The organism is Amazonocrinis nigriterrae CENA67, assembly GCF_016056305.1.
Lineage (GTDB): Bacteria > Cyanobacteriota > Cyanobacteriia > Cyanobacteriales > Nostocaceae > Amazonocrinis > Amazonocrinis nigriterrae.
In genome coordinates, this window is the sequence record NZ_JAECZC010000086.1 from 6,339 (window position 1) to 237,024 (window position 230,686).

Sequence of the window (230,686 nt, forward strand, 5' to 3'; positions counted from 1 at the left end):
ACCACAGTTATGGGCTGGAGCAATTGTTGTCATGGATAATTTATCAGTACATACTGCTGCGGTGATTCGAGACTCAATTGAAGCAGTTGGTGCACGTCTTGTCTTTTTGCCTCCTTACTCACCTGATTTATCTCCAATTGAATTATGCTGGTCAAAACTGAAGCAGTGTTTACGAGCAGCAAAAGTTACAACCCATGAGGCACTAAATCACGTTTTAACTCAGATTGTGAATGAACACATCTCCTCTGATGATGCTTGGGGTTGGTTTGCTCACTGTGGTCTATTCATCTGAAAACTGCTGTAAGTTGCATATTTAAGTTGGCTGATGACTGTCATCGGTCATTGGTCAACCACCTTAAGAGGTGATTATACAATTTAGATGCGCTTTAGCTTAGAAAGTTGAACTTTTTTGAAATCTAGTTGTTTCAAGATTTAAAACTATGACAACTAGACTAAATTTAACAAAAACAACCAATAATTCGCAAAGGCAAATTATGAAGACACTGGGATTGGTTTTGAAAAGTACAATTGCTTTTTTGTTCGCTGTTTGTCTATCGCTAAATTTACTAATTGGCAACGCATTGGCAGCAGGTCAATTTAGCAATACTTGTACAGATACTAGCGTATCCGAAAGTTTTGGACAAGTAACCCTGTCAGCAGTCTGTGAAAAAAAAGATGGTTCTTATGTGAAAACTTCAATTTTATTAAATCCCTATATAGGTAATGATGGCAAAGGGAATTTAATTTGGACTACAGACAACAGGATACTAAACTGCTTTGATTTTGGTGTGTCAGGTGATGGTTTAGTGAATGCTACCTGTTTCAACTTAACGCAAAGAAATAGTGACGATGTTTCATCATCTATTGATTTAGATGACCATATTGCCAACATTGATGGTCAGCTGCAATACGAATAAAATCTGAAAGTTAAAAAGTAAAAGTTCTTAATTATTGACTTTTATTTTTTGACTTTTCTTTGAATTCGCATTCTGCACCTTCAACCAATTGTGACATTTCAAAGTGCAGAATGCGAGTTTCAATAGTGCGAGCGCTCTTTGCAAATAAAGAATATTTCAGTCGATATCACCAAAATACTCTCGTACAGCAGAAATTTTGTCACCTGTAACATCCAAGGAAATCGCGTTCCTTCCTTTGAAAGGTTGGTTAGCAATGGTTCCTTGACTTTCAAATTCAAAGGTGACAGTTGTATTGTTACTGGTAATACGATCTGGTGAACTCAATGTCAAGCGATCGCCTGTTTCTGTCCGCGCTTGCAACCTTGCAATTATCTGCTGTTTACCCTCATATGCAAAGGGTTGGCTGCGCTGTTTGCCAACCGGTAGCCAGAAACTTACGTCATCACTGAGCATATCAATATAAGGCTGAAAATCGCCTGTTGCCCATCCTTTGGCAAGATGGTCGAATGCCTGTTGGGCAGTGTTAATAGTTGCAGTCTGCTCCATTTTTTAACAGTGTTAAGAATCATTATTATCTTGAGCGATCGCCACGGCCAATTCTCGATATCTCCGTGGATCGCCTTCTGGAAACACCAATCTTTCTTGATTTCTGCGTTCGTATAGTTTTTCCATAATCAAGTGCCAATCCATTGCTGACAAAGGTGATGGTTGCTCATCAGCAGGTTGTAATTCTTGGGCTTTTGCTTGCAATTGTTGCTGCGCCCAAAACACACGACCACGAACTGCCCAATTATGATCATTGTTCGCCATCTGCTCGAACTGGGATTGAATTTGTGACAGCCAGTCTGGATGTGTCGTAGAAATCGCCTGAGCCAGTGATTGCAAGCCTACCACAGCTGAATAGCGCACCACCCATTCTTCATCTTGCTGGGCTACAAATAACAAAGCTTCTAAGGCTTCTTCTTGAGCAATTTCCAGTAGTTCCTCGTTGGGAAACCAATGCCATTTCATGCTTCCTAAACCTCTAGCAGCTGCACGCCGGACACTCAAGGCGAAGTCGGCTGTTGCTGCACCCAACAAGGTTATTAATCCTCTAGGATCACCAATACCTGCTAGGGCACGGATTGCCCAGGCTCTAGCGGAATAGTTATGTCGATCCAGTTGCTCTAACAAAGGTGCCACTGCTGGTTCTCCGATTTGCACCAGTCCATCCACAGCCGCAACTGCTGCACCTGGATTGTTATAGCCCAGGACTGCAATTAACGTTGGTACGGCTTCTTCTAAACGAGCTGCTGCTAAATTTTCTACAGCTTCTAACATCTTTGTAGAAGAGTCTGCCTCTTCCACAGCACGAATTAGGGATTGGAGGGTGGCATTCATGAGGAGTGAGGATGAAGAATGAATAAAAATGATTTCAGGAATTGATGATATATATAGCTATCCTATAGCAGTTTGTGAAGAAGTATCAGGGAGCAGGGGAGAAGGGGTGCGCTGACAGGTGTAGGTTTTTTACACTTAGGAGGAGTTAAAACAGTAAAAATCGTCAACAGGAGTAGAAGGAAAAGAACTCCAACGATGAAGTTGAATAGGAAGATGGTTGAGTAAATTAGCAATCAGGGTTAACAATCCCTGGAGAAAACAAGAAAGATGACGTTGAGGATGAAGGTTAAGAGGTTGAGAAAATACAATGTGGTGAGATGGAAGTGTTTCTAAATTTGGGGGAGATGATTGATTTTCAGCTTCACCCTTACGGGTTCGGTAGTTGCTTTCCGACGCAAGGCGACAGGAACGCACTACCTCACCACCAAGCATAACCATCCAAAGGGTAGAAACTGCGATCGCTAACCTGCATACGTTCAGCACGTTGAGGGTCAAGTAAACGGGTGTTGTGCCACTGCCAACCGTCAGATTTAACATCGCGGTGAGGGGGTCGCAGTCTTGGCGGTTCCCGTCGATTGCGAACCCCCGAACCCGAAGGGTAAACGCATTCAGTGCTAGGACGTAAACCGTACCAAACAGCCGAAGCGCGAGTTGGTTCAATGTCAGTCAGAATCAACCACGGGTCTTGATAGCCGATATCCCAACGTGCCAGTAATGTGCATTTGAGTGGATTGGTTTTAAAACAAATAATCTGACCTGACCAAGATTGTGCAGGAGCAGAGACTACATCTACCAATAGATGCCATGTGTGACTAGGTGGAACTCGATAAGTCCCTTGATGGTTAATACGTAAAAACGGATGCCAGCCAGCATCGACAATTAGTTGATATAACCAATCTGCATACAGGCCTCGATCAGCCGTGACTATCACTTGAAATCTACTGGGAATCACACCTTGCAAGGCATTGATGAGTTCTTGCCAATGCCTTTTCCAACTACCTGGTTGATTAGCTCTTACAACACGCCATGCAATGGGGATTCCACTTCCAGCCAACAGAATATTCAGCGATAAGACTACGAACTGATTGCCAATAGTTGTTGCATCCAGTGCTAAAGCTATTTGTTCCAGGTTTTTGGGCAGTAAACTTAAAACCCAACTCAGCAATGGCGCAAAACAACTACTCACATCCAGACTGCGACGATGAAGCCCTTTTTTGGCTTCTGCTTCCTCATACCATTCTCTCAACCTTTGACGTACCGCCGAGGCTTTTTCTCCATTCACAACAGCAATGAATTGCGATACTTTACTTAAACTGCTGGATTTGGTCATTACCATCCCAAAACTCCATGTCGCCAACCCCACAACTTGCGGTATCGACAGATGTGGCATATGCTCTGATACTATGCGTGTCCACTGTTTGAGATACTCATTTTTCAGCATTTGAGTCTCATCCACACTTTGGTTTCTAATTTTATTTTCTGACCAGAGAGACTGAATACTCACACCCTTGTAAAAAACCTACACCTGTCAGTGGGGGGATGGGGGGATGGGGTGATAGGGAGATGGGGAGATAATTCTTTACTCCTGTCTCCTGCCACCTGACAACTTACGATTGACTATTGACCATTGACAACTGACTGTGGTTGTCCCCACAAGATTCGCTCTTGCTTGTAAATGGCAATTCCTGGTTTAGCTCCTTTGGGTTTATAAACATTTTTTGGTTGAGTGTACACTACTGGTACTTGGTCACTTTGACGAGCGCGACTGTAATAGGCGGTCAAATCAGCAACAAATTGTAAATCGGTTGCTTCCGGGACAGCACCAGGTTCTAAACGTAGTAGTACATGGCTTCCAGGAATCTCTTGAGCGTGGAACCACAGGTCATAATCCCCAGCTACACGAAATGTCAATTGGTCATTCTGGCGATTGTTACGACCAATTAAGACTTGAAAGCCATTAGGTGTGCGGTAATCATAAAAGTTAGTGCTAGCAGTTTCGTTTGTACTGCGACTGCGATATTCTGGGTCTTCTAGATACTTTTGTCCAATTAGCTCATCGCGGATTTCTTCAAGAGCCTGCAAATCTTCTACTGTTTGGTAATTATCTATCTGAGCGATCGCAGCTTCCACTTGCTCTAAATAGTCAATTTCTGCCTGCACTTCCAGCAGTAGGGGTTCAACGGCAGTCCGAGCGCGTTTAAGTTTTTGGTGCTGTTTGTAAAGGCTTTGGGCATTTTGTACAGCATTTTTATCTGGCTGGAGAGCGATCGCTATTGGTTTGCCTGTTTCAAAATCAGGAAGGGTAATTTCTTTCATCCCAGGTTCCCAATTTTGGAGATGAGCCATTAACAAATCAGCTTTTTGCCGGTATTCATCCGCTTGATCTGATTGCTGTAAACGATCCGTAAAGGTTTGAGCTTTGTTCCGTAATTTTACTAAGATATTATTCAGCTTCTGGCTCAGCTGATGACGCAATTGGGAAAAGACCTGTTGATTGAGTTGGTCATTATAATATCTGTTGAGTAAAACTTGGATGTCTGATGCTGGGGCAACCGCACCCCAACCCATGACAGTGTATCCCTTTGCTGTCCAAGCAGGTTGAAACTTACTCACATCCAAAGCTTGTAGCCATTGCTGCCATTTTTCAAACAGCTTTTGCCAGTCGTCAGAATTGAGGGTATCGGTGATGGTTTCTGGTGCTAAATTAGCCGCCAGCAGCATAGATTCTACTAGTGCAGCACTTAAGCCACTATAACTTTTTAATAACTGACGTTTGATTGCTCCTGGTACTAGGCTGACTCTTTCTTGCCAGCGTTCAATAGATTCGCTCAAACTGGGGATAGGGCCAGTAAGTTTAGGTGGTGTTTCATAAGGTTGTCCGGTTTGGATGGGACGAACACTAGATTGTTGCTGACTAACTTGATGGGCAGCAGTAATAATCAGATTATCGGCATCGGTGAGGATGACGTTACTGTATTTGCCCATGATTTCTACATATATATGATATAGAGCGTCTTCTTGGGGACGACGGGCAAATTGTAAATCAATCACGCGTTCCCAAGGTGCGATCGCCTCAATTGCTACCAAAGCCAAACCACCCAACTGGTGTATAAGTTGTTGGCTGAAGGTGAAAGTATCCGGTACACGCGGCGGTGGTTCGCCAATGCAAATGCGTGCAGCTTGGGGATGCCAGGAAATCTCTAGCCAACCCCGTTGTTTCAGGGTACGTAATGCTACAGCAATAGTGTAGCGATCGCGCTGATAAACTTGCTCTAAGCGCGACGGTAGCCAGTTAGCGCGTAGTTCGCTACAAGCAGCTTTTAGGGTGGTAAAGTCAACTGGTTGCACAACAATTAGCCGTTGGCTCTCAAACGTCGATGCTCAGTATAGCAAAGTGCTGAGTGTTGAGGAGCGACTGCGTTCAGTAGTGCTGAGTGCCTAGTAGCCTGCCAAAAAGATTTTGACAGGCGGGGGAAAGGGTAAGGGGAAAAGGGGAAAAGTTTTTAATTTCTTTCCCTTTCCCCTTTTCTCTTTTCCTTTTCCCCAATCTAAACCTGTCAATATTTGCGTGGTGAACTACTAGTCTATGTGATTACGGCTATTATGCTATCTTAATTACGAATTACGAATTACGAATTACGAATTACTATTAAACCTGTTGACTATCCAATTTTTTTCTTTTGAGAGCAGCTGCACCTGTCATAGTAGCAACGAAGATAGCACCAAGGGTACTAGGTTCAGGTACAGACTTGGAAATACCTACTTTAATCTGAAAAGCGAGATTAGAACGAGCAGGTGCAGCACCTATCCAGCTAAAGGCTGTTTTACCAGTTAGTGTGAAGGGAGCAGAAATATTAGATAAACCTAGATAATCTACATCTGCAGTAGAATTTGTACCTGCTGATGCTAGACTTCCAATGCTTGTACCATTAAAAACTAAATCGGTCAAAGATACAGCGTTTTGAATGTTATTCTTACTGCCTTTATTAGCAAAGGTGCGTAAATAAATGTTTGTTACAGGGTCGCTAAACTCTTGAGACGTTAATATTGTAGTCTGGTTAGAATCGAACACTTTATAAGTGACCTTGCTGCCTGTGTATTCCAGGCTAAAATCCCAGACTTTTCCATTGCCCCAAACCAAATTACCTGAAGCTACAGGTGTACCATCAAATTTATTAATCCCTAGTTCTCGTTCTGCGTTACTAAGAGTATTATTACCAATTCGACCTTCGGCAACAAATACCTCTTTAAAATACCCGTTATTTATCAGTGAGTTAAAATCTGCATCATCAAAATCTGTATCAGCATCTTGGGATGTCAAAGGGGTAAATGTCACAGCTTTTGCTGGGTTTGGAGCTACAAATAACCCTAAGCTGACTAATCCTAAAATCAAAAATAACTTACTATTACCTTTAAGCGTGTTCAAAACTAGCATTGTCTCTCCTAAAAATAAATATTATTAATTGTTAATCTTTGCAACAATTTTTCCAATTTTACTACTTAAACGCAAAATACAGTACCTGTTGATTTACCTTTTTCTTGCTACTTACTTAGAAGAAGAGGGTGTTGATCAAGGTGGAAGTAAAGCGTTTAAATTAGATATAAATTGTGTGTTATTAGCCTAAAACAAAGTCTGATACCTTGTCGATGACTAATGCTATTTTTTAATTAAAAATTTATATACAACAAGATTTGAAATTGGTAACTAGCTCAATTTAATGAAACTTAAAATGTGATGACTTCGCTTCAATACGTTTCACTCGTAATCACAAAACTTCTTTGAAGTTTTTCAAAGTTGACCTATTTGTAATGATTTTCTATGAAGATGCACTTCATATCTATGAAACGTAAGCGAGGTGTGAACAAGGAAGAGAAACGGAAAAACCTTTACTTTCCTAGAAAGGTGAAGGAGATGGAAAAGGGAAGATGAAGAGTAAAGAAGACTGGGTAAAAAACAGGATGGAATAGCTCAAGTCTTTTCCTTTTAAACTTCCCCTTCCTTTTCTCTTTCCCTTCTTTCCCTTTCATTGCTTAAAACGTTAGGAATTATGCAACTGACACACTAAGTAAAGGTTAGGGTTGTCAAAAGGAGCCACTGCGGTCTTGGGGTTTCCCCAAGTGGAGCAAGTGGCGTTCCACAGTGAATAGTTAAAATTAAGCTTTGTTGCACTATTGAACGCCAGTTCGTTCAAGTCGGGAAACCCTTTCGGCAATCGCTCATGGGGGGAACCCCCAAGACCGCGTTGCCTCACCACACGACTGGCTCCTATTGACAGCCTCAACTCAAAATTTATGACACTTACATAAGTCCCGAAGATTAGTAGCTCATCGAGTGATCAAAGCTGGTTGTTTGACGGGTTGTTCTAATAGCTTGGTGTAAAGTTCGCCAAGTTGAGTTGCTACCCCATCCCAACTAAACTTGGTTTCTACACGGTTTCTACCAGCTTTACCTAATTCATCGCGCCATTGTGGATTCTCTAGAATTCGGTCGATCGCAGTTGCAAAAGCAGCTACATCTTCGGGTAGCGCTAACAACCCTGTTACTTCAGGAACCACTGTAAACTGAAGTCCGCCGACATCACTGGCTACCACTGGTGTACCACTAGCCATCGCTTCAATGGCTACAAGACCAAAGGGTTCGTAGTGGCTGGGTACAACGCAAACATCGGCTGCTGCGTAGTAAGTTGGCAAAATTTCGTGACTGAGACGACCGGGAAGGGTGGTAAGATTATCCATCCCTAATTCCTGAATAATTCTCTCAATACGATCGCGCTCAAGACCATCGCTATTACCTGGTGTGCTACCACCACCTATAATTAGCTGGAGATTGTGATCACCTCGTAATTTCGATTCATTGATAGCACGCACTAAAGTTTCTATTCCTTTACGCGGGTCAAAACGTCCCACATACAATACAACTTTCGCTTCTTGTTCAATTCCTAATTTCAATCTGGCTGCTTCTCGGTCAATGGAACCAAAGCACCTAATATCGGTACCGCAGGGAATAATCTCGATATTGCCTTTGGTGGAAACGAGCGATCGCATATGTTGCTTTTCTTGTGGACTCGTTGCCACGATTGTTTCTGCTGTCTCTAAGACCTCTTTTTCCACTGCTAATCGCTGACTGGCAATTAGAGGAATATTTTTGATAGTGTTATATTTGACTGCTCCTAATGAGTGGTATGTGTGAACTTGCTTACTCCCTTGGATTTTCTTCAACTGCATTCCTACCCAACTAGAGAGCCAATAGTTTGTGTGAATTAAATGATATAAAATGCCTTCTTCTGTTTGAAATTTGAGAAAATTTTCCACAAATTCTGGCAAATAATTAAAAAGATTGTCTCGTGGTACAAACTCAACAGAACCAGCTTTTAAACGAATTGTTCGACAATTTTGGCTATGTTGAACTATTGTCTGTTGCTCTGCACTCACTTTGCGGGTAAACATATCAACTTGCCAACCCTGCTGTGCTAGCGCTTCACCCACATGGCGCACATAAACGTTTTGTCCTCCAGCTTCTTCCTTACCAATTTCGATCGCCGGATCTCCGTGGACGGAAATCAAGGCGATGTGTTTTTCAATGGTAGAGTTCATAGTTTGTGTGTTGCTGATTTTGACGACGTATCCGACGGTTCCAAGTGTGCTATGCAAAAACTTTACTCAAACTGTTAAGGAACATTGAGTAGTTTATATTTTAATTTAATTTGTAAAACATTCTTATCTCTTTACTAGAGTAAGTAATACTTTATCACTCACTATTTATATTTGCTGTCCCTATAAATAGTAAAATTTAATACTTTCAATAAATGCTATTTTATGGAAAAATACTCTGTACTGTATGATACATTTTAAAAATTAAAATAATTTATACTAGCAATAAGCCTATCCTATTTGATTTGTGAAAATCGTTACGTTGAGATTCTTGACTTCTTACAGAAGTCAAGAAAATTGTGTATTGCTATCGCAAGTATTTAATACAAATAAAAATGGGTAGTTTAAATGATTAAATTAATTTTGCCTATTTACTTAACGTTGATGTGAGTAGATATAAAAGTAACAGGTATCCGAATTGACGAGAAAGATTGCTTAATAATCAATTTCCTTGACTCTCAGCAATTTGTATTCTGAGACGAAAAAATTTATAAATATTCCTATGGAATAAAAGCTGAATGTAGTTGAGTAAGCTGTTCCGCATTGAAGTTGCAGATCTAATTGTGTTGACCGATGACCGATAACTGATGACTGTCATCAGGAGCCAGTTGCACAGTCAGGGTTTCCCCACTTGAGCTTTCAAGCGCGTTCATCGGTCAACGACCTTCTCCTAACCCAGACGCTACGCGAACATGAATAATTATGCTATTTAGATGTGTTTTAGCTTAGTTGTACTTTGCTCTTACCCAGATGTTTCTGAACTATAGCCGTAGTCACATAGGTTAGGACAGTGATGATTGCTCAAAGCCTTGAAATAACTGGTTTATACTCAGCACTTAGCACTTTGCTATATAAGAAGAGTTTTACAAGTCTATCTTAATTGAATAAATGTGATCGCCACTGTTGGCATAACTGCGTTAGCTTGCGTTTGCTTAGCTTACACAAGCTGAATTAAACTAGGTTTTTTATCCCAGTTTCAGACTCGTAAAACAAGCTGCCCTTAGCTAATGACCATAGCCTTAGATTATATCTTAAGACTGTAGCCAGCAAACAGATTTCACCCAACAGTGGCGATCGCACTTAAAACAAGCACTATAACTACCCTTTGATAGAGGAACTAGAAAATTACTGAACAATTAAAAATTAAAAATCACTTTTTTTTGATTTTTAATTTTTAATTTCTCTAGATTTAGTTTGTGGTTTGTGCAGCTAGCATCTGCTTCAGCTTTTCTAGTTCAGAAGCCCAGCGTGGGTCTGGACGAATAGCATCTGACTCAGCCGTGGTAGTAGTTTCACGATTACCGCCGCTACGCCGGGACTTTTTAGAACCTTTGTCTCGACGATTGCTGTCTTTATTTGTGTTAGGAGCAGGGATGCTGCTAGTATTGACAGCTTTGGGAGCTTGCTGCTCTTCGTTCTCCTCACCCTTTGTTCTAGGTAGTGCCTTCTCTAGTTTGATGGGAGTCTCTTTGAACAAGTGACCGTTATACTTTTCAATAATCTGATCTGCTTGTTCGTCATTGTTGACTGTCAGAAAACCGAAACCACGGCATTTACCAGTTTTCCGGTCTTTGATGAGTTTTGTAGTAACTGCATCGCCTTCTGCTGCAAAAACTGCTTGCAGGTCTTGACGATCTATTTCTTCTTTTGGCAAATTGCCTATATATAGGCGAACGGACATGAACTATACCTCCAGAGTTAAATGAACAGGCGCAAGGCAAGAAAACAATCACTTGGCTTTGGCTTTTAAATAGATGCTATTGACCAAGACTGCCATAAACCAATTTTTTTAATCCAAACTGTCAACCTATACAATACAGTTTTTCGTCGGGATCAAGCTTGTTTAATACAAAAGCGCATACAACGCTCAGCTAACATCACTTTAATTCTAAGAATTGTAAATCTATTAGCCTACTGTCTGCCACAGTAAATATTTTTTCAATGCTTTTGCCCGCAGAATTAAATACCATTCCTTACATTATCACGGTATTTTCTACGTAGCTAGTTCAGCGCACACATTTCCGACGATAGTATTATTGCATCGTAGCATAATGTACATTTTTTTCTCAAGAGCGTAGACAGGAAACAAAAACCAGCCTTGGGCTGGTTGATTTGCTGCTGTGTTGGGAGGATAAAAAGAGAAATTGGCGCAATCACCGAGTTGTGATCACCAAGCTATGGCGCTGATTTATGCCAATTGCTGGGGATTATGTTAATAAACGTAACACTTAGGCAAACAAATTGCAATATTTCTTTACATTTTGGGTTGTCAGTTGTCAGTTGTCAGTTGTCAGTTGTTAGTTGCCACTGACTACTGACCACTGACTAACCTGTGAGAAAAATGTATGCACCCCAAGCTTGTGCTGCAACAGCTAAAACAGTAGACCAGATGGGATGAGGGCTATGAAGTGTTTTACCACTTTGAGTTTGCAAGGTTTGGATGTCAATCCAAGGTGTTGCTCCTCGGCGGAACCAGCCTGTAACTGTAATTTGCCGACCGATCAAATCTTGGAAATTGACTGGTTGCCCTAGCCAGGAAATGTGGTGCAATTTTACTAAACCCGTATTGGACTGTAGGATTAAGTCTTGTGCTAAGCAATTGCCAGTACCCCGACGACCCAAAAGCTTGCCGACAAGATGTACTTTCACACTGTCGATGGGGATGGTAGATGGATTCGCTAACAGGTTGGGTAAGAGATCATCGGCTTGCAGGCTGCTAGTTTTAATCTCTGGAAAAAAAGAGTTCATCCGGATTACCATACCAATGCTAAAGCCAATGAGTAGGCAGCCTGTGACAAATGACCAATCTTCATATATCCACTTCAAATTTAAAAATTTGAGTGTAAAAGCAGCTTGCCATAGCAGCCAAATTAGACCAGCAAACACAAAACCTAAAGGAATGCCCAAAAAAGGAGCGATTTGTAATAAGAAAGATTGACGCGTCACCTTTAAGGACTGTTGGCTTAAAGATTGTTGACTAGCTAGATGTAGTTCGGTGTCTATATGCCAGTGCTGGGCTATTTGACAAAGGCGTTGGATGCGATCGCCAATTAAGGGATGGGTGTTGTTGATTGCTAACCAGTGGCGATAGGGATTGAGATGATCCCACATCAAAACAGATTCAAAGGTCAGATGACCCGCAACACTACCCAAAGAAAGACTCTGTTGATAACCTACTGGCATTAAGAGATTTAAACTTTCCAAGTGCCAACTGGTTTGTTCTGCTTTTTGCACATCGCCAGCAATACCAATGGCTATTTTGAGTAAAGCGCGAGTTAAAGCATTGGGGTTTCCAGTAATTTCAGCTGCCAGGCGATCGCTATAATAAAGCCGCAAGCGCGACAACCACAAAGCAGTGCCAGTCAATAAACCCCAAATTCCATAACAGAGGCTAGCAATAATAGTGAATGGCGGCCGCAAAATTTGATTGGTTTTGTCTCCCCACGCCGACACCTGCTGATATAGCCTGTATATTGGTAGCGTCACCACCAATACCAAAGACATCACCATAAAATCCCAGTGGGAAATATGCCCCAGTTCGGCAGCGTAAATGGTAGCAATCTCATCATCCGTTAGTTGTTCTAACAACCCCTGACTGACCACAATCCGGGCAGTATGAGGTAAATTACCATAGGTCAAAGCCATTGGTGCTGCTACTGGTAGAATACGCAACTTAGGTATTGGCCAGTGGCGCTGTTGGCAATAGCGGTGTAACACTCGCCCAGTTTCACGACTGTAATTATTCAACACATCTTTGGACAACTCTCGTTGCCCATAGGATGCTAATAGCCAATCTAGTAACCAGGGCGAAACTGCAAGCGAGGCGAACAACACTATTAATAAAAAATGAGTAGTATCGCTGTATAAAAGCTGCAATGGCTCCAAGTATGGTAGTTTGACTAAAGTGAAATTAATAAACTCCATTGCGAACTTGAGTATTTCCCGCAGCACCCAAAATAGAGCAATGAAAGTGCCTGCTGCCAGTAACCGCAATGGTATTAAGCTGGGCTTACGCAAAGGCTGCCATACCTTGGCGCGTTTTGCTTGCCGCCAATAGATGCCAAATTCTTTGATTTGTTTGTAGCCAGCACCCAAGAAACCATTAGATGGTGTGGCAGGTTTTTCTATAAATGTTTTTTGAAAACCATTAGGTGTTACAGCCGTAGAATTTCTGGGACTGACCGTTGTTACTTTTGTTTTTTGTGGTTTCTTGTGTGATGGTGCAGTGACTTGAGAATTATTTGAGTGTGAATTATCAAAGGCAACAAATCCAGTTTCAGAATTTGTTGATTGTTTATGAGGTTTTTTGCGTGCTGTTAAGTGTGTCAGGGCACGTTGTGCCCATTCTTTAACTTGTGGATTCTGGCTGACTGTGAGACTTTGACACAAAGCGATCGCCTTGGGGATTTGGCCAATGCGTGCATAAGCCATAACTAAGCCAACCTGGGCTTGCAAGCTAGCAGTATCATTGCCCTGGCTACTAGCCAAAGGTTCTAATTGAGCGATCGCTGTTTGGTAATTTCCTTGCTTGAGGGCAACTAAACCAGCCTCCAAAGACGATTCGGCATGTGAAGGCATAGAAATTCTGGCACTCCAATCTCTATTTAAATTAATTCATGGTTTGATAAAAGCGCATTCAGATCCCTGACCGAATAATTCGTAGTTCGTAATTTCTAATTCGTAATTGGAGACAAGTTTATTTTTCTTTGTTTCCCAGCCCCCGATTTGAGTCGTGGGGCAATCATTACGAATTGTGCAGACAATTAACCGCGTCCTGTACCGCCTAACAAGTGAATTATTCTTCCACTGGTTTTTGAGTGGAAAATACCGGGGCGATGGCGCTTAACTTTAACTCTGGATGATCTCCCTGTAACTGTTGGCAATTCCATTCATTGCGGAATAGCAATACTGGGCGTCCCATGCTGTCTTTGACTGTGGTGGTGTTAAATATACGTCCCACCTTGTTCAAAGCTTCCCAACCACCTTCAACCCAACGGGCGACGCTGTAGGGCAATAATTCTAGTATGGTTTCTACACCGTACTCGTTTTGGAGACGAAACTGCACCACTTCAAATTGCAACTGACCCACAGCGGCGAGAATTGGATCACGCTTGGCTTCATCAGTTGAGTACATAATTTGTACTGCACCCTCTTCGCGCAATTCCGAAATACCTTTCTGAAATTGCTTAAACTTGGAAGGGTTAGGATTTCTCAGAGTCGCAAATAGTTCTGGTGAAAAATACGGAATCCCCTCATATTCCAGCTTTTGACCCGTGTAAATTGTATCGCCGATCGCAAAAACCCCTGGATTGTTCAAACCGATCACATCACCCGGATAAGCTTCATCAATGGATTCCCGTTCTTGGGCAAAGAGTTTTTGCGGACGAGATAACCGTACAACTTTGCCAGTCCGGGCGTGATTCACTGTCATATCTTTTTCAAACTTACCAGTGCAGACCCGGACAAAAGCCACGCGATCGCGGTGTTTTGGATCCATATTCGCTTGCAGTTTGAAAACAAAACCAGAAAAATCGGGGTAGGTAGGGGGAACCTCGCCCACACTGCTATTATGCGAACCTGGTTTGAGGGCATAGTCCAGGAAGTACTTGAGGAATAACTCTACGCCAAAGTTGGTCATGGCACTACCAAAGAAAACAGGTGTCATTTTCCCTTGATGTACCAATTCCAAATCTAATTCTGGCCCTACTCCTTCTAAGAGTTCTAAATCGTTTTTCAGTTGGTAATATAAATCTTGTTCCAGCAGATCTTCAATTTGAGCATCACCCAAATCGACGATTGTATCGCGGGCTTCCCGGCTTCCGTGGGCGCTGCGTTCAAATAGGTGAATTTGTTGCTTGTCCCTGTCAAAAACCCCTTTAAAGCGATCGCCCATACCAATGGGCCAGTTGACTGCATAGGTTTGCAAGCCCAATTCTTGCTCAATTTCATCCAATAGTTCCAGAGGTTCTCTTCCCGGACGGTCGAGTTTATTCACGAATGTAAATATGGGCAACCCGCGCAGTTTACAAACTTCAAATAACTTTCTGGTTTGGGGTTCCAAACCTTTAGCCGCATCGATCAGCATCACTGCATTATCGGCGGCAGCTAAGGTACGATAAGTATCTTCGCTAAAATCTTGGTGTCCTGGTGTGTCTAGTAAATTGATCTGGCAATTTTGGTATTCAAACTGCAACACGGTGGAGGTAATAGAAATTCCCCTTTGTTGTTCCATTGCCATCCAGTCTGAGGTAGCCTTACGCTGTGCCCTACGTGCCTTTACCGCCCCAGCTTCGTGAATCGCACCTCCGTATAGCAGTAGCTTTTCTGTGAGTGTCGTTTTACCAGCATCAGGGTGGGAAATAATCGCAAAGTTACGGCGAAGTTCCACAGCTTTATGAAGTTCTGACTCAAGTTCAATTGACATAAGTGTATTTGTTTGCTTGTAAATTATCTTAATGTTTCTACTCTAGCGAGTCTTTTAATCTTAAAACAAGGATACTCGTGATAGGGTCGTATACAACGAACAACCTGAGTGAACAGGAGAAAAAAATGTACGATACAGATCAGCGCAAGCTGCTATCTGCTTTGTCTCATGCAGCAATTTTTTTCAGCACGCTATTTGTTTCTGTGGGTTTACCTATTGCTCTGTTGTTTGTCACAGACGATCCAATTGTCAAAGAAAACGCCAAAGAATCCATTAACTTTCACTTGAATGTGTGGATTTATGGAACAATTATTACAATCTTAATTTGGTTAACCCTTGGTTTGCTGTTTCCCTTAGCTGGTCTGGGATATCTGCTACACTGGGGACTAACAATTTGGGCAATAGCTTCCGTACTACTAAATCCCGATCAACCTTTTCGTTATCCCTTCATTTTTCGAGTCCTATAGCACAAAATATGATCAGAAATTGAACATAGTTCAATCCTCACGAGTAAAGGCGCAAGGTATTTTGTGCCTATTTGATTTTGACCAACCTGATTTAAAAATACTTTGTGTTTTTGTGTCTTAGTGGTAAAAAATCAAAAAACCGCGAAAGACACTAAGACACAAAGAGTTTTCATTCGTTCTAGTGTACGTAGTTGATGAAGGCTATTTATTTAGTAGAGACTAGAAAATGGGGAATTTACAATCATGCCCTATTATCTAATTTCTTTATTATTAATTGGGACGATTTTTTATATAGTTATTTTAGTGTCCCTTGGATATGGGTCAGCCGAGCTGTAAAATACAAAATTGCCCCACAACTTGAGCAAGAGTAGGGCAAGGGACAGTTAAGCACTGTTTGTAGTTTGTCCGACAGCAGCAGCATTTTGCCCTGCTTTTGTGACGCTTTGTCTTGTGTCCATTGCATTTATTATTTACAAAAATTTATGTTTCCAGTACATCGCCCCCGCCGTCTGCGTACCCACCCCCAACTCCGCCGGATGGTACGTGAAACTGTCTTGACAACTAATGATTTGATCTATCCGCTTTTTGCTGTTCCAGGTGAGGGAATTGCTAAAGAAGTAAAATCCATGCCTGGAGTTTACCAACTATCGGTAAATAAAATTGTCGAAGAAGCAAAAGCAGTTTATGACTTAGGAATACCCGCGATTATTCTGTTTGGTATACCTGCGGATAAAGATGTCGATGCTACTGGTGCTTGGCATGATTGCGGTATCGTCCAAAAAGCAGCGACAGCTGTGAAGGAAGCAGTACCAGATTTGATTGTAATTGCTGACACTTGTTTGTGTGAGTATACCAGTCACGGTCACTGCGGTTATTTGCAAGTTGGTGATTTGACAGGACGGGTTCTCAACGATCCTACCTTAGAATTATTGAAGAAAACAGCGGTTTCTCAAGCGAAAGCTGGTGCAGATATCATCGCGCCTTCTGGGATGATGGATGGTTTTGTGCAAGCAATTCGTCAAGGTTTGGATGAAGCAGGCTTTGAAGACACGCCGATTTTATCTTATGCTGCTAAGTATGCTTCAGCTTATTATGGCCCATTCCGGGATGCAGCAGAATCAACACCCCAATTTGGCGATCGCAGAACTTATCAAATGGATCCAGGTAACGCCAGGGAAGCCATTAAAGAAATTGAACTGGATATCGCCGAAGGTGCTGATATGCTCATGGTTAAGCCAGCTTTGGCATACATGGACATTATCTGGCGGGTCAAGGAAGCAAGTAACTTGCCTGTTGCTGCTTACAACGTTTCTGGTGAGTATTCTATGATTAAAGCTGCTGCTCTCAACGGCTGGATTGATGAGAAGCGCGTAGTCATGGAAACTTTAACTAGTTTTAAACGTGCTGGGGCTGACTTGATTTTAACATACCATGCTAAAGATGCGGCGCGATGGTTGTTGGAATAAGCTAGACTTTTGAATAATTTATTGAGAAATCTCACGCAGAGGCGCGAAGGCGCAAAGTTTTTCTTTGTGTTTTGGTGTTTGGGCGTGAGATTGTTGTATTTTGTCTTTGTCTGATGCGAAATTCAAAATTTAATCAATTAGCGTTATTTTTACCTATACATACAGCAGTCTGCAAGTAAACGAGGTACAGAACGCAGAACTAATTTATCGGTGAAAAGTTACTGTAACTGCTTGTTTGCTGTTCCAACATCAGGTTTTGTACGTGATGATACAGAAATATAGGCTGAACTCGTTTGCAAGAGGTGAGGCGATCGCTTATAAATGAATTATAGTTAATAAATTTTTTGCAATTGACCTTAAAAGTCAATTGATTTAATAAACCAACTTAAGTTTTCAAAGGGAGCATGGAATATGGATATGCAAGTCCTGAGAGAGCGTGCTGGGCTTAGCCGTGCAGAGGTTGCCTTCAGGCTTGCAATTAGTGAAACCAGTGTTCGTAACTGGGAAGCCGGGCGCACTGAACCCACGATGACACCAAAAAAATATTTAGACGCTTTGCGTCTTTTTAAATGTACACCGGAGGAATTGGCAGCCGCGAGTGAAAAGTCAATTAATCAGCGACATAAACGCAAACCAGGAAGACCTAAGCGCTTCCCGGATAATCCAGTTGTAGTGACAGATTCTCCAGTTTGCAGCTCATAGTCTGCTATCTGACAATTAGAGCCATTGATAAAAATGATAACATCTAAACTTATGTGCTTGCTGCTTCCAATAAGAGTAGCTACTAGTTAACCAGTGCTTGACAAAAAGTGATTTTAGTGAATTCCAAGAAATAAATTATCTCACTTGAAGTAGGGGCAGGTTCACAAATATCCTCGCTCTATCAAGTGACATATTCATTAACCCACCCCTACTGATGACTGTGAACAGTGAAATATTTTTTGTTTGGAAGTCCCTCCATCACAGCAACAACATTACTTCTTCACCTGATGGGTAGAAAGCCAGCAAAGTAGCTTGATGAATTAAGTAGTTATAAATACTTACACTACAGTCAAGTTATGGTTTTTTACCCTTGGGGAACAGCTGTGAATTGGATTTTGAGATAGTAATGTGGGTAATTAATCCCTACTACTAGCGGCAAAATAGCAATTAGACAGCATAGGAAATGGGGAAATCAAACAAAAGTTTGTTCTTCTATGGCTCTTGGGGTTGATTTGATGAACCCAATTTCTAACTAGTGCGATCGCTCACGGTATTGGCAGCGACGGCGCGATAAGATTCTAAAACAATAGTCGTACTAAAAGGTCTAAATGGCAGAAACACTATTCTTCAACGCTCTGCGAGAAGCCATTGATGAAGAAATGGCTCGTGATTCCAGTGTATTTGTTCTTGGTGAAGACGTAGGCCACTACGGCGGTTCCTACAAAGTTACCAAAGACTTATACAAGAAATATGGCGAATTGCGAGTTTTAGACACCCCGATCGCCGAAAATAGCTTTACAGGCATAGCAGTAGGCGCAGCCATGACAGGTTTGCGACCGATAATTGAAGGTATGAACATGGGCTTTTTGCTGTTGGCCTTCAACCAAATATCTAACAATGCTGGGATGCTGCGCTACACTTCCGGTGGTAACTTTAAAATTCCAATGGTGATTCGCGGCCCTGGAGGAGTAGGAAGACAGCTAGGAGCAGAACATTCCCAACGGTTAGAAGCTTACTTCCAAGCTGTTCCTGGGTTGAAAATTGTTGCCTGCTCCACACCTTACAATGCTAAAGGACTGCTGAAATCTGCTATCCGTGATGATAACCCCGTGTTGTTCTTTGAACACGTTCTGCTTTACAACTTGAAAGAAGATTTACCAAACGAAGAATACCTGTTGCCTTTAAACAAAGCAGAAGTTGTGCGTCGTGGAAAAGATGTCACAATTCTTACTTACTCACGGATGCGGCATCATGTATTGCAAGCCGTGAAGACTTTAGAAAAACAAGGTTACGATCCAGAAGTAATTGACTTAATATCACTCAAACCATTAGATTTTGATACCATTGGTGCATCCATACGCAAAACCCATCGAGTGATTATCGTCGAAGAAGGAATGAGAACCGGGGGTATTGGTGCAGAATTAATTGCCTCTATTAATGACCGTTTGTTTGATGAATTAGACGCGCCAGTGCTGCGGCTTTCTTCCCAAGATATTCCCACACCTTACAACGGCAATCTAGAGCGATTGACAATTGTCCAACCAGAGCAAATTGTCGAAGCTGTAGAGAAAATGGTAGCTTTGCGAGTTTAAAACAAAGTTAGGAGTTAAAAGTTAGGAGTGAGGAATTAAGAATTTAAAGTGTAAATTATAACTCCTCAATCCTGTACGGGCGCAAAGCCTTGCGCCACTCCTAATTCTTAACTAACAACTCATAACTCATAACTCATAACTTTCCAAAAGAGCGCTATTATAGCCTTTGTCAGTTGCGAGTTATGGTATGCAAAGACAGCGATCGCTATTAGCCTTGATTTTAGTTTTGATCATCGCCGCCATTGTGACGATTGTTCAAATACCCGTGCCTCTGGGATTAGACTTGCGCGGAGGTTCACAGCTCACAATTCGGGTGCAAACCACACCAGAAATTAAGCAAATCACCCCACGCGAATTAGAAGCCGTGCAAAGAGTCGTTGAAAACCGGATTAACGGCCTTGGTGTTTCTGAACCAGTAATTGAAAAAGTGCCTAACAGCGACAAGATTCTGGTGCAGCTACCTGGTGTCAATAATTCAGAGCAAGCACAACGGGTGTTAGGAGGCACCGCACAATTAGAATTCCGCACACAAAAAGCCGGTACGGAAACTCAACTGTTTGCTTTCCAAACTTCTAGAGCCGAACTTAAAGCTAAGCAAGAAGAGTTAAGAAAATCCCAAGACACTGCGGCAATCCAGAAAAATCAAGAAGAGTTACAAAAGAACAACCAAGCGATCGCAGAATTGTTTGAAAGCACTAACCCACCTCTAACTGGTAAATTTCTCAAAGATGCCTACGGCGAACCCACTCAAGGCGGCAATAATTGGAATGTCGCCATTCGTTTCGACCAAAAGGGTGGTGAACTGTTTGCCCAACTGACAAAAAACCTCGCTGGCACTGGACGGAGTATTGGTATATTCTTAGACAATGAACTTATCAGCGCTCCTGTCGTTGGGCCAGAATTTGCCGCTACTGGTATCACTGGTGGCGCTGCTGTGATTACGGGTAGATTTACGGCACAACAAGCTAACGACTTGGGTGTACAGTTACGCGGTGGTGCATTACCTGTACCAGTCAAAATAGAAGAAATCCGCACTGTTGGGGCAACTTTGGGTCAAGACAGCATCACCAGCAGTATCTACGCTGGTATTGGTGGTCTCATCCTAGTATTAATATTTATGGTGCTGTACTACAGACTACCAGGGCTAATTGCCGACATCGCACTCTTAATCTACGCCCTATTAACCTGGGCTTGCTTTGCATTGTTGGGTGTCACCCTGACTTTACCAGGAATTGCTGGTTTTATCCTGAGTATTGGTATGGCAGTGGATGCCAACGTGCTAATTTTTGAGCGCACACGGGAAGAATTACAAGCAGGCAAATCTTTATATCGTTCTGTAGAATCTGGTTTTTACCGCGCCTTTTCGAGTATCTTAGACGGCAACGTTACCACAGTTATTGCTTGTGCCGCACTCTTCTGGCTGGGGGCTGGTTTAGTGAAAGGCTTTGCTCTAACATTGGCTTTGGGCGTAGCAGTCAGTATGTTTACCGCAATTACCTGTAGTCGCACTCTCATGTTTTTGGCAATTTCCATTCCCGCACTGCGGAAACCAGAACTTTTCTCTCCCAATGTGCCAACCTCAAATAAGGCAGAGGTGGCTAAATGAAACTAAGTATTAACAAATCGCGATCGCTGTGGTGGACTGTTTCAGGTGCCATTATTCTCGCTGGTATCATCTCAATGGTGATTTCTTGGCAAAATCCCAACATCAAAGCACCTCTACGTCCCAGTTTGGATTTTGTCGGTGGTACAAGATTACAGTTTGAACGAGACTGTACTAAACCAGGTAACTGCGACAAGCCAATAGATATCAATGTCGTCCGAGAAGTAGCGAAAGCACAGGGAATAGGGGATAGCGGCATTCAAATTGTTGCAGACAGAGATACAAAAGCAGAAAACGGCATATTAATCCGCACAAAAAACTTAGATACTGACCAGCAAATCCAGTTAAAAAATGCTTTAAGCGAAAAAGTTGGTGCTTTCGACGAACGAAAAAGTCAGGTTGATATAGTTGGGCCGACTCTGGGACGAGAGTTGTTTACCTCTGGTGTAATTGCCCTGATTATGTCTTTTGTAGGTATCGTTGTTTACTTAGCATTTCGCTTTCAGTTGGATTATGCGGTATTTGCGGTCATTGCTCTATTTCACGATGTACTCATCACCGTAGGGATTTTTTCGATTTTGGGTTTGGTACTGGGTATTGAAGTAGATAGCCTGTTTATTGTAGCTTTATTGACAATTACAGGGTTTTCGGTCAACGATACAGTGGTAATTTACGATCGCATCCGGGAAACACTCAAAATAAATCCCAACCGTCCCATTGCCGATATTGTTGATGATGCAGTCAACCAAACTTTAGGTAGATCAATCAACACAACTTTAACTGTGTTGCTGACATTGTTTGCTATCTTTCTGTTTGGCGGAGAAACACTGAAAAACTTTGCTCTAGCTCTAATTATTGGTTTCACAATGGGAGCTTATTCCAGTATTTTCATTGCCAGTACTCTCCTAGTTTGGTGGCGCGAACGCACAGGTCAATCAGTAGCGGTAGGAAGTGCTGAGCCAATTGATACATCCCCTAGTTCTCAGGATACTTAAGTTGTCGTTCATTTGATTGTTGAGTTAAAACATTATGCAAATTGCTTAACGACACGCTGCAATTTTCTTACCCTATGGATCTACCGGAACAACCGCCAACTTCTAGCAACAACACCGAGAATACTGACCCATCCTTTGCCCAACAAGTACAAAAGCTACATCAGTTGACAGTATACGGCAGGTGGTTATTTGTTGGCTTTTTGTGGCTCACAATTGGCCCTGTGTGCTTGTGGAATCTACGTGCAGAAATTTCTCTTTGGCAACAATACTTTACTTGGGTGGCAGTGCGCTACGGACTGTTTTATCATCCACTGTCTACTCTGGGTTTAGGATTTTGTATTGGGATGACAGTTGCTGTCTTGGTTTGGCAGAGTCGCAATATTTTAGTTGGGTTGCCACAACAAGAAAAGCAACGTTTAGAAAAACAAGTTTGTCGGATACGCCAGCAGGGGCCAACTCATCCTCTGTGGAAGTGGGTTTGTGATGAAATCAAGGCTGGATGATAAAATTTTCAAATTGTTGCATGTATATGTACCTATTGGGCATTTTATAGCAAAATAAAACTTAACAATTATGAATCATGGGGAAAAGGGTAAAGGTAAAAAGGATGTACTGTTATAAGCTAAACCACATCCAAATTGCATAATCACTCGTAAAGGTCGTTTACCGATGACTGTTAACGAAGGCAGGGGGCAGGAGGCCGTTTTTGTCACGAGGATTTATACCCCGTTCCAAAAACTTTTCGTCTTAAAAGGCGAGGTTTCAGACCGGATTGTTTCGATGAAAGTTATCAGTCATCAGTCATCAATCATCAGTCAACACAATTAGATATGCAACCTTGATGTGCAACAGCTTAGTTTCTTGTTCTCCTTCTTCAGAAAAGATACTGCCAAAATTGGGTGTCTCCAGATGAACTATTCTCAAATTCAATTTTGCGATCGCCAGTCTAAAATAGACCTTTACCAACTCCAAGAACTATTAAACATTTCAGCTTTCTGGGCAAAAGGGCGTAGTGTAGAGGATTTAGGTATCGCTATTGCTAACAGCGACCCCGTAATTTCTGTCTGGGATAATGAGAAACTGATTGGCTTTGCCAGAGCCACTTCTGATGGTATCTATCGTGCCACAATTTGGGATGTTGTGATCCACCCAGATTACCGTGGTACTGGGCTAGGAACCAAATTAGTGGAAATCGTCTTGAGCCACCCGCGCATGAAGATGGTTGAGCGTGTATATCTGATGACGACTCATCAACAAGGATTTTACGAGAAGATTGGCTTTCAAGCCAATACTAGTACAACTATGGTATTGTGCAACCAATCTAATTTAAATTCTCTTTCAACTGCGGAGATTCAGCTTCAGGAGACGCTAGGGGGATAGACACTTGCACCCTAGTATAGTTGAGGGTCTGTTCATTAGTAATTAAAGGAAGGATTTCTAGCTTTCCTCCCATAACTTCCAGCAGAGTTTGATTTAGTAATAGCTTCATTCCTGCTGAAAGAGCAGTCTTTTTGTTAACAGTTTCAGTCAATACATTTTCAGATTTGATTAAGTCAATTGACTCATGATTTGGTAAAGCTTGATCTGGCAGATCCAAGCAAATGTGAACAGTCTTACTTGTAGGTGAAAGGCTACTAGAAATCTGGATACTGCCTTCCTCCATTTGAGTAATGGCAGTGTCTACGAAACTTACTAAGACTTGTCGTAGCCAACGGTGATCTGCCAAAACATAAATTTCTGGATCGGGAGGTAACACGCGTAAAGTAAAATTACGATTTGCCGCCAGCATGTAAGTTAAATGATTAACTTCTTGCAAAATCTTACTTAGGCATTGGGGCTGAATATCTAGTTTGTTGGTACCGTGTTCTGTTCTAGCCACGCCGAGAATTTCATCAATCAGATGTAGCAATTTCAGAGCTTTCTCGTGAGCTTGGGCAATAAATTCTCGCTCTTCCGCCGGATCATCACATAAATCCGACAAAATTAATTGATGCAATCCAATTAAACTATTGAGAGGCGATCGCAATTCGTGGGTAGTCCGCGCTAGAAAACCCGCTTTAAACTGACCCATTTCCTGTGCCATTTGGTACGCTAGTTGCGTTTGCTTGATCTTTTGTAAGAGTTGTGGCACATTGTGTTGTTCTGCGGGTGCTAGCGAGGATGAGCTAGAAACGGCATTTGATGACCGCACAAATAACGAACGAAGACCCATCCCCACTAACAATCCGGCTCCTAGATATATCCAGTTGCTCCAATTCATAATTTGGCAATTATTGACTTGTTAATTGACCACAAAGGCACAAAACAATGTTCCGGATTTCTCAAGACATCCGTTTCTAGCTTTGGTTAAGGATTCAGAACTTACGCAACTAGCATATATAGCAAAGTGCTGAGTGAAAACCTAGTTGCTCCAAGGCTTTGAACAATCAATATTGTTCTAACACATCTGGCTACGGCTATATTTTAGTGTCAAAAGTCAAGGGTTTTGGACATTGGAATGGATGACTTTGGACGATTTTTGCGAAAAAATATGACAATGTGCGTCAGCCCTAAGATTTTAATGTTTTTTGCCTATACTCAAGAAAACAACATTATAGCTACGATTTTTATTTACCAACTTAAAAATCTAATTTGATAGTACCTTGGCGTAAAATTTGCCAATTTCTTCCTGTCCACTTAGCCACCGTGGAGGGTACACCAACCCCTGACATCTCGCCGAGAAATTCTGTAGCTGCTAAAGTCAGAACTTCAGGAAACTGAGCTTCAATTTCTGCCATTGTTGATAAAGGCGGCTGACTTGAAAAATTCGCACTAGTAGTAGCAAGAGGGCCTGTTTGCGCCAAAATATTTTGAGCGATCGCACTATCAGGGACGCGGATGCCAATTGTTGTTGGATCTTTGGGGTTCATGACTGCTGGGACGCGATCGCTAGCTGGTAAGACCAACGTTAATCCTCCCGGCCAATATTTGCTTACTACTTCTCGCCATAATTTATACTCGTTTTCACTGCCCTTAACATATGGCCACAAATCCTCCGCGCTAGCTGCCATTAAAATCAAAGGTTTATCCTGACTGCGCTGTTTAGCAGCAAAAATCAATCCTGCCTTTTCTGGTAAAGCTGCAAGTGCTGGAACGGTATCTGTAGGAAAGCTCACCAATAAGCCAGCGCGTGCGCCTGCAATCAGGTCTTTTAAGGAAACTCTAGTCATGTTTTGTCAAGTTAAGAGTCAGGAGTTAGGAGTTAGTAATTAAGAGTAAAGAATGAGTGATTTACTAATATTTGAAAGTTATTTCATTTGTCAATACTAAGAGGATATTTGAAAAGTATCAATAATTTTGATTTTAGATAAAATCTAAGTATAATTAACCTCAAAGTAACCTGAAAACATTACATTTTTCGTTTAACCCTACTCCCCTAAAGCCAGGATTTGAGGATTCAAAGTAGTATTTTATCCTTTAATTTAATGAACTAATCGGTTCAGCTTGGCTGATTTGGCAATTCCCAATCGTATCTTTATCTCAGCTCGCGGCTTTCATTTGGTCAAACCAGGCGATCGCCGCTAAGGAACTACTGATCCTGCTGCCACTTCTCACATCGCCAATTCCAATCGCGTGTTGTCTCATAGCCTGAATCAATTGCTGTTTGTCGAAAATGCCTAACTCATCAATCCGCGACTGATTGACCATTTCCTCTAGATTGGGTAAATTCTTGGCTAGTCCCTGCCAATAAACCTCGTTGAAGTTTCCCTTGAATTGCCGAGTCCGAATTGGTTCCGGTAGAATCCCGTCCATCGCCACTTGCAGCAGAGGTTTGGAAACGCCAGGGATTTCTCTCAGTTCTCTGGGGAGACTGAGACAGTAAGTAATCAGACGCGGATCTAGGAAGGGTTGGCAAATTCGGATTCCCAGCGGTGCAGCAAGATACCAAGCAGCCCAATTTCCGGCAGATGCCCGCAATCCTAGCAGATTTAAGGATTGCTCTACCGAATATCTGTTGATCTCACGTATAGTCTTTAACGCTTTGCCCCACATATCGTGCTGCTTGGCAAAATCAGGGAGAACCCAAGGAGGAACGGTAAATGAACCTAGCTTTGGCCAGCGTCCATAGCCACGTCGGATGAAAGTTGGCAAGCCCTCTCGCAGCAGTGGCAAAATTAAAGGTTCAATTCCGAATGGGTACAAAATTGACCAGAGGCTCTGGTTCTTGGCATTAGCCCATTGACGCGCCTCTAGTAGAGCTTTGTGCCAGTGACCTTGACGCATCAAATCTGCCAAGCGCAGCCGATTTCCTTCTACAATCAGTTCTGCTCCCCCTCCACTCATAATCGCCGTCACCCCCAGCTGAGCAGCTACATCGACCAGCACCTTTTCCATTGCTAAGTGGAATAAACCAGGATAAGGTTCGTCATGGGCAGGGATTTCTTTGGTAAACCACTCGAAGTCTAGAGCTGCATCCCCATCCATATAATGTGGTTCAATCGTTCCTCCCTGATTAACCACCATCTGAATGTAATCCGTTTCACCTGCCAGACTCCGCATTTGATAAACCAAAGAAAGGGTAGTCAGCTTTCTGGGAAAGGTTTCTGCTGCTAGTAAATCGCGGGCAATACACACTATTGAAGAGCTATCCATCCCTCCTGATAAGTGAGAAGCAGTTTTCTCGTCCTGAATTCGCTGTTTGACTGCTTGCCGAAAAATGTCGATAAACTGTAAATTTGCTTCCTGGGGTGCGATATTTTCTATCGGTTGAATTTGATTCATCCAGTCCCAAGACCAGATTTTTGTTGTCCGGCGATCGGGAGTGAATACTAAGAGATTACTTGGTAGAATCCGGTGAATTTCCTCAAATGCCGTCTTCTCTGTGGCTAACTCGACAAAAGCATAGGGAAACATTAAGAATGAGCCGAGAAAGTCTCTATTTATGGCGGCTTGGGGGAGTTGTTGGGCTAATAGTTGCAAATTAGTGCTAACCCAGGTGGTTTGGTTGTGGTGCATCCAGTACAAGGGAAAGCTTCCTAGAGGATCGCGCAGGGCGAAAAGACACGATTCCTTGCGATCGAAAACCACTAGTGCAAATTCACCCTCAAGTTTCTCTAAACCTTGTGCGCCATAATTTTGAAAAATAGCCAATACCAAGGCTGCATCTGAGGCGAAGTTATGCTGAAATGCTTGAGGAAAGAGAGTTTCCCAATCATCCTGGTAATAAATTCGTCCCATCAGCACCACTGCCATTTCTGTTGCGGAGTCTTGGGCAAACGTTACTAAAGAAGTTGCTGAGGAAAAGATATGAAATTCAGCCTTTTTGGTTGCTTCTAGGATGACTTCAAATCCGGTTCTCATGGCTGTCCTCGCTGTCGCGTTTAGGAATATCTAACAACTGGGGTAAAGGGTTGACAATGAGCTAATTCATCCGTTACAACTAAGCCATTACACTCAACCCAGGCGTGGACTTGAAACGGATAGCGATTGATGCCGATAACTAAAGTTGCAGGTAAGCCGTAAAAAGTACGGAGAAGATGATAACCAACCAATGCCCGTTCTTTACAAACCATTGGTAAGAAAAGCTTACTAGCAGCTGCTTCCCGCACCATTCGATCTATTGTCTGAATAACATCTGCTGTTACTGTGGTGTCGGCTGCTGAAATTGCGCCATGCCAGTGCTGCCACAATGAGACAGTGCGACTCCATCCGAGTAGACGAAAACTGAGCCAACTTAAGCTTAACAATAGCTCAACTGTCAGGCGATTCGGGTTTGGTTCAGGGTTGACTAAATTACGGAAAATTGAACTGACTGTTTTTAAGAGCAAAAGTAAGATTTTGTTACAAATTTTATTGGTTATTTGTGAATAAGAACGTATCAAATTCAATAAGTAATTATGCGTTTTGCTTTCAGTAACAAATAGCTGTTTTTGCTCTAAATCATGTAAAAGTTTAGTCAAGTCAGAACGAACAATTTCTTGATTTACTTCATAGATTTTAGTTAGTTCGTTCACTGCCTCTTCTACTCCTTTTTCTAGTACGAGCAACACCATTAATGTAGCGATTTTATCCAGCCCATAAAACTGTCCGCGCTCAAAATCTAAGATTTGAGCGCTCTCATCTTGCAGATATAGAAATACATCTCGATTAAGACCGTAATAACTGCCGTTTTCGCCCATTAAAATTGCCATTTTCTTTGTCTTGCTGCTGATTTCAATATCAGCTAATTGGTATTTGGAATCTGCTAGTAAATTATAAGAGCCATACTTCAAATGAGGTTAATTTAGTTTATTTTATTCTTGAAGTTAAAGTAAACAAAATATAAGTTTTTTTGTAGTTACTATAGCTACAGCTAAAATATAATTACTAAAAATATAAGTTGAACTTATTTCATTGCCACCAAACTCATGAATAATCATGATTCAAGTTAAAGAAATTTTTACACTTGATAAAAGAAGGGTGATATTGATGACACGCAAATTTAAACGTCAAAAGAAATCTGCTTCTTCACAAATTAACAAATCTCATCATAAAACATCTAAACCTGAAAATTTATCGAAGTTTTCAAAGATAAATACTCGTTTAGTAGAAATGCCAAAAACAATATGCAGATGCCTCACTAACAATAAAGAAATTATATTAAAGATAATAGGAGGATCTGCTATTTTATCTTTAGTAGGGGGTATAGTAGCTAATTACATTTCACAGCAGCGCTATTATGATGATTTACTAGATAAATATTTTAACTCAATGGAGAAATTATTGATTAAGGATGAGTTACAGAATAATTACCTAGATATGCATCTTCCTGATAAGAGAAATCATCATGAAAATAATAGACAGAAAAAAGCTAAATATAAATATGAGCAAGTAAAAAGTCTTGCACTCGCTGTAACAGGAAATACGTTGCGTTCTCTAAGCAAAAATGACGGAATGTGTTTATTTGGAGAACCTTTAAAGAAAGTTCCCTTGTGTATACCTTGGACTAGAAAAAATCCAGAACGGCGAGAACTTGTACTAAATTTTTTACAACAATCAAAATTAGGTTTTATAGATCCAGATTCTGGACAACGGCCACCCCAACCAGCGGAATCTTTTTTAGAAGGAATCAATCTTAGTACTATGTCAGACAGTAAGATATTAAGGCGATTAGATAAAATATTAGGAAAATTAAATTTATGTAAGAATTTGGAGAAATTAGATTTAGAGAAGATTCAACTGGATAGAGCTATCCTGATAAAGGCTAATTTCACACAAGCTAACTTGACAGGGGCAAAACTGAGTAACGCCGATTTGAGAGATGCCGTTTTGACACAGACCGATCTGTCTAATGCGAATCTGACAAAAACCAACTTGAGAAACGCCCATCTTGAGAACGCTACTCTCAACGGCACTACTCTAGAGCGAGCTAACTTGATTGATGCCAATCTCAAAGATGTTAATTTAGATAACCAAACTCATTTCAAAGGAGCTGTATATGGTCGAACTAAATCTTATAGTCAGAAGACTAAAAATAAACTTGAAGAAGAGGCGATTAAAGTCGAACGTGGCTTAGATTTAAGCAACCTCCCTCCAAAAACTCGTAAAGCCCTAAATGAAGTTTTTAAAAAAGATCCACATCAAGATAAAACTCGCCTTGCTTTAATTAATACTGACCTTAGTGGAGTCGATCTCACAAATGCTAATCTCACAGGCGCTATCCTCAAAGATGCCGATCTGACAAATGCTAATCTTACAGGCGCTAACCTTAAAGATGCCGATCTCACAGGCGCTAACCTTAAAGGTACCAAAGGAGCAGCCATAAATCAAGCCAAGCTTTGCAATACTATCCTGCCTACTGGCGAAATATCTGTTTGTCTGAACAAGGATTCATGAAAATTTTGTAGCTGGCTTGAATTTTATAGCGCAACTACAAACTATGACATAATCTTTGATTTAATTTTGTTAATTCCTCACCTGAATAATTAACCGCTGTAATAGTAAGCACTGTTAGGCCCGTCAACCAAAGTACCTCTGTAGAATGCCTGAACCTGTTCGAGAGAACCAAGAGAGTAAATCTCAGGTTGACGATAAGGCAGTCGTTTATCGTTCTTGGCTTGCTGTCTTAGCAGCTCTATTGAAGACTCTAAATTTTGCTTAAACATAGTAACAAAGTTGAAAGTCTCTACAACTCTATTGTGTATCATTGGAAATAAAATGAACGATAAATTTAAGAATATTTATTGTCAATTATGATATATAAATAAAAGACATTATTTAACCTTGAGTGCAACCGAGCGAACTTAGCCTATTTCAAACTTTTCGGCATAGCTTACTATTGGTAATTCAGTCAGCGCCCACTGAGTTACGCACTCTGATATTTTTAACTCTAATTAGTGGTTCTAGCCCAGCAATTTCACTGTTTCTCAACAAAATTATTATTGACCGAATCTCCCATTTATTAGGGAAATATACAACAGTAAGCTCACTCACTCTTATCCTACAAGAGCCACTCTTACTTTGGTGCATTGGAGGTTTAATATTACTTAATTTATTAACCGACTCAATAAACGGGATAACCAACTTTGTTTTTTCTTCCCTGCGCGATCGCGTGCAAGGTTTCGCTCAAAGTATTGTACTGAATAAGGTCGCTAATTTTGCGGATATCGCGTTATTTGAAACACCCGAATTGTTGAACTTGGTTCAACTGGCACAAACAGGAATAGAACGGCTTAAAGAACTATCGTTCATCGCAATTACAACTTTGCATGGTTTTTTTATCTTAATTCCTGCTATTCTGCTCTCTAGCTCAATTGCTTGGTGGATACCGTTAATTTTATTTACCTCTGCTACACCAGCGATTTATGTGGAATTGACTTACCGCAAAAAAAGCTGGGAAGTCGAAGAAACTCAGGCGAGTGTTATCCGCCAAATGAACTTGTATCGGGATGTCTTAGTAGGTGAAGCTTATGCCAAAGAATTACGCTTATTTCAGCTACAACCTTTATTGCTGAGTCGGTGGCAAAGTCTTTTTCAGACCATGTTTAGATCGATGCAGCAAATCCGCAAAAGAGGGACGTTGCTAGTAATTTCTTGGTCAATGGTAAATGGATTAGGAACCGCTTTACCCTATATTTATGTTGTAATTGGAGCTTTACGCGGAATTTATACTTTAGGAGATTTAGCACTTTATGCAGGTTTGATTTTACAAGTGCGCCAGAGTTTGTTTTTACTGATTAATAATGGGTCTGATTTATATAATGTGGTTTTGGGAACGCGTCCGATTTTCCAATTATTAGAACTGAAGCCGAAATTGCGGTTATCGTTAGCCTCAAGGGAAGATACTGCTGCTAAATTGTCGTTGACAAAGCACCAGGGAATCCAAATCAAGAACTTATCTTTTGCTTATCCTGGTAGCGACAGCAAGATTCTAGACAACATCAACCTTACAATTCAGCCGCATCAAATGATTGCCTTAGTGGGGGAAAATGGTGCAGGGAAAACAACTCTGGCTAAGTTACTCTGTCGCCTGTACGATCCAAGTAGTGGCGAGATTTTGTGGAACAGACAGGATTTACGCGCAATTGACTTGACACAGCTACACTCACGTCTGGCTGTGGTAATGCAAGATTACGCTCGATTTCCCGCTACAGTGAGTGAAAATGTCGGTTTTGGGTACTTACCTGCCCTACAGGATGTTAACACCATCCAAGAGGCACTGAGAACAGTAAGAATTGCCAAGGCTGTGGACAATCTACCGCAAGGCTTAGAAACACTATTAGGTAAGCAATTAGCAGGTGGCGTAGACTTGTCAGGAGGACAGTGGCAAAGAATTGCGATCGCTCGCGCGTTAATACGATTATCCTCGGCAGAACTATTAATTTTAGACGAACCGACAGGCGCACTCGATCCGAAAACCGAACATGAGATTCATCAGCTTTTACGTACCATTGCTACCAATAAAATGGCTGTTGTCATCAGTCATCGTCTAGCTTTATCCAAACTAGCAGACCGAATTATTGTTTTAAAAAATGGCAAGATTATAGAAACAGGAAGCCATGAGGAATTAATAGCAAGAGGCGGACAATATCATTTCATGTTTACCCGCCAAGCCAGTAGCTATCAGTAGACCGAACTATCAAATTAAGGTTGGTAATTCAAAAAACCGATACTTCTAAATTTTATAAGCAAGCGCAAAGCGTTCAATTCCCGCTAAATCGCTGTGAATTTGAATATTACAATACCTTCCTTGATTGTCCAATAATTCGCGCACTGCATCCGCCTGTCCTGCCATCATTTCAATCAGCCACACGCCACCAGATAGCAAATAATTAGGGGAAGTTTCTATCAAATGACGGATGCAATCCAAGCCATCAGCACCACCATCCAGCGCTAAATGTGGTTCATGGTTAACCACTTCTGGTTGCAAGGTAGACACAATATTGCTGGGAATATAGGGCGGGTTAGATACCATGCCGCTGAATTGACCGGATAATGCTGCTAGCGGTTCCCACCAAGAACCTTGATAAAATCGGATTTGTTTGCCAAAACCTAAATTATCGGCATTTGCCTGGGCGATCGCTAATGCTGCTAAACTACGATCAACTGCATGAATTGTCGCTTTTGGCAAGGCATCTGCTAATCCCAAAGCGATCGCCCCACTTCCCGTACCTAAATCTGCCCAGTGTCCTGAGTCTAAAGGCAAAGTCGCATGGCTTTTAGCTGCGGCTTTCACAGCTAAATCAATCAAGTACTCTGTTTCTGGTCTGGGAATCAATACCGCACTCGACACCGCAATTTTAAACTGTCGCCAAGGTGTCACTCCAGCAATGTACTGCACTGGCAAGCGTTCATGTAATCGCTTCTGCCACAGATGGTCTAACTCTTCTAAAGCTAACTTCATCTGAATTTGAGGTCTATCTTTGAAAGACTCCAAACGCAGTGCTAAACGGTCTAAGTCGGCAATCTCTAAAAGCAACCAATCCACTTCAGAATCAGGGACATCATTCGCGATCGCTGCTTCTATTGCTGCATTCCGCCACTGCCAAAGTTGTAAACCTGAAACTAATTGTGGCTGTGTATCCACCATACTTCCCCTTTCAAGGTGTAATGTATTTTTGTGAAAAGCCCAAAATTCGGTAAATTTTTTTGAGGATTTTTACCCACCTTGAAAGGGCTAGTTTATAGGACTTACGCCTTGACAAAACTTTTTATTTGTGGTAACCGCTTTTTTGCTATGAGCGATCGCTGCCTATTTGAAATGACTAAATTGGGTTAATACAGTGCGTAAGTCCTAAAATGATTATTTTTTCTGGGTAGGTGCCGCTTGGGGCTTAGCAGCAGGTAATTGATTCGGCGCGGACGATTTGGGGGCGAGTGAGCGAATAAATGCTATGGACTCCCGTGAAGGGTACAGAATAAACTTATTCATATTCGGATCGTTGCTAGTGTTGAGAGTTTCAACAACACCAGATAACTCTGCTACTTCAATCCCGGTTTTGGATGCTTCTTGTGGTACAGCTTTCTTAAATTCATCTAACAAAGCTACTGCTTGTTCTTTCTCGAAATATAAAGGTACATACCGCTCTTTGCTTTGGGGAACAGGGATGGTCAGATAACCTTTGTCCAATTTCGGTATAAACAAGGGAATACCATTGAATTGTTGTACTTTTTGACCATTTTGATTCATAATGGTTTTTGCTGACTCAAGCTGTTCTTGCGCCGGCACTAAAGTATAAATCACAGAGTCTTTCTTTTTTTTAGCCTCTTGCACTATTTGATAATAATCTGCCAAAGACAGAGGTCTTACCTGCAATGTACTTGCTAGTTGGGGATTTTCTTTTTTGAGCCTTTTGTCCAGAAAATCCTGAGCATTTTGTTTGCTCAGAAAAAATCCTACTTGTGATATAGTTTTAGATTGGTTGTTTCTTGAAATAACTACGAATTCCCCTTTGGGATTAATCAAAGTAAAGACTGGGACTATTTGTAGCTTTTTCAAAACTTCGCTTTGTGGTAATGCCACTGCTCGCAGATTTTCTGTTTGCGATAGACCAGCAAAAAATATACTACTAGCGATACCTAATGTTGCGCCCCAGCGAACTAATGCTTTCATGAATACTCCTTGCATTGATATCTATTAAGTCAGACAAATTGTTGGATTTGCATAGCACCAACTAGCTTTAGTTATATAGCAATTCCTTTGAGATTTGAAAAAGTCGTGGTTGCTGTTAAATGCTAAGAATCTACTCTTAAAACCTGATATTTCCAGATATTGAAGAATTACTCTGGTAGCTTCGTTAGCAGTTGACTGTCTTCAAATTGTGTTTTTCTCAATTTCGGCTTGCTACGCACTGCGTAATATTGTAGATGCTGATTATAACTTGCTCTCCAGTGGGTAAAAATTTCCCTGACTGTTGAAGCGGTCAATGCCATTTTATTGTCTTTCTCAATATTAGGTGACGCCACTACAAAATCAATCGTTCCACTTGCTACTACTTCCATCACTGCCATACACGAAACACAAGTGCAGGATTTCTTGGCTAACGCGAAATTTGCCTGTTATGCTTCAAAGTACAGCCCAAGAATAAATTCGTCAAAGTTTACTTTTTGGCTAAGGTTTACAATTTAAAGGTAGATTGTACCAAAAAACTTCCAAAAGTTTAATTTTTGTAATGAAAATATAATAAAACCCCATACCTTTTAGTCGGTCTGGGAATTATGATTTTCATATCTTGAATCGGGATGACAGGATTTGAACCTGCGGCATCCTGCTCCCAAAGCAGGCGCGCTACCAAGCTGCGCTACATCCCGGATGTATCAAATTAAGTTAACTAGTCTTGTTTGAGATTTACCCAACAACTAATGAACTTAGTAGCTGGAGGTAAGCTTGCAAAACATAGTCAACTAGTCAGACCAGTAGTCTTTCAGTGCATGAATTTGATTATATCAAATTTACGAGATATTGCCCAACCTTTTTTATTGTTTGCCTCAAAAAAATTAATCACTTGACTACAGCTATGACAGTTTTAGTGCCGACACAGCTAGCCGTGCAACAAAGAAATTCGTGTGCTTGCTTGTCGGCTGGTTTGCTGTCAATCACCTCATGGTTATAGAGTTTCTCTACTATGACTATTTTGTGTATTGACCTGCTTGTTTGCTTTGACAAAATTAGTGAGGATACCAGAACATACCTTTGATGCCTTCTGGATCTGACATAAAGCCCATAGTCCGATAGAAATCTACAACATGAGGATCGGCAAAGAGAGTCACGTTGCTAATTTCTTCACTTCTAAGCTTTTTGAGTACGTATTTCATCAAAGCTTTTCCCAGTCCTTTACCTTGAAAGTCTGGGTGAACCACCACATCCCAAATGGTGGCATTAAATGCATGATCTGAGGTAGCACGGGCAAAACCAATGAGCCGTCTTTGGTTTCCTCGCACTTGCCACATGGAGGCTACGAGAAAACTATGCTCAATGGCTTTTTTTACTTTTCTCAAAGGACGACGCGACCAGCCAACTGCATCACAGAGTTCTTCTAATTCATACAGATCAATATCTCGCTCCGTACTGAAAACGATGCGATCGCTATTGGCGCTAGGGTCGCCCGTAGATGCTGTATGCTCTTCAAAAGCAGCTGACTTAGTTGCCGATACAGATTCAGGAGTACTAAACCAAGTTTTCCAAAAACCCATGCCAACGTGGTTCGGGTAGTATAACTGATATTGGTTTCCACTCTTTTTTGAGTGTTGATTCACGTTTCACGAAGCCAATACCATCTAAATACCCTGACACTACAATCTTTTTAGTGTTTTGGGAATTTTCAATGGCTACAGCCTCTTGGGCACGTGTTTCACACCAATCATTTTCAACTTTAGCATTTTGTTGTCCAGCCTAGGAGAAATTCCCCCACTTTTGGGGAAATGAGAGTGAATTGTATATAAGGAATTGGAGACTGGGAACTGGGTACTGGGGACTGAGTACTGGTGATTGACTAAATATTGCGGAATCATTTGTCACAAGCCTGTATCTTTAGAAAGATAAAGATATGGTTATGAAAAAGAAAGTGTGTCTAGCACTACGTGTTTCCACAGTAGTGTAAACATATATAGCTAACGAATTTATAGTAGTGTTTCCCAGTCGTCCCCAGTCTCTAGTCCCGAACCCCCAACTCCCGGTCTCCAGTCCCCAGGTGATGAAAGCAAGCGAGTCTTACCCCAACGATGGCTTCTGGTTTAAAATCTTCCACTTTGGAACTTCTAAAGCGCTTCAACCGAGCGTTTCCTCAGTTTTATGAGCAATTTGTGAGCAGTGAAATTCAACTGCAAAATTTACGGCTAGCCTACCGTCTTTATAAAACTAGACGTGCCGTTATAGAGTTGAAGCCGGAAGGTAGCAAAAGTGCCTTACATTTTGCCTACCGCAACCAGTCGTTTCTCCTCAGTGATATTTTTGGTGTGCTGGCGGCTTATGGGTTGACTATCCACGGTCTAAGTTTGTATGGCCAGATCCGACCGCCGATGTTAGTTTTTATTAAATTGTTGGTGTCTCGTGGCAGTAAAGCCTTAACAGAGAAAACCGCAGAAAACGTCTGCCGCGCCATTCGTGAGGCTTTAGGAGGGCGGTTTGAGGTAGAAGAGATGCTGGCAGTAGAATTCAACTTAGATACTGGCTTAGAACAAGTACAAACCGAGTTCTATGTAGATCCAGTATTTCATCTTCCTGCCCTAGTAATTGAAGCCGATAATCAACCGGGATTATTTTATAAAGTAATGTATGCCATCTGGCAGGAAGACCTGCTAGTAGTCAACGCTAATTTACTGGTTTGGCGTGGACGTACAAGGCTCATTCTTTATTTATTAGGGCCGAATGAAAGCCTGATTCCTGAATATTTAGGCCATAAAATTGCTGAAGGCGTGCGGCAGAGGTTGTTAGGTAAATGAAAAAGTTAGAAGTTAGGAGTTAGGAGTTAAGAGTTAGGAGTTAAAAGTTGAATATAAAGAATTTCTAACTCATAACTAAAAACTGATAACTCTCAACTGTTTGCATTCCGTATTTAGTCTTACCCCTCCTTAGGAGTACGATATAAGTATGGCAACCATCGAAATCTTGGGCGTCCCGCACGCATACGAATTAACGGCTCCTACATCCTGTCCCTATACTTTAGTGTTTATCCACGGCTGGCTAAATAGCCGTGGATACTGGCAACCTGTGATCTCGCGCCTGTCAGATGATTTGCAGTGCTTGTCGTATGATTTGCGAGGTTTTGGTGAATCTCAGTCTTTGCCAGAAACTGATTTTAGTCGGGGACAAACTTCTTCAGACTTGACTCCAAGTTCTAGTAGTACGCTCAACTCATCATTTGATTCTCTTTATACTCCGGCTGCTTATGCTCAGGATTTAGCAGTGCTTTTGCAACAGCTAAATATTAAGAATGCTTGGCTGATTGGGCATTCTTTGGGCGGTACAATCGCTCTTTGGGCAGCTGCTCAAATGCCTGAGTGTATTCAAGGGGTCATCTGTATCAACGCAGGTGGTGGGATTTATCTCAAAGAAGCTTTTGAACAGTTTCGTTCCGCTGGACAGCGATTTTTACAAGTCCGTCCACGCTGGCTATCTCAGATACCATTGATTGATTTGTTGTTTACAAGAGCGAGTGTAGCCCGTCCTTTAGAGCGCTATTGGGCACGTCAACGAGTAATTGATTTTGTGGTGGCTGACCCAGAAGCTTCTCTAGGAACACTATTAGACTCTACAACTGAGGAAGAAATCAACCGTCTACCCCAGTTAGTATCTCAACTCAAGCAACCAGTGTATTTTTTAGCTGGTGCCAACGACAAAGTAATGGAACCTAAGTATGTACGCCATTTGGCTAGCTTTCATCGGCTTTTCCAATACTGTGGCGACAATGTGATTGAAATTCCTGATTGTGGGCACTTAGCAATGTTAGAACAACCAGATGCGGTTGCTAATCATATCCGGTCAATAGTCAACGTGCAAGAGTCAGTGGTCAATAGTCATTAGTCAGTTGTCAGTGGTTATTAGTCATCAGTCCCCAGTCCCCAGTCCCCAATGACTATCCAGCAGACTGATATAACTTCATGACCTGGGTCAGGGCTAACCTGGACTCAACGCCCAAGGTCATGGGGGATGTATGACCAAGGGATAAATGCTCAGCTGCTGCACAGGCAATCATGGCAGCGTTATCGGTACAAAATTTCATAGGGGGGAATAGCACACGCAGGTTATGCTCGGCAGCTGCTGCTTGTAAGATTTTTCTTAGCCCGCTGTTTGCTGCTACCCCTCCACCCACAGCAATGGTGTTTAGACCATAGTCGAGGGCACAAGCGATCGCTCTTTTGGTTAGCGATCGTGCTACAGTTTGTTGAAAGCTAGCCGCTACATCTGCTACTGGTACTTCCTTACCGTCTTTCTCTAACTGCTGCACTAAACGCAGTACCGCTGTCTTTAAGCCACTAAAACTGCCATCATAGCGATGATATCCCCCACCCGGTAGAGAAACTTTACCTTCTGGTAAGGTAAAAGCTTGGGGATCGCCTTGTTGGGCAAGCTTGTCAATGACCGGGCCGCCAGGATAACCCAGGTTTAACAACCGCGCTACTTTGTCGAATGCTTCACCTGCGGCATCATCACGAGTCTCACCCAGTGTTTCGTATCTACCACATTCTTTGACATAAATCAAGCTTGTATGTCCGCCAGAAACGAGTAAGCTAAGAAAAGGAGGCTCTAAACTTGGCTCGCTCAAATAAGTGGCGTAAATGTGACCTTCAAGGTGATGAACTCCCAAAAATGGTTTTTTATGTAAAATTGCCAGAGTTTTGGCAGCAGTTAAGCCCACTAATAGCGCTCCCACCAGTCCAGGAGCGCATGTGGCGGCGATCCCATCAATTTCTCCCCAGCTTAATTTTGCTTGATCCATTGCTTGAGCGATCGCATGATTTATCGTTTCTAAATGCTGACGGGATGCCACTTCTGGCACTACCCCGCCATACTGCTGATGCACTGGGATTTGCGAAGCTATGATACTGCTTTCCACTTGGCGATTGTTAACAATCGCAACGGCAGTTTCATCACAGCTAGTTTCTATTGCTAAAACGATTGCCATTCTAGGGTCACGCCAAATCACAACTTGTTTGAGAAGCTTTAACTTTTATTTACTTAAACTTTACTCGGTTCCCGCGCAAGAGTATGATGACTTGCTAGTTATGTAAATAAAGACTGTACAAGCCGCTTCGTTTTGTACACAAAACTTTTTCTTTTGTAATAAAAGGAAACAACTTCATGCGACGATTGTTTGCTTTGATTTTAGTGATTTGTCTTGCCTTCAGTTTTGCCCCACCAGCAAAAGCTTTAGGCGCTGATCTTGTACCCTGTAAAGACTCTCCCGCTTTTCAGGAACTAGCCAAGAATGCCCGTAACACCACTGCTGATCCCGAATCAGGTAGAAAGCGCTTTGAGCGTTATTCTCAAGCCCTATGCGGCCCAGAAGGTTATCCCCACTTGATTGTTGATGGTCGTCTTGACCGTGCTGGTGACTTTTTGATTCCTAGCATTCTCTTCCTCTATATTGCTGGCTGGATTGGCTGGGTAGGTCGTACCTATTTGCAAGCTATTAAAAAGACTGGGGATGCTGAGCAAAAAGAGATCCAAATCGACCTCGGCTTGGCACTACCCATCATAGCGTCAGGCTTTGCTTGGCCAGCAGCAGCACTCCAAGAATTTCTCTCTGGCAAATTAACAGCCAAAGATTCAGAAATTCCCGTTTCTCCCCGCTAATTCAGCTTAATTGATTTCATTGTTTTGGAGACTAAACTCATGGCGGACAAAGGCGACCAATCATCCTATTTGATTAAATTTATTTCCACAGCACCTGTAGCAGCTACCATCTGGCTAACAATTACAGCAGGCATTTTGATTGAATTCAACCGCTTTTTTCCAGATTTACTTTTCCACCCACTTCCATAGTTGGAAAACAGATTAAAGTCAGTTGAATCTGTTGTTTGGAGCCTAAGATTATCTGGTTGGATTGTTCAGCCTAATTGAGGTTAATTGATCACCAAAATGGGCTGTAAAAATCTTTTATGAAACTCGCAAGCTCCGCCCAGCTTACGAGTTTCATAATTTTGAAAGCAGTTAAATTAATTTTTTTTAACTTCGCAATCAAACAGCATCTTAGGCAACGAATATGATTAATATGACAATGCCACCATTCTCAATTTAGAGGCGAACATAAAATATGGCGCAAGCAGTAGATGCATCCAAAAATCTCCCCAGCGATCCCAGAAATCGGGAAGTCGTTTTTCCCGCAGGACGCGACCCTCAGGTAGGCAACCTAGAAACCCCCATTAATTCTTCTCCCTTAGTGAAGTGGTACATTAATAATTTGCCTGCCTATCGTCCTGGTTTGAGTGTTGGTAGACGAGCCATAGAAATTGGAGCTGCTCATGGTTACTGGATATTTGGCCCCTTTGCCAAATTGGGCCCTCTGCGGAATTCAGACAATGCTAACTTAGCTGGATTACTGTCGGCTATTGGCTTGGTTGTACTTCTGACCGCTGCTCTATCTTTATATGCTAATACCAACCCTCCCAAAGCACTAGCTAGTGTCACCGTACCCAATCCTCCAGCAGATGCTTTTAACTCCAAAGAAAGCTGGAATAACTTTGCCAGCAGTTTCTTGATTGGTGGTATTGGTGGTGCAGTAGTTGCTTACTTTGTAACTAGCAATCTAGGACTAATTCAAGGTCTATTTGGTTAATTTTTGACTGTTAAATGATGACTGTTAGGTGTCAGTAGTCAGTGGTTAGTGGTTAGTGGAAAAATTAACAACTGACAACTGACGACTGACAACTGACAAACAACAAATATCGAAGGACACACATAAATAGTTATCCTATTTCTATGTGTCCTTTACTGTTTGGTGTTAAAGATGCTTGTTTGTGGTTCTTAGGAATCTTAAATTATTTAAACAAAGCTGCTTCGATCGCTTTGAGAGCAGTTTCAAAATCATCATTGACAATTTTGATATCAAACTCATCGGCAGCTTTCACTTCTTCTTGGGCACGACGCAGACGACGGACAATAGCCTCTTCAGAGTCCTGACCGCGACCCCGTATCCGTTGCTCTAATTCCTCAAAGGAAGGCGGCAAAATAAAAATGCTGAGGGCCCCAGGGAAGGAAGCGCGAATTTGTCTTGCTCCTTCTAGCTCAATTTCTAGTATCACCAACTTGCCTGACAGAACTTGATTAAGCACAGCTTCACGGGGGGTGCCGTAATAGTTACCAGCAAATTCTGCCCACTCTAAGAATTCGCCTTGAGCAACTAGTTGTTCAAACTTACTACGGCTAATAAAGTAATAGTTTTTGCCATTGATTTCCCCAGGACGGGGAGAACGAGTTGTGACGGATACAGAGTAATACAATTCGGGATGACGCTGCAATAGCGATCGCATTAAAGTGCCTTTGCCGACCCCACTAGGGCCAGTTAAAACAACCAGTCTACCTGGTGACTGGTTTTCATTGGTAGTAGCACTGCTCTGGATGGGTAAAACTTGCATCATCCGTTTAACCTGTGAATTAATCAATAAATATTATTCCTTAGTCATTAGCTTTTTGCTCGTTGCCAGAGTGAACTTTGACTAACGAATTTGTAGCACGAGTGACAGAAATGCCTAATTCACATGTTACTGCCGATGTGGTCTAAATAGGAGTAGGGTTCTTAACCCATATCCAGTTAATTATCTACAACATGATGATCGCGGGAAATCACAAAGCGATTCGCTACCGTTTCTGGTTGAATCGCCGAAAGTATTACGTGGCTGGAATCAGTGATAATTACAGCCCTTGTCCGCCGACCGTAAGTTGCATCAACTAGCTGACCTCTGTCCCGTGCATCGGTAATTATCCGCTTAATTGGGGCAGATTCCGGACTGACAATGGCAACTACTCGGTTAGCAGACACGATGTTGCCGAAACCAATGTTAATTAATTGAATCTCCATAAATGAACTGACACCAAATGTGGTGCGAGCAGCTGGTAAGGAATTATTCTCATGTTATCCCCAAAGAATCGGAGTTACAACGCTTTAGGTTTAGCCAGCTTGAGTTTTTAATTGACCAATCCTTTTTTTAGCTATTTATCAGTAAAATCTCCTCAAAATCCTCCCAAAGACACATGCGAAACCAGAAAAAATTACTAGTAAATTCAAAATTCAAAATGTCAGTTTCATAACTATATAACTTGTAATATATTTGTAGTTAATTGTAGTAATAGATTGGTGATAGCTGCCGTCGAACTGGAAAATTTATGTAAGAAGTTTACTCTCAGTGGGGGTTGGGGACGCAACCACACGCACACAGAGATTGTTGCCGTAGATGATATTAGTCTGAGTGTTCCTGATGGTCAGGCGATCGCTTTCATTGGCCCCAATGGAGCAGGTAAGTCCACTACAATCAAGATGCTGACGGGAATTTTACAACCCACATCCGGAACAGCGAGGTTACTGGGGTTAAACCCTTGGCGAAATCGGCGCGAACTAGCTTATCAGATGGGGGTAGTGTTTGGACAGCGAAGCGATCGCTATCTTGGATTCATGCGTTGTTAGCAGTAGCTGGGTCAACAACCGTGCTGTTAGAAAGCAATTGGTTCAAGTTTAAGTCATCGCAAACTTATCTGAACTACTGGCGAAAGACTAGCATCTTAATCTAAGCTAAGACTAGAGTACTAAAATTTTTTGTGGCAAAAACAGGTTGATGCACTTACCTGAGTTTGAGCGTGTAATTTACGAACGCAATCCCCTTATTCAGGTTGCGTGTCAATTGAGGTTTCCACCTATTCTAAAGATTTCTCATAAAGAGCCAGTTGAGTTTCAAGATGAAATCAGATTTCAGTATCCACTTTTTGAGAGTATGCAGCCACAGGTTACACCTGAAATTTCGCAAGTAATTCAACAATTTGGTTTACCGCTGTCGAGTGATTTATTCTATACCTTTAAATCTGAAGACCAGCGATGGCAGTTATCTGTTACTAAAGATTTTATTACTCTGACTACATCTGTATATGAGAGTTATGAACAGTTTCAAAAACGCTTTAGGGAAGCTGTGAATGTCTTTGAAAGAATATACAAGCCATCTTTCTACACAAGAGTAGGACTTCAATATCAAGACTTGATCATCCGCTCAAAACTAGGACTTGAGGATAAAAATTGGTCAGATTTGATTACACCACATATTGCTTCCGAATTATATAATCAAGAGCTTGCACCTTTTATTCAATCAATTATAAAAAATTTGATTTTGAAAATAGAACACGGTCAAATCAACTTAAAACATGGACTTGTTACTGTAAAAGAACCAGAAAAAAATAATGATGAAGTTGCTTATTTGCTAGATGCTGATTTTTTTACAGAACAAAAAGTAGAGAGGGATGGAAATGTCTGGAACATACTCAGTCAGTTCAACAAATCAGCTAGACAACTTTTCAGGTGGAGTATCACAGATACCCTTCACAATGCCATGCGACCCCAGGCAGTTAATATTACAGAGCCATAGTCAGACTTCGACGGGGATTTCTGTAAATACCTTTATTTTTGATAGAGACAGTGGAAAAACCCTTGTAATTCAGTATCCCTTTTTTGATCTAACCATGTCGAATTACTCACTGTCTTTCAAAACCGACTGGAATCGATTACCACCAAGTAAGTTAATTGCACTGCTAAAATGCTTGCGGATTCTCCAATCTATGTCCGAAGATGCTTTAGAAGAAGCTGCTGAGGAACTTCAAGGAATTGCTGATTTTTATCGTGATCGCTTTCCTCAAGCTAACTTAGCTGCTATTCCAGCTAGTAGCATTAAAGGTAAATTAAAATCTGCACAAGTGAGACCACCTATTGTTTTAGAACCATAGCTTGTTTAAGAATAGTTGTTGCATGAAAAAACAAGCTATTTACCAACCATCACTTAAAAACACCTCTTTAAGGCAAGGGGAAATACTGACAAATGTGGTTCAGTATAACCCCGTTGCCAGCGAAATATCACGAGAAACGGAAGAGTTACCTTACAACAAAATTATTCATCCTTATGCAATTGTTGTCACACAAGACTGTGATCTGGACTGGGATTATAGGGCTAGACAAAGTAATAATTCTCAACTCTCAAAATTATTGAATTCTATAATTTTATGTGAAATTGCAACAGCAAGAGAGGTTAGAGATACAGCAGATAGTATGAATAGTAAGGAATGGAAATTGGTTGAATCTCATCGCCACGAAAGATTCTATTTCTTAGAAACAATTCCTCTTGAATGCGAATTAGAACAGATAGGTTTACCAGAATTAACTGCTGATTTTAAAAAAATTTTCGGTATAGATGCAGCAACTTTGTATCGTCAACTTGAACTTGGTATAGCAAAGCGACGGGCAATTTTATCTAGCCCTTACTTAGAGCATTTTTCCAGGCGATATTACAGTTTTCATGGCAGAGTTGCATTGCCTTCTCAATATGAAAGCGAACGAGAAGGCTAATACCCTAATGAAGAAAAATAGACTGATGGAACGAATACTTTGAAAATTAGTATAACCACAGGTGTAATGACCACAACGAGGTTAGCCATGAGAACTGCAATTTCGCTTCCTAATTCGGTTTTTGAAGAGGCGGAAGCACTAGCTATAGAGTTGGGCATATCTCGCAGTAAACTTTACACAAAGGCTTTGAAAGCATATTTGCGGAAATACAACCGTAATAAAATTTTGAATAAACTAAATCAGGTTTATTCTCAAGAATCATCTGAACTAGATCCAGTATTAGCAAGGCTGCAACTTATGTCTTTACCCAGTGAGAATTGGTAAACGACTTGGTTATTTTTGCGTAAATTCTAGAAATTAAAAAGGTTGTCCGCTGGGCAACCTTTCTATGTAACTGACAGATAAATTACTTACTTAGCAGTCTTTTTCAAACCTTGCCATCTTTGTCGCAACTGCTTCAAGTCAGGCGTATGACCACCATAACGCCATCTCACATAAGCTTGACAAATTTCATCTATTACCTCAGCCGTTGCTGGGGCATGATGCTGGTATGAAACTTTGGCATACTCTAGCGGTGTTTGTGATGGATGTTTACCCAAACCTTTTTGAGATGTCCATTGCAGCATTTGTTGATAAAGGCTTTCCATTGCTGGTAATTTCTTCAACCAACGACGGTTCATCCACTCTCGCCACTGCACCCAACCAAGCCAACCAAAGAAAGCTATGGTAGTACCCAAGATTGAGCCAGTTAATACACCCAGGCAACCTTGAGTGAATAAAGCAAAAAACCAAGCGATCGCTCTACCTACCCAACTAAATATTGCCCCAAAAACATTGTTCAGTAAACCTGTCACTGGCGAAGGCAACCACCCAGCCACCCATTGCCAAAACTGTCGCAATACACTAAATGTCTGAGTATCTTCAATTGAAGGGGGAATCAGGGGATGGTTAGGAATTGGGTCAAAGGCAAACCAGCCATATTTAGGGAAATACACTTCCGTCATGGCATAGGCATCTGTATTCTTAACAATGTACATCCCCGTAAATGGATTAAACTCCCCAGGACTAAACCCTGCTACTAACCGCGCCGGAATACCAACGGAACGCAGCATCACTGTGAGAACTGTAGAAAAGTGGTCTGGATAGCCGCCTTTATACTTGAATAAAAAAGCGTCTACCAAATCGTCTTTTTCTCCTAAATAAGGCAAATCTAAGGGATTTTTGGGGACTGAGTAGTATTGCTTGATATACTGAGCTAAATAAAGAACCTTTTCATAGGTTGAATCTAAGCTTTTTACAGATTTTCCTACCCGATCGCGATTGTAGTTAGCAAAAATTTCTTCGGTACGTTGCTTGACTTTTGCAGCAATTTCTGGTGGAATTTGCAGATAGTGGTTTTTTATATGTTGCGGGTAGTCTGTAGAAGCTTTGCCGAACAAAGTGCGATCGCGGTATGGTACTTCTGAAATCACTGTGTAAGTTAGGTCTTCCGATAATGCCACAGGCGCACGCAAGCCGTTTTCTTTATCAACAGCGACCATTGGTGTCGGAAAATAAAGCTCTTTGGGATTAGCCAGTGCTGGAATCAGGTTAGGCAAATCCGACACGATGGTGTACGTTTGCACTACTTCTTTCGTTTCACCAGAGATACTTGGCAAAGGTAGATAAATTTGGTAAGACCAAGGCGATCGCTTGATAGTAGTAACATCATCATTACGAGAAACTTCCCAACCCTTACCTGTGTAGCGGTCAAATGCCAGCACTCGCCAAAAACCCTCAGCCTGCGATCGCACCCGCATCACTACCTTCGGTTTCATCACTCCCCGCAAATTTTGATTAATCTGGCTATTAAAACCGTAATAAAAACTGTCATCTAAACTTCCTGGCTTACCTGCTTGGCTTTGTCCATTACCATTGCCTTGATTATTAGCATTACCTTGACGCACATAACCAGGATTAATAATGCTACGACCTGTAAAACCACCTTTGACATCAATGGGAGAACTTACTGGAAAAGTTCGCAGCTGATAACCAGGAAATCGTGGTAATATGGCAAAAATGGCTAAGCCTAACCCTACAATCGTTACAAAACTTAAAACTAGAAACTTAAAATCAAAAGTTGTAGAACTCCGCTTGGGTAATTTTTCATTTTTAACCTTTAATTTTTCCAAGCCAAGTTGTGAGCGATAATCTAAAACTAAAGTCGGTAAAGCGATCGCTAAAAACAACAACAGCACAGGAGCGAAAGCCAAAGTTTGGCTGAGTGTTGCTGCCACACCTAATAAAATTAATCCTATAACTATGGAATAACCCAAGTCCTTGCGGCGGGGTGTATCAAAGCTGTGAAGTACTTGAAGTTGAATTAATAACTCTGCCAAAGCCAGCCGCGTATCATTCAATTCTCCCAGCAGCCGCCCAAAGAAAGCACCCAATGCTATTAACATTCCTATGGCGATGCAGAATTTGACTGGCACATTCGCATGGCGACGACGGTAGTAACTCCAAATCGCACCTACTATACTTAGCGGTACTGCCCAAAGACTGAATGTAGTCTCAGCAGCAATATCCGTTGCCACAACTCCGATAATTACCAACCCTAGCACCAGCACCCGTAAAGGAATCGAATCCTCCACTTCCATCAAAGGCGACCTCTGCATAGTTTTTCGCCAGCGATCTATAGGTAGACGCCAAAACTGATTCTTCCTGGATAAGTTAAACATTTAATGTAAGCAATAATGTAGATGCTGTAGACAAAATTCGTAATTAGTAATTCGTAATTACTTCCTTCTTTGTGTAAAATCACAAATGGAATTTATTCTCCCCTGCTCCCCTGCTCCCCTGCGCCTTTGCTTGAGGCAAAAAAATATTTATTATTTTTCGGGAAGTTCCTTTAATAAAACAGGAACTCCCCGAAGGTAGCCTTTGGGAGCTTAAATGTCTTGTACATCTGTCTTTCCCATTACGGGTGATCGTAGAAGCCGCTAATGAGAACTTGTAAAAAAAGTAGAAACCCTAATGATCGGTTGTTAAACAAAAATCAGCTTCAAACTACAACCATCATCTTATCTATTGGCGTTGATTAACCTTGAATGCTAGCGGTGTGCATTTCGGCTAAATCTTAGGATTAATCACAAACAACAACGGCTTTTGATCTAGTTCTGGAAAAGATACTTCTAAAGTGTAAGTCTGGTTAACTTGCTGGCAGTGCAATTCTACACTCAAGCACCCAGGACTTGAAGATTTGGCTATTGCTTGAGTACCACTTCCTCGAAGTTTCAAACTACCTTTAGCAGGTAACTCAGCGTGAACATGCAACTGTGTCAACTGACCCTGATAATGGTATTCAACTCTCAGGGTTAGAGAACCAGCGGTAGTTAGCCATTGTTTTTCTATCACTGGCTGAGATGGAGACACTGGTAGAGTCAGGTTCTCCAACATTTGTTTAGCCGCCAGTAGCGACAATGCCATTTGTTGACGCGGTTTTAAATCTGAGTAATCGCTTTGAATATTAGGCATCATACCCAGAGTATCCGCAGACCGATAAGTGCTTCTCAACACTAATCCGGCTATATCGTTGAGTGTCTGCGACTCATTAGGGAAAAAGCCCTCCACTACTTGAACTAATTTCGCCCCTAGCGGCAGTGAAGATGTGAGCAATCCTTGACATCTTTCTAGCAATTCCCGGAAAACTTTCTCCGGTAGGGCAATGGGTAGACTCAGCTTTGATTGCTGCGCCATCCAACCCCCAGCAGGAGTTAATGCTAGCGATCGCTCTTCTACACAATCTGGGTACTCTACTATTTGTGATTCCCAAGGGAATAACGGAGGGTGGTTCTCGATTTGGATTTGTAACCGACGCTTGAGGACGGCCTGGAAACGTTCTTGCACAGTAGGAATTTCTCCCAATTGAAAGGTTTGGGGGGTTCCTCCCAAGTGAGGCTTACCACTTTTGGACGTGGCTGCTTTTTGGGTCGGGTTGTCCACCCCGTCGGTTTCCTCACTCTGTCCCAAGTTTTGCTTGTGGGTATTGACATTATCTGCCAACACCCAAGCAAGTAAATGGTGTTGTGAGGATTCTGAGTCACTATTCATGAGTAGATGCACCTGATCCGGACACTAAGGAGTTACGAATTTCCCAAGCTTGCTCAAGAATCTTAAACCACCGTTTTTGTAGTTGTGCTGTTGACATACCTAAAGTTTTGGCAATTTTGTCGTCAGGTTGTCCTTGTTGCTTCAACTCTAGTAGAGCTAGTTGTTTCTCATCCAACTGCGCTGTGTATACTTGCCATTGCTGAGGAGTTAACCCCAAATTAGTGTGCAATGAAGCTTCCAGCCATTCATGAACTAATTCCCAACGATGCAACAAGGCAAACCGGATTAAATGATACTTGAAGCGCTGCTGTAAGTAATCTCTCTGACGAGGGGTTAAACCTAAAACTGCCTCAATTTCCTGTGTAGATAAGTCTTGGAGGCGGAGGGAAAAGTAATCAGCACAATCAGATTGTTGCCGTTGTTCGAGATAATCCATTAATTCGGTAACTACAACCGATCGCAGAGTGTCTTCTTCTGGTTCGGGTGCTGCTTGCGTCGCCATTGCCGATCGCAATTGCTGTACTGCTGGTTCTTCCCAAGAGCCATCAGCTTCGTTGCTGCTTCCTTCTGCGGCTTGTTCTATATCTACGTTTGTTTCTGGAGGTTGCTGTTGGGAAAAAGTTTGCGCCCGCAGAATAATTAGTTGCTGTTGACGACCTGGTAAGGGAATCCGCCGCTTACCATAGCGTTCGGTAAACGCCATGTATTCTGCCAATTCCAACAAAGTTTGAGGGCGATAGGTGGGGCCGAGTTGATTTTCCCGCCGAAAAGCGTTCAAAGCCTCTAGATAAAAACCCTGTAGGAAATCTTCAATAATAGTCAACCGCCCTTGATAGCTCAGTTGTCTTTGAGGAGGATTAATGTAACGATAAATAATCGCACTCAAAGTACTGTGCAATTCCACCCTACCCCGATTGGAACCGAGCTGATAGTATCTCAGACACTGTTGCAAGCGATGTTTAGCTAGGGTCATTGCTGAATTTTCTACAGCACCGGAAGCCTGGATACGTTTACTTTCACTACAAATCCGGTAGACTTCGGAGGTAATTCGTCTAGCTACATCTTGGCAATTCTGGGCTGAAGCTTTGGTTGACTGTTGTAGCTCCTGCGACAGGAGTTGAAAGATCACCTCCACGCCGATAGAAGTTTCTCCCTGAGTTGTTACGCTTGGAATTGTTGCGGTTGGAATTGTTGCGGTTGCGGCTGAATTCATAGTCCCAGTTTTCAAAAGACCCTAACATGCTTAAATACAACCTGTACGACTGTGGGTATTGGCTTAGTAGGTTTTGCGTATAATCTAAAGGCAACAGGCCAATCCTATGTTTAGGATCTGGCTTATTTTATTGTTCCCAAATCGATGGGATTGTTCACACTTTGATAGATGTTATTGCCATTACCCAGGAGTCGTTTACAAGTCATTATGGATTTAGAAAAACAAATTCAATTGCTGATTGACAATGCACCCCCCGATGGTGTAACACCACATCTTGTCGCAGCAATTGCTCCTGCGCTTAGCGCGATCGCCCAAAAATTACGTCATTCCCAGTACTACATTCTCCAGAGTTTGGAAGGCAACTGGGTTTTAACTACATTGAGCAACCGTGCAAATCCAGGATTGGAAAAGCGCGTGGTTTACGCTTTTTCTACCATACAGGATGTTTCCCTAATTCCATCTGCTGGGCTTGACCCTCAAATTCAAGCAAAACCCCTTCCTGTGACCCATATTTTGTTCCAATTAATGGCATTAGAACCCGTAGATAGTATCGTTTTTTTGGAAACGCCGGGTACAACCACTCATACTGTAGAAGTGCAGCGAGATGAATTCCAAAAACTCATGCAACAACAGATAAAACCAGAAAATAAGCCAAGACACATACCCCCTGATATTGCATAAATAAATTTTGGAGTTCGGATTTATTAGATACAATCTCAAATCCAAACTCCAAAAGCGAAAATTTTAAATTTTAAATTTTAAATTTTTTAGTAGAGCCGACTGAGTACATAGTCAGTTATGTTGATAAGTGCTTGATGAGAATCTGAAGGTGGTAAACATGCAAGATGCTCTGCTGCTAACTTGGCATGATGAGAAGCTAGTTCTCTAGCCTGTTGTATTCCTTGACTATCTTGAATTAGCGCCAGTGCTTGCTCTAAATCCCCTTCTTGGGCAAACTCTCTTTCAATCAAGACTTCCAAATATGGTTTTTCCCGTAAAGCGAATAAAACCGGAGCTGTGAGATTACCACTTTTCAGGTCAGATCCCGCTGGTTTACCCAAGGTATCTGTTGTGCTGGTGAAATCTAAAATATCATCCACAATCTGAAAAGCTAGACCAAGATGACGCCCATAGCCATACAGATGTTCAGCTGTTTCTCTTGAGACTTCACTCAGTAACCCAGCTGCTTTAGAACTGTTGGCAATTAACGAGGCGGTTTTGTAATAGCTCTTTTTCAGATAAGTTTCAATCGAAGTGCTAGCGTCAAAGCGATTCAATCCCTGCTGTATCTCCCCAGTAGCCAAATCCATAATGACTTCTGAAAGCAGTTTCACCACCTCCAAATTGTCCAGGTTAGCCAAGTACCACGAAGATTGAGCAAAGAGAAAATCTCCTGCTAGTACGGCGATGCGGTTCCCGAACAAACTATGAACAGTGGGTACACCACGTCGCATCTGTGATTCATCAACCACATCGTCATGGACTAAGCTGGCGGTGTGAATCATTTCTGTGATTTCTGCTAGGCGGCGATGACGCGGCGTAATATCTTGTTCTAACATTGTTGCCCGCGATAGCAGCAGAACAATTGCTGGTCTAATACGCTTTCCCCCAGCTCCGAATAAATGTTCGGCTGCTGCAAAGAGAATGGGGTGGCGATTTCCAACTAGCTGTTTTAGGTTATCTGCTAGTAGTTGCAGGTCTCCTTCCACAGGGGTAAACAGGGAGGTGGCTGGGGTCATGGACGGACGGACTCTGGCTTAGGTTACGAAATTTTACATATCCTATACTCATTTTAAGATAATGCTGTGCCAGCGCAAAATTTTGTTAGAGAATACTCGTCTGCTGTTAGTGGGAGATGGTTTAGAGGGGACTGGAGACTGGGGGCTAGGAAAATCTTTCCCAATCGCTAATACCACCAGTCAGGGACTTTTGCCTGCAAACAGGTAAATCAAGTTAATATAAGCTTAGTATGATGTTTTATATTTTTTTATTTTTTGAAACTAGAAACAAAGAAATTTTACTTAAGTATTTACCGTGTCTTTTTTATTAAAAGTAGTATAAACTGCTTAACATTACTTAATGTAGTATATGTAATTTGTAGCTAACTTTTGTTACTGGAAGCAATTGACTTCAGGTGTACCCATAACTAGGTAACATATGCCACTAGTATGATTTTTTGTCTTCCTCCTTCAGGTTTAGCTATTACACATCAATTGTTTTGAGTAAGACTCAGTTCTCTCAGCCATGTTTTTAGCTATCTAGAAAATTTAAAATTTAGCCTCCAAGTCAGCTAAAAATTCGGTGTGGTTATGTTACGCTAAAATATAGGAATTTTAAATCATTCAAGTATTCACCCTCCAGAGGAAAATCACTTATAAGTGAAATTACCTATGTGGTGCTACGAGTCTAAAATAACTTATCGCTGTAAATGAAAGTTAAGGAAGTAGTTCCTGGCGTTATTATGGCGGTCAAACTTCTATGGATGGAGCCATGTTTTATCCTTTCAAGGATTCGCTACAAGCTTTTAGTATGGGTTGAGCGACAAGGCAGTTTCTAATCATAGAAGTGAATTGAAAAATAGTGCAGACCGACTAGACTGCTGAAGAGCGCAGTTAAGATTTGCTGTTTGGCAATTTAACTGTGTGGGATCTATGGTCTGCAAAAGAATGAATCTAATAATGCTTTCACTGACCGAAGAGGCTTAAAACTCTACGGTGTAATTTCGCATAAGAATCTACAGCCATCAAGAATGTACTTGATTTGGTTGAGGTTCTAGTAATTCTATAAAATTTTATATTCTTCCAAGAAGGGTGCTGGTAGAAAAATGATTTACGGGAATATGCCTATGATGATTTTTATTTTAGCTAGTGGATATTTGTTCACAGTATATCTATTATTAGCATTAGCAAAGCGAACTAAGCAAAAACCTGTCTCTGGTAATTTCACGACGAAAACCAAAGAGATACATCAGCACCAGGTGGCAGTAACGCCAAAGGTGACTGAAGTAGTTAATACTCAATAGTCTAAAGTCAATAGTCAAGTATCAATATTTTGACTATTGACTTTAGACTATTAACTCATTACCCAACAAAGTCTTGTTGAAGTGGGGTAACTGCGATGTCAGGAAATAGCACAACCTCAACCATTGGGGTATGGCCTAACCAGTGTACCCCCGACTGGGCGAATTGTTGTGGACAACCGCTAACGACAAAGCGGGTTGGTAGTGGGGGGTGAGTATTGTTCAAGCCGAGCAAGTCTAACTCTTGGGCACAAGCTACCACTGTATGAACCGCTGGATCGACTAATTTAACTTGGGGTGGTAGAAGCGATCGCAGTACTGGAGCAAGCAGCGGATAATGGGTACAGCCGTAGACTAAAGTGTCAATTTCTTGCTGTAATAAAGGCTCTAGATAAGACCGTGCCACTTCAGTAGTGTAGGGTTCGTGAATGCGATTTTCCTCAACTATTGGCACAAACTCTGGACAACTGACTTGCCAGACTTGGGCGCGAGGATCAATTTCGAGAATAGCGTTTTTATAAGCATTACTTTTGGCGGTTGCTGCGGTAGCAATCACACCAATACGCTTGCCTTGCTGCACTGCTGCCTTTGCCCCTGGTAAGATGACTCCCAAAATTGGTATGTCAAATTCTTTGCGGACTATTTCTAAAGCTAGAGCAGAACTAGTGTTGCAAGCCATTACTACCATTTTAACACGCTGCTGTTGCATCCAAGTGAGGATTTCGCGTGCAAACTGTAAAATTTCTGCTTGGGAACGAATTCCGTAAGGAAGTCGGGCTGTATCTCCCAAGTAAATTATTGATTCATTGGGTAATTGTCGATAGAGTTGTCGCAATACCGTTAACCCACCCACACCACTGTCAAAAACGCCAATTGGCGCACGTTGAGGTTCTTTATCCGAAAAATCGTAAAGATTACCGTCAAAGAAGGAAGATGAATACACAGGCAGATATTGATTGAAGTTTTTTGATTTAAAATACAGAATTTAGCAGGCAATTTGCTCACTGACCACCAAATTCTGTAAATCAAAGAAGTCTATATATCACCTCTTTAATTAGCAATTTGTACTACATTTTTCGCTGAACTGCACTATTATCTTTGTCTTAAGTACTTGAGAATACCATAAGCGATCGCTTCTGCCATCTGATTTTGGTATTCTCTTGTTGCCAATCGGGGGTTATCTTCCCGACCAGTCATGTAGCCCGTTTCTACTAAAATTGATGGCATAGAACTTTTCCGCAGCACATAAAATCGAGCTTTGCGCGTTCCTCTATCCTTGAGAGTACCAATATTTTGCAGAATATTCTTGCGAACTACTTCAGCTAAAGCGTAACCACTATCGTAATAATAAACTTCTAATCCGTTGACATCAGGGCGACCATCAACCGAGTTAGCGTGGACACTGACAAACACAGTCGCATTCACTCGTTCGGCTATATCTACGCGTCCCTGAAGCTCGACAAAAAAGTCAGCATCACGTGTTAGCACTGCTTGTACGCCATTTTGCTCTAAAATAGCGGCTATTCTTTGACCAATGGGTAAGACTACATCCTTTTCTAGTAATCCACCCAAACCAGGTGCCCCGGAATCTTTACCACCATGTCCTGGGTCAATGACTACTATTAATTTCCCTCTGGGAACTGGACGGTTGGAGATTGGTTGGGATATAGAACCGGGATTTTCTGGGGTTGGGTTTGGTCGTGTCAGAGGTGGTAAAGCAATTGGAGGTGTTATGCGGGTCGGTCGCACCAATTGTAAAGCTAACAGTTGGTCGCCCACTTGATTGAGTTCCCCCACTTGCACTCCTGCCGCTGGTTGAACAAAAATATTTACCGTATCAGGTGCTTGGGATTGTAGGCGTACCCGCAAAATCGGGCTATTAGCATCAAAACTAGGGCCTGAAACTCTAGGGGCTAACTTAGCATTGGTAACGGTAATGCGGTACAAACCAGAAGATCTATCCCAGCCACCTTTAGCAGACACAGCTTGATCGGCTCGAATCACCAATTGCGTACCGTTGTTAGCCAGTTCTACCGATTCAATGGTTGCTAGTGAGTCAGTGTTAGAAGATATGGGGTTGGGGTTACTGGGATTATTATTGACAGGCGATCGCACAATCCGACCCGGGAGAACCACGAACCCACCAACACTACTTGTAGTTGCCCGCCAGTCTGGACTATTTTTGTCTACCTGTAAAGTCATGCGGACAGTTGGCTGTCTTTTTTCTAATTGCTTAAATTGAATGCGGCTGACACCATAACGATTGATAGATACATCCTTTTGTTCCAGATTTGGTGATAAAGAAGCGCCAGCAATATCAATATTTATCGTTTTCTTGTCCCGACTACGATTGACCTCAATTTGGGGATTACCACCACTTGTACGGACAAAAAATCCATCGCCAGTGATGCGTAAGTTCTCAATTTGCGCGATCGCTCCTACAGTGTTGGCAATTCTTGAGTTGTTAGTTGGTGTAACTGGGTCTGTTGTCACCACATTGTAAATATTTCTGGGCGGGACTGCTGGAGTAGATGTAACTCCAGTTTGGGGTGTAGCAGCAGTCTGTCCTAGTACTATTTCTGGGGAGGAGGCTGCTTCCTCAGTTTCTGGGTTTGGTAATTGTACAGTCCAGCGACTGCCAGTCCTAGCAGCAAATTGCACCTTTTTGGGGTCTAGGGTATAGCCAGCATTGAGTTCCACAACAATCCGGGTTGTTTGGGGGTCAAACTGCCCCACACGAATAGCCCGAATCGCTCCACCTAGCTGTTGTGTTAACTGGGGACGCCCAAATGTAGTGCCTGGCAAATCAATTACTAGACGCGTGGGATTGAATATCAGTTGTGCTTGAGGTTGAACAGCCTCGGAAGTATTAATTTCCAGACGGTTTTGATTGGGGTCAAAACGCCAAGATTCCAATTTCGCAGCCAAAGCTGGCGACGATAGTAAGAAGATAGTTCCAATAGTACTAGGTACTAACCAGCGTAATTTCACAGTCTTTTCTCCTGATTCACATTCATGGGAATCGTCGATAATTCAACATATTGGTCAATCCTCACACCGTCACTGCCCTAACTTTTGCTTTGATGAGCAAATCATAAGATGCTAGCTCCTCATGCCGACTCTGCGTTCTTTTATCAAGAACCCGTACTGCAAACAATAGCGTTCCCAAATAACTGATTGCAGAGTGCTGCGGCTGTCACTAATCAAAACTTTCGTTGCCACAAAAGAATTTTGCGCTGCTATGAAAAACACAGCTAGTGGCGTTAGATTTTAGCACGCCCCTTTGATTTTGCCATGCTGTTATGCCAATCAATCCCAATCGCTGATATTTATAATTGGCTAGAATTGGTACTGAAATTATTGCTAGCTGTAATTGATGCACTGACCGCAAAATTACTATTATTTTCAACTGGTGATGTAAAGCTGGTGACAGTTACACATTTATATTGTTCCCAAGATTAGGGGTTTGGTGTATGGAGTAGTACAAGAGATTTATGATTGTGAATTTTTCATAGTTGTCAGTGGTGTAATATTATCTTTGTAGTAACATAAGTGTAATTACTGAGGTTGATAACTAAGATTTCTCAATCAAAATTATCTTCGTCTGAGGTATTGGAGGACACCGCGAGCGATCGCTTCTGCCATTTGATTTTGGTAAGTTGTAGTTTTGAGCTTGGCAATATCCTCCCGACCAGTTAAATAACCTGTTTCCACAAGAATAGAAGGCATGGAACTTTTTCTGAGAACATAAAATCTAGCCCGTCGCACTCCCCTGTCTCTCACATTTAAACTTTGCAGAATGCTGCGATGGACAATGCGAGCTAGACCCAGACCGCTGTCATAATAATAAGTTTCCAAACCGCTGACATCAGGACGACCTGCACCTGCTGAATTAGCATGGATGCTGACAAAGACATCGGCGTTAACTTTCTCTGCCATAGCTACTCGTCCTTGAAGACTGACAAAATAGTCAGAACTGCGCGTCATCACCACTTGTACGCCATTTTGCTGTAAAATCTGTGCTACTCTTGCGCCAATGGGCAAGATGATATCCTTCTCACGTACCCCCCCAATACCGATCGCCCCAGAGTCTTTACCACCATGTCCTGGGTCAATGATCACTACTACTTTTCCTCTGGGAATTGGGCGCGTTCCTGGCTGGGGCTGGGGTGTATCCGTCGGGTTTGGTAATTGTCCTTGAATTGCAGGTAAAGGCGGTGTTCTGGGGATTGTGCCAATTCGACGAGAGCCTTGTAATTGTAATGTTAACAGTTGGTCACCTTGATTGAGTCGCCCGATTTGTACTCCCGCTGCTGGTTGCACCAAGACAACTACAGTATTGGGTTGTTGTGTTTGCAAGCGTACTCGGAGAATGGGACTATTGGCCTTGAGAGTGGGGCCTGTGACTCTGGGTTTTAACCGAGCATTGGCAATAGTAATGCGAAACAAACCAGAGGATCTATCCCAGCCACCAGTAGCAGATAAAGATTGGTCAGCTCTAATCAGCAGTTGCGTACCGTTACCACTTAGTTCTACAGACTGAATTGTTGCTGGTGAATTGCTAGGAGAAACAGGTTGTGGCTGATTGTCTTGTGAGTTAGCAGAATCATTGCTATCGGACAATGTGACAACGCGACTGGGTAGAACCACCAAACCACCACCACTATTGCTAGTTACTCGCCAGTCCGGGCTATTTTTGTCTACCCGCAAGATCAAGCGAACAGATGGTGGTCGAGTTTGCAGTTGGGTGAACTCAGCACGGTTAACACCATATTTATTAATGGGTACAGTACTTCCTGGAGGTAGTTGGGGTGCTAAAGTGGCGCTAGCGATGTCCATAAAAATAGTAGAGCGATCGCGGCTGCGAATCACTCGCACATTTGGGTTACCGCCATTGGTACGGATGAAAAATCCATCCCCCGTTACTTGTAATTTCTCAATTTGAGTTGTTGCTGTAGCGCTGACATTATTCCTGGAAAACTCCGGTTTAGTATCGGAATCTAGCGTCACGACATTGTAAACATTTCCAGGAGAAGATACTTGTTCTGCTTGTGGTTTTGGTAATTGCACAGTCCAGCGACTAGCTGTTATGCCCACAAATTGCACTTTTTTGGGGTCTAGAGTATAGCCAGGATTGAGTTCGACGACAATCCGCGTTGTTTGAGGGTCGAACTGACCCACACGGATAGTCCGCAGTCCACCACTTAACTTTTGTGTCAACTGTGGACGATTAAATGTAGTCCCTGGCAAATCAATTACCAGACGCGTGGGATTGAAGACGAGTTGTGCTTGAGGTTGAACAGCCCCCGAAGTATTAATTTCTAAGCGGTTTTGATTGGCATCAAAACGCCAAGATTCTAGTCTCCCCGCCCAAGCAGGCGACGAAACTAAGAGGATAGTTCCAATAGTACTGGGTAGTAACCAGTGTAATTTCACAGTCTGTTCTCCTGATTCACGTTCATGGGGCTGCCAATATTTCAACATCTCAAAATATTGGTAGATCGCCACACCTTCACCACTTAATCTTTGGTTTTGATATTTTCTTTGATTTTTATGTTGGTATCAAGATGCAAATAGTCGTGTAAATTGTTAGTATGCCCCTTTTAATTCTGCTTTACTAGCACTCCATAAAATTTATGCCCATATTGCATCAAATGCAACAAAAATATCACTATAATTAACCACACTCAGCCAATATTAGATAGTAATACTTGACATTGGTCAAGATTGGTATTGAGTATTTTAATGATGGGCAATCGAGATTGTGGGTCAAAAATTTCAACTACTTTCAACTGATATGTTAATTGCAGGTACTAATTTTTAATTCCTGAAAAAATGTGTCGTTTGAGACTAAAAGATTGAGTATGACTGGCAAGAAATAACATTGCTGATGCTAATACGAATGAGACAAAAACTAATTCAGGGACGGAGATTTGAAGATAGAAGTTTCCATTGATTATGGCAAAATTTTTTAGGGCTTTCACCTTCGTGTCTTAGTGCCTTAGTGGTTCCCTAGTCAATTTTTTAACCACCCTTCGGGTTCGGCAGTTCCTTATGGGGGAAACCCCCAAGATCGGACTGCCTCACCAAGACACTAAGTCACTAAGAAAAATGCTTGAGTGTAATTAACAACTTCAAGCGGTTGTTTTTAGTTGTTGGAGTTCCCTAAACCATGATTAATTATCTGGTGAATCGGGTATGGCTTCTTTATTCCCCCCATCATTTGAGACTGACAATATCGATTGAGGTGATTCTATTGCGATCGCTGTTCCAGACGCACCGTCTAAAATCAATTTCTCTGAATCTTGTGTCACGTTGTCTGATTCTGGAAATACAAAACGTAATCCCGGAGGTGCTAAAAAGGTTGTGAGAATAACCATCATGATAATTGCTGCCCCTAGTGGTTTAGAGAGAACACCGCTAGCAGCACCAACACCAGCAAACACTAACCCGACTTCACCCCTAGGAATCATCCCCACACCAATTGCTAACCTGTTAATACCAGGTTGACCAAATACACTCAAACCTGTAACCACTTTACCGATAATGGCTACTGCAATCAGGAAAGATGCCATAATCAGTCCTTCGCGATTTTCGGGAATTGCTGGGTTCAAAACTCCTAAATCGGTTTTTGCGCCAACAGTCACAAAGAAAATCGGCACCAGCATATCAGCAATGGGGACAACTTGCTTTTGCAGTTCTTTGCGCTTATCGGTTTCTTCTAAGACTAAACCTGCTGCAAAAGCGCCCAAAATCGCTTCTAACTGAATAACTGCAGCAAAGTATGCCATAACAAAAGCGAAAATGAATGCTGGGATTACCAGTTCGCCGCGTGTCTTGAGTTGATCAGCGATCGCGACAAAGGTTTTGTTGAAGACATTCCCTAGCACAATCGCACCCAAAAGAAAACTACTGGCACTGATGATCAAATAAATGACTTTGCCTACATCTACAGTGCCTTCTTTCGCTAAGCTGGCGACTACTGCTAAGACGATGATTCCTAACACATCGTCAATCACAGCAGCACCCAGAATAATTTGCCCTTCTTTAGAATTGAGCTTGCCGATTTCTGACAATACCTTGGAAGTAATACCAATACTAGTTGCAGTCAAAGCCGCCCCAGCAAAAATAGCAGGTACAGCACTAACACCAAACAAAGTCATTAACCCGACGGTTCCTGCTGCAAAGGGTACTGTCACTCCTACTACTGCAACAATGGTGGCTTGGATACCAACTGCCATTAAGTCCTTTAAGTTGGACTCCAAACCAATTTCAAACAGCAAAATAATCACACCCAGTTCTGCCAAGACAGAAACCACCTCTGATTGTGCTGCAAATACTGCTGGAGTCGCTTGGGGACTTAAACCCGCAGTCATTTGCAAAAAGCTCATAATCAAAGAGTTGGAACTGTCTGCACCACCTTCTGGAAATACCAACAGATGCAAAACAGAAATGCCGACTACAACACCACCCACAAGTTCGCCTAAGACAGGTGGTAAACCCACTAGGTTGGATAACTCCCCACCAACTTTACTGGCTAGGTAAATTACCACTAAACTGAGCAGCACTGCTGCTATTACCATCGAACTATCTGCCGCTGTTGTGCTGGCCAGTAAGGGAAAATAGAAGTTGATTTCACCTAAAAACTGCATTTGTTTTGCGAAAATTCTTCTCTTTAATTTTTACTCCTTTGGGGAAAGCAACTATTTAGAGATTTCCTTTAATTTAATTTGTGCCACTTGTCAAATCGCTCAGACGTTGCCAGTAAAAGTCAGATACTGGAACTACAGAAAGCCTGGGGAGTCGCAGCAAGTCAAAGTCTGTGAATTTGCCGTCCTGCTTAATTTGGGCTAGGGTGATGGGCAAAGAGACTCTTCGTAATGCTCGCACATCCACAACTACCAGTTTAGCGTCATTGAATTTAGGATCGGCATAAGGTTGACTGGTGACTTCTGCCACACCTACAATTTGTCGTTCTTTACCAGTGTGATAAATAAATGCCAAGTCGCCAGGGAGCATTGTACGTAGGTGTTTAAGAGCTAAGGCATTATTCACTCCATCCCATACTGTACTACCATCCCGTTCTAAATCAAAATATGAATAATCTTCTGGTTCAGTTTTCAGCAGCCAATACGCCATAACAAAATTTCTTTAAGGGGCTGACAAGTAAAAAAATATCCCATTGTTTACAGTCAACAGTCAATAGTCAATAGTCATCAGTCATCAGCCAGAATAATTGCTTTATTAAAGTTTCCCAAGTCTTGATGCAATTTTTTAGTTTCCAAAAATGTAACCATTGCCACTTTTGACTATGGAAATGCCAAAGTAGGAACATACAAATCGTATCTATCAATTGCATTTGAGTGCTGCAAATCTTGTGGTGGTTGTTGACTGTTAACAGTTGACAGTTAACTAAGGATTGCTAGATACGTTTTATTAAAAGCATCTGTAGATATTTTCAGAGGAGTGTAAATTTTATGTATAGAGCCGCTTTATCTGGTTCTCGGTTTCATGCTGGGAATTTGTGGAAAACTTTACCCTTAGCTTTGCTACTATTTGTCACTTTTGGTCAGCCTGGATTCGCTGAGGAAAAAGCACAATTGTGGCGTACCCTTACTGTTAGCGGTCGTGGAACAGAATCAATTCCTACAACTTTATCGGAAGTTAGTTTAGGAGTTGAAGTGCAGGCTAAAACGGCACAGGAAGCACAGCAAGAAGCAGCCCGTAGGTCATCGGCTGTGGTAGCTTTACTCAAAAGTCGAAATGTGGAGAAATTACAAACTACAGGCATCCGCCTCAACCCAGTTTATAGCTATACCAATAATGTGCAGCGAATTACTGGCTATACTGCTAGCAACACTGTGAGTTTTCGGATTGTTACAGAGAAAGCTGGCACTTTGTTAGATGAAGCGGTGAAAGCGGGTGCAACACAAATTAACAGCGTTAATTTTATCGCTACTGATGAGGCGATCGCAAAAGCTCGCCAACAAGCGCTCAAAGAAGCTACCCAAGACGCCCGACAACAAGCTGATGCTGTTTTTAGTGCCCTCGGTTTCCAACCCAAAGAAGTGGTCAGTATTAAAGTTGATAATGCCAATGCGCCTCCACCACCTGTTTTGTATCGGGCTGAAGCTGCCAAATTAGCTAATCAAGATGCTTCCACCCCTGTGGTTGGTGGTGAACAACAGGTAGAAGCATCGGTGACGTTGCAAATTAGTTATTAGTTATTAGTCAGTAGTTAGTGGTCAGTGGTCAGCAGCAAAAAAACAACTAACAACTGACAACTAACAACTGACTACTGACAACCAACCAATTAAAAATTGTCTGGGGAGAAATCTCCGCCGCCTTCTCCATCACGCTTGGAACCTAATAACTCTAGCTGATCTACTCTAATAATTGGGGTAGATCGGTTTGCTCCTGTTTGGCGATCGCTCCATGTGTCAAACTTTAAGGAACCTTTAACTCCAATTAGGCTGCCTTTTCGCACGTAATTGCCTGCCACCTCTGCTGTCTTGTCCCATAGTTCTAAAGTGAACCAGTCAGGTTCATCACTGTTACGTGTTCTTCTTTTAACAGCTAGTGTTAATCTACACTTGACACTACCAGACTCAAAATATTTAATATCCGGGTCGCCGCCTACACGACCAACGAGAGTGACTATATTAATGCTCATGGGCGTTACCTTTTAGTACTTACGTACTCATTAATGCTGATTTTCATCATAGCGAATTGTGAAGATATTGAAAATGTGTTAAAAACTTAACAACCTGATTGAGTATATAAATGTTAAAGATTACTTGACAAAATTATAAAACTATACGGATATACTGAATTAGTTAAAAAATATCAAAAACATAGATGCTTAGTATCTAGCAAGAATTACCAAAAGTTCAATAAAATAGCCTAGTTGGCTGGACTGAACATAAAAAACGTAATAAAATCCAGCACGATCAACACCAACAGTTGTAGTCAAAAAGTTATCACAAGTAGGGAGCGTAGAGACGCGTGGGTCTTTTCAGGAACTTTCGCTCATCGTGGGATATGGGTATCGACCTCGGTACTGCCAATACCCTCGTTTATGTATCTGGTAAGGGTATTGTACTTCAAGAGCCTTCTGTAGTTGCTATCGATCAAAACGAAAAGGTAGCACTAGCAGTGGGAGAAGATGCCAAAAAAATGCTCGGTCGCACACCTGGTAATGTGATTGCCCTACGCCCTTTGCGTGATGGTGTAATCGCTGACTTTGATACAGCTGAACTAATGCTGAAAAGCTTTATTCAGCGAGTCAATGAGGGCAGATCCCTAATTTTACCAAGGATTGTGATTGGTATCCCCAGCGGTGTCACTGGTGTAGAAAGGCGGGCTGTGATGGATGCAGCAGCTCAAGCTGGGGCAAGAGAAGTGTATTTAATCGATGAACCAGTAGCAGCAGCAATTGGTGCAGGGCTACCAGTTGCCGAACCCACTGGTAACATGATTATCGATATTGGTGGCGGTACAACAGAAGTTGCTGTGCTGAGTCTCCAGGGTACAGTAATTAGTGAATCAGTACGTATTGCTGGAGATGAACTGACTGAATCAATCATCATGTATATGAAAAAAGTTCATAATTTGGTGATTGGAGAACGTACTGCCGAGGAAATCAAAATTCGCATTGGTTCTGCTTATCCCACTAACGATGATGGTGAAGCCATGATGGAAGTACGAGGCTTACACCTGCTTTCTGGTCTACCACGTACTGTCACTCTCAAAGGGCCAGAAATTCGTGAAAGTATGTTGGAACCGCTATCAGTAATCATTGAAGCTGTGAAGCGGACACTGGAACGCACGCCTCCAGAGTTGGCAGCAGATATTATTGACAGGGGCATCATGCTGGCTGGTGGTGGTGCTTTGCTCAAAGGCATAGATACCTTAATTAGCCATGAAACAGGCATTGTTACCCACATAGCCGCCGATCCCCTCAGTTGTGTTGTGCTGGGAACAGGTCGTGTGTTGGAAAACTTCAAACAGCTGGAACGGGTTTTCAGCGGGCGTTCTCGCAACATGTAGAAAAAAATATCAGATATTGGGTTCTATTTGGTTTTAATTTGGGTTCTATATAAGTAGAATCCAATATCTTCATGAAGTTATAAAAAATAGGTATAGATGGTTACTCTTCGTCGTTGGTGGGATCGGAAAGCTTTACAAGTCGGCTTGCTAGCTTTATTAGTAGGTGGTGCATGGATGCTGCGGCAGACCCAAGGTAAGTTACTGCTGGAAGTTTACCAAGTGATTACCAGTCCTTTGCAAATGTTGCAGACAGGCCCAAGTCCAGAAGAACGTCTCAAAGATGCTCGGTTCTTGGAGTTGCAAACGCGCATAGCAGACCTGGAAAGTCAAAATCAAAAACTCAAAGATTTATTAGGCTACGTTGAGAAACAGCCACTTGCATCACGCCCAATTCTAGCGCGGGTGGTGGGACGCAGTGCTGACCACTGGTGGCAGCAAGTCACTCTCAATCGTGGTTCCAACGCAGGAATTCAAGAAGGCTTTGTTGTCAAGGCTGAGGGCGGATTAGTGGGTTTGGTTGAAAGTGTAACTTCCAATACCAGCCGCGTGTTGTTAATCAGTGACCTCAAAAGTCAAGTGGGCGTAACCATTAGCCGAACTTCAGCCAAAGGAGTTTTGCGGGGAGATTCTTCTGCGGAAGCTGTATTGGAGTTTTATGAAAAAGTTCCAAATGTGAAAGTAGGAGATTTAGTTTCCACATCTACCTATAGTCAGAAATTTCCTGCGGGCTTGGCAGTCGGACGGATCAAGTCCTTAGATTTAAAGAAACTGCCAGCATCAGTAGCAAAAGTAGAGTTGTTCCCGCCGATTAGATCGCTTGATTGGGTAGCTGTATATCCAAAGCCAACAAACCAGGAACAAGCAAGCGAAGATCCGCAAAAGTCTAATTAAATTCTCTCAAATCTCTCAAAACAATGAAGATGCCTTCATTTGGTGGTAGTAGGTCAAAAAAGCCAAAATCGTCACAGCGAAAATCCCAAATTACAAATCAGCCTCTTGCTCTTTGGCATCCTCGTATACGTCAGTTGCTAGATTGGGCAGTAACAGTTGGCTCAGTACTGTTATGTTTAATGCTGTTGCCAACACGCTTTCCAGGTATGGAATTATTGGGAATAGGCCCTAATTGGCTGTTAATTTGGGTAGTAGCTTGGAGTGTCAAGCGCACAGTTTGGGAAGGATTATTAGCAGGTGTTGTGCTGGGGCTACTTCAAGATGCCATGACATCACCTAACCCCACTCATGCTGTAACTCTAGGGCTGGTGGGAGTTTTAACAGCATTAACTCAAAAGCAGCGTTTTATCCAAGAAGATTTTATTTCCATTGCTTTAATTGCCTTTGTGATGGCAATTTTGGCAGAAACGATCTTTGGCTTGCAATTGACTTTAATGGGCGATCGCAAAGTAGAAGACATCTGGGCATATTATCAACGAGTAGCCCTTGCTTCTGCCATTCTTAGTAGTCTTTGGGCACCTGTAGTGTATTATCCCTTGAATCGCTGGTGGCAAAAGATGAAACTGTTAGAGCAGTAGTTGTGGTGTTGGAGTATGGGGACTGGCGACTGAGGAACTCGGGGCCCCCACGACCTATGGGAGGAGCCACTGCGTTGGACGGGTTTCCCGGCTTGTACCGCTAAAGCGGAACCCGCAGGGTAGCAAGTGGCGTTGGGGATTAGGGGCAATGGGGATTAGGAAAATTTGCCCTCTTCGGTTCTATTTCTCTGTCCGTTTCCTTTTTCCCAGTCTCCGTGCGGAGTGTGGATAGTGTGTGTGAATAATTTGAAAATATCAACCTTACGGAATAGGTGAGGGGTTGCAGGCACAGCCTTTGACCCTCACTGTTAAATTTTTTGGGAATTTAGATAATTCTGGGCAATATTGATTCAAGCTAGAGTTTATTAACAGTTCTACGCTAAAAATGGGATGGAATTTTTAGTCTCAGACTATGTTTTGAGATTAATTTTACTTGCGTGTTACACGTCGCATTGTATCTTTACAGATGCCTTTCCTAGCTTTAATTCACGCTTATCTGATAATATCGACTCGATATCATAATACCATTAATAAAAATTAAAGTTTTTTCTTGGCAATTTCACACCAAATATAAAACATACTACAAAATAATTTTGAGCTACTAGCTCTCATGCTTCCCGTAATTTTTTCTCTGTTAGCCTATAACCAACAATAGCACCTGAATATTACTGTTTAACTATCACGATAAAAATAGCTAGCGTGCAAAATATTTACAGTATTGCCCAAAATTATGGATAATTTCCCAGTGGTTGCTCAATCAGATGCAGACCTACCCAATTACACTCACAAACATAAGCTCTTAGTGCAGTCGGCAGTTGAATCTGATTCACAAGCGAAGGCTAGGGTAGGAAGTGACTTTGACGTTCGCATGATGCGGCGGTGTTTAGAACTTGCCCGCTGTGCTTTGGGACGTACTTCACCTAATCCGCTGGTGGGGGCGGTAGTTGTCAAAGATGGGGAGATTGTGGGGGAAGGGTTTCATCCCCGTGCAGGAGAGCCTCATGCAGAAGTTTTTGCTTTGAGAGCAGCAGGCGATCGCGCTCGTGGTGCTACAGTCTATGTCAGTCTAGAACCCTGCAATCATTACGGACGCACTCCCCCTTGTTCAGAAGGTTTGATAGCCGCTGGTGTGGCTAAGGTGGTAGTGGGCATGGTTGACCCTAATCCCCTGGTAGCCGGAGGTGGCATTGCCCGTTTACGGGCGGCTGGGATAGAAGTTGTAGTGGGTGTGGAAACTGAGGCCTGCCAACAACTAAACGAAGGTTTTGTCCATCGTATTCTCTACAAACGACCTTTGGGCATTTTGAAATATGCCATGACTTTAGATGGCAAAATTGCTACTACATCTGGTCATAGTGCTTGGGTGACAAACCAAGATGCCCGTGGTGAAGTTCATCAACTACGGGCAGCTTGTGATGCTGTAATTGTAGGTGGTAATACTGTCAGGCTGGATAATCCTCATTTAACCAGTCATCAAATGGAAGCGCATAATCCTTTGCGGGTAGTGATGAGCCGCCATCTCAACTTACCTGAGGATGCTCGTCTTTGGCAAACTGCACAAGCCCCTACTTTGGTGTTGACAGAGGTGGGAGCTAACCCTGATTTTCAAAAATTCTTGCTCAAACAGGGAGTAGAAGTAGTGGAATTAACATCACTCACTCCAGATCAGGCAATGGCTCACTTATACGAGCGGGGTTTTTGTAGTGTGCTGTGGGAGTGTGGTGGTACATTAACTGCTAGTGCGATCGCTCAGGGAGCAGTACAAAAAATCCTTGCCTTTATTGCTCCAAAAATCATTGGTGGTAGTCATGCTCCCACACCTGTGGGTGACTTAGGTTTTACCAATATGACCGAGGCCATCGCCCTAGAACGTGTCCGTTGGCGTGTGGTAGGTTCTGATTGCTTAGTTGAAGGTTATTTACCCCAAATCAAGCAATAGGCAATAGTCAATAGGCTGTTACACATAAAAGATTGCATATCTAATTAGCGTTGAACGCCAGTTGCTACAACGGAGAGAACCTCAACGGACAGTTCGCTCAAGTCGGGAAACCCGCCCACGCGACTGTCCTCCGCAACGCACTGGCTCCTGATGACTGATAACTGATGACTGTTATCTGTTATCGGTCATCGACCTTTACGAGTGATTATGCAATTTAGATGTGCTTGAGCTTAGCTATTATTGTTGGCTATTTTTCTGCTGAAACTTTGTTTTAATTAACACTGGCGTTCATAAGCAAGCTCACGTATGAGGGTTAGCCGAGATTGAATATAGTCGCTGAGAAAATCGGTGTCAGTGGGATCTAACAACGCTTGGTTTGTAGTTTGTTTGACCAACCATTGCACCAAGCAAGCGTCGTCCATCTGCAAGAGGGTCTTGGTTTGGGAATTTTCAACCACTGACCAAAGCTGACGCAGAATTTTAGGAGTCATCAGACCTCAAATTAATCATTAGTTAGCTTAGCTGTTTTCAGATTACACAATTCCAGCAGCAGCTTACGATCTAAATGTACAAGCTGAGACAAGTATTATCAAAAACTTAATATCGTGATTTATAACTTTATGAAGATTAAGAATTGAGCCACTCATCAAAAAGTTAATAAAACTTACCTAATACAAATTGTATAGTAGTTTTTGATACTGCTTTTCAATATAAATTATATCTGCATTATTATTAATTTTAAGCAAATTGAAGCGTATTAGATTCAGGAGACTCACCTTCTGCTTGCCAAGCTTTCAAATACATTTCAATCACTTCGTCAGCGTTACGAATAGCTGCTTCACGAGTTCTGCTGTCAGTGCAAGGCATGACAGGTGCGATCGGCAAACTCTGGAATGGTAACTAGAAAAAGTTGCTCTTCATCAGACCATTGAATAATCATGCTGTATCGATTCATGATTCTGATAAAGAGAGATGAGTTTCCTGAACCACTTCCAGAAGATGCATTTGTATTTTTGATGCATCAAGGTTATATGTTTTGGTTTTTGATAACTTCTGAGGGGGACGATCCACCCGTTTATGGTTACGAGGAAGGGGCAGCACCAATCCCATATACTTCAGTTCCTTTCAAAAAACTCTCTTCTAGCTTTAGTAAATTTTTAGTTGAATTATTAGAACAAGAAGCAGAAGTTGCCAAAACATTGTAAGAATAAACCTCAATAAATACTGTTTTTTAGCACAGGATTGAGAATAAATTTTTAATCAAGCTTTTTTGGGTTATTGACTATTAATAGCCTCAACTAGAAATTTATAACACTTGTAGGACTTACGCACTCGTGACGAAAAACTAAGCTTTTGAGATTACTTCGCTCTCCTGCGGGAACGCAGGAGAGCGAACGCTCGCTCCGGACGTAAAATCGTAGTCCGTGCGTAAGTCCTGACTTGGATAATTTCTGTGGTTATTCATATTCTTGCAACGATCCCAACTTGGCAATTCCCGGCCAAATTATAGCCGTCGCAATTACTACCAAAATCGTACCAATTCCACCACCAACTACAGAAATTACTGGGCCAAACAAAGCAGCAGTTAAGCCAGACTCAAAACCCCCCAATTCATTGGAAGCACTGATAAAGACACTGTTAATAGCGGCAACTCTTCCGCGTAAATCATCCGGCGTTCTGATTTGCACTAATGTGTGGCGAATAACAACGCTAATAGTATCCAGTGCGCCACTAAGCGCCAGCATTAGCAGTGATAGCCAAAACCAACGAGAAAGCCCAAAGATAATTGTGACAACGCCAAAGCCAACAACTGACCACAGTAGAGCTGGGCCCGCTTTGCGTAAAGGTGGCAAATACGCCAAGGTGACAGCCATGATTAACGAGCCAATGGAGGGGGCTGCTTGTAGGTATCCTAACTCTACTGGGCCTACGTGCAAAATATCCTTAGCAAAAATGGGTAGTAGGGCGATCGCACCCCCCAACAATACAGCAAACATATCTAAGCTGATGGCTGCTAAAATCAATTGATTTTGCCAGACAAATCTCGCGCCAGCCCAAAGTACTTTTAATGAAAGTGGTTCGCTGGAACGGGTAATTTTTTCCTCTTTGATTGCCACCGTTAAACTAAAACATAGCAACGCCGCGATCGCTGCTAACATATACACTCCAGTAGCACTTCCCAATAAAGCTATGCCGAATCCCCCCAACGCTGGGCCAATCACAGCAGCTAGCTGAAAACTACTACTATTCCAAGTGGCTGCATTGGTGAAAACATTCACAGGTATCAACTGCCACATCAAGGCATCGCTGGCAGGTTTCAAAAATGCCCTAGCTACACCTGTAAACGCCAAGCAAGCATAAATCAAAAAAACTGATCCTTGGGTATAAGAAAGTACCGCCAAAGTAGTAGAGCATAGTGATAGCAATATGACAGAGAGTAACATAATCAATTTGCGATCGCGGCGATCGGCTACATCTCCCGCAATCAAAGTCAAAGCAATCATCGGCAAGACTTGCGCCAGGCCTACACCACCTAAAGCCATAGCAGAACCTGTACGCTCGTAGAGTTCCCAACCGATGGCTACAGTCTGCATTTGTGAGCCGATGAACAGCAACACGCGTCCAATAATAAAGAGTCGATAGTCACGAAATCTCAGCGCTGCTAAGGGGTCGTGTTGTGTAGCCTCATTGTTTTTGCGAGTTGAATTCTGTTTGCTCGAAGACATTTTTTAATAGCACTAAACTTTCTTCAATGTGGGAAAGTTCTTCATCTGTCATTCCCTGAAGCAACTCAGCGATTTGAGCGCGGGTATGGGCTTGTGATTGTTGCAGATGGTACTTCCCTTCATCAGTGAGATTAAGGACGATGCGCCGTCGTTCTTGAGGATGGTGATAGCGTTCCACCAAGCTGCGTTGTACTAGCCGTTCTATGGTTGCTGATGCTGTAGCAGATGTTACACCGAGATGGTCTGCTAAGTCAGATAATGAAGCACCAGGATTACGATTGAGAAATGCTAGCGATCGCAACTGAGGTATGGAAAGAAAAGCAGCATTGTGGGCCCGCATCTCAGATCGGATAAACCGCATTACTAATGGAACTGTTTCCATTACTCTGGCAGCACATTCTTCGGAATTTGTACCTTGAGCGGGTTTATCCAAGGTCATAGGATGTTGTTCTCCTGATTACATTGACACCTGTGGATCAAGTTGTCCACAGATAAGGGTTCAGTCTATTAATGCTAGCAAGAGAATTGTACAATCCAGACCAGAGCTTTAGATGTTAGTACCACTACGCAAAAGCCAAATCTGAAAGTCAACAGCTATGGTTTTGTGGAATTTTTGGTCTTTTTTTAGTGAATACGCGTATCTAGCGCACGCTATCTTAGTGGCATTCCTGATTAACGTGAGTTCGATGAACCTGTACCCAACTCCTCAAAGGACGCAGATATTGGCTCTAAATATCCTTAGTTATCAACGAAAAAATCAAACTTTGGAGAGGAGTGTTTTTAATCTGTCGAACTCACGTCTAATTACATTGCCACTCGTGGATAAAGTCGTCCACCAATGATGGCTAAGACTGTTAATGTAAATGCAAGAATCATCAAGTCAAAACCAAAGCCGTAGACACTGGAGCCATTCAATAGCATCGTGCCACGCAAAGCGTCAACCTGGTAAGTTAAGGGGTTCAAGTGGGAAATGAACTTTAACCAGCCGGGCATAATAGCAACGGGATAGATCGCATTACTGGCAAAAAATAACGGCATGGTTAACATTTGCCCAATTCCTGTCATCCGTTCTCGTGTTTTCGCCAAACAACCAATGATTAGCGAAAAAATGCAAAAACAACCTGCGCCCAACATTACTAGTAGTAACACTTGGAAAATAGCTATAGGATGAAAATTAAGTTTGACACCTAAAAACGTTGCTATTGCGTAAATGACCAATACTTGTGATAGACAACGCACTCCACACGCAAGAGCTTTGCCCAAGACCATAGCTACGCGCGGTGTAGGACTGGCTAGAAATTTATGCACAATTCCTAAATCTCGCTCCCAGATTAGTGTCATCCCACCAGTGAAAATTGCTATATACAACACACTCTGAGCAAGAATACCAGCAGCCATGAAGTCTAAATAGGGTAAGCTTCCTGTAGGAATCTCCCGAAGGCGGGCAAATACTTGCCCAAAAATGAGTAGCCACAATGATGGTTGTACAGAACGGACTACTAAATCAGTGGGGTCGTGGCGCAGTTTACGCACTTCCAATTCAGCAATCACGAAGGTTTTTGTAACTAGCTCTTTAATTGCAGAGATGATATTACCTCGCCTAGCAGTTGGTGCTTTAACCCAACCGCTGGGCAGTACGTCTGGTTCTTGCTGTATCACGGTAGCTGACTCCTGATGTTAATTGGTCACCTGTGTAGTGAATAAACACATCATCCAAAGTTGCGTTAGGTTTATCCAAGGAGGCTTTTAAGTCACTTGGTGCGCCTATGGTTGCGACTGCGCCCTGCTGCATAATCGCTACTCGATTACACAAATTGTCGGCTTCTTCTAAAAAGTGGGTTGTTAAAAATATGGTTGTGCCGTAATCAACACAAAGTTGTTTTACGAGCTGCCATACTTGAGTACGAGCGATGGGATCTAGTCCGACTGTCGGCTCATCAAGAAACAAAATTTGCGGTTGATGCAGTACTGATATGGCAATTTCTAATTTACGAATCATGCCACCAGAGTAGTTTCGTACCAAGCGATTTGCAGCATCTTGCAAACCCATGAATGCCAAAATATCACGGATGTGCTGACGCCGACGGGAAAAGGGAATTTCATACAGTTTGGCAAAGATTAACAGATTTTCGTAACCTGTGAGGCTACCATCAGCAGAGAGAGCCTGTGGCACGTAGCCAATAACTCGCCTAACAGCATTAGGTTGATGGGTTACGTCGTAGCCAGCTAAAATTGCCTTCCCAGTACTAAGAGGTAGTAATGTCGTTAACATTTTAATAGCTGTACTCTTACCTGCGCCATTTGGGCCGAGTAAGCCAAACACTTCACCCTGTTCCACAGATATGTTCAGGTTATCAACGGCGGTAAATTTACCAAAGCGGCGTGTGAGTTTCTGGGTTTCTAGAATAATCGGTTTCGGTTGGCTGGCAGGTGTTTCCGACCGATCTGTTTTTCCTGTCAGTGTTGTCACAAGTTTGATGCACTTCCTTAGTTAGAAAAACTAACTATTAGTTTGACAATATATTGTGAGTAAGTCAATAGTTTTTTGGGGAATGGGGCATGGGGCACTTGTGCCGACTTGGGCTGAGCTTGCCCTGAGCGTAGCCGAAGCAGCGAAGTCGAGGTGAGCCGAAGTATTGGGCATGGGGAATGATACAAAATAATTAGTAATTTTTAATACCTAGTGCGCTATGTTCTATTCCCATAGCGGGACTTACGCAAAAATCACGAAAAAGCTTAATTTATTATAGACGCGAAGCGGCTTGCCGAAGGCTACCGCCAAGGCGCTAAGAACGCCAAGAATTTGTAGAGTGTGCGTAAGTCCTAAAAACGCTGTAAGTCCTGACTCAATGCCCAATTTCCCATGCCCAATGACGCCATTTGCTCCACTTGGGGAGACCCCAAGACCGCAATGGCTCCCCAATGCCCAAATTTCTTATCTTTGAACAGTCATGATTCGTTGATTTTGAAGGACTTCTGTGGCTTTTTCAGCAGAAAGCGGTTTGTAGAACAGAAAACCCTGTACATCTTCACAATTGATAGATTTGAGAAAATCTAGTTCTTCTGGCTTTTCTACCCCTTCGGCGGTCAGCCTCAATCCTAGACTCCTTGCCAAGGTAACGATCGCTTTGACAATATGAGCCACTCTGACATCTGTTGTCAACTGTTGAATGAAAGACTTGTCAATTTTGAGATTGTGGATTGGTAATAGTTGCAGACGTGAGAGGGAAGAATGACCTGTACCAAAGTCATCGATTGAAAGATGAACACCCATCTTTTCGAGATTTCGCAATACTGTTCTAGTGAACTCTAAATCTTCGATCGCAGTGGATTCAGTAATTTCTAATTCTAAAAAATGAGGCTCTAACCTCGTCTGTTCTAAGATTTCAGCTACAGTTTCTACTAGTTTAGGTTGGCGGAACTGTTTAGGAGAGAGATTAACAGCAATCTTCAAAGGAGGCAATCCTGCTTGTTGCCAGACTTGATTTTGAATACAGGCTGCCCGTAAAACCCATTCGCCAATAGGTATAATTAATCCACTTTCCTCGGCGATAGGAATAAAAACACTAGGCCCTACTAGTCCCATTTCCGGGTGCTTCCAGCGTAACAGCGCCTCCATACCAGTAATTTTATTTGTAGCAATGTTTACTCTTGGCTGGTAGTACACCGTTAATTCATTTCTTTCTAAGGCATAGCGCAGACTCTTCTCTAAAGTCAAAAATTCAGGATTTTTGGTACTTAGGCTAGTGGTATAGAACTGATAGTTATTTCTTCCTTCGTCTTTGGCATAATACAAAGCTGTATCTGCGTGCTTGATCAAAGTTTCAGCATCAGGACTATGTTCATCTAGCAGGGAAATGCCGAGGCTAGCACTGACGTAAAGTTCGTGACCATCAAGATTGAAGGCATTCTCCAAAGCGTTGAGGATTCTCCAGGCTACTTGAGTAACTTCTTCCAGACAATTGACTCGTGGTAGTAGGATAGTAAATTCATCTCCTCCCCAACGAGCAACACTATCACCGCTTCTGAGAGAATCTTTCAATCTTTGAGCCACCTGTTGTAACAGTCGGTCTCCTAAACTGTGCCCTAGGGTGTCATTGATGATTTTGAAACGATCCAAATCAAGGAACATTACAGCTAAACTTTCGTGATTACGAAGCGCGTTAGGTAAGGCTTTGGAAAGTAGCTCATTAAATAGTAGGCGATTTGGTAATCCAGTCAGCAGATCGTGAAGAGCTTGGTAACGAATCTTTTGCTCTACTTGTTGACGTTGCCTAGCACCACTGATACTAGCCGCCATCGTCAACAGCGTAGATTCTTCATGTCTTGACCAGTGACGTTCTTTTGAACAGTCGGCTAAGCCGAGGCATCCCCAGAAATCATCTTCTAAGCGCAGGGGCACTAATAGAAGAGATTGAATACCATCTTGGGTAAGCAATTCTTGTTCGACTGGAGGAAATTCTCTGGTAATGCTGCTAATGGATTGTCCCTGAGAAAGAGTAGTGTACCAACGTGTTAGTTGAGAGGAGTGATAGAGCTGATTCTGCCAGTGATCTTTAGAATACTCAAGACCAAAGCGTATCCATTCAAATTGGAGGCTGAGTGCCATCTCTCCTGTAACTGGGTGAGGATGGTTGTTGAAGAGATAGACGCGATCTGCCTTGGCAGCTTCGCCCAGCACAGCTAAAGCTTTGTCAATTCCTGTTTCATAATTCATTTCCACTAGCAAATAATTAGCCGCTTCTGCAACTGCTTGGAGTAAGCGATCGCGTTGGCGCAGTTCGGCTTCGGCTTGCTTTTGTTCAGTAATATCACGGACAATAAAAGTCCTAATTAAATCACTTTCAGGCAGACAATGGACGGATTGTTCAAAAACTTCTTGACCAACTTCCACCTCCCGCACAAAAGGGTTTATTTTTCGATTCTGTACTGCGCTTAATAGTCCCATCAGAAGGGGATGCTGCTTTCCAGTTTCTCTGAGCTTGGGAAACTTGAGAGCTGCGGCAGGATTAAGATATGTTACTGTTCCTTGTAAATCCGTCTCGATAATTGGATTAGGAACAAGTTCAGGAAAAGATGCTAGGCGAGCCAGTAGAGTTTCACTAGCTCCTTGCCAGCTTGGATCGACAGCTAAGGTTTGAAAACTACTAACTGGATTTACTGGTTCCGACAGTAAACTAGACAAGTCTTGAGCTTGGGAAGATTCAGAAAAAGCATTTTCTGAAAGGTTGGTAATAGCGTAATATCTAGCCTGAGCTTGATTGTTGCCAAAAAAAATTACATCACCATGTTTGAGGTTATGAGAGGAACACTTATTACCATTGACTATTAAGCCATTAGTGCTACTTTTACCCTTGAAGTTACCATCAATAATCAAAAAGCCATATTGGTCAGTCTCTGGAAGAGTTACCCGTAATAAAATGGCGTGTTGCCTGGATACTGATCGAGAACGGAGAACAATAGAGTTCTCAGGATGCCGCCCAAGAGAATAAGTGGTTTCTTGAAGGGGGATCGTTCGCTGCCCTTGCATGTCTTGGACAATCAATAGATGGCGTATTTTTTCCCGCTCATTTCCTGCCATCGTTCTTCCTCAAGTATTCATGTCTTTAGATATTCGTTGAAAAATACTGCTGTGGTTGAGTTATAACCTTTAGTCTCCATTTTCTAAAAAAGCTAGTCACTTTTATTAATGAAGTAGACCTGACGCGATCGCCAAGCTAATGAAATATGCTTAGTTGCGACCTAGTTTTATCAGTGGAAGTCTTGCTCTTTGTGTTACCTGATGTTAACAACTTGAAAAACCTAGGACTTTCAGTCACTGTCTTTTGCTTCCATTCTTTCTTAAATAACTACAATAATTTCAAATGATTAATATTATACATGGTATAATTGCGGATTTTTTCTGAGATGGCTGGCAAGTATCAGTGAAATACATTATTAAGTTAATCAAGATAGTATTTTGAAAAATTACTTGGTATTTCTACTGGTAAAGTAATTATCTTTACAAAATTTTATTATTTGAAATTAGTATTAATATAATACCAATTTTTGATGAAGATGCGCCTATAAGAATGACGCGAAACAACTCCCCATAGAAGGAATTATGAATTGCTCCTGCGTGAATAAAATTAAACCATAGATAGAATTGATATCAGGTATTTATGAACAGTGGAAAGCAAAATCAAAAAAATTTGCATACCTGACTAACCCAGATACAACTTGTTAAGCAGAAGTGCCGCGATCGCCCATAGACTTTTTGGATGAGAAGCAAATACCATTGGGGTTCGTATCCTTAGTTCGAGCGATCGCAAATTATAGAAAATATCGGGTATTAGCAGTCGAAGCATACTTTAGGACAGTGCTGATTGCTACTAGCTTTGAAATAACTTGGTTTTTAACGCCAGGTGCTTCAAGTCGGGAAACCCGCCCAACGCACTGGCTCCTCAGCACTCAGCACTCAGCACTTTGCTATATTAGCAGCACTTAAGCAGGCTGATATGTAGCTATTAATGGGTTTTATTCCTCTTCAATAAACCTGCGCTATGGGCAATATGTTTCTGTGCTATAGCAATTTTTGCAAGGAGGCTTGTGCAGATTGGTAGCAACCACATAACTCACGATAATTTTTCAACTTGTTGCTGACTGCTAAAAGTAAAGTTTAGTTTCAAAAAATATTCATCCTCATACATATAGTGTTAACTTATTAATTGAAGCGTAAAGGCTTCCCTGGCAGATCCAACAGCCAAAGTAAACAAGTTAAATTCAATTAAGAGGTAAAAACGCTGTTTCAAAATCTGTCTCGTTCAATCAAAGCAACACCCAACTTAAACGCTGATATTTCCTCAAACTATTAGTGAAAGGGGGCAATACAACTGGTTATCTAACACAATGGAAGTGTTTATCAACTCAGTGTAACCCTGTGGTTTAGTTTGATAATGAGAGGAAATAAATTAGGCGGATAGAAAGTTGGGTGTTGCTGTTTTAAGAAGGTAACATCCATAAATCAAAACAGGATTCAAGAACTGAAAAAGCCAAATTTAAGGCTTTCTTCAAGGCTTTAAAAGGGATTGTAAACTAAAGAAAAATACACCCCATCTTCCTGCAATGATTTTCCCTCAGATTCCGCAGATATTAAAGGAATGCCCCAGTCAAGACGAGCGCTGAAGCGATCGCCTTGTGTCCAACGCAAACCAAGACCAACGGAAGCTAGGGTGTTAGGGTCTGGATTTGGGGCTGAATTATTCCAGGCAACACCGAAATCTACGAATGGTGCTAGTTTGACAATACTATTTGTTTCGGACAAGCGGAGAATTGGTATTTGCACTTCAGCAGAAGCAAAAGTGCCATTATCCGTCAATAATAAATCTTGACGATAGCCCCGAACACTGTCCAAACCACCTAAGCCGAATTGCTCTAAAGGTAACAGCGAAGTAGATGATATTTGGGTATTTAGGCGTAAAAGTAATAAAGTATCAGGAGCTAAAAGACGCGCCCACTGTGCTTGCCCTTGCCATGCAAAAAACCGGCCATCAGGACGGACTGAATTAATTGTGGCATTAAATGCACCTGTGCCTAAATTGAATTGAGAACGCAGGGCAATGACTTCACGGCTGTTACGAGATGTCCATTCTTGAAAAAAACGCAACGCAGATATACGCGTGCGTCCCTCGTCGTCAGCACCCAAGGAAGGAAAAGCTATGCGATCGCCTTCGATATAAGAGGCTTCACTTTCCCGTCGAGAAGCTGTGACGCCAAGGGCAAATTCTTGCCTAGGAGTTTGAACAATTGGCTGGCGGAATGTCAGTTCGTAGTAGCGAGAAGAAGATTCAATGTCTAGAACGTTAAAAGGACGTTCGATCACATTGCTCCATGAAGTACCAAAGTAAAACGAGAGCGTCCCGTTATAAGGATTGATGGGTAACGTATAGCTAGTATCCAAAGCGTTGCTACCATCAGTGTTAGTGTAGCTGAGACTCAAACCATCTCCTAGTCCTAACAAGTTGGCTTCATTGACTTGTAGCCGCCGTCGAAAGCTACCAACACTAGGCGATCGCCCGTTATCAAGAACTACTTGGGTACTGAAGGATTTTGCTTCTGCAATCTTGACTTCTAGCACACTTGCACCAGGGCGTGAACCAGCCGACAATTCAGCATTCACAGTTTCAATCAAAGGATTAAGTTGCAACAATTGCAGCGCTTCTAAAAGACGGTCTCGATTGAGAGGCGCTGAAGTAGCAATTTTAAGGCGACTGCGTACATAATTAGGATTTAGTCGCCTAGTGCCAGTGATTTGGATATCTTCCAATTTACCTTCAACCACCTGAATTGTAATCACACCAGACTTAATGATTTGAGGTGGGATATAAGCACCAGAAGTAATGTAGCCCTTTTGAATGTATAAATTGGTAATTTGCGATCGCGCTTGAAAAAGTTCGGTTAGAGAGATGGGTCTTTTGGTAAATTGCTCAGTAACTTTAGCTAACTCTTCGGGACTAAATACTGTACTGCCAAAAACTTCAAACCGTTCCACAGTGATAGTTTGAGGAGTTTTGTCAGATGATGGCGGCTCATCAGGTGTGGGAGTTGAAGTTGAGGGTGGAAGTAGTTCTGTTGGTGGGGGAAGTTGTTGTGGTAGTTCGGGTGAGGGTTGAGGAGAAGGTAAAGCTGGTTGAATATCTTGCGGTGGCACATCTGACGGTGATGGAACTTGCTGCGACAAGATAAAATTGTTGCTAGCTAATTGCGTAGTATTAAGTGCTTGGGCTTGTAAGGCTCCAGTAGTGACACTGCTAAGGAACACAAATATACTCAGCGGAAAGCAGGACACTGCAAAGGTCTGAGAGTATTTTTCAATCATGGCACTAGATTAGTTTCAATGAGAAACTAGGCGATATACGGTAACTGCTTCAGATGTAAATACTACTTGATCCTTTGATAGTAAAGTTGATATTTTCCACAAATAAGTAGGTAGATATAAAAACTTTATCTCATTTTTGGGTATGGGGAAGAACTGGACTTAGGGGTAGCACACAATACTACTCGCTTTGTGCATTTTGAACTCAGAATTTGGTTTGGGAAAAGGTTACTGGGGTTGGGTTAAAGGTTTTTTCTTTCCCTTTTCCCCTTCCCCTTTTCCCCTTAACCGACAAGTATTGGGGTAGCACATATTTTTCTTTCCCCTATACCCTACACGCTGCACTCTAATTTTAGTCACTCGTCCATTAGGTAGATTACTAGATTGAAGATGTCGCCTCGTTAGTCAGAGGACACATGATAAATGGCTTTCTATGATTGGTTCATAAACTAAAAGACAGCACTAAGAACTTATTAGACCTCTTGCAAAAGTCGTTCTTAGCGTTCTTTTCTTTGCGACTTTGCGACTTTGCGTGAAACAAAAAAAGATTTATGCAAGAAGTCTATTGACTAGCATCAGCAACCATAAAAAGCTTGCGGGGTGACAAATCTGGAGGGAAAATGCAACACGATGAGTTTATTGGACAGGTACAAAATCGTGCCCACCTCAGTTCACGGGGTGATGCAGAAGTTGCAACCCGTGCTACTTTAGAAACTTTGGCTGAACGGTTAGCTGGAGGTGAGCCTTTCAATGCGGCTGCCCAACTTCCTAAAGGGATTGCAAATTATTTACAACACGAATACGCAGGTATGGGAACGCGCTTCTCATTAGATGAATTTTTTCAGCGAGTCAGTCAACGGGAAGGTGTAGAATTGCCAGATGCGGTTTATCACGCCCGCGTAGTAATTGAGGTGCTGAGGGAGGCTATTAGCCCAGGCGAAATCAATGATATTCGCTCTCAACTGCCATCAGAATATAATGCATTATTTGATGCAGGAAGCCGAGGAGAAATGCGTGCTAATGCGTAAAGACTGTTTTCTGAAATAACTAGCAGGAGCTGAACACCATGCTATTTCAAGACCGAACAGCGGCAGGTCAATTTTTGGCTGGAGAGTTAGCAAATTATGCCAACCTTCCAGATGTGGTGGTGTTAGCTTTGCCTAGAGGTGGTGTACCCGTTGCCTTTGAAGTTGCTAAAGCATTAAATGCTACCTTAGATGTGCTTGTGGTTCGCAAATTGGGCGTACCTAACGATCAAGAATTAGCAATGGGAGCGATCGCGCCATTGGGTGTACTAGTACTCAATCAAGATATTGTAAATCAACTCAATATCTCCGATGAAGTAATCACGCGAGTTGCAGAGCGAGAACGACAGGAACTAGAGCGACGGGAACGACTTTATCGAGGCGATCGCCCCATTTTGGAGTTGCGGGGACGGACAGTCATCTTGGTAGATGATGGTTTAGCAACAGGTGCAACCATGTGGGCTGCTGTGGTGGCGTTACGTAAACAAGAACCTGCTTCTATTGTTGTGGCTGTCCCAGTGGCTGCGACTGAAACCTACGAAGATTTGCAAGGTAAGGTAGAAAAAGTTATCTGCTGTGCCACACCCAAGCCTTTTTATAGTGTAGGTGGTTGGTACGAAAAATTTCCACAAACCACAGATGAAGAAGTTTGTAATCTACTAGAAAAAGCAACAAAGATTTACGAGTTACACATGGTAGAGAAATCAAAACTTGGGGCTGGGTATGGGGCATAGGGGAGTGAAAAATCAATACCTCATGCCCTCGAACTCAACAAAAATTTAGCTGCGTAAGTCCAGAGATTGATTAGCCATTCTTGACTTCTAATACCAATTTTAAAAATGATTGTGACAGATTTATTGATAAAACCCGGATACATAAGGTGATTCACAATCTAAAATCTAAAATTTAAAATCCAAAATCCAAAATAGTATAGGTTCTGTACTTTAACCTGTTGAGCAAATAATAACTATGAATCTGCAAATTTATGAATTGAAACAAACCGCATCCCAATTGTTAGCAGCTATGCTATCTAATCCTCATATTTATTCACAGGTGAGTGATGAGGGAGGCTATGGAAAAATGGAACAGCAATTGATTTTGATTGCTGTTGAAATGGCCGAAAGTTTAATTCAGCATATTGAAAATGCACACCCTCAAGGTGAACCTGAATTAAACCAAAAGAACTAATTTGATTATTTGGCGATCGCTGTTGGGAACATTAATATAAGTACGACTGTAAAAGACGACGAAATTTACTGAATATACGCGATCGCTCTTATCAGAAAACAATTAATATAGAAGCATAACATTTCTGAAAACACCAAGTTGGAAGCATCAGCTTGGCGTAAGATATTGTTAATTTTTATAAAAACTATTTAACTACCATACTAGAATTTAGAAAGCAGCAAACTTCCCTAAAATCATCTCTAATGCGACAGTTAAGCATTGAAATCTCAGACGAGCTTGCCCAACGTCTAGAGCCGTTTCAAAATCAACTTTCTGAACTGGTAACTCGCTTAATAACTACAAACTTGCTTGGTGATACTGCTTCTAATGTTGTCGTTAATTCAACACAGCCACCGCCTATTTATTTAGAGGTTTTAGATTTTTTAGTCACTCGCCCCACCTATGAGCAAATTTTAGCATTCAAGGTTTCTGAGCGATCGCAGGCTCAGTTACAAACATTACTTGAGAAAAACCGCGAGGGTAATCTCAGTTCCTTCGAGACTGCTGAATTAAACTTGTATGAACAACTTGATGCTTTGATGACTATGCTGAAAGCCAGAGCCTATTCCGCCATCAAAGCTACCTCGGATAGTTTAAACTTGGCATGACTCCCTATATTGTGAACGAAAAAATTACACCTTGTTTAATCCGCGATCGCAAAGCTGGACTGATCATTTTAAGCTAGAAGACGGTTATATTGTGGGGTTAACAGCAATCGGACGAACAACTATCTTTTTGTTAAAGTTGAATGATTTAACTCGCGTTCAAATCCGGCAAGCTTTAATCATGCAAAACCTTTACCCACAAAATATTCTACACTTAGGGGTCTTTGACGAAATTTACTGACTATCCGCGATCGCTCTTTTTTTCAACCTCCAAGCGTTATATGATTCGTTAAAGCGAGATTCATAGGGTAAAAGTTCCATCGCTTTACTGTAAGCTTGAAGAATTTCTGTTTCAGGTGCTCTTAACCAATTTAATACTTTTGCAAGATCAAACCAGCACCAAGCATTTCTCACTGGATCATCTGATAACTGAATAGCACGACGCAATAATTCTACTGCTTCTCTGTTTAATCGCTTCTTCGTATGTATTTCTTTACTTTTTAATGAGTATGCCAAATTAATTTTAGTTTGAGCATATTCTTGAAGTGATTTAGGATCATCTTTTATGAGTTCATAATTTGCAGTAAAAATCTGATGAGCTTCCTGGAAACGTTTAGCACGTTTATACAGGACAGCTAACTCTACTATGTCATCAATTTGTATGGGTGATGGTGCTTGTTCTAGTATTTCTGAAGCTCGTTTTGGCTGTCCTCTATCTAACAGAATCTTTGCAATTGCAATAAAAGGCAGATGACGATCCATGATCGTCGGATCAATCTCAGTATCCCTAAAAAGTTTTTCTGCTGTAGAAAACTCTCCTAATGATGTTCTATACTCAATAATTTGAGCGATAAGTGCTCCAGATTTTGGAACTCTATTAAGTGCTGACTCTAGATTAGAAATTGCTCTTTGACGCTCACCTACAGCCCATAAATGAGCACTTTCCCTAATAGCATGAATAACCACATATTGAGGGTGGGCTGGTAATATAACTTGGAAATAACTGCGTGCATCATCAAAATTAAAACTTGGATCTGGTGAACCGTTTTCCCTCATTTTTCTACGTATCTTAGGAATACCGGTTCCACGAGTTTCGGCTAGGGCTAAATCTTTTAAAAAATCACCAATTCTTCGATTTCGGTAAGGGACAGGTGGTATTGTCGCTCCTGGCTGCAAATGTTTTCTTTCAATCCCTTGTACTGGCCCAGGGTAACTTATGATTTCCAATCTGTCTGGATACAAATACACCTTGACTGGTTCTTGAACGCCTTCGTAGCTACGATGATAAACAGCATTAACTAATGCTTCCTCCATTGCTTCATATGGATATGCAACTGTTCTATAGGAGGTAGCTTGATTTGGAACTTTCCGAATCATTGTTGTACTGAATGTATTAAGATAATCCAGAGCTTGACGAAGCTGTAAATGTAAAGGCCCTCGGAAAATTTTCTCCTCTATTAAGTCTCCACCTGCATCATCGCCAAATTGTACAATCTCAATTCTCGCACCAGGAAAATATTCTTCTGGATTATGAACAAAGAATAATAGAGCTATATTTTTGGGAACTTCATGGCTATTAATTGGTGCTGTAATACGTAGATGGCGATATAGTTCATGATCTGATATTACAACATTTTGTGAAACTAAGTCACTTTTTATATCTGACAAAAATTCTCTAACTAGTCCTGGTGATATTTTGTCAATAGAAATAGACAAGTTGCGACGATCATCAAATGGAACTTTGGCTGCCATTTGCATCAATTGAGTTAAAATGTCATCTTTTGCTTTTACAGATTCACTTCCTTGTCTAACATAATAAAATTTTTCGCTATTGTTCGTAGTTTCAGGAGCTTGATATGGACGAACATCACCAGCAGGTATCCAAATTACTAAGATTTGCTTTTCTTGATATATTTCAGGAGATAATACTGGCTGATATTCAGGAGAAATTCGTTTACAATTTCCACGAATCCATTTCTGAATATCATCTAGATTTTGTCCGTCTAGTCCGTGTGGAGGAAGAATAGGCTGACCATCTCGGTCTTCAATTCCGATAATTATATAACCACCATTTAGATTAAAAAAATCATTAGCAAAGGCACAAATACTGCGTAGTGTGCTGTCACTTATTTGCGGTGTCCAAGTTTTCTTGAATTCTCTACGGACGGATTCGACTGACCGAGCGTGAATAAGATCGTCAAGGTTGATAGGCAGTACATTCATAATCAGTCCATATTCACTCTAGTTTGATGTGATGTCACAGCCTGAATTTAAGTTATGGTGTTATGTGCTACAACTTATAACTTCCTCCTTCGCTGATTACCTCAGCTTTGAAGATTAAGCTGGCTTTTCACAGCATCTGGAAAAAGTAATTTTGCTAGCTAAGCAATCACATCATTTTAGTTGTTTGCCAAACTTTTACTTTAAAGAAATGGAGCTAAGCGGATTCGAACCGCTGACCCCCTCAATGCCATTGAGGTGCTCTACCAACTGAGCTATAACCCCGCATAGTGCATTATTTATGTTGCCCCAATTTTAGTATTTTGTCAACTTTGACGCTGCTGAATGTCACCAATCGCATTTACTACTCAGCACCAATTAAGAAACCTGCAACAAATAGCTCATGCAATGCCCCATGAGAAAGTAAACTACTAACATGGCAGCTGCGGCAAGAGCAACCAATGTACCAGCCAGCATTAAAGAAAATTCTTTATTGGCGTATGCTTTTTCCATCAGGTGCAGCGACCACGCCACCAAAGCAACATCAAATAATAATATAGGTATCAACATATTTCTTAATATATATTAATAGTTGTACATTAATGTTAACATCCTTTCTTGCAACTGTATCTAACTTTGGGTAGATGTGGTTATTTTTCAATAATGTTTATCAAGTTAAGATAATAACCTTACTGGCACTGAGCGATCGCGCAAATACTCTTTAATTTCTGCCACGCTTAACTGGCCATAATGCAGCAATGATGCTAGTAATGCAGCTTCGGCTTTGCCTTCGGTGAGTGCAGTGTAAATGTGTTCACAATTGCCTGCGCCACCAGAAGCAATTACTGGAATTTGTACAGATTCTGCGATCGCTCTCGTCAACCCTAAGTCGTACCCGGCTTGAGTGCCGTCAGCGTCCATACTTGTAACTAATAATTCACCTGCTCCTCGTTTTTCAACTTCTTGGGCCCAAAGTAAAGCATCTAAACCAGTGTTTTCTCGACCACCACGTACGTAAACATCCCACCCTGGATTAATAGGGTCAGTTCTGCGCCTGGCATCAATAGCAACAACTATGCACTGATTACCAAAGCGATCGCTTGCCCGATTAATCAAGTCTGGTTCGCGTACTGCCGCAGAATTAATACTAACCTTGTCTGCCCCAGCGCGTAACAAAGCTTTAACATTTTCTAAGGATTGAATCCCACCACCTACAGTCAGTGGAATAAAGACCTGTTCAGCAGTGCGGTAAACCACATCAAGAATTATATCTCGGTCTTCATGAGTGGCTGTAATATCCAGAAATACTAACTCATCAGCCCCAGCTTCGTTGTAAACCTTTGCCAGTTCCACAGGATCGCCTGCGTCTTTGAGATTAACAAAGTTAACTCCTTTGACAACTCGTCCCGCCTTCACATCTAAGCAGGGTAAAATTCTTTTAGATAACATAATAAGTTTTTAGCTCTTGGGTAATTGTCCGGAAATTAAATTTTAAATTGACGCGTGTATTTCCCAACGAAAAATCTTCGCAACCGTATTGAGTCGCAATTGCGGCGCAAACGGCGCTCAAATAGTCCTAAAGTGGAAGTCAATAGCTGAATTATGGCGATTATCTCCTCGAAAAAACAGCCTCCAGAACCCAATGGAGAACCAAAGCAGCGCCGGGAGTCGGCGAAAGCACCGTCCAACGAAAATATTTTGCAACCTGAAGCAGCTATTGATGAAGGTAAGCAAGAAGAGAGTATACGACCACAGCGATTTGCCGATTACATTGGGCAAAAAGACCTCAAGGATGTGCTGGATATTGCCATCAAAGCAGCCAAGTCTCGCGGTGAAGTCCTGGATCATTTACTGCTGTATGGCCCGCCAGGTTTGGGTAAAACCACAATGGCGATGATATTAGCATCGGAGATGGGGGTAAATTATAAAATTACCAGTGCGCCAGCCTTAGAACGTCCCAGAGATATTGCCGGGCTACTAGTGAACCTCAAACCTGGTGATATTCTGTTTGTGGATGAAATTCATCGCTTGTCACGGATGACAGAAGAAATTCTCTATCCAGCAATGGAAGATTATCGCTTAGATATAACCATCGGCAAGGGTACAAGCAGCCGTATCAGAAGTGTACCTTTGTCTAAATTTACACTAGTAGGAGCGACAACTCGTGTCGGTGCCTTGACTTCACCACTACGCGATCGCTTTGGCTTAGTGCAAAAACTGCGCTTTTATGAAGTTGACGAACTCAGCTTAATTGTATTGCGAAGCGCTCAATTATTGCAAACCCCAGTTACAGAGGATGGTGCCACAGAAATTGCCCGTCGTTCACGAGGCACACCACGTATTGCTAATAGGTTACTCAAGCGAGTACGTGATTATGCGGAAGTAAAATCATCTGGAGAAATTACTGGAAGCGTTGCAGCCGAAGCATTGCAACTATTTCAAGTAGACCCTTGTGGCTTGGATTGGACAGACCGCAAGATGTTGAGTGTAATTATTGAACAATTTAACGGCGGCCCTGTGGGATTGGAAACAATAGCAGCGGCGACTGGTGAAGATAGCCAAACTATCGAAGAAGTTTATGAACCTTATTTGATGCAAATTGGGTATTTAAGCCGGACTCCCCGTGGTAGGGTAGCGACAAAGGCAGCATACAAGCATTTGGATTTTAAGCCGCCTAATGAACAGTTATCGCTGATGTAGTGGAGGATGATTAGCTCGTGCAGGGGTGCAGACGAGATAAGGGGATGGGGTGATGGGGAGATAGGGAGATGAGGGGATGGGGAGATGGGGAGAAGTAACTAAATTCCCAATTACCAATTCCCAATTCCCCATGCCCCATGCCCCATGCCCAATGCCCTATTCCCAATTCCCTATTTTGACAGGTAAATCCAGATGATTAAGTTGATTGGTATTGTTCTGAGTCTGTTAGTTGTGTTTGGCTGGGGTACACCAGTCATGGCACAATCTCCACAATCCGGTTTCACTCAAGAGCAATTAGAACAGGGGAATGAGTGGGCAAATGAGGCGTTTGCAGCCACGAATCAGGGTGATTTTGTCACGGCTGAACAGTACTGGACAAAGATTATTGAGCAATTTCCCACTAATGCCGGAGCATGGAGTAACCGAGGAAATTCGCGGGTGAGTCAGAATAAGTTGCAAGCAGCACTGACTGATTACAACAAAGCCATAGAACTAGCGCCAGATGTCACCGATCCATATTTGAATCGCGGTACAGCTTTGGAAGGATTGGGGAAATGGGAAGATGCGATCGCAGATTATAATCGCGTCTTAGAACTCGATCCTAATGATGCGATGGGATACAACAATCGCGGTAATGCGAAAGCAGGTTTGGGAAAATGGGAAGATGCGATCGCTGATTACAAAAAATCAGTAGAAATCGCCCCGAATTTTGCTTTTGCTCGCGCCAATTATGCCCTTGCCCTTTATGAAACTGGTCAAATCGAGCCAGCCATCCGGGAAATGCGGAATATCGTCCGCAAATATCCCAAGTTTGCTGACATGCGTGCTGCACTGACAGCTGCTTACTGGGTAACAGGACAAAAAGGCGAAGCCGAGAGTAATTGGGTAGCAGCTTATGGACTTGACACCCGCTACAAAGATATCAACTGGGTGCAAAATATCCGCCGTTGGCCTCCTAGTATGGTGGCTGCTTTGGATAAGTTCTTGAAACTTCAGTGATAGTTCTTTGAGCAGGGGTGCAGGGGAGCAGGGGAGCAGGGGTGCAGGGGAGAATGACAAATGACAACTGACTACTGACTACTAACTATTTCTTCAATCTTGACAGAATTTAGTTGTTGAACATTACTCAAAACTACTGCTGCTCCTGCTGTCAATAGTGATTCGCCATAAGTGTGACTACGTACTGGTGTTTCTTGGACATGAGGCGGTAAAACTCCTACACCTATCCAAGTGCGGTGAGGATTTATCTCTCGTGCCTTGCTTACCGTGTACATATCAGCTACCGTATCTCCCACATAAATGATTGCTGGCGTTTCATTCAACCCATTTTCTAATTGCTCAACAGTGGCAAAAAGTCCGGTGGGGTCTGGTTTACCTGGTGCATCTTCCATTGCAATCAATACAGGAGACTGCAAGCCTAGACGTTTTACTAAAACATAGTTAGCAGAACCACGGGTAGCACCGCTGAAAAATCCCCAACCAATGCTAGCTTGTGTTAATTCCTCCAGGTAGGAAGGCTGTAATAATAACGGTTCATCACAGATATATCCTGTCCAATTATCAGGGTCAGTTCCTCGGTAACGTGATTGAAAGAAAGCAACAATAGAGTTGTAGTCTAGTTGCAATTGCTCGCGGGACTGTCCTTGAGCATTAAAGTAGCGGTAAATTAATTCTTGGGATGCTTCCCAATCATTATTCCAGACACCTTCGGACTTTAACTGGTCAATGTCTAACGAGCTAGGACGATATGCTTGATTGGTAAAATACTCTACAGTATCTGCGATCGCTCGGCGATATGAACCGCTGACATCGCGTACAACTCCATCAATATCGAAAATAACGATTGCTTTTTGATTCATGGGAATTGGGAATTGGGAATTGAGAATTGAAAATTTTTATTTATTCCTATTGCCTATGGATTTGAGATAAGCATTGAGCTTGGGTAATAGTTCATCAAGGATTGGTTTGAATTTGCTTACCTGGTCGTTTGTTAATAATTGTCTGGTGTAGGCTAATCTCAACCAACTTATTGTCTCGTACAAAGAACCTCTTGCAATCTTGACAAAACGCCAATTTTCTTGGTCACTACACCGACCTCTGCCTTCGGCTATGTTGACACAAATACTATCAGCAGACCGCACAATTTGCTTACCCACCGTATCCCTAGTGAAATTATCCCATTCCTTGACAATGCTCCAAATGCCATTAGCTAGCCTCTCAGCAAGCTGATAAACTTCCAACTCCTCAAAATCAGGTCTCCTCACAAAACTCCTTACAATCCACAAACCCCATACCTAATAATGCCCATTCCCCATTCCCAATTCCCCATTCCCCATTCCCCATGCCCCATGCCTCATGACCCATGCCCCATTCCCAACTGCTAAGGTATTGCGTTAAAATAAGCGATCGCAAACAAACTTAGTAAGTAGTACCCGGATATTTCCCGGAGGTGTGATTGACCAAGTTCATTTTGAAAATTCTCTGGTTAGACGAGAACGTTGCCCTAGCAGTGGATCAAGTTGTAGGCAAAGGCACTAGTCCTTTGACTAAGTACTTTTTCTGGCCCAGAAATGATGCCTGGGAAGAGTTAAAAAAAGAACTAGAGTCCAAACACTGGATTACTGATATAGACCGTGTGGAGTTGCTGAATAAAGCAACCGAAGTAATTAACTACTGGCAAGAAGAAGGCAGAAACCGCCCGATGGCAGAAGCTCAATTGAAATTTCCAGAAGTTGCCTTCACTGGTAGCGCTTGATATTTTACAATTAGCTTTCCTGCTGTTCTACAGATTGCCAAAGTTTAATGGTCTTGTCCTTGCTACCACTAGCAATCAGTTGTGCAACTTGGCTGACAGCAACGGTAGTTACTGAGTCTACATGACCGGAGAGAGTAACAATCTCTTCTGCTGTGTTTACTCTCCAAAGCTTAACTGTTTTGTCCCAGCTTGCACTAATTAGCGTCTGGCCATCAGCAGTGAAAGCCACTGCCATCACTGACCAGGAATGGCTGGAAAGTGTGCTGATTAGCTGACCAGTGTTAACGTCCCACAATTTAATGGTGTTATCATCGCTACCCGTTGCCAGAATTTTTCCATCTGGACTAAAAGCGACTGTCAAAACCGCCCGTGTATGACCTGAAAGGATGCCTAACAAGGCATAGCATGGGCGGTTTTGTATTTCTCTCAACTGCCACAGATGAATCGTTCTATCAAAACTAGCGCTGGCTAAAAGCTGTCCATCTGGACTAAAAGCTATTGAACTTACCTGCAATTTGTGTCCTGTTAAAGTGCAAATTTCAGCACCAGTATTTACATCCCAGAGTTTGATTTTTTTATCCCAACTACCACTAGCCAGAATTTCATCATTTGGACTAAAAGCAACTGACTTGACAACATGTGAATGTCCACATAAGGTAAAAATTTCTGCCAATGTATCAACATGCCATAATTTGATAGTTTTATCATCGCTAGCTGTTGCCAGAATTTCCCCATTTGGACTAAAAGCAACTGATGTGACTGCTTGAGAATGTGCTGAGAAGCTAGCTAGCAATTTTTTAGTATTTAAATTCCATAATCTGATGATTTTGTCATCACTAACACTGGCTAATATATTACCATCAGGGCTGATGGACAAGGCATTGACACTACCTAAACTATTAGAATGTCCTGTGAAAGTATGCAAGCATTGCCATGGATTATTTTGGATTTTTAATTTCGTATTTTTAATTTTAAATTCTATGCCCATTGCTTCCATAACTTCATCAGCTGATTGAAAGCGCTGGTTAACTGGATTCTGTATAAGTTTGTCTAAGATTTGCGCTAAGCGATCGCTTATTTTCTTGCTAACATATTCTCGCCAAACCCAGCAATTATTAGCAACATTAAATAAATCAAACGGAGGAATCTGAGTTAGTAGATAAATGCAAGTTACACCCAAGCTATAGAGGTCACTTGCAAAAATCGCTTTTCCCTTTGCTTGTTCTGGAGCGGCATATTCTGGACTACCAATGCTGTTTTCATCTGTTAATTCTTCAAGTCCGATGACAAGTTTTGCAACACCAAAATCTACTAAAACGACATTTTTATCAGCATTCCTATAGATAATATTTACAGGTTTAATATCGCGGTGAATGATGTTGCGATCGCTAATATATTTGAGAACTGGTAATAACTCTTTTAAAAGTTGCCAAATTTGAGTTTCATTGAAAGCACCTTTATTCTCAATTACTTGAGCTAAATTGTTGCCTTCGATAAATTCCTGCACTAAATAAAAGTACTGATTATTTTGAAAATACGCCAGCAAAGCAGGAATTTGAGGGTGCTTACCTAATTCCTTTAATTGCTTTGCCTTTTGCTCAAACAATTGAGGGGTTTCGTTTGGTAACGATAATTCTTGAACTATACAATAAACTGGGGGAGATTGCCCTTCATCTACAGCCAAGAAGGTTTTGCAGAATCCCCCTTTACTAATCAATTTGAGTAAACGATAACGTTCTTGTAACAGCAAAGTTTTCCTCAGTAAAAAGCATAAGACAGTACTTTATGTCTTAGTACCTTAGTGGTAAAAAATTTTAACCACAAAAGACACAAAGGCACAAAGAGAAAAACAGATTCCAACTTGGAAAGCCAGATGAAATCTGATGCTTCTTAATTACGAATTAGTATCACTTATCCGTAGGAAATTCTACAACTAGCGGAGTATTACCGTTGGGCTGCGCTGGTGGCGTTTTTATCGGTTGTGGATATAAAGGCGTTGGTGGCGCTTCACCTGGCTTGGCTGTTTGGTTCCATAAAATCATTGACAGTAAGCCATCTACTAGACCGTTGGTGCTGCCGTTACTGCCACCAACTAGCACATCTGGAATCAAGCGGACATTGCGATCGCCTATAATCTGCATGATTTGCATTGCTGTGTAACCAGATGCTCCCAAAGCTTCCACACCTGCACGGTAGGTTTCAGCTTTCGCATTACCTGTAGCACGAATACCCTCTGCTTCAGCAATTGCCCGGAGTTTTGTCCCTTCTGCTTCACCACTAGCTTGCTTGATTTGCGCTTGCGCTTTCAAGTCGGCGATATGCACACTTTGCTCTGATTTCACCATTTCTTGTTGAATATCTGCCAAGGCTGTCTCCCGCACCAGTTGTTGGCGTTGGGTTTGCGCCATCTGCTGAACTTCATAAGTCTTGCGTTGTTCTTCGGCTATTTTGCGGTCTGTTTGTGTCTGCATGAGCGATGCAGGCGGCTGAATATCACCAATGAGAGTGTCGATCGCTTGCACGTCATAAGCCCGTAGTGCTGCTTTAATATACTCAGATGCTTCTGTTTGACGCTCACTGCGAGCATTCAAAAAGTCTAGTACTGTGTAATCTTGGGCAGAGTTGCGGAAATAATTGCCGATGCTTGGCTCTAGCACATTATCAACCAAATTCTGCATCGAGCCAACGCGAGAAATGACCTTGGGAGCATCCAAAGCACCAACGTGGATAATTTGCGAAACTTCCAAATCGAAGGCAAAACCATCTTTAGAACGTACTGTCAAAGCTTCTAATTCCGCATCATATTTATGTCGCTCAGTCCAATCAGCCCAGTTGAGAACTATATTAATAGTCGGGACTAATTCTATTTTCATGACGCGTGTGTTCAAAGGGTGTTTTCCAGGATACAAAGGTTCAATCCACACCCCCTTATGACCAGCATTCACTAAATTACCATGAGTGAAAGCCGCACCACTGACATCTTCTTGAGCTTTCCCTACAAAGGAAATCACCACACCCACATAGCCAATGGGTATTTCTGTCATTGGCACTTGTTCAACGTTAACGAACCAGGGATTAAGGTTCCAAGAACCAGACAGCAGAATTTGCTCTTGTAAGCCCCTCCGCCCACGTCCATCTAGAAATCTCTGACCATTTTGAAAGTTATCGTGTCCTTCAATTACAGGCCCAGCGATTTCACCGCCAGTAATTGGTAGACCATCTAAAGTAGTGACGATACCAACTTTATCAGAAGCAACGCTGTACACCCGCAGTTGCTCTGGACTCATACCGTGAGCTGAGGCATTAGCTGCCACAATCACTTTAAACAGAGCAGTGTTAATTCTGTAAGTACCAGCTGTGAGAAAACCCATCTGGCGACCTTTTTCACCGCCTTGGGTAAGGAATTTTCGTGCATCTTGGAAGTTGTCACAATCAATGATTTTTCCGAGAATGCGTTCTGGTGGAATTGATGCACCATCTGCGGCGACAATCAAGGCAATTTCACCTTGGGGGACAACAACTACTGACTCTTTACGCACTGAGTATTGCCAAGGCCAGTAGCCCCAGTGCCAACCAGGAGCAAGAGTATCTGCTTGTAAGCCAGCTTCACCATTGAGGGCAATCAGCCTGCCTGCTGATAGTCCGCGCCCGGAAAGGGTAAATTTTCTCACCACAATCCCGACTTCACGTTCACCAATAACTACCAATCCCCCAAAGAACAGGGGGACAAATATCACCAAGCCACCTACTACCACAACGGGGATGAGTCCCCAAGGTGACAGTTGCATTGCTTGATATTGAATCGTATTAGTTGATAGCTTAGTTGTGCTTGGTTGTATCTGACTTAGTTGAATCGATGCGGAATTAATTTCTTTTGCAGCAGGCGTTTTTACAGTAGTTGCATTGGCAGAATTAACAGCGCCAGTCAATGCCAATGTAGCTATTAAAGATGTTGCAAAACGAGCTAATTTATTTTGTTTACGCTTACCAACGGAAGATGAAAAAGTTCTCATAATTTGTGCCCTTCTGGGCAACTAATTATCCAAATTAACACTTCACTTTGGCTATGCCAGATTTCTTAAACTTGGTGTAATTTTCATCAAGGGAATTGGGAATTGGGAATGGGGCATGGGGCATTGGTTATTCTCCCTCATCTTTCCATCTCTCCATCTCCCCATCTCCCTTGCTCCCCTGCTCCCCTGCTCCTAAACACGCTGTGGGGTGGACAAATAGCCATTGCCCACCCCACGAAGCATCAGTGAGAAGTGAAATTTTAGATCAAACCGCCAGCAGCTTGAAAGCGGGCGCGGGCGCGTTTGAAAGCTTGGGTTGCCTGGATTTGTGCTTGGCGATCGCCTGCTGGCACCTGATTCAGACGTGTTTCTGCTTGATTGTAAGCAGCACGGGCTTCTTCAAGGTTGATTGTATCGCCGCGTTCAGCACCATTCACCAGAATTGTGACTTCATCTTCTTCGACTTCGGCAAAGCCACCTAAAAGAGCGATCGCTTGCCAAGGCTGATTTTTGCTGCCACGCACTCGCATGACACCAGTATCTAAAGCTGTTAACAGCGGTGCGTGTCCGCTCAGAATACCTAGCTGACCGGTTGTGCTGGGCAAAATCACTTCGTCAGCTGGCGCATCCCAAATTGTTTTATCTGGGGAAATTACACGAACGGTTAATGTCATTTGTTCTTTGTCAGTTGTGCTTTGTCAGTTGTCAGTTGTCAGTTGTCAGTTGTTCTTTACTACTGACTACTGACTACTAACCACTAACTAATTAACCTTTGAGTTTTTCAGCTTTGGCGATCGCTTCGTTAATATCGCCCACCAAGTAGAAGGCTTGCTCTGGTAAATCATCCAATTCACCAGAGAGAATTTTCTGGAAGCCTTTGATGGTGTCTTCCAACTTCACATATTTACCAGGAGAACCAGTAAACACTTCTGCCACGAAGAAAGGCTGAGATAAGAAACGCTCCACCTTGCGCGCACGCGCCACAATTAGACGGTCTTCTTCAGACAATTCATCCAAACCAAGGATGGCAATAATGTCTTGGAGTTCCTTGTAACGTTGCAGAGTTGACTGCACGGCACGCGCAGTACTATAGTGTTCGTCACCTACAATGCCTGGCTGTAACATGGTGGAAGTTGAACCAAGGGGGTCTACCGCTGGATAAATTCCCTTAGCTGCCAAACCGCGAGACAGTACTGTGGTTCCGTCCAAGTGAGCGAAGGTAGTCGCTGGTGCGGGGTCGGTGAGGTCGTCCGCAGGTACGTACACCGCTTGAATCGAAGTGATAGAACCTTCTGTGGTCGAGGTAATCCGTTCTTGCAGTTCACCCACGTCAGTACCGAGTGTGGGCTGGTATCCTACCGCTGATGGCATCCGACCCAGTAGCGCGGATACTTCTGAACCTGCTTGTACGAACCGGAAGATGTTGTCAATAAACAGCAACACGTCCTGCTTGTTAACGTCGCGGAAGTACTCTGCTACTGTCAATCCTGACAAACCAACCCGCATTCTCGCTCCGGGTGGTTCGTTCATCTGACCGTATACCAGAGCAATTTTCGACTCATTGAGGTTGTCTTTGTTGATAACCCCAGATTCAATCATTTCGTTGTAGAGGTCATTTCCTTCACGGGTACGCTCACCCACACCCGCAAAAACAGATACACCACCGTGCTGGGTAGCGATGTTGTTGATCAATTCCATCATGATCACGGTTTTACCGACACCAGCACCGCCGAACAGACCAATCTTACCGCCGCGTCGATAGGGAGTCAGGAGGTCAACAACTTTAATCCCAGTTTCAAACACAGAAGGTTTAGTTTCCAGTTCAGTGAATTTGGGAGCTGAGCGGTGAATGGGTAGGGTGGTCTCAGCATTTACAGGCCCTTGGTTGTCTACAGGTTCGCCAAGAACGTTGAAAATGCGGCCCAAGGTGGCTTTACCAACTGGTACGCTGATAGCAGCGCCAGTATCGACGACTTCCAAACCGCGCACTAAGCCATCGGTGGAACTCATAGCAACAGCCCGCACCTGGTTGTCGCCCAGCAATTGCTGTACTTCAACAGTCAGGTTGATTTCTTGTCCAGCTTCGTTAGTGCCTTTGATGGTCAAAGCGTTGTAGATTTGCGGCAATTTACCGCTGGGGAACTTAACGTCTACAACTGGACCAATGATTTGGGTAATGTAACCGATGTTTGTTTTTTCTGCGGTGGTGACCATGCTGCGCCTAATGATTGAAGCTATATTTCAGATAGGGTCGTAGAAGACATAAGATTAAGCAATGTCATCTTTCACTCTAGCACTGGAGGGGGACACAACTCCCTTAGTAATTCCTTAAAAAGGAGCTAGATAGCTCTGGCTGCAATCCCATTCTTCACCAGTTTAGCTGCATGAGCGCCTACTTTTTCTTGATCCAGGTAAAGGGACTGCGGACTGGAGACTGAGGAAAGGTTTTCCGCTCTACCCAATACTCCTCTCAGGAAGCTACAACTCCTAAGGCTTTGTACAATCAGCCTCATCAGAGGTAATGCTTAGTAGATTATAGGACTTAAGCATTGTAAAAATAGACTATGAAAACAGTTTGCTTTTAATTGCGGACTTTTGATCACGCTGAAGAAGTCTTGCGAAAAATTTATGACAAATTCCTTATAAGTTCCTTATTTTTTACACATATTCTCAATATGTGCTTTTTTAATAGCCAAAAGTACGAGAAAATTGGGATTAACAGATGACAAAGCAATTTATCCTCATACAACTCAAACAATTTAATTGCATATTACTATATATTTGTCAATTCATCATTAAGTTCTAATAATCTTGTTTGATAAACTTTTTACCCATTACGAGGATTTATTGGATGATTATTACACCGACCATGATTGGATTAGTACTTGCAATAATTGGCGTGTTAGCCTGGATTGCGGGTAATTTCAAAATTGCCAATTTGGAAATAAATTTTGAAACAACAAAAGGAATTTTTGTATTTATCTTTGCTGTATTGCATATAGTGGTGGGTCTGCTGCTTATTGTCATTGACTTAATTTTCTAAAATTTTTGCAGCTAGTCCAGTTCTTGTCCAAAAATGTTTGTGAGTACTAGTTGTTTAGCAAGCTGTCTTTATCATCTGCATTCATTGGCGGACATGTTAACACTAGCTTTTGCTAAAGCTCACAATTATTCATGAGAGTTAAACCTTAAATAATTTTTACCAAAAGTCGCTCATTGCGCTATCTTGAAAAGTAAGCTTTCAGGAGTGCATCTTTCATGAAAGGCAAGCAAGTTTTACTCACAGGTGGTACTGGTGGACTTGGTTTAGGTGTGACACCGGCAGTTCTCGCCCAAGATGCGGAAGTGACAATTTCTTATCGTAATCCCAAAGAAGTCGAACGCCTTAAGCATACTCTTTTGCCCGCAGATTTTGAGAGACTTCACTTTATTCCCGCTAATCTAGAGGAGGAAGCCTCAGTAGAAAATCTCATCAACCGCATAGGACGGGTAGATGTGTTAATTCATCTAGTAGGTGGCTTTTCAATGGGAAAAATTCACGAATACAGTTTTTTCGATTGGAAACACGAATTTGAGATTAACCTAAATACAACTTTTTTGACTTGCAAGCATAGCCTAAAAAGTATGTGGGAACATGGCTATGGGCGCATTGTTACGGTGGCTTCCAAAGCAGCTAATGAACCAGCTGGGCAATTGGGTGCATATTCTGCTGCTAAAGCTGGTGTAGTAGCTTTGACAAAAGCGATCGCAGATGAAACTAAAGGTACTGATATCACTGCTAATGTTGTCCTTCCTAGCGTGATTGATACCCCTGCAAACCGCGAAGCAATGGGTGCAGAAAATGCTGATAGTTGGGTCAAACCGGAATCCTTAGCACAATTAATTTGCTTTTTAGCCTCTCAAGCTGCTAAAGATATTCGCGGCGCTGCAATCCCAATATATGGCAATCTTTAGGTAAATTTCAGTACCTAAAATCAAGGTTATGGTTGTCAATAGTCAATGGTCAATAGTTTAAAACTTGACTATTGACCATTGACTTCTTCAGAGTGAGGGTACAAGCTTCACCTAAAAGATGGTTAAAAAATTTACTTGTTAACCACGAAGCCACTAAGACAGAAAGGTAAAAAAAATCAAATTTGGTAAATTCTTGGAGGATTTTTTACCCACTTGAAAAGGGCTAGTATCTAAAATTTATATAAAAATATACAACTATTTAAGCATTAATGTCATAAAAATACCATAATTAATTATTTATTTTGAAGTAACTAATTTTATAGAAGATATTGTACAAACAGATAATCTTAACGTCTGATCATATGATGACTAAGTGTAAAATTTAAACATTCTTGACGAAAGCTTTAAAAAGTACTTAGAAAATAGTAAGGACGCGAAACAGTAAATCTAGATAAATGAATTGAGGTTATATGAGACATCACCGAATTTCTCGCAATCTAATTGTCAAGTAGTTAGCTTGTTATGTATAACTAGTTGGCTTTATAACAATGCAATCCAATTGAGTGCGAAATAAATGGGACAAGGTTTTTTACAAATTGGCTTGACGCTGTGTATCGTGATAGCAATCACTCCTGTTTTGGGAAGATACATAGCGCGTGTGTTCCTGGGAGAGAGAACTTTGCTTGATCCTTTGATGAACCCTATAGAGCGGAGTTTGTTCGTACTAGCAGGTATCCGCAGGAAAGATAATATGAATGGTTGGCAGTATGCTTTAGCAATACTGTACACCAACTTCTTGATGGGTATTTTAGTATATTCTCTGATATATTTTCAAAAATTCTTACCGTGGAATCCTAACAGCTTCGCTGCACCTACCTGGGATATATTGTTGCATACTGTTGTTTCATTTGTGACTAATACAGACCAGCAACACTACAGTGGTGAAACAACCTTAAGTTATTTTAGTCAAGTAGCGGCTTTAGGCTTTTTGATGTTCACCTCAGCAGCTACAGGCTTAGCGGTAGGTATTGCTTTTATTCGTGGATTAACGGGCAAAAAACTAGGCAACTATTACGTTGATCTCACCCTTGCTATTACCAGGATATTACTGCCTATATCGGTGATTGGCGCGATCGCTTTAGTAGCAACAGGTGTACCGCAAACATTGCGCGAGACACTGGTAGTAGAAACATTGGAGGGTTCAACACAATATATACCTAGAGGCCCAGTGGCATCATTTGAAATGATCAAAATGTTGGGTGAAAACGGCGGTGGTTTTTTTGGCGTGAACTCTGCCCATCCTTTTGAAAATCCCAATGCCATCTCTAATTTAATAGAAATCATTGCCATGATTTCTATTCCAGCATCCTTAATTTATACCTACGGCGTATTTACAAAAAACATCAAACAAGCCTGGCTATTGTTCTGGATGGTGTTTATAGTCTTTGTAATTCTAGTTTGGGTAGCAGCAGGTGGAGAACAACAAGGAAATCCCCTGGTCAACAATACCTTAAGATTAGAACTGCCCAATTTAGAGGGCAAAGAAGTCCGATTTGGCTGGGTGCAAACAGCACTGTGGGCAGTTACGACCACCGCTACCATGTGCGGTGCTGTCAATGGGATGCACGATTCCTTAATGCCACAAGGATTATTTGCCACTTTATTCAACTTATTTCTCCAGATTATTTGGGGAGGTCAGGGAACTGGCACAGCTTACCTATTTATTTATTTAATTCTCACCGTCTTTGTAACTGGGTTGATGGTGGGACGCACCCCAGAATTTTTAGGACGCAAAATTGAAAAGCGAGAAATCGTCCTCGCCAGTGTAGTGTTGCTAATTCACCCAATCGTAGTTTTAATTCCCAGTGCCATTGCCTTGGCTTATCCTTTTTCCTTATCTGGAATTACTAACCCCGACTATCACGGGATTTCCCAAGTAGTTTATGAGTATGCCTCAGCCAGTGCAAACAATGGTTCCGGCTTAGAGGGATTAAGAGATAACACCTTATGGTGGAACTTAACAACCTGTATCAGTATGTTGGCAGGACGCTACATTCCCATTGTTGCCATCCTACTATTAGCAGATAGCATGTCTGGTAAAACCACAGTACCAGAAACCCCTGGCACTCTGAAAACTGATTCTTTGCTATTTACCACTGTTACAGCCGGAGTAGTTTTGATTTTGGGCGTATTGACCTTCTTTCCCGTTTTGGCATTAGGCCCAATCGCCGAAGGTTTGAAACTAACCTCTGGTAGCTAAGAAAAGTTAGGAGTTAGGAATTAGAAGTTAGGAGTTATAAGTTAGGAGTTATGAGTTAGGAGTTTTAAGTTAAAAATAATTCCTAATTCTTAATTTTTAACTTCTCACTCCTAATTCTTAACTCTTAACTGCTAACTCCTGTGCGGGTGCAAAGATTTGCGCCCCCACTAACTCCTAATTCCTAACTCCTAACTCCTAACTCCTAACTCCTAACTATATATATGAATCCTGTTGCACCTACCCCCAAATCAAAACCATCCCGTTCTCGTTCTAATCGTCCTAGCGATCGCCGCCAAGCACGTAAAAAGGCTAGGGTAAATACTAGGGGACTCTATCTCAGAGCCATTAGAGATGCTTTTATTAAGCTTAATCCCCTGAATGCAATCAAAAATCCGGTGATGTTTTTGGTTTGGGTGGGAACACTCATTACTTTATCAGTAACGATTAAACCTGATTTATTTGGCCCAACTACTCAAAAGAACCCGCAACTATTCAACGGCTTGTTAACAGGGATTTTGTTTTTTACCGTTTGGTTTGCCAATTTTGCGGAAGCTGTGGCTGAAGGACGGGGAAAAGCACAAGCTGCTGCCTTGCGGTCAACCAAGTCAGAAACAACAGCCAAAAAACTCGCCCCCGATGGCACAATTACAGAAGTTTCTTCTAGTAGCCTCAGACAAGGTGATAATATCTACGTGGTAGCAGGGGATATCATTCCCGCTGATGGAGAAGTCATCATGGGTGTGGCTTCAGTAGATGAATCAGCAATTACTGGGGAATCTGCACCAGTCCTCAAAGAATCAGGTTCAGATATTGCCAGTTCTATTACTGGTGGTACGCGCATCATTTCAGATGAACTAATTATCCGTATTACTGCTGACCCAGGTAAAGGTTTTATTGACCGGATGATTGCCTTGGTAGAAGGGGCAGAACGCACCAAAACACCCAATGAAATTGCTTTAACGGTGTTACTTACAGTTTTGAGCTTGGTATTTCTATTTGTTGTCGCCACCTTACCAGCATTCGCCTACTATGTCAAAAGTCCAGTCAGCGTACCAATTTTAATTGCTTTGTTGGTAGCGTTGATTCCCACAACTATTGCCGGGTTACTCAGTGCCATTGGCATTGCTGGTATGGATCGAGTTGCCCAATTTAATGTAATTGCGACTTCAGGAAGAGCAGTAGAAGCCTGTGGTGATGTTAACACCTTAGTGCTTGATAAAACAGGCACAATTACCCTCGGCAACCGTTTAGCAGAAGAATTTATCCCTATCAACGGTCATTCAATGGAAGAAGTGGCTACCATTGCTTTGGCTGCTAGTGTATTCGATGAGACACCGGAAGGAAAATCCATTGTGCGGCTGGCACAAAGGTTAGGCGCAAGATTTGACATTGACCCCAACCAAGCGCAAGGAGTGGAATTTTCTGCCAAAACGCGCATGAGTGGTACAAACTTGCCTGGTGGGCGGGAAGTTCGCAAAGGTGCAGTGCAAGCAATTAAAGGATTTGTACGTTCCCGCAACGGTAACGATACCCCAGAACTGGATGCCGCCTATGAGAGAGTTTCTCACCAAGGAGGCACACCTTTAGCCGTTTGCTTGGATAACGAAATTTATGGTGTGATCTATCTCAAAGATATTGTGAAATCTGGTATCCGCGATCGCTTTGACCAATTAGGAAGAATGGGAATACGCACCATCATGCTAACCGGGGACAACCGCATCACTGCATCTGTCATTGCCAACGAAGCCGGAGTTGATGACTTCATCGCCGAAGCCACACCAGAAGACAAAATTAACGTCATTCAACGAGAACAAGCAGCAGGTAAACTGGTAGCCATGACAGGAGACGGTACTAACGATGCACCCGCACTAGCACAGGCGAATGTTGGCTTAGCCATGAATACAGGTACTCAAGCAGCCAAAGAAGCAGCCAATATGGTGGATTTAGATTCTGACCCGACAAAACTGATCGATATTGTCAGTATTGGTAAACAATTGTTGATTACCCGCGGGGCATTGACGACATTTTCTATTGCTAATGATATCGCTAAATATTTTGCAATTATTCCAGTTATCTTCGCCGCTGCTCATTTGCAAAGCTTGAATATTATGAATTTGACTAGCCCTAACTCTGCTATACTCTCAGCCCTGATTTATAATGCTTTGATTATTCCGGCTTTAATTCCCTTAGCTTTGAAGGGTGTGAAATTTAGACCATTGACAGCTAATCAGCTGTTACAACGCAACATCTTAATTTATGGCTTTGGTGGAGTGGTCGCACCATTTATTGCCATTAAGTTGATAGATTTGTTAATTACCGCAGTGGGGTTGGCTTAAACAATTAAAAATTCAAAATTCACTGCCAAGTTGGCACACAAATACGTAAAAAAATCAAGAAAATTATGAAACGAGTAGATTTATCAGTTAAATAGCAGTTCCTTAAAAATACTTTGTGTCTTTGTGTCTTTGTGTTAAATTTTTTTAATTACAAAGGCACTAAGGCACAAAGATTAAAAATTAACTTTATAGAGTAAGTAGAATGTTGTTTCTATCTTTTATTAAAGAAACTTTCAGAGTAATTCGCATTACTTTGGTGCTGTGGTTGATCACGGCACTTATTTATCCTCTGGCGATTCTTGTAGTGGGTCAAGGTTTATTTCCATTAAAAGCTGATGGCAGTGTTATACAGGCATCGGAAGGTATAGAACGAAAACCAATTGGTTCAGCTTTGATTGGTCAAGTGTTCAGTTCTGAGCGATATTTTCAAGGTCGTCCTAGTGTGGTGAGATATAGCCAAGGCAGAAAAGCCAAGCCAACTGGTATATCTGGTGCTAGTAATCTTGCACCTAGCAATCCAGAGTTACTAAACCGCATTATTGAACAAGCAAATGAATTCGGAGAAGAAAGTATTGAACCCACTGCTGATTTAATTTATACTTCTGGTTCTGGCTTAGATCCACATATTTCTTTGAAAGCAGCAAGGCAGCAAATAGGACGTGTTGCTCGCGCTCGTGGTATTAAAGAAGATGATATTTTACCTTTACTGAATAGATTTACTGATGGCAGATTTTTAGGAATTTTTGGTGAACCAGGAGTCAATATTCTGCGATTGAATTATGCTCTTGATCTGGCAGACACCCTCCGTAAACCAAATCAGTAAAATTGGTAATTGGTGAGCCAGCGCGGTCATGGGGGAAACCCCCATGAGCAACTGGCGATCTTCGCAGCGTTAGCGACGTTCGCGTAGCGTCTCCCCTTGGGAGAAGGAGCGTCACCCGAAGGAGAATTGGGCATAGCAAACAATAATTGACAGTCATCAAGAGCCAGTGCGTTGCGGAGGACAGTCGCGTGGGCGGGTTTCCCGACTTGAGCGAACTGTCCGTTGAGGTTCCCTCGTTGAGTGCAACTGGCGTTCATCAGTTATCAGTCATCAGTCATCAGTCATCACTTAACTTCTGTGAATTCTTATATTTATCCGGTACGACGGGGCAAACACAAAATCTTTATTGGCATGGCTCCTGGTGTAGGCAAAACCTTCCGTATGCTAGAAGAAGGGCACGCACTCAAACATGAAGGATTTGATGTTGTTATAGGGCTTTTAGAAACCCACGGACGCAAGGAGACGGAAGAAAAGGCGGAGGGTTTGGAAATTGTACCCCGTAAGCAAGTTTTGCGGGGTGGGTTGACGCTAACAGAAATGGATACCGATGCTATTTTAAAGCGATCGCCCCAATTGGTGTTAATCGATGAACTAGCCCACACCAATATCCCTGGTTCGCCACGAGAAAAACGTTACGAAGATGTGGAAATCGTTTTAACAGCAGGTATTGATGTCTATTCCACAATGAATGTGCAGCATTTGGAAAGTCTTAATGACTTGGTAGCACGAATTACTGGTGTAGTCGTGCGAGAACGTGTACCTGACCGCATTCTAGAGGAAGCAGATGAAGTGGTGGTGATAGATGTCACACCGGAAACGCTGCAAGAACGGTTATTAGAAGGGAAAATTTACGCCCCAGAAAAAATCCAACAAGCCCTCGATAACTTTTTCCAACGCCGCAACCTGATAGCATTACGAGAATTGGCTTTACGGGAAGTTGCAGACAACATAGAAGAAAATGCGATCGCTACAACTCTCAATGGGCAATACTGTAATATTCACGAACGGGTGTTGGTATGCGTATCAACTTATCCCAATTCATTACAGCTTTTACGTAGGGGTGCGCGACTAGCTAACTATATGAATGCCCCGCTTTATACTTTATTTGTTGCCAATCCTGAACGCTTCCTCACCAAAGAAGAAAGCCTACATATACATACTTGTGAAAAATTGTGTAAGGAATTTGACGGTACATTTCTGCGAGTTACCACCCATGATATAGCCCAAGCGATCGCCGAAACAGCAGAGAAATACCGGATTACTCAAATTGTAATTGGAGAGAGTCAGCGATCGCGCTGGCAAATCCTCCTCAAGGGTTCCTTAACTCAAAAATTGGTGCGCTTGCTGAAAAACATCGATATACATATCATTGCCAGCGAGAAAACATCATCATCCAAGCGTTGATGATTGTAGAGGCTATTCTTTGCCCATTGGTCTCAACAAGAATAGCTCAATTTGTTAAAAAATAAACCCAGCAGGGGCCGCATCACAAGACCACCTGCTAGGAAAGTATCGTAGATGATCGCCATGTTTGATCTGGGTAGGGCTTATTTGTAATAAATAATGCCTATCCATAGATAAGATAGCTAAAGTCGGCGTAAAAGATAGTTAAGAAAAGCCAATAAATAAGTTAAGTTGCTGTTAAAGCTAGTAATTCTGGGGGGATGAGGGGGATGAGGGAGATGAGGGAGAAATAACAACTGACAACTGACAACTGACTAATAATATAAGAGAACGCTTCACATTTCTTAAATAATCAGCTTTACTAAAACAATGGCGAGAGACTTACGCGGATTCATCAAGATTCTTGAAGAAAAAGGGCAATTAAAGCGGATTTCAGCTATGGTTGACCCAGATTTAGAAATTGCTGAGATTTCCAACCGGATGCTGCAAAAAGGTGGGCCGGGGTTGCTATTTGAAAACGTCAAAGGTGCATCTTTCCCGGTGGCGGTGAATTTGATGGGAACCGTGGAAAGGATATGTTGGGCAATGAATATGCAGCATCCAGAGGAATTGGAAACTCTGGGAAAAAAGCTGAGTATGCTGCAACAACCAAAACCGCCGAAGAAGATTTCCCAGGCGATAGATTTTGGGAAAGTGCTGTTTGACGTGGTGAAAGCTAAGCCAGGACGTGACTTTTTTCCTGCTTGTCAGCAAGTTGTGGTTCAAGGCGATGATTTGGATTTAAACAAGTTACCTTTGATACGCCCTTATCCAGGTGATGCTGGTAAGATTATTACGCTAGGATTAGTAATTACCAAAGATTGTGAGACAGGTACGCCAAATGTAGGTGTGTATCGTTTGCAACTGCAATCTAAAAATACCATGACGGTTCACTGGTTATCAGTGCGGGGTGGGGCAAGGCATTTGCGGAAAGCAGCTGAACGTGGGAAGAAATTAGAAGTAGCGATCGCACTTGGTGTAGATCCTTTAATTATCATGGCAGCTGCCACACCCATTCCTGTAGATTTATCAGAATGGCTGTTCGCTGGACTTTATGGTGGTTCTGGCGTGCAGTTAGCAAAGTGTAAAACTGTAGATTTAGAAGTTCCAGCAGATTCAGAATTTGTTCTAGAAGGAACCATTACGCCAGGGGAAGTTTTGCCAGATGGGCCTTTTGGTGACCACATGGGTTATTACGGCGGTGTGGAAGATTCGCCCTTGATACGCTTTGAGTGCATGACACACCGCAAAAATCCAATTTACTTAACAACATTTAGCGGTCGTCCACCCAAAGAAGAAGCAATGATGGCGATCGCGCTTAATCGCATTTATACTCCTATTCTGCGACAACAAGTGACAGAAATTGTCGATTTCTTCTTACCGATGGAAGCTTTGAGTTACAAAGCGGCGATTATTTCCATTGATAAAGCATACCCAGGACAAGCGCGCAGGGCTGCTTTAGCATTTTGGAGTGCATTACCCCAATTTACCTACACCAAGTTTGTGATTGTCGTGGATAAAAACATAAATATTCGCGATCCGCGTCAGGTAGTTTGGGCAATTAGTTCTAAAGTTGACCCGACACGAGATGTGTTTATTTTGCCAAACACACCCTTTGATACTTTGGATTTTGCCAGTGAGAAGATTGGTTTAGGTGGACGTATGGGAATTGATGCTACCACAAAGATTCCGCCGGAAACAGACCATGAATGGGGCGCGTCTTTGGAATCAGATCCTGATGTAGCGGCGATGGTAGAAAGACGATGGACAGAGTATGGTTTAGCAGATTTGCAATTAGGAGAAGTTGACCCAAATCTGTTTGGTTATGATGTGAGGTAATATTTTATATTGCGGTGCGTTAAGTTATCACTAACAACGCACCTTTTTAGAGACTTCCAAAAAAAATCCTACTGTTTACAGTCATCAGCCATCAGCCATCAGTTGAAGGTGTGGAATGTGAGTTAAATTGTATCTGGGTCGATATTTAACTCACGCAATTTTGCAGCCAAACGTTCTGCTTTTTCAGCTTCTTGTTGCGCCCTTTGTTCTGCTTGTTCTGCTGTTTCTTCTGGTGTTGGTACTAATTCACCACCTGGGGTAAAAAACCGCAATAGCCCCTCATGAATTCCCAAATATAACCCTAGCTGATGACTCCACAAATGCCCTTGTCCCGAAGCTTGTAAAGGTTGATATTCTCCATCTACTAAATGATATCCTGCAAACTCTAGTGTATAAGGGTCGAACCAAAAATAATCCGGTGTGCGAAAGATATCTTGATAAATTTGTTTTTTTAAACCTCTGTCTGTATTCGCTGTTGATTGCGAAATAATTTCTACAATTACATTGGGATATTTACCATTTTCCTCCCAGACTACCCAACTTTTACGAGTTTTGCGTTCACATCCTAGGACTACAAAAAAGTCTGGGCCTCGGAAGTCTTTTGATTTTCGTTGATGCGGACTGTAGTAGATAGTCAAGTTTCCCGCTGCATAAAAATCATTTCTATCTCGCCACAACCATTCCAAACATGTGAGAAGTAGGATTATTTGTCGTAGATGTAATTCTGTTTCCAAGGGAGGCTCATCACTATATAAATCACTAGGGGGAAAAATCACATCTTGGGAGATGCCTTGTTGAGATTCTAATTCTTGAGTTATGGTCATAGAATGGATATGGCATCAAGTAGTTATGGATTTATTTTAGCAACGTGGTAGTCAGCGATCGAACTCTTAGCTAAGTAATTTAATTTCAAGTCTTTAGCTAGCTTGAAACTACAGTATCTCTTAACATTAAGAAACTTTAGCGATCGCTATTTTTGCGAAATACCTTTATGCTACACTGTAGTCAACATCAAACCTCACCCGCTAGCGAGATAGCTGCAATGAAGTAGTACCAAACCCACAAATGTCAAAGCCAAATAAACACGATACGTTTGACAAGGTACTTCACAATAGTCATGAGCTAAATATATCTTCATAATTCATCTCTACATCAAGCCGCTTGAGAGTTGCTGCGGCCGACTTTTTCATATGCCTAATCTACCCGTAATTGTTGTTTATTCGCGGGTGGAAATTTGCTCATTGAGGTTTGACAGTCATGCAGAAAAAATCAATATTATTAGCTGAGAATTTAGCCTATGAACTCAGCTTAGAGAGAATTTTATTTCAAGAAATTCAGGTGAGTATTGGCATGGGCGATCGCATCGCTTTAGTAGGTAAAAATGGAATAGGTAAATCAACTTTATTAAAGATACTTGCAGGACAAATTAGCCCCACTCAAGGCACTGTTTGGCAGAATGGCGTTGTCTACTATTTGCCACAAATTAGTACCATTAAACAAGAAATTAATACTGATACAGTGCTGAATTTTTTAATTTCTGTCTCTGATGAATGGTGGAAAATTGAGGAGATTTTACAAGCACAATTTCACACAACCCTTGACCTATCTTTATCTATAGCTAATTTAAGTGGTGGTGAACTAACGAAATTATTCCTAGCAATTGGTTTATCTCAAGAACCAAATGTGCTATTGCTGGATGAACCAACCAACCACATGGATTTGCTAGCTTTGGAAAGCTTAAGGCAGTTTCTTGAAAATTTCGCTGGTGCGTTTGTGATAGTCTCCCACAAGCCTTTTTTTCTCGCTCAAGTAACAAAAGTTACCTGGGAACTTACGCCTGGGGGTGTCAAGGTGTATGGAGGCAATTTTTCTGAGTATCGCCAACAAAAACAAATTGAGCAAGAGGTAGCATGGCGATCGCACGAAGTCGCCAGAAAGGAACTTAAACGTGTTCAAGCTTCAGCGATGCAAGAACAGCAACGTGCAGCCCAATCTCAGCGCAATGGAAGAGCAAAGTTTCTCAGTGGTAGTATTGACAGAGCAGCAGCCGGAGCGATGAAAACTAAAGCTCAAGTGTCAGCTGGGACTGCGAAAAAGAAACATGAAGCGGCTGTAGCAAAGGCTACTCAAAAGGTGGCAGAGACAAAAGTCAATACTACAAAGGTGACAAGTATCCAACTCGAAGAAAAAAGTCAAAAGCGCCGAAATTTAATTGATATTCAAGGTGCAAATCTCTGGGTGTCGGAACGTCTTTTGATTGAAAATATTCAGTTGCATGTATCCTCTGGCGATCGCCTTGCCATTGTAGGTGCAAATGGTGCAGGTAAATCAACCTTGGCTAAGGCAATCTTGGAAATGGACAAGCAAACAGCAATTTTACAGTCGGGTGAGGTAATACTTGCATCGGCGATGAAAGCTGTATATCTCGACCAAACCTATGAACTAGTGAATCGCCAGCAAACAATTCTCGCAAATATGCAAGCTGCTAATCCCAGCCTCAGCTATCAATTGTTACGCCAACAGCTAGGACACTTTTTGTTTAAATACGATGACGTTCACAAAAGCGCGTCTATATTGAGTGGAGGTGAATTAGCAAGGTTAGCGATCGCAATTATCAGTATCTCTGAAATTGATTTATTGATTCTTGACGAACCAACTAATAACCTAGATATTGAAACAGTTGAACAAATAGTGACAGGTATTAATGAATACCAAGGCGCTATTTGGGTGATTTCCCACGATATCGATTTCCTCAGCCGAATCAACATTACCCAAGGTTTCAAATTGAAAGAGCAAACTTTGCAAATGACGACCTATTTACCGAGTACACCAGAGCAATACTATCAAGAGTTACTGGAATGTCATCAACCAAGCGATGTCTGACGACAAGCTGCTTTGCGTCTACGCACTCTTGACTAACTAGCCATCTCAAATCTTAAATCTCTAACTCTCCAGTAGAAGCCGCAAAGCATACAGGCAGGTTATAATTCTTTTGCGGACGCACGTAACAAAAATTTATGAGTAACCCCCTTGTACAAGCCTTTTTTGTAGGCAGAGCAGTAGCCGAAGTAATTAATGAACGCTTAGAGGTCGCCTTGACCGATGCTTTGAGTGAACTGGGCAAATTTGATGCTGAGGCCAGAGAGCAATTACGCCAGTTTACAGACGAAGTTCTAGAACGGGCAAATCGAGCAGCTTCAGCTGCTAATGCTGGTCAAACTAGCCCAAGCAGTGGGTCAAGCGGTTCACAATCTGACTTACAAGCAGAAATTGATGAATTGCGAGCAGAAATTGCCCTGCTACGTACAGAATTGCAGCATTATCGCAGAACTTCTGCATAAATTTTGTTAATAGTCAATAGTCATTGGTCATTGGTCAGTGGTCAGTAGCAACTGACCTTTACGGGTGAATCCTTCTCCTGTGGTCGCCGCTTCGCGAACAAATACGCTGACGCTCGAAGACTCGCGCAACGCTTGCGCAAACGCGAACGCCAGTTACTCATAGGAAAAACCCAAAGCTTTACTGGCTCAAAAATAACAACTGACAACTGACAACTAACACCTGACATATCAAAAACAGTTTAGGAATCAGAGTGTCTTCTCTTTCAGGTTATTCGGTTACAAACCAGCGGTACGCAAAGCATATGGAAACAGGTTATTCAGATAAAGCATACCGTTGGAATCGTGAGAACTACTCAAGTAAACGGCGCTTTGTGGACATTTGGTCTTTTGTCTTGACTTTAATGTTCAAGCTTTGGCGCTACAACAAATCTTGGAGTTACCCTGGTGGTGTAACTGAAGCCAAGCAAGCTGCAAGACGCAAAGCTCAAGCGGTCTGGATTCGTAATACCCTACTGGATTTAGGCCCAACTTTTATCAAAGTTGGGCAATTGTTTTCTACTCGTGCTGATATATTCCCCGGTGAATATGTAGAAGAGTTGGCAAAGCTACAAGACAAAGTGCCAGCATTTAGCTATGAGCAAGTAGAAACAATTATTGAGCAAGAATTGGGTAAAAAAATTCCTGAACTATTTCAGAGTTTTGAACCTATTCCCTTAGCAGCTGCTAGCTTGGGACAAGTACATAAAGCTGTGTTACACACCGGGGAAGCAGTTGTCGTCAAAGTGCAGCGTCCTGGACTGAAAAAGCTATTTGAAATAGATTTACAAATTCTCAAAGGAATTGCCTACTACTTCCAAAATCATCCAAAATGGGGTAAGGGACGAGATTGGATTGGGATTTATGAAGAATGTTGTCGCATTCTTTGGGAAGAAATTGACTATCTTAATGAAGGTCGTAACGCTGATACTTTCCGGCGGAACTTTCGTGGTCACGACTGGGTAAAAGTTCCCAGAATTTACTGGCGTTACACTTCGTCTCGTGTACTGACTTTGGAATATCTTCCCGGAATTAAAATTAGTCAGTATGAAGCTATAGAAGCAGCGGGTTTAGATCGTAAAGTGATTGCACGTCAAGGCGCTCAAGCTTATCTGATGCAATTGCTCAATAACGGCTTTTTCCACGCCGATCCTCATCCAGGTAACATTGCCGTTAACCCCGATGGTGCTTTGATATTTTACGATTTTGGCATGATGGGGCGAATCAAGTCCAACATTCGAGAAGGACTGATGGAAACGCTGTTTGGCATTGCCCAAAAAGATGGCGATCGCGTCGTTCAGTCTCTCATCGATTTGGGAGCGATCACACCTGTGGATGACATGGGCCCAGTACGGCGTTCTGTCCAGTATATGCTGGATAATTTCATGGATAAGCCCTTTGAAAATCAATCTGTGGCAGCAATCAGTGACGACCTATACGAAATAGCATATAATCAGCCATTTAGATTTCCTGCAACCTTCACTTTTGTGATGCGAGCCTTTTCCACCCTAGAGGGGGTAGGCAAAGGCTTAGATCCAGAATTTAACTTTATGGAAGTTGCCCAACCATATGCAATGCAGCTTATGACTAATATGAATGGTTCTGAAACTAATAGCTTCCTTAATGAATTAAGTCGTCAAGCAGTCCAGGTGAGTACAACTGCTTTTGGATTACCACGGAGATTAGAGGACACCCTAGAAAAATTAGAACGCGGAGATATGCGCGTGCGCGTTCGTTCAATAGAGACGGAGCGCCTGCTGCGGCGACAGAGTAACATTCAACTAGGAATGAGCTACGCTGTGATAATCAGTGGATTTACTCTTTCAGCTACCCTTTTATTAGTTAATCATTATGGATGGTTAGCCCTGGTGGCTGGTTTAATCGCCGCAGTAGTCTCAGTAATACTGATCCGCTTGCTTCTACGCCTCGACCGTTATGACCGCATGTATTAATTGTTGTAGTAAAAATTTATGAAACTTAATTTCACGGGTTTCAGCGATCCGGGACTTATTCGTTCTAGTAACCAAGATGCTTATTATATCGACCCTGAAGGGCGATTTTTCATTGTCGCTGATGGTATGGGTGGTCATGCGGGAGGTGAAGAGGCGAGTCGTATTGCCACGCGGGAAATTCAGGCGTATTTGGTAGCAAATTGGGATTCATCTGAGCCTACAGAAAAATTGCTAGAGAAAGCTTTGTGGCGAGCAAATGAAGGCATTTTGCAAGACCAGCAAAATCATCCCGAACGCGCTGACATGGGTACAACTGTTGTCGCAGTCATTTTTCGCTCGCCAGATGCACCTTGGTGTGGTCATGTTGGAGACTCCAGGCTTTACCGCTTACGAGGAACGCAATTAGAGCAAGTCACTGAAGATCACACTTGGGTAGCAAGAGCAATTAAAGTTGGTGACATCACCTCAGAAGAAGCAAGAGTTCACCCCTTCCGTCATGTTTTGTCGCGTTGTTTGGGACGTGAAGATTTACACCAGGTTGATGTGCAACCGTTGGATGTGAAAGCAGGCGATCGCTTGCTATTATGCAGTGATGGTCTAACTGAAGAACTTGTCGATCACAAGATTGCTAGTTACCTACATGACACCCCATTACTAGACAAAGCTGCCCTCTCTTTAATTGAAGCTGCTAAAGAGCAAGGTGGACACGACAACATCACAGTCATCATCGTCGCACTCGAAAATAGTCAATAGTCAGTGGTCAGTGGTCAGTAGTCAGTAGTTACAACCAATGACAACGGACAAATGACCCTCCGGGTGAGTTAGTGCGGTCTTAAAAGGTTTCCCCATAACAGCACTGACTCACAACTGACAACTAACAACTGACAACTGACAACTGACAACTGACAACTGTCAAGCGCCGTAAATGTACTCAGCAATTTGTTCAGCCTGAGCATTTTTCTAATTTACTACTTGATACAAATACTCTTAGCCTCCAAATTTACCTGCTGGCGGCTATCTTTCCATAATTTAGGTAATTGACATCTTGCACATAATGATATATAGCGGATATAATTCACGCTTAATACCTTTCATATTTTCCTCACTCTCCTAACATCTCTTTTAGGGAGAAGTTTTAACGAGTAGGAAGATAAACAAAGGTATTACAACTTACCCGGACACCCACAAACTGTGATTTTTTCCGGAATCTGTTTTAGCAGACTTGAGTTGTATATCAGTAGGTTTAGGTGCAAGCTACCAAAAACCAAAAATTTAACCTTAAGGATATGGTCAATTTGTCACACAGTTGTTATCTTTCTTAATACAGATGTACACCTGTGAGAACATATCCCACTCCAGACACGATCTTTATGGTCAAGTCTTACCAACATGACTTTTACGCGTTGTTTTCTTTGGAGATTATTATGAGTAAACCAATTGAATTATCTTTGGAACAGCAATTCAGCATCCGCTCGTTCGCCACTCAAGTACAGCACATGAGTCACGAACAAGCTCAGGACTTTTTAGTCAAGCTCTATGAGCAAATGGTTGTACGGGAGGCAACTTACCAGGAATTACTCAAGCACCAGTGGGGCATAGATTCAGGTTCCGCTTTGGCATAATTTAATTCTTGTGTCGCAGTGGGCGACCTCCTTCTCTTGCTCGGTTCCAGGGAGGAAAGGGGCTGGGGATGCTGGGGCGTCAACTTCAAATCAGAAACCATAACTGATAATTTATAACCCAAAACTTTGCTACGAAAATTTTTCGTTTGCATGTATTTTTTAATACTACTGTAGCTTTGGGATCAAATTGATTATTTGCACTAGTTAAGTCTAATCTAAAATTCCGCCGACTGTACATCTATAGTACACTTACTTTTCTGCTGTAATGCTTACAGAGGAAAATCTGCGTAAATTTAACTAAGCTTATCTAACACTGCCATTCATTATATTTTTTATAAATGTAGGTTACAAGCAGATATATACTTTTTTAATAAAAGTTAACAGATATCTCAATACCTGTTTATGGGTAGGCGTATTATGTTTGGCTTGTTGAGATTGTCTCTAGCCAGAAACATCAAAATGGGAATCTGTCTGGATTGCTTCCAATTTCGCCATAATTTGGGGCTTGATTTTTTCGTACTCGTTTTTCAGTAAACTTTTACTAAGTTGGGGGTCAGCGGCTGATACGAGAGTTTTGCCCGCTACTACCCATTGTTGCAGGCGTTGACGTTGGGCAGGGGCGATAGTAGCAACTAGGATATGAGAACACTTATTTGGTGTCTCACGGGCAAAGAACAGAAGACGATAATAGCCTGTTTGCCCCAGTAAGTACGTGATTTCTTGACCGAGATGAGTTTTGAGATCAAGGTAGTAAGGCAGCCATTTAGCACCGTGTTTGCGATTGTAGATCACAGTAATCCAAAGCACCATGGGGTGGGGAACCGTGATGAACAGAAATTGATTGTAACGCTGACAAAGTATGCGCTTGAGAATTTCTCTTTCTGGTAGCATCACCCATAGAGCAGGTAAAGTTTCTCCATTGGCATGAATGGACTGGGGAAAAACAATATTGGCAATAGGTTTATTTTCAGGCCAGGAAATCGAACGAATTATTTCATCGTTTGACAGGGTTACTTGCAAGTCGGCTTTGATCTTCGGCTGTGAATCGGTTTGAAGTGTAATGGTATGACTAGGCGCATTATTAATAATTTGAATTGTATGCGTATTGTAGTCAGATATATTATTACTATCTGAAATAGCGTGTGTACGGTAGTGCTGTTCTACAGATTCTAATATACGCAGGATTTCGCTGATACTTTGGGGGCGATCGCGTGGTGCTTTGGCTAGGCAACTCATCACCAAATTTTCTACTTCCTTGGGAATTTGTAGTCCAGGAGCAACCTCAGCAAAAGTACTTGGTTCTTGGCTATGATGTGTTTTATACCATGCGCCAAATGAGTGGCTTGGTGCAAGCAGTGGCATCTTGCCTGTAAGCATCTCAAACATCATCACGCCTAGACTATAAATATCAGAGCGATTGTCTAATTCTTTACCTTCCATCTGTTCGGGAGAAGAATAAGCCAGCGTTCCCAAATAGTATTTTGTATGGTCGCTATTAGCTTGTAGTAACTTAGCAATACCAAAATCCAGAACCTTTACCAACTCTCCAAAACTGGCATCTTGAATCACCAGCATATTGCTGGGCTTAATATCACGATGAATAATTGGATAGATTTTGCCATCAACCGGGATGCCATCATGAGCGCACTTTAACCCCAAGCTGATTTGACGTGTCATACTCAGGAATCTGGGCAAAGATAAATTTTGCTGGCGAATAATTTGGTTTAGGCTATCCCCTTGCAAATATTCCATCACATAGAACGGCGTGTTATTCTCGTCTACGCCATAGTCCATCACTCGAACAATGTGAATGCTTTTTTGCCCAAGTAAAGCACAGGTTTTTGCTTCTCGCTCAAAGCGTTCTTGTAACCGTATCTTTTCGTTTTGTATGGATAGCGCGAGAAACTTCACAGCAACGGGCACGCCTCCCAACAAAATATCCTTAGCACGATAAACCCTACCCATTGCTCCAGTACCGATTAACTCCTGAAGCTGGTAGCGTTTGGCGAGTAAGTGCCCAATGTTGGGGTCTGACATAGAACATTCGACTCCAATATTTAACAATTGTGGATAAAACCTATCTAGGAGGCAGTTTGTAAGTATTTGAATAAAAAAAGTGCGCTGAAATATAATAAGTATATTTGCTTAAAAAAATAGTACTATTTTGCACTTTGATTGTAATTTCTTATTTAGTTTGCCCAATTTTGGCAAAATAGTTACTTAGGAGTTAACTATTGTTTTGCCTGACGCACCATGCTAGCTTCCATTGTACTGATGAGAAAATGACCTGACATCATACCACTACTTAAGTAATATGTATCATCTGACATTCGATGCATAGTTTCAAAGCCACTACGACGTTCGCGATCGCTTAATACCCAATAACGCTGTACAATAGTATCCGGGCCAATCCAACCCTCGCCTTCAGATTGCCCCAAAATATTATTTTGGAGTAAAAAAGTATACTGGCGTTCTTGCTCATGGAAACGCCCTTTGTATTGCAAAGAGATTTCCGAGCGATCGCTGCCTGGAAATATAAGTTTTGTTGCCATAGTGAACCAGTTATCTCGATTCCAAGCGACCAGGGTCATACCCTTGACGCTGATTGGCAAGCCATTACGCTCCAGCCAACTTCCTTGCATTGTCCAGCGTCCTGGTTCCAATAAAAAAGTGTGAGCCACCTTATATATACCTTGCCTTGATCGAGTACCGCTCAGATTTAAAGATATCTATGAAACAAGGAAATGTCAGGTGGCAGATATAGTAAAGTGCTGAGTGCTGAGTGCTGAGTGCTGAGTTAGAAGTGAAAAATTATCCCCCTCATCCCCCTCATCTCCCTCATCCCCCTCATCTCAAAATACCGTGAATTTCTCCCAAAAGTACTTCAATAGGTGCGCCAGTGGCGGCGGGTAAGTTGCCAGGAATACCTAGCTGGCGCCAATAGGCTAAAACTGCAAAAGCGATCGCTTCTTTAAAATCCGCATTCAAGCCGACTTCATCTGTAGTGCATACTGGCACTGATGGTAACAATGTCTGTAATCTTTGTTTTAAGTAAAGATTGCGACTACCGCCACCGCATAATAGTATGCGCTGTGGCATTTGCGGTAAAAAAGTTTGGTAACTATGAACAATGGAAGCAACTGTGAGTTCTGTAAGGGTTGCTAGTATATCAGCGGGACTGAGTTGATATGCTTCGGCGTCTTTTAAACACTCATGCAGGTAAGCCACACCGAATAGTTCGCGACCAGTAGACTTAGGCGGTGGTAGATGAAAGTAATCTTGGCTGAGCCATTGTTCTACTAGTGGATAACACGGTGTACCACTTGCTGCCCATGTGCCATTTTCATCATAAGTTTTAGCGCCAGCAGTTAAATGTTGCACTGCCAAATCCAACAAACTATTTGCTGGACCAGTATCCCAGCCGCGAATTTTAGCAAGCCAGTCATCACGCCGAGGCGGTATATAGGCAACATTACCAATACCACCTAGATTCTGAACACAACGTCCTTCTTCAGGGTGACTAAGCAAAAAAGCATCGACTCTAGGCACAAGAGGCGCACCGTGACCACCAATAGCTATATCAGCAACACGAAAATTGCTCACCGTAGTAATACCCGTCAGATGAGCAATCAAAGCACCACGACCGAGTTGCAAACTATAACCTAATGGAGAGTGAGGAGTTAGGAGTGAGGAGTGAAAAGTTTTTCTACCTTCTGTATTTTTGCCTACTCCCCTGCTCCCCTGCTCCCCTGCTCCCCCTGCTCCCTCTGCTCCCCCTGCTTTTTCCGGCGGTCGATGATACACTGTCTGACCGTGGGAACCTATCAAAGTTGCTGGTTGGTGGTTAGCTTGAATATTTTGGGCAGCTTCAGCAAAAGCAAAAGCGATCGCATCATCTATTTGTGCCAATTCTGCCATTGAAATAGCTTCCCCAGCGCAGACTGCCAAGATTTTCTCTTTGAGTCCAGCCGCGTAAGGATATGTTTCTCCAGCTAACAACTCAACTTTGAGATCCAATTCTCTACCATAAATGTCTACCAAAGCAGCGTCTATGCCATCTACAGACGTGCCACTTATTAAACCAATAACGCGAGTCATAAATAATATTGTCAGTTGTCAGTTGTCAGTGGTCAAAAGTGCTGAGTGCTGAGTGCTGAGTGCTGAGTGAGGAGTTAGGAGTTAGGAGTGAAAAATTATCTCCCTCATCCCCCTCATCCCCCTCATCTTCCCCTGCTCCGAAAGCTCCCCTGCTACAATTTCACTCCGATTCTCCAATCAGGGTAAACGCCGCCCAGTGTAAGGGAGACTGATATTTTTCCTTTGTCGCTAGCATTGCCATGCGTAAAGCTGTAGCTTTGTCAAGGTTTTTTTGTAAATTTTGATAAAATTCGGTCATTAAAAATGCTGTGGATTGATCGTCTACAGACCACAAAGACACTAACACACTCTCTGCACCTGCGCTAATCAAAGAACGGGACAATCCAATTACCCCATCACCAGAAATACTACCGCCTCCTGTATCACAGGCACTCAATACCACTAAATTAGCGGATAGTTGCAAGTCGAGGATTTCGCCAGCGGTGAGCAAACCATCACCATTGTCATCATTGCTGGGTGGGGTATCTGGTGCAAGAGCGATCGCACCTGGTACACCTAAACCGAGAAAATCATCGAGTAAGCCGTGAGTTGCTAAATGAATTAATTTAGCTTGTGGTAACTTTTGTGTAATGGCTCTTTCTGTGGCATTTTTGCCGATGATAGCTTGGGTTTTGAATAATTGAGCGATCGCTTTTGCTTCTCGTTCTGCGCCTGGTAAAGCTTTTAACGTCCGCTGCTGAGGATCTACGGTGATGGGAAGCTTGGGCATTGTGGGATTACCGACAATCAGCATTTCATCGGGGGATTGGGGAAATTGCCGCTGTTGTTTATGGGTTAAATCTAATACTTGAATTGCCGGAGCAGTGAGGATAGTATGTTTTTCAATTAAATATTTACCGTTTTGGTCTTGCAGTGCCGCAAAGGGAACTTGAAAAAGGGAATCTTGGGGAATGAAAATTACCCGTTGGTTGGGGTCTAGTGGTAATTGGTCAGCAATGGGTTGTATTAATAGTTCATGCAGTTTTTTTAATTGGTGTTGCTGATTATCTGGATTAAATTTTATGTCAAAAATACCGCGACCTCTGACACCGACAGATTGACGACTGGTGGTAACTAATTCGGCGAGAGTTGTATTATCTTTTTGCCACAGTGGTGTAATATCTTTGATGTGAAATGTGACTTCCCCTGTGGGCTTGATGACCCAAATATAGAGTTTTGATTCATGCCATTCTGATTTTTTTTGAGTTTTGAATTTTTCACGAATAATTGAATATTCAACAAAGGTTGCTTTTTGTTCTTTGGCAATTTGTTTGAGTTGGTTAATAGTGGGTGGGTTACTGTTTACTTTGGTGTTGCTTTTGAATTTAGACGCTAATAACTCTACAAATGCACGCGCACGACTGCGTTCAGAAATTTCTAAAGCTGCTTCCGGTTGCTTTTGGGCAATGAGTGCTTGTTGTAAAAATTTGTATGAATCAAGTTGTGTATCAATGAGAGATATTTTATCGGTGTCTTTTAAATCTATTCGTAGAGATTCTGAAACTTTAATTCCAGCGCGTAAAGTTTCTGTGGCTTGTTGAAGTTTGCCTGTTTGCCAAAAAGCGTAACCTATATTGCTGAGAGTTGTACCCTCGCCTGCTGTATCGCCGATTTGTTTGGCAATGACTAAAGCTTGCTGATAGTAATCTATAGCTTTGGCGTACTGCCCCTGGTTGTCGTAAACTCCCCCAAGATTGTTGAAAGTTGTACCCTCGCCTGCTGTATCGCCGATTTGTTTAAAAATAGCTAAAGCTTGCTGAAAATACTCTATAGCTTTGGCGTACTGTCCTTGGCTGCGGTAAACTTCCCCAAGGTTGCTGAGAGTTGTACCCTCGCCTGCTGTATCGCCGATTTGTTTGGCAATGACTAAAGCTTGCTGATAGTAATCTATAGCTTTGGCGTACTGCCCCTGGTTGTCGTAAACTAACCCAAGATTGTTGAGAGTTGTAGCTTCGCCTGCTGTATCGCCGATTTGTTTTCTAATGACTAAAGCTTGCTGATAGTACTCCATAGCTTTGGCATACTGTCCCTGGTTATCGTAAACTGCCCCAAGATTATTGAGAATTGTACCAACGCCTGCTGTATCGACGATTTGTTTAAAAATAGCTAAAGCTTGCTGATAGTACTCAATGGCTTTGGCGTACTGCCCCTGGTTTTTGTAAACTCCTCCAAGATTGTTGAGAGTTGTACTTTCGCCTGCTGTATCGCCGATTTGTTTTCTAATGACTAAAGCTTGCTGATAGTAATCTATAGCTTTGGCGTACTGCCCCTGGTTATCGTAAACTACTCCAAGATTGTTGAGAGTTGCACCAACGCCTGCTGTATCGCCGATTTGTTTAACAATAGCTAAAGCTTGCTGATAGTACTCAATGGCTTTAGCGTACTGCCCCTGGTTGTCGTAAACTAACCCAAGATTATTGAGAATTGTACCAACGCCTGCTGTACCGCCGATTTGTTTAAAAATAGCTAAAGCTTGCTGATAGTAGTCTATAGCTTTGGCGTACTGCCCCTGGTTGTCGTAAACTAACCCAAGATTGTTAAGAGTTGTAGCTTCGCCTGCTGTATCGCCAATTTGTTTTCTAATGACTAAAGCTTGCTGATAGTACTCTATGGCTTTAGCGTACTGTCCCTGGTTTTTGTAAACTGCTCCAAGATTATTGAGAATTTTACCTTCTACTGGTGTACCGCCGATTTGTTTAATAATGGCTAAAGCTTGCTGATAGTACTCTATAGCTTTGGCGTACTGCCCCTGGTTGTCGTAAACTAACCCAAGATTATTGAGAATTGTACCAACGCCTGCTGTATCGCCGATTTGTTTAAAAATGGCTAAAGCTTGCTGATAGTAGTCAATGGCTTTGGCGTACTGTCCCTGGCTGTCGTAAACTGCTCCAAGATTGTTGAGAGTTCTACCAACGCCTGCTGTATCGCCGATTTGTTTAAAAATAGCTAAAGCTTGCTGATAGTAATCTATAGCTTTGGCGTACTGTCCCAAGCTGCGGTAAACTACCCCAAGATTGTTGAGAGTCGTTCCTTCACCTGCTTTGTCGCCGATTTCTCTACGAATCAGCAAAACTTTCTCAAATGTTTCTAACGCTTCTCGAAGCTTTCCTTGGCGATACTGTTGAATACCCAGTTGGTTGAGTCTATCGGCTTGTGCTTTGCGGTTTTGATTGCTTGGTGTCTGTGCTTGGGCTATTGTTGGGGTGATTGCAGCTAGTTGTAGAGGATGACTCAGGTATAAGAGTAAGCTTGCTGCTATCAGGCTGAGAGGGTAGAAGGTCTTTTGCATGGGAGGTTGCGAAATCAGGAGATGATTACGTTATGTAGCTATATCTCTCATGTTTCTGGGGTTATGTAATTTGCAATATATATTTTTATCTCACGCAGAGGCGCAAAGGCGCAAAGAACAGAGGCGCTAAGAAGAATGTTAAGGGTGTCTTAACGAGAATAAGTATATTCTGCAAGGATTGTTAAAAGTCATCAGTCATCAGTTATCGCTCATCGGTCAACCAATTTCTCTAATTATGATTGATTATTGATTGATTCTGTCTGTAATTGTTGTATTTCCTCAACAGTACAGCACCGCCACTTGCTTTAAGCTGGGAAACCCTTTCGGCAATCGCTCATGGGGGAACCCCCGCCTTTTGCGCGCAGCGTTAGCGACGCTGCGCTAACACCAACGCAGTGGCTCCTCTACCAGACTCAAATCTTTTGTGGTAATGGTTTTTTCGACTTGTGTGTACACTGTAGAACCCAAGGAGGGAGCGATCGCACAAGCACATACTCAATATATAGCAGTCGAAGCATAGTTGAGGACAATGTTGATTGCTACTAGCCTTGAAATAACTTGCTTTCTACTCAGCACTCAGCACTCAGCACTCAGCACTTTGCTATATTTCAAAATTACTGTTAGTAATGTTCCAACTACGTATTGAGTATTTTTTTCAGTTTGATATTACTTAATTTTTTATGCAATTTTACGGCATTCTAACAGTGAAACGTATAAAATTATTACAAGCATGTCAGCAGTTTAAAGTAATGGGATAATCAAATGACAATTTCAGCCTAGTGAATATATTATTTACATTTGAACTCGTTAGATGATGCCAACAAATAGATGTATTGTTAATTGCTTGATTTGAAATTGATGAAATTACTTTAGCATATTTCTCTAACTTTTAAGAGAAACAATTGCTTTCAGCACAAACATCCGATAATACTAATATTGATGCAAAAATCTACTAATCAATACAACTGTTTAGCAACTAATGAATGCTAGCCTGCACTTTACACACCTATGATCAGTCCGTATTGGCTTCACGAATATTTTGTTGAGTCAATATTTATTGCACACGTTTTTTAGAGGATGTTTTAAAAGTCCTATTATTAGTAGCCAAATATTTTAGATCCCCCTAAATCCCCCTTAAAAAGGGGGACTTTGAGCAGTTATTCCCCCCCCTTAAAAAGGGGGGCTAGGGGGGATCGGCAAGTGCTTAAAGTCACCTCTAAAAACTTTTTAAACAACCTCTTAGCATGAATAAACTAATTCCAGCCATCAGAGTCAAAAATCTCAACTTTTATTACAATACCCAAAAGGTACTCGAAGGAGTATCAATGGATATTTACCAAAGCAAAGTCACAGCAATTATTGGCCCTAGTGGTTGTGGAAAATCCACTTTTCTCAAATGCTTAAATCGCATGATTGAATTAGAAGGAGAAGTCAAAATTGAAGGTAAAGTAGAATTTTTTAATCAAAATATTTATGAGCGTCGAATCAACTTAAATCGCCTACGCCGCCAAGTTAGTATGATTCTCTCCAAGCCAAATCTTTTTCCCATGAGCATTTATGATAATGTTGCCTATGGAGTGAAAATAGTAGGATGGCGTCCGAAAGTAGAATTAGACGAAATTGTAGAATTTGCAATTAAAGATGCTGACCTCTGGGATGAGGTGAAAAATAAATTACATAAATCGGCTTTAGAACTTTCTGGTGGACAACAACAACGACTCTGTATTGCCCGTGCATTAGCAGTCAAACCAAAAGTTCTACTCATGGATGAGCCTTGTTTTGGTCTTGATGCCATTGCTAGCATGAAAGTTGAAACTTTGATTCAAAGTTTACGTTTGCGTTCTGAATTGACAATGGTGATTATCAGCCACAATTTACAGCAAGTTACTCGTGTATCTGATTTCACGGCTTTCTTTTACAGCAATGAAAATCGTGTTGGTCAAATGGTTGAATTTGGTGTTACAAAGAAAATATTTACCAACCCTCTTGATTCCCGCACCCGCGACTATGTTTTAGCTCGTCGTAGTTAAAATATTTGATGAGTGTAAGAGCAAAATTGGCATTTCCTACTAAAAATCACTTTCCCTCATCTTCTTAATCTTTTCCTGCTTTTGATAGGTAGGCAGTTTCACGGTTCTCAGATACTTTCTTACCCTGATATAACATAGTTAAATTAACATCTTTAATGATGCTAAGAACCGGGTTGCCCTACTTCAATGTGTAAGTTATGCCAAAAGACGAGCGGTTGCTGACTGTTTATGATACCGCACAATTAAAACAAATTAGCTCCTATTTATGCCAAGCAATTATTAATATTCAAGAACATCAGCCAGAATTACTATTGGAAAAGTATAGGAATGTTGAGTGGCTGAGTTCTGCTAATCAATCAGCTATAACTGCGAAATTTACCGAAATTCTTAGTCAAGCTCAAGACTGGGATGCACTACCTCAAAGATTACAAGGTTATCTAAAAGCTTTGCTAATTCCTGAATCTATCAATTCACCAATTTTAAAAGAATTAATAGAAAAAATTTACCAATTAAATTATATCAAAACAGATTTAAATGGGTGTGCTAATCTCACAAAGATTAAGTCACCTGAAACAGTTGGACTTATAATCAATTCACTATCTATTGAAAATAAAGGTATAGCAGTTTTACTTTTAGATGCCGAAAATTTACAAATCAACAGCGATACAGAAAAGTTTTTAACAAGAGTTTGTAATTTTCCTCTTCAAGTCAAGATTGCCTTTGCCAATTGGTGCAGTATGGGTAGGTTAGATGTAGAGTTGCATGGACGTGGCTATGACTTGATTCATGTCCCTGTTGGTAGGGATAATGCTGACGGTAAAATGATTGTATTTGGCTCGTCAATTCACGATCGCTATCCCAATGCTCAAGAAGTTTTAGTCTGTTCGTCAGATAAAGTGATGACTAACCTTTGCAATCATCTTCAGCAAAATGGATTAATAGTATATAGAGTAACTAAGCAAGAACAAGGTATTACCATATTCAATAGTTATACAGGTAATATTACACATTTTCCCGCTCCAGCACCTGAAATTCCCACAGTTGAGCAGTTTATTCAGCAAATCAAAGAGTTAATCAAAGCAGAACAAAAGCAACATAAAAGCTGTTGGATTAAACTAGCCACTATTTCGGAAGCATTTAAAAATAAATATAATTTAACTATTACTCAAGTTGTTGCTAAGCATCTTCCTGGTAAAAACGCTAGAGATATTTTGATGAATTTTCCTGGTGATTTGGTTGTTCACCAAGTTGATGCAGCCTCGGAATTATATGTCACAATATTTGAAATTAATGAATCTCAGCCAGCAGCTAGTAAAGATGATGCTCTACTCAGCAGTGCAAAATCACAGTTTTTATCTACTATTAATTCCAAAGCCGATTTAGAACAAGTACTCAACAATATTCTTAATCAGCTAACTCAACAATCTCCTGGAAGCTACATTAATATTAGCAATTTAGGCAGCATCTTTAATCAGCAGTATGGCAAACCAATTACTGAGCAAATGAAATCTTTGCAGATAAATGGTACTTTTCTAAAATTTTTGCAGTCATGTAGTTCTTTGAAACTGAAGGAAGTAGCGAAAGGATGGGAAGTCGCTACAATCTAAACCGCAACTTGTCTTTTACTTTACTTGTACGAGTATATTATTAATATACTCTGTAAAGAAATGTAAAGAAAAACAATGCAGGATAAAGTCGTTGTTGTTGTTGGTGCTACTGGTGGCATTGGTTCAGCCTTAACTCGCAAACTTGCATCTACAGGGGCGAGTTTGGTACTGGCGGCGAGAGACTCGACTCGTTTGGCAACCCTAGCAGGGGAACTACCGCTTAAAGTTTTGACTGTTCCCACAGATATTACTGACAGCCAACAGGTAGACACTTTAATCGAAAAAGCGATCGCAGAATTTGGTCAAATCGATATCTTGGTAAATGCGGCTGGTGCTGGCATCCTCAAGCCTTACAATAGCGTGGAACCCGCTGATTTGGACAAGATGTTAGATGTCAACCTCAAAGGCAGCTTCTACACCACTCAAGCCGCGGCTGAAGAAATGCAAAAGCGCAAATCTGGTCACATCTGCAACGTTGTGGGAATTTTGGGCAAGCATTCAATGGCAATGGCAGCAGCTTACTCAGCTTCTAAGTTTGGTGTAGTTGGTTTCAGCAAGTGCATGGCAGAAGAACTTAAGCGCTTTGGTATCAAATTCACCTTATTTTATTTTGGTGGCATAGATTCTCCTTTCTGGGATAATGTCAGTTTGAAGGTAGATAGAAAAAAAATGCTCAGTCCCGAAACTGCTGCCAATGCCATTTTCTACGCTTTGTCTGCTGAACCCCAAGCTGTACCAATGGAAATTAACATTCAGCCTGATAGTCATCTATTTTTCTAGTTTCGAGAAGGTTTGAGTCTATCGGTATAATTCTTGCTTAGGAAGGACTTGATAATCTAGCAAAAGAGGCAAAATTTACAAATATAAAAGCTTTTGTGCTTGATTTTCAGGATTTATGGAAATTGCTCACGTTCACTTCTATGTAGAAGATGCCAAACTGTGGCGGGATTGGTTTGTACACTATCTTGGGTTTAAAGCAGTAGCCAGTGGTATGAGTTCGTTTCACACTTGCACAGAAGCTGTGCAAAACGGTGTAGTCTACTTTTTACTGTCTTCGCCGCTTTTACCCACAAGTCCAGTTGCTGAGTTTCTGCGTCAACATCCACCTGGCGTGGCAGATGTCGCTTTTGCAGTAGAAGATGTGGAAGCAGCGATCGCCCAAGCCCAAGCACACGGTGCTACAATCTTACAACCCATCACTGAACAGCAGTTTGGTCAAGTCTCCCTCAAATGTGGCAAAATTGCTGCTTGGGGCGGATTGACTCATACGTTGATAGAAAAGTCATTTGTCAGTTGTCAGTTGTCAGTTGTCAGTTGTCAATGGCAATTAACAACTGACAACAATTTTACAACCATAGATCACATAGTACTGAACGTGGCAATCGGTGAATTGGAGCTTGCTGTCGATTGGTATAAAAATATTCTAGGTTTTCAGCCTCAGCAAACTTTTAAAATTCAAACTGATCGCTCTGCTTTGCATAGCCAAGTGATGATTTCGCGCAACGGCAGGGTACAATTACCAATTAATGAACCTGCTTCTAGTAATTCCCAAATTCAAGAATTTTTAGATATCAACCGAGGCCCAGGAATTCAACACATTGCTTTACGGACATCTAATCTCAAAAATGCGATCGCTCAATTTCGGGCGTGTGGTTTATCTTTACTTTCAGTCCCCGAAAGCTATTATACCCAGCTAAAAAAGCGGCCAGGACTGCCATTATCATCTCAGGAATTGGAAGCGATCGCCCAACAAGAAATTCTTGTGGACTGGAAAGAAGATGCCCAAAATGCAGTGCTATTGCAAATCTTTACTCACCCTATTTTTGAACAGCCAACTTTTTTCTTTGAATTTATCGAACGCCGTTCCCAAGCTCAAGGTTTTGGCGAAGGTAACTTTCGCGCTTTATTTGAAGCTATTGAAAGCGAACAAATCAAACGCGGTACTTTGAAATAGAGTAGGTATTTATTCGATTTCAGTCAATGTTAAAGTTTCGCAAATTCTAACAAATTTGCGAAAATAGAAAATTTTTTGCTAAAAGACCTATGCTGCCAGTATCTAGGTTATTCTCTTACGAAAATAACCAAAGAGAGCGAGATGGAACCAACTACAGAACAGTTGAGAGCATTTTACAGTACATGCGTCAGAGCCAGTAATATGCTTCAACCTATCAATGTTGTACGACTGGACGAAAGAACAAAGCGGATATACGTTTTAATTGGCGACACAATACAAATAGAGATATATCCAAATGGTTAGGTGACGTTTCCATGACTAAACCTGATTATCAAGCCATGTCAGATGATGAATTAAGAGATTGGGTCAGATATCACCCACAAGACACCGAGGCATTCCATATTTTAATGGACAGGTTAGACCAGCGACCAAAAATTATCACTCGCACTGATGAAGAATTTGAAACCGAGTTAAAAAGACGTATTAACCAAGCTAATTGAAAGTAAATTCAAATTAGTGGAAAACCAGTATTGTGTTGACTGATGAATGATAACGGTCATCGGTCAACAGCCTTAACTAATAATTATGCACTTTAGATGTGCTTTAGCTTATAAAATAATTTAATAAAAATTAACATTTGCTTTCCGCCGATGCTGAGACTAATTACTGACTTCGACGGCCCGATTATTGATGTTTCTGAACGCTACTACCGTGTGTATCAATTTTGTCTGGAGAAAACCAAACGCCCAGACCAACCAGTGCAACAACTTTCTAAAGCGGAATTTTGGCAACTCAAGCGATCGCGAATTCCCGAAAAACAAATTGCTTTAAATTCTGGTTTAGACGAAGCGCAAGCACAGGAATTTGCTCAGTTGCGGCGAAAAACAGTGCATACACAACCATACTTTGAGTATGATACCCTCGCTTTGGGTGCTGTGGAGGCACTGTTAAAAATTCAACAAGCTGGCATTGATTTGGCAGTGATGACAATGCGCCGAGTTTGGGAACTAGACTATGCTTTCAAAAAATATGATTTAGCGAGATTTTTCCCAGAAAATCGCTGTTATTGCCTCAGCAACGACTACGTAAAAACTCGTGACATTGATGATAAGCCTTTATTGATGGCTAGGGCACTAGAAGAACTACCACATATACCTAATACCTGGATGGTGGGAGATACGGAAGCTGATATCACTGCTGCAAAAAAACATAATATTAAAGTGATGGCTGTGGAGTCTGGTATCCGCGATCGCACACAATTGGAACTTTACCAACCCGACTTGATTGTTAAAGATTTGAGCTTCGCTGTAGAGTTAATCCTAGGGTTTAAGGCATCACTTTAATCATCAAAAACTTACATCAAAACTCCCCTCTCTATCAGAGAAAGGGGAGAAGGAATTAAGATATTGCTGAGTTGTCTTTTGTCTTGAGTTGGTTTGTTTGAACGTAGCAGCTATGCAATTAGACAACTATACCAATTGCTCACAAGCAATCTGAAATCCACAAAACATAGCTACTTTGCCACAATCTTCAAGGAATTTAACGTAGAAAGCTACTAACCAACCACAACAATATAAAAGTCAGTACGGTAGAAAATTGATTCGGGCTGAGGTTGATAAATTGTATTTGCGGTAAAAGCCAGTTAGCAACTATTCCCCCGATAATTAAGCCCGTTATTAGTCCACATAATGTCAACAAAATTGCTCGGCCAAATCTACCTTCTTTGCGATTGAGAAAGTAGATACTAATTCCTACCCCAACTACTAACACCAACTGTAAAACTTGATCGCCAGCAGCTTGGTAAAAGACGCTAATAGCACTCAAACCCAAGTACCAGGCTCCTGGTAGCAGTACATCTGTGGGCGTTGGCTGATCCAGAATGCTTTGCAGCCAGGCGGGTGACTGCTCACGAGTAACTGGACTTTCTTTTTGAGGCGATTGCACTCTAGCTTCTGGAAACCGAATACGCTCTGGCACTTTTATTTTACCTTCTTGGCGCATCCGTAAGCGATCCATTAAAATCGCATCGTAAGCTGCTTCAATTACCTCTATACTCTTGCCATCGCCACTATACTGCTCCAATAGGCGATTGCGAGCATCCTGTATCTCATCGAAGCTAGCATCTTCTGATACCCCAAGTTTGTCGTAGGGATTTTGATCGCTCATGGGAGTTTATACTTCAGCCTTAGTCACGGGCAGTTTATCACTTAGAGTAAAACAAATTTAGGTTTTACCCAGATCGAAACTAGACGTGTCGATCTATATTTATGCTCTACCAGGATAGTAGCACGGGTTAGATTAACCTGGAAATTTTAACTACAGCCACTTTAACATATTGCCATAACTCCGTGTATCCCCTCATGTCGTTGGTCAGTGAGGGCTTTACTCTAGAATTTGAACTAGGCATACCTAAAGCGTCTTTTTCATGAAAAAATCAAGTTTTTTGTTTCAAATTTGGCAGTTTACCGTACCTTGACGATTTTTGGTGAATTATCCGCAAAGTAGCTGGTGGTGTCGATTCACATATAGATTTAGAATTGAAAAGTTTTAAATCTCCATGTTGGGATAGGAACGTCTCCTAGATTACCGAACTACTATGGCTAATTTCTGAATATACCGCAACTAGCGATCAAGTTAGTAATTACAATCACTCTATTCGAGTAATGCATAACTAACTAAATCTTGATGCCTTCATTGGAAAGAATCCTGATTACACTATTATTTGGATAATCTGGAAATTCATTTCCAGCCCTTGTAGATTCTTAAATAAAGCCCCAAAATGGAAACTGCGTTTTTACGCAATCCTCCTGTTAATCTTACGAATTTTTGTGCAAAGTGATGGTCATGGCCCCTGCCAAGATTCTTGTAGTTGATGACGACCCAGCGGTTCGGAATTTAATCCAACGCTTTTTGATTAAGCAGAACTATCAGGTGGAGGCTGCTGAGGATGGTAAAACAGCCTTAGCGTTATTTGAGCAATTTAACCCAGATTTGGTGATTCTAGATGTGAATTTACCAGATGTCATTGGGTTTAACCTCTGCCAAGAGATGCAAAGTCGTAATGGTGTGTTTGTTCTCATGCTCACTAGTCGTGCGGATGAGGCTGACAAGATTCGCGGCTTTTCTAAAGGTGCTGATGACTATCTCACCAAGCCTTTTGGACTGGGAGAGTTAGAAGTCAGAGTAGCAGCTATTTTGAGGCGTCAGCGGGTTGTGACTACTGCTGAACAAAAACGCCTAATATTTGAAAAGCTGATGATCGATCCAGTACGACGGGAGGTATCACTGAATAACCAACCAGTACCCCTGACCGCTCTGGAGTTTGACTTGTTGCATTTTCTAGCCAGCCATCCTGGCCGAGTCTGGCGACGAGCAGAGCTGATTCAAGAAGTTTGGGATTATGAATATGTTGGCGACCAGCGAGTTGTAGATGTGCATATAGGTCAGATTCGCAAGAAAATTGAAGTTGATGCTAGCCAACCAGCATTAATTCAAACTGTACGTGGTGTGGGATATAAATTTGAATGTCCTACTCACTCCCAACAGTTGGAAACCAGTTCTTGAATCACATAGTCTCTAGTCCAGAGTTTTTAAATTATGAACTCTCGACTTTTGACGTAAATCAATAAGTTACTGTTAAATTGAGTAAAAAATCATTTCAAACCCTTGATTTTAAACCAACTTTCTGCGGCTAAAGGGATTTGAATGAAAAACATGGTCATGCCTGGGGGAATCCCTACCCTATGCTACTGCAAGCTAGTTTGCATCTACGATAATCGCAAAGGGCTAGCTTGGATGCTCATTCCTGACTAAGGAATGGCGCAGAATCGGCAATCAGGAAATCTCCTGCGAACTGTTCCCTACCTCATTGCCGTGCATCTACGCACAATTTGATGATTTGTCTGGGCTTAAGAGTAGGCATTGTATTTTTATTTTTCAAAATGGCAAAATAGCAAGAATATCACTTGTGTTTTTGTTGTGATATTGCCCCAACTTGGCGATCGCTTGCTTTAAATACAATCCATCGATGGGGCACTGTATACCGCACTCATCAGGTATGAGCCAGAATAGCATTACTTATCTGTACCAGGACTTTGAAGTGCCTGGTATTTTAGCTATTTCTGGCGAATTAGTGCAAAATATTTATATTTAGCTGTGGTGAAACAAAGTTTCCAAATATACACGGGCAGCGCGGCGATCGCTATCTCCATTTTGGAGTAAAAATAGTGACAATGCTGCTGTCAATACTCGGTTTTGATCCCAATCGGGATGTGTTTCTAAGTACTTTTTCAGGGATTCATCGAGTGTTTCGGGAATTTCTGTAAAGATGCTAACCGTTGCTTTCATGAGATTTTCCTTCTCTGAGGTCAATCAAGAGGGAGATATTTAGTGTGTCAGACTGCCTAACAATCTGTGCCAACAGTTGAGTTGGGAATTGGGAATTGGGAATTGGGAATTGGGAATTGGGAATTGGGAATTGGATTCTACTACTTAGTCATCACATCTGGCCCATTACCCATTACCCATTACCCATTACCCAGTCCCTAGTCCCCAGCCCCTAACTAGTTGAACAGACTAAAAAAAAGGCAAGCCGCATCATTGTGCGGCAAGAGGGGGTGGGTTTGTCAATGCTGCGAAATGTTAACAAGGCTTGTATAAAAAATATTTTTCTACGCAATCATCAGCATTTTGAACTATTTTTTGTTACATTTCTTAATTTAAACTCAGTTTTTCCTGTCTCTTGCCTCTATAAGTCAAAAATCCCCAGTAAAACAGCAAGAGCCGATGACCTCGTAAAACATCTGTGGAAAACCTGTAAAATCTCTGTGGAAACCTTGTGGAATCAGTGAGGAAAATTGTAGTCAATGATAAGAATTGCAAAAATATTATTCTCTAATGAAATTTTAATGGCAGTAAATTTGCGCTAAAATTGTTGTAATTATCATAGTTAGCACTTAAGCAAACAATAGCCGAAACCCTGATTGTATGTAGCGTTAATTTATTAATTGCAGCTACAGTTGGTAGTTTTGCGTAAATTTAAATGCTGACTCCAAGTAAATCCCAAATCTAGATTTTGGTCATTGTGTAAATTCCTCTTGGAAGTTGGTACTAGTTTTACCCTTTTTGACACTGAGCTTCACTTGCCCTAGTTGGAAATACTTACTACAGGACTCCTATTTGATTTTTGAATTTTTCACAAATCAAACCGGATTTCTATAGATGAGGTTGCATAAATTTCCAGCGTACTCCCGATAATTTGACAAAACAACGTTAAGAATGTAGGGCAAGCTGATGATAAAGATTGACCAGAAAGACAAAAACAACTTTATTTGTCCTCGTAGTCGTTACTACGGTGGAATCAAGCTAGAAAACCTCATGTTTAATGCTAACCTACAAGAATTTGCTCATAAAGTTAGTTTCATTGCCAATTTAGAAACAGGTGGAAAACTCTCTCCTGAACAAGCTTACGAGCAGATCCAAACGCTTTGGAAAAAGTTGGAACACAGCAAAGAAGAACTGAAAATAGGCATGAATAATATTAATTAGCTTGCCACATCTTAAATATATCAGGGCTAACAGTCATAAGATATGATTTTGAAAGAGTGATCGCTGCAATTCCCCATCAATACAAATATGTACACATAAAGCGATAGCACAGGCAAGATGCCCGTGCTAATTTCACAACGATTGCGTCCAACTATTTAGCCAATATGCTCAACTTTAACTGAAGGCGCACCAACACCATTGCCTTGTGTTTGTGGAGTTTGGGCTGTACCGTGTAGTTTTAGATCAGGCTGCGGTGGGTTCGGTTCTGGGCCTAGGGGTTGGGGATTTGCAACATACTCAAATTCCCCTTTGCCATCGATTGAACGGCCTTTTGCCCAACGACCTTCGGCGCTATCATTGCCTTCGGAGTTATTCCAGAACTGATAGGCAAACTCACTCTTTCCATATTCATACGCGACATTGGGAACAACAGTCTCCTCAAACCCTTCACTTTTGAGATCTTCAATCGCTGCTAACCACTGGTTTTGGTGCATCGTATCGCGGGCAATCATAAAGCTCAAGGTATCTTTCACCCCTGGATCATCTGTCATTTCATACAACCGTACAGCCTGCATGAGACCCTGAGATTCGGCATGGAGATTAGAACGAAAGTCTGCCAATAGGTTACCACTGGCGACAATGAAGCGACCGTTCCACGGGAAGCCAACACTGTCAGCGGGCAAAGCACCTCCACCTGAAACAATGGTATGTTGTGGATTCATAGCTGCGGTAATCACATCTCTTAGATTAGTACCTCCCATGACGGCACCCACAACTGGATCTTTTGCACCATCCTCTTGGTATTTGACTGGTGCTTTATCCAGCAGATGGGCGATCATCGTAGCTAGCATCTCGACGTGGCCAATTTCTTCAGTACCAGTATCCAACAGCAAATCTCGGTATTTAGCAGGGCCTCGACAGTTCCAACCCTGAAACAGATACTGCATCATCACGGTCATTTCCCCTAAGCTACCTCCTACGAGTTCTTGTAGCTTCTTGGCATAAACAGGATCGGGATTTGTGGGAGGCGTGAAATACTGTAACCGCTTTCTGTGATAAAACATTTTAGGTTCCTCGTTGATGACACATTGAATTAGCACTCATTCAGACTTTTCTGATGTTGTGAGTGAGTTGCTTATGTTTTCTAGGAAACCTATTAATTCTTTTCTGTTCATCATTCTATAGTTACATAAAAAATACTTAAAAACTAAGTATATTGACTGAGGTAATATCATTCCCTGGCACAGTCATTAAATCTGTAAAATAAAGCAAAAGCCAGAGGTTTAGCCTCTGGCGAAATATTACAAACCTATATTGATAGAAAGTAAAAAATTACCTATTAATTTTCATCACGCCCGTGAACTTGTGCCGGAGGACTGGTTGCCTCAACTGCGGTGAATGATTCCAAAATTTTATATGTGTGGTTCACACCTTTTGGTACTACCCATGAACTTCCAGGTTCCAGCAAAATCATTTGCCCTTCAATGTGTAATTCTGCCCGACCATTAATTACATAACCAACTGTTTCATAGTCGCGCGAAGTTGGTTGTTTATCTTCTGTTGGTTGCTCATTTTCCCAAAGACGCATAGAAAGTGATTTGCCAGATGCAAGATATTTCTGACCGAGTTTACCTTTGGGAGAATGGGTAGAGTCTATTTTCTTAACACTTGTGTCACTCATAGTTACACCATTTTGGATTTTAGATTTTGCGAAAAGTTTGAGCGGAGGTTTCCTCCGTAGACGCTTTGCGGCTTGCCGCAGGCATCAAAGCTTTTCAAGACGGATTTAAGATTGTGAATCGCCTTATGGTTTGAGTACAACTTTGATGCAGTTATCTTTCTTGTGTTTAAAAATTTCGTAGCCGTGGGGTGCTTGTTCTAGGGGTAAGGTGTGGGTGATGACAAATGAGGGATCGATTTCGCCGTTTTGAATGTGTTCTAGTAAAGGTTTTAAGTACTTATGGACGTGGGTTTGTCCCATTTTGAAGGTTAGCCCTTTATTCATGGCAGCACCCATGGGTATTTTGTCAAGAAAGCCGCCATAAACCCCTGCTAGCGATACGTGACCACCTTTACTACAAGACACGATTACTTGCCGTAATGCCGTGGGACGGTCTGTTTCTAGACGCACTGCTTGCTTTACTTGGTCATAGAATGCCATCAAATCTGTGCCATGTGCCTCCATTCCCACCGCATCAATACAAGCATCCGGGCCACGTCCGCCAGTCATTTCTTTGAGTGCTTCCCCAACATCAACTTCTTCGTAGTTGAGAACTTCGGCTTTTCCATATTCTTTAGCCATCTGTAGCCGTTCAGGAATACGGTCAAAGGCAATCACTCTTTCGGCACCCAGCATATAAGCGCTTTTGATGGCAAATTGTCCAACTGGGCCGCAACCCCAAACAGCCACTATATCACCAGGTTTGATGTGGCAGTTTTCTGCTGCCATGTAACCTGTGGGGAAAATATCAGTTAAAAATAGTACTTGTTCGTCTGTTAGACCATCAGGGATTTTGAGTAAGCCTACATCGGCAAAAGGCACTCGTGCATACTCTGCTTGACCACCAGCGTAACCACCAAATAAATGAGAGTAACCAAATAGACCAGCGGGTGAATGACCCATTTGCAATTCTACTAACCAAGCATTGGGGTTAGAATTGTCACACAAAGACCATAAATCGCGGTTGCAGAAAAAACAGTTACCGCAGGAGATAGTGAAGGGAACAACCACGCGATCGCCCACTTTCACATTTTTGACTGCACTCCCTAATTCTACAACTTCCCCCATAAATTCATGACCAAGGATATCACCCTTTTGCATTGTGGGGATATAGCCGTTGTATATATGCAAATCTGAACCACAGATTGCTGTAGAAGTAATTTTAATAATAGCATCACGCGGGTTAATAATTTTGGGGTCTGGAACTGTTTCCACCCGCACATCGTTTGCTCCATGCCAGCAAACTGCTTTCATAATTATTTAGTCCTTAGTCTATGTTTCTTGGCTCATTTATCTCAAGACAAATATCTTGATTTGGCCTAATTGAGAGACGCGATAATTATCGCGTCTCATCAAATATTCAAAGCTTATTCAGCAAATTTCGCTCTACTATTTAGACTCATAATTTGCTCAATATCTAGGTTCTATCTCTCAATTGTCTGCTAGGAGGATTTTGGTAATAACCCTCTTTATTTTCATTGGTTATGTTTTTTTCAGAATTAAAAAACTCTCTTGTAGCTCTAGGAGTTTCTTCTTCTAAGTTGAGTTTTTCGCGAACATTATCAACCGCGCCTTTTAATTTATTCTGAGCATTTCTGATTTGGGTATCGTTTCTGACTTCCCCTCGGTCATCGGGTGTGCCTTTATAATAAATTCCCTCTGGAGTTCTCACAGTAGAATCTTTGGTGGCTTTATTTCTACCAGAATCAAAAAACTCTCTTCTAGCTCCAGGAGTTTCTTCATCCAAGTTTAATTTGTCACGTACAGCATTAGCAGCATCTTTGAAAGCATTACTATCACTTCCTTGATAGCTACTTCCTTGACTGTCATTTAATTTTTGTCTTTGTTGAGGTTGGTTTCTATTTTGACCCCAGTCATCTGGTGTGCCTTTATAATAAATCCCCTCTGGAGTTGTGACATCAGCTTGTGCTACGCTAACGAAGCTGAAACCTTGCCCTAACAGGAAAGTAAATCCTACTAAGAAAACAACAATAATTTGGCGAAAACGAGAAATCATCTGCTTCATAAATATCCTCAATTGAATGTTTTTGTATGTACAAAACAAGGCTGAATGACTATTCGTCACTCATGGTTTGAGAACAACTTTGACACAGTTGTCCTTTTTTTGTTGGAAAATGTGGTATCCGTGAGGCGCTTCTTCAAGCGGTAATTCATGAGTTACCACAAAGCTTGGATCAAGCTTTTCTTCCAAGATTAACTGGAGTAACAAATGCATATATTTCTGCCCATGCATTTGCCCCATTCTGAAGGTTAAGCCTTTATTGAAAGCAGCACCCAAGGGGATTTTGTCTACAAAGCCACCGTAAACACCCATAATTGAAAGAGTGCCACCTTTACGACAGGCAACCATCATTTCTCGTAGTACGTGGGGACGGTCGGTTTCTAATCTCAGCTTTTGTTTTGTTTGGTCATAGAAGTCTTCTAAACCTACACCATGTGCTTCTAAGCCAACTGCATCAATACAAGCATCTGGGCCGCGTCCACCAGTCATTTCTTTTAATGCTTCGCCAGTATTAACTTCTTCGTAGTTAATTACTTCTGCTTTGGCGTATTTTTTAGCCATTGCCAAACGTTCGGGAAAACGGTCAATTCCTATGACTTTTTCAGCACCCATCATATAGGCGCTGATCATGGCAAACTGTCCGACGACACCACAACCCCAAACGGCGACGGTATCACCTGGCTGAATATCGCATAATTCTGCACCCATATAGCCTGTGGGGATAGCGTCGGAGATAAATAATAGTTTCTCGTCTGGTATGTCTAATGGGACTTTGACAACACCAACATCAGCAAAGGGTACACGTATATATTCAGCTTGTGCGCCTGCATAGCCACCTAACAAGTGAGAGTAGCCGTAAATTGCTGAGGTGATATTGCCGTATAATTTTTCTTGCATCCAACCTTTAGGGTTGGAATTATCACACAGCGACCACATATCACGCTGGCAATAATTGCAATGACCGCAGCCAATTGTAGAAGGAACAACAACGCGATCGCCTAATTTTAAATTGTCGATTCCTCTACCAACTTCTACGACTTCTCCCATAAATTCGTGACCGATAATGTCACCTTTTTGCACTGTGGGAATATAACCACCGTAAATATGGAGGTCTGAACCGCAGATTGCTGTGGAAGTAATTTTGATAATAGCGTCACGCGGGTTGAGAATTTTTGGGTCTGGTACTGTCTCTACCCTGACTTCGTTGGCACTTTGCCAGCAGACTGCTTTCATAGTTATTAGTTAATAATTATTAGTCAAAATAATTCGTAATTCGTAATTCGTAATTATTAATTTACAGACAATTAGCTCAATATGAATAAAGTTACCATATGTTTTTTATTCATCAATCAAGATTAATTTTCTGTCCTTCCAAGATGTAATTCGTAATTAATGAATTCTTAATTACGAATTACAAATTACGAATTACGAATTACCTGCGTCCTGTGGGTTGGCCTTCGGTTGTAGCGATTTCGCCGGCTTCCATTAACATTTTGAAGCGGCGTAAATCATCTCCTATTTGCTGTTCTGGTTCTTCACCAAAGAGTTTAGCCACAGCAGCTGCTAATGCTCCTCCAGGGAGGTTATATTCTAATACAACCTTGACTTCGGTGCCGCGATCGCCTGGGGCTTTTTGAAACCGCACAAATCCAGAGTTATCAACGTCTGCACCTTCCACAGAAGCCCAAGAAATAAACTCGTTTTCCCGGTCTTCCAAAATGTCTGCATCCCATTCGACGCTGTTACCCAAAGGTGCATTGGCTATCCAATGAGAACGTTTCTCGTTATAGACTTTCACAAATTTGAGATGCTTCATAAATTGAGGCAAATTCTCAAAGTTGTGCCAAAAACGGTACAGTTCGTCTGCTGGTTTATTGATTGTCACCGTTTTTTCAACTTTAATAGGTTTATTCATGCCTATTGCTTCTTGTGCTTGTTGAATTGTGCTTTGTTTCATAGCACCTTGATAGATCAAACTGCCACCAGCTAAAGCTGTCAGCACTCCTCGTAAAGAACCTTGTCTTAAACCCATGAGGACTAGCGCACCGCCGCCTATCAGAGATGCCCAACGCTCAACTTCGCTAGCTTCACTTTGACTGTGAGTCAGTTTATTCCCGGAGGTCGAAGTCACTTTTTTATCTCCTGATTTGAATTAACTCACCGCAGAGAGTAAAAACGTTTGCACTCTGCGGTTTGTTCTAAACTTTAGACTGACGATGCAGCCGCGCCTGTTGTAGGCTTGGGAGGCTGAACCCTAACGCCTAAGAGGGCATGATATCGCTGTGCCAACCGCTGTTCGGATTGCAACAAATCTCGGTAAATTTCTTTGAAAATACTGGTTGCTACGGGGTCGGTGTACATGACACACAAGTTGCCAATATCGCCGATGCCGGTTTGCACATCGCGTAAAGCACTGCGTAGCTGAAAGATGTCATCGCTTCCTGTAAGGGCAGTTTTCACTTTGGCATATTGACTGGCGATATTCGCTACTAAAGAGGGTTTTTCGCCAAGTACGTGGAGATAATTTTCTAAGTTTTGAATGTGACGCTCTTTATTAGTAATTATCTCTTGAAACAGCGATCGCGTTTGTGTATCCGATTCTTTTTCGGCATACTTTTCCAAAGCTTCTAGTGAATAACGTTCACTACTCAAAGCAGTATTCAAACCTCTAACAATATCACTTTTGGTTGAACCACCCCAAGCATCAGCTAGTTTCCACCATTCTGCATTTGTATCGTTTTCATTTGGCAGTGCTGCATCTTTACCGCCGTAACCCAAGCGACTGAGAATTGCTGTGGTAAAAATTGCTAAATCTCCAGGTTCACGCGAGGTAATCAAGTTGCCATCAACTACTAATGGCTGGTCGTGAAAATTTGCACCCGCATTAATGATATCTTTGCGAATGGCACTAAAGCCAGTGGCTTGTTTTCCTCGAAGCAAATCAGCTTCAATTAAAAGTTGTGGCCCGTGACACACAGCAGCTATCAATTTTCCTTGTTGTGCTGCATCTTGCACAAAGCTTACTGTATTGGGGTTAAGCCGCATTTTATCAGGAGCCATACCACCAGGAATCACCACGGCGTCGAATTCTGATGCTATGGCTTCGGTTATGGTGGCATCGGCTTGCACACTCAGTTTACCACGCTTACCTTTATATTTTTCATTCATGCGGGCACCGAGGACAACTACTTCTATACCTCCTTGCTTTAGTCCATTAGAAGGAATGATAAATTCTACATCTTCTACATCATTCTCAATGAGAATAGCAACTTTCTTTCTAACAGTATTGTTGTTGTAATTTGTCATAAATTTTACCTAATCTATTGTAATTTACTAGCTACATTGATTGAAATTTTCTGCTGATTTTGATTCATTAATTATGCAGGAACTTCACTTGTTGGTGACGTTGGAAATAATTCCTCGTAATCGTGGGTAAAATGAGCTTGAAAAGACGCGAATGTTTTTGGATTTATAGCGTTTTGTAATACTGCAAACACAGCTCGAACATGAATGGCGGTGGTTGTTGGCTCTATATTTTCTTTTTGACTTGTTCTTGCAATAAATTCTTGCAAGTTGAAAGATTCTCCAGTATCTCCTTCTTGACCTTGCAAATACTCACCTAATTGCTGCGGTAATTCTGCTGCTATTTTATTCGCTTCATCGCCAGCAATACGTTCTTTAATAGTTTCTAATGTGGCACGAGTAGCACGTTCTGCTTCTTCGCGAGAATTGGATTGAGCAAGGCTTTGTACATGAGTGATAAACTCGTTGTATTCCACTTTATACCTCCGCTGAGTAAAATCAATACCTGCTGCTGATTGTGCAGATATTTAATAGCAAAAATAAAAGTCAACTTAGCGGCTTTTTGATGAATGATTTTTAGAAAAAAAGCTATGAGTCAGAAATTAGCAGTTGGTACTGTTGTGGGTTGATAATTACTAACTCATAACTCATCAGTGTAACTACATGTGGCTTGACCGTGAATTTACACTTATTAGATTAGCCTGTAATAACTATGCCAGCTTCGTTCTCAGGGGATAGATTGTTTTATTTCTCAAGTCGTACATCTTCAGCAATACAACATTTTGCTTTGAAAACGTTATTGTAAGAAGGCAGAAAAGACTAAAATATTATGGTAGATAAAAATAATAATCCCGAAACTGAATCTAACGATTTACCACAAGAAATCACTGAATCTTACGGTACTGGTGTAAAAGACTTACCAGGGTACAATATTGGTGGTCGCACGATGCTGCAAAGAATGCATCAGTATACACATACTAGTCCTGAAATCACTGGCGGTGATATTGATGCTGATTGGGAAGATGAAGATACAGTAGGTGATGAAGCTGTTGGTGGTACTGCTCCTACTCCCGATCAAGATATAGTAGAAGATCTAGCAGCAGCGGTTGGAGTGGAAATTGATGATAATGAGCCTCTCCACACAAATGATATGTTAGAGGAACGTGACGATGCACGCTGGGAGTTAGATCCAAGGTCTTCTGATGATTATGAAGAACGGAAATAAGTAGAAGGCAGAAGCCAGAAACGAAATACGTTTTACTAAGCGGGTTTCTCTAGTGGAAATTTTACATCTCAATTTGTCACAGTTGAAGCTAAAGTAGCGATCGCCCCTCCTGTGCAAGTGAGAAATAAAACTTCACACTGTTTTATCAGCCTGCTTTTGTTGAAACTGGCTCAATAACCAAACTCCAACTTCAGACTGATTGATTTCACGGCTACGGCGTAAAGCTTCTTCTAAGGTGGCGATCGCTAGTTTTGGCAATACCTGAGATTCTTGAATGCGTTTACTACCCTGATCCGCCACAGCATAAGCGATGATTTGGGTATTCTGCACATCTACCACCCAGTATTCTGCAACGCCTAACTCTTCATACAGACATCGCTTTGTACCCAAGTTATCAAATAAAAAGCTTTTAGCAATTTCAATGACTAAATCTGGTGTAGGATAACAATTAAGATTGACTATTCCCGTACCTGCTGGGATACTTTGGGCGCGTTCTCTGAGATAGTATGCTATATCTGGTTGACAATCCTGTACACCAATTTTGCGGAAGGTGGTTCTGTCTAAACCTGTGGCTGAAATTCCTTGAAGTGTAGCAAACAGAGTTACTGCAAAAATAATTAAAACATGATCTTGACCATGATCAAAGCTAACTGGTGGCATTTCCAGTCGCCTGTGTCCCTTGTAATAGTAACTCTTGGCTTTATCGTCGAGCAAGTTAGCGATCGCTTGTAGATACTCATCCCAAGAAGCATGAATCCATGTATCTGTCGGTAGCTGGGTTTGAGTTTCACTCATTACTTAACCCTTCCGCTAATCAGCTACATCTTTTTATATCTCAAATTTTGAGCTTTAAGCTCAATTGATTGACTTTGGAAGTCGAATGTTTGTGTTCTGAAGGCGACATTTGAGCTTATCAAGTCCAAAGGTTGAGTTTTGAGAGTGAAATATCGAGTGCAAAGAGTGAAACTTGGTGTTCACAAGAGGAAGTTTCAGCCTTTTTGCTTGGTTGTTGTAGATTTGAAGTTGAAATTTGGAGTTGTAAAGTACAATTTTTGAGTTCTAAGGTTGAAACTTGAGAGTTAAAGATTGAATAGTGGTGATTGTCGCTTCAATCACCTGATTTTTAAATTTAGTTTATTCTCCCTTAACCCCAGCCTCTATTGCTTTTACGAATGGACTTACCCACCACTGATCTGAAGCTTTTTGAAGTGCCTCAAATATAAATGCTTTTCCTCCAGCTTTTAAGCGTTTTGCCAAAGTTGGGTTTTGGTTAACTTGTTCGACTGCTGCTGTCACAACTCTTTGTTTCTCTGCTTCTGTTGTGGGTTGATAATTCTGTGTGAGACGGTTGAAGATTTGCTGAATTTCATCAAAAGCATCTACAATGTTTTGTTCTGGAGCATAATTGTGTTGAATTTGATCTCCATTGATAGTGCTGTTGATATTGGCAGCGTTTACAGGGTTGTTAAAGTTGATTATTGGGTTGTTTGATTCTTGCATAATCAGAACTTCTGCCTGAATGTGTGTACTTTGAGATTCTATTGTATTCCTTACAATTTGCAGAATCTCTTCTGGTTGAGGTGGTTGCCAAGTTTGGCGGCGGGTTAAAGCCTCAGCCTCTAGTAATCTCCAGTGCAATTTGTCTTTTAATTCTGGAAGTTCACGGATAATTTTGCGAAGTGCTTCACACGCTTGATGAGTACCACATTCTTGTAAACGCTGTAGAATATAGTCTTTCCATGTTTTGATACTGTCTTGTGGTGTGACTGTGTGTGCTTCTATACCTATAATTTTTTCATCTTCAGAAATGTTTTGTTTTGTGCGATCTGAATCAGGATATTGCTTGGCAAGAAAGATATATAAATCTGCTATGTATTGTTCAGGTAAACGCTGTTCTAAACTCCCGCTATCTTCAAATGAGAATGCTATCTTTTCAATAACTTCTCGACCAAATGCCGTATCTTGCTGAATAACAGGCCAAACAACTGACCAACCTGCATCTTCTGCATAGACTATCAGTGCTTTCGCTGCTGCAATTGCTTTTGCTCTTTCCTTACCACTACTTGGAAGTGGTGAAGTAATTAGAGATTCTGCAAATGCTTTAGCTTCAGTAAATCCATTTCTCAGTAACTCCTCAAGTAAATCACCTAGACTGTTATCAGTTAATTCTTTATCTTGAACTTTATCAAATAATGCTTTGGCTAACTTTTCATTCCAGCAATTTTTTATTAAGCGATTGATGTCAACAAAACCATGTTTTTGATTTACTTTTTCAATTAATCTCATTAAAACTCTAATAAATTCGCTAGGAGCATTTTGATAAGCTTGTTTAATAAATTCCTGACGATGCTCGTGGTCTTCAGTACTTCCCCAGTTAGGATATGCAATAATTATTGCTATCCACTTTTGCCATTCTTCGGCAGACAGAGAAGAAATAAAGCTTGGTGCTTGTTGTCGCAACAAAATTAATGCTTGATAACCTACTAATGCAGAGTAGCGTAAATTATTTGTACCCAGCCAAGCTTGATTTTCTGGATTACCATCACTTAGATATAGCCTCGCAGCGTTAATAATCCTTTCTTTTGTTGAATCTTCTGCCTCAATCCAACCAGGAAGATTTATCAAACTAGAACCAAATGGATCACCATAATGAGTACTATCAGCTTCAAGAGTTAATTCAAAACATAAAGAACACCAAAGATTAGACTGACCAGCCTCAATTTGTCTCAAAATATTAAGTACTCGTTCTCTTGGTGGAGGCTCTAAAAGAGGTTGTTTCTCATCTTCATCCAGCCATTGCTGTTGTTCCAAATATCCTGCCTGTTCCTGCTGCGCTCTGAGTGAGCCTAACTCAATTGGTTCTATAAGAGATTCAAACTCTTCTCTTAGCATTAAGTTGGTTTCGCTTGCTGTAAGCACAGCATCTAGATCCTTAAATTCTAATTCAGGTCGTCTAAAATTCCACCGTATCAATTTTGCCCAAATTCTTTGATTGTGTTCATTTGCCGATTTTTGAATACATTCAGTTAACCATTGAAAATCTTCTTTAAAAACTATTGTTATCCTAGAGCCAATTAACCATAGAGGCTCTGTATCCATTTCTGGAAGTAATGAAATAATTGACTCTATAAGTTGACGGCGCTTTTGAACATCATCTTTTAAAACCTGACTAAAAGATATTTTTTGATACGACTTATCATAAACAATTACATCGTGGTTTTTTAATCGCATAAAAGCAACTCTAGCAAATGCCTGCATGACTTCTGGATTATTCAGATGCTCCCAAGCTTTCAACATAATTGCATCTGATAACTGTCCAAAAGGATAATGTAAATTGCGCCTAATAACTTGTTTTTCTAGCCATTTTAAAGCTACTGGCAAATCAGATATTTGAAGATGTTCTACAAGCTCTCTCGCTATAAAGCCCTGATATCTACCACCAGTGGATTTAGATACTGGTTGTATTAATGTGTCAAAAAGTTCTTCTGCTGTGATGTTGCCTGGCCAAACTGCTCGGAGTCCACAACCTTTTAGCTGTTCGTCTACATCATTTTGGATTTTTGCCACTGCTAAAGGTTTTAATCTTGCTTTGGTTTTCTCATCACCAATACTGCATACAGCCACTGCTGCTTTGATGCGAACCCAAGAATACTGCTGAGAATCAAGTGCAACATTAGCAAGATACTCCTGTAAATCTGTGACATTACAGGCTTCTGCGATATTTATTGCTACGTACCGTGCATTAATACTCTTTGTTGAATAACAAATATAAGGTAAAAGCTGATCAGGTAATTTAGGATGATTTAGATTTTGGTATAGCCAAGTATTATATTGGTAAGTTAATTTTTCTTCATTATGTAATCTCAGAAGAGATTCAACCAAAGATGCTTTATCAGTATCACTGGCAGTGGCAACATCGCTTTGAAGTATTACATGAGGATCAGTCTTCATAACTTCCTGAAATACTTCAGGTAACATACTGGCTAACCAAGATACAGTTTCATAAAGCTGAGGAATAATCCTGCTATCAGGATCATCAGGATGAACTATAAGTTTTAGTATTTGAGGTAATTTGACTTGATGTTCTTTTAGATACCATGCGGACAGAAACTCAGCATAAGTTTGGTGCGCCCATCCCATACGGCTTAACTCACCACGAGATGAGAATAAACCAGTGTCTAAAACTTCTTCAACAGCTTCTTGAGTAATTTCAAACTCTCTACCGTCAAAGCTTTCTGTTCCCTGGCATATCTTTTCAATCAGCACATCATCATCTGGGACATCACCCCAATCTACACCAGTCCAAATAGCAGATTTGTTACCAAAGATTGTAATAGCTGCAATTCTAGCGGCAATAATTAAACGTTGTCGCCTATCAAACTTTCCTTTTAATTTTGATGAAATACGGCTCTTATTCCGTTCTTCACAAAGCCAGAGGCATCCTTCAAAATAAAGCTCATGTAGCCTTTGATTAGGAGGAAATTGACCGCCGTGGCGATGATAAGTCTTGAGAAGAAATTCTAATGTAATAGGCTTAATAGCCAAAGGTACAACATTTTTATGATTAATTTCGTTTAAAAATACTTCAGCATCTTTGATGCCTGCAATTTTTGCTACTTGACTAACATCTATACGACGAAGCGGAGCTAATTCATAAATTCCTACATTGTCTTTACCCCAAATTTCCTTTAATCCCTCTTCTAATACTGGTTGCCAAACTGCTGTTCGGCAGGCAACACGCAGATTTAAACGCTTAATTTCATCACGATAGGCTTTAAACTCATCAACTAAGAGTATTGCTAATGTATTTATACGTAACAAACACTCATCAACGCTGTCTAGAAAAATATGTAATTGATGAGTACCTTGTAACCATGCATTGAATTGTGGACTGTTAAATAATCTGTTAACTAATCTGTTTTCATCTCCAAAAGAACGAATATCTAGTGTAAGGATTTGATCACCTTGCAGTTGAATTTTACTGATAATTTGTTTTTGCTCTGCTTCTAAAGCATGGCTTTTGCCAATTCCTGGTTCACCCAGGAGTGCTAAACAAGGAAAGTCTGATATAGCTTCAAAAGTTACTAGGTCTGGATTATAAATGTGTCCCAACTCTGCTTCTGGATCACACAGATAACCACCACAAATCAGATTAATGCGACCTGAGCGAGGACACCAAAACCGTTTCCAACCGTAATCTTGACTGGACATTTTCACTGAGAAAAGGCAGAAAATATTTTTACTATGTTAACTTAGCCAAACTCTTAGTGATGCCATTTGAGTGATCAGCTTTCAGGATAAAAAGCTGCTGCGATCGCTCTCAAAATCCCAAGTCTTAACCTTTAAACTCGGAATGTCATCTTCAGAACTTAACACTTGCTGTTGAGAACTCAAAACATCAAGCTTTTTTCTCAAAAAATAAAGCTCAGAACTCGAAACGCCAAGCTTTTAACTTCAACATCCAAGTTCTGAGCATTAACATTGCACCTCAAAAGTGCAATTATTGAGTTAATTTCTACAATGCTGCTTCTTGAGACTTGACTTTCCGAGGTTTACGGGCGAAACGTTGTCCCATTTCCACAACCACCGCATCTAAACCCGCACCTTGACCACTGGCTTTAGCGTAATTATACACTTGCAACGCCGCTGCATAGGCTTCGCTGCCCACTGCCAGAGAAGTATCATCCACTAACTCTTGTAATTGCGTCAACGATAGCAACAGCGGATACAACGCCTCAAACAACTGTACATCCTTCCGCATCTCTTCCAAGTCAAACGATCGCGGTAAAAACTCCGGGTTCTGTGTCGCCACCTCTAATGCTTTACCAACAAACGCCCGACTCTTATCTCCCATCTTCGGTAAAGCTTTACGCTCTTCTGCACTCAAGTCAATTAAAAATGGTAGCTTTTCTTTAATTGTAGCGATCGCTTGCAACACGGCATCTCTTTCTTTTTGCGCCAGCGTTGCACTAATGGAAGTTCTAGGCATAACAATAACTCTCCAGTATGTTTCTTAAATTTAGAGTGCCCAGATATACAACTAAAATTTAATGCACATTCAGAACGCTCTTGAGCAAGGGAACAGGGGAGATGAGGGAATAATTTCTGCCTTCTGCCTTTTAACAACTGACAACTGACAACTGACAACTGACAGTCAACAGTCATCAGTCATCAACCAACACAATTTTTTCCGCTTTAGCTAGATTTAATTTATAAATAGCCTCTCAAAAAATTGCCAGCTAAGGCAAAAGACTCAAAATGCAGTTTGCTCCCCTATTCCCGTATTTCTACCGCATTCTCCAGCCGACTTTTCCCAACTGTCTTTGGGGTGGCGATCGCAATTCTAAAGCGATCGCTCTCACATTTGATGATGGCCCTCATCCTCAATACACACCCCAATTATTAAAAGTCTTAGACCATTACGACATTAAAGCGAGTTTTTTTTGGTTGGGTGCTTGCGTCAACCGTTCGCCAGAGATTGCTCAGGCAATATGCGATCGTGGACACTGGATAGGTTTGCATGGCTATGATCATCGCTCTTTTCCCATGCTTTCGCCAAATGACCTCAAAGACAGTTTAGAAAAAACCCAAACTGCAATCTACAACGCTTGTAACCTGCTACCTGAAAAAGTACGCGATGTTCGACCACCCAACGGTTTATTTACACCCAAAACATTAAAGTTATTTTTTGAGTGGAATTACCGTCCAGTTATGTGGAGTGTAGTACCTGAAGATTGGGTACTACCAGGAGTTGACACTGTAGTGCAGCGAGTTCTTAACCAAGTACAAAATGGCTCAATGATTGTCTTACATGATGGTGCCTGCGGTGGACAAGATGTTGCTGCAACCACAAAAATTTTGATTCCTCAATTACTACAACAAGGCTCTCAATTTGTGACTGTTGATACTCTATGGCAGTATACAAAAACTAACTAAACCATATTTCACAAGAGAATTCAGAATTTATAAATTTCACGCACAAAACAGAGGAAATCATCGAGGCGTTAATAAAATTATGAAGTACCATACTAGGTTATTGAGTACGCTCTTTGTTCTGAGTACAGGAATGTGGTCACTACCTCAGTTAGGAGCAAATGCAGTTACCTTGGGTAATGGCGCGATCGCTTTTGCCCAACCACCACGTTTAGTTAGTGCTAGTACTCCATACACCGACATCAGTGTTCCAGATACAACATACTATTTCACGCTTGAAGTGCCAGCTACCGCTGGGGAACCATTGCAACAGGTTACTTTTAACCAGATTCAAGGGATTGAAGATATCGAATTCAATCAGAATGATACTTTTGCCTTTGAAGGAACACGCCAGCGCCAAGGAACAAAGTTAGCACTTAAAGCTGTGAAAAATAAGGATCAACAAAATAGCTTCACAGTAACTTTTGACTCTCCCATTCCACCAGGTAAAACGGTGACAATTGGTTTACGAGCTTACTACAATCCCTTTGCTGATGGCATATACTTAATCGGCGTGACGGCGTTTCCTTCCGGTCAGCAAACTGTTGGGCAATTTCTCGGCATTGGTCGCTTGCAATTTTATCAAGACACGTACCCAGATAGTTAATTTCAGTGTTCTGAACTCAGCATAACTACATTCATGGGGTTTGCGATCAGACTGCTCTGTTCTTTGACGTGATCGCCACAGAATCTGCTACTTTAGCCATTAAGGACAAAAATTATACTTGTCCTTAATTTTTTTGGGAAAGTCTTTGGTAGAGAAACTACCAATTTGATAAGAATTATCACTAAATGTTAATAAAATCTTGTTTTTTAACGCAATATGTGCAAATGTCATACTATAATTCTACTGTAAATCGATCGATTTACAGTATTTAATCCTTGCTTAGATAGTTTGTTCAATAAATTCAAAATTTATTGACAAGCAAACTATCAGCATCTACTACAGTCGATTCCGAAGTGATCATGAGAAAGCAGAGACGACTCAGCAATTTAATTGCCAAGCCAAAATCGTTACTTTTAGGTTTGTCTTTAGGGTTAGTGCTAATGATGACAGAGCTTAGCAACCTGATAAATTTACTAAAAGTGGATAAAGTGCCAAGTGCAATCATTAAGACTGGGCGATCGTTTCCTTTCAAAGTTGGAGTGGCAGCAATAATATCTAAAGATATTCTGAAGTTTGTAAACACTAAGCTGGCACAACAGAAAGAATTAGAAATCAAAATTGTCACTTTTAATGGTTGGATACAGCCAAACACAGCTTTGAAATTTCGAGTAATTGATGCCAATTTTTTTCAACTTCAATCTTTCATGAATAATGCTATCAAATAAATCAAAAATAATTTGTTTGATTTCAGCACAGTTACTTGCAGTGCATGTGGTATTTTTCTCAGAAACTTAAATCTCTGAATGAACTAAAAATATAGAAAATTAACAATTTATTAAATTTTTAGCTATTGAAAGATTTTATTAACAAAAAAATTCAGGGCAAATAGTACCTGTATTTTAAATACTGCGAAATTAATAAAAATAAAATCATGACGATATCATTCTGGAATTGGCATGGATTACTAAACTTAAACTATGGTATTAAGGGAGAGCGTAGTCATGTTTTTTGGACAAATTGAAAGAGAATTTTTTTGTGTAGAAATTTGGCCAATGTGGCATAAAAGTAAATTACCTGACCATCTACAGTTCTTATTAGAACAAGAACAACAAGAACAAGTAAAACGCGATATCTGGGAATTAGAAAGCCAAGATATAGGTAATAAATCTATCAATTCGAGTTATGCTAATAACTCTCATCATTCAACAAAAACTTGAGTTATGCCTTAACAACTGGGTGCATCATAATGAGTATGAAAGAGTATACTGCTATGACTACTTTCAGGAAGTTACTGAGACAAATATGTACAGTTTTCGCACTAGCCGCTTGTGTATCTCTGTGCAAAACTCAAACTTCACACAACAAATCAGTTCCTAATTTCTTTCACCTAGCAAGAGAAGGAATCAATATTAATGGCACACCTATTTGAACCATTCAGGATTCGTGAAATCACCTTTCGTAACCGCATCGCCGTGTCACCTATGTGTCAATATTCCAGCACAAACGGCTTTGCTAATGACTGGCACTTGGTTCATTTAGCTTCTCGTGCAGTTGGCGGTGCCGGTTTAGTGATCACAGAGGCTGCTGCTGTTGAGCCTCGTGGACGCATTAGTCCGCAAGATTTGGGAATTTGGTCAGATGCACACATAGAAACTTTAGCGAAAATTGTCGCATTAATTCATAATTTTGGTGCTGTTGCAGGTATTCAACTGGCCCATGCAGGCAGAAAAGCAAGCACTGCTAAACCGAGTAAGGGAGGGAAAGTACTTGATGAATCTCAAGAAGGTTGGCGTCCTCTGGTTTCGAGTAGTGCGATCGCTTTTAGTAAAGAAAGTCCCATACCTGAAGCTTTGAATGTTGAAGGCATTCAGCAAATTATCCAAGCTTTTGTCCAAGCTGCCAAACGTTCTCTAGAAGCTGGTTTCAAAGTCATTGAAATTCATGCAGCTCATGGTTATTTACTACATCAGTTTCTCTCACCTCTGGCTAACCACCGCGAAGATGATTATGGTGGTAGCTTTGAAAACCGTACCCGTCTGTTGAGAGAAGTCGTTGAGAAAGTGCGAGAGGTGTGGCCGGAAACATATCCACTGTTTGTACGCATCTCTGCAACTGATTGGGTGGATAAAGGCTGGGACATCGAACAAAGTATTGCTTTGAGTGACAAACTGAAATCTCTGGGTGTAGATTTAATTGATAGCTCTTCAGGGGGAATTATACCGGGTATTAATATACCAGTTAAACCTGGTTATCAAACTCAATTTGCTGAACGTATCCGCCGTGAAGCAAATATTTATACAGGTGCAGTTGGCTTAATTACATCTCCACAACAAGCTGATCAAATTGTTCGTACAGAAGTAGCTGATATAGTTTTGTTGGGACGTGAACTACTTCGCAATCCTTACTGGCCTCATTTAGCAGCCAAACAGTTAGGACATGAAAAACTCTGGCCAGTTCAGTATGATCGAGCTTGGTTGTGATACTGTTTATTAGCTATTAACTAAAAGCGGAGCATCTTTAACTCCGCTTTTGACTAATGAAGTCAGTGAAGAAACTTTAAGCTATTAGGTTGGACGTTTGGGAAAGTAAACCTTAAGTAGCGGTCTTTTTACCTTGGGTGTGATGGTCTACCCCTACTTCTTATATACAAGGGTGTGTTATGGGCCTATCGTCACTCTTATAGCAGTTCAAGTTTGGCCTCGATAATTTGAAATCATTGTCTAGTCCAAATTAGCAGATCTACTGTACCCAAAGAAGGCAAAGTAAGCTGTTGGATTTAAAATAATGGATAACTTGAATAAAAGTCCCCTATGAGTATTAGTCTCACTCCTGATCAAGAACGCTTTATTCAAACCAAGCTGGAAGCTGGAAAATACCGTTCTGCGGAAGAACTCCTTGAAATCGCCCTGCGGTTGCTTGATGAATATGATCGCGCCGATGCTGAATGGATCGAAGATGTGCGAGAAAAAATTGATCAGGCGATCGCAGCATCAGACCACACCGCACCTGTTGACGGCGAGACTTTCGTAAACCAAATTTTAGAGCGATTTCAGCAAACACATTAGGCACAAGAATGAGTCGCTACTTCATAAATATTTTGCTAAAAAATCTAAGTGGAATGATTGCAAACTCACAAGCGATCGCAGCAGCACAAATCAAGGTCTAATCTTTAGACTTGCCAGTCCTCTTCCCTTAGTGATCTGAGGTTCAAACTACAGGGAGATGTAAGTAATACTCACTTTTTATTTATAGTGTTAAGTAGTGTTGCTTTATTTAGGAGAATATACTCGTGCATTTATTCATGCAAGCAGCAGATTCAGTTGCAACAGGTGGAGGTCATTTTCCTTTTGCCTTCACTTTGGTATACGTAGTTGGTTTTATTGCTGCTGTAACTATTGGTTCAATTGCCTGGTACAACTCTAAGCGTCCTCCTGGTTGGGAAGATAAAGAACGTCCTAGCGTTGTACCCAAGGTGCAAAAAGAAGAAACTCCGGGTTTGGGTGAACCGAAGTCATAAATTAGTGCTGAGTTCTGAGTTGTGAGTGCTGAGTTGAAACTTGTCTTACCAACTCATAACTCTTAACTCATAACTCATAACTATCCGTTAATTTTGTACTTCAACCCAACGACGATACAGCTTTTGAATTTGTTTGAGCAAAGCAGTATAAGCTGGTTGGTTGGAATCATTTAACTTACCTAACTCCTGTAGTTTCGTCAGGAGTCTTGCTTCTTCGATCGCCACATCGCCATCGCTGTAAATCAAGCCACTGATGGCTTCAATGAGATTTTCGTAATCTTCAACGCTAGGGCGATCGCCTAAATATTCTTTCACCCATGCATAGCACTCTTTTGGCTGGACAGGAACTAATTCGTACAGCCAAGGCTTAATTTCTGGATCGGTTGCCAAACCTTTGGCTTGAGCGATTTCGCGCAGATATTGCCGTTCCTCTGGCTGGATTCTGCCATCAATCCAGGCGGCTCCAATTAAGATCTTAACTAAGTTTTTGACGTTGGAATCGGTAACCATTGCTGCCTCCTCTGGTAGATTCGGGGCTTTCACCAAATCGTACAATCACAAACAGTATTCACCCGGAAACGTTGGTTTTTCTTAAGCGCACGATGAAAAAGCCATCCATGTTGTGGTGATGGGGCCAAACTTTCAGCCAGCCTTGTGGCGTAGAATAAGCAGAGTAAGGGGAATCAGCCTGAAGTGGCTCAATTTGCCAATTAGGATTTTCAGCTAAAAATGCGGTAATTACACCTTCATTTTCTGCCGGATGCAATGTACATGTGGCATAAACTAGGATACCATTTGCCTTGACAAAACGAGATGTATGTGCAATGAGTTCCTTTTGCAAAACCGAGAGTTCCTGAACCGATTCTGGTGTTTGTCGCCAACGTGCATCCGCGTGACGGTGCAGGGTTCCCAAACCTGAACACGGTGCATCTAGTAATACGCGGTCAGCAGTATTGTAAAATTGGGGTAAGTTACGGCTGTCGCCAGTGCAAATTTCAATAGATTGCAAATTTAGCCGCCTAGCATTTTCTTGAAGTTTGCGAAGACGAGAAGCTGTGCGATCGCAAGCCCGAATTTTCCCCTCATCCTTGATTAATTCAGCTATGTGAGTTGTTTTACCGCCTGGTGCTGCACAAACATCAATAATTAATTCACCTGGTTGTGGGTCAAGCAAATGGCCTACTAACTGAGCGCTACTATCTTGTACAGACCACCAACCCTCGCTAAAACCCGGTAGATTTTGAATTGGCCCGGTGCTACCAATCAATCGTAAAGCTTGAGGCAAATTGGGAATCCGCCTGACTAAAATACCAGCTGATTGCAATGCTGCCTCAACTGCCTCTAAGTTAGTACGAAGTGGATTAATTCGCAAATCGATAGTTGGTGTTTGGTTCATCCATTCACACAGCTTTTCTGTCTCAGCAAAACCAAGTTGTTCTAACCACACTTGAATAATCCAGTCAGGAAAGCTGTGTAAAATACCCAACCTTTGTACTGGGTTTTCTGGGAGTTGTAGAGGGAGATGGGAATTGAAAATTGAGGAAACGTTCCCCTTGTCTTGTTCTACAAGGCGGAGATACTGGCGCAATAGACCATTTACAAAACCAGTTAGTCCAGAAAAACCATTTTCTCTAGCTAGTTCTACTGTGGTATTTACAGCAGCTGAAACAGGAATACGTTCTTGATAGCAAAGTTGGTATAAACCTAGATTGAGGATGGTGCGGAGGTCTTTCGGTTGTTGGTGTGATTTCTTTTTGGCAAGTTGATCAATCAGGGCATCGAGAGTACGCTGCCTTCTGACGCTACCATAAACTAATTCTGTCACCAGACGGCGATCGCTATCAGGCAAATTCACCTTTTGCAACACTCTGTCTAAGGCAACATCAGCATAAGCTCCTTTGTGAACTTCTCGCAAGGCAATCAAAGCTATTTGACGGGGGTTTGTCATGAAATTGTTAAACTATTATGTTTTGAGTCTCTCTTGTTAGGTAATTTGATTTGAATTTTTGAAACAATTTTTCTATATTTTGACAATTTTTAGCATTTTTACAATTAAAGCAATGAATAATGAATTATCAATTATCACTGCTACTTATAACCGCCCTGAAAAATTTAAGACTATTTGTCTTGCGAGTATTCTATCACAAAGCCAGAAAAATTTTGAATGGGTAATCGTTAACGATGGGGCAGATCAAGAAACCAGAAAGATAATAGAGGAAATCAAATCGCCTATTTCTATCAATTACATTGAAACACCTCATCAAGGACTGTGCAAATCTAGAAATTTAGGCTTAGAGTACGCTTCAAGAGAATTAGTTGGATTTCTGGATGACGATAATCAAATTTATAACAATTACGTAGAACAAATAATTATTCATTTTCAAGATAATCCTCACATTTTCATGGCTATGCCAATTCAAGACCGCCGTCGAGATGTTTATAGAGAAGGAAAGTTGGTCAGGAAAGGCAAAGAATTTATTAGTCCTAAACCAGAAGCTAGCAATGAAGATTTTGTTAGAGGAAGAGCCATTTTTGATAGTAATGGATTCGTTCATCACCAGAACGAACGAATCAGGTTTAATGAGAATTTACTTATTTTGTCAGATTTTGAGTATTTACTTCAATGTTTTAGTGAATGGGGATTTGACTCTTTTCTTTTACTGAAACAGCATTTAGTTCGCTACATTCAGACCAGTGATGGAATTATTGGACAATCAAAATGGCAAGATTGGTTAAAAGATACAGAATATCTTTGGAAAAATCGCTCGCAATACAAAATCTTTTCTATTCTAGACCCAAGCGACTGGCTACCACAATCAATTGCAGAAATTAAAAGAAAAATTGAAAATAATGAAAAAATACCTGGATTTTCAGAGTAATTATGATTCAGGGCTAGGCAAGTGTCATCAATAACCCACATTACCTTTAATATGGTAGGGTGCGTTATGGACAGAACGTCCTAACGCACCAAAAGTCAGTGATGGTGCGTTGTGTAAGTTGTAATTTTACTTAGTACCTTAATGCTTAAGAAAATTAATTTATCATCCATACAGCAAAGTGATGAGTGCTAAGTGCTGAGTAAAAAGCAAGTTATTTCAAGGCTTTGAGCAATCACCACTGTCCTAAACTATGCTTCGACTGCTATAAAAATCTAGTAGCCACAAATTATTAATAAAAACCAAATTACCGACTTATTAGATAAGTCGGTAATCTGGAGATTTCACTGCTATATTGCTGCTATCAAGAAATATATGGCTCTACACTCCTGATTTCAAACTCACAGGCTCTAGAAACTGCTTCTGGGGGTAATTCATCAAAACTAACTAATCGTAAATAACTGGGGTTAGCCATTAGTTCTTTCGCTAATAAATACCCAGTAATTGACCAAGTTTGATACTTTCTGGCTTGTTTGCCAATTAATCGCCCTTTCTTACCATCGTAATACTCTGGCCATTCATCTTCACCGAGGCGTGCTTGAGCAATTTCAATCGCCTTTGCTGCTAGATTTGTTCTTTTGGTTTTCACAGATGCGGCTGCTAACATCCACATTAAGACAGGCCAACTTCCAGCATTATGATACGACCAAGGTATATTTTTCGGGTCACATCCTGTAACAATTCTATATTCTTCGTCTTCCAAAGCTGGAAAACAAATTTTCATAGGCATATCTCCCACTAAATCATCCCATCTTTCTTCGATGAGAGTCATAATTGCTTGGGATTGTTCTTCTGTAGCCAGGTCAGAAATAATCGCCATTAAGTTACCAAGTGTGAAGAAGCGAGTATCTAGCTGAGATGGCCCGACATTACCTGCTAAATAACCGCCTTTTCTTGGCAACCACTTGTCTAATTCATAATAGGGAAGAGAGTCTACGTATATATTGAATAAATTGACTGCTGTTTTACCATACTCTTCACTTTTAAAGCGATAAATTGCATTTAAGCGATTAATATCTATCCAATAATGTTGGCGAATATGACCACATAAAAGAGGCAAGCGGTTATCAATTGCTGCCACAATATCTTGATTGCCTTGACAAATTAGCATTTCGCGGGCAGCACGCAATGCAGCATAAAATAAAACTTGTAACTCTAATGGATGACCGTATATACCCATACGTCGGTCAATCATACAAGCGCCATCTGGAACTAACAGCGTCGGATACATATCGAAGCGGTTAGCAAGGCAAATTTCCATGATTAACCTGATACCGTTTTGGAATTCAGGTTGATATGCTAGAGAAAAATCTTTTGTGGCGATCGCGTAAGCACGTAGTAAAATAATCCACCATAAACATGAATCAACTGGTGTCACTCTGGCGATCGCGTGTTCACCAAAATCTGCCTCTAAATATTCTTCTCCGTTATCACATAACACTTTGAAACTAGCTGGTATTAATCCTCTACCAGGCTTATAGGCATCTAATTGCCTTTCCTTTGGTTGTAATTTTAATGTTTCTTCTAGAAAATTACGAACAATATCCGTTCTACCTTTAAGAAGAAATATCAAGGCTGAAGAGACAAAATCACGGATAAAGCACTGGTCGTAATTGAGTGCTTCTGTAGATACATCATAGGCAGCTACAGTACCAACAGGACGCCCTTGATAATAAATAATCGACCGTTCTAGCGCTCTCCAAGCTGCTTCTTCTGTATTTTGATTTGTTAGTAATTCATTAATTTGCATCGCCACAGTAGCTCCATTTAGGGTGTTAATTTATAGTAGATGCACCCTCTTTATCTTGTTTACGCTATTTTTATCTTAACAAAGACAATTTTTTAAATAGCAAATATCAGTTGAAAAAATATTTAGCCACAAACATCTTTAACTGCTAGTTTTAATATGATCATGACTTACGCCTTGACAAAAGTTTAGTTATGTGGATATAACCTAAATTCCTATTGAAGTTGTATTAGGATAAATTGCTGACTCTCCTGTAAATCCTAGTTGTTCCATACTTTGAGCTATTGAAAAACCACATATTGAGAATATGTGGCAAAAATAAGGAACTTATAAGAAAGTTGTAAAAAATTAGTGTTACAGTTTTTCCAAACACACGAAAGTCTATTTGTACATTGCATAAGTCCTAATGGCTGAACTAACAATTAATTAGTTTTTAATTCATCAGTTTTTTGGATGTTTAGAGCTAACTGTCTTTTCACCTCTAGCCATCAAAGCATTTTTAAAACAGTTGAGCAAGATATATGTTTAAATTAACTACTGTCCCATATTTATATATAGAACTTCGCTAAATAAAAACCTATCTTTGCACTGTTCAAAGCTTTCGTAAAGCTGAGACTGATGCTAGTATATTTATTTACTAGTATTTAGTTGTTGAGGCTAAAAACTAAATTATTCCCCTATTGCTTAATAATCTATAACCTTTTGTAAATTTCTGCAACAGAAATAAATTAAAACTTTTTTAACTTGTCAATACTCCAAGGAGTGATATTTTATCCTATTGACGCGTAACAAGTAAGATTGCTCAAGTTAGCAATAATTTGAGTGCGATCGTGTTTAGGGTTCTCTGGTAGTTGTAGAGATTTGAAGAGGAACGAACCATAGAGGCGCAGAGAAGCCAGTGCGTTGCGGGGGTTTCCCCCCGTTGAAGCAACTGGCGCGACACAGAGAAAGACAGAGAAAGAGTAATTTGCTGTCAGATGAGCAATGCATTTAATTCCATCATTGCTGCTGAATAGGCATCCATCTCTAAGATTTTCTCTTCCATTCGCTGAAAAACTTTTACTGGTGTTTCGGCATTTTCAGATTTGTTTAATAGCTTGACAATACCATAAGCGGCGAGTCCAACCACTGCACCAACTCCTACTATAGGTACTGTACCAACGCCAAACGCCAGACCAATTTTTGGTGCTACTATTCCCATACTGCCAACAAATATATAAAATGTAAGCAGGTAAATTATCAACTGAAAACTAATTAGATAAATAACCTTTTTTTTGCAGAGTTTCTTGTAAAAACTCAGCATATTTTACAGCATCACTACTTTTCAGGTGAACTCCATCGCCTGTTACCCAATCTGTTTTTAATGAATCAGGTAACCACTCATAATTATTTTTAGGAAAAAGATTTCTTATTAGTTGCTGGATTTGCTTCTCTCTGGGACTCTCAATAACCTCTTGTTCCCTTGGTACATCAAATAAAACAACTTTTATACTACCTTTCCTAATTTCTGATATTTGATTCTGTATAAAATTAGCACCTTTTATTAAGGAATCTATTTCTTCTTGGTTTAATAACTTGCTATTTGTTTGTACTGCTCTTTTTACAATATTTTTCTCCAATTCTGATTGAATAGTTTTTTGTTGTACATTTACAGTTTCATTATCATCACCCTTAATTTTTTTTAATTTAGTTACAAAAATACTGATTGGTCTATATTCTGCTCGAAACATTGAAAAGTAAAGACGACTCAAGTATGATACTGGATATGAAAAAGATTTTATGAGATCCGCATTCATTTTTCTAGAAATAGTTCCGTTCAATTCTACTAGTACTAAACTTGGCTTTGTCTTCCTAAGTTTAACTAGCTCTAACCCTGTTACAGAAGAATCTCCGCGTATACCTAAGTTAAATAGATTGGAACCAATGTCATTAACCGGAATATTAGCAATCATAGAACTACCAACTACAACAAATTTTGTCTTTGCTTCGTCACCGTAAAAATATCTTTCTGCTCTAATTAGATTACTTTCCTGTTGAGCAATTCCTTCATGGGGAGTTAGAAAATTGCACCAAATCAATATTTGATATACGGCTAATACAACAATAGCAACAATAATTGGACGTAATATATAAATCCCGTTAGATTTAAACGAGGATTGATAATTTTTAGAATTGGAAGTAAATAAACTCATTTGAACCACCACTATTTAAAATAATCATTATTAACATGATTACTAATATCCATTCTTTAATTATGGATATTATTCCATTTTCTTTAATTCTCAAATTATTAGCATTAGTAATTGTAGGAAAATGAGGAATATGATAAATAATAACTGGTAAAGAAAAAATTATAACTGGCAATATCAAACTGAACTTGGGTTTAACCTGAGAGTTGGAGAATAAACTGATCATAAAACTGACTGCCTGATCAAATTCAGGTAATTTAAATAAAAGCCATCCCAATGATACAAAAGTAAACACAGCAAATACACGGATAAAATCTCTAAATAACTGTTGCCAGATAGGTTTTGCATATTGCTGATTTTTTTTAGGTTTTTCGTGTAAACCTAAAAGGCGTTCTATTACTAGGCCTAATCCATGAAAAATACCCCAAATAGCATAACTCCAGGCAGCTCCATGCCATAATCCACCCAACGTCATAACAATCAACAAATTAAAATATGTTCTAACTTTACCCTTTCTATTACCTCCAAGAGGAAAATATAGATAATCTCTTAGCCAAGTCGATAACGAAATATGCCAACGCCGCCAGAATTCAGCAATGGAGCAAGAAATATAGGGGTAATTGAAGTTTTGTGGCAACGTGTATCCCAAAGCAGCAGCTAGACCAATAGCGATTAGAGAATAACCAGCAAAATCCGCAAAGATTTGCATCGAATAACCGAAAAGCAAAAATAAATTAGTGATTGTTCCTGTATCCAAGAAGTAGGGATAAGTTATCCAAAATGTGTAGTCTTTCAAGTTATCAGCTACTACCATCTTCAAGAAGTAACCGGTAGTTAGTGAAGAAAAAACAATATTCCAAGGAATATCTTTAAAGTATTTAGGGCTAATTTGTGGATAAACTTCATTTGCCTTCAAAATAGGCCCAGCAATTAAATGGGGGAAAAAAGTAATAAAAAATGACGTATTAAGTAAATAATCTATTAATTTATAATTAGAGTAAATGGTCTTTTGTACTGTAGTTTCATTGCTAGTATTTTCTTTTTGTTTCAAAACATCTATTAAAAGGCTAATGCCTTCAAAAGTATAGAAAGAAATACCTATTGGTAATGGTAAATGTAAAAGTATATCTAAAATTGAATTAGTTGATGTAGATATATTAAAATTATCAATAAATAGATGTGTAAGTAGTGATCCATACTTAAATAATGCCAGAATTCCTAAATTAACTATTACACCTCCAGCAGCCCATAATAGACGCTGATTTCTAGTATTGAACTTAGTGACTTGGTAACTACTAATCGAATTGATAATAATGGATATAAGAAGTAGATTGAGCAACCAAGGAGAAGTCCAAGCATAAAAAATAAAACTAGTGACTACTAAAATTAGAACCTGTATGTTCCGAAATAATGACACGTAATAAACAAAAAAAGTTAAAAAGAAGAAGATGACAAATGTTGAGCTATTGAACAGCATATTGATTATTTGTTATTTTCTCAAAGATATAGTCAATCCTGGCTTTATCTGGATTATGAAACTAATCCAGAGTTCACCTATGTGTAATCAGAATTTTGTAGAATTACTCTGTAAAGAAAAACGACTATACATTTCTTAGCATTTGCTGATATCATTTAATTGTGAATTTTGTGTAAAGTACAGTCTTAGGCTATGTTATTTTTTTAGTTAACAAATAGCGCTTAACATGACCTCGGTTTCTCCTCACAAAAAAGCCAAAGCCCTCAAACCTACTAGTCGTCGCCCTGCTAAAGAACTTTGTAGCGAGTGTGGACTTTGCGATACATATTATATTCACTATGTCAAGGAAGCCTGTGCTTTTATCAATCAGCAGATAGGCGAACTTGAAGAACAAACCCACAAGCGATCGCGCCACCTCGACAACCCCGATGAACTCTACTTTGGTGTTCATCAAGACATGATGGCGGCGCGGAAACAGCAGCCCATCGAAGGCGCACAATGGACAGGTATTGTGAGCAGCCTTGCCATTGAAATGCTCAATCGCGGCATAGTCGAAGGCGTTGTCTGCGTACAAAACACCAAAGAAGACCGCTTTCAACCCATGCCCATCATTGCCCGCACTCCAGAAGAAATACTAGCAGCGCGGGTCAATAAGCCAACACTTTCCCCCAACCTTTCCATCTTGGAACAGGTAGAACAATCGGGGATGAAACGACTATTAGTAATTGGTGTCGGTTGCCAAATCCAAGCACTAAGAGCCGTAGAAAAACAACTTGGCTTAGAAAAGCTATACGTTTTAGGTACACCTTGCGTAGATAACGTCACCCGCGCCGGACTGCAAAAATTCTTAGAAACCACCAGCCGATCGCCTGATACAGTCGTGCATTATGAGTTCATGCAAGACTTCCGGGTTCACTTCAAACATGCAGATGGCTCAACAGAAACAGTACCTTTCTTTGGCTTGAAAACCAATAAACTTAAAGATGTCTTTGCCCCTTCATGCATGAGTTGCTTTGATTACGTCAACTCCCTCGCCGATTTAGTCGTCGGTTACATGGGCGCACCCTTTGGCTGGCAATGGATTGTAGTTAGGAATGATACAGGTAAAGAAATGCTCGACTTGGTGAAAGACCAGTTAGACACCCAGCCAGTCATGTCCCAAGGAAATCGTAAAGAAGCCGTGCAACAAAGTATACCTGCTTATGATAAAGCTGTGACTCTACCCATGTGGGCAGCAAAATTGATGGGGGTGGTGATTGAGAGAATTGGGCCTAAGGGTTTAGAATATGCGCGGTTTTCTATTGATTCTCACTTTACGCGGAATTACCTTTACGTGAAGCGGAATCATCCAGAGAAATTAGAGACCCATGTGCCGGAGTATGCTAAGCGGATCGTTGGGCAGTATAAGTTACCGGAGTAATGTCTCACGCAAAGACGCAAAGACGCAAAAGAATTTTTTGTGTCTTTGCTTGAGATGGCTATAAACCATTTACAACCCGCGAGATGCCGTCTTTGATGAGCAAGACGCCAAAGTTAATTAGCAAGCCTAGGCGCTTGTTAGTGAGGCGAAGGTATGTCAGTAGTTGCTTCTTGTGTACTGGATGAATTGCTTCCACAGATTTTAGTTCGACAATTACCTGATCTTCAACAATCAAATCTGCTCGGAAGCCTTCCTCCAAACGTACATTCTCGTAAACTACTGCAATAGGCTGCTGCCGTACTACCCGCAGTCCTCGCCTTTCCAACTCATAAGCTAAAACCGCTTCATACACAGATTATAAAAGCCCTGGCCCCAACTTCGTATGAACCTTGTATGCAGCATCAACAATCACCTTTGCGACCTCATTCTCATTCATCCACATCTTCTTCTTTGCTTCTTTGCGTCTTTGCGCCTTTGCGTGAGACAATCTTAACCCATGTTTTCTATATCACCATCATCCAGCCTCTCCCACAGCTTCTATCGCCGCCTGCAAAGCGATCGCAACATGAGTCCAGTGAGTCCCCCCTTGACAATAAACCACATAAGGCTCACGTAAAGGCCCATCAGCCGACAATTCCAAAGTACTGCCCTCAATAAATGTCCCCCCAGCCATGACTACTTGGCTCTCGTACCCTGGCATTTCATCGGGAACAGGGTCTAGGTAGGAACCGATGGGAGAATGCTGTTGTATGGCTTTACAGAAGGCAATCAGCTTTTGGGCAGAACCAAGCTTAATTGCCTGAATCACATCGCCACGGGGAGCAAGAGGTGCGGGATTGACTGGATAACCCAGTTTGTCAAATACATAACCAGTCAGATATGTCCCCTTCATCGCCTCTCCTACCATCTGTGGTGCCAAAAATAAACCTTGGAAGAGCAGGCGATTTTGGTCAAAAGTAGCACCACCAGCACTACCAATACCAGGAGCGGTAAGGCGACAAGCAGCGGCTTCCACCAACTCAGCGCGACCAGCAACGTAACCGCCAGCACTAACAATGGTGCCACCAGGATTTTTAATCAGTGACCCGGCCATTAAATCAGCACCAACAGTAGTAGGTTCTTTGGTTTCAATGAATTCGCCGTAGCAATTGTCAACAAAACAAATGGTGTTGGGGTTTTGTTGTTTAACTAGATGGATGATTTTTTCAATGTCGGCAATTGATAAACTAGGACGCCAAGAATAGCCACAAGAACGTTGAATTAACACTAAACGCGTGTTATCTGCCACACTATTACTTAAGGCTTGCCAATCTATGGTTCCTTCTGGGGTTAGCTCCAATTGACGGTAATTTATGCCAAACTCGATAAGGGAACCTTGACCTTGACCCCGTAAACCAATGACTTCTTCGAGCGTATCGTAGGGAGAACCAACTACTGCTAACATCTCATCTCCAGGACGCAGCACCCCAAACAAGGCACAGGCGATCGCGTGAGTCCCTGAAACAAACTGCACTCGCACTGCCGCTGCTTCGGCATCCATCACTTGGGCAAAAACTTGATCTAAAGTTTCTCGTCCTAAATCATCGTGACCGTAACCACTGACACTAGCAAAGTGGTGCGCCCCAACACGGTGATTACGAAAGGCATTCAGCACTCGTTCTAAATTATGCTTGACCTGAGCGTCAATTCCAGAAAAAATTTCTAACAGTGCCTGTTCTGCTTGCCGCAGCTGTTCCAAGCTGTTCATTAGTTCCTCAATCAAAAAAACATTAAGATATGCGGATTTTTCAATCGCGCAGATTAGGCCGAACAATTTCAAATCAGGTTATTGCATGACAATTGCTACCTCAACAAAACCTCAAATCAATTGGGTCAACACCCTATTTTTCGTTGGACTGCACATCGGCGCTTTGTTTGCTCTTGTTCCTGGTAACTTTAGCTGGAGTGCAGTCGGTGTGGCTTTCTTACTTTACTGGGTGACAGGTGGTTTAGGCATTACCCTGGGATTTCACCGCCTTGTGACTCACCGCAGTTTTCAGACTCCGAAGTGGCTGGAATATCTTCTGGTCTTTTTCGGGACACTCGCGTGTCAAGGAGGGCCAATTGAGTGGGTAGGGACACATCGCATTCATCATTTACATTCTGATACTGACCCTGATCCCCATGATTCCAATAAAGGCTTCTGGTGGAGTCACATGGGTTGGCTAATTCATAAATGTCCGGCTCACGCTGACGTTCCCCGCTTTACCAAAGACATTGCCGAAGACCCAGTTTATCAGTTTTTAGAAAAATATTTCATTTTAATCCAAGTCGCTCTAGGTTTATTACTATTGCTTGTGGGTGGCTGGTCGTTCGTGGTATGGGGCATTTTTGTTCGCCTGATCTGGGTTTACCACTGCACTTGGTTGGTGAACAGCGCTACTCATAAATTCGGTTATCACAGCCATGATGCTGGTGATCGATCCACTAATTGCTGGTGGGTAGCCATACTAGTTTTCGGTGAAGGCTGGCACAATAACCATCATGCTTATCAATATTCAGCTCGTCATGGGCTGGAATGGTGGGAAATTGATTTAACTTGGATGACAATTCAATTGTTGCAAGTACTTGGTCTAGCGACTAATGTGAAACTTGCTCCCACAAAGCAATAAGTCAATGATCAATAGTCAATAGTCAATGGTCATCAGTTTGGACTCTTGACTATTGACGATTGCCTGTTGACTACTGGTGCGCTTGGGTAAGTTAGGTTGCTATAATCCGAGACGCTGATGTTCATTAAATATTAAGAAACTTTGCGGTAAGTCGCTTTTTTTGGTGACTTGGTGGAGGAGTTTGTTGTTTTTCAGGTTTTCATGACTACATCAATAATTAACAGCCAGAAACTAGGTGATGACCTAGGTAATTCCGACCTGAGGCTAAAAGATATTATCAAAACTTTGCCACGGGAATGTTTTCAACAAAACCGTCGCAAAGCTTGGACGCAAGCGCTAGTCAGTGTTTTGATGGTTGCCTTGGGCTATTACAGCCTGACAATCACTCCTTGGTTCCTCTTGCCCATAGCTTGGATTTTTACGGGCACTGCTTTAACAGGTTTTTTTGTAATTGGTCATGATTGCGGACACCGTTCATTTGCCAAACGTCGTTGGGTAAATGATTTGGTGGGGCATTTGTTCATGATGCCCTTGATTTATCCGTTTCACAGCTGGCGCATTAAGCATAATCATCACCATACTCATACCAACAAACTGGATGAGGACAATGCTTGGCATCCCATTCGACCAGAAGTTTTTGAAAGTTGGGGTAAACGCAGACAGTCTGCTTTTGAGTTGTTCATGCGTAAACGCCTCTGGTGGATAGGTTCAGTTGGGCATTGGGCTGTTGTGCATTTCGATTGGCGGAAGTTCAAAACTAAAGAACAATCAGGCGTTAAGCTTTCTGTGGCTGTGGTAGTAATATTCGCAGCGATCGCTTTTCCTGTTCTCATCGCTACAACTGGTATTTGGGGATTTGTCAAGTTTTGGTTCATCCCCTGGCTGGTTTACCATTTTTGGATGAGTACCTTTACCATTGTTCACCACACTGCTTCAGATGTGCCTTTTGTGGCGGCGAATAAGTGGAACGAAGCTTTAGCACAGCTATTTGGAACTATCCATTGTGATTATCCCCGCTGGGTAGAATTCCTGTGCCACGATATCAATGTTCATGTCCCACATCACATTTCTACTGCTATTCCTTCCTATAATCTGCGGTTAGCTTACAGTAGTATCAAGGAAAATTGGCAGCCTTATCTGCATAATGAATGCCAGTTTTCTTGGTCTTTAATGAAGCAGATTGTAGACCAATGTCAACTGTATAAGACTGATGTTGGCTATAAATCTTTTAACGAATATTACGCAGATCGTTCCCTTGCTTCTAAGTAATTTTACTGTGGCAAACTTTTTGTTGATGAAGCAACAATAAGGCTTTATCATGTTGTGAATGAAATAAATTCTGGCAATTCTTTACTAACTATTATTGTGAGGAAATTGCCAGAGGTTGTTTTCTTGCATGAAGCGCGATCGCTAATTTGATAGACATCGCAGAGGTAAGCATGATATTGCCTCAAACAAAGTCCAGTTTTCTATTCAATCAAAGAATCCAGTGCAATCAAATACCGCCACTTTCAATCATCCTGATGCTGATGAAGTATCTGAGGATCAGACTAAACTGCCCTTTACTCTTCAGGATTTAAAAGCTGCAATACCTGCTGAATGTTTTCAGCCCAATGTGACAAAATCCTTATATTACTTTTTTCGTGACATTCTGATTATTGGACTGCTTTATGCAGTGGCTCATTACCTGGATTCTTGGTTTTTCTGGCCGATTTTCTGGTTAATGCAAGGGACAATGTTTTGGGCTTTGTTTGTAGTCGGACATGACTGCGGACATCAATCTTTTTCTAAGCATAAATGGCTCAATGATTTGATTGGGCATCTTTCTCACACACCAATACTAGTTCCTTATCATGGTTGGCGCATTAGCCACAGAACCCATCACAAAAATACTGGCAATATCGATAATGATGAAAGCTGGTATCCTGTGCCGGAATCGCACTATAAGCAGATGGGATTACCAGAAAAGACAGTTCGATTTTATCTTTTCTTATTAGCTTATCCCATATATTTGTTTAAGCGTTCTCCTAGGAAGCAAGGTTCCCACTTTTCACCTAATAGCCAACTTTTCAAACCTTCAGAAAAATGGGATATCATTACCAGCACTACACTCTGGATAGGTATGGTAGCTTTGCTGGGTTTCCTTACCTATCAATGGGGTTGGATGTGGTTGTTAAAGTACTACGCCGCACCCTATATTGTGTTTGTGATTTGGCTGGATTTGGTAACATTTTTACATCACACCGAGCCTGATATTCCCTGGTATCGTGGAGACGATTGGACTTTCCTCAAAGGTGCAATTTCCAGCATTGACCGCGATTACGGTTTGATCAATCACATCCATCATGATATTGGTACTCATGTTGCTCACCATATCTTCCTCAACATTCCTCACTACAATTTGTTGAAGGCAACTGAGGCAATTAAACCTGTGATGGGTGAATATTTCCATAAATCTGATGAACCTATTTGGAAGTCTTTATGGCGTTCTGCTATTAGCTGCCATTTTGTACCAGATGAGGGCGGGAAGGTTTACTATACATCTAATCTTCTTAAGTAATTTATACCTCAAACTATAAGTTACTGGCTATACAAAAAAGTCCACCTCGGTGGATTTTTTTGTATGGTTTTGAGGTTTATAATTGTTACAGAGCTCCAAAAAGTAAATTATCCCGCTTAAAATTTTTGACTGATGACTGCGAACAGAAGGATATTTGCTTAGTTGGAAGTCCCTGAGTAACAATTAACTATATCTAAAAAGTTTTATGAGCCTAACTGTTCAAGATGTAGAAAGACTACAGCAAAAGCTAGAAGATGAACAGCAGGACTACCAGATAGAACTGCAAAATGGAAATATTTTACTTATGGGGCCATCGGATATCGAGTCTAGTGAAATTGGCGCTCAGTTAATATATTTATTAAAACTTTGGGTAAATCCTCGTAAGATTGGGCGGATATTTGACTCAAGTGGTGGATTTATAATGCCAAACACAGATTTACGCGCCCCAGATGTTTCTTTTGTGGCGGCGGAAAGACTAAAGCGTACTGTGAGAGATTTTGCCGAGTTAGTACCAGATTTAGTAGTAGAAATAAAGTCGAAAACAGACAGATTTTCTAAATTGGAAGATAAAATCAAGCTATTTTTGGAATTAGGGGCAAAGGTAGGATTATTAATTAATCCAGATAATTTGACTGTGAGTGTATATCGCCCAAATGGTGAATTAGAAGTGTTAACAGGTGAAGATAAGTTAACTATTAATGAATTATTCCCTGGTTGGGAAGTTGCAATTTCTGAACTATGGCCGCCTGTGTTTGAGTGATTTCAGGTGCTAATATATACACATAAGTTTGTATGTCTAAAATTTTTTATAAATTTTGATGTTTTTCCTCAATAAAATTTTCTAACTCCTGAATAATATATGTAGATAAATTTTGATTATGCATATAATTAGTAAAGCTATTTGCAATTTGAGAAAAACATAAAAATGGTTGAGATTTATCTAAAATTTTCTTTTGTTTTCTATAGTCAGATTTACACATATTTTCTTGAAATCTTCTTTTATTCAAATCTAAAAAATTAAATTCATACTCTGCTTGCGCTCTCACAAGCAAATTGGAATCTTGACGAAGCTTTTCACAAAATTTGTATCTAATTAAAAAATTTGCATCTTCCAATTGGGAATCATAAATAAATTGATGCAAAGTCTCCAGGACAGACCATCGAGTGATATACTGAGCGCTAAATATCATACTCTCAATTACATCACAACGATTATCTACCCCCAGCCAAAATAACTCTCCTATAAGTCTTGGCAATAAAATTGGGTCTTGATCTCGGAACTGGTGGAATGCATGAAGTAGAACAGGTACACTGTTATAGCTGCATATTTTTCCTAGCGTATAAATGACTTGTTTACGAATAAAATGATTATTTGCAAACACTAAATGCTCTAGTTCTGGAATGATAGCTGACCCTAAATTGGTTTCCCAAGATAGTTTACATACGTCATTTCGGGAACAACTCAGAACAAAATCTGTAATAAAAAGGCAAGCATCCCCAACAATTATCTCATCTTGGCTTTCAAGTAACTTAATTAGAGTATCAACTGCACCAGGTGATGTAACAACCTCAGCCATGTACTCTGAATCACCTAAGTAGTTAAGATAGTTAAGAATTTTAGTCTCTAGCATTTTTTATTAATGACTAAAATCGCCCATTCCCTTGCACAATATGCTTTACAGTAGTCAAAGTTTCCAAACTAATAAATCCTCGGCGATGTCCTTTTTGGTTAGACATGCCCAAAAATACCGAATCTCCCCGCGAAGGGTTGCGGGAAAAACGCGGGGAGGCGTTGATGTAGGTGGAAGCGCTGTTAACTCCCAGAGCAAACTGCCGACTTTCCTGATATGATTCCGTGACGATACAGTCAGCATGACCGCTGCTGTATTGATTAATCCAAGCGATCGCAGTTTCTAAGCTATCTACCAATTTAAATGCTACTGTCTTGGTTAAATAAGCGCTTCCCCATTCGCCCTCTTTAGCTAGATGCAACTGGGGAAAAGCCTCTACTAGTTCCGCATCACCTCTAATTTCAAAACCTTTCTCCTTTAAACTGTTCCACAGAACAGTTAAAGATGATGGTAAAGCTTGACGATGAATTAATACCTTTTCAATGGCGTTAACTGGGTCTGGTTGGCTTTGATGACTATCAATAATCATCCAACGTACCATATCTAAGCTGGCATTGAGCGACCAGTAGAGATAGCAGTTGCCCATCGCTGACTTTAAGACTGGACAAGTTGCTTGTCGCATTACTTGCTGCACCAAGCTGGAACGCGCATAGGGAATGACTAAATTCACGTACTCGTCTTGGGTAATTAAATCCCGAATTGAAGCACCATGTTCTGCGGGAATTAATTCTAAACTACCTGGTGGTAGACCAACCTCCGCAATGGCGTTTTGCAGTACAACAGCGATCGCTTCGTTAGAATGGCTAGCTTCAGCACCACCTTTGAGAATTATACTGTTACCAGTTTTAATACAAAAACCTGCGGCGATCGCTCCTAAATCAGGAAACGCTTCATAAATAAATCCAATGACTCCCAAAGGCATTAACTGAGTGTAACTCTGGGAGTCCTCTATTTGATAGTCAGCGTTTCTGATGCGCCGCAGTGGATCTGATAGTTCCCCCAAGCGTTGGAGAATTTCTACTGTATTCTCTAGCCGTTTGGGTGTTAGCTTCAGCCAGTCTAAGATTAACTCTGGCACTGCCATTTCTTTGCTGGCTTCTAGATCCAAAGTGTTAGCTTCTAGAATGTCATCAAATGAGTGTTCTATGGCCTTTGCCATTGCCAGCACAGCGCGACTGCGGTCTGCCCCCTTTGTGCACCCCAACTTGAGGGAAGCTTGATAAGCGCGTTTAGCGCTGGTAATTGGTTCGGGGTAATCATCCAAAGCTTCAACAGTCATGGGATTAACGTCTGTAGGTAAGCCAGACCATAAGTGCTGGCAGAATGGCCAACAGCACCGCTACCATTGCCCAAGCAATAATACTTGAACCATTTGCCAATCGCAATGCTAGTGGTAACCATATGATTACTAGCACGAAAATAATGCCCAATGCTATCGGTAAATAGCTTTCTCCTAACCGGGGATGGACAACATGCCAACTATTTCCCGTCCAGCGCCAAGCACGCTTGTAGGGATAGGTCGTAGAAAGCTGTTCTAAGACATGACCATTATCTTCTACTACAAAGATTTGCTGACAGCGATCGCAACCAAATGCTTCTGTCAGGGTAATGGGAATTAAACGTCCCTTGCGACGGCAGGGACAGGGATATTCCGTGTTAAAGTCGATTTTTTCGGGTTTTTGAGATTGCACAAGCGTTCTAATAACTTGAGCGTGTTTTTAATAAGCTGGAAGAATACACTCCCTTGGTAAATGCCTTGGGGAACTCCAACAAAGAAATTATCCTGCTTTGAGTTGTTGATTGTTGACTGTCAGTGTAAACAGTCAGCTAGAACAATTACAGTGGGATATTTTTTATTTTTCATTCCCTTAGAGGCTTCTGTCTGATCAATTTTTTGTATAAATAGCCAAGTGAGGCAGGCAAATCCTGATTCAAATTGTCATATCCGCCCTCTCAGGATCGGTATGTCTAATTTCACGATATCTATCTGTTGTCCTTGCCTGTACTCGGTTATCTTGTTTAAGAATTTCTTTATCTTCTTCATTTGTGGCTTCAAAGGTAATTTAGTTGCTTTGGTTGGGCATTTATTGTGCTTGTATGTCTGCTACAATTTTAAGCTTACGTGGCGATAAGCTCTAAAACAAGCTGTGAAGCTAAGCAAACCAAGTATTGAACTTGAAACAGTATCCTAGAATTTCCCTTGGGTGACTATTATCATTGTCCTGTGATCAAGGTTCGCTCGCGATCGCTTCCCTATCCCTTCCTCGTGGTCATCCTTGAGCTTCGTTACTGCTTTTGACTCACGAATTACGGGCATCTTTTGAGAGCGGAAAGTGTCTCAACATCAATCGGTTTGTATGACTTTTTCCCTACTCAAATTTCAGTCGGCTTCATTACTAAAAGACTTTGCACCTGATAATACTTCTGTTTAGCCAACTTGAACCTAGTGTAATACACCCTACACCTAACAATCAGCTACACCTGTAGTTATTGTAGCCAAACTAGTTTGCTGTTGGCTGCAACTGAAACTTATACTTTACTAACAAGCGGGTAACGCGATTCGAACGCGCGACATTCACCTTGGCAAGGTGACGCTCTACCACTGAGCTATACCCGCATTTGCCATTAAATATAAATATCTCAGATTTTTCTTTGTTTGTCAACCCCTAAATTTTGAAATTTTGAGCAGGGGGATAAGGGGGATGGGGGGGGAGCAAGGGAGCAGGGGAGGTGGGGGGATAAAACAACTAACTCCTGACAACTGACAACTTAGCTAAGTTCTTCAGACTCCGCAGTTAAATTGCCGACGCTGGCATTTTGAAAGGAAGCTGGCAAAGATTGGGGATTCAGCGAGTATGGCTCTGCCAAGTTAGAGCGCAATTGCCGCATGAGGCTGGCCATTTCTAAAGCATTCATGGCGTAATCCCAGCCATGATTGGCTTTAATGCCTGCTCTCTCTAAGGCTTGCTGCATAGTATCTACTGTCAAAATGCCAAAAATGACTGGGACTCCGGTTTGAAAGCTAGCGGCAGCAATACCTTTGGCAACTTCAGAAGATACATAATCGAAATGGGGGGTTTGCCCTCGAATTACAGCACCTAGACAAATTACAGCATCATAACGATGTGAGAGTGCTAGCTGACGAGCCACAAGCGGGACTTCAAAACTTCCTGGAACCCAAATGTAGTCTACTTGATTTCCGTGGGGGTTAGGGTCTACACCGTGGCGTTTCAAGCAATCTTGACATCCCTCTAGCAATTTTCCGGTTACAAGGTCATTGAATCGACCAATAACCACTGCAAAATGCAAAGGTTCCGTTTGAGTAAAAGTTCCCTCGAAAACTGCCATGATTGCCTCTAAATTAAATATACTCTTGCCAATATACATTTCTTCTCTAAATACAGAAGAGCAGGAAAGCACAATTAATTAGGTAAAAAGGGCTAGCTTTTACCTTTGACTTGGCTTTCCTGCTCTTTTAGTCTTTGTGCTATTTGCCTGCACTAGGGCGAAGCCATTGCTTAAACTACGAAAAAGTTTAACAGACCAACTAATAGCACTAGAGCAATCCAGACTCCAGAACCAAGCCACAGCAGCCTTTTAGATTCGACCCAATTTTGGGGAGTTGCATAAGCAACAGGTACACCAACAACTAGAACAAAAGACAACAAAACTAGAGCTACCAAAGCGAATTGGAATATTACGGTCATTTTTGCTTCTCCCAAGACAGCGAAATACTAAAAATAGAATATCGTGAAGTACCTACACTGACCTTCAGTGAGCGTGTAGGCTTCCTGTCTCACTTGCCGTTGCTTTGTTGGGGACATTGTTAAAAACAATGTGCGTTACCGAAAACGCTCCAAGACTTACACAGCATCTCTGGTCTTGCGACCTTTATCTCTTCAAAGAGAGAACCCAGGCAGCCGCCCGCCTTCCGCAGGCAGTTTAATTTTTTCTTCAAGGATTCATATTTTGCTTATTTTTTAAGCTAGCAGAAATTGCTACATTTTAGTCATTGGTCAATAGTCCACAGTCCAAAGTCCAGAGTCAAAAGTGTAAATATTGACTCTTGACTAATGACTCTTGACTAATGACTTTTGACCCATGACTCTTGAGTATGGATTTAATTCTTTGCCACACAACAGCTGATTTTGATGCACTAGGTGCAGCAGTAGGGCTAACTTGCCTATTACCAGGAAGTAAGATTGTGCTGACTGGTGGAGCGCACCCACCTGTGCGAGATTTTTTGGCCTTGCATCGGGATGAGTATGCTCTAATAGAAAGGCGTTCGGTCAATCCGGAAAAAATTCGTTCTTTGAGGGTGGTGGATACGCAACAGCGCGATCGCTTGGGTAAGGCTGCTGAATGGTTAGATTTACCCAACATAAAAGAGATTATAGTTTACGACCATCACTTAGGACAAGCATCGGATATCCCGGCTACCGAGTCTTACATTGAACCAGTGGGAGCGACAACGACTTTAATGGTGGAACAATTGCAACAGCAGCAAATTTCTCTGACTCCTGCTGTGGCAAATGTTATGGCTTTGGGTATCCACGTTGATACTGGCTCATTAACATATGAGAGTGCTACAGCGCGGGATGCCCTGGCTTTGGCTTGGTTGATGCAGCAGGGAGCGAGTTTGCCTGTGATTTCTACTTATCGTGACCCTGGTTTATCTCCTCAGTTGCAGCGGCTATTAACTGAGGCACTGGAAAACTTACAATATCTTTGCTTGCGGGGATATACCATCGCTTGGGTAACTCTGAAAACAGATAAGTTTGTCCCAGGTTTATCGAGTATTGCCTCGCAACTGAGTGAAATCGCAGAATTTGATGCAATGCTTTTGGCAAATGAATATCCTTTGGCAGAGGATGACTCACGTTTAACTATAATTGGGCGATCGCAAATCAAGAGCGTTCATCTCAATCAATTATTTCAAACTCTGGGCGGTGGCGGTCATTCCCAAGCAGCATCGCTCAATTTGCGAGGAGTAGATACACAAGCAACACTCCAGCAACTTCTAGACTCTATCAAAGCTTCCATTCCTTATCCTCCCACAGCCAGGGACTTGATGTCTTCTCCAGTTCGCACTATCCGCCCAGAAACGACAATTGAAGAAGCACAACGCATTTTATTACGTTACGGACATTCTGGTTTATCTGTAGTGGATACTCAAGGGCAACTAGTTGGTATTATTTCCCGACGGGATCTTGATATCGCCTTTCACCACGGGTTTAGTCATGCGCCAGTCAAGGGTTACATGACAACAAATTTGAAAACGATCACACCAGATACCATATTGCCACAAATTCAAGCGCTGATGGTGACATATGATATCGGACGCTTACCTGTATTGGAAAATGGTCAACTATTAGGTATTGTGACGCGGACTGATGTGTTGCGGGAATTGCATCGAGAAGGGGAAGGGGAAGGGGAAAAAAGAAGCAGGGAAAGAGGAAATGTACCTAAGTTTACCAACTTGGGGGAATTGCGCGATCGCCTGGCTCCTCAATTGTGGCAATTACTCACCAAAGCTTCCCAAGCAGCAGAAAAACGAGGTTGGCATCTTTATCTGGTAGGGGGTGCGGTGCGGGACTTGCTATTAGCTGAGAAAGCAGCAGGTAACTTGATGATAAAAGATATTGATTTAGTGGTTGATGGCTTTCACAAATCAGCAGATGTCGGTGCTGGTGTGGAATTAGCTAAGGAACTACAACAACTTTACCCCACTGCCCGCTTAGAAATCCACGGGGCTTTTCAAACTGCTGCTTTGTTGTGGCACAAAGACCCTGAATTAGATTCTTTATGGGTGGATATTGCCACCGCTAGGACAGAATTTTATCCTTATCCAGCCGCAAATCCGGAAGTGGAAGCGAGTTCTATTCGTCAAGATTTGTATCGCCGCGACTTTACTATTAATGCTATGGCACTGCGGCTAACTTCTCCCCGCGCTGGTGAATTATTGGATTTCTTTGGCGGTTTACAAGATTTACAAGCCCAACAAATTCGGGTTTTACACGCTAACAGCTTTATAGAAGACCCTACCCGCATTTATCGTGGCGTGCGGTTTGCGGTGCGCTTTGGTTTCAAGATGGAACCGCAAACAGAAGAGTATATCCGCTATGCCATTAACAGTGGCATTTACGATCGCACTACCCAAGAAAATAGCAGAACTCCAGCCTTACAAACTCGGCTGAAGGCAGAATTGAAAAACATTTTGGAAGCGCCCTACTGGAAATCGGCTTTGCAGTTACTCGATAATTTAGGGGCGTTACAGTGTATCCATCCTACCCTGAAGTTAGATGAGGAACTTTTACGGCAATTACGTTTGCTAGAACGCTGTTTACAACGATTTGATTCGCAACAAACCTTCATCCACTGGCAAATGCGTTTAGAAGTGTTAATTGCCCACCTAGCACCTGAATATCGGGCGAAAGTGACACAGAATTTGCAAATGCAAGAGGATAGCATCGCTAGGTTAAAGAACTTAGCCCAAAGCTTGAGTCAGGTAATGGCATCTTTACCCAGTCACCAACGCCCCAGTCAGGTGGTACAGTTGCTACGACAGTACGACTTACCCATGCTGATTTTAATCGCTTTGGTAAGTCCGCGATCGCTCCGGCGGCAAATTTGGCAATATTTAACAATTTGGGCTAACTTTCAGCCGCTTTTAAATGGTAATGACCTGAAAAAATTAGGCTATAAACCAGGGCCACAGTATCGGCAAATTTTAGATGATTTACTTGCTGCTACTTTAGATGGAGTGATTAAAAATAGAACTGAAGCTGAGGAATTTCTAGCCAAGCATTACCCACGATAATTTATAGCAGGGAATAGGGAACAGGCTTAAAAATTTCTTTTTGAAACCTCTCTTTTTGTAGGAGAGAGGTTTTCTAAATCTGTCGAACTCACTTTAAAATTCGGCATTTTGCGGTGTGCGCGGGAAGGGAATCACATCACGAATATTTCCCATACCCGTCATAAATTGCACGAGTCTTTCAAAACCTAACCCAAAACCAGCATGAGGAACGCTACCGTAACGGCGCAAATCTAGATACCACCACAAATCTTCTGGCTTCATTCCTTGGGCTATTACCCGCCGTTCTAAAACTTCTAAACGTTCTTCCCGTTGGGAACCACCAATAATTTCGCCAATTTTCGGTGCTAGAATATCCATCGCGCGGACGGTTTTTTCATCATCATTCAACCGCATATAAAAGGCTTTGATTTGCGCTGGATAATCTGTAACGATGACTGGCTTTTTAAATAGTTGTTCAGCTAGGTAACGTTCGTGTTCTGATTGTAAATCTAAACCCCAACTTACAGGATATTCAAACTTGATATCAGCCTTCTCTAAAAGTTTAATCGCTTCTGTGTAAGTTAGCCGTTCAAATTGATTGTTAATAATATTGTCGGCTGTTGCCAACACAGTATCATCAATACGCTGATTGAAAAATTCCATGTCTTCTGGACAAGTTGACAACACATATTTAAAAATGTGTTTGAGAAATGCCTCAGCTAAATCCATATCACCTTCTAAGTCGCAAAAGGCCATTTCTGGCTCCACCATCCAAAATTCTGCTAGGTGGCGAGAGGTGTTAGAATTTTCTGCACGGAAGGTAGGGCCAAAGGTATAGACGTTAGAAAACGCCATGGCCATGACTTCTGCTTCTAACTGACCGCTAACTGTGAGATATGTGGGTTTACCAAAAAAGTCTTGGGTGTAATCGACTGCTTGATTTTCTGTGCGGGGAATATTTTTCAGATCCAAACTGGTGACGCTAAATAATTCACCCGCGCCTTCACAGTCGCTAGCGGTAATGATGGGTGTGTGTACCCACAAAAAGCCTCTTTCTTGAAAGAATTGGTGAATAGCCGTAGAACAGGCATTTCTGACGCGGAAAACTGCACCAAAAGAATTAGTACGCGATCGCAAATGTCCAATGGTACGCAAAAATTCAAATGAATGGCGTTTCTTTTGCAGGGGATATGTTTCGGGATCAGCTTCCCCGTAGACTTTCAGCGCTTGGGCTTTCAACTCGATGCGCTGACCTTTACCAAGGGAAGCCACCAGTAAACCTGTCACTTCTACAGCCGCACCTGTATTGAGTTTTTTTAATACAGCTTCGTAGTCTGGCAAATCTTGATTGATGACGACTTGCAAATTAGCTAGTGATGAGCCGTCATTGACTTCAATAAAAGCAAAGCCTTTTGATTCACGTTTCGTCCGCACCCAGCCTTGAATGCCAACAGACTCATCAGGTTGACCACTTCGCAATATTTCTGCAATCCGTCGATTTACCATATTATGTCAATTGTATTTCGTCAAGTAAGTAATACAGGTCTTCAAGAATGTTAACAGTTAACTTAATCTAAAATCCCAAATCTAAAATTTAAAATTAATTTTATCCAGCACAAGATTTTAACATCCAGCCTATAATAACGCCCATTCCACCAAAGCGGACTACTTGCCAAAAAGGTTTTTTGAGACTAGTCCAAGAAAATAACTGGCTTTCTAAGCTGATTTCTAGCACTTGCAACTGCTGTTGAATTTGCCGTAACTCGTCTTTGTCTTCTGGTGACTGGTACTTATTTTGTTGCAATTCCTGGCGACGTTGTTGCCATTCTGCCTTTTGTTGGCGATCGCGCTGTATTTGAGCATACCTTTGTTTTAAGGATAGAAGCGATCGCTCTACTTCCTCTAGTTCTTGTGCAAAATCTGGTTCTTGATCCCCAGAGGAATGCTGATGAGATTGTTTAGGCGGTTTCATTTGCAAGTAGTGAGCTAAGATTGGATACGAGCCAAAAGTTAAGACTCAAAGAGCAATAGCCAAGAGTCAAAATAGTTTTATATCTAGACTTTTGACTTTTAACTCAGCACTCAGCACTCAGAATGTATGTCTGAAACTACCCAGCTGCCTAAAACCAGTCAACTGAATGAATTTAGTACTCTAGAACTAGCGCAAGTCCTGATGGAAAGGCTAACCATTTCCCCTAACGATTGGCATCGCCTCAAGTCTAACCGCAATTCCCGCGCGAGTGAACAAGTTGCTGCTGCTCTTGTGTATCTCCTCAAAAACCAGCCACAAGAAGCACTCCCCAGATTAGAACAAGCAACTGGTTGGTTAGATCGTTCAATTTCTGCGCCTCCCTGTCCGACTCATGGAAAAAGTTAAGAGTTAAGAGCTAGGAGTTAATAATTTATAACTCCTAACTCTTAACTCCTCACTGTTTTAACGTCGCAGAGATAAACGAGGACGGTTTTCCATCTGTTTACAAAGTCTTAGTTCTGTGCCTTTACGGTTCCACTGTACTTGATCAAAAATTTGGTGGAGAAGACATAGACCACGACCGCTTTCTGCTTCATCAGGTGGTAAATAATCTGTTGGCTCGTCATCACCACCAGATATGGGAGTAAAGCCTTGACCTTGGTCTGATATTACCCACCAATACTGATTATCTATAAGAGAAAAACGAACTACAACTGTTTTACTAGGATCAAGGTTGTTACCATGTTTCGCTGCATTTACTAAGGCTTCTTGAAGTCCTAGCCGCAGCTCTGCTTGCAATTTTGCTGGGATCTCTGCCAATAGTAAATCTAAAATCGGACAGAGATAAAGAGTTGAGGCGAAACTAATAGTGCCCCAATAACGTCCAACTGGACGAAGGGAAATGGTAATCACAAGAGAAACCCCGTAGCTTTCAGTTAGCTAGACATCAGTTTGCTTTTACAGGCACCCTGATAAAACTTGAGGTGGTCATGCTGCCTTCAAACTTGCGTCTTTAATACTAAAATTTTGAAAATGCTAGGGAGCATTGACTCTGTTCATGAGGTTAGGTTGCTGATACATAAAACGGCTGTAAAAAACCTGCTAGTGCAGTTGGCAACTGGTAAAGATGCTAGATGTGTAAAAGAGTATTGGAATGCTCTTTATATTGTCCGTTCGTACTTTAGACAATCCTAATTCATGCTTTTTTAGAGTGTATGCAACTTTAATTTTTTTAACAAAATCATTTCTTTTTTTATCTTAATTCGATTCTAGCATTTTTAGTATGCATTAGACTACAAATTTCAAATTTAAGTTTTTCTATCAGATTCAAGATCGTTGTGTAAATGTGATAGCACAAGAAAAGCAGCAGCTTCCACATGAGCTGTTTGGGGGAAAAAATCAGCAGGTTGTATCCTGGTGATCGTGTACAGCCCATCTTGGCAGAGTAATTTCAGGTCACGAGCGAGAGTAGCTACTTTACAGCTGACGTAAACGATGCGGGGAGGTTTCGACTCTATTAAAGAATCGATCACAGCGCGATCGCATCCTTTACGTGGCGGATCAAGTAAGACTACATCTGGTATTATGCCCATCTGCGGCAGCAATTTCTCTACTGCCCCGACTTGAAATGTCACGTTCTGAATTTCATTAGCTTGGGCATTTAAAATCGCCTGTTTTACTGCTTCTGGTTGTAATTCCAATCCTGTAGCTTGGCGTACTTGTTTGGCTAGGGGTAGAGTTAAAGTGCCAATACCACAATAAGCATCAACTAGCAACTCATTTCCTTGAAGATTTAATTCTGATTGGATTACTTGCAATAAAGCTTCTGCTGTTTCTGTATAAACTTGGAAAAATGTATCAGGGCGGACTTGAAATTCTAACAGGGCAAACTTTTCTCGCAAATAGGGAACTCCAGCAAGACAACGAGTTTCAGTTCCAAATATAGTATTTGTGCGATCGCTATTGCGATTTAAGGAAACTCCCACTAATTGGGGATAGCGTTTTAACCATTCTTGTGCTTGGTTTTCAATTCCTGGTAAATTCCAGTCTTTGACGACTAAAGTCAACAACATCTCGCCAGTGCGTCGTCCGATACGTAAGCTGAGATGGCGGACTTGTCCAGTGTGACGCTGTTCGTCGTAAATTTTCCAACCTTGTTTTTGGATGTCTTGCTTAACTTCAGCCAGTAGAGGATTTAATCGTTGGTCTTGTACTGGGCATTGATTCAAGTTAACTAATTGGTGACTACCTTTTTGATAGTAACCAGCTTGTACTTGACCTGTGGCGGAAATCCCTAGAGGATAAGTGGCTTTATTACGATAGCCCAAAGCCTCAGCAGCAGTCAGTACTGGATCTACTGGTGGTTCAACGAAACCGCCAATGCGTTGTAAAGCTTGAATAACTTGATTTTGTTTAGCCGCTAACTGATACTCATAATTAATATGTTGCCATTGGCAACCACCACACTTATCAGCCACGATGCAACTAGGTCGGATACGGTGAGGAGAGGCTTGCAATAGCTGATGAAGTTTGCCGTGGCCATATTTAGGTTTGACATGTACTAAACGAACTATAGCGCGATCGCCTGGGACAGTATCCGGGACAAATACCACACGTTCATCAAAACGTCCTACCCCATCGCCTGTATCATTTAGATCAGCGATCGTCACTTCAATTAATTCACCCTGTAGCCAAGCGGTTTTAGTCATCGTTAGTCATTTAGTCATTAGTCATTAATCAGTGGTCAGGAGACAATAATTATTTCTCCCCCATCTTCCTCATCCCCCTCATCCCCCCATCTCCCTTATCTCCCTCATCCTCCATCCCCCCTTCACTTGTGTACCTCAGACTCGTTACACTAGCAAATAATATTTCATGTGATTGCAATAATCATGACTGTAATTAGCCAAGTTATTCTCAAAGCCGACGACGAACTGCGCTATCCCAGCAGTGGCGAACTCAAGAATATCAAAGACTTTTTGCAAACCGGTGAACAACGCACACGGATTGCTGCTACCTTAGCTGAAAACGAAAAAAAGATTGTCCAAGAAGCAACTAAACAGCTTTGGCAAAAGCGTCCCGACTTTATTGCACCCGGTGGCAATGCTTATGGAGAACGGCAGCGTTCTCTGTGTGTCCGTGACTTTGGCTGGTACTTGCGCCTAATTACCTATGGTGTACTTGCTGGTGACAAAGAGCCAATTGAAAAAATTGGTTTAATTGGGGTGCGGGAAATGTATAATTCACTGGGGGTTCCTGTACCTGGAATGGTAGAAGCCATTAGTTCTCTGAAAAAAGCCTCCCTTGATTTACTAAGTGCGGAAGATGCCAGCGAAGCAGCACCCTACTTTGATTACATCATCCAAGCGATGTCTTAATACAAAGTGTGTGCTAATTCTAGGAATCTGCTTTCACTCTGACAGAGTGAGTGCAAAGTATTCGCACTCAACATCTATAAGATTTCTAATTTGATCATAACCTGCCCACATTTGGTAGTAGCTCTGGCAATTTGTCAAGCCACTAACTAAGTGTGGGAATATTTTATTTATGGGGATTGGGTATTGGGGATTGGGTATTGGGGACTGGGAGAAAGCTAGGCTAACCAAGCTCATCAGTACGCGACTACCTCCCGATTTCCAATTTCCAATTCCCAATTCCCCTTCGGGTGACGCTCCTGCGTCGAAGATCGCTCTTGAGATCGCCAGTCGCTCATGGGGGACTCGGGGCCCCCACGACCGAAGGGAGTGGAGATTGGGGGTTCTCCCCCAATCCCCTTACGGGTGACGCTCGCAAGCTCGCTAACGCTCTTGCTAACGGCAGTTGCTTCAAGTCGGGGAACCCGCCCAACGCACTGCCTCACCGCGCTGGCTCACCAATTCCCAATTCCCCAGTACCCAGTCGTCAGTTCCCAATCTGTTTAAATCCACAAACAAAAAGCCGACACTCCTTTAGGAAAGGCTGTCGGCAATTAGTGTGTTCCCTATTAATGACTCGGCTAGAGTTCAGTTAAGATAATTATGGCAATTCGCTAATTGAAGAGAGACGATCTTAATCATTGGTCGATGTGATTTTAATCACTTGATTGTTACCAACAAGCTGTATTTGCTTCAATGATTTATTTCTGTAGGAAGATATATACATAAACATCAATTTTAAAATGTATTTATCAATACAAAAATACTATTTATAAATCATAGAGCGATCGCATCATTGTAAATCCATCACATCATTTTGTGGATGGCAACAAGCGTACCCCTTTTACTGTTATGGATACTTTTATAACCATAAATGCATATAATTTGAAGTTATCAGAGAAAGAAGCTTACAACTTGTTAATTAGACTTGTTCCCAGGAAAATATCAAAAGAAGAGTTATCTGCTTTCCCAGAACAGCACCTACAGCGCAAGTAAATAGATAGAATAATCCTCTGTCCCCTTGGTGCATTACTTCCATGACCGCCACCTCAAAAGATCCGTTTTCCCCCCAAGAAATTGCTGCCGAAGGCTTGAAGCCAGAAGAATATACAGAAATTGTGCGACGGTTAGGGCGTCATCCCAACAAAGCTGAACTGGGAATGTTTGGGGTGATGTGGTCAGAGCATTGCTGTTACAAAAATTCACGACCTTTACTCAAACAATTTCCCACAACTGGGTCGCGCATCCTTGTAGGGCCAGGTGAAAATGCGGGAGTTGTAGATTTAGGCGAAGGATTACAACTGGCGTTTAAAATTGAATCTCACAACCATCCCTCAGCTGTAGAACCTTTTCAAGGAGCTGCTACTGGAGTAGGAGGCATTCTCAGAGATATCTTTACAATGGGTGCGCGTCCCATCGCCCTATTAAACTCGTTGCGCTTTGGTTCTCTAGAAGATGCCAAAACCCAACGACTATTTAGTGGTGTAGTGGCTGGCATCAGTCACTATGGTAATTGTGTGGGAGTACCCACAGTCGGCGGTGAAGTTTACTTTGACTGTGCTTATTCTGGTAATCCTTTAGTGAATGTCATGGCACTGGGATTAATGGAAACACCAGAAATTGTCAAATCTGGGGCATCTGGTCTAGGTAATCCTGTATTATATGTTGGTTCCACTACTGGACGCGATGGTATGGGAGGAGCAAGTTTTGCCAGTGCCGAATTAAGTGATGAGTCAATCGATGACCGTCCCGCCGTGCAAGTGGGCGACCCCTTTTTGGAAAAGTCGTTAATTGAAGCATGTCTAGAGGCATTTAAAACAGGTGCAGTCGTCGCCGCACAAGATATGGGTGCAGCTGGTATCACCTGTTCTACGTCAGAAATGGCAGCAAAAGGCGGTGTGGGCATTGAACTAGATTTGGATAAGATTCCGGTGCGGGAAACAGGGATGGTTCCCTATGAATACCTACTTTCGGAATCTCAAGAACGGATGTTGTTCGTTGCCCATAAAGGACGTGAACAAGAGTTAATTGATATTTTCCATCGTTGGGGACTTCATGCTGTTGTCGCTGGCACAGTAATTGCTGAACCCATCGTGCGGATTCTCTTCCAAGGTGAAGTCGCAGCAGAAATTCCCGCTGAGGCCTTGGCAGAAAATACCCCACTTTATCATCGAGAGTTGTTGGCAGAACCACCAGAATATGCTTTGAAAGCTTGGGAATGGACACCTGAAGCTTTGCCACCTTGCACAAGTGCTGGCATCGAAATTCAAGGATGTTTGCACAGTTGGAACGATATTCTGTTAACTTTACTCGATACACCCACGATCGCTTCTAAAAGCTGGGTATATCGTCAGTATGACCACCAAGTCCAGAACAATACTGTCATCCTCCCAGGTGGTGCAGATGCCGCTGTAGTGCGCTTGCGTCCCCTTGAAGAGAAGCAGGGGAGCAGGAGAGCAGGGGAGCAAGGGAAAAGTCCTAATACTCAATGTGGAGTAGCAGCTACAGTTGATTGTAATTCTCGTTATGTTTATCTTGATCCCTATGAGGGAGCTAAGGCAGTGGTGGCAGAAGCAGCACGCAATCTCAGCTGTGTGGGTGCAGAACCTCTGGCGGTGACAGATAACCTCAATTTTGGCAGTCCTGAAAAACCGATTGGTTACTGGCAATTAGCAGAAGCTTGTCGGGGTTTAGCGGAAGGTTGCCAAGAATTAGCAACACCTGTAACTGGTGGTAATGTCTCTCTATACAATGAAACTCTCGATTCCCAAGGCAACCCACAGCCAATTTATCCTACCCCTGTTGTCGGTATGGTGGGTTTGATTCCCGATTTAAGCAAAATTTGTGGTCAAGGTTGGCAAACAGAAGGTGATTTAATCTATTTATTGGGATTACCCACACAATCGAAAATTGAATTGGGAGCATCCGAGTATTTAGCCACCATCCATGGTACTGTTGCTGGCAAACCCCCACGCATAGATTTTGACTTGGAACGTCGCGTACAACAAGTTTGCCGAGAAGGAATTCGTGCAGGTTGGCTACGTTCAGCCCATGATTGTGCTGAAGGAGGACTGACTGTTGCTCTTGCAGAATCTTGCATTGCTGGCAACCTCGGTGCTGAAATTACTGTAGAAATCACGCCAACTCAAGTACAACGCTTGGATGAAGTGTTGTTTGGCGAAGGTGGTGCCCGAATTCTAGTTTCTGTTGCTTCACAAGAGCAAGAAATTTGGGAATCCTACTTACAGGAACATTTGCCTCAACAATGGCAAAAATTAGGTAAAGTTGGAAATTCCCATACAGGTTTGGGGGTTTTATCCACTGATAACCATAGTCTCATCAAAGTTAGTATTGAAGATATGAGAGCTCGCTATGCCAGTGCCATCAAAAGACGTTTAGCTACCCATACCGCCTTAGAAGGATAAAATTTTTCTACTTTACATTATTTAGACTTTATCCTTCATCCTTCTTAAGGTACTGTTTTAATAGATGGTTAAAGATTTGTTAAGAACTCCGCGACTATCGAGCGACATAATCCCTGTGACTTGACACCAACACCAGGAGCAAAGCCAGCATGATTCCCATCCATCCCGTGACTTCGGATGAATACCCCCGACAGACCAATAACTTAATGAATAGTTCCGAAAATCGTCCTGACAAACCAGAAGAAGCTTGCGGTGTTTTTGGCATCTACGCACCAGGAGAAGACGTTGCTAAACTAACCTACTTTGGATTGTATGCCCTCCAGCACCGGGGTCAAGAATCAGCTGGTATTGCTACCTTTGAAGGTACGCATGTACACTTACATAAAGATATGGGCTTGGTGTCTCAAGTCTTCAACGAATCGGTGTTAGAGCATTTGCCCGGAAGCATAGGGGTTGGTCACACTCGTTATTCTACTACTGGTTCTAGCCGCAAAGTTAATGCCCAGCCCGCTGTACTAGAAACTCGTCTGGGTTCAATCGCTCTAGCTCACAATGGTAATTTAGTCAATACTGTGCAATTGCGAGAAGAGTTACTCCAGAGCAAATGCAACTTAGTGACCACTACAGATTCAGAAATGATCGCTTTTGCGATCGCCCAAGCGATCGATGCTGGTGCAGATTGGCTAGAGGGTTCGATTCAGGCCTTTCAACGCTGCCAAGGAGCTTTTAGTTTAGTCATTGGCACTCCCATTGGTGTGATGGGTGTCCGTGACCCCAATGGCATTCGTCCTCTAGTAATCGGTACTTTGCCTGAGAATCCCATCCGTTATGTTTTGGCTTCTGAGACTTGTGGTTTAGATATTATTGGTGCTGAATACCTGCGCGACGTGGAACCAGGCGAGTTAGTTTGGATCACTGAAGAGGGTCTAGCTTCCTACCACTGGAGTAAACAGCCCCAACGTAAGCTTTGTATCTTTGAGATGATTTACTTTGCTCGCCCTGATAGCCTCATGCACAACGAGAGTTTGTACAGCTACCGGATGCGTCTAGGACGACAATTAGCTGAAGAATCTCCTGTGGATGCTGATATTGTCTTTGGTGTTCCTGATTCTGGTGTACCTGCTGCCATTGGATTTTCTCAAGCTTCAGGTGTAGCCTACGCTGAAGGATTGATTAAAAATCGCTACGTTGGGCGAACCTTTATTCAGCCAACACAAACCATGCGCGAGTCGGGTATCCGCATGAAACTCAACCCCCTCAAAGATGTACTAGTGGGTAAACGAGTGATTATTGTCGATGACTCGATTGTGCGGGGTACCACTAGTCGTAAGCTGGTTAAAACTTTACGTGAGGCGGGTGCAGTGGAAGTGCATATGCGAATTTCTTCTCCACCCGTGACCCACCCCTGCTTCTACGGCATTGATACCGATACACAGGATCAGCTAATTGCTGCCACTAAGTCAGTGGCAGAAATTGCCCAGCAACTAGAAGTGGATACTTTAGCTTATTTAAGTTGGGAGGGAATGCTAAAAGCGACGGGAGAAGACCCCAATAGTTTTTGTTCTGCCTGCTTCACTGGAGATTATCCTGTAGCAATTCCTGAGCAGGTGAAGCGCTCTAAGCTGATATTAGAAAAGGCAGGGGTGTAGAGACTGGGGACAAGGAGAGTAGGGAAAGTAGGAAAACTCAAGGCCGCCTTTACAGATAAGGGACAATGGAGAAATAGGAAGATAGAATCCAACACTCCTAGTTTCTCACTTGAAAGTGCTGAGTGCAGTTGCTCCTCAGCACTCAGCACTTTGCTATATAGGAATGACGCAAAGGTTACGGAAGAATATAGATGCGTTGGCTAAGCCTTCTTGTTAACTGAAGTTGTTCCTGTTTCCTCAAAGCGGGTTCCCCCAGGGTAGGTTAGAGTAGCAGCTTTCCGAAGGGTACAGCTTTAATAAGTCAAAAGCGCGGACATAACATAAGATTGGCATTACCTCTTGTATGTATCAAGCCTGAGGTTTTCTCTTGTGAGGTTATATCACGCCTCTGAAGAAACTACTTAAGTTTGAACTGGCAGTTATAACAATACATGATCATAGTTTCAACCTTTGCATCAAGTTACAGTTTTGGTAAATGACAGCTTTAATATAGTGGAATCCTTGGCCATTCTGGACTATTGAGAATTAAAAGCGTAGTCAATGGTCAACTATAGCTTAGATTGTAGCTGCAACTGTAATACCCTGGTTGTTGACAAGAGACATTTTCTTTAGTAACTATCTCAAACTACGTAAGTTCGATGAAGTTAAGGAATAGCAGGAGATAGTGCTGGTAAGCCTTTAGGGTAGATATGGAGCGATAGCTTATAGGGCAAATACATATGAGCAGCCAAAATAGCTATCAAATTGCTTTATATCCTCACAAAAAACTCATAATTGCTGAGATATATTGTGACCCATAGAACACTACTACATTAGCTACTTATATCAAGTCCGTTAATTAGTTATGCTTCCTACAGTCATTGCACCCTACCAGCAACCCCTCTTTGCGAACCGGGGCTAGGGACCCCTCTGGGAATTAGGCGCAACAAGGCAAAGCGTAGCTTTGATGGGGTGGGATTGAGAGGGTTTGTTAACTAAATTGTTAAAAGCCTGTGTAGACAGGATTTTTATGTATAGTAATGATACCATTTTTGTATGAAGTTGAGCTTAATTTGATTACGCTGTAGTCTCCCCGATACTTGGGGAAGACGGCGTAGCCCAGGCATTGAGTCCATTCTTACAAAGAATTGGTATAAATTTAGTGGTAATGAATTTGTGATGCCTTTGTTAAAGTTCGACTTTTTACAAGTGGCTACAGGGATTCTCAGGTTGCCTAAACTCAAATGCTTGTGTAATATTTCGGTTTTACGCAAAATTCAGGGCGATCGCAGTGAATTGATATTTCTGTATTTTTTTCCTTTCAACTATCAGTGATATATCAAATCCTGATTCTGCTGTTCCAATAATATTTACAGGGATTAGTCTTTAATCCCTGTACAGATTTGTTACGAATTTTTCAAAAGTTCTAATCTCTTTCATCACTAATGATTGCTACCAGAGATGGTGATTATTTCGTCTAACATCACACCTATCCAAATAATTTAGCCAAGTTTTAAACCGTGTTTTCACCGAAGCATAACGTAGATTTATGAAATATATTTACATCATGGTTGAATGAAACATTGACTAAATAGAACCTCACAATTTCAATAGACAAACTTCTGATTTACAAAAGCAAAAATTCGTTAATACATTAAGTTATGTTAAACAAGTCTATGATATCAGCGGAGTAATATTTACTCCACTTATACTTCATCAACCTGAGATAACAAAATTCCCAACTTCATCTGATGTCTGCCGAAAAGTCTTTAAATTCATTAGATATTTAAATGCATTAGATATCTAAATCAATCAAATAATCCCTCAATTGTTTGATATGCTAATTAGGAATCTTGCATAAGTATTTATTTAACTCACACAGAGTAGGACACATATCTGCTTTGGTTTCCAAAGTTGAATAAAGTGTCTATGGTGCGTGGAAATAGTCTCCAATTAGGACTTTTGTCACAAAGTCGATTTACTAGGGACTCCAAATCATGATGCCCTCACCTGAATTTTTACCTCAAGTTACCAAAGAATTAAACAGCATTGTTTTTACTAAACCTATTGCTTTAGAGTTTTATATTCATGAAACTACCTAATAGAAAAATTAGGGTTTGGAAAAATGAAATGATGGATTTTTCTATTTATAAAACTGACCTTTTGCACATCCCGTAAAAAGTCAGTCCAGATTTCGTTTTTTTCCAAACTTTTTACATATTTTAGGAGTTGAATTATGTTTCTTTCTCGAGTTTTGGCTACAACTCTAGTTGTCGGCCTGGGAATTGACATGGGGCTAAAAGCTGAATCCTTTGATAACGCAGACTTATCTCTCCCAAAACTGACACATACAGATACCACAGCCAATTTTAATACAGCTAAAAGCGCACCTGCTTTCAGAATCGGCTCTGACAAATTGGCTTTGGCTACTTCTGGCACAACATACTACGTCTCTCCGACTGGAAACGATGACAATAATGGCTTGACAGAAGGTACTGCACTTCGGACGTTGCAAAAAGCAGCAAATAAGGTGAAAAACCCTGGGGATACAGTCTATATTATGAACGGTACATATACTCAGGATGTGACAAACCCTGGTAAATCGCTCCTCACGATTTATCTAAAACAAGGCTCTGCGGATGCACCGATCACTTTCAAAGCTTATCCTGGTCACAAGCCTTTGCTCAAATCAACCGGTAGCTATGCGATCACCGTCAGTGGTTCTTCCTACATTAATATTGAGGGTCTGAAGCTAGTAGGCAGTAACGACAAAGTTACATTGGAGTATGCACAACAACAAAAAAATAACCTGAAAGATCCACTGACGAATGGGGCGGCCATCATGGTTGCGCCATCTTATTCAGATGGAATAATCACGAACCGTTCCCACCATATTTTAATTCGCAACAACAATGTTTCTAAGTTTGGTGGCTGTGGTATTTGCACAAATCAAGCTGATTACATCACCATTGAAAAGAACGTTGTTTCAGAGACGGCATGGTATTCTCCTATAGGAACAAGTCCCATTAGTACATTACACAACTGGAATGCTGACAACAATACAACCGACTACAAAATAATTATTCGGGAGAATGTTGTTTACAATAACATCAACTATATTCCCCGGTATGACAGCAATAAAGCTACTGAAGGACATGGCATCATCATTGATGATGCATTAAATACCCAAACGAATTCTACTAATGTACCGTACACTGGTAAAACTTTGATTACTAACAACGTCGTCTACAAAAATGGTGGTGGTGGAATTCACGTTTTTAAAAGTCCCAATGTAGATGTAATTAACAACACCACATATCAAAACGTGCAAAGTCCTGATCTTCTGGGGGTGGGTGAAATTAATGCTATCAGATCAGAGAATGTCAAAGTGTTCAACAACATTATGGTACCCACCAAAGATGGATTAGTAAATAATGTAGCTTATGCTGTCAATACCATCTATGAGAACAATTTGGTGTACAATTCTTCCAAATTCAAAACTTTGGGAGGTTTGAGCAATATCATTGGAAAAGACCCAAAATTTGTAGATGCTGCCAACGGTAATTTCTACCCCCACTCCAATAGTCCAGCTATCGATGTTGGACTTGATGCCTTCAATGGTGCAAAAGCGCCAAAAATTGATCAACTTAATGCTACCCGTCCAATAGATGGAGATGGCAACGGCATTGCAATTATAGATATAGGTGCTTTTGAACGCAAATAGTTAGATTAATGTGCGTTTAAACCCAAACCTTCCAAAAAAAGGGGAGTCAGGGCTGGTGACAGTAGCCCTGACTCCCCAGTTGTTAGATAGAAGTCATTATTTTTAGTCTGTATCCCTGCTAGAGACTAAGGCAATTTTTGAGGTAGGCTCTGTTTACTCAATAAGGCATTTAATCATCAACAAATCGTACTTTGGAAGTCCTTATTAGTAAGCACCTGTCTTTTGCAAGATAACCTTAATAGTTTTCAGCAGAATTTTCAGATCTAACCAAAGCGACCAATTTTCAATGTATGCAATATCTAATTTCACTCCATCCTCAAAGTTATCAATATCAGAGCGACCAGAAACCTGCCATAGTCCGGTGATACCAGGTAAAACTTCTTGGCGAATGAAGTGGGTCGTTTTGAACCTCTCTACATCTCGGACAGGTAGAGGACGAGGACCAACTAAACTCATCTCTCCAAGTAGCACATTAAACAGTTGTGGCAATTCATCTAGACTATAAAGGCGCAGGAATTTGCCAATTCTTGTGACGCGAGGGTCATCTTTGAGTTTAAAGAGAACACCATCTTTAATCTCATTTTTTGCTTCTAGGGATGCTTGCAATTTTTCTGCATTTGTAACCATTGTTCGGAATTTCCATATCTTGAACTGCTTACAATGCAGACCAATACGATTTTGCTTGAAAAAGACTGGGCCAGGAGAATCTAGCTTAATCAGCAGGGCAATTAATAGGTATAAAGGCGACAGAAGAAATAGCAAAATAATTGCACAGAAGAGGTCGAAGCACCGCTTTAGCCAAAAATCACCACCTGCAATAATCGGTGCCGGGATTGTCAGACATGGTACTTCACCAATCATCCACAATATAGACTTAGGCGGCAGCACTTCTCTCTCAGTTGGCAAAATCCGGAGGGTAATACCAGCATTTAGGAAATGCCAGGAAACATATAGACGGTTCTTGATTGCATTCCAAGAAACAAAAGCTTCCACAATACCTCGATTGTGAAGAAACTCTAGAGTTGCTTCTCGATTATCTCTGTCTAGAGAGCTGGCTTCAGCTACTCCAAAAATATTGTAGCAATTCTCTTTTTCTATTAACTTAACGCTACTTTCTTGATCTTCTACATCTGTGATCAGAAAAACAGGATAACGAATTACTCCTACTTTCCGAAGTACTTTAGTAGCAAAATCAAAGACTAACCGATTTGCACAAATCAATGCTACAGAAAACAACCAAAACAAGAGAAACGTTGAGCGGGATATATAGCGTTGAGGTTCATAAAGAAATGCAATCAACAATAGGAAAAATTCTGAAAGGGTAACAGCTTTAACAAGCAGACCATAGTTACGCCGATGAATGCCAGCATTGTATAGTCCCTTCGATGCTATCATGCCAAGTTCGACTACGAGAATTAGCAATAGGAAAGAAGATTTTTCTGTCCAAGGAGAATCTATTGGAGTTCCATAAAATACTGCCAACTTCCATGCCAACGTTAAAGATAGGGTATCTAGCAATAACAGTGTTATTACTCGGAGGACTCTTATAGCTAGTCCTCTTTGTATCCTTGCGGCTTTAGCTGATCTTAAATCTGGCTTAAAATCTACTAATGGTACATATCTAGATGTCATGTTTTTTAAACTCCACTATTTTGGTATTTAGCTGTACTCCAAGATTTGGTAGAAAATTCATTCGTTCTTCTTGATTAAGACAACGAAGCTAATTGTTTTCGATTTTGCCATTATTAACATCAAATAAAATTTTCATACACTACACCTTACCTTTTGACAGTAATTTCAACCCTTGACTAAGAGCCAATTAAGCAAAAGCCGTCAATAGTGACTAAAATTTGTTTGATTTTTTAGCCACTATTAACGGACTTGACTTAATCTAATAAGAGAAATCTATTGAAAGAAAAACGAAGCACCCTTCAGGCGCTACTACTATTTCTATTTCATAATTTACTTGAACTTGTTCTCAATACCTTTAACCATGGTTTGTACTCGCGCAGTCCAAGTGTGATTAGCCACAATTACCTCTCGTGCTTTTCGCCCCATCTCAGCTAACTGGTCACGAGATTTATAGGCTTGCATGATAGATTGCTTAATTTCTTCTAAGTTATTTTCTTTAAAGAAAAAACCTGTTTGTCCCTCATAAACTAATGTTTGAGTATCGTCCAAAATAGGTGTCAGCACAGGCTTACCCATACCCATATATTCATATAGCTTCAAAGGCGATCTATATACTTTTCTTCCTTGTAAATCTAGATGTCCTAAATATCCAATATCACATCCAGCTACTATAGGTAACACTTCTATATGTGGAAGGCGACCTACAAAACGTACTTGAGATGTTAGCCCTAGTTGATGAGTTAAATTTTCCCATTTCTCTTGCATAGGGCCATCTCCTATGACAACTAGATTAACTACTATTCCTGTTTCTTTCTTCAGATAATCTAATGCGTTAATTAGCAGGTCTAATCCCTGCCAAGCATCTAAAGTACCAACAAAACCGATAGTAAAACCGTCAAACAGATACTTTGGAGGATATTTTTCTGGGTTAATTAAGTCAGTATCTACACCATTAGGTACAACCAGTATTTTTTCGTCGGATATCCCCGCTTCCTTTACAAGTCTTTCCTTAAGAACCTCACTGACACAGACTAGTACATCACACTCCTGATAAGCTTTAATCTCTGTACGACGCGCTAAATCATAAAGTACCAAGCTTTTCCGTTCAAATTTTGCTTCTTCGTAAACAAGAGCATTGGTTTCAAGTATCCAAGGAATGTTATGTCGTTTGAATGGCATTCCCATAGCTTGAAAAGCACCAAATCGTTCGTATACCCAGTCTACTTGTCCACCTAACTCTTGATATGCCTTTTGTGCATTTATGAATCCTCCCAATATACGAATCACATCTACAGCGAGAGTCCGAAAAAAGTTACTGTTGATTGCCTGTTCCGAACCTTTTCCAACAAAACTTTTTGGAATGCGATCGCCAACAATATAAGGCTTGACTTCACAACCTAGTTTTTGAAAGGCATTGATCACTCCCAATACATGGGAGCGCGGGCCAGTTCTTTCTGCTTCGGGATGTGTGGAAACCCTTGGTGCACCCGAAAGATAGGCAATTCTATACTTCATTATTCACCTATGAAGATAAAGCTTGCAAAGTTTTTAAGACGATACCTTAAAGATATGTTCTCTGGAATATTTGTAATCAAAAAAATCACTCTCAAGTTAACCCTCTTTAAATGCAGATGCACTCAAATCTTGATAACCGATAATGGCACGTATGTATGGCTGAAGCCAATAAAGCCACCAGAAAAAACCTGCATGTCTGCGAGTAAAAACTGTCCATGATTTTAGAGGAAAAGCTTTAGGTTGAGTAACTTTTCGCAAACGCTGAAGTAAAGAGAGCTTAGTATCTGCCCAGCTTCCACGTACAGAATTTCTAGAACAGGTAGCAATAAATCCGGGTGCTATCCAAATTGAACATCCCTGCTTACGCGCTCTTAGTCCATAGTCAAGATCCCCCATAATATGGATAAAGGCAGGATCTAAATTACCAACCTTAACAACAACTGAGTTCGGAATCAACACACAGTTGCCATTCATCGTTTCACATTCTTGGAGTTCTGTTCCAGCTTCTACAGTCACAAATTTACGAGAGTACCATCGTTTTTGTTGTTTTTGCCCTCCATAAGTTGTCTGATGGGTAAATGTATCTTTAGTAGAACCGACGATAATTGAATCAGGCTGAAGTTGCTGCTTAAGTTGGTAATGTGAATTTAGCAATCTGTGCAATGCAGTAGATTCCAAGACAATATCATCATTTAGCCATAAATAATAGTCATAGCCTCTTTTTATAGCTTCAGAAAACGCTAATCTCATTCCTCCTACCCAAAAAAGATTACCATTTCCTTGCAATATCTTTACCTCTGGATAAGCTGTACTTACTGCATCATAAGTACCATCAGAACTACCATCATCAACTAAGTAAACATCAAAGTTAATATCTTGCTGATAAAGCGCTTTGAGACAACGTAGTGTTGTGTCACGGCGATTGTGACAAGTCATTAAAATTGCCAGTTTGATACTCTGAATGTAATCCATTACCTCTGTTAATTAATAATTTTACTTACTTTATTTATGGTGTTGGTTCTTAAAAATTTCTCTCAAGAATAACCTTGCTACAAACCAGGGTTCTAGTAAGTAGCGTTTCCAAAGTCTTTTTGGCTCACTCCACAAGCGATAAAACCACTCTAAACCTAACTTTCCCATCCAGCGAGGTGGAGTTGGAACTGCTCCGGCCACATAATCCATGCAGGCTCCACTAGTCAAAATAGCATTTGTATGTATATTTTCTAGGTTGTCCAATATCCAGTATTCTTGACGTGGCATACCCATACCGACCATCAGTACATGGGGTTGATAGGCTTTAATTGCTGCCAAAGTAGCAAGGTTTTCCGGGCTTTCCTGACGTATGTCGATGTAGCCGTCAGTGGTAGCAATTTGTAGACCTGCAAACTTTTCTTGTAAAATCCTAGCTCCTCGTTCTGCAACTCCTGGCTTAGATCCTAGATAAAAGACACGCCAGCCTTTCTCGGCTGCTTCCGCCATCAAAGGCCATACCCAATCAGCATAAGTCACTCGTTGCTCTCGCTTTAGTGGAAAACCTAGCAACTTACCAATCAATACCAATGGCATACCATCAATATGTGAATAGTCTGCCTTTGTATAGAAAGCACGCATTTTAGTGTCGTGATGGAAAATATAAAGGCTATGTAAGTTGTGATTGGCAATTATCCATTTTTGATTTCGCTCAATAGATTCTGCAATCAACGAGTTAAGTTCGGAGATAGAAAATGCATCTACTTGAATTCCAAGGAATTTGTATCGCAATTTTTGCATTTGAAACATTTGTGCAAGTTCCAATGATTCGGTTAATGCTTACAGGATGTTTGAGAAGTATCAATAATTTTGATGAGGTTCAAAATAAAACTACAGTCACCACCGAAGGAAGCTGCAATACCATATTTTTCGTTTTAGGCTATTCCCAATTCTCTACTCACTTAAAGCCAGAATTTGATTATTCAAAACGAATTTTCAAACATCATCCTAGAAGTTTAGCTAAATAGGTTTTATGATTTACAAACATACTCTCAGTGCTTTGCAAATTAAAGGCAGAAATATTTTCACTTACTATTTAAAGCTTCTGGCGATGCTTTTAAGTAGAGTTCACTTTTCATTTGCTTATTATCAAGAGCAGATGAGAGTGCTGTTGATACATATACTAACCAAAGTAAATTTCCTCCTGATAGAATTATATTACCTTCGCTTATATTAGCAACAAAGAAAATTCCCAAAAATTGTAACATCCAAAAATGTTCTTTGTTTTGAAAGTAGGGAAGTAAATTTATAATTCTGATTATCAAAAAGAAGTAATTAATAATAAATATTACAACACCTACACATCCCAATTCTAAAAATAGTTCTATCAAGCCATTATGAGCATGAAAAGCACCTGCCCTTCTTGTTTCTTCGTCTTTACTAGCTGACCAGCTATTATCGTATACATAATCAGAGACATCAGAAGTCCAAAAACCGAGATATCCATAGCCTAACCAAGGTTGCTCCAAACCTTTTGTAATTGATGCCTCCCATAAAGGAAGACGACCGTTCAATTCAACATCTTTTCCTAATAAATCAACTACTATAAATTCATAATTAATAGCAACATAAGTTGTAACTATTGAAAAAATTACCACTAAGATAAAGAAAATAAATGGCTTGTATTTTTGTTCTTTCTGCTGAAAGAATTTATTCAAACCTAGAAGAAATAAAGAAAAAGTAAAAACTACTAGCCCTGTTTTACTTCTAGAAGCTATTAAAAGATATAAAGAAAGAATTAAAAATATTATGTTAGCTAATTTATTATTTACTTTGGCAAAATAACTACTCAAAAAAAGTGAGGCAGTAAAAGCAATTTGACGACCCAAATTTTGCTTATGGCCAGCAATACCTGTCCATAATGCATTTCCTGCACTATCCGTTCCAATGCAATAAGAAGGTAATAAAAAACATGTCACATAACTCAGGATTACCCGTATCCCAGTTGCCCAAGAAAGCAAGCTCATTTGCTCACGGGGAGTATACTGCATAGCTAAATACACTCCTAAAAGAGAAGTACGTAGCAAAAACCTAATCTGATATGCAGTATTTGGCATATCTGCAGACCAAAAATATGAACCAATGGCTAAGCCAACTAAAACTAATAAAGATATATCTTGTGTAGCGACATAAAAGTACTTTTTCCCTCGCCTGAAAATTATAATAAATAAAAATACATAAAAAATTGTACTAATAATATTTAGTACAATAGGCGTAAAAAACGTAATTTGTTCAATAGAAGCTAATAGAATAATTACAGTGACTACTTCTAACTTTCTTAATAGAGGCATGAGCAATAATTTTTAAATTTTATACTATAGTCAAAGTTTATGTTAATAAAATTAATGTAATTGACATTTTCCTTTAATGGAGTGCTATCAAGTTACTCAAGTGACTTTCAGCCATTACTTTCATCACAACTTTGTTAGGCTATTGTCGTATAAAACAATATTATCCAAGCTAAACAGTATTCTGAAATCATCTTCCTTTATAGAGTTTTTCATTTCCCTGATTTGTGTATAGATTATTTATATTGTCCAGTACCCAGGCAATACCTGGAGCTAAGTATTCAATAAAAAACGGTACATTCTCGCACTCATAAGACATTTAATCTCATCTATGAATTAAAAAATAGAAATGATTTAAGTTGAAGCATAAAGATTTTCCTAGTTTTTGGATGAGTACCATTAGCTAAAAAAGAACCAACTGCATAAGAAATTACTGTAGCGATCGCAGCACCTGCTCCTGAGTAACTAGGAATCAAAAATAGATTTAACACAACATTGGTAATTCCCCCAAGAATAGCTCTATACATAGCAAGATGTGTCAAGCCTTCTGCTACAAACCAGGGTGACACTGCTACTCCTATAAATACAAACAATGAAGCCCAAATATGAATTGCTAAGACAGTTCCTGCTTCTGCATAGCTATTACCAAACAGTAGGTTAATGATTGTTCCTGATAAAAATGTCATTGGAAAAGCAATTGTAACAGAAACAAGTACTAGAAAACGAAGCAATTTTTTGAGTCGTCCATAGTAGAGAGTTTCGTCAGCTTCTTTTTTAGCTGCATAAATTGCTGGAGCTGACGAAGAAACAATTATCGTAGGGAGAAAATACCAAACTTCAGAAATACGGGCGGCCGCAGCATAAATTCCTACTGCTTCTTTGCCAACCATTTCACCTAACATTATCTGGTCAATTTTCATGTAAATTGCAATAGCAAAACCAGAAAAAATTAGAGGCCAACTTTCACTTATTAGAGACTTAGCAACAGAAAGACTCCAACGCCACGATCTAACCGAAAATTTATTAAATTTGTAGGCGATCACTAAACCTGCTGCACCTACAACAACTTCAGCTGATGTTGCACAAGCAAAAGCTAGCAATGGTGCTTTGATATTAATCAAAATAATCTTGACTATGGTAATCGCTAAAAATGCCATGTTCTTGGCAATCACAGTGTACTTAGACTTTACTTGCGATTGAAACCAAAGATCAATTGTATCAAAAGCTAGAAAAATTCCTGGTGCTGCTAATATGAACACTAACCATACTGTTAGAGAATCATCATTTTTTGATAAAAAAATACCACCAAATGCTAGAAGTAGAGCTAAAATTGGACCTACCAATTTTAGCCAAAAAGTTGTTCCTAAAATTTCTTCCTTGGCTGATGAATCATGAACCAGACGGCGGATTACCAAACCGTCTAATCCCAAACCGGCAACTGGACCAAACAATCCTACAAAGGCGCTAGCGTAGTTAAAAAGACCATACTGTTGCACTCCCAGATAGCGGGCAATCCAAACACCCACTATTAAACCTGCACCCATACGAAGAATGCGGTCAAAAAATAGCCAGCCTGTATTTGTGATAATCTCACGCAGCCCAGAGCGCGATTTGATAAATGACAGCTTCGGAATTTTGAATTTATCTAGCATTAAATTTTAAGTGTTGTGGTTTTCTTGCTCTAGAGGCTGTTGCTTAAAGTACGGAGTTATTTAGCGGAGCCTGTTCATTAGACACCGCTATTGTCTGTAACCCTTAAATCATTTCACTTAGTAACGGCAGACTTTTGCGACACATAGCCAGATTCAGCAGAGTCTCTAGAATAGTAGAAGTAGCTGTCAGGCTCACTTTTAATATTCACACCGTTAATGACCATGCCCAAGACTTGTTGACCTGACTGTTTGAGAAACTCTTTAGCTGCATTGGCACTCGCATAGTTGATCACTCCAGGACGAACTACCAACATGATGCCGTCAGCTAACTTGCTTAAAACAGCAGCATCTGCCATTCCCGATAGGGGAGGAGTATCGAAAATTACAAAGTCGTATTCTTCTGTAAAGGAAGTGACTAATGTAGCCATCCTTTGAGAATCTAACAATGCTACTGAGTTAGGTGGTACAACTCCGGAAGGAAGAACGTAAAGATAAGGCATTACTTCCTGTATAGCTATACGCATCGGAGATTGGTCAACTATCACATTTGATAGCCCGACTGCGTTTGTCATTCCCCAGATATGATGCTGCACTGGACGGCGCATATCGGCATCAACTAGCAATACCCGATGTCCCAACTGAGCCATTGCTACGGCTAAATTTGCAGCCACCTCAGACTTGCCTTCTTTAGACACGCAACTACTAACTACGATCGCTTTTAGCTTTTTGTCCGAACTCAAGAACTTCAAGTTAGCTTGTAGTATTTGATATGCATCACCAACAGGGAAATGAGGAATATCTCTGCCGATGACTCTAGGAATTTGCTGATCTGCCCCTGGCAGATAATAACTTTTTTTACCATTACCACCGACTAAAGGTATCACACCTAGCAAAGTATATTGGAACAATTCCCTTGCTTCTTTTACTGTCTTCAACGAGCGATCAATTAAATCCAACGTAAAGGCAGCCATGATACCAAGTAGTATACCAAGAACTCCTCCACCTGCAATAATTAAGGCTTTACGAGGCCCAGTGGGTTCATCTGGTACTAAAGCAGGAGAGATAATACGAGCATTACCAATATTTTGGTTTTCTGCTACTTGGACTTCTTGCAGCCTCGTCAAAAGTGCCTCATAAGTTGTTTGAGACGCTTTCAACTTGCGTTCCAGTTGCCGCTCTATCTGTTCTAGTCGGGGTAAAACATTTACTCTTTGTTTATAAGCAGACAACTTACTCGATAGTGTCGCAATTTGTTGCGATAAACCGACCCGTTCTGCTTCGGTGGTAGCAAAATCTTGTATCAAGTTTTGGCGCAGTTCACCAATCTGCAAGTTTTGTAAATTCTGTACATTTTCCAGAGGAATTTGCTGGTTGCTACCCACAGCTTGCTTGATACGATCTTCGAGCAAGCTGTTGAGGGCAGCGATTTTTTCTTGCAAGTTAATTATGGTGGGATGACCAGGTTGCAAACGAGTTTGCTCAACCGCCAATTGGTTTTGTGCTTCTTGAAGCTGAGTAAGCACTTGCTGAATTCCAGGTATTTGGCTCAAGGAAGCAAAAGTCACAGATTGGGATGAGTTAATACTACCCTGATTTTGCAATTTTTGTGACTTAGCAGTAACATTAGCGTATTGAGCTTGAGCTTGAGCAAGTTGCTGTTCTAAATTAGAAATTGTTTGAACTGCTAAACCTGCTTCTGATTCTAAATTGATTATTTTGTTTTCCTCTTTAAATCTACGAAGAGTTGACTCAGCCGCTCTTACAGATAGCTCAGTAGCAGGAAGCTCTTTCATGATAAACTTACGAGCAGAGACTGCTTCAGCCCGATTTGCCTCTATGTTGTTTTTGATATAAACTTCCATTAGCTGGTTGACAACTTTGGCAGCTAAATATGGATCTTCATCTTTATAGTAAATATCTAATACTTCAGTTCCTTTATAATTCTTTGTCTTAAGTCTGTCAGTAAAATCTGGGATTGTCAGTAATTGACCTTGATCATCTTTTAAATTAAGTGTTCTGATAGTTTCCTGAATCACTGGAACAGATTCAACTATTTTCGCTTGAGTTTCTAGAGGATTGTTTGTATTAACTAAAGGCTCTACTCTTCCTATGGCTTCGCCTAGACCAGTTAGTGATGTGCTACGGTTCGTCTTCACCAACAAACTTCCTTGTGCCTCGTATGAAGGTTTCATAGAGAATGCTTGCAACGATGCTAGCGCAACAACAACTCCAAAAACACTTACCGCTGCCAGCCAGCGTCGTTGTACAACAAGTAGATATGCCTGAAAATCTACCTCTTCCAAATTTTGTTTAGATTCCATAGTTATTGCAGAGATTATTGCTTTTATTGATGGTCAGCTTACTTTTTTAGAGGACTCCAGAAATTCAGCTGCTGCAAACAAAATTGATGCAGCCTGATCTGGATGTGAGTAATGTGGGCAAGTAATTATCCAAATTTAATACGAACTGAGAAAAAGTATCAACAATCAGAACTATATGCTTCATATGTCATATCCATGACCATAGAACAGGCAGGTAGCTCCCAAGTTTTGAATTTAATGTACCGAAGAGGCAGACTCACTCAATCACTACAATTAACCATAAAACAAATGCCACAGGCTGTAAAACAAGTAGTACTCTAGGTGATATTCAACTACCTAACTTGTACAGGTACTAGCATGTAGACCATGTATTTTTAGAGACAAGTATCCTATATATTAACCTTATTCACTGGCAGATACACTACAAACAACCATAAGGTCAGGCAGGAGAGACTGAGATCATCAAGACCATCGAAGCCTAACTCCTAAATCAAACATGATACATTTAATTTAGAGCGTTATTATTTTTGCATTTATAAATACAACTTGAATAAACATACCAGATATAAGTAAATGTAGTCAATACTACTGTTGACAAAAATGTCGACAAACAATGTGTATTAGTGGTTACTCTTAAGCTTGGAGATTGACTGTGATGCCTCTGAAAGATTAATGATTGTTGTCTTAGACAATCAATAATATAGATTAAATACAGCGAAAATTTTTGCGCTTCATCAAGCTTATAAGCTTTATTAGTAGATAATATACGGGTTACTTCAGTCTAATCTAGACTAAGATTAAAGCCTCACTAGGCCATGTTACTTGATCACTGCTATTCTAGAAACGAACATCAAATCTATAAAAACCAGATTTGATTTTTAAAAAAAATTAAGGGATAATACCGAGAAGCACACAAATCTAATAGTAACAATCATGAATCAGCTTTTACAAGCTGCAACCCAGACTTCAAGAGTTGTACATCAAGCGTTCACGCAGTTCCAAAACCTAGAAATTTACATTAGCGGTATACAAAGTTGATGAGATGTCTGGCTACAAGCAACTCTTGCATCTCAAATCAGGTGGCGTATGTTCATAATAGTATTCTAGTCAGGGTCTGAATACTTTATTGAAGAGTTTGCTATTTTTCTAAAGTCATTAGTTGGTAAGTATACTCGTGTATTACTTATCATGCTTAATTCTTGGCGTCTGTGCAAGAAAAACTAGCATGTTTCCAGATGAAACATCCAGTATTGGTATTATTTCCTTATGCTTGTATCCACGCAGCAATGTACTGACTACCATTTCTCGTTGAAGTTTATGCTTATTTTGGCAGTTTTCGATCAACTCCTAAGCGCGATCGCATCCATATTGTTGTACCCTAAGTTTAGTTATAAAAATTACTCTTATTATTTGTACATATACTTATCACGAATGATTCTGGTTGACTAGATTCAGTTTATATTTACAGTAAATTTATGAAAAATTTATCTTAATCCAATTCTATGACGCAAACGTTAAGTTCAATCCTATCTTTTATTAAAAAAATAAAGTAATTATGAAATTGCCAATGATCACTGTCGATTGTAACTTGAGATAACCGAGAAATATTCCCTTAACCTTTTGCTGTTTCTAGTAAATTTCAAAACACATGAGTAATCATCAATTAAGAACGCCAGTAGTTTTTATCATCTTCAAACGCCCAAACACTACAGAAAAGGTATTTGAAACAATTCGCCAAGCGAAACCACCAAAAATTTTGGTTATAGCAGATGGGCCACGAACTGAGCTTCCTGGCGAAGCAGAAAAGTGTGAAGCTACTCGTGCAATTATTCAGCGAGTTGACTGGAATTGCGAAATCTTGACTAACTACTCTGAAGTTAATTTAGGCTGTAATAAACGAGTTTCCAGTGGTTTATATTGGGTTTTTGAACAAGTAAAATATGATCCTAATTTAAAATTACGTATCAAAAGGAAAATCAAAAGACTTAAGAATATTTCAACTAGACTGCCAAAATCTCTGGAAAGTAAAAAAATAATAGGAACGCAACTGGAATCTTCTAGTAGCTTAAGTGGGTACGATATATCATCCTCTCCTTGATTAAATTACTTAAATTAATCGCAACAAGATTAATTTGTAGACTTCTGGTTTTTTCAATGCAATTATTAATCAATAATTATAACTTATAATGCAAATTTTACTAATTAATAGTTCTGATATTGAGGGTGGCGCGGCTCGTGCTGCCTACCGTTTACATCAAGGATTACAGTATATTGGTGTCACCTCACACATGCTGGTGCATGAGAAATCTAGTAACGATAAAACAGTATCTGCGCCTAAGATAGCACTGTTTCAAGGCATAGCACGAGCAAAAAAGACAGTTGAGACTTTGCCATTAAAATTTTATCGTCAACGAAGTAAAACTCCATATTCTCTTCAGTGGTTACCAGATACAATTGTTCCGAAAGTGAATCAAATTAATCCAGATATCATTAATCTGCACTGGATTAATGCTGGATTTATGCAGATAGAAACAATTGCCAAGCTTGAGCGTCCTTTGGTTTGGACATTGCATGATATGTGGCCATTTACCGGAGGGTGTCATTACAGTGGCGATTGCGAAGGCTACTTAAAATTCTGTGGTGGCTGTCCCCAGCTAGGTGGTAATAAAAATTGGGACTTATCTAGTTGGACATGGCAACGCAAAGCTAAGGCGTGGACAAATTTGAATCTGACAATTGTTTCACCTAGTAATTGGTTAGCCAATTGCGCCAGAGCTAGTTCTTTGTTTAAAAATTTGCAAATCGAAGTGATTCCCAATGGAATTGATACTCAAAAGTATAGACCTATCAAGAAACCTATTGCACAAGAACTGCTGAATTTACCTCAAGATAAACAACTTATTTTATTTGGAGCATTATATGCAACTAGTGACCCACGCAAGGGATTTCATTTATTAAAACAGGCATTGGAAAGTCTCAGTAAATCCGGTTGGAAAGATAGGTTAGAAGTAGCTATTTTAGGAGCATCTCAGCCTGAAAATCCTCCTGATTTTGGCTTTAAGGCTCACTACTTAGGGATATGTAAAGATGATATATCTTTAGCTTTGGTTTATTCAGCAGCAGATGTATTTGTTTTACCTTCTATTGAAGAAAATCTGGCGAACACAGTCATGGAAGCGATCGCCTGTGCTACACCCTGTGTTGCTTTCAATATTGGTGGCACATCTGATATGATTGAGCATCAGATCAATGGTTATTTAGCCGAGCCTTTCAAAATTGAAGACTTGGCTCAAGGAATTGCTTGGGTACTACAAAATCAAGAAAGGTACGATAAGTTATCCTATCATTCTCGTGAAAAGGCAGAACAAAAGTTTTCTTTAGAAATTCAAGCAAATCGGTATATTTCACTTTTCGAAGAAATTGTTCATAAATATAATAACATAATATGAATTCAACAGGATGAAAAACTTGATATTTACAGCGATTGCGTAAATAATTTATGGGTAAGCATTCAGGTGTTGGGGGTATTGACAAGAGTGACAATGGAGCGGTTACAAGATACTGTCAATTTGTTGACGGTTGTTCAAGCTTGTCGCCGTCAAAGATGTTCTGTAATTGCGTTTTTTGAGCAAGCTATCAAAGCAATGCTTAACCCTACCATACAGACCCCTTCTTTAATTTCTCAAGTTTAGACCTGAATCCTTGCTTTTCCTCATTGATAGGAAATCTCAAAACACATGAGTAACAATCAACTAAAAACACCAGTAGCTTTTCTCATATTTAACAGACCAGATACAACTAAGAGAGTATTTGAAGCCATTCGTGCAGCTAAACCACCAAAGCTTTTAGTCATCGCAGATGGCCCACGCGCAGACCGTTCTGGTGAGGCAGAAAAGTGTGAAGCTTGTCGTGCGATTATTGATGGTGTGGATTGGCAATGTGAGGTTATAAAAAATTATTCTGACGTAAATATGGGCTGCGGATTGCGCGTTTCCAGTGGTATTAGCTGGGTATTTGAGCAGTTAGAAGAAGCAATTATTTTAGAAGATGATTGTTATCCAAATCCTACATTTTTTCAATTTTGTGAAATCATGTTAGCAAAATATCGTCATGATGAAAGGATTATGATGATTAGTGGAACAAATTATTTAGAAGAATGGAAATCGGATATTCAAAGCTATCATTTCTCTTACTATGGTGGAATTTGGGGATGGGCATCATGGGCAAGAGCTTGGAAATATTATGATTATGATATGAAATTATGGGCTAAAAGTGAAGTGCAAAATCGTATACGAGATATCATTTCAAATGACGATCAATATCAAAATAGAGAAAAAGTTTTTTGGCAAACCTACAATAAAAAAATTGATACATGGGATTACCAGTGGGGTTTTGCGCGTTTGTCACAATCTGGTTTATCAATAGTTCCTGCTGTCAACTTAATCTCTAACCTTGGTTTTGGTGAGGATGCCACTCACACAAAGTATAGCAATTCGCAGGTAGCAGAAATGAAAACTCTTTCTCTAAAAATACCAATAGAAAGTAACGATATAACTGTAGTTGATAGAGATTATGATCGTAAATTATTTAACAAGCTTATCAGAAAGACAAACTTATTCAATAGAGTTAAAATGAAAGTTTTAAATTTCAAAGCAACTGAACTTATTACAAAGCAGAATTAATTAAAGAGTATCTACTTTAATGTCAGTTACCAATAATATCAAGTATCAATATAAGGAGGGTTCCATATGAAACTTATTACCATTCTAGACACAGCAGCTTGCAGCTCAAATATTGGCGATCAAATCATTATGGATGCTGTGAATCGAAATTTAAATGATTTGTTTCCTGATGCTTTTTTTCTGAGAACCCATACTCATGATGTAATATCTAAAACTTCCTATAGATATATCCAAACTAGTGAATTTGTAATTGTAGGAGGTACAAATCTTTTATCCTCTAATATGAATTCATACAATCAATGGAAAGTTAGTTTATGGGATTCCTTATTTGTTAAGGATATAATATTAATGGGTGTAGGTTGGTGGCAATATCAAAAAAAGCCTAATTCATATACCAATATTTTGTACAATAGGCTGCTGAACAAAAATTATTTTCATTCTGTAAGGGATGGCTATAGTGAGCAAAATTTAAAATCTATAGGTATTACAAATGTTATTAATACTTCTTGCCCAACAATGTGGTCTTTAACAGAAGATCATTGTACTAAAATACCTACAAAAAAAAGTAATGCTGTATTAGTTACTTTTACTGAGTATAACCAAAAGCTAGATTATGATACTAAGTTAATTAATATTTTGAGTCAAGAGTACGAGAAAATCTATTTTTGGACACAACAGCCTAAGGACTACGAATATACTAGAAGTATATGTGGAGACTCTGTTGTTTATCTTAAACCAAATTTAAAAGCATTAGATGAGATTTTATCGAGTGGTCATATCGACTATGTGGGTACTAGATTACATGCAGGTGTTAGAGCATTACAACATCAAAGAAGAACGTTGATTCTCTCTGTAGACAATAGAGCAGTAGAAATCGCTAAGGATACTAATTTGCCAACTGTAAAAAGGGAAGATATAGAATCTATCAGCAGTTGGATTAATTCAAGTTATGAGACTCGAATTAAACTCCCCCTTGACAATATCAATGAGTGGAAAAATCAATTCCGAGAATAAGTTAATTTTTTGGCTAGTGATTAATAGTGATTTAATAGTAGTGATCAATAACCTGAAACACAGATTTTCTAGATATAAATCTTAGTCATTTTGTGAAGTGTGTAAGTCCTATTTGTATCTGTTTGTAGTGTTCTGTAAAGACGTTGCCTGCAACGTCTTTACATTTAAACAGAGTGTAATTGAGCTAGATTGTTCACAGTCGGAAAACCTGCCTACCGCGCCTCCCTGTTGACTGTCAGCTGTTAGCGGTCAACGACCCTGACAAGTGGCTATGCAATGAATGTGTGTTTTAGCTGATTCACAATTTAACTTGTTGCAAGTGAGTGCGGGGATTATAAATACGTATAGCCCGGATTTTTTCATAATATTCCCGCTCTTGTTGGCTGAGGTCTTTTGGTGGAACGATCGCTACCTTCACCAACTGATCGCCACGTCCACCTTTAGCTATAGGCCAACCTTTGCCCCGTAAACGCAGGGATTGACCAGAACGCACCCCCGCAGGAAGCTTGACATTAACTGCACCATCAGGCGTTGGTACATCTATTGATGCTCCTAAAGCAGCTTCATCTGGCGTAATTGGCACTTCACAAACTAGATTATCACCCTCAATTTGGAAGAAAGAGTGCGGTTGCAGTTCTACCTTGAGATATAAATCACCCCGTTGTTGAGTCATCGGATTGATTTGACCTTTGCCTCGCACACGCAGACGAGTACCAGGTTTAGCCCCAGCAGGGATACGAACATCTATTGTTTCATTACCTAAACTGAAGCGCTTTTGTACACCTGCAAACGCTTCTGCAAAAGTGAGGGCGATCGCGGCTTCGCTATCCTGGCCAGCACTAGCACCAGCATCTTGAAAACCATAATCACCAAAGCCACCAAAACCTCCACCGGGTCTACCAGTGGAAGTACGGTAAGAGTAGCTTTGACGACCACCACGAGGACTAGCACCACCAAAACGTCCTAGTAGCTCGTTGATAAACTCATCAAAGTTACCATATTGACTGAAGTCGAAGCCACCCATATCAACGCCAGCAGCACCAGATGGGAAGCCTTCACCAGCTTGTTTCCAATATTGCCCAAATTGATCATATTTTTTGCGTTTGTCTGGGTCTGATAACACTTCATAAGCTTCATTAACTTCTTTGAAGCGTGCTTCTGCTTGTTTGTTTCCTGGGTTAACATCAGGATGATATTTGCGAGCTAGTTTACGAAATGCTTGTTTAATTTCCTCTTGACTGGCAGTCTTACTAACTCCCAAAATTCCGTAATAGTCTTTGAAGTCGGTTGCAGCCATCTACCAGCCTCCTGTAAAAATTTCCGTTATGTTTATTTTTATGATGTGAGTTTTGCTGTTTGACAGGTATAATACCAAGCAAAAAGATTCTGACTTTAAATTAACAAATAATACAGAAAATCAAGTGTGGTTCTTGCTCAACACTCCAGCGCAATTTCCGTACTCGCAATTGCCCAGAAAGCGAATCAAGCTGTCTAGACCTTCTTCTAAGCTTGGAGGTGCATCACGGAGTTGGCGGTGCATTCGGAAGATGACTTCTTCTGGAACCTGACGCGTCCGCTTTTTATTACGTGCTAAGCACAGCCAAACTGGTGTACTCACCCAAATTCCGGTAATGTTAGTAAAGCCTAAGTCGCGTCCTAAGACTATGACTTCACGGCGATGGCGTCGCTGAGCGTTGGTAGCGTCAAAAATTGCCGTTTTTCCTGTGGCGATCGCTTGTTGAAATTGTCGCTCAATTTCCTGCCAAATCAGGAACCACGGCCCCTGAAACGCTTCTGAATTGAAAAGTTGCCCCCGGATAGCATCCGTAGAAATCAGCTGCATCTGGGGGTATTGTGTAATTAATTTTTGTGCCAAAGTTGACTTACCGCTACCAGGAAGCCCAATTAATAACAAGAGTTTGGTCATTTGTCTTTTGTCCTTTGTCAGTAGTCAGTTGTCAGTTGTGTTTTGCTACTGACTACTGACTACTGACCACTGACTCTTGACTAAATTATGGTTCCATCAGGAATCACGGCATTTTTCAGCACAACAACGATGCCACTGCGGATATAGAAACCTTGGCTTTCGCGATCGGCTTCTTGGACGTTATCTTTATTGATAATTTTGACATCGTGACCAATGCGGGCATTTTTGTCAATAATGGCACGGCGAATAATTGTATCTGTGCCAATGCCTACGGGAATGTCACCTTTATCTATGCTACAGTGGCGCTCCACAGATGCTTGGTAAAAGTCTGCACCCATGAGTAGAGATTCTTCAATTGCACAGCCAGCTTCGATGCGCGATCGCACTCCTAAAACAGAATGTTGAATGCGGCAATTTTTCAAAATACAACCTTCGCCGATGATTGATTCTGTGACGTGGCAATTTAAAAGTTTACTCGGAGGCAAATAACGAGCGCGAGTATAAATTGGTGCTTCTTCATCGTAGAAGCTAAAGGGCGGTAGCGGTTGCTGAGTCAGTGCTAAATTGGCATGATAGAATGCCTCGATGGTTCCGATATCTTCCCAATAGTCATCAAATAAGTAGGCTTGAACGTTGTAATCTTTTGCTGCGTCAGGAATAATTTCTTTGCCAAAATCAGTACTTTCTAGGGATTGTTTCAACAACTTGATCAAAACGTCTTTTTTAAAGACATAAATCCCCATTGAGGCGATGTATGGCTGTGCTTCGGCTTGTTCTTTTGTCAAGCCTAAAATAGTGGTATCGACCTGCATTTGCTTTAAAGCATCGCCTTTCGGTTTTTCGCTAAAGTCGATTACCCTACCAGAATCGTCAATTTTCATTAAACCAAAGTCCGAGGCGCGGCGATCGTCGATGGGGATAACTGAGAGAGTAATATCTGCACCAGTTTCTCTATGACGCTGGACAAACTGACGATAATCCATGCGATAGAGATGATCACCTGAGAGAATTAGATATTCTTCTGCGTCCCATTCTTCCAACAGCCACAAGTACTGTCGCACAGCATCCGCGGTACCTTGGAACCAATTAGGGTTTTCTGGTGTTTGCTGGGCAGCTAGTACTTCCACAAACCCCTCACTGAATCCACTAAAGTTATAGGTACGAGCAATGTGGCGATTCAGAGAAGCTGAGTTGAATTGTGTCAGGACGTAGATTTTAAAGATTTCTGAATTAATGCAGTTGCTGACTGGGATATCGATTAAGCGGTACTTACCTGCTACAGGCACAGCTGGCTTTGCACGTAGCTTGGTTAGGGGATAAAGGCGAGTACCAGCGCCACCACCGAGAATGATTGCTAAAACTTTTTTCACAAAATTTCTCCCGACTGCCTTTCAACTCTCACTTTCAGTTTAGGACTGTATGTAGCCGCTGATAAGGGGGGATCAAAGATTCTCATGGATGAATTTTAGAAAATACTGCTGGTGACAGATAATGCTACCAGTGATTAACTTATTAGAACATTTGTATTAATTTACATCAAAAGTTTAGCCAAGTTTTGGTTACGCCGACCTGATGTAACATTTTACTCTGTAATAGACTGTTGTAATAGTTAAAAGGAAGGTAGTCTTTGACCAACATCGTTATGACATAAATCTGGAGAATTATTCAACGGTATTTAAGATAGTTAAGCTACCTATAAACCCTTATTTATAAACTAGTTTGTAGTTAGGAAAAAGACAATATTAGCGTGTCTCTAAGTTAGACTTTATCCAACAAATGAAATAAAGTTAAACTCAATAAAGTTTTAGTATATATGAATGCAGGATGCAAAAATGGATAAAGTCTAGCTAGGAGGAGATTTTAAAAGTTTTTTTAAAGTCTTTTCCTAAAAAGCGAAAACCTGCTTCATAGTAACAGCAAAAACTTGTGATTGAGGAAATTTTAATCGCAGCGATCGCTTTGCTCAATCTTGCTTTTTAAATCTCAAACACCAAAAGTACGCATACTCATTTTCCTATTAACCAAATGTAACTTTTGTGATAACTTCAGATATTTCACCCAAGCTTGCTCTGACAGCTGAGAAATAGCATTGGGCGATAATGTCGCTGTGAAAATATCCTTACCACTAGTTACACCACTAATGCCAGAATTTTCTAAAATGGCAATTGCAGCAGCATCTAACACTGGTTCGGTATGGATGAAAACCGCCAGACTCGGTTCTTGGGAATCTGTAAGGTCATTTAGCGCCATAGCAAGGGCGGCGTCTAGTTTCTGATAATTCATAAAGACCTCTAGCCTGTGGAGGAAAAGGTAAAAAGGGCTGGCAATTTTCAGCCAGCCCTATAACCAACCTATCAGATTTATAACTTATGATTGCCTACCCTTGTATATAGGTAATATACTAATCTCTACGTCTAATTACAGATTTGCGGTATTAATCAGCCCAAATCCCCATTTGTTATCAAACGTTCCCGGTTCTTTTCCAGGAATGGCACTATTTTTGCGTAACAAGTCTTTGACAGCATTGGGGTCAAGCTTAGGATCACGCTGTAAAAGTAGTGCCACTAACCCAGTCACAAATGGTGTTGCCATACTCGTACCAGCATCCACCATAAAATTGGAATTAACCATGCGTGAGCGATCTAAATTAGCAGTTGAGGAAAGCGTAGAAACAATCATTGCTCCTGGTGCAGCTACATCCGGCTTTTGGGAATCATTTCGTAGAGGCCCTTCACTGCTGAACTCAGAAATAGTATGCAATTCTAAGCCCATTTCCCGCTCTTGTTGATCAATATCTGTGTACTTAACTTTAGTAGTATAGGCGGCAACCGTAATTGCACTGTTGGCGGTGCCTGGAGAACCAATTTTTAATGAATCTTTGACGCTTGTACCAGTGAAAAACACTGCCTCATCTAACGTCCATACATCCAGTCGCGTGTCAGATGAGGAAGTATTACGTACTCGCAGTTGCCAAACACCACCTTGTACTGGTGAAACACCTTTACCACGGATTTGCACGAAGAAATTATGTTCGCCGTTAACTGGGTCAGGCCCTGGTGTGGCAATTTCTACTTGTGAATCTGGCAAATCGTGCTTTTGTCTGAAATTGCCTGCGGTAATGATTTTTTGAAAGGGGGTAACGAAACCATTGGGACTCCGCACCGAAACTTCCAATTCACAGTTACGACCATACCAACCGTTTAACCAAAGTATGTTTAATTGATTTAAGGGAACCTGAAAACGCATACTACGGGTGCGTCCACTGGAGACATTCGTTTGACCATGAATATTGGCGTTTCCTTCATTTCCTGCTGCACAGCAAACAATCCGTCCTGGCCCTGACTCAGCGTCAATAATTTTTGACAAAGAATCGCTACCATCATGAGCATCGGCGTGTCCACCCAAGCTGAGATTGACTACCGCCGGACGCCCCAATTCGCTAGCTATGCGAAAAATGTAACGGATACCATCTGCAATGTGGGCATCCTCCATATCTGACCTGACAATAACTAATTCTGCTTCTGGCGCAATGCCAGTATAAGTTTTATCAGCACCAGCAGCAATTCCCGCTACGTGAGTACCATGACCTTGGGTATCCGCAGAAACTGACATCAGCGCTCCCGTGAATTCAGCTCCATATGCTCCCTCATTCACTCCTGGCCCATTAGGCAATGTTTGATCCCAAATGCGTAAAATCCGTCCTTCAAAGGCGGGATGTTTGGCGTCAATACCACTATCTACAATGCCGATGATCACTCCTTTACCAGTGAGTCCAGTTTTGTTCTTAAAATCTGGTAATTTCACTGCTTGTGCTGCAACGTCCATCCGTAGCTTCAGTTTACGCGATGGCTTAATGCGTTGAATAGCAGGGTCTTCAGATAAAGGATCTAGACCTTCTATAGGTAAAAAAGCTGTGCGTACAGTTCCGGAATTTTGATTGAGTTCAATGCCTTGTTCTGAAAGATGACTCAAGTCTGCATCAGCATCGCAGTAGATAAAAACAATGCTCTTTGCAGGCTTAAGAGTGCTTTTAGAGGCAAATAAACCAAGCGATCGCTTGTGTGTAATTACAGCTTGTTCTCCTTCGCTTTGAAAATCTTTATACGCTAATAACAACCCAGGTGAAAGTTTTTCGTGTCTCATTCTGACCTCAAATTTAGTTGTTTTGTAACAATCAGATAGCAAGATAAATCACCGTGACACTAATATGCTCAAGATGATTTTTTGCGTTTATTTTTGTTTGCAGATATAGTTATCTATTCAATAAATAACATTAAATAAGATTTAAAACCTAATAAATAATAATTCAAGCTTACTAATTTATAACTTTTCTTCATGAATTATCTCACCTCAAAAGAACTCTCTTTAGCTGGTATAACATCTATGACAAGGCACATTCAATCATTAAGCATATAGAGTAATAGCTACTTTTCATTTATGTTCAACTGCTTTTTTAGAGGTGCTTATGATTGATCCAGTTTTTAGTTCAGGCATTACGGATATAAATAGACAAATCAAGAAGTGTTAAGTAATAAAAAATTTTATTTAGCAATAAGTAATACTATTTAATATAGTGCGTCAGCTATTTAATACTGGTAACATTTGTATTAAAAGCAGAAACAAAACAAAGGGGAGCCTAGTAAAGTTGCCTTAAAAATCAAAAAATAAAAAGTTTTAATTAAAAGGCTTTGAGCAATTTCAGATGGCTAGTTTATTTTTCCCGTGCTGTACTAAAGAAAACAGAAAAGCACAAAGTAATAAGCAGACAAAGAAAAATAACTAATTCCCAATTCCCAATTCCCAATTCCCAATTCCCAATTCCCAATTTTCTATCACAAGTAAGAAGCCCAAATAACAAGTATCTGCAACGATCGCTCCTGTAGGTATAAAAAATAATCAATGGAAATTCAAACACCAGACTGGGTTAAGCACGCTGTTTTTTACCAAATCTTTCCAGATCGCTTTGCCAGAAGCAAACAGCCGCGCAAACGACTGTTGCATGAAGCCCGTTGGGAAGATTGGGAGGCTATGCCAACACTCCAAGGTTACAAAGGTGGCGATTTATGGGGCATCCTGGAACAATTAGACTACATCCAGGATTTAGGCATTAACGCTATTTATTTTACACCCATCTTTCAATCAGCTAGCAATCACCGCTATCATACCCATGACTATTATCAAGTCGATCCATTACTGGGCGGAAATGAGGCTTTTAAGGAATTATTGGACGCAGCTCATCAACGGAATATTAAAGTTGTTTTGGATGGAGTATTTAACCATTCCAGTCGTGGCTTTTTCTTTTTCCACGACGTTTTAGAAAATGGCCCTCATTCCCCTTGGGTAAATTGGTTCAAAATTGAAGGTTGGCCCCTATCACCCTATAATGGGGAGTTTCCTGCAAACTACGGTGGTTGGGCTGGCAATCGCGCGTTACCAGAGTTTAACCATGATAACCCAGAAGTGCGCGAATATATCATGGAAATTGCCGAATATTGGATTAAATTTGGCATCGATGGTTGGCGGTTGGATGTACCATTTGAAATTAAAACTCCTGGTTTTTGGCAAGAGTTTCGTCAGCGAGTTAAAGCCATCAATCCCGAAGCCTATATTGTAGGGGAAGTTTGGGGAGATTCTCGTGAATGGCTGGATGGTACTCAGTTTGATGGCGTAATGAATTATTTATTTGCTGGGCCAACCATCGCTTTTGCAGCAGGCGATCGCGTTGTGTTAGAACAAGTTCAAAGCCGAGATTATCAACCCTATCCTCCCTTATTTGCTGCCGAGTACGCTGCCAAAATCCAAGAACTCCTGCAACTTTACCCTTGGGAAATTCAGCTAACTCAACTCAATTTGTTAGCAAGTCATGACACAGCCAGGTTGATCACCATTGCTGGTGGTGATCAAGCCAGTGTGGAATTAGCTACTTTGTTGGTACTCACATATCCTGGTGCCCCCAGTATTTACTATGGAGATGAAGTTGGTTTACCTGGTGCAATAGATCCAGACTCACGTCGCGGCTTTCCTTTAGAAGCTAGCTGGGATAAGGAAATTCTCAATACTCACCGCCAATTAATTGCTTTGCGCCATAGTTACCCGTCCTTACGTACAGGAGATTACCAAGTTCTGTACGCCCAAGGCGCACTCTACGTATTTGCGCGAACTTTAGGCACAGAGGAGTTGATTATTGCTGTTAATGCTGGTACAGCATCGACAAAAGCCAATTTCGATGTCACAAGTTTACGTAGTCAACCCAACAAGCTTTTATTTGGGACAGGCGAAGTTGAGTGGAATACTGAAGGAGAAACTGTGCAGCTTTCCTTAACTCTTACCTCACGTACAGGCTGTATTTTAGGTAATAGTTAATGGTCAGTTGTTAGTAGTCAGTTGTTAGTTGTTTTTTCTATTGACAACTGACTACTGACCACTGACAAATTCCCAATTTTACCTTCCAGCAACCAATGCCGGCATCAATACCTGATCAATTTCGTGGATCACGCCGTTATCAGCGATCATGTCGGCTTTGAGGACATTAGCATCATTGACTTTAATTACACCATCAGTAGACGCGATCGCCACAACTGATCCTTCAAGCGTCTCTGCTTCTTCAATTTGTACTAAGTCGTCAGACCTAACATCACCAAAAGCAACATGATACATCAATATCTTCTTCAGCTTGGGGATGTCTTGCAGTAGCGAATCTAAAGTTTCCTTTGGTAGTCGTCCAAAGGCTTCGTCAGTGGGTGCAAATATTGTCAAAGAATCTGGACTTTTCAGAGTTTCTTCCAGTTTTGCAGCTTTAACAGCTTTTAGTAGCGTGTTGAAATTTCCTGCGTTGACAGCAGTTTCCACAAGATTAGCCATGAGGTTAGGTTAATTTATTAACTTACGGTTACAACACACTTATAAAGTGATGAAAAGCCATCAGCCTCTATCAAGAGAGAGGTTACTAATCATTGTCTACACAGCACCAGACTGATCTGTACTGCTAAACTGGGAATGACCCAAAAAAGAATGAAGGTTAAAAAATTAAGATTGAAGTAAAAAGAATCTCATGGGATACAAATTCCCTGGTTCGCCGTCAGGTTAACTTCATACTTCATATTTCACACTTCATTTTTTTGATGACCCTAATAACCACTGAATATGTTAAAGCGTTCTAAGTTCGAGACAACCCAGTCTCAAATCATGCATCGTGCTGAAGATTTGATTAGTGCTGCTTCAAATCGCTACCGCATTACAGTTCAAGTGGCAAATCGCGCCAAGCGTCGGCGTTACGAAGACTTTGATAGTCCGGCGGAGGACGTGATGATGAAGCCAGTACTCAGGGCAATTATCGAGATGTCCGACGAACTGACTCAGCCAGAAATTATCGGCGAAGTGTAAAAACAGTGCCGAGTTGAAAGTGCTAGTAAAAATATACTTGCGTGGCACTTTCAACTCACAATATTCGCTATATGAAAAACAAAAAATTTCAGTCAATTCTCCAACGTATCCAGAGTTGCAACTTAAGCACTCATCAAAAAATCCCACAACTAAAAATAAAAAAGATTTCTTCCCCGACTCCCGACTCCCGACTCCCGACTCCTTTTTTTATTGGCTTGATAGTGTTAATTGACACCGTGTGTAACTTTCTCTCAAACCTAACCCCCAACCCCTTCCCTACAAGGGAAGGGGAGCAGGGATCAAAGCCTCTCTCCTTGCAGGGGAGAGGTTTGGAGAGGGGTTTCAAAAATAAGTTGTACATTGCGTTAATTGTGCTTTTTTTAGCTTCATTTGTGGGTAACTTCACGCCAACTAATTTACTCAGCATCCAACCTGCCATAGCTCAAAGGATAAGCCCTGGGGAGATTTGGCAACAAGTGTATCAGCAATTACCTGACTTGCCAAAGGAAAATCAATATATCAATAAAGAAACTGGGAAAGTTGCTGAAAACAACACTTTGGCAAGTCGCCTGATTCGTTATCACATTTATGTCAAAGAGCGTGCCCCCAATTATCGCTTAGATTGGAAGTTGACTTTGGCTGATTATTTGGGTGCAAATGAAATTATGTATGACAGCACCTATCCAGGTAGCGAGTCATTGCGGGAAAACCCTCTAGATGGCGATCGCAGCGCGATCGCACGTCTCACCCGTTCTCAGAGAAACGCCCTCGTACAAGTTTTAACCAATATCTTTAATGGCAATTCCCAAAACACCAGTCCAAAATAAGTTATGAGTTATGAGTTATGAGTTATGAGTTATGAATTAAGGCGAGTTCGATGAACCTCTCCCCAACCCCTCTTTGACGCAAAAAGGGACTTAGAGATCTTCAAATATCAATGAAAAATCTAGCTTTTAAAGCCTTTCTGCTTATAGGGGAGAGGAATGGAAGCGGGGTTTTTCAATCCGTCTAACTCACGTTAAATTAATAACTCCTAACTCCTAACTCCTAATTCCTAACTATTTATGGAACGTTTAATTAAAAGCGGATCTGGTTGGCGTATTGGTTGGAACCCCAATGCAGCTAAATTTAAAGGTTTAGTTGGTACTGATGATTGGGCGGTTGAGTTGACAGAAGCCGAATTAAATGATTTTTGTCGGCTGTTGGCACAGCTAGCAGACACCATGAAGCAACTAAAAGAAGAGTTGATGGATGAGGAAAAAATTGCCTGTGAAGCCGAAAGCGATTTATTATGGATGGAGGTAGAAGGCTATCCTCATGAATACAGCCTGCACTTTATCCTGAATACAGGGCGATGTGCAGAGGGTAAATGGAATCCGGCTTCTGTACCGGGTCTGCTGCAAGCCACTGGAATGCTTAAAGTTTTTTAAATTCACCCCTTGATTTTCCCAGTGTTTTGCAATATTATAGTAATTCTGACCGGGGCGTAGCGCAGCTTGGTAGCGCGCCACTTTGGGGTAGTGGAGGTCGTGGGTTCGAATCCCGCCGCTCCGATTGATAGAAAACCTAACCTGCTATTCTTGATGAAAGACTAGTAGGTTTTTTAATAGCTCTGACTATTAGAGTCCTTATACATCAACAGTCTTTTGCAATTTGCATAACTGAGGTGTACTCATGCCCAGACGCAACAGCCGCCATCAAATAATTGCAACGGCTATGCTTGTGCTTGTCATATGCTTTACTCTGATAAGCGTGCATTCATTTGGGCAAACAATTATGACATCAGCACCCCAACTGCTGACAGACCCATTTTTGCAGCTACCAACTGAAACTTCGGTGCGAGTAGTATGGTTTACTGAGTTTGCTGGTACTAAACACCAAATCGCCTACGGAGAAAATTTACAGCAAACTTCCTACGCCAGCACTACTAAACTCAGTCGTACAAGGGAAGACCAGCAGTCAAGAGTCGCTAACCAAACTGAAAACGGACAAGTTTATCAACAACCTGTTCAACGTGATATTTGGCGACACGAAGGTGAAGTCACTGGTTTAACTCCTGGTGTACGAGTGAACTATCGCGTTACGAGTGTACGGGAAGATGGTGAAAGTGTTAGCAGCGATGTTTTCACCCTTGCACCTAACCCGAAACCAGGTACACCACTAAAAATTTTGCTGACTTCTGACCATCAACTCAAGCCAATGACAGCTGCAAATCTGCAAAAGGTGGTGCAGACAGTAGGACGAGTTGATGGTGTGTGGTTCGCTGGTGATTTGGTGAATGTGAGCGATCGCGCCTCAGAATGGTTTGATGATAATCGAGGTGGTGCCCTATTTCCCGGTTTACAAGGTCGCGCTAAATATGAAATAGAACACAATGGTGTAAAGACAACTTACAACGGCGGACAAATCATTCAGCACGCCCCAATGTTTACTTGCATAGGTAATCATGAAGTGATGGGAAGATTTGCCAGGAAAGGCAGTTTAAATGATGAATTTGATGATACCTTTCCCCGTGAATTTGCCCAACGATTATATAGTGGCAAATCTCTGAAAGATCATTCATTTAATACTAATACTTACGAAGAAATTTTTACTCTACCCCAAAGTCAAGAGGGTAGTAAAAGATATTATGCTGTCAGTTTTGGTGATGTGCGTTTAGTTGTATTGTATGCCACAAATATGTGGCGGACTCCCAAGTTAGATACCAAGTATACAGGTAGATATCAAGAAGCAGAAAAAGACTTCAATAATCCTGATAATTGGGGTTATGGACAGATTATTTATGAGGCAATTAATCAAGGCAGCACACAGTACAATTGGCTCAAGCAAGAACTCAACAGCCCTGAATTTAAACAAGCAAAATATAAAGTAGTAATGTTACATCACCCACCCCATACTCTGGGTGGTAATATTGTCCCCGCTTATACTAATCCAGTGCAGATCATTGAACGAAACGACATCGGGAATATCAAAGCCATACGTTACGAATATCCCAAAAATGCAGATTACCTGATTCGTGATGTTATGCCTTTATTAGAAGCCGCTGATGTGCAATTAGTTTTTTACGGACATTCTCACTTGTGGAACCGCTTTGTTAGCCCAAATCAAATGCATTTTCTAGAAACATCTAACGTTGGTAACAGTTACGGCGCGGCTTGGGGTAACGAAAAGCGAGAAGTACCCATTGGGTACAAAGAAGATTATGCTGCACTTGGCAATCCTAACGGGTTAAATCCAGTATTACCGACAATTGCACCTTTGCTTGGTGAAGATGGTAAACCACTACCTTATATTGCTAGTAATGATATTACAGTTTTCAGCATCTTTGATACTGGAACAGGTACAATTAGCAGCTATCGCTTTGATACCCGCAAGCCCGATGCAGATGTTGTAAAGTTTGATGAATTTCAGTTGAAATAATTGCCAACTTAGTGTTGTTGAAGAGCGATCGCAGTTTTTCCTTTAATTGTTCAGTTTGAGTAAATCACTTCACGCATGGGGTCAATCCAAAATCGGTTGACTCCACTTGCTTGTTGCATCAAGCTGTGCGATATTGCATATATAACAGTAACTCTATGGGGTTACCGGAGTTTATTTAAACTAGGGATTACGCCAAAAGGAGTAGAAAAAATGACGATGCCCAACGACAAGACGCTACGCACCTACGCACAGCAAAGTACAGCATCCTTAAGCCTTACTATTGAAGATTTTGAGAGGGTCAATCAAAGACTTTTGTGGCTGCCTGTGCAACTGATGACAGCAGTTGTAAAGCGAGTATGGTGGCATACAAAAGGGTATGGCACCATTTTGAGTATCATACTATTGACCTTGGTAAGTATGATTTTCTTAGTTATTCATTGGTCTGGGCGTAACTTGCTGCCAATTCTCAAGGATCAAATTGTTGGTAGTAACGAATGGGACATGAGGAGTAGCAAGTGAATCGAACAATGAAGTTACGAGTTGTCTCTTACTTGGCTCCCAATTGGTTCTGTTTATACGAAGCAGTTTTGGCTTATCTAAATCGTGTATTGGGGGTCAAAACTCAGTTGATCCAAGGTGAATGTGATCCACTAGAAGATCCCATCCTTATACAAGACCAACTAGACTTAGCATTTATCTGCGGTTTACCGCTAATTAGGTATTGCCAGATTGTGCTAGATCAATTGCAACCTTTGGTTGCGCCAGTCATGGAAGCACCACGCTATCAAAACAGTCCTGTTTACTTTACAGACGTAATTGTTAATGCTGCTAGTTATTTGTTCAGCTTTGATGATTTGGCGGGTAAAAGCTTCTGCTACAACGATCCTGGCTCTAACAGCGGCTACAATTTATTGCGGCATCGGTTGTTTCAAGGAGGAAACCCCAAACACTTTTTTGGCAAAGTGATACAATCTGGTTCTCACCAGCGTTCGATTCGCTTGGTAGTTGATGGGTTGGCTGACTGTGCAGGTATTGACAGCGTTGTTTTAGAGCAAGAATTACGCGACTACCCCGATTTATCTTGTCATTTGCGAGTGGTAGAGACGATTGGGCCATGTACCATGCCGCCTTTAGTAGCAGCCCAACATCTTGGTGCATCACTGATTCAGCAGATTCAAATAGCCTTACTACATCCAGATTCAGAACTACAAACTGCAATGGCACAAATGGGAGTGAAGCGTTTTGCCGCAGTAAATCTATCAGAGTATAAAGCGATCGCTAGCATCTACAATACTGTGATTAAAGCCGGATATGAGGCAATCTGCTAGCTGTATTAATATTACTTGATTTGATTGCAGCTTGGACAGTCATCAATAGCAAATTTGAAATTATTTATGTTTTGTGAAATTTATTTAACTAAAATCCTGAATCTAGGATAATTATTTTCTATACCTTAAGGAATAAATAATATTTACTCCATTAGAAAGAAGCAGTTGTATCTCTTACTTTCTAAAGTTAACCCAAGAAGCTTAAAATCAATCTCTGACATATAGACATAATATGTCAGATTCAGGACTCATAGTCATGTCTTCTAATACAACAGTAATATAAGTCACAAATTCTTAGAAGACTGATATTGTGGGCTTTGTCACCATTTTAATAAGAGTTTTACTTCCGCTGTGACATACCAGCTCAAATCGGAAAAAGTAAAAGTTAATGGTAAAAAATTCAATTTTTTGGTCATTTTTGCAATTTAAATTAATATTTACTGACTATCATTAATGCCCTTGATTTTCATATAGGAAAAGCACTATGACCACACAGGAGCAACTGCACCAATGGTATGAACTAGCACAACAGTTACGTGTAGATAGTATTCGCGCTACAACAGTTGCTGGTTCGGGTCATCCTACCTCGTCGATGTCCCCTGCGGATATCATGGCGGTGTTACTCTCGAACTATCTCCGCTACGACTTTAATGATCCACAAAATCCTAATAATGATCGCTTCATCCTCTCTAAAGGACACGCTGCACCACTACTGTATGCAATGTACAAGGCTGCGGGGGTAATCTCTGATGAAGAGTTGTTCTCGCTGCGTCAATTGGGCAGTCGTTTAGAAGGTCATCCCACGCCAGTTTTACCTTGGGTAGATGTGGCGACTGGCTCTTTAGGGCAAGGATTACCTATTGGTGTAGGGGTAGCTTTAGCAGGTAAATATTTAGATCAGCTACCTTATCATGTGTGGGTGTTGCTTGGTGATAGTGAAACATCTGAGGGGTCTGTGTGGGAAGCTTTTGATCATGCTTCACACTATACTTTAGATAATTTGATTGCAATTATTGATGTCAATCGATTAGGACAACGGGGTCAGACCGAACTCGGTTGGAACACACAAGTCTATGCAGCGCGTGCTAGGGCTTTTGGCTGGCAAGCCATTGAAATTGATGGTCACAACTTGATAGAAATTGATCAAGCATTTAGCGCAGCTTTAGCTGTTAATGACCGTCCCACGGTAATTATTGCTAGGACAAAAAAGGGTAAAGGCGTTGCTTCATTGGAAGACTTAGGTGGATGGCATGGCAAAGCGCTGAAAGCTGAACAAGAAAAACAAGCGATCGCAGAATTAGGTGGTGAACGCCAGATTAAAATAGAGGTCAGCAAACCCGAAGAACAAGGGCAACCCGTCTTTCTAGGAAATCCTCAACCACTGCAACTTCCCACCTATAATCAAGGTGCAAAGGTAGCAACACGTCGAGCCTATGGTGATGCTCTTACAGCTTTGGGTGCGGCTCAACCACATGTAGTTGCTCTTGATGCTGAAGTCAGCAATTCTACTTATGCTGAGGATTTTGCCGAAGCTTATCCTGAGCGTTACTTTGAGATGTATATTGCTGAACAGCAAATGATTGCAGCGGCGGTAGGTTTGCAAGTGCGACAATACAAACCTTTTGCTTCTAGCTTCGCCGCCTTCTTGTCTCGTGGTTATGATTTTGTACGCATGGCTGCCGTCTCTCGTGCCAACATTAAATTAGTTGGTTCCCATGCTGGAATATCCATAGGTCAAGATGGCCCCTCACAAATGGCACTGGAAGACCTAGCAGCCTTGCGGGCAGTGTGGAGTAGTACTGTACTGTATCCTAGCGATGCCAATCAAACTGCAAAACTAGTATCTCAGATGAGCGATCGCAATGGTATTGTTTATCTCCGCACCACCAGAGAAAGTACTCCTGTGATTTATGGCTCTGATGAAGAGTTTCCCATTGGTGGCAGTAGAATAGTCCAAAGTTCCGACCGAGATCAAGCCACTGTGATTGGTGCAGGTATTACCTTGCATGAAGCCCTCAAAGCTTATGACCGCTTGCGAAATGAAGATATCCTGGTACGTGTCATCGATGCATACTCCGTTAAACCCATTGATGTACAGACATTACATCAAGCAGCACGCGATACCAATGGTAATTTAGTAGTTGTAGAAGACCACTGGATAGAAGGCGGATTAGGTGCTGCTGTGTTAGATGCCTTTGCTGGTATTGGCAGTACTCCTACCTACAACGGCCCACGACTGCGGTTAATTAAGTTAGCAGTACAAGACATGCCAGGTTCCGGTACACCAGAAGAACTACTTCACGCTGCCAAAATTGATGCAGATGCCATTGTGGAAGCGGTGAAATCCCAAGTTAGACAGCCTGTAGGAGTATAAGCAGGGGTGCAGGGGGATGAGGTAGAAATTGTAGGGTGTGTTAACGCGACAGCGTAGCGCACCTTTTAGTTATATTGCTATATATTAATTACAAAATATTAATTACAAATTAGTATGAATTTACCAATAGAGAAAGCCACGTTTGGTGCTGGCTGTTTTTGGGGTGTGGAGGCAGCATTTCGTGAGGTAAAGGGAGTTGTATCGACCTCAGTTGGTTATATGGGGGGAGATTTTCCTAACCCGTCTTACCTCGATGTGTTAGCAAGGATAACAGGTCATGCTGAGGTAGTGCAGGTAGAGTATGATCCACAATATGTAAGTTATGAAGACTTGCTAGCGGTATTTTGGGATATACACGACCCCACAACACTGAACCGTCAAGGGCCAGACAGAGGAGAACAGTACAGGTCAGTAATCTTTTTTCACAATGCCCAGCAGGCAGAAGCAGCGAGGCGGTCAAAGGCAAAGCTTCAGATGTCAGGTAGATTTACTAAAGATATAGTTACACAAATTATGCCTGCTGGTGAATACTACTTGGCAACAGAAGAACATCAGCAGTATTTTGAGAAAAAAGAGCGAATGTCTTTATAATTCTTAACTTTCTTCGGAGAGGGACATGAATCATTTAATTAACGAACTCTTGAAAAATATAAAATCTGATGACGAGCATATACGCAGTAATGCAATTACTGACATTTCATTAATTCTAGAAATGAATTCTTGGCAGTTACCACTAGAAAAAAGGATGAGTAGATATAGAATACTCATTAAAGAGGAATTAATAAATATAAATTTAAGTCAGAGCGAAGAGGCAAAAATTGTAGAATTTATCCAAAAATAAATTACCAAATTTAATAAATCAACTTAGAGTTTATTATTTACAATTGGTCAAGCTTCCTCAAAGACAGGACTTGCACCACTACTAGATATTATTAAAAATTGTTCTGGTGAATTTAATGCCAATGAGTCCTATCAAGCTTTAATTTCTTTAGAAAGATTATTATTCTGGGATGACAATAGTATTAATGATTATAAATTATCTGATGACCAGAAAATAAACCTTATTTTTCAAAGTAATCCCATACCTTTTATAGAAAGTAAATTAGCATGGGCATTAAATAACGCTAATTCACAGCATTCATCCGGCTTGCATGATACTGCCAAACGGTTACTCGATGGTTTAAGCGAGTTACTAGAAAAACCAAATAAACTTAGTGATTAAGTAAAAACTAAGAAATGCTATTTTATGAAAGCGATACTTCTTGAATGCTGTCGATATTTGGTAAGGAGTTTTTAGAGATTTCTTCTTCAGTTGCTTGTGTGCGATCGCATCTTGTAGCAAACTGACAATATTCACAAACTTTGTGACCATCTCCAACTTGGGGAAATGGCTCATTTTCTTGATATCTTTCCAGCCAAATAGTTAACTGACTTAACAATTGATTAAGTTTTTTTGCTGTTTGCTGGTGCTGGTTAGTACTGTAATTAAACTTAATATTTTTTGGTTTGCCTTCAGACTGAACAAACCAGTAAGTCATAGAAATATTTTCTGGCAAGTATTCACTAGTCTCAGCTAACACATACATATAAAGACGCGTTTGCCAATTCTGTTCTAACTTGCGTTTAGTTGGCGGTTTAGGGTAAGTCTTCCAATCGAGAATTTGCGCTTGCTGGTTATCTGCAATCAATAAATCATAGACAACTGTAAGCAAATAGTTTTGAACTTGCAGGGTGCGGTAGTGTTCGCTTTCACGGAAAGTTTGCTTATCGTTTGCAGGTGTTAAAATTTCCGGTGCTGCATTGGCAAAACCTGCCATCCAGCTTTGCAGTTGAGTATCCGCTTCTAAAAAACCCTGAATAGGCAAACCCATTTCTCGCTGCTGCATCAGGAGATGAAAGCGACTACCCAAAGTTTGCCGTTCCTCATGTTCGGGATTTAAGGGAGAATTTAGTTGTTCTAAGTAGGTGTGTTGGAATTTACGCGGACAAGCTTCGAGTAAGTTCAGGTGTCCTTGAGAGAGTCGTAATAGTTGAGTTTGAGTTGAGAGCATTCTTCTATTTTAGAAGCGATCGCCAGAATGCAACGCCCTAAAACAGTATTAATTCGTAATTCGTAATTCGTAATTCGTAATTGTAGAGACGATTCGCCGAATCGTCTCTACTCAAATATGGTTTGGGTTTTGGGGCTGGAATGTGTTGCCGGATTTGAGAAAATTGGTATAAGGGTATGAAAATGTATCTGTGTAAAGTCAAGATTTTTCCTATACCCTTGCACCGCCCACTTATTAGTGGGACTTCTGGTATTCATTAATCAACAACTTTAACCAAGATAATTTTTTTCTTGGAGTTCTCTAGTAGGGGCGAGTTGATGAATATTGCTACTTGATAGTGCGAGGATATTTGTGAACCCGCCCCTAATTTTTGGGCTTAGACTTGTAAGAACCAAAGCTATAAGCCATAGCTATTTTTACAATGTCAAAATATGCTGGATGATTATCCTTGTTAACAATTGCTAAAGAGATTGAACCTGCAACTAAGATAGCTAAAATCGCGGACAGTCTTTCTGCCCCAGAATCGTTATCGTTGTTTGACATGATAGAAACTCCTATTATGAAGCCTTTGGCTAAGTGCAAGTTAGCCAAAGGCAATTTCAGCACTAACCTGGAATAGCACCTATCTATGTATTGATGAATAGATGAAAACTTAACCCCAAGACTCAATCATCATAGCGATCGCAAACAGGCAAAATAGAAAGACTGCTATCCTCAAAAACCATAACCATACACTTGCAGAGAGCAGTATGCCAACAAGCGAGACAGCACCAAAAACGTGAGATACAATCACAGCGATCGCAAAACCAAGCAGAATCAGCAGATAATACTTGAGTCCCTTACAAGTCCAATTGAAAAGCACATTCCGGTCATCTTTGAGACTATTTTTCATAATTTTTGTCCTGTTTTGAGAGTTGAATCTAGGGCGCAAGCGCACCCTCGACTACCCTAAAATTAGGAGCCAATACAACAGTGTTGCTCCTTTGTTAGTCAAGGCACGCAGCAGTCCTACCAAACCTGAGTCAAGTCTGAATGCCAAACAGTGTTAATGAAAAGTAAACCTTAAACTATTGCAAGGGTAATTTGGAAATCTGAATTAAGCCCTCAATATTCGTGATGACACAGAATGCACATGACGTGCATCAACTCCTAAAATACAATTCCTATCGACAACAGACTTTGAACAATCACCTTTTTCAGAATCGTCGGAATCAACGATTTCAGCCTTTATCTTTTATTCACTAAGTTTATCTGAGCTAACTGTAGAGTTACTAAGTTACTCAAATCAACTGTGTAAATTCACTATAAAGTAACTAAGTTACCTAAGTCAAGGTAAAAGTTCAGAAAATCAACCGAAAGTATTAGATGCTGATAGAGACTTGTATTTGAAGGTAGTGGGGGGATGAGGGAGATGAGGGGGATATTATGGGAAAATTTTTACTAATTAGTTTGTTTCCTATTCCCTATTCGCTATTCCCTACCCCGAAGGGGTTTGTTGATACACTTACTGAATTGGCACTATGGCAGATAGTTTTCTCACTATGTGAGGTAACATTGTGTGTGTAGTTTAATCTTGATGGAAGCATGAATGCGATTCCCCAAAACTTTCTTGTGGCTTTGGCTGAAGAGTGTGGCTTGTCTAGCAGTGAGCTAGAGGTGTTTTTACATGCCGTTGGGGGGAAAGCGCCAAATGCGATCGCTAATGAATTAGGTATCAGCGCTGAGGCAGTACGTAAGAGATTGAGTGAAGTTTACAAAAAATTTCAAGTTAGTGGCGCTGGCCCGGGTAAACTCACCAAGTTACAACAAGTGATCTCAAGTGCGTATCAAGCATCTTCACTAACTGTAGTCAGGTTGATTGACAAGCCCCAAGATTGGGGAGAAGCACCTACTATTGTTGGAGTCTTCTACGGAAGGATAGCAGAACTGTCACAACTCAAGCAGTGGATTATCAAAGATAACTGTCGCTTAATAGCCTTACTAGGCATGGGAGGTATCGGCAAAACGGCTTTATCTGTGAAACTAGCAGACGAGGTTCAGGATAATTTTGACTGTCTAATTTGGCGGACTCTCCGTAATGCTCCACCTATCCAAGAAATGTTAGCACTTTTGATTGGATTTTTAGCTGATGAGCGAGACATAGAATTGCCAGAAAGTGTACATGATAAAATCACGGTACTACTTAATTATTTCCGAAAGCGCCGTTGTCTTGTGATATTGGACAATGCAGAGACAATTTTACAAGGAGGTCATCACGCTGGATATTATCGAGAAGGATATGAGGATTATGGTCTACTATTCAAACGAGTAGGAGAAGAACCTCATCAAAGTTGCTTAGTGCTAACTTCTAGAGAAAAACCAAAAGAACTAGTACCTTTAGAAGGAGAAGCATCACCAGTCAGAACATTCTCACTACCTGGATTAAGGGAAACAGAAGGGCAAGAAATTCTCAAAGATAAAGGCTTATTTGGTTTACAGACAAACTGGGCACAACTGGTTGAGAAATATTCTGGTAATCCTTTGGCATTAAAGATAGTTTCTGAAGCAATTCGGGAATTATTTGGAGGTGATATTGCTGCCTTTTTAGATGCGGGAGAAATCATTTTTGGCGACACTCGTAATTTATTAGAACAGCAGTTTGAGCGCACTTCAGCGCTCGAAAAAGAAATTATTTACTGGTTGGCAATCAAGCGTGAATTAGTTTCCCTAGAAGAATTATTAAATGATATTGTGCTGCCCTTGCCTAAAAGGCAATTACTGGAAGCACTGGAATCTTTACGCAGGCGATCGCTAATTGAAAAAAGTGCTGCCCTATTCACTCTGCAACCTGTGGTCATGGAGTATATCACAGACCGATTAATTGAACAGGTTTGTCAAGAAATTAGTACAGGTAAAATTGCACTATTCATGAGTCATGCTCTCATCAAAGCCACTGCTAAAGACTATGTGAAAGATACTCAAATTCGTCTCATCTTGAAACCAATTATAGAAAGATTACTAAATATTTATATAAATACCAACAAAATTACAGCCAGCCTGACTGCAATCTTAGAAAATTTGCGTGATAAATCTAATATCAAACCAGGATATGCCGGAGGTAATACTCTCAATTTACTGACTCAAATAGAAACTGATTTAAAAGACTATGATTTCTCTTACTTAGCTGTTTGGCAAGCTTACTTACAAGGCGTGAATCTACATCATGTCAATTTTGCTTATTCTGACTTATCTAAATCAGTTTTTACTAAAACATTAGGGCCTATTTTGTCAGTGGCATTGAGCCAAGACGGAAAACTCTGTGCTACTGGTGATGGCAACAATCAAATTAATTTATTTCAAGTTGCTGATGGACAACCACTTTTCTCTTATGGCGGGCACACTAAATGGATCAGGTCAGTTGCCTTTAGTCCTGATAGCAAAATATTAGCAAGCGGCAGTGATGACCAAACCATAAAGTTGTGGAATGTTGACACTGGTCAGTGTCTCAAAACCTTGCAGGAACATAACAGTCGGGTCAGGTCAGTTACTTTTAGTCCCGATGGCAAACTGTTAGCAAGCAGCAGTGATGACCAAACCATAAAGTTGTGGAATGTTGACACTGGTGAATGTCTTAAAACTTTGCAGGAACATACCAGTTGGGTATGGTCAGTGGCATTCAGTCCTGAAGGTACAACCTTGGTTAGCGGTAGTGACGACCAAACAATCAAGTTATGGAATATCACTGATGGTAAATGTTTCAAAACCTTGCGAGAGCATATTTATTCGGTATGGTCAGTTACTTTTAGTCCAGATGGCAAACTTCTGGCCAGTGGTAGTGAAGACAAAACAGTAAAGTTATGGGATGTCCATACTGGTGAATGCCTGAAGACATTACACGGTCATATTAATTGGGTTTGGTCAGTCGCCTTTAGTCCCGATGGAAAAATTTTGGCAACTGGTAGCGAAGACCAAACAGTAAAGTTGTGGAATATTAATGATGGTAATTGCTTGAAAACATTGCACGGTCATACTAATTGGGTACGGTCAGTTGTCTTCAGTCGGGATGGAAAACTTTTAGCCAGTGGTAGCGAAGATCAAACAGTGAAGTTATGGAATGTCACTGATGGTAATTGCCTCTTAACTTTGCAAGGACACACCAGTTGGGTGAGGTCGGTTGCTTTTAGTCCAGATGGTAAGACTTTGGCAAGTACTAGTGAGGAAAAAACAGTAAAGTTATGGGATGTTCACACTGGTAAGTGGTTCTTAACCTTGCAAGGACATACAAGTTGGGTGAGGTCAGTTGCCTTTAGTCCAGATGGTAGAACTTTAGCGAGTGGCAGTGAAGATAAAACTGTAAAGTTATGGAATGTTACTGACGGTAATTGCCTCTTAACTTTGCAGGGACACACCAGTTGGGTGCAGTCAGTTGCTTTCAGTCCCAATGGTCGTACTGTAGCAAGTAGCAGTGACGACCAAACAGCGAAATTATGGGATAAAAAAACGGGTAAGTGTTTAAAGACTTTTAAGGGTCATACCAATCGAGTGCAGGCGATCGCTTTTAGCCCTGATGGTAAATTGTTAGTAAGTGGCAGCGAAGACCAAACATTGAAGTTATGGGATGTCCATACCAGTCAGTGCTTGAAAACTTTTTCAGGACATACAAGTTGGGTGAGGTCAGTTGCTTTCAGTCCTGACAGCAAGTTGTTAGCCAGTGGCAGTGAAGACCAAACAGTAAAATTGTGGAATATTCATACTAGTGAATGCCTGTTAACCTTACAAGAACACACCAGTTGGGTGAGGTCAGTTGCTTTCAGTCCTGATGGCAAGTTGCTAGCCAGTGGCAGTGACGATCAAACAGTAAGGTTATGGAATCTTAATACTGGTGAATGTCTCAATGTTCTGTTGGGACATAGCGATTGGGTATGGTCAGTTGTGTTCAGTCCAGATGGTCGTACCTTAGCAAGCGGTAGCCAAGATGAAACAATTAAGCTTTGGGATGTCAACACAAGCCAGTGTGTTTTGACGATGAAAGCTGAGAAACCCTACGAAGGAATGAACATTACCGGAGTTACAGGGTTAACAGCAGCACAGAAAGCTACCTTGAAAACTTTAGGCGCAGTGGAGGATTACTCGTTTACCACCTGAAGATTAGCGTTTGAGGAGATGGGGAGATGGGGAGATGGGGGATGGGGAGAAAAATTACAGCGGTAGTCTGATAGCGGGAAGAAAGTAAGAGAAAAAATAAAAGGTAAAAGGTTGAATTTTGTATTTTTCCTCCATCCTTTTACCTTTTTATGTACCTGATGCTTATTTTATGTTAGCCCTTGCGTCCCTAACTGCGGCAACAAAAAATAATACAGTTAGGGGAATGCTTAATCCCAAGATAGTTGCTGTCGCAGGGACACCAAAATCTGGTTGTCCATAACTCAGTTCAAAAATTGAACCCACAGCTGCGATCGCTGTTATACAACAAGCACCTAACAATAAACCGCTTTTTGGAGTTAAATACACTACTAGCCCCCTATGCTACTGGTTTCACCGCTTGATACGAGAAGCCATTTTTAGATAACTCCTGCGCCAAAGTCAAGGAGTTTTCTACGCGGTCTACAAATACTACCCCATTTAGGTGATCCATTTCGTGCTGAATACAGCGTGCCAGCAAATCATTAGCCTTTAATGTTTGAGGACGCCCATATTCATCTTTATAGGCAATTTCTACAACTGCTGGACGCTTAACATCCATGTAAACATTGGGAATGCTCAAACATCCTTCTTGAGCAACGCAGATTTCCTTACTAAATTGTTTAATTGTGGGATTAATTAATACTAGTGGTGGTTTTGCTGCGTTATCTGGTTCACAGTCGATCACAATGAGTTGTTTATGAATTCCCACTTGGGGAGCAGCTAAACCAATGCCATCGTTGCTGTACATTGTTTGCAGCATTTCGCGCACTAGTTTGCGGATTTCGTCATCTACTTTAGTAATGCGCTTTGCAGGTTGACGCAACACGCGATCGCCCAAATAGTGCAACTCCAAAGGCGGATTTTTTAACTTTTTTTTCTCGACAGCAATTTCAGAGGGCATGATTCTCAATAGCTCAATTGTGAAAATTCCTACTACTTTAATTCTATCAATCTGGTCAGTGGTCAGTGGTTAGTTGTCAGTTGTCAGTTGTCAGCCATCAGCTATAAATGTGGTGTGATCTCGCACAAAGGTGTTATGTGTGTTTAAATTTCTCACAAAACTAGACTACTTACTTAAGGAAACTTTCTTAGGCTTGCTGCGCGGTGGTTGGATGAATTGGGCAGCAGTGAGTACTGTTACAGTGTTACTATTTTTATTTGGCTTGAGTCTACAAACTTCTTGGCAAGTCGAAAAACTCCTCAACCAGTTCGGTAGCCAATTAGAGGTTTTAGTTTATTTCGAGCCTGGTATAGAGGCTCAAAGCATTGAACCGCTGGTGACGAAAATGCCAGAGGTAGTCGCAACCCAAACAATTACCAAAGAGCAAGCTTGGACTAAATTAGTCAAAGAACTGGGAATTTCAGATATCGATGGTGCTACCCAACAGTTAGGTGATAATCCTCTGGTTGATGAGATGAAGGTAAAAGCACGTAACTCTCAGGTTGTACCTAGTTTAGCAACTCAGCTAGCGAAGTTACGGGGAGTTGATGCCGTGCAGTATGTAGATGAAGCAGTCAAACGCATCGCTCAGTTACACCAAGGTTTGAACTGGATTACCTTGACAATTACAATTATTTTGACTTTAACTGCGATCGCTGTCACCACTACCACCATTCGCCTAATTGTCATGGCGCGACGGCGAGAAATTGAAATCATGCAGCTGGTGGGAGCAACTTCTGTGTGGATTTACCTGCCATTTATTTTACAAGGAATTGCCTTTGGCTTGCTTGGCGGTGCGATCGCTTGGAGTTTTATTTCGATAATTCAACAGTTTCTTGGTAAGTTAATCGCTAATCAACCTGAGTTTATCCAATTTCTCACCAATGGTTTGCAACTCACCCCTGCACAAATTTTATTATTGCCTCTGATTCTCTTAAGTTTTGGTGCCGTTGTAGGATTAATGGGGAGCTTATTCGCTGTACAGCGTTTTACTAAAAGTTAGTCAGTGATCAGTAGTCAGTGGTCATTAGCAACTAACAACTGACAACTAACAACTAACAACTAACAACTAACAACTAACAACTAACAACTGACATATGAAATCACAATGGGAAAGTTTTCTGCAAAATCTCGGTGTCTGGGAAGGATCATTTACGACATTTTCACCCCAAGGAACATTTGTCAAGGATATTCCTAGC

199 protein-coding genes, 4 tRNA genes and 2 pseudogenes (1 of these 205 running past the window's edge) are annotated in these 230,686 nt (G+C 41.2%); 98 read left to right on the plus strand and 107 right to left on the minus strand.

The annotated features are described in order from the left end of the window. Positions 1 to 292: transposase (locus I8748_RS36395; RefSeq protein ID WP_198127869.1), on the plus strand; the 292-nt coding region annotated here is incomplete at its 5' end. A gap of 148 nt (positions 293 to 440) precedes the next feature. Beyond that, positions 441 to 917 (plus strand): CVNH domain-containing protein, encoded by a 477-nt coding sequence (locus I8748_RS28520; protein WP_198127870.1) that lies wholly within the window; start codon positions 441 to 443, stop codon positions 915 to 917. A 156-nt stretch (positions 918 to 1,073) separates the two neighbouring features. Here I8748_RS28520 and I8748_RS28525 read toward each other — a convergent pair whose 3' ends face one another. From I8748_RS28525 to prfC, 10 genes are all read right to left on the minus strand, one after another. After that, entirely contained in the window at positions 1,074 to 1,463 is a 390-nt protein-coding gene (locus tag I8748_RS28525; protein WP_198127871.1) for a nuclear transport factor 2 family protein, read from the minus strand. A gap of 12 nt (positions 1,464 to 1,475) precedes the next feature. Beyond that, positions 1,476 to 2,297 carry a HEAT repeat domain-containing protein gene (locus I8748_RS28530; RefSeq protein ID WP_198127872.1) on the minus strand — a complete coding sequence of 274 codons (822 nt, stop codon included), beginning with the start codon at positions 2,295 to 2,297 and terminating at the stop codon, positions 1,476 to 1,478. Positions 2,298 to 2,432: 135 nt separating this feature from the next. Next, positions 2,433 to 2,729: a hypothetical protein gene (locus I8748_RS28535; RefSeq protein ID WP_198127873.1), complete on the minus strand. Its 297-nt coding sequence runs from the start codon at positions 2,727 to 2,729 to the stop codon at positions 2,433 to 2,435. After that, positions 2,716 to 3,738 carry a transposase gene (locus I8748_RS28540; protein WP_198127874.1) on the minus strand — a complete coding sequence of 341 codons (1,023 nt, stop codon included), beginning with the start codon at positions 3,736 to 3,738 and terminating at the stop codon, positions 2,716 to 2,718. The genes I8748_RS28535 and I8748_RS28540 overlap by 14 nt, the downstream gene beginning before the upstream one ends. A 176-nt stretch (positions 3,739 to 3,914) precedes the next feature. After that, on the minus strand, positions 3,915 to 5,645 hold the full coding sequence (locus tag I8748_RS28545) for an Rqc2 family fibronectin-binding protein (protein ID WP_198127875.1): 1,731 nt from the start codon (positions 5,643 to 5,645) through the stop codon (positions 3,915 to 3,917). A gap of 301 nt (positions 5,646 to 5,946) precedes the next feature. Then, on the minus strand, positions 5,947 to 6,732 hold the full coding sequence (locus I8748_RS28550) for a choice-of-anchor W domain-containing protein (RefSeq protein ID WP_198127876.1): 786 nt from the start codon (positions 6,730 to 6,732) through the stop codon (positions 5,947 to 5,949). A gap of 890 nt (positions 6,733 to 7,622) precedes the next feature. Then, a complete protein-coding gene (locus I8748_RS28555; protein WP_198127877.1) occupies positions 7,623 to 8,891 on the minus strand; it encodes a glycosyltransferase family 4 protein in 1,269 nt (422 codons plus the stop codon). Between the two features lie 1,246 nt (positions 8,892 to 10,137). After that, positions 10,138 to 10,629: an RNA recognition motif domain-containing protein gene (locus tag I8748_RS28560; RefSeq protein ID WP_198127878.1), complete on the minus strand. Its 492-nt coding sequence runs from the start codon at positions 10,627 to 10,629 to the stop codon at positions 10,138 to 10,140. A gap of 644 nt (positions 10,630 to 11,273) precedes the next feature. Further along, complete coding sequence (locus I8748_RS28565; protein WP_198127879.1) at positions 11,274 to 13,526, minus strand: M48 family metalloprotease; 2,253 nt, start codon at positions 13,524 to 13,526, stop codon at positions 11,274 to 11,276. Positions 13,527 to 13,743: 217 nt separating this feature from the next. Beyond that, the gene (gene prfC, locus I8748_RS28570) at positions 13,744 to 15,372 is read right to left on the minus strand and encodes a peptide chain release factor 3 (protein WP_198127880.1); all 1,629 of its coding nucleotides are present in this window, start codon (positions 15,370 to 15,372) and stop codon (positions 13,744 to 13,746) included. A 125-nt stretch (positions 15,373 to 15,497) separates the two neighbouring features. Here prfC and I8748_RS28575 point away from each other — a divergent pair, with 125 nt between their 5' ends. From I8748_RS28575 to I8748_RS28610, 8 genes are all read left to right on the plus strand, one after another. Next, on the plus strand, positions 15,498 to 15,839 hold the full coding sequence (locus tag I8748_RS28575; RefSeq protein WP_198127881.1) for a DUF4870 domain-containing protein: 342 nt from the start codon (positions 15,498 to 15,500) through the stop codon (positions 15,837 to 15,839). Between the two features lie 482 nt (positions 15,840 to 16,321). Then, positions 16,322 to 17,305, plus strand: a complete 984-nt coding sequence (gene hemB / locus I8748_RS28580; protein WP_096558791.1) for a porphobilinogen synthase — start codon at positions 16,322 to 16,324, stop codon at positions 17,303 to 17,305. 411 nt (positions 17,306 to 17,716) lie between these two features. Next, positions 17,717 to 18,007, plus strand: a complete 291-nt coding sequence (locus tag I8748_RS28585; RefSeq protein WP_198127882.1) for a helix-turn-helix domain-containing protein — start codon at positions 17,717 to 17,719, stop codon at positions 18,005 to 18,007. A 608-nt stretch (positions 18,008 to 18,615) separates the two neighbouring features. Further along, positions 18,616 to 19,599 carry an alpha-ketoacid dehydrogenase subunit beta gene (locus I8748_RS28590; protein ID WP_198127883.1) on the plus strand — a complete coding sequence of 328 codons (984 nt, stop codon included), beginning with the start codon at positions 18,616 to 18,618 and terminating at the stop codon, positions 19,597 to 19,599. Positions 19,600 to 19,786: 187 nt separating this feature from the next. After that, on the plus strand, positions 19,787 to 21,205 hold the full coding sequence (secD, locus tag I8748_RS28595) for a protein translocase subunit SecD (RefSeq protein ID WP_198128054.1): 1,419 nt from the start codon (positions 19,787 to 19,789) through the stop codon (positions 21,203 to 21,205). Continuing rightward, positions 21,202 to 22,197 carry a protein translocase subunit SecF gene (secF, locus tag I8748_RS28600; protein WP_198127884.1) on the plus strand — a complete coding sequence of 332 codons (996 nt, stop codon included), beginning with the start codon at positions 21,202 to 21,204 and terminating at the stop codon, positions 22,195 to 22,197. The genes secD and secF overlap by 4 nt, the downstream gene beginning before the upstream one ends. Before the next feature lie 74 nt (positions 22,198 to 22,271). Then, complete coding sequence (locus tag I8748_RS28605; RefSeq protein ID WP_198127885.1) at positions 22,272 to 22,700, plus strand: hypothetical protein; 429 nt, start codon at positions 22,272 to 22,274, stop codon at positions 22,698 to 22,700. A 406-nt stretch (positions 22,701 to 23,106) separates the two neighbouring features. Then, positions 23,107 to 23,577 carry a GNAT family N-acetyltransferase gene (locus I8748_RS28610; RefSeq protein WP_198127886.1) on the plus strand — a complete coding sequence of 157 codons (471 nt, stop codon included), beginning with the start codon at positions 23,107 to 23,109 and terminating at the stop codon, positions 23,575 to 23,577. Here I8748_RS28610 and I8748_RS28615 read toward each other — a convergent pair. From I8748_RS28615 to I8748_RS28630, 4 genes are all read right to left on the minus strand, one after another. Next, positions 23,519 to 24,457 carry a sensor histidine kinase gene (locus I8748_RS28615; protein WP_198127887.1) on the minus strand — a complete coding sequence of 313 codons (939 nt, stop codon included), beginning with the start codon at positions 24,455 to 24,457 and terminating at the stop codon, positions 23,519 to 23,521. The genes I8748_RS28610 and I8748_RS28615 overlap by 59 nt on opposite strands. A 358-nt stretch (positions 24,458 to 24,815) precedes the next feature. Beyond that, complete coding sequence (locus tag I8748_RS28620; RefSeq protein WP_198127888.1) at positions 24,816 to 25,406, minus strand: L-threonylcarbamoyladenylate synthase; 591 nt, start codon at positions 25,404 to 25,406, stop codon at positions 24,816 to 24,818. A gap of 310 nt (positions 25,407 to 25,716) precedes the next feature. Continuing rightward, entirely contained in the window at positions 25,717 to 27,537 is a 1,821-nt protein-coding gene (locus I8748_RS28625; RefSeq protein ID WP_198127889.1) for an asparagine synthase-related protein, read from the minus strand. A 20-nt stretch (positions 27,538 to 27,557) separates the two neighbouring features. Further along, entirely contained in the window at positions 27,558 to 28,367 is an 810-nt protein-coding gene (locus I8748_RS28630) for a lasso peptide biosynthesis B2 protein (protein WP_198127890.1), read from the minus strand. 226 nt (positions 28,368 to 28,593) lie between these two features. On the opposite strand from I8748_RS28630, the gene I8748_RS28635 reads away from it, so the two are divergent. Continuing rightward, positions 28,594 to 30,051 carry a pentapeptide repeat-containing protein gene (locus tag I8748_RS28635; protein ID WP_198127891.1) on the plus strand — a complete coding sequence of 486 codons (1,458 nt, stop codon included), beginning with the start codon at positions 28,594 to 28,596 and terminating at the stop codon, positions 30,049 to 30,051. An 89-nt stretch (positions 30,052 to 30,140) separates the two neighbouring features. On the opposite strand, the gene I8748_RS28640 is transcribed toward I8748_RS28635, so the two are convergent. Next, a complete protein-coding gene (locus I8748_RS28640; protein WP_198127892.1) occupies positions 30,141 to 30,320 on the minus strand; it encodes a hypothetical protein in 180 nt (59 codons plus the stop codon). Between the two features lie 173 nt (positions 30,321 to 30,493). On the opposite strand from I8748_RS28640, the gene I8748_RS28645 reads away from it, so the two are divergent. Further along, the gene (locus tag I8748_RS28645; protein WP_214662795.1) at positions 30,494 to 32,284 is read left to right on the plus strand and encodes an ABC transporter ATP-binding protein; all 1,791 of its coding nucleotides are present in this window, start codon (positions 30,494 to 30,496) and stop codon (positions 32,282 to 32,284) included. Positions 32,285 to 32,329: 45 nt separating this feature from the next. On the opposite strand, the gene prmC is transcribed toward I8748_RS28645, so the two are convergent. The 5 genes from prmC to I8748_RS28670 all read right to left on the minus strand — a co-directional run bounded on the left by prmC (position 32,330) and on the right by I8748_RS28670 (position 35,847). Then, positions 32,330 to 33,244 carry a peptide chain release factor N(5)-glutamine methyltransferase gene (gene prmC / locus I8748_RS28650; RefSeq protein ID WP_198127894.1) on the minus strand — a complete coding sequence of 305 codons (915 nt, stop codon included), beginning with the start codon at positions 33,242 to 33,244 and terminating at the stop codon, positions 32,330 to 32,332. Positions 33,245 to 33,457: 213 nt separating this feature from the next. Then, positions 33,458 to 34,282, minus strand: coding sequence for a Tic22 family protein (locus tag I8748_RS28655; RefSeq protein ID WP_225896581.1), 825 nt, complete (start codon positions 34,280 to 34,282; stop codon positions 33,458 to 33,460). 152 nt (positions 34,283 to 34,434) lie between these two features. Next, positions 34,435 to 34,665 (minus strand): hypothetical protein, encoded by a 231-nt coding sequence (locus tag I8748_RS28660; protein ID WP_198127896.1) that lies wholly within the window; start codon positions 34,663 to 34,665, stop codon positions 34,435 to 34,437. A gap of 226 nt (positions 34,666 to 34,891) precedes the next feature. Continuing rightward, positions 34,892 to 34,965: transfer RNA gene (locus I8748_RS28665), tRNA-Pro, on the minus strand. A gap of 357 nt (positions 34,966 to 35,322) precedes the next feature. After that, the gene (locus tag I8748_RS28670) at positions 35,323 to 35,847 is read right to left on the minus strand and encodes a GNAT family N-acetyltransferase (protein WP_198128055.1); all 525 of its coding nucleotides are present in this window, start codon (positions 35,845 to 35,847) and stop codon (positions 35,323 to 35,325) included. Positions 35,848 to 36,375: 528 nt separating this feature from the next. Here I8748_RS28670 and I8748_RS28675 point away from each other — a divergent pair. Next, on the plus strand, positions 36,376 to 37,095 hold the full coding sequence (locus I8748_RS28675) for a hypothetical protein (RefSeq protein ID WP_012410214.1): 720 nt from the start codon (positions 36,376 to 36,378) through the stop codon (positions 37,093 to 37,095). A 148-nt stretch (positions 37,096 to 37,243) separates the two neighbouring features. Next, positions 37,244 to 38,176 (plus strand): alpha/beta fold hydrolase, encoded by a 933-nt coding sequence (locus I8748_RS28680; protein WP_198127897.1) that lies wholly within the window; start codon positions 37,244 to 37,246, stop codon positions 38,174 to 38,176. Between the two features lie 52 nt (positions 38,177 to 38,228). Here I8748_RS28680 and tsaD read toward each other — a convergent pair whose 3' ends face one another. Next, complete coding sequence (gene tsaD, locus I8748_RS28685; RefSeq protein ID WP_198127898.1) at positions 38,229 to 39,278, minus strand: tRNA (adenosine(37)-N6)-threonylcarbamoyltransferase complex transferase subunit TsaD; 1,050 nt, start codon at positions 39,276 to 39,278, stop codon at positions 38,229 to 38,231. A gap of 176 nt (positions 39,279 to 39,454) precedes the next feature. Between tsaD and I8748_RS28690 the strand changes: the two genes are divergently transcribed. From I8748_RS28690 to I8748_RS28700, 3 genes are all read left to right on the plus strand, one after another. Further along, on the plus strand, positions 39,455 to 39,949 hold the full coding sequence (locus I8748_RS28690) for a Photosystem I reaction center subunit III (RefSeq protein WP_198127899.1): 495 nt from the start codon (positions 39,455 to 39,457) through the stop codon (positions 39,947 to 39,949). 39 nt (positions 39,950 to 39,988) lie between these two features. Then, positions 39,989 to 40,138 (plus strand): photosystem I reaction center subunit IX, encoded by a 150-nt coding sequence (psaJ, locus tag I8748_RS28695; protein WP_012410218.1) that lies wholly within the window; start codon positions 39,989 to 39,991, stop codon positions 40,136 to 40,138. 271 nt (positions 40,139 to 40,409) lie between these two features. Beyond that, positions 40,410 to 40,931, plus strand: a complete 522-nt coding sequence (locus I8748_RS28700) for a photosystem I reaction center protein subunit XI (RefSeq protein ID WP_198127900.1) — start codon at positions 40,410 to 40,412, stop codon at positions 40,929 to 40,931. Between the two features lie 202 nt (positions 40,932 to 41,133). Here I8748_RS28700 and gmk read toward each other — a convergent pair whose 3' ends face one another. Both gmk and remA read right to left on the minus strand, forming a co-directional pair. Then, the gene (gmk, locus tag I8748_RS28705; protein WP_198127901.1) at positions 41,134 to 41,733 is read right to left on the minus strand and encodes a guanylate kinase; all 600 of its coding nucleotides are present in this window, start codon (positions 41,731 to 41,733) and stop codon (positions 41,134 to 41,136) included. Positions 41,734 to 41,906: 173 nt separating this feature from the next. Continuing rightward, positions 41,907 to 42,173 (minus strand): extracellular matrix/biofilm regulator RemA, encoded by a 267-nt coding sequence (gene remA, locus I8748_RS28710; RefSeq protein WP_015080662.1) that lies wholly within the window; start codon positions 42,171 to 42,173, stop codon positions 41,907 to 41,909. Positions 42,174 to 42,449: 276 nt separating this feature from the next. On the opposite strand from remA, the gene I8748_RS28715 reads away from it, so the two are divergent. The 5 genes from I8748_RS28715 to I8748_RS28735 all read left to right on the plus strand — a co-directional run bounded on the left by I8748_RS28715 (position 42,450) and on the right by I8748_RS28735 (position 45,017). After that, entirely contained in the window at positions 42,450 to 42,776 is a 327-nt protein-coding gene (locus I8748_RS28715; protein ID WP_198127902.1) for an ATP-binding cassette domain-containing protein, read from the plus strand. A 148-nt stretch (positions 42,777 to 42,924) separates the two neighbouring features. Beyond that, positions 42,925 to 43,722 carry a TIGR04255 family protein gene (locus tag I8748_RS28720; protein WP_198127903.1) on the plus strand — a complete coding sequence of 266 codons (798 nt, stop codon included), beginning with the start codon at positions 42,925 to 42,927 and terminating at the stop codon, positions 43,720 to 43,722. Positions 43,723 to 43,816: 94 nt separating this feature from the next. Continuing rightward, positions 43,817 to 44,077 (plus strand): hypothetical protein, encoded by a 261-nt coding sequence (locus tag I8748_RS28725; protein ID WP_198127904.1) that lies wholly within the window; start codon positions 43,817 to 43,819, stop codon positions 44,075 to 44,077. Between the two features lie 22 nt (positions 44,078 to 44,099). Further along, positions 44,100 to 44,693 carry a hypothetical protein gene (locus tag I8748_RS28730; protein WP_198127905.1) on the plus strand — a complete coding sequence of 198 codons (594 nt, stop codon included), beginning with the start codon at positions 44,100 to 44,102 and terminating at the stop codon, positions 44,691 to 44,693. Positions 44,694 to 44,780: 87 nt separating this feature from the next. Further along, positions 44,781 to 45,017 carry a ribbon-helix-helix domain-containing protein gene (locus tag I8748_RS28735; protein ID WP_198127906.1) on the plus strand — a complete coding sequence of 79 codons (237 nt, stop codon included), beginning with the start codon at positions 44,781 to 44,783 and terminating at the stop codon, positions 45,015 to 45,017. A gap of 86 nt (positions 45,018 to 45,103) precedes the next feature. Here I8748_RS28735 and I8748_RS28740 read toward each other — a convergent pair whose 3' ends face one another. The 3 genes from I8748_RS28740 to hetZ form a co-directional block, all read right to left on the minus strand. Beyond that, on the minus strand, positions 45,104 to 47,413 hold the full coding sequence (locus tag I8748_RS28740) for a transglutaminase TgpA family protein (protein WP_198127907.1): 2,310 nt from the start codon (positions 47,411 to 47,413) through the stop codon (positions 45,104 to 45,106). A gap of 391 nt (positions 47,414 to 47,804) precedes the next feature. Then, complete coding sequence (locus I8748_RS28745) at positions 47,805 to 48,785, minus strand: PatU (protein WP_198127908.1); 981 nt, start codon at positions 48,783 to 48,785, stop codon at positions 47,805 to 47,807. After that, on the minus strand, positions 48,778 to 49,998 hold the full coding sequence (gene hetZ / locus I8748_RS28750; RefSeq protein ID WP_198127909.1) for a heterocyst differentiation protein HetZ: 1,221 nt from the start codon (positions 49,996 to 49,998) through the stop codon (positions 48,778 to 48,780). Before hetZ ends, I8748_RS28745 begins: the two co-directional genes overlap by 8 nt. A 207-nt stretch (positions 49,999 to 50,205) precedes the next feature. On the opposite strand from hetZ, the gene I8748_RS28755 reads away from it, so the two are divergent. Beyond that, a complete protein-coding gene (locus I8748_RS28755; RefSeq protein WP_198127910.1) occupies positions 50,206 to 50,679 on the plus strand; it encodes a hypothetical protein in 474 nt (157 codons plus the stop codon). A gap of 86 nt (positions 50,680 to 50,765) precedes the next feature. On the opposite strand, the gene sds is transcribed toward I8748_RS28755, so the two are convergent. Further along, entirely contained in the window at positions 50,766 to 51,737 is a 972-nt protein-coding gene (gene sds, locus I8748_RS28760) for a solanesyl diphosphate synthase (protein WP_198127911.1), read from the minus strand. Between the two features lie 1,085 nt (positions 51,738 to 52,822). Here sds and I8748_RS28765 point away from each other — a divergent pair. After that, positions 52,823 to 53,020 carry a hypothetical protein gene (locus tag I8748_RS28765; RefSeq protein WP_198127912.1) on the plus strand — a complete coding sequence of 66 codons (198 nt, stop codon included), beginning with the start codon at positions 52,823 to 52,825 and terminating at the stop codon, positions 53,018 to 53,020. 58 nt (positions 53,021 to 53,078) lie between these two features. On the opposite strand, the gene murI is transcribed toward I8748_RS28765, so the two are convergent. From murI to I8748_RS28790, 5 genes are all read right to left on the minus strand, one after another. Next, positions 53,079 to 53,960 carry a glutamate racemase gene (gene murI, locus I8748_RS28770; RefSeq protein ID WP_198127913.1) on the minus strand — a complete coding sequence of 294 codons (882 nt, stop codon included), beginning with the start codon at positions 53,958 to 53,960 and terminating at the stop codon, positions 53,079 to 53,081. A gap of 149 nt (positions 53,961 to 54,109) precedes the next feature. Further along, complete coding sequence (locus tag I8748_RS28775) at positions 54,110 to 56,008, minus strand: N-acetylmuramoyl-L-alanine amidase (protein WP_198127914.1); 1,899 nt, start codon at positions 56,006 to 56,008, stop codon at positions 54,110 to 54,112. A gap of 603 nt (positions 56,009 to 56,611) precedes the next feature. Beyond that, on the minus strand, positions 56,612 to 58,453 hold the full coding sequence (locus tag I8748_RS28780) for an N-acetylmuramoyl-L-alanine amidase (protein ID WP_198128056.1): 1,842 nt from the start codon (positions 58,451 to 58,453) through the stop codon (positions 56,612 to 56,614). 740 nt (positions 58,454 to 59,193) lie between these two features. Continuing rightward, complete coding sequence (locus I8748_RS28785) at positions 59,194 to 60,669, minus strand: cation:proton antiporter (RefSeq protein ID WP_198127915.1); 1,476 nt, start codon at positions 60,667 to 60,669, stop codon at positions 59,194 to 59,196. A gap of 73 nt (positions 60,670 to 60,742) precedes the next feature. Next, positions 60,743 to 61,156 carry an EVE domain-containing protein gene (locus I8748_RS28790; RefSeq protein WP_198127916.1) on the minus strand — a complete coding sequence of 138 codons (414 nt, stop codon included), beginning with the start codon at positions 61,154 to 61,156 and terminating at the stop codon, positions 60,743 to 60,745. Between the two features lie 338 nt (positions 61,157 to 61,494). On the opposite strand from I8748_RS28790, the gene I8748_RS28795 reads away from it, so the two are divergent. After that, the gene (locus I8748_RS28795) at positions 61,495 to 62,241 is read left to right on the plus strand and encodes an SIMPL domain-containing protein (protein ID WP_198127917.1); all 747 of its coding nucleotides are present in this window, start codon (positions 61,495 to 61,497) and stop codon (positions 62,239 to 62,241) included. An 89-nt stretch (positions 62,242 to 62,330) separates the two neighbouring features. Here I8748_RS28795 and I8748_RS28800 read toward each other — a convergent pair whose 3' ends face one another. Further along, positions 62,331 to 62,690, minus strand: a complete 360-nt coding sequence (locus I8748_RS28800; protein WP_198127918.1) for a single-stranded DNA-binding protein — start codon at positions 62,688 to 62,690, stop codon at positions 62,331 to 62,333. 368 nt (positions 62,691 to 63,058) lie between these two features. Here I8748_RS28800 and I8748_RS28805 point away from each other — a divergent pair, with 368 nt between their 5' ends. The 4 genes from I8748_RS28805 (at position 63,059) to ribD (ending at position 67,534) form a co-directional block, all read left to right on the plus strand. After that, positions 63,059 to 64,066: a rod shape-determining protein gene (locus I8748_RS28805; RefSeq protein ID WP_096558828.1), complete on the plus strand. Its 1,008-nt coding sequence runs from the start codon at positions 63,059 to 63,061 to the stop codon at positions 64,064 to 64,066. A 96-nt stretch (positions 64,067 to 64,162) separates the two neighbouring features. Then, on the plus strand, positions 64,163 to 64,957 hold the full coding sequence (gene mreC, locus I8748_RS28810; protein WP_198127919.1) for a rod shape-determining protein MreC: 795 nt from the start codon (positions 64,163 to 64,165) through the stop codon (positions 64,955 to 64,957). Between the two features lie 23 nt (positions 64,958 to 64,980). Beyond that, complete coding sequence (gene mreD, locus I8748_RS28815) at positions 64,981 to 65,595, plus strand: rod shape-determining protein MreD (RefSeq protein WP_198127920.1); 615 nt, start codon at positions 64,981 to 64,983, stop codon at positions 65,593 to 65,595. Positions 65,596 to 66,325: 730 nt separating this feature from the next. After that, positions 66,326 to 67,534 carry a bifunctional diaminohydroxyphosphoribosylaminopyrimidine deaminase/5-amino-6-(5-phosphoribosylamino)uracil reductase RibD gene (gene ribD, locus I8748_RS28820; protein ID WP_198127921.1) on the plus strand — a complete coding sequence of 403 codons (1,209 nt, stop codon included), beginning with the start codon at positions 66,326 to 66,328 and terminating at the stop codon, positions 67,532 to 67,534. A gap of 275 nt (positions 67,535 to 67,809) precedes the next feature. On the opposite strand, the gene I8748_RS28825 is transcribed toward ribD, so the two are convergent. Both I8748_RS28825 and I8748_RS28830 read right to left on the minus strand, forming a co-directional pair. Then, positions 67,810 to 68,025, minus strand: a complete 216-nt coding sequence (locus tag I8748_RS28825) for a hypothetical protein (protein ID WP_198127922.1) — start codon at positions 68,023 to 68,025, stop codon at positions 67,810 to 67,812. Between the two features lie 247 nt (positions 68,026 to 68,272). Further along, a pseudogene (locus I8748_RS28830) lies at positions 68,273 to 68,489 on the minus strand (type II toxin-antitoxin system HicB family antitoxin). Between I8748_RS28830 and I8748_RS28835 the strand changes: the two are divergent. Beyond that, on the plus strand, positions 68,488 to 68,739 hold the full coding sequence (locus I8748_RS28835; RefSeq protein ID WP_198127923.1) for a hypothetical protein: 252 nt from the start codon (positions 68,488 to 68,490) through the stop codon (positions 68,737 to 68,739). The pseudogene I8748_RS28830 and the gene I8748_RS28835 sit on opposite strands and share 2 nt — an antisense overlap. A gap of 252 nt (positions 68,740 to 68,991) precedes the next feature. On the opposite strand, the gene I8748_RS28840 is transcribed toward I8748_RS28835, so the two are convergent. The 5 genes from I8748_RS28840 to I8748_RS28860 form a co-directional block, all read right to left on the minus strand. Then, positions 68,992 to 70,260 (minus strand): MFS transporter, encoded by a 1,269-nt coding sequence (locus tag I8748_RS28840; RefSeq protein WP_198127924.1) that lies wholly within the window; start codon positions 70,258 to 70,260, stop codon positions 68,992 to 68,994. Next, on the minus strand, positions 70,220 to 70,699 hold the full coding sequence (locus I8748_RS28845) for a MarR family winged helix-turn-helix transcriptional regulator (protein WP_198127925.1): 480 nt from the start codon (positions 70,697 to 70,699) through the stop codon (positions 70,220 to 70,222). The genes I8748_RS28840 and I8748_RS28845 overlap by 41 nt, the downstream gene beginning before the upstream one ends. A 365-nt stretch (positions 70,700 to 71,064) precedes the next feature. Then, on the minus strand, positions 71,065 to 71,919 hold the full coding sequence (locus tag I8748_RS28850; protein WP_198127926.1) for an ABC transporter permease: 855 nt from the start codon (positions 71,917 to 71,919) through the stop codon (positions 71,065 to 71,067). After that, positions 71,876 to 72,730, minus strand: coding sequence for an ATP-binding cassette domain-containing protein (locus tag I8748_RS28855; RefSeq protein WP_198127927.1), 855 nt, complete (start codon positions 72,728 to 72,730; stop codon positions 71,876 to 71,878). Before I8748_RS28855 ends, I8748_RS28850 begins: the two co-directional genes overlap by 44 nt. Positions 72,731 to 73,195: 465 nt before the next feature. After that, positions 73,196 to 75,841, minus strand: coding sequence for an EAL domain-containing protein (locus I8748_RS28860; RefSeq protein ID WP_198127928.1), 2,646 nt, complete (start codon positions 75,839 to 75,841; stop codon positions 73,196 to 73,198). A 651-nt stretch (positions 75,842 to 76,492) separates the two neighbouring features. Between I8748_RS28860 and I8748_RS28865 the strand changes: the two genes are divergently transcribed. Further along, entirely contained in the window at positions 76,493 to 76,747 is a 255-nt protein-coding gene (locus I8748_RS28865; protein WP_198127929.1) for a hypothetical protein, read from the plus strand. A 570-nt stretch (positions 76,748 to 77,317) separates the two neighbouring features. On the opposite strand, the gene I8748_RS28870 is transcribed toward I8748_RS28865, so the two are convergent. Continuing rightward, the gene (locus I8748_RS28870) at positions 77,318 to 79,117 is read right to left on the minus strand and encodes a ShlB/FhaC/HecB family hemolysin secretion/activation protein (protein ID WP_198127930.1); all 1,800 of its coding nucleotides are present in this window, start codon (positions 79,115 to 79,117) and stop codon (positions 77,318 to 77,320) included. A gap of 617 nt (positions 79,118 to 79,734) precedes the next feature. Here I8748_RS28870 and I8748_RS28875 point away from each other — a divergent pair. The 4 genes from I8748_RS28875 (at position 79,735) to I8748_RS28890 (ending at position 81,974) form a co-directional block, all read left to right on the plus strand. After that, positions 79,735 to 80,142, plus strand: coding sequence for a DUF2267 domain-containing protein (locus I8748_RS28875; protein WP_198127931.1), 408 nt, complete (start codon positions 79,735 to 79,737; stop codon positions 80,140 to 80,142). A 38-nt stretch (positions 80,143 to 80,180) separates the two neighbouring features. After that, positions 80,181 to 80,873 (plus strand): phosphoribosyltransferase, encoded by a 693-nt coding sequence (locus I8748_RS28880; protein ID WP_198127932.1) that lies wholly within the window; start codon positions 80,181 to 80,183, stop codon positions 80,871 to 80,873. Between the two features lie 235 nt (positions 80,874 to 81,108). Beyond that, positions 81,109 to 81,327 carry a hypothetical protein gene (locus tag I8748_RS28885; protein ID WP_198127933.1) on the plus strand — a complete coding sequence of 73 codons (219 nt, stop codon included), beginning with the start codon at positions 81,109 to 81,111 and terminating at the stop codon, positions 81,325 to 81,327. 242 nt (positions 81,328 to 81,569) lie between these two features. Beyond that, on the plus strand, positions 81,570 to 81,974 hold the full coding sequence (locus tag I8748_RS28890; RefSeq protein ID WP_198127934.1) for a hypothetical protein: 405 nt from the start codon (positions 81,570 to 81,572) through the stop codon (positions 81,972 to 81,974). Positions 81,975 to 82,205: 231 nt separating this feature from the next. Here the strand turns inward: I8748_RS28890 and I8748_RS28895 are convergent, their stop codons facing one another. The 4 genes from I8748_RS28895 to hisF form a co-directional block, all read right to left on the minus strand. Continuing rightward, positions 82,206 to 84,194 carry an RNA-binding domain-containing protein gene (locus tag I8748_RS28895; RefSeq protein WP_198127935.1) on the minus strand — a complete coding sequence of 663 codons (1,989 nt, stop codon included), beginning with the start codon at positions 84,192 to 84,194 and terminating at the stop codon, positions 82,206 to 82,208. 209 nt (positions 84,195 to 84,403) lie between these two features. Beyond that, positions 84,404 to 84,476 (minus strand) — tRNA-Ala (locus tag I8748_RS28900). 93 nt (positions 84,477 to 84,569) lie between these two features. Next, entirely contained in the window at positions 84,570 to 84,761 is a 192-nt protein-coding gene (locus tag I8748_RS28905; RefSeq protein ID WP_096558845.1) for a hypothetical protein, read from the minus strand. Positions 84,762 to 84,866: 105 nt separating this feature from the next. Then, positions 84,867 to 85,640: an imidazole glycerol phosphate synthase subunit HisF gene (gene hisF / locus I8748_RS28910; RefSeq protein ID WP_198127936.1), complete on the minus strand. Its 774-nt coding sequence runs from the start codon at positions 85,638 to 85,640 to the stop codon at positions 84,867 to 84,869. A 153-nt stretch (positions 85,641 to 85,793) separates the two neighbouring features. Between hisF and ruvB the strand changes: the two genes are divergently transcribed. Both ruvB and I8748_RS28920 read left to right on the plus strand, forming a co-directional pair. Next, a complete protein-coding gene (ruvB, locus tag I8748_RS28915; protein WP_198127937.1) occupies positions 85,794 to 86,891 on the plus strand; it encodes a Holliday junction branch migration DNA helicase RuvB in 1,098 nt (365 codons plus the stop codon). Between the two features lie 192 nt (positions 86,892 to 87,083). Then, entirely contained in the window at positions 87,084 to 87,890 is an 807-nt protein-coding gene (locus tag I8748_RS28920) for a tetratricopeptide repeat protein (RefSeq protein WP_198127938.1), read from the plus strand. 71 nt (positions 87,891 to 87,961) lie between these two features. Here I8748_RS28920 and I8748_RS28925 read toward each other — a convergent pair whose 3' ends face one another. Further along, a complete protein-coding gene (locus I8748_RS28925) occupies positions 87,962 to 88,750 on the minus strand; it encodes a TIGR01548 family HAD-type hydrolase (protein ID WP_198127939.1) in 789 nt (262 codons plus the stop codon). Positions 88,751 to 88,786: 36 nt separating this feature from the next. Then, positions 88,787 to 89,155 carry a four helix bundle protein gene (locus tag I8748_RS28930; protein WP_198127940.1) on the minus strand — a complete coding sequence of 123 codons (369 nt, stop codon included), beginning with the start codon at positions 89,153 to 89,155 and terminating at the stop codon, positions 88,787 to 88,789. Between the two features lie 191 nt (positions 89,156 to 89,346). Here I8748_RS28930 and I8748_RS28935 point away from each other — a divergent pair, with 191 nt between their 5' ends. Next, positions 89,347 to 89,646 carry a 30S ribosomal protein PSRP-3 gene (locus I8748_RS28935; RefSeq protein WP_096558850.1) on the plus strand — a complete coding sequence of 100 codons (300 nt, stop codon included), beginning with the start codon at positions 89,347 to 89,349 and terminating at the stop codon, positions 89,644 to 89,646. A gap of 10 nt (positions 89,647 to 89,656) precedes the next feature. On the opposite strand, the gene I8748_RS28940 is transcribed toward I8748_RS28935, so the two are convergent. The 4 genes from I8748_RS28940 to atpD form a co-directional block, all read right to left on the minus strand. Continuing rightward, positions 89,657 to 91,396: a serine/threonine-protein kinase gene (locus I8748_RS28940; RefSeq protein WP_198127941.1), complete on the minus strand. Its 1,740-nt coding sequence runs from the start codon at positions 91,394 to 91,396 to the stop codon at positions 89,657 to 89,659. Between the two features lie 157 nt (positions 91,397 to 91,553). Then, positions 91,554 to 93,659 carry a flotillin family protein gene (locus I8748_RS28945; RefSeq protein WP_198127942.1) on the minus strand — a complete coding sequence of 702 codons (2,106 nt, stop codon included), beginning with the start codon at positions 93,657 to 93,659 and terminating at the stop codon, positions 91,554 to 91,556. 260 nt (positions 93,660 to 93,919) lie between these two features. Next, on the minus strand, positions 93,920 to 94,333 hold the full coding sequence (gene atpC, locus I8748_RS28950; RefSeq protein WP_198127943.1) for an ATP synthase F1 subunit epsilon: 414 nt from the start codon (positions 94,331 to 94,333) through the stop codon (positions 93,920 to 93,922). 91 nt (positions 94,334 to 94,424) lie between these two features. Then, positions 94,425 to 95,873, minus strand: coding sequence for a F0F1 ATP synthase subunit beta (gene atpD / locus I8748_RS28955; RefSeq protein ID WP_198127944.1), 1,449 nt, complete (start codon positions 95,871 to 95,873; stop codon positions 94,425 to 94,427). Positions 95,874 to 96,510: 637 nt separating this feature from the next. Between atpD and I8748_RS28960 the strand changes: the two genes are divergently transcribed. The 7 genes from I8748_RS28960 to I8748_RS28990 all read left to right on the plus strand — a co-directional run bounded on the left by I8748_RS28960 (position 96,511) and on the right by I8748_RS28990 (position 106,314). Next, on the plus strand, positions 96,511 to 96,702 hold the full coding sequence (locus tag I8748_RS28960; protein WP_198127945.1) for a hypothetical protein: 192 nt from the start codon (positions 96,511 to 96,513) through the stop codon (positions 96,700 to 96,702). Positions 96,703 to 96,917: 215 nt separating this feature from the next. Next, complete coding sequence (gene fabG / locus I8748_RS28965; RefSeq protein ID WP_198127946.1) at positions 96,918 to 97,613, plus strand: 3-oxoacyl-ACP reductase FabG; 696 nt, start codon at positions 96,918 to 96,920, stop codon at positions 97,611 to 97,613. Positions 97,614 to 98,187: 574 nt separating this feature from the next. Then, the gene (gene kdpA / locus I8748_RS28970) at positions 98,188 to 99,873 is read left to right on the plus strand and encodes a potassium-transporting ATPase subunit KdpA (RefSeq protein WP_198127947.1); all 1,686 of its coding nucleotides are present in this window, start codon (positions 98,188 to 98,190) and stop codon (positions 99,871 to 99,873) included. Positions 99,874 to 100,094: 221 nt separating this feature from the next. Next, a complete protein-coding gene (gene kdpB, locus I8748_RS28975; RefSeq protein ID WP_198127948.1) occupies positions 100,095 to 102,209 on the plus strand; it encodes a potassium-transporting ATPase subunit KdpB in 2,115 nt (704 codons plus the stop codon). 202 nt (positions 102,210 to 102,411) lie between these two features. Further along, positions 102,412 to 103,032, plus strand: coding sequence for a K(+)-transporting ATPase subunit C (kdpC, locus tag I8748_RS28980; protein WP_198127949.1), 621 nt, complete (start codon positions 102,412 to 102,414; stop codon positions 103,030 to 103,032). A gap of 309 nt (positions 103,033 to 103,341) precedes the next feature. Further along, positions 103,342 to 104,436: a universal stress protein gene (locus I8748_RS28985; protein WP_198128057.1), complete on the plus strand. Its 1,095-nt coding sequence runs from the start codon at positions 103,342 to 103,344 to the stop codon at positions 104,434 to 104,436. Positions 104,437 to 104,805: 369 nt separating this feature from the next. After that, on the plus strand, positions 104,806 to 106,314 hold the full coding sequence (locus I8748_RS28990) for a UbiD family decarboxylase (protein WP_198127950.1): 1,509 nt from the start codon (positions 104,806 to 104,808) through the stop codon (positions 106,312 to 106,314). 122 nt (positions 106,315 to 106,436) lie between these two features. On the opposite strand, the gene I8748_RS28995 is transcribed toward I8748_RS28990, so the two are convergent. Then, positions 106,437 to 107,138 (minus strand): Uma2 family endonuclease, encoded by a 702-nt coding sequence (locus tag I8748_RS28995; RefSeq protein ID WP_198127951.1) that lies wholly within the window; start codon positions 107,136 to 107,138, stop codon positions 106,437 to 106,439. Positions 107,139 to 107,571: 433 nt separating this feature from the next. Between I8748_RS28995 and abc-f the strand changes: the two genes are divergently transcribed. From abc-f to I8748_RS29020, 5 genes are all read left to right on the plus strand, one after another. Next, positions 107,572 to 109,197: a ribosomal protection-like ABC-F family protein gene (gene abc-f / locus I8748_RS29000; RefSeq protein WP_198127952.1), complete on the plus strand. Its 1,626-nt coding sequence runs from the start codon at positions 107,572 to 107,574 to the stop codon at positions 109,195 to 109,197. A 134-nt stretch (positions 109,198 to 109,331) separates the two neighbouring features. Beyond that, positions 109,332 to 109,655 carry a DUF6825 family protein gene (locus I8748_RS29005; RefSeq protein ID WP_198127953.1) on the plus strand — a complete coding sequence of 108 codons (324 nt, stop codon included), beginning with the start codon at positions 109,332 to 109,334 and terminating at the stop codon, positions 109,653 to 109,655. A 302-nt stretch (positions 109,656 to 109,957) separates the two neighbouring features. Next, complete coding sequence (locus tag I8748_RS29010) at positions 109,958 to 111,643, plus strand: ABC1 kinase family protein (protein ID WP_198128058.1); 1,686 nt, start codon at positions 109,958 to 109,960, stop codon at positions 111,641 to 111,643. An 18-nt stretch (positions 111,644 to 111,661) separates the two neighbouring features. After that, complete coding sequence (locus I8748_RS29015; RefSeq protein ID WP_198127954.1) at positions 111,662 to 112,396, plus strand: Stp1/IreP family PP2C-type Ser/Thr phosphatase; 735 nt, start codon at positions 111,662 to 111,664, stop codon at positions 112,394 to 112,396. Between the two features lie 671 nt (positions 112,397 to 113,067). Continuing rightward, positions 113,068 to 113,265, plus strand: a complete 198-nt coding sequence (locus I8748_RS29020; protein ID WP_096558866.1) for an NblA/ycf18 family protein — start codon at positions 113,068 to 113,070, stop codon at positions 113,263 to 113,265. Positions 113,266 to 113,706: 441 nt separating this feature from the next. Here I8748_RS29020 and I8748_RS29025 read toward each other — a convergent pair whose 3' ends face one another. From I8748_RS29025 to I8748_RS29040, 4 genes are all read right to left on the minus strand, one after another. Next, complete coding sequence (locus I8748_RS29025; protein WP_198127955.1) at positions 113,707 to 115,302, minus strand: serine/threonine protein kinase; 1,596 nt, start codon at positions 115,300 to 115,302, stop codon at positions 113,707 to 113,709. A gap of 194 nt (positions 115,303 to 115,496) precedes the next feature. Beyond that, positions 115,497 to 115,946, minus strand: coding sequence for a hypothetical protein (locus I8748_RS29030; protein ID WP_198127956.1), 450 nt, complete (start codon positions 115,944 to 115,946; stop codon positions 115,497 to 115,499). 166 nt (positions 115,947 to 116,112) lie between these two features. Continuing rightward, positions 116,113 to 117,363 (minus strand): anhydro-N-acetylmuramic acid kinase, encoded by a 1,251-nt coding sequence (locus tag I8748_RS29035; protein WP_198127957.1) that lies wholly within the window; start codon positions 117,361 to 117,363, stop codon positions 116,113 to 116,115. 160 nt (positions 117,364 to 117,523) lie between these two features. After that, entirely contained in the window at positions 117,524 to 120,691 is a 3,168-nt protein-coding gene (locus tag I8748_RS29040) for a CHAT domain-containing tetratricopeptide repeat protein (protein WP_198127958.1), read from the minus strand. Between the two features lie 1,244 nt (positions 120,692 to 121,935). Here I8748_RS29040 and I8748_RS29045 point away from each other — a divergent pair. The 7 genes from I8748_RS29045 to I8748_RS29070 all read left to right on the plus strand — a co-directional run bounded on the left by I8748_RS29045 (position 121,936) and on the right by I8748_RS29070 (position 127,625). Next, complete coding sequence (locus tag I8748_RS29045; protein ID WP_198127959.1) at positions 121,936 to 122,721, plus strand: phosphate ABC transporter ATP-binding protein; 786 nt, start codon at positions 121,936 to 121,938, stop codon at positions 122,719 to 122,721. 197 nt (positions 122,722 to 122,918) lie between these two features. Further along, positions 122,919 to 124,328 (plus strand): NYN domain-containing protein, encoded by a 1,410-nt coding sequence (locus I8748_RS29050; RefSeq protein WP_198127960.1) that lies wholly within the window; start codon positions 122,919 to 122,921, stop codon positions 124,326 to 124,328. Between the two features lie 75 nt (positions 124,329 to 124,403). Continuing rightward, positions 124,404 to 125,108: an SDR family oxidoreductase gene (locus I8748_RS29055; RefSeq protein ID WP_198127961.1), complete on the plus strand. Its 705-nt coding sequence runs from the start codon at positions 124,404 to 124,406 to the stop codon at positions 125,106 to 125,108. A 115-nt stretch (positions 125,109 to 125,223) separates the two neighbouring features. Next, positions 125,224 to 126,282, plus strand: a complete 1,059-nt coding sequence (hppD, locus tag I8748_RS29060) for a 4-hydroxyphenylpyruvate dioxygenase (RefSeq protein WP_198127962.1) — start codon at positions 125,224 to 125,226, stop codon at positions 126,280 to 126,282. A gap of 141 nt (positions 126,283 to 126,423) precedes the next feature. Further along, positions 126,424 to 126,585: a DUF6888 family protein gene (locus tag I8748_RS36400; RefSeq protein ID WP_404800375.1), complete on the plus strand. Its 162-nt coding sequence runs from the start codon at positions 126,424 to 126,426 to the stop codon at positions 126,583 to 126,585. 11 nt (positions 126,586 to 126,596) lie between these two features. Continuing rightward, positions 126,597 to 126,782, plus strand: a complete 186-nt coding sequence (locus I8748_RS29065; protein WP_198127963.1) for a DUF6887 family protein — start codon at positions 126,597 to 126,599, stop codon at positions 126,780 to 126,782. A 150-nt stretch (positions 126,783 to 126,932) separates the two neighbouring features. Beyond that, positions 126,933 to 127,625, plus strand: a complete 693-nt coding sequence (locus tag I8748_RS29070; protein ID WP_198127964.1) for an HAD family hydrolase — start codon at positions 126,933 to 126,935, stop codon at positions 127,623 to 127,625. A gap of 196 nt (positions 127,626 to 127,821) precedes the next feature. On the opposite strand, the gene I8748_RS29075 is transcribed toward I8748_RS29070, so the two are convergent. Continuing rightward, positions 127,822 to 128,448: a CPP1-like family protein gene (locus tag I8748_RS29075; RefSeq protein ID WP_198127965.1), complete on the minus strand. Its 627-nt coding sequence runs from the start codon at positions 128,446 to 128,448 to the stop codon at positions 127,822 to 127,824. Positions 128,449 to 129,126: 678 nt separating this feature from the next. On the opposite strand from I8748_RS29075, the gene I8748_RS29080 reads away from it, so the two are divergent. Beyond that, a complete protein-coding gene (locus tag I8748_RS29080) occupies positions 129,127 to 129,846 on the plus strand; it encodes a response regulator transcription factor (protein ID WP_198127966.1) in 720 nt (239 codons plus the stop codon). Positions 129,847 to 130,218: 372 nt separating this feature from the next. Here I8748_RS29080 and I8748_RS29085 read toward each other — a convergent pair whose 3' ends face one another. Continuing rightward, a complete protein-coding gene (locus I8748_RS29085) occupies positions 130,219 to 130,356 on the minus strand; it encodes a hypothetical protein (protein ID WP_198127967.1) in 138 nt (45 codons plus the stop codon). 75 nt (positions 130,357 to 130,431) lie between these two features. After that, entirely contained in the window at positions 130,432 to 130,629 is a 198-nt protein-coding gene (locus I8748_RS29090) for a DUF2811 domain-containing protein (protein WP_096558961.1), read from the minus strand. Between the two features lie 945 nt (positions 130,630 to 131,574). On the opposite strand from I8748_RS29090, the gene I8748_RS29095 reads away from it, so the two are divergent. Further along, the gene (locus I8748_RS29095) at positions 131,575 to 131,829 is read left to right on the plus strand and encodes a DUF7219 family protein (RefSeq protein ID WP_198127968.1); all 255 of its coding nucleotides are present in this window, start codon (positions 131,575 to 131,577) and stop codon (positions 131,827 to 131,829) included. Positions 131,830 to 131,984: 155 nt separating this feature from the next. On the opposite strand, the gene I8748_RS29100 is transcribed toward I8748_RS29095, so the two are convergent. From I8748_RS29100 to I8748_RS29135, 8 genes are all read right to left on the minus strand, one after another. Next, positions 131,985 to 132,893, minus strand: coding sequence for a manganese catalase family protein (locus I8748_RS29100; RefSeq protein WP_198127969.1), 909 nt, complete (start codon positions 132,891 to 132,893; stop codon positions 131,985 to 131,987). Positions 132,894 to 133,168: 275 nt separating this feature from the next. Continuing rightward, positions 133,169 to 133,510, minus strand: a complete 342-nt coding sequence (locus I8748_RS29105; protein WP_198127970.1) for a cupin domain-containing protein — start codon at positions 133,508 to 133,510, stop codon at positions 133,169 to 133,171. A 123-nt stretch (positions 133,511 to 133,633) separates the two neighbouring features. Next, on the minus strand, positions 133,634 to 134,803 hold the full coding sequence (locus tag I8748_RS29110; RefSeq protein ID WP_198127971.1) for a zinc-dependent alcohol dehydrogenase: 1,170 nt from the start codon (positions 134,801 to 134,803) through the stop codon (positions 133,634 to 133,636). A 163-nt stretch (positions 134,804 to 134,966) separates the two neighbouring features. After that, entirely contained in the window at positions 134,967 to 135,575 is a 609-nt protein-coding gene (locus tag I8748_RS29115) for a hypothetical protein (RefSeq protein WP_198127972.1), read from the minus strand. A 60-nt stretch (positions 135,576 to 135,635) separates the two neighbouring features. Then, positions 135,636 to 136,805, minus strand: coding sequence for a zinc-dependent alcohol dehydrogenase (locus tag I8748_RS29120; RefSeq protein ID WP_198127973.1), 1,170 nt, complete (start codon positions 136,803 to 136,805; stop codon positions 135,636 to 135,638). A gap of 199 nt (positions 136,806 to 137,004) precedes the next feature. Further along, positions 137,005 to 137,703 (minus strand): SRPBCC family protein, encoded by a 699-nt coding sequence (locus I8748_RS29125; protein WP_198127974.1) that lies wholly within the window; start codon positions 137,701 to 137,703, stop codon positions 137,005 to 137,007. Positions 137,704 to 137,777: 74 nt separating this feature from the next. Further along, the gene (locus I8748_RS29130) at positions 137,778 to 138,878 is read right to left on the minus strand and encodes a DJ-1/PfpI/YhbO family deglycase/protease (RefSeq protein WP_198127975.1); all 1,101 of its coding nucleotides are present in this window, start codon (positions 138,876 to 138,878) and stop codon (positions 137,778 to 137,780) included. Positions 138,879 to 138,949: 71 nt separating this feature from the next. After that, positions 138,950 to 139,351 carry a DUF2267 domain-containing protein gene (locus I8748_RS29135; RefSeq protein WP_198127976.1) on the minus strand — a complete coding sequence of 134 codons (402 nt, stop codon included), beginning with the start codon at positions 139,349 to 139,351 and terminating at the stop codon, positions 138,950 to 138,952. Between the two features lie 353 nt (positions 139,352 to 139,704). On the opposite strand from I8748_RS29135, the gene I8748_RS29140 reads away from it, so the two are divergent. Then, complete coding sequence (locus I8748_RS29140) at positions 139,705 to 140,100, plus strand: DUF6335 family protein (RefSeq protein ID WP_198127977.1); 396 nt, start codon at positions 139,705 to 139,707, stop codon at positions 140,098 to 140,100. 132 nt (positions 140,101 to 140,232) lie between these two features. Here I8748_RS29140 and I8748_RS29145 read toward each other — a convergent pair whose 3' ends face one another. The 4 genes from I8748_RS29145 to I8748_RS29155 form a co-directional block, all read right to left on the minus strand. Beyond that, on the minus strand, positions 140,233 to 140,895 hold the full coding sequence (locus tag I8748_RS29145; RefSeq protein WP_198127978.1) for a Uma2 family endonuclease: 663 nt from the start codon (positions 140,893 to 140,895) through the stop codon (positions 140,233 to 140,235). Positions 140,896 to 141,234: 339 nt separating this feature from the next. Further along, entirely contained in the window at positions 141,235 to 145,311 is a 4,077-nt protein-coding gene (locus I8748_RS29150; protein ID WP_198127979.1) for an NACHT domain-containing protein, read from the minus strand. Between the two features lie 81 nt (positions 145,312 to 145,392). Further along, the gene (locus I8748_RS35895) at positions 145,393 to 145,515 is read right to left on the minus strand and encodes a hypothetical protein (protein ID WP_263977000.1); all 123 of its coding nucleotides are present in this window, start codon (positions 145,513 to 145,515) and stop codon (positions 145,393 to 145,395) included. A gap of 100 nt (positions 145,516 to 145,615) precedes the next feature. After that, positions 145,616 to 146,089, minus strand: coding sequence for a hypothetical protein (locus tag I8748_RS29155; RefSeq protein ID WP_198127980.1), 474 nt, complete (start codon positions 146,087 to 146,089; stop codon positions 145,616 to 145,618). Positions 146,090 to 146,358: 269 nt separating this feature from the next. On the opposite strand from I8748_RS29155, the gene I8748_RS29160 reads away from it, so the two are divergent. The 7 genes from I8748_RS29160 (at position 146,359) to psb35 (ending at position 151,196) form a co-directional block, all read left to right on the plus strand. Then, positions 146,359 to 147,036, plus strand: a complete 678-nt coding sequence (locus I8748_RS29160) for a polysaccharide deacetylase family protein (protein WP_198127981.1) — start codon at positions 146,359 to 146,361, stop codon at positions 147,034 to 147,036. A 79-nt stretch (positions 147,037 to 147,115) separates the two neighbouring features. After that, complete coding sequence (locus I8748_RS29165; RefSeq protein ID WP_198127982.1) at positions 147,116 to 147,679, plus strand: DUF2808 domain-containing protein; 564 nt, start codon at positions 147,116 to 147,118, stop codon at positions 147,677 to 147,679. 311 nt (positions 147,680 to 147,990) lie between these two features. Beyond that, positions 147,991 to 148,404, plus strand: a complete 414-nt coding sequence (locus tag I8748_RS29170; protein WP_214662797.1) for a MetQ/NlpA family ABC transporter substrate-binding protein — start codon at positions 147,991 to 147,993, stop codon at positions 148,402 to 148,404. Between the two features lie 252 nt (positions 148,405 to 148,656). Beyond that, entirely contained in the window at positions 148,657 to 148,896 is a 240-nt protein-coding gene (locus I8748_RS29175) for a hypothetical protein (protein WP_214662798.1), read from the plus strand. A 195-nt stretch (positions 148,897 to 149,091) separates the two neighbouring features. Beyond that, positions 149,092 to 150,159: an NADPH dehydrogenase NamA gene (namA, locus tag I8748_RS29180; protein ID WP_198127985.1), complete on the plus strand. Its 1,068-nt coding sequence runs from the start codon at positions 149,092 to 149,094 to the stop codon at positions 150,157 to 150,159. A 330-nt stretch (positions 150,160 to 150,489) separates the two neighbouring features. Next, entirely contained in the window at positions 150,490 to 150,744 is a 255-nt protein-coding gene (locus I8748_RS29185; protein ID WP_198127986.1) for a ribbon-helix-helix domain-containing protein, read from the plus strand. Positions 150,745 to 150,968: 224 nt separating this feature from the next. Continuing rightward, entirely contained in the window at positions 150,969 to 151,196 is a 228-nt protein-coding gene (gene psb35, locus I8748_RS29190) for a photosystem II assembly protein Psb35 (protein ID WP_198127987.1), read from the plus strand. Between the two features lie 87 nt (positions 151,197 to 151,283). Here the strand turns inward: psb35 and I8748_RS29195 are convergent, their stop codons facing one another. Together I8748_RS29195 and I8748_RS29200 are read right to left on the minus strand one after the other, a co-directional pair. After that, positions 151,284 to 151,706, minus strand: coding sequence for a tellurite resistance TerB family protein (locus I8748_RS29195; protein WP_198127988.1), 423 nt, complete (start codon positions 151,704 to 151,706; stop codon positions 151,284 to 151,286). Between the two features lie 58 nt (positions 151,707 to 151,764). Next, entirely contained in the window at positions 151,765 to 153,144 is a 1,380-nt protein-coding gene (locus I8748_RS29200; protein ID WP_198127989.1) for a 16S rRNA (cytosine(967)-C(5))-methyltransferase, read from the minus strand. 112 nt (positions 153,145 to 153,256) lie between these two features. Here I8748_RS29200 and I8748_RS29205 point away from each other — a divergent pair, with 112 nt between their 5' ends. Then, positions 153,257 to 154,075: a glycosyltransferase family A protein gene (locus I8748_RS29205; RefSeq protein WP_198127990.1), complete on the plus strand. Its 819-nt coding sequence runs from the start codon at positions 153,257 to 153,259 to the stop codon at positions 154,073 to 154,075. Between the two features lie 361 nt (positions 154,076 to 154,436). Here I8748_RS29205 and I8748_RS29210 read toward each other — a convergent pair whose 3' ends face one another. The 4 genes from I8748_RS29210 to I8748_RS29225 all read right to left on the minus strand — a co-directional run bounded on the left by I8748_RS29210 (position 154,437) and on the right by I8748_RS29225 (position 159,485). After that, entirely contained in the window at positions 154,437 to 155,882 is a 1,446-nt protein-coding gene (locus I8748_RS29210; RefSeq protein ID WP_198127991.1) for a glycoside hydrolase 100 family protein, read from the minus strand. Positions 155,883 to 156,852: 970 nt separating this feature from the next. Then, the gene (locus I8748_RS29215) at positions 156,853 to 157,080 is read right to left on the minus strand and encodes a PspA/IM30 family protein (protein ID WP_198127992.1); all 228 of its coding nucleotides are present in this window, start codon (positions 157,078 to 157,080) and stop codon (positions 156,853 to 156,855) included. A 49-nt stretch (positions 157,081 to 157,129) separates the two neighbouring features. Next, on the minus strand, positions 157,130 to 158,071 hold the full coding sequence (locus tag I8748_RS29220) for a hypothetical protein (RefSeq protein WP_198127993.1): 942 nt from the start codon (positions 158,069 to 158,071) through the stop codon (positions 157,130 to 157,132). Continuing rightward, a complete protein-coding gene (locus I8748_RS29225; RefSeq protein ID WP_214662799.1) occupies positions 158,046 to 159,485 on the minus strand; it encodes an MBOAT family O-acyltransferase in 1,440 nt (479 codons plus the stop codon). The genes I8748_RS29220 and I8748_RS29225 overlap by 26 nt, the downstream gene beginning before the upstream one ends. Before the next feature lie 286 nt (positions 159,486 to 159,771). Here I8748_RS29225 and I8748_RS29230 point away from each other — a divergent pair, with 286 nt between their 5' ends. Further along, positions 159,772 to 160,965, plus strand: coding sequence for a Coenzyme F420 hydrogenase/dehydrogenase, beta subunit C-terminal domain (locus I8748_RS29230; RefSeq protein ID WP_198127995.1), 1,194 nt, complete (start codon positions 159,772 to 159,774; stop codon positions 160,963 to 160,965). 58 nt (positions 160,966 to 161,023) lie between these two features. On the opposite strand, the gene I8748_RS29235 is transcribed toward I8748_RS29230, so the two are convergent. Together I8748_RS29235 and I8748_RS29240 are read right to left on the minus strand one after the other, a co-directional pair. Further along, positions 161,024 to 161,317 carry a GxxExxY protein gene (locus tag I8748_RS29235; protein WP_318781295.1) on the minus strand — a complete coding sequence of 98 codons (294 nt, stop codon included), beginning with the start codon at positions 161,315 to 161,317 and terminating at the stop codon, positions 161,024 to 161,026. Positions 161,318 to 161,479: 162 nt separating this feature from the next. After that, positions 161,480 to 162,712 (minus strand): methionine gamma-lyase family protein, encoded by a 1,233-nt coding sequence (locus I8748_RS29240; protein ID WP_198127996.1) that lies wholly within the window; start codon positions 162,710 to 162,712, stop codon positions 161,480 to 161,482. A gap of 85 nt (positions 162,713 to 162,797) precedes the next feature. Between I8748_RS29240 and I8748_RS29245 the strand changes: the two genes are divergently transcribed. The 4 genes from I8748_RS29245 (at position 162,798) to I8748_RS29260 (ending at position 166,936) form a co-directional block, all read left to right on the plus strand. Beyond that, a complete protein-coding gene (locus I8748_RS29245; protein ID WP_198127997.1) occupies positions 162,798 to 163,616 on the plus strand; it encodes an acyl-CoA desaturase in 819 nt (272 codons plus the stop codon). A 201-nt stretch (positions 163,617 to 163,817) separates the two neighbouring features. Next, positions 163,818 to 164,885: a fatty acid desaturase gene (locus I8748_RS29250; protein ID WP_198127998.1), complete on the plus strand. Its 1,068-nt coding sequence runs from the start codon at positions 163,818 to 163,820 to the stop codon at positions 164,883 to 164,885. Between the two features lie 220 nt (positions 164,886 to 165,105). After that, positions 165,106 to 166,176: a fatty acid desaturase gene (locus tag I8748_RS29255; protein ID WP_198127999.1), complete on the plus strand. Its 1,071-nt coding sequence runs from the start codon at positions 165,106 to 165,108 to the stop codon at positions 166,174 to 166,176. A gap of 205 nt (positions 166,177 to 166,381) precedes the next feature. Further along, a complete protein-coding gene (locus tag I8748_RS29260; protein WP_198128000.1) occupies positions 166,382 to 166,936 on the plus strand; it encodes a Uma2 family endonuclease in 555 nt (184 codons plus the stop codon). Between the two features lie 46 nt (positions 166,937 to 166,982). On the opposite strand, the gene I8748_RS29265 is transcribed toward I8748_RS29260, so the two are convergent. From I8748_RS29265 to psbZ, 6 genes are all read right to left on the minus strand, one after another. Continuing rightward, positions 166,983 to 167,807 (minus strand): HEAT repeat domain-containing protein, encoded by an 825-nt coding sequence (locus I8748_RS29265; RefSeq protein WP_198128001.1) that lies wholly within the window; start codon positions 167,805 to 167,807, stop codon positions 166,983 to 166,985. Between the two features lie 13 nt (positions 167,808 to 167,820). Continuing rightward, positions 167,821 to 169,086 carry a glutamate-5-semialdehyde dehydrogenase gene (locus tag I8748_RS29270; RefSeq protein ID WP_198128002.1) on the minus strand — a complete coding sequence of 422 codons (1,266 nt, stop codon included), beginning with the start codon at positions 169,084 to 169,086 and terminating at the stop codon, positions 167,821 to 167,823. A gap of 4 nt (positions 169,087 to 169,090) precedes the next feature. Then, positions 169,091 to 169,498 (minus strand): hypothetical protein, encoded by a 408-nt coding sequence (locus tag I8748_RS29275; RefSeq protein WP_198128003.1) that lies wholly within the window; start codon positions 169,496 to 169,498, stop codon positions 169,091 to 169,093. Positions 169,499 to 170,352: 854 nt separating this feature from the next. After that, positions 170,353 to 170,424 (minus strand) — tRNA-Gly (locus I8748_RS29280). A 152-nt stretch (positions 170,425 to 170,576) separates the two neighbouring features. Next, on the minus strand, positions 170,577 to 171,155 hold the full coding sequence (gene ribH / locus I8748_RS29285) for a 6,7-dimethyl-8-ribityllumazine synthase (protein WP_198128004.1): 579 nt from the start codon (positions 171,153 to 171,155) through the stop codon (positions 170,577 to 170,579). A 170-nt stretch (positions 171,156 to 171,325) separates the two neighbouring features. Continuing rightward, the gene (psbZ, locus tag I8748_RS29290; protein ID WP_198128005.1) at positions 171,326 to 171,514 is read right to left on the minus strand and encodes a photosystem II reaction center protein PsbZ; all 189 of its coding nucleotides are present in this window, start codon (positions 171,512 to 171,514) and stop codon (positions 171,326 to 171,328) included. A gap of 407 nt (positions 171,515 to 171,921) precedes the next feature. Here psbZ and I8748_RS29295 point away from each other — a divergent pair, with 407 nt between their 5' ends. Next, positions 171,922 to 174,627, plus strand: a complete 2,706-nt coding sequence (locus I8748_RS29295) for a CBS domain-containing protein (protein ID WP_198128006.1) — start codon at positions 171,922 to 171,924, stop codon at positions 174,625 to 174,627. Positions 174,628 to 174,720: 93 nt separating this feature from the next. On the opposite strand, the gene asnS is transcribed toward I8748_RS29295, so the two are convergent. Both asnS and I8748_RS29305 read right to left on the minus strand, forming a co-directional pair. Next, entirely contained in the window at positions 174,721 to 176,112 is a 1,392-nt protein-coding gene (gene asnS, locus I8748_RS29300) for an asparagine--tRNA ligase (protein WP_198128007.1), read from the minus strand. A 100-nt stretch (positions 176,113 to 176,212) separates the two neighbouring features. Next, positions 176,213 to 176,578 carry a hypothetical protein gene (locus I8748_RS29305; RefSeq protein WP_198128008.1) on the minus strand — a complete coding sequence of 122 codons (366 nt, stop codon included), beginning with the start codon at positions 176,576 to 176,578 and terminating at the stop codon, positions 176,213 to 176,215. A 126-nt stretch (positions 176,579 to 176,704) separates the two neighbouring features. On the opposite strand from I8748_RS29305, the gene I8748_RS29310 reads away from it, so the two are divergent. Further along, positions 176,705 to 176,983 carry a DUF6439 family protein gene (locus I8748_RS29310; RefSeq protein WP_198128009.1) on the plus strand — a complete coding sequence of 93 codons (279 nt, stop codon included), beginning with the start codon at positions 176,705 to 176,707 and terminating at the stop codon, positions 176,981 to 176,983. A gap of 57 nt (positions 176,984 to 177,040) precedes the next feature. Here I8748_RS29310 and I8748_RS29315 read toward each other — a convergent pair whose 3' ends face one another. Further along, on the minus strand, positions 177,041 to 177,490 hold the full coding sequence (locus I8748_RS29315) for an ATP-binding protein (protein ID WP_198128010.1): 450 nt from the start codon (positions 177,488 to 177,490) through the stop codon (positions 177,041 to 177,043). A 395-nt stretch (positions 177,491 to 177,885) separates the two neighbouring features. After that, entirely contained in the window at positions 177,886 to 179,286 is a 1,401-nt protein-coding gene (gene rlmD, locus I8748_RS29320; RefSeq protein ID WP_198128011.1) for a 23S rRNA (uracil(1939)-C(5))-methyltransferase RlmD, read from the minus strand. A 183-nt stretch (positions 179,287 to 179,469) separates the two neighbouring features. On the opposite strand from rlmD, the gene I8748_RS29325 reads away from it, so the two are divergent. The 4 genes from I8748_RS29325 to I8748_RS29340 all read left to right on the plus strand — a co-directional run bounded on the left by I8748_RS29325 (position 179,470) and on the right by I8748_RS29340 (position 188,768). Further along, positions 179,470 to 179,955, plus strand: coding sequence for an allophycocyanin subunit alpha-B (locus I8748_RS29325; RefSeq protein WP_198128012.1), 486 nt, complete (start codon positions 179,470 to 179,472; stop codon positions 179,953 to 179,955). A 1,073-nt stretch (positions 179,956 to 181,028) separates the two neighbouring features. Next, on the plus strand, positions 181,029 to 183,416 hold the full coding sequence (purL, locus tag I8748_RS29330; RefSeq protein ID WP_198128013.1) for a phosphoribosylformylglycinamidine synthase subunit PurL: 2,388 nt from the start codon (positions 181,029 to 181,031) through the stop codon (positions 183,414 to 183,416). A gap of 149 nt (positions 183,417 to 183,565) precedes the next feature. Then, entirely contained in the window at positions 183,566 to 185,065 is a 1,500-nt protein-coding gene (purF, locus tag I8748_RS29335; protein WP_198128014.1) for an amidophosphoribosyltransferase, read from the plus strand. 2,215 nt (positions 185,066 to 187,280) lie between these two features. After that, a complete protein-coding gene (locus tag I8748_RS29340) occupies positions 187,281 to 188,768 on the plus strand; it encodes a right-handed parallel beta-helix repeat-containing protein (protein ID WP_198128015.1) in 1,488 nt (495 codons plus the stop codon). 204 nt (positions 188,769 to 188,972) lie between these two features. On the opposite strand, the gene I8748_RS29345 is transcribed toward I8748_RS29340, so the two are convergent. The 7 genes from I8748_RS29345 to I8748_RS29375 form a co-directional block, all read right to left on the minus strand. Continuing rightward, positions 188,973 to 190,400 carry a sugar transferase gene (locus I8748_RS29345; RefSeq protein ID WP_198128016.1) on the minus strand — a complete coding sequence of 476 codons (1,428 nt, stop codon included), beginning with the start codon at positions 190,398 to 190,400 and terminating at the stop codon, positions 188,973 to 188,975. 330 nt (positions 190,401 to 190,730) lie between these two features. Next, positions 190,731 to 191,915: a glycosyltransferase gene (locus I8748_RS29350; RefSeq protein ID WP_198128017.1), complete on the minus strand. Its 1,185-nt coding sequence runs from the start codon at positions 191,913 to 191,915 to the stop codon at positions 190,731 to 190,733. A gap of 96 nt (positions 191,916 to 192,011) precedes the next feature. Continuing rightward, positions 192,012 to 192,887, minus strand: coding sequence for a glycosyltransferase family 2 protein (locus tag I8748_RS29355; RefSeq protein WP_198128018.1), 876 nt, complete (start codon positions 192,885 to 192,887; stop codon positions 192,012 to 192,014). 30 nt (positions 192,888 to 192,917) lie between these two features. Next, entirely contained in the window at positions 192,918 to 193,685 is a 768-nt protein-coding gene (locus tag I8748_RS29360; protein WP_198128059.1) for a WecB/TagA/CpsF family glycosyltransferase, read from the minus strand. 284 nt (positions 193,686 to 193,969) lie between these two features. Continuing rightward, positions 193,970 to 195,235: an O-antigen ligase family protein gene (locus tag I8748_RS29365; protein ID WP_198128019.1), complete on the minus strand. Its 1,266-nt coding sequence runs from the start codon at positions 195,233 to 195,235 to the stop codon at positions 193,970 to 193,972. 326 nt (positions 195,236 to 195,561) lie between these two features. Then, complete coding sequence (locus I8748_RS29370; protein ID WP_198128020.1) at positions 195,562 to 196,884, minus strand: flippase; 1,323 nt, start codon at positions 196,882 to 196,884, stop codon at positions 195,562 to 195,564. Positions 196,885 to 196,997: 113 nt separating this feature from the next. Further along, positions 196,998 to 199,205, minus strand: coding sequence for a GumC family protein (locus I8748_RS29375; RefSeq protein ID WP_198128021.1), 2,208 nt, complete (start codon positions 199,203 to 199,205; stop codon positions 196,998 to 197,000). A gap of 1,648 nt (positions 199,206 to 200,853) precedes the next feature. Between I8748_RS29375 and I8748_RS29380 the strand changes: the two are divergent. The 5 genes and pseudogenes from I8748_RS29380 to I8748_RS29400 all read left to right on the plus strand — a co-directional run. Beyond that, positions 200,854 to 201,144, plus strand: a pseudogene (locus I8748_RS29380) (glycosyltransferase family 2 protein); the annotation flags it as partial. Between the two features lie 247 nt (positions 201,145 to 201,391). Further along, positions 201,392 to 202,654 carry a glycosyltransferase family 4 protein gene (locus tag I8748_RS29385; protein ID WP_198128022.1) on the plus strand — a complete coding sequence of 421 codons (1,263 nt, stop codon included), beginning with the start codon at positions 201,392 to 201,394 and terminating at the stop codon, positions 202,652 to 202,654. 93 nt (positions 202,655 to 202,747) lie between these two features. Then, positions 202,748 to 202,897, plus strand: coding sequence for a hypothetical protein (locus tag I8748_RS29390; RefSeq protein ID WP_198128023.1), 150 nt, complete (start codon positions 202,748 to 202,750; stop codon positions 202,895 to 202,897). A 45-nt stretch (positions 202,898 to 202,942) separates the two neighbouring features. Then, positions 202,943 to 203,887 carry a glycosyltransferase family 2 protein gene (locus tag I8748_RS29395; protein ID WP_198128024.1) on the plus strand — a complete coding sequence of 315 codons (945 nt, stop codon included), beginning with the start codon at positions 202,943 to 202,945 and terminating at the stop codon, positions 203,885 to 203,887. Between the two features lie 66 nt (positions 203,888 to 203,953). After that, positions 203,954 to 204,901, plus strand: a complete 948-nt coding sequence (locus I8748_RS29400; RefSeq protein WP_198128025.1) for a polysaccharide pyruvyl transferase family protein — start codon at positions 203,954 to 203,956, stop codon at positions 204,899 to 204,901. 298 nt (positions 204,902 to 205,199) lie between these two features. On the opposite strand, the gene I8748_RS29405 is transcribed toward I8748_RS29400, so the two are convergent. The 5 genes from I8748_RS29405 to I8748_RS29425 form a co-directional block, all read right to left on the minus strand. Then, a complete protein-coding gene (locus tag I8748_RS29405) occupies positions 205,200 to 206,198 on the minus strand; it encodes a DnaJ C-terminal domain-containing protein (RefSeq protein ID WP_198128026.1) in 999 nt (332 codons plus the stop codon). A 120-nt stretch (positions 206,199 to 206,318) separates the two neighbouring features. Further along, a complete protein-coding gene (locus tag I8748_RS29410) occupies positions 206,319 to 206,828 on the minus strand; it encodes an AAA family ATPase (RefSeq protein ID WP_198128027.1) in 510 nt (169 codons plus the stop codon). Positions 206,829 to 206,908: 80 nt separating this feature from the next. After that, a complete protein-coding gene (locus I8748_RS29415; protein WP_198128028.1) occupies positions 206,909 to 208,198 on the minus strand; it encodes a glucose-1-phosphate adenylyltransferase in 1,290 nt (429 codons plus the stop codon). 613 nt (positions 208,199 to 208,811) lie between these two features. Beyond that, positions 208,812 to 209,111, minus strand: a complete 300-nt coding sequence (locus tag I8748_RS29420; RefSeq protein WP_198128029.1) for a hypothetical protein — start codon at positions 209,109 to 209,111, stop codon at positions 208,812 to 208,814. A 135-nt stretch (positions 209,112 to 209,246) separates the two neighbouring features. Further along, positions 209,247 to 210,971 (minus strand): S8 family peptidase, encoded by a 1,725-nt coding sequence (locus I8748_RS29425; protein WP_198128030.1) that lies wholly within the window; start codon positions 210,969 to 210,971, stop codon positions 209,247 to 209,249. A 756-nt stretch (positions 210,972 to 211,727) separates the two neighbouring features. Between I8748_RS29425 and I8748_RS29430 the strand changes: the two genes are divergently transcribed. After that, positions 211,728 to 213,191 (plus strand): glycoside hydrolase family 13 protein, encoded by a 1,464-nt coding sequence (locus I8748_RS29430; protein WP_198128031.1) that lies wholly within the window; start codon positions 211,728 to 211,730, stop codon positions 213,189 to 213,191. A 78-nt stretch (positions 213,192 to 213,269) separates the two neighbouring features. On the opposite strand, the gene I8748_RS29435 is transcribed toward I8748_RS29430, so the two are convergent. Then, complete coding sequence (locus I8748_RS29435) at positions 213,270 to 213,689, minus strand: fasciclin domain-containing protein (protein WP_198128032.1); 420 nt, start codon at positions 213,687 to 213,689, stop codon at positions 213,270 to 213,272. 282 nt (positions 213,690 to 213,971) lie between these two features. On the opposite strand from I8748_RS29435, the gene I8748_RS29440 reads away from it, so the two are divergent. The 10 genes from I8748_RS29440 to I8748_RS29485 all read left to right on the plus strand — a co-directional run bounded on the left by I8748_RS29440 (position 213,972) and on the right by I8748_RS29485 (position 222,174). Continuing rightward, the gene (locus tag I8748_RS29440; protein WP_198128033.1) at positions 213,972 to 214,211 is read left to right on the plus strand and encodes a DNA-directed RNA polymerase subunit omega; all 240 of its coding nucleotides are present in this window, start codon (positions 213,972 to 213,974) and stop codon (positions 214,209 to 214,211) included. A gap of 368 nt (positions 214,212 to 214,579) precedes the next feature. Then, positions 214,580 to 215,038, plus strand: a complete 459-nt coding sequence (locus I8748_RS29445) for a hypothetical protein (protein WP_404800376.1) — start codon at positions 214,580 to 214,582, stop codon at positions 215,036 to 215,038. A 237-nt stretch (positions 215,039 to 215,275) separates the two neighbouring features. Then, complete coding sequence (locus I8748_RS29450) at positions 215,276 to 215,641, plus strand: DUF1818 family protein (RefSeq protein WP_198128034.1); 366 nt, start codon at positions 215,276 to 215,278, stop codon at positions 215,639 to 215,641. 50 nt (positions 215,642 to 215,691) lie between these two features. After that, positions 215,692 to 215,765: transfer RNA gene (locus I8748_RS29455), tRNA-Pro, on the plus strand. 222 nt (positions 215,766 to 215,987) lie between these two features. Continuing rightward, a complete protein-coding gene (locus I8748_RS29460; RefSeq protein ID WP_198128035.1) occupies positions 215,988 to 217,631 on the plus strand; it encodes a purple acid phosphatase family protein in 1,644 nt (547 codons plus the stop codon). A gap of 210 nt (positions 217,632 to 217,841) precedes the next feature. Next, the gene (locus I8748_RS29465) at positions 217,842 to 218,150 is read left to right on the plus strand and encodes a hypothetical protein (RefSeq protein WP_198128036.1); all 309 of its coding nucleotides are present in this window, start codon (positions 217,842 to 217,844) and stop codon (positions 218,148 to 218,150) included. Further along, positions 218,147 to 218,959, plus strand: coding sequence for a phosphate/phosphite/phosphonate ABC transporter substrate-binding protein (locus tag I8748_RS29470; RefSeq protein ID WP_318781297.1), 813 nt, complete (start codon positions 218,147 to 218,149; stop codon positions 218,957 to 218,959). Before I8748_RS29465 ends, I8748_RS29470 begins: the two co-directional genes overlap by 4 nt. Positions 218,960 to 219,443: 484 nt before the next feature. Beyond that, positions 219,444 to 221,333, plus strand: a complete 1,890-nt coding sequence (locus I8748_RS29475) for a transketolase (protein ID WP_198128037.1) — start codon at positions 219,444 to 219,446, stop codon at positions 221,331 to 221,333. A gap of 114 nt (positions 221,334 to 221,447) precedes the next feature. Further along, positions 221,448 to 221,924, plus strand: coding sequence for a peptide-methionine (S)-S-oxide reductase MsrA (msrA, locus tag I8748_RS29480; protein WP_198128038.1), 477 nt, complete (start codon positions 221,448 to 221,450; stop codon positions 221,922 to 221,924). A gap of 25 nt (positions 221,925 to 221,949) precedes the next feature. After that, positions 221,950 to 222,174: a hypothetical protein gene (locus I8748_RS29485; protein WP_198128039.1), complete on the plus strand. Its 225-nt coding sequence runs from the start codon at positions 221,950 to 221,952 to the stop codon at positions 222,172 to 222,174. A 403-nt stretch (positions 222,175 to 222,577) separates the two neighbouring features. On the opposite strand, the gene I8748_RS29490 is transcribed toward I8748_RS29485, so the two are convergent. The 3 genes from I8748_RS29490 to I8748_RS29500 form a co-directional block, all read right to left on the minus strand. After that, the gene (locus I8748_RS29490; protein WP_198128040.1) at positions 222,578 to 223,384 is read right to left on the minus strand and encodes a PD-(D/E)XK nuclease family protein; all 807 of its coding nucleotides are present in this window, start codon (positions 223,382 to 223,384) and stop codon (positions 222,578 to 222,580) included. Between the two features lie 363 nt (positions 223,385 to 223,747). Then, a complete protein-coding gene (locus I8748_RS29495; RefSeq protein WP_198128041.1) occupies positions 223,748 to 223,927 on the minus strand; it encodes a hypothetical protein in 180 nt (59 codons plus the stop codon). 109 nt (positions 223,928 to 224,036) lie between these two features. Then, positions 224,037 to 224,276, minus strand: a complete 240-nt coding sequence (locus tag I8748_RS29500) for a hypothetical protein (RefSeq protein ID WP_198128042.1) — start codon at positions 224,274 to 224,276, stop codon at positions 224,037 to 224,039. Between the two features lie 692 nt (positions 224,277 to 224,968). On the opposite strand from I8748_RS29500, the gene I8748_RS29505 reads away from it, so the two are divergent. Continuing rightward, positions 224,969 to 228,508: a WD40 domain-containing protein gene (locus I8748_RS29505; RefSeq protein WP_198128043.1), complete on the plus strand. Its 3,540-nt coding sequence runs from the start codon at positions 224,969 to 224,971 to the stop codon at positions 228,506 to 228,508. 162 nt (positions 228,509 to 228,670) lie between these two features. Here I8748_RS29505 and I8748_RS29510 read toward each other — a convergent pair whose 3' ends face one another. Continuing rightward, positions 228,671 to 228,874 carry a hypothetical protein gene (locus I8748_RS29510; protein WP_096558899.1) on the minus strand — a complete coding sequence of 68 codons (204 nt, stop codon included), beginning with the start codon at positions 228,872 to 228,874 and terminating at the stop codon, positions 228,671 to 228,673. A gap of 10 nt (positions 228,875 to 228,884) precedes the next feature. After that, on the minus strand, positions 228,885 to 229,448 hold the full coding sequence (gene def, locus I8748_RS29515) for a peptide deformylase (RefSeq protein ID WP_096558898.1): 564 nt from the start codon (positions 229,446 to 229,448) through the stop codon (positions 228,885 to 228,887). A gap of 139 nt (positions 229,449 to 229,587) precedes the next feature. Between def and I8748_RS29520 the strand changes: the two genes are divergently transcribed. Both I8748_RS29520 and I8748_RS29525 read left to right on the plus strand, forming a co-directional pair. Beyond that, a complete protein-coding gene (locus I8748_RS29520) occupies positions 229,588 to 230,490 on the plus strand; it encodes a cell division protein FtsX (protein WP_198128044.1) in 903 nt (300 codons plus the stop codon). 94 nt (positions 230,491 to 230,584) lie between these two features. Continuing rightward, on the plus strand, positions 230,585 to 230,686 hold the beginning of the coding sequence (locus tag I8748_RS29525; RefSeq protein ID WP_198128045.1) for a DUF3598 family protein. Its footprint extends 714 nt past the window's final position; 102 of the gene's 816 nt are visible here — the first part of the coding sequence; the start codon lies at positions 230,585 to 230,587; its stop codon lies off the right edge, out of view.

Bases quoted from the DNA above. Each gene is read 5' to 3' on its own strand.
- I8748_RS28520 (WP_198127870.1), top strand. From the start codon at position 441: ATGACAACTAGACTAAATTTAACAAAAACAACCAATAATTCGCAAAGG.
- I8748_RS28525 (WP_198127871.1), bottom strand. From the start codon at position 1,463: ATGGAGCAGACTGCAACTATTAACACTGCCCAACAGGCATTCGACCAT.
- I8748_RS28530 (WP_198127872.1), bottom strand. From the start codon at position 2,297: ATGAATGCCACCCTCCAATCCCTAATTCGTGCTGTGGAAGAGGCAGAC.
- I8748_RS28535 (WP_198127873.1), bottom strand. From the start codon at position 2,729: ATGCTTGGTGGTGAGGTAGTGCGTTCCTGTCGCCTTGCGTCGGAAAGC.
- I8748_RS28540 (WP_198127874.1), bottom strand. From the start codon at position 3,738: ATGCTGAAAAATGAGTATCTCAAACAGTGGACACGCATAGTATCAGAG.
- I8748_RS28550 (WP_198127876.1), bottom strand. From the start codon at position 6,732: ATGCTAGTTTTGAACACGCTTAAAGGTAATAGTAAGTTATTTTTGATT.
- I8748_RS28555 (WP_198127877.1), bottom strand. From the start codon at position 8,891: ATGAACTCTACCATTGAAAAACACATCGCCTTGATTTCCGTCCACGGA.
- I8748_RS28560 (WP_198127878.1), bottom strand. From the start codon at position 10,629: ATGTCCGTTCGCCTATATATAGGCAATTTGCCAAAAGAAGAAATAGAT.
- I8748_RS28565 (WP_198127879.1), bottom strand. From the start codon at position 13,526: ATGCCTTCACATGCCGAATCGTCTTTGGAGGCTGGTTTAGTTGCCCTC.
- prfC (WP_198127880.1), bottom strand. From the start codon at position 15,372: ATGTCAATTGAACTTGAGTCAGAACTTCATAAAGCTGTGGAACTTCGC.
- I8748_RS28575 (WP_198127881.1), top strand. From the start codon at position 15,498: ATGTACGATACAGATCAGCGCAAGCTGCTATCTGCTTTGTCTCATGCA.
- hemB (WP_096558791.1), top strand. From the start codon at position 16,322: ATGTTTCCAGTACATCGCCCCCGCCGTCTGCGTACCCACCCCCAACTC.
- I8748_RS28585 (WP_198127882.1), top strand. From the start codon at position 17,717: ATGGATATGCAAGTCCTGAGAGAGCGTGCTGGGCTTAGCCGTGCAGAG.
- I8748_RS28590 (WP_198127883.1), top strand. From the start codon at position 18,616: ATGGCAGAAACACTATTCTTCAACGCTCTGCGAGAAGCCATTGATGAA.
- secD (WP_198128054.1), top strand. From the start codon at position 19,787: ATGCAAAGACAGCGATCGCTATTAGCCTTGATTTTAGTTTTGATCATC.
- secF (WP_198127884.1), top strand. From the start codon at position 21,202: ATGAAACTAAGTATTAACAAATCGCGATCGCTGTGGTGGACTGTTTCA.
- I8748_RS28605 (WP_198127885.1), top strand. From the start codon at position 22,272: ATGGATCTACCGGAACAACCGCCAACTTCTAGCAACAACACCGAGAAT.
- I8748_RS28610 (WP_198127886.1), top strand. From the start codon at position 23,107: ATGAACTATTCTCAAATTCAATTTTGCGATCGCCAGTCTAAAATAGAC.
- I8748_RS28615 (WP_198127887.1), bottom strand. From the start codon at position 24,457: ATGAATTGGAGCAACTGGATATATCTAGGAGCCGGATTGTTAGTGGGG.
- I8748_RS28620 (WP_198127888.1), bottom strand. From the start codon at position 25,406: ATGACTAGAGTTTCCTTAAAAGACCTGATTGCAGGCGCACGCGCTGGC.
- I8748_RS28625 (WP_198127889.1), bottom strand. From the start codon at position 27,537: ATGAGAACCGGATTTGAAGTCATCCTAGAAGCAACCAAAAAGGCTGAA.
- I8748_RS28630 (WP_198127890.1), bottom strand. From the start codon at position 28,367: ATGGCAATTTTAATGGGCGAAAACGGCAGTTATTACGGTCTTAATCGA.
- I8748_RS28635 (WP_198127891.1), top strand. From the start codon at position 28,594: ATGATTCAAGTTAAAGAAATTTTTACACTTGATAAAAGAAGGGTGATA.
- I8748_RS28640 (WP_198127892.1), bottom strand. From the start codon at position 30,320: ATGTTTAAGCAAAATTTAGAGTCTTCAATAGAGCTGCTAAGACAGCAA.
- prmC (WP_198127894.1), bottom strand. From the start codon at position 33,244: ATGGTGGATACACAGCCACAATTAGTTTCAGGTTTACAACTTTGGCAG.
- I8748_RS28655 (WP_225896581.1), bottom strand. From the start codon at position 34,282: ATGCAAGGAGTATTCATGAAAGCATTAGTTCGCTGGGGCGCAACATTA.
- I8748_RS28660 (WP_198127896.1), bottom strand. From the start codon at position 34,665: ATGGCAGTGATGGAAGTAGTAGCAAGTGGAACGATTGATTTTGTAGTG.
- I8748_RS28670 (WP_198128055.1), bottom strand. From the start codon at position 35,847: ATGGGTTTTTGGAAAACTTGGTTTAGTACTCCTGAATCTGTATCGGCA.
- I8748_RS28675 (WP_012410214.1), top strand. From the start codon at position 36,376: ATGGCTTCTGGTTTAAAATCTTCCACTTTGGAACTTCTAAAGCGCTTC.
- I8748_RS28680 (WP_198127897.1), top strand. From the start codon at position 37,244: ATGGCAACCATCGAAATCTTGGGCGTCCCGCACGCATACGAATTAACG.
- tsaD (WP_198127898.1), bottom strand. From the start codon at position 39,278: ATGGCAATCGTTTTAGCAATAGAAACTAGCTGTGATGAAACTGCCGTT.
- I8748_RS28690 (WP_198127899.1), top strand. From the start codon at position 39,455: ATGCGACGATTGTTTGCTTTGATTTTAGTGATTTGTCTTGCCTTCAGT.
- psaJ (WP_012410218.1), top strand. From the start codon at position 39,989: ATGGCGGACAAAGGCGACCAATCATCCTATTTGATTAAATTTATTTCC.
- I8748_RS28700 (WP_198127900.1), top strand. From the start codon at position 40,410: ATGGCGCAAGCAGTAGATGCATCCAAAAATCTCCCCAGCGATCCCAGA.
- gmk (WP_198127901.1), bottom strand. From the start codon at position 41,733: ATGATGCAAGTTTTACCCATCCAGAGCAGTGCTACTACCAATGAAAAC.
- remA (WP_015080662.1), bottom strand. From the start codon at position 42,173: ATGGAGATTCAATTAATTAACATTGGTTTCGGCAACATCGTGTCTGCT.
- I8748_RS28720 (WP_198127903.1), top strand. From the start codon at position 42,925: ATGCACTTACCTGAGTTTGAGCGTGTAATTTACGAACGCAATCCCCTT.
- I8748_RS28725 (WP_198127904.1), top strand. From the start codon at position 43,817: ATGTCGAATTACTCACTGTCTTTCAAAACCGACTGGAATCGATTACCA.
- I8748_RS28730 (WP_198127905.1), top strand. From the start codon at position 44,100: ATGAAAAAACAAGCTATTTACCAACCATCACTTAAAAACACCTCTTTA.
- I8748_RS28735 (WP_198127906.1), top strand. From the start codon at position 44,781: ATGAGAACTGCAATTTCGCTTCCTAATTCGGTTTTTGAAGAGGCGGAA.
- I8748_RS28740 (WP_198127907.1), bottom strand. From the start codon at position 47,413: ATGTTTAACTTATCCAGGAAGAATCAGTTTTGGCGTCTACCTATAGAT.
- I8748_RS28745 (WP_198127908.1), bottom strand. From the start codon at position 48,785: ATGAATAGTGACTCAGAATCCTCACAACACCATTTACTTGCTTGGGTG.
- hetZ (WP_198127909.1), bottom strand. From the start codon at position 49,998: ATGAATTCAGCCGCAACCGCAACAATTCCAACCGCAACAATTCCAAGC.
- I8748_RS28755 (WP_198127910.1), top strand. From the start codon at position 50,206: ATGGATTTAGAAAAACAAATTCAATTGCTGATTGACAATGCACCCCCC.
- sds (WP_198127911.1), bottom strand. From the start codon at position 51,737: ATGACCCCAGCCACCTCCCTGTTTACCCCTGTGGAAGGAGACCTGCAA.
- I8748_RS28765 (WP_198127912.1), top strand. From the start codon at position 52,823: ATGATTTACGGGAATATGCCTATGATGATTTTTATTTTAGCTAGTGGA.
- I8748_RS28785 (WP_198127915.1), bottom strand. From the start codon at position 60,669: ATGCAGTTTTTAGGTGAAATCAACTTCTATTTTCCCTTACTGGCCAGC.
- I8748_RS28790 (WP_198127916.1), bottom strand. From the start codon at position 61,156: ATGGCGTATTGGCTGCTGAAAACTGAACCAGAAGATTATTCATATTTT.
- I8748_RS28795 (WP_198127917.1), top strand. From the start codon at position 61,495: ATGTATAGAGCCGCTTTATCTGGTTCTCGGTTTCATGCTGGGAATTTG.
- I8748_RS28800 (WP_198127918.1), bottom strand. From the start codon at position 62,690: ATGAGCATTAATATAGTCACTCTCGTTGGTCGTGTAGGCGGCGACCCG.
- I8748_RS28805 (WP_096558828.1), top strand. From the start codon at position 63,059: ATGGGTATCGACCTCGGTACTGCCAATACCCTCGTTTATGTATCTGGT.
- mreC (WP_198127919.1), top strand. From the start codon at position 64,163: ATGGTTACTCTTCGTCGTTGGTGGGATCGGAAAGCTTTACAAGTCGGC.
- mreD (WP_198127920.1), top strand. From the start codon at position 64,981: ATGAAGATGCCTTCATTTGGTGGTAGTAGGTCAAAAAAGCCAAAATCG.
- ribD (WP_198127921.1), top strand. From the start codon at position 66,326: ATGGATAATTTCCCAGTGGTTGCTCAATCAGATGCAGACCTACCCAAT.
- I8748_RS28825 (WP_198127922.1), bottom strand. From the start codon at position 68,025: ATGACTCCTAAAATTCTGCGTCAGCTTTGGTCAGTGGTTGAAAATTCC.
- I8748_RS28835 (WP_198127923.1), top strand. From the start codon at position 68,488: ATGATTCTGATAAAGAGAGATGAGTTTCCTGAACCACTTCCAGAAGAT.
- I8748_RS28840 (WP_198127924.1), bottom strand. From the start codon at position 70,260: ATGTCTTCGAGCAAACAGAATTCAACTCGCAAAAACAATGAGGCTACA.
- I8748_RS28845 (WP_198127925.1), bottom strand. From the start codon at position 70,699: ATGACCTTGGATAAACCCGCTCAAGGTACAAATTCCGAAGAATGTGCT.
- I8748_RS28860 (WP_198127928.1), bottom strand. From the start codon at position 75,841: ATGGCAGGAAATGAGCGGGAAAAAATACGCCATCTATTGATTGTCCAA.
- I8748_RS28870 (WP_198127930.1), bottom strand. From the start codon at position 79,117: ATGATTGAAAAATACTCTCAGACCTTTGCAGTGTCCTGCTTTCCGCTG.
- I8748_RS28875 (WP_198127931.1), top strand. From the start codon at position 79,735: ATGCAACACGATGAGTTTATTGGACAGGTACAAAATCGTGCCCACCTC.
- I8748_RS28880 (WP_198127932.1), top strand. From the start codon at position 80,181: ATGCTATTTCAAGACCGAACAGCGGCAGGTCAATTTTTGGCTGGAGAG.
- I8748_RS28885 (WP_198127933.1), top strand. From the start codon at position 81,109: ATGAATCTGCAAATTTATGAATTGAAACAAACCGCATCCCAATTGTTA.
- I8748_RS28890 (WP_198127934.1), top strand. From the start codon at position 81,570: ATGCGACAGTTAAGCATTGAAATCTCAGACGAGCTTGCCCAACGTCTA.
- I8748_RS28895 (WP_198127935.1), bottom strand. From the start codon at position 84,194: ATGAATGTACTGCCTATCAACCTTGACGATCTTATTCACGCTCGGTCA.
- I8748_RS28905 (WP_096558845.1), bottom strand. From the start codon at position 84,761: ATGTTGATACCTATATTATTATTTGATGTTGCTTTGGTGGCGTGGTCG.
- hisF (WP_198127936.1), bottom strand. From the start codon at position 85,640: ATGTTATCTAAAAGAATTTTACCCTGCTTAGATGTGAAGGCGGGACGA.
- ruvB (WP_198127937.1), top strand. From the start codon at position 85,794: ATGGCGATTATCTCCTCGAAAAAACAGCCTCCAGAACCCAATGGAGAA.
- I8748_RS28920 (WP_198127938.1), top strand. From the start codon at position 87,084: ATGATTAAGTTGATTGGTATTGTTCTGAGTCTGTTAGTTGTGTTTGGC.
- I8748_RS28925 (WP_198127939.1), bottom strand. From the start codon at position 88,750: ATGAATCAAAAAGCAATCGTTATTTTCGATATTGATGGAGTTGTACGC.
- I8748_RS28945 (WP_198127942.1), bottom strand. From the start codon at position 93,659: ATGAGAACTTTTTCATCTTCCGTTGGTAAGCGTAAACAAAATAAATTA.
- atpC (WP_198127943.1), bottom strand. From the start codon at position 94,333: ATGACATTAACCGTTCGTGTAATTTCCCCAGATAAAACAATTTGGGAT.
- atpD (WP_198127944.1), bottom strand. From the start codon at position 95,873: ATGGTCACCACCGCAGAAAAAACAAACATCGGTTACATTACCCAAATC.
- I8748_RS28960 (WP_198127945.1), top strand. From the start codon at position 96,511: ATGATTATTACACCGACCATGATTGGATTAGTACTTGCAATAATTGGC.
- fabG (WP_198127946.1), top strand. From the start codon at position 96,918: ATGAAAGGCAAGCAAGTTTTACTCACAGGTGGTACTGGTGGACTTGGT.
- kdpA (WP_198127947.1), top strand. From the start codon at position 98,188: ATGGGACAAGGTTTTTTACAAATTGGCTTGACGCTGTGTATCGTGATA.
- kdpB (WP_198127948.1), top strand. From the start codon at position 100,095: ATGAATCCTGTTGCACCTACCCCCAAATCAAAACCATCCCGTTCTCGT.
- kdpC (WP_198127949.1), top strand. From the start codon at position 102,412: ATGTTGTTTCTATCTTTTATTAAAGAAACTTTCAGAGTAATTCGCATT.
- I8748_RS28990 (WP_198127950.1), top strand. From the start codon at position 104,806: ATGGCGAGAGACTTACGCGGATTCATCAAGATTCTTGAAGAAAAAGGG.
- I8748_RS28995 (WP_198127951.1), bottom strand. From the start codon at position 107,138: ATGACCATAACTCAAGAATTAGAATCTCAACAAGGCATCTCCCAAGAT.
- abc-f (WP_198127952.1), top strand. From the start codon at position 107,572: ATGCAGAAAAAATCAATATTATTAGCTGAGAATTTAGCCTATGAACTC.
- I8748_RS29005 (WP_198127953.1), top strand. From the start codon at position 109,332: ATGAGTAACCCCCTTGTACAAGCCTTTTTTGTAGGCAGAGCAGTAGCC.
- I8748_RS29010 (WP_198128058.1), top strand. From the start codon at position 109,958: ATGGAAACAGGTTATTCAGATAAAGCATACCGTTGGAATCGTGAGAAC.
- I8748_RS29015 (WP_198127954.1), top strand. From the start codon at position 111,662: ATGAAACTTAATTTCACGGGTTTCAGCGATCCGGGACTTATTCGTTCT.
- I8748_RS29020 (WP_096558866.1), top strand. From the start codon at position 113,068: ATGAGTAAACCAATTGAATTATCTTTGGAACAGCAATTCAGCATCCGC.
- I8748_RS29025 (WP_198127955.1), bottom strand. From the start codon at position 115,302: ATGTCAGACCCCAACATTGGGCACTTACTCGCCAAACGCTACCAGCTT.
- I8748_RS29035 (WP_198127957.1), bottom strand. From the start codon at position 117,363: ATGACTCGCGTTATTGGTTTAATAAGTGGCACGTCTGTAGATGGCATA.
- I8748_RS29040 (WP_198127958.1), bottom strand. From the start codon at position 120,691: ATGCAAAAGACCTTCTACCCTCTCAGCCTGATAGCAGCAAGCTTACTC.
- I8748_RS29045 (WP_198127959.1), top strand. From the start codon at position 121,936: ATGAATAAACTAATTCCAGCCATCAGAGTCAAAAATCTCAACTTTTAT.
- I8748_RS29050 (WP_198127960.1), top strand. From the start codon at position 122,919: ATGCCAAAAGACGAGCGGTTGCTGACTGTTTATGATACCGCACAATTA.
- I8748_RS29055 (WP_198127961.1), top strand. From the start codon at position 124,404: ATGCAGGATAAAGTCGTTGTTGTTGTTGGTGCTACTGGTGGCATTGGT.
- hppD (WP_198127962.1), top strand. From the start codon at position 125,224: ATGGAAATTGCTCACGTTCACTTCTATGTAGAAGATGCCAAACTGTGG.
- I8748_RS36400 (WP_404800375.1), top strand. From the start codon at position 126,424: ATGGAACCAACTACAGAACAGTTGAGAGCATTTTACAGTACATGCGTC.
- I8748_RS29065 (WP_198127963.1), top strand. From the start codon at position 126,597: ATGACTAAACCTGATTATCAAGCCATGTCAGATGATGAATTAAGAGAT.
- I8748_RS29070 (WP_198127964.1), top strand. From the start codon at position 126,933: ATGCTGAGACTAATTACTGACTTCGACGGCCCGATTATTGATGTTTCT.
- I8748_RS29075 (WP_198127965.1), bottom strand. From the start codon at position 128,448: ATGAGCGATCAAAATCCCTACGACAAACTTGGGGTATCAGAAGATGCT.
- I8748_RS29080 (WP_198127966.1), top strand. From the start codon at position 129,127: ATGGCCCCTGCCAAGATTCTTGTAGTTGATGACGACCCAGCGGTTCGG.
- I8748_RS29085 (WP_198127967.1), bottom strand. From the start codon at position 130,356: ATGCTATTCTGGCTCATACCTGATGAGTGCGGTATACAGTGCCCCATC.
- I8748_RS29090 (WP_096558961.1), bottom strand. From the start codon at position 130,629: ATGAAAGCAACGGTTAGCATCTTTACAGAAATTCCCGAAACACTCGAT.
- I8748_RS29095 (WP_198127968.1), top strand. From the start codon at position 131,575: ATGATAAAGATTGACCAGAAAGACAAAAACAACTTTATTTGTCCTCGT.
- I8748_RS29100 (WP_198127969.1), bottom strand. From the start codon at position 132,893: ATGTTTTATCACAGAAAGCGGTTACAGTATTTCACGCCTCCCACAAAT.
- I8748_RS29105 (WP_198127970.1), bottom strand. From the start codon at position 133,510: ATGAGTGACACAAGTGTTAAGAAAATAGACTCTACCCATTCTCCCAAA.
- I8748_RS29110 (WP_198127971.1), bottom strand. From the start codon at position 134,803: ATGAAAGCAGTTTGCTGGCATGGAGCAAACGATGTGCGGGTGGAAACA.
- I8748_RS29115 (WP_198127972.1), bottom strand. From the start codon at position 135,575: ATGAAGCAGATGATTTCTCGTTTTCGCCAAATTATTGTTGTTTTCTTA.
- I8748_RS29120 (WP_198127973.1), bottom strand. From the start codon at position 136,805: ATGAAAGCAGTCTGCTGGCAAAGTGCCAACGAAGTCAGGGTAGAGACA.
- I8748_RS29130 (WP_198127975.1), bottom strand. From the start codon at position 138,878: ATGACAAATTACAACAACAATACTGTTAGAAAGAAAGTTGCTATTCTC.
- I8748_RS29140 (WP_198127977.1), top strand. From the start codon at position 139,705: ATGGTAGATAAAAATAATAATCCCGAAACTGAATCTAACGATTTACCA.
- I8748_RS29145 (WP_198127978.1), bottom strand. From the start codon at position 140,895: ATGAGTGAAACTCAAACCCAGCTACCGACAGATACATGGATTCATGCT.
- I8748_RS29150 (WP_198127979.1), bottom strand. From the start codon at position 145,311: ATGTCCAGTCAAGATTACGGTTGGAAACGGTTTTGGTGTCCTCGCTCA.
- I8748_RS29155 (WP_198127980.1), bottom strand. From the start codon at position 146,089: ATGCCTAGAACTTCCATTAGTGCAACGCTGGCGCAAAAAGAAAGAGAT.
- I8748_RS29160 (WP_198127981.1), top strand. From the start codon at position 146,359: ATGCAGTTTGCTCCCCTATTCCCGTATTTCTACCGCATTCTCCAGCCG.
- I8748_RS29165 (WP_198127982.1), top strand. From the start codon at position 147,116: ATGAAGTACCATACTAGGTTATTGAGTACGCTCTTTGTTCTGAGTACA.
- I8748_RS29175 (WP_214662798.1), top strand. From the start codon at position 148,657: ATGGTATTAAGGGAGAGCGTAGTCATGTTTTTTGGACAAATTGAAAGA.
- namA (WP_198127985.1), top strand. From the start codon at position 149,092: ATGGCACACCTATTTGAACCATTCAGGATTCGTGAAATCACCTTTCGT.
- I8748_RS29185 (WP_198127986.1), top strand. From the start codon at position 150,490: ATGAGTATTAGTCTCACTCCTGATCAAGAACGCTTTATTCAAACCAAG.
- I8748_RS29195 (WP_198127988.1), bottom strand. From the start codon at position 151,706: ATGGTTACCGATTCCAACGTCAAAAACTTAGTTAAGATCTTAATTGGA.
- I8748_RS29200 (WP_198127989.1), bottom strand. From the start codon at position 153,144: ATGACAAACCCCCGTCAAATAGCTTTGATTGCCTTGCGAGAAGTTCAC.
- I8748_RS29205 (WP_198127990.1), top strand. From the start codon at position 153,257: ATGAATAATGAATTATCAATTATCACTGCTACTTATAACCGCCCTGAA.
- I8748_RS29210 (WP_198127991.1), bottom strand. From the start codon at position 155,882: ATGCAAATTAATGAATTACTAACAAATCAAAATACAGAAGAAGCAGCT.
- I8748_RS29215 (WP_198127992.1), bottom strand. From the start codon at position 157,080: ATGGGAATAGTAGCACCAAAAATTGGTCTGGCGTTTGGCGTTGGTACA.
- I8748_RS29220 (WP_198127993.1), bottom strand. From the start codon at position 158,071: ATGAGTTTATTTACTTCCAATTCTAAAAATTATCAATCCTCGTTTAAA.
- I8748_RS29230 (WP_198127995.1), top strand. From the start codon at position 159,772: ATGACCTCGGTTTCTCCTCACAAAAAAGCCAAAGCCCTCAAACCTACT.
- I8748_RS29240 (WP_198127996.1), bottom strand. From the start codon at position 162,712: ATGAACAGCTTGGAACAGCTGCGGCAAGCAGAACAGGCACTGTTAGAA.
- I8748_RS29245 (WP_198127997.1), top strand. From the start codon at position 162,798: ATGACAATTGCTACCTCAACAAAACCTCAAATCAATTGGGTCAACACC.
- I8748_RS29250 (WP_198127998.1), top strand. From the start codon at position 163,818: ATGACTACATCAATAATTAACAGCCAGAAACTAGGTGATGACCTAGGT.
- I8748_RS29260 (WP_198128000.1), top strand. From the start codon at position 166,382: ATGAGCCTAACTGTTCAAGATGTAGAAAGACTACAGCAAAAGCTAGAA.
- I8748_RS29265 (WP_198128001.1), bottom strand. From the start codon at position 167,807: ATGCTAGAGACTAAAATTCTTAACTATCTTAACTACTTAGGTGATTCA.
- I8748_RS29270 (WP_198128002.1), bottom strand. From the start codon at position 169,086: ATGACTGTTGAAGCTTTGGATGATTACCCCGAACCAATTACCAGCGCT.
- ribH (WP_198128004.1), bottom strand. From the start codon at position 171,155: ATGGCAGTTTTCGAGGGAACTTTTACTCAAACGGAACCTTTGCATTTT.
- psbZ (WP_198128005.1), bottom strand. From the start codon at position 171,514: ATGACCGTAATATTCCAATTCGCTTTGGTAGCTCTAGTTTTGTTGTCT.
- I8748_RS29295 (WP_198128006.1), top strand. From the start codon at position 171,922: ATGGATTTAATTCTTTGCCACACAACAGCTGATTTTGATGCACTAGGT.
- asnS (WP_198128007.1), bottom strand. From the start codon at position 176,112: ATGGTAAATCGACGGATTGCAGAAATATTGCGAAGTGGTCAACCTGAT.
- I8748_RS29305 (WP_198128008.1), bottom strand. From the start codon at position 176,578: ATGAAACCGCCTAAACAATCTCATCAGCATTCCTCTGGGGATCAAGAA.
- I8748_RS29310 (WP_198128009.1), top strand. From the start codon at position 176,705: ATGTCTGAAACTACCCAGCTGCCTAAAACCAGTCAACTGAATGAATTT.
- rlmD (WP_198128011.1), bottom strand. From the start codon at position 179,286: ATGACTAAAACCGCTTGGCTACAGGGTGAATTAATTGAAGTGACGATC.
- I8748_RS29325 (WP_198128012.1), top strand. From the start codon at position 179,470: ATGACTGTAATTAGCCAAGTTATTCTCAAAGCCGACGACGAACTGCGC.
- purL (WP_198128013.1), top strand. From the start codon at position 181,029: ATGACCGCCACCTCAAAAGATCCGTTTTCCCCCCAAGAAATTGCTGCC.
- purF (WP_198128014.1), top strand. From the start codon at position 183,566: ATGATTCCCATCCATCCCGTGACTTCGGATGAATACCCCCGACAGACC.
- I8748_RS29340 (WP_198128015.1), top strand. From the start codon at position 187,281: ATGTTTCTTTCTCGAGTTTTGGCTACAACTCTAGTTGTCGGCCTGGGA.
- I8748_RS29345 (WP_198128016.1), bottom strand. From the start codon at position 190,400: ATGACATCTAGATATGTACCATTAGTAGATTTTAAGCCAGATTTAAGA.
- I8748_RS29350 (WP_198128017.1), bottom strand. From the start codon at position 191,915: ATGAAGTATAGAATTGCCTATCTTTCGGGTGCACCAAGGGTTTCCACA.
- I8748_RS29355 (WP_198128018.1), bottom strand. From the start codon at position 192,887: ATGGATTACATTCAGAGTATCAAACTGGCAATTTTAATGACTTGTCAC.
- I8748_RS29360 (WP_198128059.1), bottom strand. From the start codon at position 193,685: ATGCAAAAATTGCGATACAAATTCCTTGGAATTCAAGTAGATGCATTT.
- I8748_RS29365 (WP_198128019.1), bottom strand. From the start codon at position 195,235: ATGCCTCTATTAAGAAAGTTAGAAGTAGTCACTGTAATTATTCTATTA.
- I8748_RS29370 (WP_198128020.1), bottom strand. From the start codon at position 196,884: ATGCTAGATAAATTCAAAATTCCGAAGCTGTCATTTATCAAATCGCGC.
- I8748_RS29375 (WP_198128021.1), bottom strand. From the start codon at position 199,205: ATGGAATCTAAACAAAATTTGGAAGAGGTAGATTTTCAGGCATATCTA.
- I8748_RS29385 (WP_198128022.1), top strand. From the start codon at position 201,392: ATGCAAATTTTACTAATTAATAGTTCTGATATTGAGGGTGGCGCGGCT.
- I8748_RS29390 (WP_198128023.1), top strand. From the start codon at position 202,748: ATGGAGCGGTTACAAGATACTGTCAATTTGTTGACGGTTGTTCAAGCT.
- I8748_RS29395 (WP_198128024.1), top strand. From the start codon at position 202,943: ATGAGTAACAATCAACTAAAAACACCAGTAGCTTTTCTCATATTTAAC.
- I8748_RS29400 (WP_198128025.1), top strand. From the start codon at position 203,954: ATGAAACTTATTACCATTCTAGACACAGCAGCTTGCAGCTCAAATATT.
- I8748_RS29405 (WP_198128026.1), bottom strand. From the start codon at position 206,198: ATGGCTGCAACCGACTTCAAAGACTATTACGGAATTTTGGGAGTTAGT.
- I8748_RS29410 (WP_198128027.1), bottom strand. From the start codon at position 206,828: ATGACCAAACTCTTGTTATTAATTGGGCTTCCTGGTAGCGGTAAGTCA.
- I8748_RS29420 (WP_198128029.1), bottom strand. From the start codon at position 209,111: ATGAATTATCAGAAACTAGACGCCGCCCTTGCTATGGCGCTAAATGAC.
- I8748_RS29425 (WP_198128030.1), bottom strand. From the start codon at position 210,971: ATGAGACACGAAAAACTTTCACCTGGGTTGTTATTAGCGTATAAAGAT.
- I8748_RS29430 (WP_198128031.1), top strand. From the start codon at position 211,728: ATGGAAATTCAAACACCAGACTGGGTTAAGCACGCTGTTTTTTACCAA.
- I8748_RS29435 (WP_198128032.1), bottom strand. From the start codon at position 213,689: ATGGCTAATCTTGTGGAAACTGCTGTCAACGCAGGAAATTTCAACACG.
- I8748_RS29440 (WP_198128033.1), top strand. From the start codon at position 213,972: ATGTTAAAGCGTTCTAAGTTCGAGACAACCCAGTCTCAAATCATGCAT.
- I8748_RS29450 (WP_198128034.1), top strand. From the start codon at position 215,276: ATGGAACGTTTAATTAAAAGCGGATCTGGTTGGCGTATTGGTTGGAAC.
- I8748_RS29460 (WP_198128035.1), top strand. From the start codon at position 215,988: ATGACATCAGCACCCCAACTGCTGACAGACCCATTTTTGCAGCTACCA.
- I8748_RS29465 (WP_198128036.1), top strand. From the start codon at position 217,842: ATGACGATGCCCAACGACAAGACGCTACGCACCTACGCACAGCAAAGT.
- I8748_RS29475 (WP_198128037.1), top strand. From the start codon at position 219,444: ATGACCACACAGGAGCAACTGCACCAATGGTATGAACTAGCACAACAG.
- msrA (WP_198128038.1), top strand. From the start codon at position 221,448: ATGAATTTACCAATAGAGAAAGCCACGTTTGGTGCTGGCTGTTTTTGG.
- I8748_RS29485 (WP_198128039.1), top strand. From the start codon at position 221,950: ATGAATCATTTAATTAACGAACTCTTGAAAAATATAAAATCTGATGAC.
- I8748_RS29490 (WP_198128040.1), bottom strand. From the start codon at position 223,384: ATGCTCTCAACTCAAACTCAACTATTACGACTCTCTCAAGGACACCTG.
- I8748_RS29495 (WP_198128041.1), bottom strand. From the start codon at position 223,927: ATGTCAAACAACGATAACGATTCTGGGGCAGAAAGACTGTCCGCGATT.
- I8748_RS29500 (WP_198128042.1), bottom strand. From the start codon at position 224,276: ATGAAAAATAGTCTCAAAGATGACCGGAATGTGCTTTTCAATTGGACT.
- I8748_RS29505 (WP_198128043.1), top strand. From the start codon at position 224,969: ATGAATGCGATTCCCCAAAACTTTCTTGTGGCTTTGGCTGAAGAGTGT.
- def (WP_096558898.1), bottom strand. From the start codon at position 229,448: ATGCCCTCTGAAATTGCTGTCGAGAAAAAAAAGTTAAAAAATCCGCCT.